This window comes from Microbulbifer sp. S227A (assembly GCF_049800935.1).
Genome location: NZ_JBNAFZ010000003.1, coordinates 119,458 through 345,596, shown reverse-complemented (window position 1 = coordinate 345,596; position 226,139 = coordinate 119,458). Strand labels below are relative to the sequence as shown.

General features: G+C 63.6%; 227 protein-coding genes, 1 tRNA gene, 1 other RNA gene and 1 riboswitch (2 of these 230 only partly in view). Of the genes, 111 read left to right on the top strand and 118 right to left on the bottom strand.

What is annotated here, in order from left to right; genetic code table 11:
- The 4 genes from ACP15R_RS09440 to ACP15R_RS09425 form a co-directional block, all read right to left on the bottom strand.
- Nucleotides 1-314, bottom strand: partial view of a TRAP transporter substrate-binding protein gene (locus ACP15R_RS09440; protein ID WP_424986149.1) — the beginning only. Its footprint begins 688 nt before the window's first position; the window shows 314 of its 1,002 coding nt (coding positions 1-314); its start codon is at nt 312-314; its stop codon lies beyond the left edge, outside the window.
- Nucleotides 315-571: 257 nt separating this feature from the next.
- Complete coding sequence (locus ACP15R_RS09435; RefSeq protein ID WP_424986148.1) at nt 572-1,795, bottom strand: sigma-54-dependent transcriptional regulator; 1,224 nt, start codon at nt 1,793-1,795, stop codon at nt 572-574.
- Entirely contained in the window at nt 1,792-3,543 is a 1,752-nt protein-coding gene (locus ACP15R_RS09430; RefSeq protein WP_424986147.1) for a sensor histidine kinase, read from the bottom strand. The genes ACP15R_RS09435 and ACP15R_RS09430 overlap by 4 nt, the downstream gene beginning before the upstream one ends.
- Before the next feature lie 43 nt (nt 3,544-3,586).
- Nucleotides 3,587-4,048 carry an Lrp/AsnC family transcriptional regulator gene (locus ACP15R_RS09425; RefSeq protein ID WP_424986146.1) on the bottom strand — a complete coding sequence of 154 codons (462 nt, stop codon included), beginning with the start codon at nt 4,046-4,048 and terminating at the stop codon, nt 3,587-3,589.
- A 148-nt stretch (nt 4,049-4,196) separates the two neighbouring features.
- On the opposite strand from ACP15R_RS09425, the gene ACP15R_RS09420 reads away from it, so the two are divergent.
- The 5 genes from ACP15R_RS09420 to ACP15R_RS09400 all read left to right on the top strand — a co-directional run bounded on the left by ACP15R_RS09420 (nt 4,197) and on the right by ACP15R_RS09400 (nt 8,301).
- Nucleotides 4,197-4,511 (top strand): DUF2849 domain-containing protein, encoded by a 315-nt coding sequence (locus tag ACP15R_RS09420; protein WP_424986145.1) that lies wholly within the window; start codon nt 4,197-4,199, stop codon nt 4,509-4,511.
- 48 nt (nt 4,512-4,559) lie between these two features.
- Nucleotides 4,560-6,224, top strand: a complete 1,665-nt coding sequence (locus tag ACP15R_RS09415) for a nitrite/sulfite reductase (protein WP_424986144.1) — start codon at nt 4,560-4,562, stop codon at nt 6,222-6,224.
- A gap of 5 nt (nt 6,225-6,229) precedes the next feature.
- Nucleotides 6,230-6,988, top strand: coding sequence for a phosphoadenylyl-sulfate reductase (locus tag ACP15R_RS09410; protein ID WP_424986143.1), 759 nt, complete (start codon nt 6,230-6,232; stop codon nt 6,986-6,988).
- A complete protein-coding gene (locus tag ACP15R_RS09405; RefSeq protein WP_424986142.1) occupies nt 6,985-7,389 on the top strand; it encodes a DUF934 domain-containing protein in 405 nt (134 codons plus the stop codon). Before ACP15R_RS09410 ends, ACP15R_RS09405 begins: the two co-directional genes overlap by 4 nt.
- Nucleotides 7,390-7,467: 78 nt before the next feature.
- Nucleotides 7,468-8,301, top strand: a complete 834-nt coding sequence (locus tag ACP15R_RS09400) for a ferredoxin--NADP reductase (protein ID WP_424986378.1) — start codon at nt 7,468-7,470, stop codon at nt 8,299-8,301.
- A gap of 149 nt (nt 8,302-8,450) precedes the next feature.
- Here ACP15R_RS09400 and ACP15R_RS09395 read toward each other — a convergent pair whose 3' ends face one another.
- Complete coding sequence (locus ACP15R_RS09395; RefSeq protein WP_424986141.1) at nt 8,451-9,308, bottom strand: hypothetical protein; 858 nt, start codon at nt 9,306-9,308, stop codon at nt 8,451-8,453.
- 202 nt (nt 9,309-9,510) lie between these two features.
- Here ACP15R_RS09395 and infC point away from each other — a divergent pair, with 202 nt between their 5' ends.
- Nucleotides 9,511-10,059 (top strand): translation initiation factor IF-3, encoded by a 549-nt coding sequence (gene infC, locus ACP15R_RS09390; RefSeq protein WP_424986377.1) that lies wholly within the window; start codon nt 9,511-9,513, stop codon nt 10,057-10,059.
- A gap of 130 nt (nt 10,060-10,189) precedes the next feature.
- Here infC and ACP15R_RS09385 read toward each other — a convergent pair whose 3' ends face one another.
- The 8 genes from ACP15R_RS09385 to ACP15R_RS09350 form a co-directional block, all read right to left on the bottom strand.
- Nucleotides 10,190-10,372 (bottom strand): hypothetical protein, encoded by a 183-nt coding sequence (locus tag ACP15R_RS09385; RefSeq protein WP_424986140.1) that lies wholly within the window; start codon nt 10,370-10,372, stop codon nt 10,190-10,192.
- A gap of 243 nt (nt 10,373-10,615) precedes the next feature.
- Nucleotides 10,616-11,404, bottom strand: a complete 789-nt coding sequence (locus ACP15R_RS09380) for an FAD binding domain-containing protein (RefSeq protein ID WP_424986139.1) — start codon at nt 11,402-11,404, stop codon at nt 10,616-10,618.
- A 92-nt stretch (nt 11,405-11,496) separates the two neighbouring features.
- Complete coding sequence (locus ACP15R_RS09375) at nt 11,497-13,860, bottom strand: xanthine dehydrogenase family protein molybdopterin-binding subunit (protein ID WP_424986138.1); 2,364 nt, start codon at nt 13,858-13,860, stop codon at nt 11,497-11,499.
- A 122-nt stretch (nt 13,861-13,982) separates the two neighbouring features.
- Nucleotides 13,983-14,468, bottom strand: coding sequence for a (2Fe-2S)-binding protein (locus ACP15R_RS09370; protein ID WP_424986137.1), 486 nt, complete (start codon nt 14,466-14,468; stop codon nt 13,983-13,985).
- 102 nt (nt 14,469-14,570) lie between these two features.
- On the bottom strand, nt 14,571-15,578 hold the full coding sequence (locus tag ACP15R_RS09365; protein ID WP_424986136.1) for a molybdopterin-binding protein: 1,008 nt from the start codon (nt 15,576-15,578) through the stop codon (nt 14,571-14,573).
- On the bottom strand, nt 15,575-16,540 hold the full coding sequence (locus ACP15R_RS09360; protein ID WP_424986135.1) for an XdhC family protein: 966 nt from the start codon (nt 16,538-16,540) through the stop codon (nt 15,575-15,577). Before ACP15R_RS09360 ends, ACP15R_RS09365 begins: the two co-directional genes overlap by 4 nt.
- Before the next feature lie 73 nt (nt 16,541-16,613).
- A complete protein-coding gene (locus tag ACP15R_RS09355) occupies nt 16,614-17,882 on the bottom strand; it encodes a vWA domain-containing protein (RefSeq protein WP_424986134.1) in 1,269 nt (422 codons plus the stop codon).
- Nucleotides 17,883-17,953: 71 nt separating this feature from the next.
- The gene (locus ACP15R_RS09350) at nt 17,954-18,862 is read right to left on the bottom strand and encodes an AAA family ATPase (protein ID WP_424986133.1); all 909 of its coding nucleotides are present in this window, start codon (nt 18,860-18,862) and stop codon (nt 17,954-17,956) included.
- Nucleotides 18,863-19,088: 226 nt separating this feature from the next.
- Here ACP15R_RS09350 and ACP15R_RS09345 point away from each other — a divergent pair, with 226 nt between their 5' ends.
- Genes ACP15R_RS09345 through ACP15R_RS09330 form a run of 4 tightly spaced genes read left to right on the top strand, consistent with a single transcriptional unit; the run spans nt 19,089 to nt 24,084 of the window.
- The gene (locus ACP15R_RS09345) at nt 19,089-20,147 is read left to right on the top strand and encodes a glycosyltransferase family 2 protein (RefSeq protein WP_424986132.1); all 1,059 of its coding nucleotides are present in this window, start codon (nt 19,089-19,091) and stop codon (nt 20,145-20,147) included.
- Nucleotides 20,144-20,779 carry a hypothetical protein gene (locus ACP15R_RS09340; RefSeq protein ID WP_424986131.1) on the top strand — a complete coding sequence of 212 codons (636 nt, stop codon included), beginning with the start codon at nt 20,144-20,146 and terminating at the stop codon, nt 20,777-20,779. Before ACP15R_RS09345 ends, ACP15R_RS09340 begins: the two co-directional genes overlap by 4 nt.
- Nucleotides 20,779-23,025, top strand: coding sequence for a glycosyltransferase family 2 protein (locus tag ACP15R_RS09335; RefSeq protein WP_424986130.1), 2,247 nt, complete (start codon nt 20,779-20,781; stop codon nt 23,023-23,025). Before ACP15R_RS09340 ends, ACP15R_RS09335 begins: the two co-directional genes overlap by 1 nt.
- 21 nt (nt 23,026-23,046) lie before the next feature.
- Nucleotides 23,047-24,084 carry a glycosyltransferase family 2 protein gene (locus ACP15R_RS09330; protein ID WP_424986129.1) on the top strand — a complete coding sequence of 346 codons (1,038 nt, stop codon included), beginning with the start codon at nt 23,047-23,049 and terminating at the stop codon, nt 24,082-24,084.
- A 3-nt stretch (nt 24,085-24,087) separates the two neighbouring features.
- On the opposite strand, the gene ACP15R_RS09325 is transcribed toward ACP15R_RS09330, so the two are convergent.
- Nucleotides 24,088-24,525 carry an SRPBCC family protein gene (locus tag ACP15R_RS09325; RefSeq protein ID WP_424986128.1) on the bottom strand — a complete coding sequence of 146 codons (438 nt, stop codon included), beginning with the start codon at nt 24,523-24,525 and terminating at the stop codon, nt 24,088-24,090.
- A gap of 118 nt (nt 24,526-24,643) precedes the next feature.
- Here ACP15R_RS09325 and pyrC point away from each other — a divergent pair, with 118 nt between their 5' ends.
- From pyrC to ACP15R_RS09295, 6 genes are all read left to right on the top strand, one after another.
- Nucleotides 24,644-25,684, top strand: a complete 1,041-nt coding sequence (pyrC, locus tag ACP15R_RS09320; protein ID WP_424986127.1) for a dihydroorotase — start codon at nt 24,644-24,646, stop codon at nt 25,682-25,684.
- A 73-nt stretch (nt 25,685-25,757) separates the two neighbouring features.
- Complete coding sequence (locus ACP15R_RS09315) at nt 25,758-26,417, top strand: orotate phosphoribosyltransferase (protein ID WP_424986126.1); 660 nt, start codon at nt 25,758-25,760, stop codon at nt 26,415-26,417.
- Nucleotides 26,418-26,697: 280 nt separating this feature from the next.
- Nucleotides 26,698-28,188 carry a replicative DNA helicase gene (locus ACP15R_RS09310; RefSeq protein WP_424986125.1) on the top strand — a complete coding sequence of 497 codons (1,491 nt, stop codon included), beginning with the start codon at nt 26,698-26,700 and terminating at the stop codon, nt 28,186-28,188.
- Between the two features lie 178 nt (nt 28,189-28,366).
- Nucleotides 28,367-29,404, top strand: coding sequence for an alanine racemase (gene alr, locus ACP15R_RS09305; protein ID WP_424986124.1), 1,038 nt, complete (start codon nt 28,367-28,369; stop codon nt 29,402-29,404).
- Nucleotides 29,401-30,183 carry an MlaE family ABC transporter permease gene (locus tag ACP15R_RS09300; protein ID WP_424986123.1) on the top strand — a complete coding sequence of 261 codons (783 nt, stop codon included), beginning with the start codon at nt 29,401-29,403 and terminating at the stop codon, nt 30,181-30,183. The genes alr and ACP15R_RS09300 overlap by 4 nt, the downstream gene beginning before the upstream one ends.
- 5 nt (nt 30,184-30,188) lie before the next feature.
- The gene (locus tag ACP15R_RS09295) at nt 30,189-30,926 is read left to right on the top strand and encodes an ABC transporter ATP-binding protein (protein ID WP_424986122.1); all 738 of its coding nucleotides are present in this window, start codon (nt 30,189-30,191) and stop codon (nt 30,924-30,926) included.
- Between the two features lie 3 nt (nt 30,927-30,929).
- Here ACP15R_RS09295 and ACP15R_RS09290 read toward each other — a convergent pair whose 3' ends face one another.
- A complete protein-coding gene (locus ACP15R_RS09290) occupies nt 30,930-31,634 on the bottom strand; it encodes an SDR family oxidoreductase (RefSeq protein ID WP_424986121.1) in 705 nt (234 codons plus the stop codon).
- 101 nt (nt 31,635-31,735) lie between these two features.
- On the opposite strand from ACP15R_RS09290, the gene ACP15R_RS09285 reads away from it, so the two are divergent.
- On the top strand, nt 31,736-32,614 hold the full coding sequence (locus tag ACP15R_RS09285) for a LysR substrate-binding domain-containing protein (protein ID WP_424986120.1): 879 nt from the start codon (nt 31,736-31,738) through the stop codon (nt 32,612-32,614).
- A gap of 79 nt (nt 32,615-32,693) precedes the next feature.
- Here ACP15R_RS09285 and rpmG read toward each other — a convergent pair whose 3' ends face one another.
- Nucleotides 32,694-32,861, bottom strand: coding sequence for a 50S ribosomal protein L33 (gene rpmG / locus ACP15R_RS09280; protein WP_039682682.1), 168 nt, complete (start codon nt 32,859-32,861; stop codon nt 32,694-32,696).
- Nucleotides 32,862-33,069: 208 nt separating this feature from the next.
- On the opposite strand from rpmG, the gene ACP15R_RS09275 reads away from it, so the two are divergent.
- Entirely contained in the window at nt 33,070-33,213 is a 144-nt protein-coding gene (locus ACP15R_RS09275) for a hypothetical protein (protein WP_424986119.1), read from the top strand.
- Between the two features lie 16 nt (nt 33,214-33,229).
- Here the strand turns inward: ACP15R_RS09275 and rnpB are convergent.
- The 6 genes from rnpB to ACP15R_RS09245 all read right to left on the bottom strand — a co-directional run bounded on the left by rnpB (nt 33,230) and on the right by ACP15R_RS09245 (nt 37,064).
- Nucleotides 33,230-33,632: RNase P RNA component class A (rnpB, locus tag ACP15R_RS09270), an RNA gene on the bottom strand.
- Between the two features lie 11 nt (nt 33,633-33,643).
- Complete coding sequence (locus tag ACP15R_RS09265) at nt 33,644-34,330, bottom strand: N-acetylmuramoyl-L-alanine amidase (RefSeq protein WP_424986118.1); 687 nt, start codon at nt 34,328-34,330, stop codon at nt 33,644-33,646.
- Complete coding sequence (locus tag ACP15R_RS09260; protein WP_424986117.1) at nt 34,327-35,043, bottom strand: hypothetical protein; 717 nt, start codon at nt 35,041-35,043, stop codon at nt 34,327-34,329. Before ACP15R_RS09260 ends, ACP15R_RS09265 begins: the two co-directional genes overlap by 4 nt.
- A 40-nt stretch (nt 35,044-35,083) precedes the next feature.
- Complete coding sequence (gatA, locus tag ACP15R_RS09255) at nt 35,084-36,562, bottom strand: Asp-tRNA(Asn)/Glu-tRNA(Gln) amidotransferase subunit GatA (protein ID WP_424986376.1); 1,479 nt, start codon at nt 36,560-36,562, stop codon at nt 35,084-35,086.
- An 8-nt stretch (nt 36,563-36,570) separates the two neighbouring features.
- Nucleotides 36,571-36,858 (bottom strand): Asp-tRNA(Asn)/Glu-tRNA(Gln) amidotransferase subunit GatC, encoded by a 288-nt coding sequence (gene gatC / locus ACP15R_RS09250; RefSeq protein ID WP_369953104.1) that lies wholly within the window; start codon nt 36,856-36,858, stop codon nt 36,571-36,573.
- Nucleotides 36,859-36,980: 122 nt separating this feature from the next.
- Nucleotides 36,981-37,064: transfer RNA gene (locus ACP15R_RS09245), tRNA-Tyr, on the bottom strand.
- 122 nt (nt 37,065-37,186) lie between these two features.
- Here ACP15R_RS09245 and rlmB point away from each other — a divergent pair.
- The 8 genes from rlmB (at nt 37,187) to ACP15R_RS09205 (ending at nt 49,089) form a co-directional block, all read left to right on the top strand.
- Entirely contained in the window at nt 37,187-37,957 is a 771-nt protein-coding gene (gene rlmB, locus ACP15R_RS09240; protein WP_424986116.1) for a 23S rRNA (guanosine(2251)-2'-O)-methyltransferase RlmB, read from the top strand.
- A 64-nt stretch (nt 37,958-38,021) separates the two neighbouring features.
- Nucleotides 38,022-38,306, top strand: a complete 285-nt coding sequence (locus tag ACP15R_RS09235; RefSeq protein ID WP_424986115.1) for a hypothetical protein — start codon at nt 38,022-38,024, stop codon at nt 38,304-38,306.
- Between the two features lie 93 nt (nt 38,307-38,399).
- Nucleotides 38,400-38,876: a YHS domain-containing (seleno)protein gene (locus ACP15R_RS09230; RefSeq protein ID WP_424986114.1), complete on the top strand. Its 477-nt coding sequence runs from the start codon at nt 38,400-38,402 to the stop codon at nt 38,874-38,876.
- A 174-nt stretch (nt 38,877-39,050) separates the two neighbouring features.
- The gene (locus tag ACP15R_RS09225; protein ID WP_424986113.1) at nt 39,051-39,521 is read left to right on the top strand and encodes a CoA-binding protein; all 471 of its coding nucleotides are present in this window, start codon (nt 39,051-39,053) and stop codon (nt 39,519-39,521) included.
- Between the two features lie 297 nt (nt 39,522-39,818).
- Nucleotides 39,819-46,826: a choice-of-anchor I family protein gene (locus tag ACP15R_RS09220; protein WP_424986112.1), complete on the top strand. Its 7,008-nt coding sequence runs from the start codon at nt 39,819-39,821 to the stop codon at nt 46,824-46,826.
- A 366-nt stretch (nt 46,827-47,192) separates the two neighbouring features.
- A complete protein-coding gene (locus ACP15R_RS09215; RefSeq protein ID WP_424986111.1) occupies nt 47,193-47,756 on the top strand; it encodes a carboxymuconolactone decarboxylase family protein in 564 nt (187 codons plus the stop codon).
- Nucleotides 47,757-47,846: 90 nt separating this feature from the next.
- Nucleotides 47,847-48,494: a DsbA family oxidoreductase gene (locus ACP15R_RS09210; protein ID WP_424986110.1), complete on the top strand. Its 648-nt coding sequence runs from the start codon at nt 47,847-47,849 to the stop codon at nt 48,492-48,494.
- Between the two features lie 4 nt (nt 48,495-48,498).
- Nucleotides 48,499-49,089, top strand: coding sequence for a TetR/AcrR family transcriptional regulator (locus tag ACP15R_RS09205; RefSeq protein ID WP_424986109.1), 591 nt, complete (start codon nt 48,499-48,501; stop codon nt 49,087-49,089).
- A 1-nt stretch (nt 49,090) separates the two neighbouring features.
- On the opposite strand, the gene ACP15R_RS09200 is transcribed toward ACP15R_RS09205, so the two are convergent.
- Nucleotides 49,091-49,360 (bottom strand): DksA/TraR family C4-type zinc finger protein, encoded by a 270-nt coding sequence (locus tag ACP15R_RS09200; RefSeq protein WP_424986108.1) that lies wholly within the window; start codon nt 49,358-49,360, stop codon nt 49,091-49,093.
- 25 nt (nt 49,361-49,385) lie between these two features.
- The gene (locus tag ACP15R_RS09195; protein WP_424986107.1) at nt 49,386-50,357 is read right to left on the bottom strand and encodes a Gfo/Idh/MocA family protein; all 972 of its coding nucleotides are present in this window, start codon (nt 50,355-50,357) and stop codon (nt 49,386-49,388) included.
- Nucleotides 50,358-50,490: 133 nt separating this feature from the next.
- On the opposite strand from ACP15R_RS09195, the gene ACP15R_RS09190 reads away from it, so the two are divergent.
- On the top strand, nt 50,491-51,663 hold the full coding sequence (locus ACP15R_RS09190) for a dipeptidase (RefSeq protein WP_424986106.1): 1,173 nt from the start codon (nt 50,491-50,493) through the stop codon (nt 51,661-51,663).
- A 32-nt stretch (nt 51,664-51,695) separates the two neighbouring features.
- Here the strand turns inward: ACP15R_RS09190 and ACP15R_RS09185 are convergent, their stop codons facing one another.
- From ACP15R_RS09185 to ACP15R_RS09175, 3 genes are read right to left on the bottom strand one after another with little or no spacing between them, the layout of a single operon-like run.
- A complete protein-coding gene (locus ACP15R_RS09185; RefSeq protein WP_424986105.1) occupies nt 51,696-52,277 on the bottom strand; it encodes a hypothetical protein in 582 nt (193 codons plus the stop codon).
- Complete coding sequence (locus tag ACP15R_RS09180; RefSeq protein ID WP_424986104.1) at nt 52,274-52,525, bottom strand: hypothetical protein; 252 nt, start codon at nt 52,523-52,525, stop codon at nt 52,274-52,276. Before ACP15R_RS09180 ends, ACP15R_RS09185 begins: the two co-directional genes overlap by 4 nt.
- A gap of 17 nt (nt 52,526-52,542) precedes the next feature.
- Nucleotides 52,543-53,706, bottom strand: coding sequence for a Na/Pi symporter (locus ACP15R_RS09175; protein ID WP_424986103.1), 1,164 nt, complete (start codon nt 53,704-53,706; stop codon nt 52,543-52,545).
- 199 nt (nt 53,707-53,905) lie between these two features.
- Between ACP15R_RS09175 and ACP15R_RS09170 the strand changes: the two genes are divergently transcribed.
- The 11 genes from ACP15R_RS09170 (at nt 53,906) to ACP15R_RS09120 (ending at nt 64,313) form a co-directional block, all read left to right on the top strand.
- Nucleotides 53,906-54,784 carry a LysR family transcriptional regulator gene (locus tag ACP15R_RS09170; protein ID WP_424986102.1) on the top strand — a complete coding sequence of 293 codons (879 nt, stop codon included), beginning with the start codon at nt 53,906-53,908 and terminating at the stop codon, nt 54,782-54,784.
- A 188-nt stretch (nt 54,785-54,972) separates the two neighbouring features.
- Nucleotides 54,973-55,641, top strand: a complete 669-nt coding sequence (locus ACP15R_RS09165) for a hypothetical protein (protein ID WP_424986101.1) — start codon at nt 54,973-54,975, stop codon at nt 55,639-55,641.
- Between the two features lie 71 nt (nt 55,642-55,712).
- Complete coding sequence (locus tag ACP15R_RS09160) at nt 55,713-56,675, top strand: TRAP transporter substrate-binding protein (RefSeq protein ID WP_424986100.1); 963 nt, start codon at nt 55,713-55,715, stop codon at nt 56,673-56,675.
- A 102-nt stretch (nt 56,676-56,777) separates the two neighbouring features.
- Entirely contained in the window at nt 56,778-57,287 is a 510-nt protein-coding gene (locus ACP15R_RS09155) for a TRAP transporter small permease (protein WP_424986099.1), read from the top strand.
- Nucleotides 57,288-57,289: 2 nt separating this feature from the next.
- Complete coding sequence (locus tag ACP15R_RS09150; RefSeq protein ID WP_424986098.1) at nt 57,290-58,588, top strand: TRAP transporter large permease; 1,299 nt, start codon at nt 57,290-57,292, stop codon at nt 58,586-58,588.
- An 11-nt stretch (nt 58,589-58,599) separates the two neighbouring features.
- Entirely contained in the window at nt 58,600-59,805 is a 1,206-nt protein-coding gene (locus ACP15R_RS09145) for an amidase family protein (RefSeq protein ID WP_424986097.1), read from the top strand.
- Nucleotides 59,802-60,650: a 6-bladed beta-propeller gene (locus ACP15R_RS09140; protein ID WP_424986096.1), complete on the top strand. Its 849-nt coding sequence runs from the start codon at nt 59,802-59,804 to the stop codon at nt 60,648-60,650. Before ACP15R_RS09145 ends, ACP15R_RS09140 begins: the two co-directional genes overlap by 4 nt.
- Nucleotides 60,651-60,700: 50 nt before the next feature.
- Nucleotides 60,701-60,895, top strand: a riboswitch (cobalamin riboswitch).
- Nucleotides 60,896-61,067: 172 nt separating this feature from the next.
- Nucleotides 61,068-62,078 carry an ABC transporter substrate-binding protein gene (locus ACP15R_RS09135; protein WP_424986095.1) on the top strand — a complete coding sequence of 337 codons (1,011 nt, stop codon included), beginning with the start codon at nt 61,068-61,070 and terminating at the stop codon, nt 62,076-62,078.
- Nucleotides 62,075-63,115 (top strand): FecCD family ABC transporter permease, encoded by a 1,041-nt coding sequence (locus tag ACP15R_RS09130; RefSeq protein WP_424986094.1) that lies wholly within the window; start codon nt 62,075-62,077, stop codon nt 63,113-63,115. The genes ACP15R_RS09135 and ACP15R_RS09130 overlap by 4 nt, the downstream gene beginning before the upstream one ends.
- Nucleotides 63,112-63,885 (top strand): ABC transporter ATP-binding protein, encoded by a 774-nt coding sequence (locus tag ACP15R_RS09125; protein WP_424986093.1) that lies wholly within the window; start codon nt 63,112-63,114, stop codon nt 63,883-63,885. Before ACP15R_RS09130 ends, ACP15R_RS09125 begins: the two co-directional genes overlap by 4 nt.
- Nucleotides 63,882-64,313, top strand: coding sequence for a pseudoazurin (locus ACP15R_RS09120; protein ID WP_424986092.1), 432 nt, complete (start codon nt 63,882-63,884; stop codon nt 64,311-64,313). Before ACP15R_RS09125 ends, ACP15R_RS09120 begins: the two co-directional genes overlap by 4 nt.
- Before the next feature lie 82 nt (nt 64,314-64,395).
- Here the strand turns inward: ACP15R_RS09120 and rpoH are convergent, their stop codons facing one another.
- On the bottom strand, nt 64,396-65,292 hold the full coding sequence (gene rpoH, locus ACP15R_RS09115) for an RNA polymerase sigma factor RpoH (protein WP_424986091.1): 897 nt from the start codon (nt 65,290-65,292) through the stop codon (nt 64,396-64,398).
- Between the two features lie 245 nt (nt 65,293-65,537).
- Nucleotides 65,538-66,572, bottom strand: coding sequence for an RluA family pseudouridine synthase (locus tag ACP15R_RS09110; RefSeq protein WP_424986090.1), 1,035 nt, complete (start codon nt 66,570-66,572; stop codon nt 65,538-65,540).
- On the opposite strand from ACP15R_RS09110, the gene ACP15R_RS09105 reads away from it, so the two are divergent.
- From ACP15R_RS09105 to ACP15R_RS09050, 12 genes are all read left to right on the top strand, one after another.
- Nucleotides 66,571-66,888, top strand: coding sequence for a DUF6476 family protein (locus ACP15R_RS09105; RefSeq protein ID WP_424986089.1), 318 nt, complete (start codon nt 66,571-66,573; stop codon nt 66,886-66,888). The two genes, ACP15R_RS09110 and ACP15R_RS09105, sit on opposite strands and share 2 nt — an antisense overlap.
- Before the next feature lie 73 nt (nt 66,889-66,961).
- Nucleotides 66,962-68,386: a caspase family protein gene (locus ACP15R_RS09100; protein WP_424986088.1), complete on the top strand. Its 1,425-nt coding sequence runs from the start codon at nt 66,962-66,964 to the stop codon at nt 68,384-68,386.
- An 82-nt stretch (nt 68,387-68,468) separates the two neighbouring features.
- A complete protein-coding gene (locus ACP15R_RS09095) occupies nt 68,469-68,903 on the top strand; it encodes a paraquat-inducible protein A (protein ID WP_424986087.1) in 435 nt (144 codons plus the stop codon).
- Between the two features lie 17 nt (nt 68,904-68,920).
- On the top strand, nt 68,921-70,285 hold the full coding sequence (radA, locus tag ACP15R_RS09090; protein ID WP_424986086.1) for a DNA repair protein RadA: 1,365 nt from the start codon (nt 68,921-68,923) through the stop codon (nt 70,283-70,285).
- A gap of 44 nt (nt 70,286-70,329) precedes the next feature.
- A complete protein-coding gene (locus ACP15R_RS09085) occupies nt 70,330-70,884 on the top strand; it encodes a CvpA family protein (RefSeq protein ID WP_424986085.1) in 555 nt (184 codons plus the stop codon).
- 273 nt (nt 70,885-71,157) lie between these two features.
- Nucleotides 71,158-72,624, top strand: a complete 1,467-nt coding sequence (purF, locus tag ACP15R_RS09080; protein WP_424986375.1) for an amidophosphoribosyltransferase — start codon at nt 71,158-71,160, stop codon at nt 72,622-72,624.
- Between the two features lie 132 nt (nt 72,625-72,756).
- Nucleotides 72,757-73,029 carry a hypothetical protein gene (locus ACP15R_RS09075; protein WP_424986084.1) on the top strand — a complete coding sequence of 91 codons (273 nt, stop codon included), beginning with the start codon at nt 72,757-72,759 and terminating at the stop codon, nt 73,027-73,029.
- 42 nt (nt 73,030-73,071) lie between these two features.
- A complete protein-coding gene (locus ACP15R_RS09070; protein WP_424986083.1) occupies nt 73,072-73,707 on the top strand; it encodes an SDR family NAD(P)-dependent oxidoreductase in 636 nt (211 codons plus the stop codon).
- Between the two features lie 106 nt (nt 73,708-73,813).
- A complete protein-coding gene (gene surE, locus ACP15R_RS09065) occupies nt 73,814-74,596 on the top strand; it encodes a 5'/3'-nucleotidase SurE (RefSeq protein ID WP_424986082.1) in 783 nt (260 codons plus the stop codon).
- Complete coding sequence (locus ACP15R_RS09060) at nt 74,593-75,240, top strand: protein-L-isoaspartate(D-aspartate) O-methyltransferase (RefSeq protein ID WP_424986081.1); 648 nt, start codon at nt 74,593-74,595, stop codon at nt 75,238-75,240. The genes surE and ACP15R_RS09060 overlap by 4 nt, the downstream gene beginning before the upstream one ends.
- A 72-nt stretch (nt 75,241-75,312) precedes the next feature.
- A complete protein-coding gene (locus ACP15R_RS09055; protein WP_424986080.1) occupies nt 75,313-76,470 on the top strand; it encodes a peptidoglycan DD-metalloendopeptidase family protein in 1,158 nt (385 codons plus the stop codon).
- A gap of 84 nt (nt 76,471-76,554) precedes the next feature.
- Nucleotides 76,555-76,890 (top strand): hypothetical protein, encoded by a 336-nt coding sequence (locus ACP15R_RS09050; RefSeq protein ID WP_424986079.1) that lies wholly within the window; start codon nt 76,555-76,557, stop codon nt 76,888-76,890.
- 8 nt (nt 76,891-76,898) lie between these two features.
- Here ACP15R_RS09050 and ACP15R_RS09045 read toward each other — a convergent pair whose 3' ends face one another.
- From ACP15R_RS09045 to ACP15R_RS09030, 4 genes are read right to left on the bottom strand one after another with little or no spacing between them, the layout of a single operon-like run.
- Nucleotides 76,899-77,741, bottom strand: a complete 843-nt coding sequence (locus ACP15R_RS09045; protein ID WP_424986078.1) for an ATP-binding protein — start codon at nt 77,739-77,741, stop codon at nt 76,899-76,901.
- Nucleotides 77,738-78,613 (bottom strand): twin-arginine translocase subunit TatC, encoded by an 876-nt coding sequence (tatC, locus tag ACP15R_RS09040; RefSeq protein ID WP_424986077.1) that lies wholly within the window; start codon nt 78,611-78,613, stop codon nt 77,738-77,740. The genes ACP15R_RS09045 and tatC overlap by 4 nt, the downstream gene beginning before the upstream one ends.
- On the bottom strand, nt 78,610-79,089 hold the full coding sequence (tatB, locus tag ACP15R_RS09035) for a Sec-independent protein translocase protein TatB (RefSeq protein WP_424986076.1): 480 nt from the start codon (nt 79,087-79,089) through the stop codon (nt 78,610-78,612). The genes tatC and tatB overlap by 4 nt, the downstream gene beginning before the upstream one ends.
- Before the next feature lie 6 nt (nt 79,090-79,095).
- Nucleotides 79,096-79,311, bottom strand: coding sequence for a twin-arginine translocase TatA/TatE family subunit (locus ACP15R_RS09030; protein ID WP_424986075.1), 216 nt, complete (start codon nt 79,309-79,311; stop codon nt 79,096-79,098).
- A gap of 215 nt (nt 79,312-79,526) precedes the next feature.
- On the opposite strand from ACP15R_RS09030, the gene ACP15R_RS09025 reads away from it, so the two are divergent.
- Nucleotides 79,527-80,189: a helix-turn-helix transcriptional regulator gene (locus ACP15R_RS09025; RefSeq protein ID WP_424986074.1), complete on the top strand. Its 663-nt coding sequence runs from the start codon at nt 79,527-79,529 to the stop codon at nt 80,187-80,189.
- Here the strand turns inward: ACP15R_RS09025 and ACP15R_RS09020 are convergent, their stop codons facing one another.
- The 4 genes from ACP15R_RS09020 to ACP15R_RS09005 are packed head-to-tail and all read right to left on the bottom strand — an operon-like array spanning nt 80,190 to nt 84,234.
- Nucleotides 80,190-81,326, bottom strand: a complete 1,137-nt coding sequence (locus tag ACP15R_RS09020) for an ABC transporter ATP-binding protein (RefSeq protein ID WP_424986073.1) — start codon at nt 81,324-81,326, stop codon at nt 80,190-80,192. It abuts the gene before it with no gap.
- A 48-nt stretch (nt 81,327-81,374) separates the two neighbouring features.
- Nucleotides 81,375-82,328: a glutaminase gene (locus tag ACP15R_RS09015; protein ID WP_424986072.1), complete on the bottom strand. Its 954-nt coding sequence runs from the start codon at nt 82,326-82,328 to the stop codon at nt 81,375-81,377.
- 3 nt (nt 82,329-82,331) lie between these two features.
- Entirely contained in the window at nt 82,332-83,453 is a 1,122-nt protein-coding gene (locus ACP15R_RS09010) for a hypothetical protein (protein WP_424986071.1), read from the bottom strand.
- A gap of 1 nt (nt 83,454) precedes the next feature.
- A complete protein-coding gene (locus tag ACP15R_RS09005) occupies nt 83,455-84,234 on the bottom strand; it encodes an SDR family oxidoreductase (RefSeq protein ID WP_424986070.1) in 780 nt (259 codons plus the stop codon).
- Between the two features lie 132 nt (nt 84,235-84,366).
- Between ACP15R_RS09005 and ACP15R_RS09000 the strand changes: the two genes are divergently transcribed.
- From ACP15R_RS09000 to ACP15R_RS08985, 4 genes are all read left to right on the top strand, one after another.
- On the top strand, nt 84,367-85,974 hold the full coding sequence (locus ACP15R_RS09000) for a peptide chain release factor 3 (RefSeq protein ID WP_424986069.1): 1,608 nt from the start codon (nt 84,367-84,369) through the stop codon (nt 85,972-85,974).
- A 45-nt stretch (nt 85,975-86,019) separates the two neighbouring features.
- Nucleotides 86,020-86,757, top strand: coding sequence for a hypothetical protein (locus ACP15R_RS08995; RefSeq protein WP_424986068.1), 738 nt, complete (start codon nt 86,020-86,022; stop codon nt 86,755-86,757).
- Nucleotides 86,757-87,677 carry a glycosyltransferase family 2 protein gene (locus ACP15R_RS08990; protein WP_424986067.1) on the top strand — a complete coding sequence of 307 codons (921 nt, stop codon included), beginning with the start codon at nt 86,757-86,759 and terminating at the stop codon, nt 87,675-87,677. Before ACP15R_RS08995 ends, ACP15R_RS08990 begins: the two co-directional genes overlap by 1 nt.
- Nucleotides 87,678-87,861: 184 nt before the next feature.
- Nucleotides 87,862-89,265, top strand: a complete 1,404-nt coding sequence (locus tag ACP15R_RS08985) for a DEAD/DEAH box helicase (protein ID WP_424986066.1) — start codon at nt 87,862-87,864, stop codon at nt 89,263-89,265.
- 63 nt (nt 89,266-89,328) lie between these two features.
- Here the strand turns inward: ACP15R_RS08985 and ACP15R_RS08980 are convergent, their stop codons facing one another.
- The 28 genes from ACP15R_RS08980 to ACP15R_RS08845 form a co-directional block, all read right to left on the bottom strand.
- Nucleotides 89,329-90,996 carry a ribonuclease J gene (locus tag ACP15R_RS08980; RefSeq protein WP_424986065.1) on the bottom strand — a complete coding sequence of 556 codons (1,668 nt, stop codon included), beginning with the start codon at nt 90,994-90,996 and terminating at the stop codon, nt 89,329-89,331.
- A 4-nt stretch (nt 90,997-91,000) separates the two neighbouring features.
- Nucleotides 91,001-91,774: a type III pantothenate kinase gene (locus ACP15R_RS08975; RefSeq protein ID WP_424986064.1), complete on the bottom strand. Its 774-nt coding sequence runs from the start codon at nt 91,772-91,774 to the stop codon at nt 91,001-91,003.
- A 12-nt stretch (nt 91,775-91,786) separates the two neighbouring features.
- Nucleotides 91,787-92,542: a biotin--[acetyl-CoA-carboxylase] ligase gene (locus ACP15R_RS08970; protein WP_424986063.1), complete on the bottom strand. Its 756-nt coding sequence runs from the start codon at nt 92,540-92,542 to the stop codon at nt 91,787-91,789.
- Between the two features lie 46 nt (nt 92,543-92,588).
- On the bottom strand, nt 92,589-94,028 hold the full coding sequence (gene nuoN, locus ACP15R_RS08965) for an NADH-quinone oxidoreductase subunit NuoN (protein WP_424986062.1): 1,440 nt from the start codon (nt 94,026-94,028) through the stop codon (nt 92,589-92,591).
- A gap of 13 nt (nt 94,029-94,041) precedes the next feature.
- On the bottom strand, nt 94,042-95,583 hold the full coding sequence (locus tag ACP15R_RS08960; RefSeq protein ID WP_424986061.1) for an NADH-quinone oxidoreductase subunit M: 1,542 nt from the start codon (nt 95,581-95,583) through the stop codon (nt 94,042-94,044).
- On the bottom strand, nt 95,583-97,727 hold the full coding sequence (gene nuoL, locus ACP15R_RS08955; RefSeq protein ID WP_424986060.1) for an NADH-quinone oxidoreductase subunit L: 2,145 nt from the start codon (nt 97,725-97,727) through the stop codon (nt 95,583-95,585). Before nuoL ends, ACP15R_RS08960 begins: the two co-directional genes overlap by 1 nt.
- A gap of 7 nt (nt 97,728-97,734) precedes the next feature.
- Nucleotides 97,735-98,040, bottom strand: a complete 306-nt coding sequence (nuoK, locus tag ACP15R_RS08950; RefSeq protein ID WP_005984024.1) for an NADH-quinone oxidoreductase subunit NuoK — start codon at nt 98,038-98,040, stop codon at nt 97,735-97,737.
- A gap of 3 nt (nt 98,041-98,043) precedes the next feature.
- A complete protein-coding gene (locus ACP15R_RS08945; RefSeq protein ID WP_424986058.1) occupies nt 98,044-98,433 on the bottom strand; it encodes a hypothetical protein in 390 nt (129 codons plus the stop codon).
- Between the two features lie 3 nt (nt 98,434-98,436).
- Nucleotides 98,437-99,039, bottom strand: a complete 603-nt coding sequence (locus ACP15R_RS08940) for an NADH-quinone oxidoreductase subunit J (RefSeq protein ID WP_424986057.1) — start codon at nt 99,037-99,039, stop codon at nt 98,437-98,439.
- Entirely contained in the window at nt 99,036-99,443 is a 408-nt protein-coding gene (locus ACP15R_RS08935) for a carboxymuconolactone decarboxylase family protein (protein ID WP_424986056.1), read from the bottom strand. Before ACP15R_RS08935 ends, ACP15R_RS08940 begins: the two co-directional genes overlap by 4 nt.
- Nucleotides 99,436-99,840 carry a carboxymuconolactone decarboxylase family protein gene (locus ACP15R_RS08930; RefSeq protein WP_424986055.1) on the bottom strand — a complete coding sequence of 135 codons (405 nt, stop codon included), beginning with the start codon at nt 99,838-99,840 and terminating at the stop codon, nt 99,436-99,438. The genes ACP15R_RS08935 and ACP15R_RS08930 overlap by 8 nt, the downstream gene beginning before the upstream one ends.
- Nucleotides 99,837-100,331, bottom strand: coding sequence for an NADH-quinone oxidoreductase subunit NuoI (gene nuoI / locus ACP15R_RS08925; RefSeq protein ID WP_424986054.1), 495 nt, complete (start codon nt 100,329-100,331; stop codon nt 99,837-99,839). The genes ACP15R_RS08930 and nuoI overlap by 4 nt, the downstream gene beginning before the upstream one ends.
- A gap of 2 nt (nt 100,332-100,333) precedes the next feature.
- Complete coding sequence (nuoH, locus tag ACP15R_RS08920) at nt 100,334-101,371, bottom strand: NADH-quinone oxidoreductase subunit NuoH (RefSeq protein WP_424986053.1); 1,038 nt, start codon at nt 101,369-101,371, stop codon at nt 100,334-100,336.
- Between the two features lie 210 nt (nt 101,372-101,581).
- Nucleotides 101,582-103,603 carry an NADH-quinone oxidoreductase subunit NuoG gene (gene nuoG / locus ACP15R_RS08915; protein ID WP_424986052.1) on the bottom strand — a complete coding sequence of 674 codons (2,022 nt, stop codon included), beginning with the start codon at nt 103,601-103,603 and terminating at the stop codon, nt 101,582-101,584.
- 3 nt (nt 103,604-103,606) lie between these two features.
- A complete protein-coding gene (locus ACP15R_RS08910) occupies nt 103,607-104,023 on the bottom strand; it encodes a DUF5333 domain-containing protein (RefSeq protein ID WP_424986051.1) in 417 nt (138 codons plus the stop codon).
- 97 nt (nt 104,024-104,120) lie between these two features.
- Entirely contained in the window at nt 104,121-104,465 is a 345-nt protein-coding gene (locus ACP15R_RS08905) for a hypothetical protein (RefSeq protein WP_424986050.1), read from the bottom strand.
- A 7-nt stretch (nt 104,466-104,472) separates the two neighbouring features.
- Nucleotides 104,473-105,180, bottom strand: a complete 708-nt coding sequence (locus tag ACP15R_RS08900; RefSeq protein WP_424986049.1) for a class I SAM-dependent methyltransferase — start codon at nt 105,178-105,180, stop codon at nt 104,473-104,475.
- A gap of 59 nt (nt 105,181-105,239) precedes the next feature.
- Nucleotides 105,240-105,719: a DUF3291 domain-containing protein gene (locus tag ACP15R_RS08895; RefSeq protein WP_424986048.1), complete on the bottom strand. Its 480-nt coding sequence runs from the start codon at nt 105,717-105,719 to the stop codon at nt 105,240-105,242.
- A gap of 20 nt (nt 105,720-105,739) precedes the next feature.
- Nucleotides 105,740-106,156: an MAPEG family protein gene (locus ACP15R_RS08890; RefSeq protein WP_424986047.1), complete on the bottom strand. Its 417-nt coding sequence runs from the start codon at nt 106,154-106,156 to the stop codon at nt 105,740-105,742.
- Nucleotides 106,157-106,158: 2 nt separating this feature from the next.
- Nucleotides 106,159-107,457: an NADH-quinone oxidoreductase subunit NuoF gene (gene nuoF / locus ACP15R_RS08885; protein ID WP_424986046.1), complete on the bottom strand. Its 1,299-nt coding sequence runs from the start codon at nt 107,455-107,457 to the stop codon at nt 106,159-106,161.
- Nucleotides 107,458-107,463: 6 nt separating this feature from the next.
- Nucleotides 107,464-107,691 (bottom strand): DUF5337 domain-containing protein, encoded by a 228-nt coding sequence (locus ACP15R_RS08880; protein WP_424986045.1) that lies wholly within the window; start codon nt 107,689-107,691, stop codon nt 107,464-107,466.
- A gap of 26 nt (nt 107,692-107,717) precedes the next feature.
- Entirely contained in the window at nt 107,718-108,152 is a 435-nt protein-coding gene (locus ACP15R_RS08875; RefSeq protein WP_424986044.1) for a hypothetical protein, read from the bottom strand.
- A 28-nt stretch (nt 108,153-108,180) separates the two neighbouring features.
- Nucleotides 108,181-109,374, bottom strand: coding sequence for an NADH-quinone oxidoreductase subunit E (locus ACP15R_RS08870; RefSeq protein ID WP_424986043.1), 1,194 nt, complete (start codon nt 109,372-109,374; stop codon nt 108,181-108,183).
- 82 nt (nt 109,375-109,456) lie between these two features.
- Nucleotides 109,457-110,686, bottom strand: a complete 1,230-nt coding sequence (locus ACP15R_RS08865) for an NADH-quinone oxidoreductase subunit D (protein ID WP_424986042.1) — start codon at nt 110,684-110,686, stop codon at nt 109,457-109,459.
- Nucleotides 110,687-110,860, bottom strand: a complete 174-nt coding sequence (locus ACP15R_RS08860) for a hypothetical protein (protein ID WP_424986041.1) — start codon at nt 110,858-110,860, stop codon at nt 110,687-110,689.
- The gene (locus ACP15R_RS08855) at nt 110,860-111,465 is read right to left on the bottom strand and encodes an NADH-quinone oxidoreductase subunit C (protein ID WP_424986040.1); all 606 of its coding nucleotides are present in this window, start codon (nt 111,463-111,465) and stop codon (nt 110,860-110,862) included. Before ACP15R_RS08855 ends, ACP15R_RS08860 begins: the two co-directional genes overlap by 1 nt.
- Nucleotides 111,462-112,010 (bottom strand): NuoB/complex I 20 kDa subunit family protein, encoded by a 549-nt coding sequence (locus ACP15R_RS08850; RefSeq protein WP_424986039.1) that lies wholly within the window; start codon nt 112,008-112,010, stop codon nt 111,462-111,464. The genes ACP15R_RS08855 and ACP15R_RS08850 overlap by 4 nt, the downstream gene beginning before the upstream one ends.
- Nucleotides 112,001-112,357 carry an NADH-quinone oxidoreductase subunit A gene (locus ACP15R_RS08845; RefSeq protein WP_424986374.1) on the bottom strand — a complete coding sequence of 119 codons (357 nt, stop codon included), beginning with the start codon at nt 112,355-112,357 and terminating at the stop codon, nt 112,001-112,003. The genes ACP15R_RS08850 and ACP15R_RS08845 overlap by 10 nt, the downstream gene beginning before the upstream one ends.
- Before the next feature lie 232 nt (nt 112,358-112,589).
- Here ACP15R_RS08845 and ACP15R_RS08840 point away from each other — a divergent pair, with 232 nt between their 5' ends.
- Complete coding sequence (locus ACP15R_RS08840; RefSeq protein WP_424986038.1) at nt 112,590-113,648, top strand: NAD(P)H-dependent flavin oxidoreductase; 1,059 nt, start codon at nt 112,590-112,592, stop codon at nt 113,646-113,648.
- Nucleotides 113,649-113,654: 6 nt separating this feature from the next.
- Here the strand turns inward: ACP15R_RS08840 and ACP15R_RS08835 are convergent, their stop codons facing one another.
- The 6 genes from ACP15R_RS08835 to ACP15R_RS08810 form a co-directional block, all read right to left on the bottom strand.
- A complete protein-coding gene (locus tag ACP15R_RS08835) occupies nt 113,655-114,437 on the bottom strand; it encodes a crotonase/enoyl-CoA hydratase family protein (protein ID WP_424986037.1) in 783 nt (260 codons plus the stop codon).
- Nucleotides 114,437-115,294: a hydroxymethylglutaryl-CoA lyase gene (locus ACP15R_RS08830; RefSeq protein WP_424986036.1), complete on the bottom strand. Its 858-nt coding sequence runs from the start codon at nt 115,292-115,294 to the stop codon at nt 114,437-114,439. Before ACP15R_RS08830 ends, ACP15R_RS08835 begins: the two co-directional genes overlap by 1 nt.
- Before the next feature lie 32 nt (nt 115,295-115,326).
- Nucleotides 115,327-117,264: an acetyl/propionyl/methylcrotonyl-CoA carboxylase subunit alpha gene (locus tag ACP15R_RS08825; protein WP_424986035.1), complete on the bottom strand. Its 1,938-nt coding sequence runs from the start codon at nt 117,262-117,264 to the stop codon at nt 115,327-115,329.
- A gap of 176 nt (nt 117,265-117,440) precedes the next feature.
- The gene (locus ACP15R_RS08820; protein ID WP_424986034.1) at nt 117,441-119,045 is read right to left on the bottom strand and encodes a carboxyl transferase domain-containing protein; all 1,605 of its coding nucleotides are present in this window, start codon (nt 119,043-119,045) and stop codon (nt 117,441-117,443) included.
- Between the two features lie 203 nt (nt 119,046-119,248).
- Nucleotides 119,249-120,412, bottom strand: coding sequence for an isovaleryl-CoA dehydrogenase (locus tag ACP15R_RS08815; RefSeq protein ID WP_424986033.1), 1,164 nt, complete (start codon nt 120,410-120,412; stop codon nt 119,249-119,251).
- Nucleotides 120,413-120,893: 481 nt separating this feature from the next.
- Nucleotides 120,894-121,556, bottom strand: coding sequence for an HAD-IA family hydrolase (locus tag ACP15R_RS08810; protein WP_424986032.1), 663 nt, complete (start codon nt 121,554-121,556; stop codon nt 120,894-120,896).
- A gap of 136 nt (nt 121,557-121,692) precedes the next feature.
- Here ACP15R_RS08810 and glmU point away from each other — a divergent pair, with 136 nt between their 5' ends.
- The 3 genes from glmU to ACP15R_RS08795 are packed head-to-tail and all read left to right on the top strand — an operon-like array spanning nt 121,693 to nt 125,588.
- Complete coding sequence (glmU, locus tag ACP15R_RS08805) at nt 121,693-123,045, top strand: bifunctional UDP-N-acetylglucosamine diphosphorylase/glucosamine-1-phosphate N-acetyltransferase GlmU (protein WP_424986031.1); 1,353 nt, start codon at nt 121,693-121,695, stop codon at nt 123,043-123,045.
- Between the two features lie 2 nt (nt 123,046-123,047).
- Nucleotides 123,048-124,871, top strand: coding sequence for a glutamine--fructose-6-phosphate transaminase (isomerizing) (gene glmS, locus ACP15R_RS08800; RefSeq protein ID WP_424986030.1), 1,824 nt, complete (start codon nt 123,048-123,050; stop codon nt 124,869-124,871).
- A gap of 12 nt (nt 124,872-124,883) precedes the next feature.
- The gene (locus ACP15R_RS08795; protein WP_424986029.1) at nt 124,884-125,588 is read left to right on the top strand and encodes a DNA alkylation repair protein; all 705 of its coding nucleotides are present in this window, start codon (nt 124,884-124,886) and stop codon (nt 125,586-125,588) included.
- A 29-nt stretch (nt 125,589-125,617) separates the two neighbouring features.
- Here the strand turns inward: ACP15R_RS08795 and ACP15R_RS08790 are convergent, their stop codons facing one another.
- The gene (locus tag ACP15R_RS08790) at nt 125,618-126,262 is read right to left on the bottom strand and encodes a DUF924 family protein (RefSeq protein WP_424986028.1); all 645 of its coding nucleotides are present in this window, start codon (nt 126,260-126,262) and stop codon (nt 125,618-125,620) included.
- Between the two features lie 59 nt (nt 126,263-126,321).
- Between ACP15R_RS08790 and moaA the strand changes: the two genes are divergently transcribed.
- The 3 genes from moaA to ACP15R_RS08775 are packed head-to-tail and all read left to right on the top strand — an operon-like array spanning nt 126,322 to nt 129,714.
- Entirely contained in the window at nt 126,322-127,371 is a 1,050-nt protein-coding gene (moaA, locus tag ACP15R_RS08785) for a GTP 3',8-cyclase MoaA (RefSeq protein WP_424986027.1), read from the top strand.
- Nucleotides 127,371-128,678 carry a 3-deoxy-D-manno-octulosonic acid transferase gene (locus ACP15R_RS08780; protein ID WP_424986026.1) on the top strand — a complete coding sequence of 436 codons (1,308 nt, stop codon included), beginning with the start codon at nt 127,371-127,373 and terminating at the stop codon, nt 128,676-128,678. Before moaA ends, ACP15R_RS08780 begins: the two co-directional genes overlap by 1 nt.
- Entirely contained in the window at nt 128,671-129,714 is a 1,044-nt protein-coding gene (locus tag ACP15R_RS08775; RefSeq protein ID WP_424986025.1) for a glycosyltransferase family 4 protein, read from the top strand. The genes ACP15R_RS08780 and ACP15R_RS08775 overlap by 8 nt, the downstream gene beginning before the upstream one ends.
- A gap of 41 nt (nt 129,715-129,755) precedes the next feature.
- Here the strand turns inward: ACP15R_RS08775 and ACP15R_RS08770 are convergent, their stop codons facing one another.
- The 4 genes from ACP15R_RS08770 to ACP15R_RS08755 all read right to left on the bottom strand — a co-directional run bounded on the left by ACP15R_RS08770 (nt 129,756) and on the right by ACP15R_RS08755 (nt 134,403).
- Complete coding sequence (locus ACP15R_RS08770; RefSeq protein WP_424986024.1) at nt 129,756-130,919, bottom strand: M20 aminoacylase family protein; 1,164 nt, start codon at nt 130,917-130,919, stop codon at nt 129,756-129,758.
- 98 nt (nt 130,920-131,017) lie between these two features.
- Nucleotides 131,018-132,187, bottom strand: a complete 1,170-nt coding sequence (argE, locus tag ACP15R_RS08765; RefSeq protein ID WP_424986023.1) for an acetylornithine deacetylase — start codon at nt 132,185-132,187, stop codon at nt 131,018-131,020.
- Nucleotides 132,188-132,202: 15 nt separating this feature from the next.
- Entirely contained in the window at nt 132,203-132,583 is a 381-nt protein-coding gene (locus tag ACP15R_RS08760) for a bleomycin resistance protein (protein WP_424986022.1), read from the bottom strand.
- Nucleotides 132,583-134,403, bottom strand: coding sequence for an ABC transporter ATP-binding protein (locus tag ACP15R_RS08755; RefSeq protein ID WP_424986021.1), 1,821 nt, complete (start codon nt 134,401-134,403; stop codon nt 132,583-132,585). Before ACP15R_RS08755 ends, ACP15R_RS08760 begins: the two co-directional genes overlap by 1 nt.
- A gap of 268 nt (nt 134,404-134,671) precedes the next feature.
- On the opposite strand from ACP15R_RS08755, the gene ACP15R_RS08750 reads away from it, so the two are divergent.
- The 3 genes from ACP15R_RS08750 (at nt 134,672) to ACP15R_RS08740 (ending at nt 138,443) form a co-directional block, all read left to right on the top strand.
- Nucleotides 134,672-136,375: a peptide ABC transporter substrate-binding protein gene (locus ACP15R_RS08750; protein WP_424986020.1), complete on the top strand. Its 1,704-nt coding sequence runs from the start codon at nt 134,672-134,674 to the stop codon at nt 136,373-136,375.
- An 81-nt stretch (nt 136,376-136,456) separates the two neighbouring features.
- Nucleotides 136,457-137,464, top strand: a complete 1,008-nt coding sequence (locus ACP15R_RS08745) for an ABC transporter permease (RefSeq protein WP_424986019.1) — start codon at nt 136,457-136,459, stop codon at nt 137,462-137,464.
- Nucleotides 137,457-138,443 carry an ABC transporter permease gene (locus ACP15R_RS08740; protein WP_424986018.1) on the top strand — a complete coding sequence of 329 codons (987 nt, stop codon included), beginning with the start codon at nt 137,457-137,459 and terminating at the stop codon, nt 138,441-138,443. The genes ACP15R_RS08745 and ACP15R_RS08740 overlap by 8 nt, the downstream gene beginning before the upstream one ends.
- Before the next feature lie 36 nt (nt 138,444-138,479).
- Here ACP15R_RS08740 and ACP15R_RS08735 read toward each other — a convergent pair whose 3' ends face one another.
- Complete coding sequence (locus tag ACP15R_RS08735) at nt 138,480-139,760, bottom strand: DUF3422 family protein (RefSeq protein WP_424986017.1); 1,281 nt, start codon at nt 139,758-139,760, stop codon at nt 138,480-138,482.
- A 311-nt stretch (nt 139,761-140,071) separates the two neighbouring features.
- Between ACP15R_RS08735 and ACP15R_RS08730 the strand changes: the two genes are divergently transcribed.
- Entirely contained in the window at nt 140,072-141,679 is a 1,608-nt protein-coding gene (locus tag ACP15R_RS08730) for a calcium-binding protein (RefSeq protein ID WP_424986016.1), read from the top strand.
- Between the two features lie 69 nt (nt 141,680-141,748).
- Here ACP15R_RS08730 and ACP15R_RS08725 read toward each other — a convergent pair whose 3' ends face one another.
- From ACP15R_RS08725 to ACP15R_RS08715, 3 genes are all read right to left on the bottom strand, one after another.
- A complete protein-coding gene (locus tag ACP15R_RS08725; protein ID WP_424986015.1) occupies nt 141,749-143,182 on the bottom strand; it encodes an NAD(P)(+) transhydrogenase (Re/Si-specific) subunit beta in 1,434 nt (477 codons plus the stop codon).
- 12 nt (nt 143,183-143,194) lie between these two features.
- Nucleotides 143,195-144,769: a Re/Si-specific NAD(P)(+) transhydrogenase subunit alpha gene (locus ACP15R_RS08720; RefSeq protein ID WP_424986014.1), complete on the bottom strand. Its 1,575-nt coding sequence runs from the start codon at nt 144,767-144,769 to the stop codon at nt 143,195-143,197.
- A gap of 123 nt (nt 144,770-144,892) precedes the next feature.
- A complete protein-coding gene (locus ACP15R_RS08715) occupies nt 144,893-145,342 on the bottom strand; it encodes a methyltransferase family protein (RefSeq protein ID WP_424986013.1) in 450 nt (149 codons plus the stop codon).
- A gap of 162 nt (nt 145,343-145,504) precedes the next feature.
- Here ACP15R_RS08715 and ACP15R_RS08710 point away from each other — a divergent pair, with 162 nt between their 5' ends.
- From ACP15R_RS08710 to kynA, 4 genes are read left to right on the top strand one after another with little or no spacing between them, the layout of a single operon-like run.
- Entirely contained in the window at nt 145,505-146,257 is a 753-nt protein-coding gene (locus tag ACP15R_RS08710; protein WP_424986012.1) for an SDR family NAD(P)-dependent oxidoreductase, read from the top strand.
- Between the two features lie 31 nt (nt 146,258-146,288).
- Nucleotides 146,289-147,482 carry a kynureninase gene (gene kynU / locus ACP15R_RS08705; protein ID WP_424986011.1) on the top strand — a complete coding sequence of 398 codons (1,194 nt, stop codon included), beginning with the start codon at nt 146,289-146,291 and terminating at the stop codon, nt 147,480-147,482.
- Nucleotides 147,479-147,961, top strand: a complete 483-nt coding sequence (locus tag ACP15R_RS08700) for an N-acetyltransferase family protein (protein WP_424986010.1) — start codon at nt 147,479-147,481, stop codon at nt 147,959-147,961. Before kynU ends, ACP15R_RS08700 begins: the two co-directional genes overlap by 4 nt.
- Nucleotides 147,958-148,791, top strand: a complete 834-nt coding sequence (gene kynA, locus ACP15R_RS08695; protein WP_424986009.1) for a tryptophan 2,3-dioxygenase — start codon at nt 147,958-147,960, stop codon at nt 148,789-148,791. Before ACP15R_RS08700 ends, kynA begins: the two co-directional genes overlap by 4 nt.
- A gap of 51 nt (nt 148,792-148,842) precedes the next feature.
- On the opposite strand, the gene ACP15R_RS08690 is transcribed toward kynA, so the two are convergent.
- Nucleotides 148,843-149,424, bottom strand: a complete 582-nt coding sequence (locus tag ACP15R_RS08690; RefSeq protein ID WP_424986008.1) for a TetR/AcrR family transcriptional regulator — start codon at nt 149,422-149,424, stop codon at nt 148,843-148,845.
- 104 nt (nt 149,425-149,528) lie between these two features.
- Here ACP15R_RS08690 and ACP15R_RS08685 point away from each other — a divergent pair, with 104 nt between their 5' ends.
- Both ACP15R_RS08685 and ACP15R_RS08680 read left to right on the top strand, forming a co-directional pair.
- Nucleotides 149,529-149,993 (top strand): (2Fe-2S)-binding protein, encoded by a 465-nt coding sequence (locus ACP15R_RS08685; protein WP_424986007.1) that lies wholly within the window; start codon nt 149,529-149,531, stop codon nt 149,991-149,993.
- 3 nt (nt 149,994-149,996) lie between these two features.
- Entirely contained in the window at nt 149,997-152,234 is a 2,238-nt protein-coding gene (locus ACP15R_RS08680) for a molybdopterin cofactor-binding domain-containing protein (RefSeq protein WP_424986006.1), read from the top strand.
- Between the two features lie 36 nt (nt 152,235-152,270).
- Here ACP15R_RS08680 and ACP15R_RS08675 read toward each other — a convergent pair whose 3' ends face one another.
- Nucleotides 152,271-153,041, bottom strand: a complete 771-nt coding sequence (locus ACP15R_RS08675) for a gamma-glutamyl-gamma-aminobutyrate hydrolase family protein (protein WP_424986005.1) — start codon at nt 153,039-153,041, stop codon at nt 152,271-152,273.
- A gap of 348 nt (nt 153,042-153,389) precedes the next feature.
- Nucleotides 153,390-155,537 (bottom strand): malate synthase G, encoded by a 2,148-nt coding sequence (locus ACP15R_RS08670; RefSeq protein WP_424986004.1) that lies wholly within the window; start codon nt 155,535-155,537, stop codon nt 153,390-153,392.
- Nucleotides 155,538-155,795: 258 nt separating this feature from the next.
- Here ACP15R_RS08670 and pepN point away from each other — a divergent pair, with 258 nt between their 5' ends.
- The 6 genes from pepN (at nt 155,796) to ACP15R_RS08640 (ending at nt 162,172) form a co-directional block, all read left to right on the top strand.
- Nucleotides 155,796-158,351 (top strand): aminopeptidase N, encoded by a 2,556-nt coding sequence (gene pepN / locus ACP15R_RS08665; RefSeq protein WP_424986003.1) that lies wholly within the window; start codon nt 155,796-155,798, stop codon nt 158,349-158,351.
- On the top strand, nt 158,352-159,092 hold the full coding sequence (locus ACP15R_RS08660; RefSeq protein WP_424986002.1) for an SDR family oxidoreductase: 741 nt from the start codon (nt 158,352-158,354) through the stop codon (nt 159,090-159,092). It abuts the gene before it with no gap.
- Nucleotides 159,092-159,523 carry a hypothetical protein gene (locus ACP15R_RS08655; RefSeq protein ID WP_424986001.1) on the top strand — a complete coding sequence of 144 codons (432 nt, stop codon included), beginning with the start codon at nt 159,092-159,094 and terminating at the stop codon, nt 159,521-159,523. Before ACP15R_RS08660 ends, ACP15R_RS08655 begins: the two co-directional genes overlap by 1 nt.
- A 76-nt stretch (nt 159,524-159,599) precedes the next feature.
- Nucleotides 159,600-161,111, top strand: a complete 1,512-nt coding sequence (gene gatB / locus ACP15R_RS08650) for an Asp-tRNA(Asn)/Glu-tRNA(Gln) amidotransferase subunit GatB (RefSeq protein ID WP_424986000.1) — start codon at nt 159,600-159,602, stop codon at nt 161,109-161,111.
- Nucleotides 161,112-161,235: 124 nt separating this feature from the next.
- Nucleotides 161,236-161,712, top strand: a complete 477-nt coding sequence (locus ACP15R_RS08645; RefSeq protein WP_424985999.1) for a thioesterase family protein — start codon at nt 161,236-161,238, stop codon at nt 161,710-161,712.
- 64 nt (nt 161,713-161,776) lie between these two features.
- Nucleotides 161,777-162,172, top strand: coding sequence for a DUF4177 domain-containing protein (locus ACP15R_RS08640; RefSeq protein ID WP_424985998.1), 396 nt, complete (start codon nt 161,777-161,779; stop codon nt 162,170-162,172).
- A gap of 50 nt (nt 162,173-162,222) precedes the next feature.
- On the opposite strand, the gene ACP15R_RS08635 is transcribed toward ACP15R_RS08640, so the two are convergent.
- Complete coding sequence (locus ACP15R_RS08635) at nt 162,223-162,480, bottom strand: BolA family protein (protein WP_424985997.1); 258 nt, start codon at nt 162,478-162,480, stop codon at nt 162,223-162,225.
- Nucleotides 162,481-162,587: 107 nt separating this feature from the next.
- On the opposite strand from ACP15R_RS08635, the gene ACP15R_RS08630 reads away from it, so the two are divergent.
- Nucleotides 162,588-163,214 carry a J domain-containing protein gene (locus ACP15R_RS08630; RefSeq protein ID WP_424985996.1) on the top strand — a complete coding sequence of 209 codons (627 nt, stop codon included), beginning with the start codon at nt 162,588-162,590 and terminating at the stop codon, nt 163,212-163,214.
- A 340-nt stretch (nt 163,215-163,554) separates the two neighbouring features.
- Here ACP15R_RS08630 and ACP15R_RS08625 read toward each other — a convergent pair whose 3' ends face one another.
- Entirely contained in the window at nt 163,555-164,262 is a 708-nt protein-coding gene (locus ACP15R_RS08625; protein WP_424985995.1) for a hypothetical protein, read from the bottom strand.
- Between the two features lie 455 nt (nt 164,263-164,717).
- Between ACP15R_RS08625 and cobS the strand changes: the two genes are divergently transcribed.
- Entirely contained in the window at nt 164,718-165,704 is a 987-nt protein-coding gene (cobS, locus tag ACP15R_RS08620; protein ID WP_424985994.1) for a cobaltochelatase subunit CobS, read from the top strand.
- A 24-nt stretch (nt 165,705-165,728) separates the two neighbouring features.
- Here the strand turns inward: cobS and ACP15R_RS08615 are convergent, their stop codons facing one another.
- Nucleotides 165,729-166,457 (bottom strand): hypothetical protein, encoded by a 729-nt coding sequence (locus ACP15R_RS08615; RefSeq protein WP_424985993.1) that lies wholly within the window; start codon nt 166,455-166,457, stop codon nt 165,729-165,731.
- A 151-nt stretch (nt 166,458-166,608) separates the two neighbouring features.
- Between ACP15R_RS08615 and cobT the strand changes: the two genes are divergently transcribed.
- On the top strand, nt 166,609-168,483 hold the full coding sequence (cobT, locus tag ACP15R_RS08610) for a cobaltochelatase subunit CobT (RefSeq protein WP_424985992.1): 1,875 nt from the start codon (nt 166,609-166,611) through the stop codon (nt 168,481-168,483).
- A gap of 99 nt (nt 168,484-168,582) precedes the next feature.
- Here the strand turns inward: cobT and ptsP are convergent, their stop codons facing one another.
- From ptsP to ACP15R_RS08590, 4 genes are all read right to left on the bottom strand, one after another.
- On the bottom strand, nt 168,583-170,826 hold the full coding sequence (gene ptsP, locus ACP15R_RS08605; RefSeq protein WP_424985991.1) for a phosphoenolpyruvate--protein phosphotransferase: 2,244 nt from the start codon (nt 170,824-170,826) through the stop codon (nt 168,583-168,585).
- Nucleotides 170,827-170,873: 47 nt separating this feature from the next.
- Nucleotides 170,874-172,112: an aspartate kinase gene (locus ACP15R_RS08600; RefSeq protein ID WP_424985990.1), complete on the bottom strand. Its 1,239-nt coding sequence runs from the start codon at nt 172,110-172,112 to the stop codon at nt 170,874-170,876.
- A gap of 105 nt (nt 172,113-172,217) precedes the next feature.
- Nucleotides 172,218-172,643, bottom strand: a complete 426-nt coding sequence (locus ACP15R_RS08595; protein ID WP_424985989.1) for a DUF1178 family protein — start codon at nt 172,641-172,643, stop codon at nt 172,218-172,220.
- Between the two features lie 69 nt (nt 172,644-172,712).
- Nucleotides 172,713-173,177, bottom strand: coding sequence for an NUDIX hydrolase (locus ACP15R_RS08590; protein ID WP_424986373.1), 465 nt, complete (start codon nt 173,175-173,177; stop codon nt 172,713-172,715).
- 355 nt (nt 173,178-173,532) lie between these two features.
- Here ACP15R_RS08590 and paaA point away from each other — a divergent pair, with 355 nt between their 5' ends.
- The 6 genes from paaA to ACP15R_RS08560 are packed head-to-tail and all read left to right on the top strand — an operon-like array spanning nt 173,533 to nt 177,929.
- Nucleotides 173,533-174,531 (top strand): 1,2-phenylacetyl-CoA epoxidase subunit PaaA, encoded by a 999-nt coding sequence (gene paaA, locus ACP15R_RS08585; protein WP_424985988.1) that lies wholly within the window; start codon nt 173,533-173,535, stop codon nt 174,529-174,531.
- On the top strand, nt 174,528-174,866 hold the full coding sequence (gene paaB / locus ACP15R_RS08580) for a 1,2-phenylacetyl-CoA epoxidase subunit PaaB (RefSeq protein WP_424985987.1): 339 nt from the start codon (nt 174,528-174,530) through the stop codon (nt 174,864-174,866). The genes paaA and paaB overlap by 4 nt, the downstream gene beginning before the upstream one ends.
- Nucleotides 174,866-175,624 carry a 1,2-phenylacetyl-CoA epoxidase subunit PaaC gene (gene paaC / locus ACP15R_RS08575; protein WP_424985986.1) on the top strand — a complete coding sequence of 253 codons (759 nt, stop codon included), beginning with the start codon at nt 174,866-174,868 and terminating at the stop codon, nt 175,622-175,624. Before paaB ends, paaC begins: the two co-directional genes overlap by 1 nt.
- Nucleotide 175,625: 1 nt before the next feature.
- A complete protein-coding gene (paaD, locus tag ACP15R_RS08570; protein WP_424985985.1) occupies nt 175,626-176,084 on the top strand; it encodes a 1,2-phenylacetyl-CoA epoxidase subunit PaaD in 459 nt (152 codons plus the stop codon).
- Between the two features lie 11 nt (nt 176,085-176,095).
- Nucleotides 176,096-177,163, top strand: coding sequence for a 1,2-phenylacetyl-CoA epoxidase subunit PaaE (gene paaE / locus ACP15R_RS08565; protein ID WP_424985984.1), 1,068 nt, complete (start codon nt 176,096-176,098; stop codon nt 177,161-177,163).
- A 10-nt stretch (nt 177,164-177,173) separates the two neighbouring features.
- Nucleotides 177,174-177,929, top strand: a complete 756-nt coding sequence (locus ACP15R_RS08560) for a Phenylacetic acid catabolic protein (protein ID WP_424985983.1) — start codon at nt 177,174-177,176, stop codon at nt 177,927-177,929.
- A gap of 133 nt (nt 177,930-178,062) precedes the next feature.
- Here ACP15R_RS08560 and ACP15R_RS08555 read toward each other — a convergent pair whose 3' ends face one another.
- Genes ACP15R_RS08555 through ACP15R_RS08545 form a run of 3 tightly spaced genes read right to left on the bottom strand, consistent with a single transcriptional unit; the run spans nt 178,063 to nt 180,077 of the window.
- Nucleotides 178,063-178,965 (bottom strand): EamA family transporter, encoded by a 903-nt coding sequence (locus ACP15R_RS08555; RefSeq protein ID WP_424985982.1) that lies wholly within the window; start codon nt 178,963-178,965, stop codon nt 178,063-178,065.
- Between the two features lie 19 nt (nt 178,966-178,984).
- A complete protein-coding gene (locus tag ACP15R_RS08550; RefSeq protein ID WP_424985981.1) occupies nt 178,985-179,881 on the bottom strand; it encodes a fatty acid desaturase in 897 nt (298 codons plus the stop codon).
- On the bottom strand, nt 179,874-180,077 hold the full coding sequence (locus ACP15R_RS08545; RefSeq protein ID WP_424985980.1) for a DUF2061 domain-containing protein: 204 nt from the start codon (nt 180,075-180,077) through the stop codon (nt 179,874-179,876). The genes ACP15R_RS08550 and ACP15R_RS08545 overlap by 8 nt, the downstream gene beginning before the upstream one ends.
- A gap of 118 nt (nt 180,078-180,195) precedes the next feature.
- Between ACP15R_RS08545 and ACP15R_RS08540 the strand changes: the two genes are divergently transcribed.
- From ACP15R_RS08540 to ACP15R_RS08505, 8 genes are all read left to right on the top strand, one after another.
- Nucleotides 180,196-181,044 (top strand): helix-turn-helix domain-containing protein, encoded by an 849-nt coding sequence (locus ACP15R_RS08540; protein ID WP_424985979.1) that lies wholly within the window; start codon nt 180,196-180,198, stop codon nt 181,042-181,044.
- Between the two features lie 344 nt (nt 181,045-181,388).
- The gene (ttcA, locus tag ACP15R_RS08535) at nt 181,389-182,261 is read left to right on the top strand and encodes a tRNA 2-thiocytidine(32) synthetase TtcA (RefSeq protein ID WP_424985978.1); all 873 of its coding nucleotides are present in this window, start codon (nt 181,389-181,391) and stop codon (nt 182,259-182,261) included.
- Nucleotides 182,262-182,329: 68 nt separating this feature from the next.
- A complete protein-coding gene (locus ACP15R_RS08530) occupies nt 182,330-183,877 on the top strand; it encodes a putative bifunctional diguanylate cyclase/phosphodiesterase (protein ID WP_424985977.1) in 1,548 nt (515 codons plus the stop codon).
- 114 nt (nt 183,878-183,991) lie between these two features.
- Nucleotides 183,992-185,788, top strand: coding sequence for a membrane protein insertase YidC (yidC, locus tag ACP15R_RS08525; protein WP_424985976.1), 1,797 nt, complete (start codon nt 183,992-183,994; stop codon nt 185,786-185,788).
- A 94-nt stretch (nt 185,789-185,882) separates the two neighbouring features.
- A complete protein-coding gene (yihA, locus tag ACP15R_RS08520; protein ID WP_424985975.1) occupies nt 185,883-186,560 on the top strand; it encodes a ribosome biogenesis GTP-binding protein YihA/YsxC in 678 nt (225 codons plus the stop codon).
- Nucleotides 186,561-186,615: 55 nt separating this feature from the next.
- Nucleotides 186,616-187,479 (top strand): acetylglutamate kinase, encoded by an 864-nt coding sequence (gene argB / locus ACP15R_RS08515; RefSeq protein WP_424985974.1) that lies wholly within the window; start codon nt 186,616-186,618, stop codon nt 187,477-187,479.
- Between the two features lie 4 nt (nt 187,480-187,483).
- On the top strand, nt 187,484-188,176 hold the full coding sequence (locus tag ACP15R_RS08510; RefSeq protein WP_424985973.1) for a hypothetical protein: 693 nt from the start codon (nt 187,484-187,486) through the stop codon (nt 188,174-188,176).
- Entirely contained in the window at nt 188,173-188,667 is a 495-nt protein-coding gene (locus ACP15R_RS08505; protein ID WP_424985972.1) for a SixA phosphatase family protein, read from the top strand. The genes ACP15R_RS08510 and ACP15R_RS08505 overlap by 4 nt, the downstream gene beginning before the upstream one ends.
- A gap of 77 nt (nt 188,668-188,744) precedes the next feature.
- Here ACP15R_RS08505 and ACP15R_RS08500 read toward each other — a convergent pair whose 3' ends face one another.
- The 8 genes from ACP15R_RS08500 to crcB form a co-directional block, all read right to left on the bottom strand.
- Complete coding sequence (locus ACP15R_RS08500; RefSeq protein ID WP_424985971.1) at nt 188,745-189,512, bottom strand: amino acid ABC transporter ATP-binding protein; 768 nt, start codon at nt 189,510-189,512, stop codon at nt 188,745-188,747.
- A 14-nt stretch (nt 189,513-189,526) separates the two neighbouring features.
- The gene (locus ACP15R_RS08495) at nt 189,527-190,828 is read right to left on the bottom strand and encodes an amino acid ABC transporter permease (RefSeq protein WP_424985970.1); all 1,302 of its coding nucleotides are present in this window, start codon (nt 190,826-190,828) and stop codon (nt 189,527-189,529) included.
- Between the two features lie 3 nt (nt 190,829-190,831).
- Complete coding sequence (locus ACP15R_RS08490; protein ID WP_424985969.1) at nt 190,832-192,046, bottom strand: amino acid ABC transporter permease; 1,215 nt, start codon at nt 192,044-192,046, stop codon at nt 190,832-190,834.
- Between the two features lie 124 nt (nt 192,047-192,170).
- Nucleotides 192,171-193,187, bottom strand: a complete 1,017-nt coding sequence (locus ACP15R_RS08485) for an amino acid ABC transporter substrate-binding protein (protein ID WP_424985968.1) — start codon at nt 193,185-193,187, stop codon at nt 192,171-192,173.
- Between the two features lie 197 nt (nt 193,188-193,384).
- The gene (locus ACP15R_RS08480) at nt 193,385-194,104 is read right to left on the bottom strand and encodes an ATP12 family chaperone protein (protein WP_424985967.1); all 720 of its coding nucleotides are present in this window, start codon (nt 194,102-194,104) and stop codon (nt 193,385-193,387) included.
- The gene (locus tag ACP15R_RS08475) at nt 194,101-194,784 is read right to left on the bottom strand and encodes an HAD-IA family hydrolase (protein WP_424985966.1); all 684 of its coding nucleotides are present in this window, start codon (nt 194,782-194,784) and stop codon (nt 194,101-194,103) included. The genes ACP15R_RS08480 and ACP15R_RS08475 overlap by 4 nt, the downstream gene beginning before the upstream one ends.
- The gene (locus ACP15R_RS08470) at nt 194,781-195,824 is read right to left on the bottom strand and encodes an RluA family pseudouridine synthase (RefSeq protein WP_424985965.1); all 1,044 of its coding nucleotides are present in this window, start codon (nt 195,822-195,824) and stop codon (nt 194,781-194,783) included. Before ACP15R_RS08470 ends, ACP15R_RS08475 begins: the two co-directional genes overlap by 4 nt.
- On the bottom strand, nt 195,821-196,246 hold the full coding sequence (crcB, locus tag ACP15R_RS08465) for a fluoride efflux transporter CrcB (RefSeq protein ID WP_424985964.1): 426 nt from the start codon (nt 196,244-196,246) through the stop codon (nt 195,821-195,823). The genes ACP15R_RS08470 and crcB overlap by 4 nt, the downstream gene beginning before the upstream one ends.
- A gap of 100 nt (nt 196,247-196,346) precedes the next feature.
- Here crcB and ACP15R_RS08460 point away from each other — a divergent pair, with 100 nt between their 5' ends.
- Nucleotides 196,347-197,393 (top strand): serine hydrolase domain-containing protein, encoded by a 1,047-nt coding sequence (locus tag ACP15R_RS08460; RefSeq protein ID WP_424985963.1) that lies wholly within the window; start codon nt 196,347-196,349, stop codon nt 197,391-197,393.
- Here ACP15R_RS08460 and ACP15R_RS08455 read toward each other — a convergent pair.
- The 10 genes from ACP15R_RS08455 to ACP15R_RS08410 all read right to left on the bottom strand — a co-directional run bounded on the left by ACP15R_RS08455 (nt 197,390) and on the right by ACP15R_RS08410 (nt 205,903).
- Complete coding sequence (locus ACP15R_RS08455; RefSeq protein ID WP_424985962.1) at nt 197,390-198,700, bottom strand: replication-associated recombination protein A; 1,311 nt, start codon at nt 198,698-198,700, stop codon at nt 197,390-197,392. The two genes, ACP15R_RS08460 and ACP15R_RS08455, sit on opposite strands and share 4 nt — an antisense overlap.
- A gap of 2 nt (nt 198,701-198,702) precedes the next feature.
- Entirely contained in the window at nt 198,703-200,085 is a 1,383-nt protein-coding gene (locus ACP15R_RS08450) for a trypsin-like peptidase domain-containing protein (protein ID WP_424985961.1), read from the bottom strand.
- A 165-nt stretch (nt 200,086-200,250) separates the two neighbouring features.
- A complete protein-coding gene (gene rplQ / locus ACP15R_RS08445) occupies nt 200,251-200,670 on the bottom strand; it encodes a 50S ribosomal protein L17 (RefSeq protein WP_424985960.1) in 420 nt (139 codons plus the stop codon).
- Between the two features lie 115 nt (nt 200,671-200,785).
- Nucleotides 200,786-201,802, bottom strand: coding sequence for a DNA-directed RNA polymerase subunit alpha (locus ACP15R_RS08440; protein ID WP_424985959.1), 1,017 nt, complete (start codon nt 201,800-201,802; stop codon nt 200,786-200,788).
- Nucleotides 201,803-201,917: 115 nt separating this feature from the next.
- Nucleotides 201,918-202,307: a 30S ribosomal protein S11 gene (gene rpsK / locus ACP15R_RS08435; RefSeq protein ID WP_369955787.1), complete on the bottom strand. Its 390-nt coding sequence runs from the start codon at nt 202,305-202,307 to the stop codon at nt 201,918-201,920.
- Between the two features lie 12 nt (nt 202,308-202,319).
- A complete protein-coding gene (gene rpsM / locus ACP15R_RS08430; RefSeq protein WP_424985958.1) occupies nt 202,320-202,688 on the bottom strand; it encodes a 30S ribosomal protein S13 in 369 nt (122 codons plus the stop codon).
- Between the two features lie 242 nt (nt 202,689-202,930).
- Entirely contained in the window at nt 202,931-203,509 is a 579-nt protein-coding gene (locus tag ACP15R_RS08425) for an adenylate kinase (protein ID WP_424985957.1), read from the bottom strand.
- Nucleotides 203,506-204,855 (bottom strand): preprotein translocase subunit SecY, encoded by a 1,350-nt coding sequence (gene secY, locus ACP15R_RS08420; protein ID WP_424986372.1) that lies wholly within the window; start codon nt 204,853-204,855, stop codon nt 203,506-203,508. The genes ACP15R_RS08425 and secY overlap by 4 nt, the downstream gene beginning before the upstream one ends.
- Nucleotides 204,856-204,984: 129 nt before the next feature.
- Nucleotides 204,985-205,458, bottom strand: a complete 474-nt coding sequence (gene rplO / locus ACP15R_RS08415; protein WP_424985956.1) for a 50S ribosomal protein L15 — start codon at nt 205,456-205,458, stop codon at nt 204,985-204,987.
- A 220-nt stretch (nt 205,459-205,678) separates the two neighbouring features.
- Nucleotides 205,679-205,903, bottom strand: coding sequence for a DUF1127 domain-containing protein (locus ACP15R_RS08410; RefSeq protein ID WP_424985955.1), 225 nt, complete (start codon nt 205,901-205,903; stop codon nt 205,679-205,681).
- Nucleotides 205,904-206,138: 235 nt separating this feature from the next.
- On the opposite strand from ACP15R_RS08410, the gene ACP15R_RS08405 reads away from it, so the two are divergent.
- The 11 genes from ACP15R_RS08405 (at nt 206,139) to ACP15R_RS08355 (ending at nt 215,828) form a co-directional block, all read left to right on the top strand.
- Nucleotides 206,139-207,005 (top strand): branched-chain amino acid aminotransferase, encoded by an 867-nt coding sequence (locus tag ACP15R_RS08405; RefSeq protein ID WP_424985954.1) that lies wholly within the window; start codon nt 206,139-206,141, stop codon nt 207,003-207,005.
- 129 nt (nt 207,006-207,134) lie between these two features.
- Nucleotides 207,135-207,590, top strand: coding sequence for a universal stress protein (locus ACP15R_RS08400; RefSeq protein ID WP_424985953.1), 456 nt, complete (start codon nt 207,135-207,137; stop codon nt 207,588-207,590).
- Between the two features lie 103 nt (nt 207,591-207,693).
- The gene (locus ACP15R_RS08395; protein WP_424985952.1) at nt 207,694-208,257 is read left to right on the top strand and encodes a NifU family protein; all 564 of its coding nucleotides are present in this window, start codon (nt 207,694-207,696) and stop codon (nt 208,255-208,257) included.
- Complete coding sequence (tsaB, locus tag ACP15R_RS08390) at nt 208,247-208,846, top strand: tRNA (adenosine(37)-N6)-threonylcarbamoyltransferase complex dimerization subunit type 1 TsaB (protein ID WP_424985951.1); 600 nt, start codon at nt 208,247-208,249, stop codon at nt 208,844-208,846. Before ACP15R_RS08395 ends, tsaB begins: the two co-directional genes overlap by 11 nt.
- Entirely contained in the window at nt 208,843-209,265 is a 423-nt protein-coding gene (locus ACP15R_RS08385) for a GNAT family N-acetyltransferase (protein WP_424985950.1), read from the top strand. Before tsaB ends, ACP15R_RS08385 begins: the two co-directional genes overlap by 4 nt.
- A gap of 151 nt (nt 209,266-209,416) precedes the next feature.
- Entirely contained in the window at nt 209,417-210,415 is a 999-nt protein-coding gene (locus tag ACP15R_RS08380; protein WP_424985949.1) for a BMP family lipoprotein, read from the top strand.
- Between the two features lie 2 nt (nt 210,416-210,417).
- Nucleotides 210,418-211,986: an ABC transporter ATP-binding protein gene (locus ACP15R_RS08375; RefSeq protein ID WP_424985948.1), complete on the top strand. Its 1,569-nt coding sequence runs from the start codon at nt 210,418-210,420 to the stop codon at nt 211,984-211,986.
- Between the two features lies 1 nt (nt 211,987).
- Nucleotides 211,988-213,082, top strand: a complete 1,095-nt coding sequence (locus ACP15R_RS08370) for an ABC transporter permease (protein ID WP_424985947.1) — start codon at nt 211,988-211,990, stop codon at nt 213,080-213,082.
- Entirely contained in the window at nt 213,082-214,047 is a 966-nt protein-coding gene (locus ACP15R_RS08365) for an ABC transporter permease (protein ID WP_424985946.1), read from the top strand. Before ACP15R_RS08370 ends, ACP15R_RS08365 begins: the two co-directional genes overlap by 1 nt.
- Before the next feature lie 96 nt (nt 214,048-214,143).
- On the top strand, nt 214,144-215,067 hold the full coding sequence (locus ACP15R_RS08360; protein WP_424985945.1) for a sulfite exporter TauE/SafE family protein: 924 nt from the start codon (nt 214,144-214,146) through the stop codon (nt 215,065-215,067).
- Nucleotides 215,068-215,069: 2 nt separating this feature from the next.
- Nucleotides 215,070-215,828 carry a TIGR02186 family protein gene (locus ACP15R_RS08355; protein WP_424985944.1) on the top strand — a complete coding sequence of 253 codons (759 nt, stop codon included), beginning with the start codon at nt 215,070-215,072 and terminating at the stop codon, nt 215,826-215,828.
- 7 nt (nt 215,829-215,835) lie between these two features.
- On the opposite strand, the gene ACP15R_RS08350 is transcribed toward ACP15R_RS08355, so the two are convergent.
- From ACP15R_RS08350 to ACP15R_RS08320, 7 genes are all read right to left on the bottom strand, one after another.
- Complete coding sequence (locus ACP15R_RS08350) at nt 215,836-216,570, bottom strand: SDR family oxidoreductase (protein ID WP_424985943.1); 735 nt, start codon at nt 216,568-216,570, stop codon at nt 215,836-215,838.
- Complete coding sequence (locus ACP15R_RS08345; protein WP_424985942.1) at nt 216,567-218,096, bottom strand: ATP-dependent DNA helicase; 1,530 nt, start codon at nt 218,094-218,096, stop codon at nt 216,567-216,569. The genes ACP15R_RS08350 and ACP15R_RS08345 overlap by 4 nt, the downstream gene beginning before the upstream one ends.
- 56 nt (nt 218,097-218,152) lie before the next feature.
- Nucleotides 218,153-218,791 (bottom strand): acyl-homoserine-lactone synthase, encoded by a 639-nt coding sequence (locus ACP15R_RS08340; RefSeq protein WP_424985941.1) that lies wholly within the window; start codon nt 218,789-218,791, stop codon nt 218,153-218,155.
- Between the two features lie 81 nt (nt 218,792-218,872).
- A complete protein-coding gene (locus ACP15R_RS08335; RefSeq protein ID WP_424985940.1) occupies nt 218,873-219,589 on the bottom strand; it encodes a helix-turn-helix transcriptional regulator in 717 nt (238 codons plus the stop codon).
- Entirely contained in the window at nt 219,531-219,749 is a 219-nt protein-coding gene (locus tag ACP15R_RS08330) for a hypothetical protein (protein WP_424985939.1), read from the bottom strand. The genes ACP15R_RS08335 and ACP15R_RS08330 overlap by 59 nt, the downstream gene beginning before the upstream one ends.
- A 212-nt stretch (nt 219,750-219,961) precedes the next feature.
- A complete protein-coding gene (ccrA, locus tag ACP15R_RS08325; protein WP_424985938.1) occupies nt 219,962-221,248 on the bottom strand; it encodes a crotonyl-CoA carboxylase/reductase in 1,287 nt (428 codons plus the stop codon).
- Between the two features lie 107 nt (nt 221,249-221,355).
- Complete coding sequence (locus tag ACP15R_RS08320; RefSeq protein ID WP_424985937.1) at nt 221,356-222,765, bottom strand: 1-acyl-sn-glycerol-3-phosphate acyltransferase; 1,410 nt, start codon at nt 222,763-222,765, stop codon at nt 221,356-221,358.
- A 110-nt stretch (nt 222,766-222,875) separates the two neighbouring features.
- Between ACP15R_RS08320 and ACP15R_RS08315 the strand changes: the two genes are divergently transcribed.
- The 4 genes from ACP15R_RS08315 to deoD all read left to right on the top strand — a co-directional run.
- Complete coding sequence (locus tag ACP15R_RS08315) at nt 222,876-223,427, top strand: GNAT family N-acetyltransferase (protein ID WP_424985936.1); 552 nt, start codon at nt 222,876-222,878, stop codon at nt 223,425-223,427.
- Nucleotides 223,428-223,520: 93 nt separating this feature from the next.
- On the top strand, nt 223,521-225,482 hold the full coding sequence (locus ACP15R_RS08310; protein ID WP_424985935.1) for a methylmalonyl-CoA mutase family protein: 1,962 nt from the start codon (nt 223,521-223,523) through the stop codon (nt 225,480-225,482).
- Nucleotides 225,483-225,591: 109 nt separating this feature from the next.
- Nucleotides 225,592-225,915, top strand: a complete 324-nt coding sequence (locus ACP15R_RS08305; RefSeq protein ID WP_424985934.1) for an H-NS family nucleoid-associated regulatory protein — start codon at nt 225,592-225,594, stop codon at nt 225,913-225,915.
- 17 nt (nt 225,916-225,932) lie between these two features.
- Nucleotides 225,933-226,139 carry the beginning of a purine-nucleoside phosphorylase gene (gene deoD, locus ACP15R_RS08300; RefSeq protein ID WP_424985933.1) on the top strand. 498 nt of this gene lie beyond the right edge of the window, so the window shows 207 of its 705 coding nt (coding positions 1-207); its start codon is at nt 225,933-225,935; its stop codon lies beyond the right edge, outside the window.

The window sequence follows — 226,139 nt, the reverse complement described above, 5'->3', positions numbered from 1 at the left end:
AACACCTTGGTGAACTGCTCGAATTTGGACAGCGACGGCGCGGCCATCTGCACGTCGCCCTGCAACATCGCCTCGAGCACCTGGTCGTCATTGTAGAGGGTCGAGTTCGGGAATACCTCCATGCAGGCCTTGCCGTTCATCTCTTCGTTCACCCGCTCCTGAAGCAGCGACGCGGCGATGCCCTTGGGGTGTTTGTCGGTGTTGGTGACGTGGCTGAACTTGATGACGATTTCGCCGTCTTCACAGGCGGCGAACCCTGCGGTCGCGGTCAGCGAAAGCGCCATTGCCGTTGCGGCGGCGTTGATCAGTTTCATCGGTATTTCCTCCCAAAGGTTAACTGTCTGTTGCGGGTCTGCACCCCGAACCGGCGCCGGAATCGACGCGCTGAGCGCAGTGAAGCCGAAGCCATCACATCGCTCAACAGTTTGTGATGTGTCGCCCGAAATTTCGACAAATCACGTGATTTTAACGGGTTACAGGTAGATCTTGAATATATACATCAGCCATACATCAACAGGTGTGCGATATCCCGCACAGCCAAATCGCGATATGTGCGGAAAACCACACAGTTCTATCTGCGGAAATCCTCGGGGCGAATCCCGTATTTCGCCAGCTTGTCATAGAATGTCTTGCGCGGCAGCTTGAGTGCCCGCGCCGCATCCGAGGCATGGCCATTCTGCCGGCCAAGTGCCGCGATCAGCAACGAGCGTTCAACCCGCGCCATCTGTTCCGCCAGGCCCAGCTCCGCCGCCTGGCTGACCTCTTCGGGCATGCCCAGCACGAAACGCATGGCCGCGCTCATCAGGGAGCGGGCATTGCCGGGCCAATCCTGCGCCATCAGCGCCGCGAGATGCTCGGGCGAGATCTCGGGCACCGCAAGCCCTGCCTGCTCGCTCGCCTGCTCGACATATCTGCGAAACAGGACCGGGATATCCTCGGGACGTTCGGCAAGCGACGGTATTCGCACCGAAGCCGCCTGCAGGCGGTAAAACAGATCGCCATTCAACATGGTGTCGTCAAGCTCGACCGTGCTGCCCGCCATCAGCCGCGCCTGCCCGGTCTCTTCCAGCGCCTCGATCAACGCGATCTGGGTATCCGCCGGCAGATTGCGGATTTCATCCAGAAACAGGCTGCCGCCTTCTGCCGCGCCCAGTGCCTCGGCCAGCCCGCGCCGGTCAAGCCCTGCTGCCGCGCGTTTTTCAAACGGCCCCCGCGCCTGCTCCGAGCATAGATGGATCACCTCGGCGACCTTGGACACGCCGCTCCCCGGAGGGCCGCTTACAACCACCGCCGCCGCCGTTTTCGCCAGCCGCCGCACCCGCTCGCGCATCCCTTCGACCAGCGCCGAACTGCCAAAGATCATCCGGGCGGCCGGGTCTCCCGTGCGTTCCCGCTCCTGCTCGGCCCGCATGTCGAGGGTTTCGCGCCGTGCCGCCAGGGCCCGCCCCAGCACCGCGACAAGATCGGCCGGCGCGCAGGGTTTTTCCAGAAAATCGAACGCGCCCTGCTCCATCGCCGAAACCGCCATCGGAATATCCCCCTCACCGGTCAGCAGGACCACGGGCAGATCGGCATCCATCTCGCGCGCATAGGATAGCAGGTGAAACCCGTCGCGCCCCGGCATGCGGATATCCGACAGGATGACGCCGGGGAAATCGCGCAGGATATGATCCTTGGCCGCGACAAAGGAGCCTGCCGTCGTCACGTCGAGATCGGCCAGGTCCAATGTCTGGGCCAACGCTTCGCGCACCGCCGCGTCGTCATCCACCAGCAGAACCCTCCGCACGCCGCTCATGCCGCCTGCTCCGCCTGCCAGGGTTCGAGTTGCACCGTGAACACCGCGCCACCCTGCGGGCCGTTTTCGCCGCGAATGTCACCGCCGAAACTCTGCACGATGCCATAGGAAATCGACAGACCCAGTCCCATGCCTTCGGAGGCCCCGACCTCCTTGGTGGAATAGAACGGTTCAAACACCTTGTCGGGCACGTCGATTCCCGGCCCGTTGTCGCGGATGATGACGCGCAACGGACCGTCCCCGTTCAGTGCGATCTCGATGCGCTTGTCATCGCGCCCCTGCATCGCGTCCGCGGCGTTGGTCAGCAGGTTGACAAAAACCTGCCCCAGCCGCACGTCCCCGCCCCGCACCCAAATCGGCCGGTCCGGGCGCGCGAACGCGACCGTGACCGCATCCTGGCGCATGCGCGCACCGGTCAGCTCGATGGCGCTGTCGAGAATGGCGACGATGTCCACCTGCCGCACCTCTTCGCTTTCCTGCCGGGCAAAGGCGCGCAGGTTGCGGATGATCCGCCCCATGCGATGCGCCAGATCGGCAATACGGGTCAGGTTGTCGCCCACCTTGTCACTGCGCCCGCGCGCCAGATATTGCGTGCCGTTCTCGGCAAATGACCGGATCGCCATCAGCGGCTGGTTTAATTCGTGGCTGATCCCCGCGCTCATCTGGCCCAGAGCGCCGAGCTTGCCGGCCTGCACGAGATCCGCCTGCGCGCGTTTGAGCGCGGCTTCGGCCTCCTTGCGTTCGCTGATCTCCTGGCGCAGCTGTGCGTTCGCCTCGGACAATGCCCGTGTGCGCTTGGCAACCCGGCTTTCCAGAACCGCGTTGGCCTGTGCCAGGGTCCTGCGCCGCTCGGTGGCCAGGAACAGCATCGCCCCGAAGGCCAGGCAGATCGCGGCAACCGCCGAGGCCTGCAACCCCGCCAGACGCCGCGCCGGGGCCGCGTTCACCAGGATCTCGCCGGTCAGGCCGACAATCGGCAGGTGACGTTGCAAATGCAGCGCCCGCGTCGGCACATATGGCCCCCAACGGATGTTCCAGATCTCATGCCCCCCGGTCTGTGCCGCCCGGAATTCCGGGGCCGGTCCGTCTGGCGGCACCAATCCGACCCCGCTGGCCGGGCGCGTCCAGAACAGCAACTCGAACCGGTTGGTGATGAACACCTCGCCATTGGCATCGGTAAAGAACACCGCCGGGGCATTGCCGGGCCAGGCAAGCTCGATACTGGCCACATCCGCGACCACCACCACCGCCCCGCGCACCTGCCCCGCCGCGTCAAAGGAAGGCGCGGCATAATAATAGGCTCGGCGATCAAGCGGCGCACGCAACCCGTGATCCGACCCCAAGGCCCCCTGCAAGGCCCGGCGGAAATAGGCCGCGTCGGACACATCGCCGGCGGTCAGTCCATTGGCGCTGACCAGGATGCGGCCCGTCAGATCCGCATAGGCCACATCCAGCGCCGCCGTCTTGTCCGCCACCGCAAGCAGATGCGCCTGCGCCTCGTCCCGGCGCGCCGGATCGTCCAGCCCGTCGAGCATCGGATGATCGGTCAGTAGCACCGCAAGCTCCTGATAGACCTGCAACTCGGTGCTCAGCCGATCGCTCGCAAGGGCAAGATCGCCCTCGGCCCGCCGCGCAAGCTGCTCAAGCGCCTGCAAATACCCATAGCGCCAGACCGCCCCGGCCAGCGCCGCGACGGCGACCAGAAAGATCAGCACAACCAGGGGCCGTTGATGTCGCAAACCTGTCATTCCCAGAGCCTAGCAGCAGCATCCGCCGCCTGGCCAGAGCCAGCTAGAGGGGCAGCATGGTGGTGGATTTGATCTCTTCCATCGACAACAGCGCGGTGACATTGTGCACGCGTACCTCGGAAATCAGCGCCTGATAGAACTCGTCATAGGCGCGGGCATTCTTGACCCGCACCTTGAGAATATAGTCGATATCCCCCGCCAGCCGGTGCGCTTCCTGCACTTCAGGCCGGTCGCGCAACGCCTTGAGGAACATCGCCTGCCATTCGGCCTCGTGTTCCGACGTGCGGATCAGAACAAAGAAACAGGCCTCGAACCCAAGCGCCTCCGCATCGAGCACCACGGTCTGCTGTCCGATCACCCCGGCCTCGCGCAGCTTGCGAATACGATTCCATACCGGCGTCTTGGAACTGCCCACCGCGCGCGCGATTTCATCGAGCGACTGGGCGGCATCACGCTGCAATTCCGCCAGAATTTTCCGATCTGTCTCGTCGATCCGTACCGACATTCCGATTTCGCCCCCTTGCCCAGGCCAGTTGTTCCAATCGCCGCCCGTTTTGGAACAATATTCCTTATTTGGCAATGCATCTGGCGCAAATGTGGGAAAATTTCCTATATAGAGCGCAGAAACACAGCAGTCTTGAGGAATTGAGCGGATGCCCCGTGAGTTTACGCCCAAAGTTGTCACCGCATCGGACCTTCTGGAAGGCGATGTGATCTATCAAACCGCCCAGGATGGCTGGAGCCGCGATCTGGCGGAGGCCGAGATCATCACCGACGAGGCCCACGCGCAGCTGCGCCTGCTTGATGCAGAGCGTCAGGCCAACCGCATTGTCGGGGCTTATCTGGCAGATATGGCGCCCGCCGAGAACGGCCCCCAGCCCATCCATTTCCGCGAAGAGTTCCGCCGCACCGGGCCGTCGAACTATCCGCATGGCAAACAGGAAGCGCAGGTCGGATTGCGCGGCTGATAGCCCAGCCCAGCCAGTCGCGTCACCTCTCCAGACAGGACAGATCAGATGTACAGCTATACCGAATTTGACACCGCGTTCCTTGCCGAGCGCAACGCCCAGTTCCGTGCCCAGGTCGAGCGCCGGATCGATGGCTCGCTGACCGAAGATGAATTCAAGCCGCTGCGCCTGATGAACGGGGTGTACCTGCAATTGCACGCCTACATGCTGCGCGTCGCGATCCCCTATGGCACGCTGAACAGCGCGCAGATGCGCAAGCTGGCCTATCTGGCCGAGCGGTGGGACAAGGGCTATGGCCACTTCACCACCCGCCAGAACATCCAGTATAACTGGCCGAAGCTGCGTGACATTCCCGATATGCTGGATGCGCTGGCCGAAGTTGGCCTGCACGCGATCCAGACCAGCGGCAACACCATCCGCAACGTGACCGCCGACCATTTCTCGGGGGCTGCGGCGGACGAGATCGCCGACCCGCGCCCGGTGGCCGAGCTGATCCGGCAATGGTCGACCGACCACCCGGAATTCCAGTTCCTGGGCCGCAAGTTCAAGATCGCCGTGACCGGCAGCGAAACCGACCGCGCCGTCATCAAGGCGCATGACATCGGCTTGCAGATTGTTCAGCAGGATGGCGAGATCGGCTACAAGGTCATCGTTGGCGGCGGCCTTGGCCGTACCCCGATGATCGGCAAGGTCATCCGCGAATTCCTGCCCCAGGCCGATCTGCTGCCCTATCTGGAATCGGTGCTCAGTGTCTACAACTTGCTGGGCCGTCGCGACAACAAGTACAAGGCGCGCATCAAGATCACCGTGCATGAACACGGCATCGACGAGATCCGCGAGCGTGTCGAGCGGGTGTTTGACCGGCTGCGCCCCGAATGGTCGGGCATTGATCAGACCCTGCTGCCGCAAATCCAGGCACAGTTCACCCTGCCGCCGCTGCGCGCGGGCTCGGTCGCGGCCTATGAGACCGCCTATCAGGCCGACCCGGTGTTCCGCAGCTGGGCCGATACCAACCTGACGGCGCATCGCGACCCGGATCATGCCATCGTTTCGATCAGCCTCAAGGCGCATGGCGCAACGCCGGGCGACGCCAGTGCCGAGCAGATGCGCGTGATGGCCGACCTGGCCGAACAATACGCCCATGACGAATTGCGCATCAGCCACGAGCAGAACGTGGTGTTGCCGCATGTTCACAAATCGGACCTGCCGGCGATCCATGCGGCGCTCAAGGCAAACGGCCTCGCGACCGCGAATATCGGGCTGATCAGCGACATCATCGCCTGCCCCGGCATGGATTACTGCGCGCTGGCCACCGCCCGCTCGATCCCCATCGCCCAGCAGATCGCCACGCGGTTTGACGAGTTGAAGATCGAGAACGACATCGGCCCGCTCAAGATCAAGATCTCCGGTTGCATCAACGCCTGCGGCCACCACCACGTGGGACATATCGGCATCCTGGGTCTGGATCGCGCGGGGGTCGAGAATTACCAGATCACCCTGGGCGGCGATGCCACCGAGCACGCGGCACTGGGCGAACGGGTTGGTCCGGGCTTTTCCGCCGATGACGTGATCCCCGCCATCGAACGGCTGGTCTATGCCTATCTCGACCTGCGCAACGAAGCGTCCGAGAGCTTCCTGCAAACCTATCGCCGTGTCGGGATGGCACCGTTCAAGGCCGCGCTCTATCCCCAGGCCGCCGTCGCTGCCGAGTGATCGCCATGCTTGATCTCGCAGAGAACACCCCCCTTGGCGGCCCGGATGCCGCCGAGCTGGAGGCCAGGGTTGCCGCGCTCAATGCGCGCTATCGGCATCACGGTGCCACCGCGGTGATGCAGGGCGCCTTGCAGGACGCCGGCAAGATCGCGCTGGTGTCGAGCTTTGGCGCGGAATCCGTGGTGCTGCTGCATATGGCGGCAGTGGCCGACCGGTCCACGCCGGTGCTGTTCATCGATACCGAGATGCTGTTTACCGAAACGCTCGTCTACCAGACCGAGGTTTCCGAACGCCTGGGCCTGAACAATGTTCAGATCATCCGCGCCGATGACATCGCCGCGCGCGATCCGGACGGCACCCTGCATCGGCGCGACACCGATGCCTGCTGCGCCCTGCGCAAGACCGAGCCGCTGAACGAGGCGTTGGCGCCGTTCGATGGCTGGATCACCGGGCGCAAGCGGTTCCAGTCGGGCACCCGCGCCGCGCTCGATTTCTTTGAGGTCGAGAACGGCACCGGGCGGATCAAGGTCAACCCGCTGGCCCATTGGGCCCCCGAGGACGTGCGCGCCTATATGGACGAAAACCGGCTGCCCCGGCACCCGCTGGTGGCCAAGGGCTATCCCTCGATCGGCTGCGCCCCCTGCACATCGCCCGTGGCCGAGGGCGAAGATCCCCGCGCCGGTCGCTGGCGCAACCAGGAAAAAGACGAATGCGGCATCCATTTCGTGAATGGCAAGATGGTCCGCACAGGAGCAAAATCATGAATGTACTCGTGACCGATACCGGCTTTGGGCCGGATGACTGGACCGCCGGCTATTGCGATGCCGGACAGGCCGCCAATGACGCAGTGGCGCTGGATGTTGCCTCGGACACCGATCCGGCGGACGTACCGCTGCATTCCGGGCTTCAGATGATCCGCGTGGATTTCCCGAGCTCGGCCGACGGGCGTGGCTTTACCATTGCCCGGCAATTGCGATTGCGCGGATTTTCCGGACGGCTGCGCGCGCGCGGCCATGTGCTGGCCGATCAATACGCGATGGCGCGGCGCTCGGGGTTTGACGAGGTCGAAATCGACGAGGCCCTGGCCACCCGTCAGCCAGAAGAACAGTGGCTGGCACGCGCAAACTGGCAGCAGCACGACTATCAGTCCCGCCTGCGCGGCTAAGACCCCTTTCCCTGACATACATCAAAGATTAATCAGAGGTGTCGGTTTAGCAGACCGGCAGTGTAAACGATGACAGAGATGACCCCCGTGACCAACGCCGCGACCGACGCCACCCCCGTCAAGACGCCGACCCTGCCCGATGCCCAGACGGTCACCTCCGTCAAGCACTGGACCGACCGGCTGTTCTCGTTCCGCGTGAGCCGTCCGCAGAGCCTGCGGTTCCGCTCCGGCGAATTCGTGATGATTGGCCTTTTGGGGGATAACGGCAAACCGCTGTTGCGCGCCTATTCCATCGCCAGCCCCGCCTGGGACGAAGAACTCGAATTCTATTCGATCAAGGTTCAGGACGGCCCGCTGACCAGCAAGCTGCAACATATCCAGCCCGGCGACCAGATCATCCTGCGCCCCAAGCCGGTGGGCACGCTGGTGCATGACGCGCTGCTTCCGGGCAAGCGCATCTGGTTCTTTGCCACCGGCACCGGCTTTGCGCCCTTTGCCTCGCTTCTGCGCGAACCCGAGACCTATGAGAATTATGACGAAGTGGTCATCACCCATACCTGCCGCGATGTCGCGGAACTGGACTATGGCCGGCAGCTGATCGAGGATCTCAAGGCCGACGAGCTGATGCAGGAGCTGATCGGCCCCGAAAACCTGGCCAAGATCCGCTACTATCCCACCACCACCCGCGAAGAGAGCCCCAGGATGGGCCGCATCACCGACCTGCTCAAGGACGGCACGGTGTTTGCCGATCTGGGCATTGCCCCGATCACCCCGGAAACCGACCGGGCGATGGTCTGTGGTTCGCTGGCGTTCAACCAGGACATCAAGGAAATCCTTGAAGAATTCGGCCTGGTGGAAGGCGCGAATTCCGATCCACAGCATTACGTGGTTGAAAAAGCCTTCGTGGGCTGACACCGCAGCCCGAAAACGCAAGAACGCCTGCCAAGCAATTGGACAGGCGTTCTTTTTTGTCTCGCCCACGGCCTCGCCCGAATGGCGGAGCGGCAAATGAGATGACCGGGGCTACGCATAGCACCGGCCCCTGACATGTCGCGTGGCGATCAGAGCCCCATGGCCGAACGGATCTGGTCAAGCGCCGCCTTGAGCAATTCCGGATTGTTCCGGGCCTGCTCCAGGCCGGCCAGCAAAGTCGCCTTCTGCGCCGCCCCAAGGCTCGACTCCTGCAATGCGGCGGTGGCCTTGTCATAATCGAACCCGTCAACGGTAAAGAGCTCGGTCAGGTTGGTGCCCGCCCCCGCAGCGGCATCGGCGCCACCGGTTGCGGCATCAACCGCGTCCGCCGCCGTGTCGGCAACCGCATCCGCCGCCTCCGTGGCCTCCGTCACGGTTTCAGTCGCGGCATCGGCAACGCCCTCCTGTGCCGCCTCGGCTGCGCTCTCTGCGGCCTGGGCCGCTTCGCCGGCCACGTCAGTCGCGGTTTCGGTTGCGGCATCCACCGCGTCCGATACAGCGTCCTGCACGCTTTCCGCCGCCCCAGTCGCCGCATCCACGGCTTGGTCCGCGGCTTCGGTGGCGCTCTCTGCGGCGTCACTTGCCGCCTGGGTTGCGCTATCCACCGCGTCGGTCGCGGCGGTCGTGGCATTGTCCACCGCGTCTGTCGCCGCATCCGTCACCGCCTCGGCGGCGTCCGTCGCGGCGTCGACCGCATTGTCCACGGCTTCGGCCGTAGCCTCAGCCGCACTGTCCGCCGCTTCGGCAGCCTCTTCAACCGCATTGCTGGCCGCACCGGTTGCGCCGCTTGCGGCCTCGGTCGCCTCGCTCACCACGTCTTCGGCTACGGATTCGGTCTTCTCCACCGCCTCTGTCACCGTCTGGCTCACTTCCTCCTGATTGTTCAGATAGTAATACCCCGCACCTGCAACCGCAGCGGCCGCAACAATCCAGATCACTGGTTTCATGACGTTCTCCAAATTTCTGACACAGGCACCCGACCGGCACCGGTTGGCCGATAGATCTGCTGCATGGCCGGTACAATCAAGGGGGAAATCCGGCGACAAAGCTGCAATACATGCATTTCGGCAAAGAATTGCGACTTGAACCGCAACGCCGCCAAAGCTAGATTTGCGTTTCAGTTATTCCAACGATCAAAGGAACGAATCCATAGCCCGCAGACCTCATAACGCGCCGCCGACCCGAGACACCGGCCCGCGCGTAAACGAAAATATTCGAGCCCCGGAAATCCGCCTGATTGGTGCCGAGGGCGAAAACGTAGGTGTCGTGACCCCGGCCCGCGCGCTCGACATGGCGCATGAGGCGGGGTTGGATCTGGTTGAGATTTCGCCGAACGCAAAACCTCCGGTTTGCAAGATCATGGATTTCGGCAAGTTCAAGTACGAAACCCAGAAACGCGAGGCCGAGGCGCGGAAAAAGCAAAAGACCATCGAGATCAAAGAGGTCAAGTTCCGCCCGAACACCGACACCAATGACTATAACGTCAAGATGCGGAACGTGTTCAAGTTTCTCGACAATGGCGACAAGGTCAAGGTGACTCTGCGGTTCCGTGGCCGCGAGATGGCGCACCAGAACCTGGGTCGCGAATTGCTGGAACGCGTCGCGGAAGACACCAAGGATATCGGTCGGGTCGAGAACTTCCCCAAGATGGAAGGCCGGCAGATGGTCATGCTGATCGGCCCGCTGCCCAGCAAATAGACCAGCCGCCCTGCCAAGCTGGGCTACCCCCGCAAAATGACAAACGCCCGACAGATTCTCTGTCGGGCGTTTGTCATTTTGGACCCGACCCACAGCAGACCGTCAGGCCGCTGTGGGAAAACAGGCCCGATCAGCTGGCCGGCGCACAGACCGTCGCGCCTGTCTCGGTCGTCGCCAGCGCGTATCCCGCGATACAGCTTGCATTGCCCGCCTTGTCGAATGTCGGCTGCACATAGACCGGGGCCGGTTCGGGCTGCGCACATGCTGCCAGACCCAGGGCGACTGCACCCAATGCAAAGAGCTTGAATTTCATGATCTTCCACCTTCTCGTTGTCAAAAGAAATTCACCAACTGGTTGAATCTCCCCTCACGATACGTCTTCGCTCCCAAGCTGGCAACTCCACAGGGCGCGCCGCAAAGCCATGAGGCCGGATCTTGCCACCCTCGTCTCGAAGGTGCGTAAACACCGCCCCGATCGAGGCGGCGTTTTGCATGTTCCAAACCGGCATCCGAACCGGTCCCGGCACTTTGACCCGCAAAGGATGGCCGGGTCGAACTAGCCCGCGGCCTTCACTGCCCGCTGGGTCATCACCTTGGTGATATGCGCCCGGTAATCCCCGCTGCCATGCAGGTCGGAAATCATGCCATCTCCGCTCAGGCTCACACCGTCAATCGCCCCCGGGGAAAAATCGCCGGTCAAGGCCGCCTCCGCCTCGCTCCATCGGAACACTCCATCCTCCGATGCGCCGGTCACCGCAACCCGCACACCATCGGCAAACCGCGCGACAAACACCCCCACCATCGCAAAACGCGAAGCCGGCTGTTCAAACTTCTGGTAGCTCGCCGCGTCCGGCACCGGGAAACGCACCGAGGTGATCACTTCCCCTTCCTCCAGCGCCGTAGTGAACATGCCCTGGAAATAGTCATCCGCCGCGATCTCGCGGGCATTGGTCACGATCGTTGCGCCGCTCGCCAAGGCCGCCGACGGGTAACAGGCCGCCGGATCGTTGTTCGCCAGGCTGCCGCCAATCGTGCCGCGATTGCGCACCGCCGGATCACCGATATTGCCGGCCAGCGCCGCCAATGCCGGATAGGCCGATGCCGCCTCCGCCGCCACGACACCATGGGTCGTTCCGCCACCGATGGTCACCACGCCATCGGCGCTGCTGACGCCCTTGATCTCGGCAATACCTGCCAGGCTCACCAATCGCGACGGGCTGGCCAAACGCTGCTTCAGTGTCGGGATCAAGGTCTGCCCGCCCCCCAAAGCCTGCGCCTCCTCCACCTTCAACGCCGCAACCGCCGCCTCGACACTGTCCGGCTTGTCCACTTCAAAACTGTACATCTCAGTCCTCCCGGAAGAGGCCACGCCCCTTCATCTTTGTGCAAATACTCCGGGGGGTCCGGGGGGCTGGCCCCCCGCCCCGCGCTCTCACCTCAGCCCTGCATCGCGGCCCAGACCCGCGACGGGCTCAGCGGCATATCAATATGCGCGACGCTCTTGCCACCGGACTGCAGCGCATCGATCACCGCGTTCACCACCGATGGCGGCGACCCGATCGCACCGGCCTCGCCACAGCCCTTCACACCCAGCGGATTATGTGTACAAGGCGTACAGCTTGAGTGATCCACCTCGTAGAACGGCAGATCATCGGCCCGCGGCATGGCATAATCCATATAGCTCGCGCTCAGCAACTGGCCCTCATCATCATAGATGCAATGCTCCAGCAACGCCTGCCCGATGCCCTGCGCCAGCCCGCCATGGACCTGCCCCGACACGATCATCGGATTGACGATATTGCCGAAATCATCCGCCGCCATCATCCGCTCGATGCTCACCTTGCCGGTCTCGGGATCAACCTCGACCTCGCAGGCATAGGCGCCGGATGGATAGGTAAAGTTCGACGGATCATAAAACGCCGTCTCCTCCAGCCCCGGCTCGATATCCTCAAGCGGATAATTATGCGGCACATAAGCGGCCAGGCACACATCACCCCAGGCCACCGACTTGTCGGTGCCCGCCACGCTGAACGCCCCGTCCTTCAATTCGATATCGGCCTCGGCGGCCTCCATCAGGTGCGCCGCGATCTTGCGCGCCTTGTTGATGATCTTCTCGGTTGCCCGCACCATTGCCGAGCCCCCCACCGCAAGGCTGCGCGACCCGTAGGTCCCCATGCCCATCGGCGCGTTGGCGGTATCGCCATGCACGATCTCGACCATGCTTTCGTCGATCCCGATCATCTCGGCGATCACTTGCGGAAACGCCGTTTCATGACCCTGGCCATGGGAATGGCTGCCGGTCATCACAACCAGCCCCCCGGTGGCATTGACACGTACCGTGGCGCTCTCATACAGCCCGGCCCGCGCCCCCAGCTGACCGACGAGATTGCTTGGCGCAATTCCACAGGCCTCGATGTAACAATTCACGCCCAGCCCGCGCAGCTTGCCGTTCTTCTCGCTTTCCGCGCGCCGCGCCGCAAACCCCGCAATGTCGGCAATCTCCTCCAGCTTGTCCATCGTCGCGTTGTAATCACCGGTGTCATATTCAACCGCAACCGGGGTGGCATAAGGAAACTCGGTAATGAAATTCTGCCGCCGCAAGGCAATCGGATCAACACCCAGCTCGCGCGCCGCCTTGTCGATCACCCGTTCCAGCTGATAGGTCGCCTCGGGCCGGCCGGCTCCGCGATAGGCATCCACCGGAACCGTGTTGGTGAACACCGCCTTGACGTTCACATAGATCAGCGGCGTCTTGTAGTTCCCCGCCATCAGGGTGCCATGCAACCAGGTCGGAACACTCGGCGCAAAGGTCGACAGATACGCCCCCATATTGGCCAGCGTATCGGTGCGCAGCGCAACAAAGTTGTTTTCCGCATCCAGCGCCAGCTCGATCTTGGTCACGTGGTCACGCCCATGCGCATCCGACATGAAGGCTTCCGAACGTGACGACGTCCATTTCACCGGCCGGTTCACCGCCTTGGCCGCAAAGGTACAGAACGCTTCCTCCGCATAGTGGAAGATCTTGGTGCCAAAACCGCCACCCACATCCGGCGCGACAACGCGCAGCTTGTGTTCGGGAATGCCCAGAACAAAGGCCCCCATCAAGAGCCGGATCACATGCGGGTTCTGGCTGGTGGTATATAGCGTGTGATCGCCGGTTGCGCGGTTGAAATCCCCCACCGCCACGCGCGGCTCCATCGGGTTCGCCACCATCCGCTGATTGACCAGCTCCAGCGTCGTCACATGCGCCGCCCCGCTGATCGCCGCATCCACCGCCTCGCGGTTCTCTTCGACAAAGCCCCAGTCGTAACACAGGTTGCTCGTCAGATCGTCATGAACATTGGCCGAGCCCGGTTCCAACGCCGCCTTCATATCCACGACCGCGGGCAGGTCCTCCATGTCCACGTCGATTGCCTCGGCGGCATCGCGCGCCTGCTCATAGGTATCGGCAACAATTGCGGCAATCGGATCGCCCACGTGACGCACCTTGCCCTGCGCCAGCACCGGATGGCCCGGCTCCTGCATCGGCTCGCCATGGCGGTCGGTCACCTGCCAGCCACAGGGCAGCCCGCCGATCCCCTCGAAATCCGCACCGGTGAAAATCCGCACCACACCCGGCATCGCCGCCGCCGCGGCGGTATCAATCCCGTTGATCTTGCCATGCGCCACGTCCGAGCGCAGAAAATGCACATAGGCCTGGCCATGCACGTTGATGTCATCCGTGTAGTTACCGGTCCCGCTCAGAAACCGCACGTCTTCGCGCCGCTTGGTGCTGGCGCCGATGCCACTGTCTTTGGGCATGTTCACTGTCCTCCCTGGATGTCCGGCGGGCTCCCCGCCACTGTTGGAAACGCCGCGCCGCGCGCCCCTCCCCCTTCATCTTTGTGGAAATACTCCGGGGGTCCGGGGGCTGGCCCCCGGCCTTATTCTGCGGCGATCGCGCCCAGGTCCTGACCCGAGGCCGCCATGATCGCCTTGACGATGTTGTGATACCCGGTGCACCGGCACAGGTTCCCCTCCAGGTAATCCCGGATCTCCGCTTCGCTGGGCTTGGGATTGTCCCTGAGCAGGGCCGCCGCCGACATCACCATGCCCGGCGTACAAAACCCGCATTGCAGACCATGGTGATCCTGAAACGCCTGCTGGATGGTATTGAGCGTGCCGTCCGCCGCGGCCTGCCCCTCGATCGTGTCAACCGTCGCGCCATCCGCTTCGACCGCGAACATGGTACAGGATTTGACAGCCTGCCCGTTCACATGCACCACGCAGGCCCCGCATTGCGACGTATCACACCCCACATGCGTCCCCGTGAGTCCCAACCCGTCCCGCAAGAATCCGGACAGCAGCGTCCGCCCCTCGACCGACCCGGACTTCGAGACACCGTTCACCGTCATGGTCACATCAACCATCACATTCCTCCCTCTGCATTCCGTTGGCTTTTGCCGAATTTAAACATGCCGACCCGGCATTTAGAACAAGAATCTTATAGGACTTTAGCATCACACCCCGGGTCATTCCCGTGGCCGGCGCGGCTGTGGGCGCGTGGGAATCTCCTTGAGCAGCCCCCCGACGCCCATGCCCATGATGTCCTCAGGGCCGACATCCAGACCGCAGACCACCCGCTCGAGCACCCAGTCCACGCCGCTGACCGCCGGTGAACGCGCGCTGCCAGGCAGCCCGATCACCTTGCGCGTGCCGATCCGACCCAGAAACAACAGATTGCCCGGGTCCACCGGCATCCCGAAATGGATGATCTCGCCACCTGCCTGACGCACCGCTTCGGGCGCGACATCCATCGGGTCGGACGTGGCCGAGCCGGTCAGGATCAGGATCAGTTCCGTGTCGCATGCCGCAATCGCCTCCGCCAGCGGCGCAACCCGGTGCGCCACCGTTACAGGATCCGCCAGATCGACCTGCAACCGGTCCAGCCGCCCCTGCAACATGCGATACCCCTTGTCGCTTGGGGCCGCCGGGCCGGGGCCGGAAATCCGCGTCTCGACAAAACCCGCGCGTGCAATTGCCGGGCGCTGCAGCCCAAGCGCCCCCCCCGCCAGCGTGCAGGCCCGCGCGAGCGCCGCGCCGGGAACCGCATAGGAAATGATCTTGACGGTCGCGACCATGCCATCCGCATCCATGCGCTGCCAGCGGGGCACGGTCGAGACCGTCACCATCGGATGCACATGGTTCACCTGATCGATGGCGGCGGCGTCGATCCGCGCCAGGCCGGGCCCCGCCGCCAGAAGATTGACCCGACCGGTGAAGGGCGCCCCCGGATGCAGACCGGCCCGGACCGGATCGGGAACCAGTGCCCGCGCCAGCGCCGCCGCCGCGTCATTCTCGCCGACATCGCCGGGATCGAGCCGGGCCACCGTGACCTGTTCGAACCCGGCCGCCGCCAATGCCGAAATATCAGCCTGCGCCAACAGCTTGCCCTTGCGCAACCGCCCCTGCGGCAAGCGCACCGAATGGGCGAGCACATGCCCCACCGACTCGTGCACCGGAACCGGGCCGAACCTCATCCCTGTCTCAGAACCCGTGTCATCTGCGCCAGAATCGAAACCGCGATTTCCGCCGGTCCCGCCGCGCCGATATCCAGCCCGACCGGCCCGTGAATACGCGCGATCTGCTCGGCGGAAAACCCGGCTTCGGTCATCCGCTCCACCCGCCTGGCATGGGTGCGGGTCGAGCCGAGGGCGCCGATATAGAGCACATCCGCCGCCAGCGCGGCCTTGAGCGCGGGATCGTCGAGCTTGGGGTCATGGGTCAGCAAGACCAGCGCAGTGCGCCGGTCCAGACCAAGTCTGGCCACCGCCTCGTCCGGCCAGTCCTGCAGGATGGTTTCGCCCGGAAACCGCGCCTCGGACCCAAAGGCGTCCCGCGGATCGATCAGCACCGGGTCATAACCCGCGATCCGCGCCATCGGCACCAGCGCCTGCGCGATATGAACGGCCCCCACGACGATCAGCCGCAAGGGCGGGTTGTGCACCGCCACGAATGTCTGGCCATCCTCTTCGAAACCCGAACGATCCATGCGCATCCGCTGCGCATACCCGTCGCGCACCAGCTGCCGGGCACCGGTTTGCAGATCGACCTCATAGGCCACGGCCCTGCGCGCCGCGCGGGCCGCGACCAGCTCTGCAAGCAGCGCTTCGCTCAGCACCGGGCCGACCGGCTCTACCAGTATCCGAATGGTGCCGCCACAGGCCAGGCCAACCGCAAAAGCATCGTCATCGCTGACCCCGAATTCCAGAACCCGGTGCGCGCCCTCCTCGAGCGCCTCAAGCGCCTCGACGATCACTGCGCCTTCGACACAGCCACCCGAGACCGATCCCTCGATGCGCCCATCCCCGCCAATGGCAAGCTGCGAGCCGACCCGGCGGGGGGCGCTGCCCCAGGTCTGAACCACCGTGGCCAGCACCGCGCCGACGCCTTCGCGATGCCAGGCAAACGCGGTTTCGGGGCTATTGTCAAATCGCTCCATCTCGGTCCTCCACGGGGCATTGGCGACCCCGGCAATATAGGTTCGCGGCCCCGCGAACACAAACCACGCACCCCTAGCGCGGCGCGTCCAGCAGCCCCATCAAGCGCGCCTTTTCCCCGACATCCTCGGGGCGCGAAATCACCGTGGCGAGCGCCTCGAGCGAGGCAACGGAATGGCCAGCGCGAAAGCTGTCGACATGGGGCAGCATCGCGGCAATGCCCCGTGCCCTGGGCGCGAACCCGTCCCATCGCAGCAGCGGGTTCAGCCAGATCAGGCGACGTGCCGACAGGTGCAGCCGTTGCATTTCGCGCCCGAGCGCATCGGGATCGTCGCGGTCCAGCCCGTCGGTGATCAGCAGCACCACGGCGCCTTGTCCCATCACTCGGCGCGACCAGTCGCGATTGAAGCCATGCAGGCATTCGCCGATCCGGGTGCCCCCCTCCCAGTCCTGCGCCTCGGCCCCCGCCGCCGCCAGCGCCGCATCGACATCCCGTTGCCCGAGATGGCGGGTGATATTGGTGAGCCGGGTGCCAAAGGTAAAGGCATGCACCCGCGCCCAGCCCTGGCCCCTGGCGTTTGAGACCGCGTGCAGGAAATGCAGGATGACACGGCTGTATTGGCTCATGGAACCGGAAATATCGCAGAGCACAACGAGGTTCGGCCAGCGCAGGCGCGGTTTGAGATGCGCCAGCCGGCGCAGCTCGCCACCCTGTCGCATGCTGGCGCGCAGGGTGCCGCGCCAGTCGATCCGCCGCCCGCGCGGGCTGGCCGCGCCGCGCCGCGACGGGATCGGCTCAACCGGCAGGCTCAGCCGTGCGAGCATACGCTTGGCCTGGGCGATCTCGTCGGTGCTCATCTGTTCGAAATCAAGGGTTCGCAGTTTTTCCTGGGCGGACATGGTCATCGAGGCATCAACCTCGATCAGGGTTTCCTCGTCGGGGCGGTCGCCGCTGTCATCCGGCAAATCCGGAGCCGCGCCATCCAGCAATGCCTCGGCGGCGCGTTTCTCGGCGGCCTGGGCGCTCCTGTCCTCCTGCACGCCACGAATGGCGGGCAGCATCATCGACATCATGTGTTCCATGAAGCGGGGATCACGCCAGTAGAGGCGGAAGATCTGGGCAAAGACCACCCGCTGCTCGGGCTTGTTCACAAAGCAGGCATGCAGGGTCCAGTAGAAGTCGCGCCGGTCGGTGAACCCGGCGGCCTGCACCGCGCGGATCGCATCGACAACGCGGCCGCTTCCGATCGGCAGGCCCGCCTTGCGCAGGGCGCGGGCGAAATGGGTGATATTGTGCACCAGCTTGGGATCGTCGGGAATGTCGAGCGGAGCGTATTCGGGCATTCACGCATCATGGGGGCTCTGCCCCCATACCCCCGGAGTATTGGGACAAAGATGAAGGGCCGACCGGCGGTTCATGCCGGTTCCAGTGTGGCCCGGGCTTCGTCGAGGATGCGCTTTACCTCGGAGCCCTGCAGCTTCTGAATGTCGTCCTGGTATTTCAGGATCGCACCCAGCGTGTCGGCGATGACCTCGGGGCTCAGGTTGATCACGTCGAGCGCCAACAGGCATTTCGCCCAGTCAATGGTTTCGGCAATGCCGGGTTTCTTGAACAGGTCCTCGGTGCGCAGGCCCTGGACAAAGGCGACAACTTCGCGGCTCAGGGTTTCGGAGGCTTCCGGGGCGCGGGCCTGCAGGATCTCGATCTCGCGGTCGAAATCCGGGTAGTCGACCCAGTGATAGAGGCAGCGGCGTTTCAGGGCATCGTGGACTTCGCGGGTGCGGTTGCTGGTGAGGATCACCACCGGCGGTTCGGGTGCGCGGATGGTTCCGAGTTCGGGGATCGTCACCTGGAAATCGCTCAGCGCTTCGAGCAGGAAGGCCTCGAAGGGTTCATCGGTGCGGTCCAGTTCATCGATGAGCAGCACCGGCGCGCCGTTTTCATCCGGGCGCATGGCTTCGAGCAGGGGGCGCTCAACGAGAAAATCGCTGCTGAAGAGTTCACGGTTCAGCGCCTCGCGATCGGCCGCGCCGGTGGCTTCGGCGGTGCGGATGGCGATCATCTGGGCGGGAAAGTTCCATTCGTAGACGGCGCTCGCCGCATCCAGCCCCTCGTAGCATTGCAGCCGGATCAGCCGACGATTGAGCGCGGCGGCCAGGGCCTTGGCGATCTCGGTCTTGCCGACCCCGGCCTCGCCTTCGAGGAACAGGGGGCGGCCAAGCCTGAGCGACAGGAACACGACCGTGGCAAGCGCGCGTCCACATACGTAACCCTGCTGTGACAACAGGTCTTGCACCGCATCGATGGAGGTCGGTATCTGCATGAAATCTCCCCTTGCGCCCTAAAGGTCACGAATTGCGCCCCGCCGTCAAGCATCGCGCCCTGCGACCTTGGTCCTAGGGAACGGCCCGAGAAGATTGGATCGATTTGCCTCAAATCCGGGGGGGATTGGCCGGGATCATTGACCCCAAATCGAGCCGATGGCATGACTTGAGCCACAAGAACGCGGTATTGGCATGGAACCATCGCCCACGGAGCAGGCAGACGCAATGGCACCTGGTGCAGAGCAATCGGAAACGCGGATCACCGCCGTCACCTGCGTCAAGAACGAGGGGCCGTTCCTGCTCGAGTGGATCGCCTATCACCGGCTGATCGGGGTGAACGATTTCCTGATCTATTCCAATGATTGCAGCGACGGCACCGATGCCTTGCTGGATGCGCTGGATCGGCGGGGGGTCCTGCGCCACCTGCCCAACCCGGCGCAGGGGCGCAATTACCAGATGGAGGCGCTCAGGGATGCGCGCCGCCACGAGATCGTGGCCGGGGCCGACTGGGTCTGGATCGCCGATGTGGACGAGTTCCTGAACATCCATGTGGGCGATCACACGATCCCCGCGCTGATCGCCGCCTGTGGCGATCCGGCGGCGATTTCGGTGACGTTCCAGTTCTTTGCCAATGGCGGGGTTGAGCGGTTTGCAGACCAGCCGGTGATTTCCCAGTTCGCGCGGTCACATAACCCCGATCTCTGGTGTGGCGAGTTTGCAATCGAGGTCAAGACCTTGGTTCGAAATGATTTTCCCTTGCAATATTACGGTGCGCACCGGCCATTTTTTCGCGGCAACCTGGCGGCGGACAAGCGGCCACGCTGGACCGATGGCTCCGGGAGGGAGGTGCCGCACCGGTTTCTCGTGGCCGCCAACCCGCGCCGCATTCGCCGGTTTCCCGCCCGGGGCGCGCGGGATTTCGCGACGCTGAACCACTATGCGCTGCGCTCTCTGGACAGCTATCTAGTCAAGAATGACCGTGGCGATGTGAACCGCGAGAACCGTGCCTTTGACGACACCTATTGGCGCGAACGCAATGATGCCGCGCATGAGGATCGCAGCATCCTGCGCCACCTGCCGGCGCTGAAGGCGGCGATGGCGCAGTTGCGCGGCGACCCCGAGATCGACGCCCTGCATCGGGATTGTGTGGCGCGGCACAGGGCGCGCCGGGATGCCCTTTTGCGCGATCCCGCCTATCGCGACATGCGGACGCAGCTGCGCAAGGCCGGCCCGCTGCCGCCGCAGGAAGAGGCATTGATTGCCACCCTGGGACTGGCGACATGACGCTGGAAGTCGTCAATCTCGGCTTGCCGAAATCCGGCACCACGACGCTGGCCAAGGCCTTGCGGCTGGCGGGTTACGCGGTGGCCGATCACCGCCTGCGCGGACGCAACACGAATGATCCGGCACAAAAGGGCACGCCGGTGGCCGACCTGCTGTATCGCGGCCTGTTTGAAACCGGCGATCCGGCGGCCTATCTGCCCGGCATCACGGCCCTGTCCGAGATGAGCATCCTGCGCGGCGCGAAATCGCTGTGGCCGCAGATGGATTTTGCGTTGCTGCTGGCGATCCGGGCACAGCATCCCGGGGTGCGGTTCCTGGCCTCGCGGCGCGATGCGTTCGAATTGTCGCAATCCATGCTGGCCTGGTCCGATCTTGGCCTGGCCCGCCTGCCCGACAGCGCGATCCCCGGCCTGCCGCAGGGATATGGCGAGACCACCAAGCAGCGCATGCAATGGGTCGAGGGCCACTATGCCGCGCTCGACCGGTTCTTTGCCGATGATCCCTGCTATCTCGCGTTCGATATTGCCGACCCGACCGCCCGTGCGCGGATTTCGGATTTCATCGGTCGCGACCTGCCCTGGTGGGGGCGGTTGAATGCCAATCCGATCCGGCAACATTCGGGGGCGCTGTGATGCGGATCCGGCTGCATATCGGGCTGGACCCGTCAGTGACCGGGCGGGTGCAACAGGTGATGCGCGCGCGGCGCGAAGTGATGATCGCCCAGGGAGTACTGTATTCCCCCGAAATCAGCGGCGCGCTGTTGCGGTCGGTCCGGGATGGGCCAGGCCCTGATGAGGGTCAGGACGGGATACACGGACACATCGCGCAGCACCTGGCGCAGCACCGGCCCGATACGCTGATCCTGTCGGATGCCCGACTCGGTCAGCACATCACCCGGCGGGAAGAGCTTGACCGGATCGGGGCCGCGCTGGCCTCGTTTTCGGACGACATCCGCATCGTCGCGCAGATCGAGGAACAGGCCCGGGCGCTGGTCCGTCATTATGGCGCGCAAATTCTCGCCGGGCGGCGGGCAGCGCTTGGGCAAGACCTGGCGGTCCTGACGTCTGGTCATGCCGAGACAGAGCCGCAATCCGCAACGCAATCCGCCTGGCTCGACTATGCGGCGCTTGCCGATCTCTGGGGGAGCGCGTTTGGCGCGGCGAATGTCACGCTGCATCCGCACCATCGCGGGGCGCTGGAAACCGAGGCTGCGCCGGATGTCATCCGCAGCCTGTTTGACCTCGCGCCCGATCTGGGCCGGGTTCCGGCGGCCAACTTTGCACCCCTTCCCTCGGCCCGTTGGCTGGCGCGGGCGCGCCGGATGAACATGCTGTTTCACCGCCTCACCGAAAGCGGCCAAAAGGTGATCCCGCCCGAACTTTGGCACGCGCTGCTTGCGGAACTTGAGATCGCCGGAGAACCGATTGACCCGGGTGCGCTGCATGCGGTGTCAGACCGTTTCGCCGCGGACAATGCCGCGCTGGTCGCGGCGCATCCCGCGCTGGCGGAGGGCGATCTGCGCCCCGACCCCGCGCGGGACAGCTGGCACGAGCCCGATCCCGGCAACGGGTTCCGCGCCACGCAATACCTGCTGGCGTTCATGTACCGGATCAACAAGGCCACCGCCGCGGCCCGCAAACCCGCCGGAAAGCCAACCCGCAAGCCGGCCACGCCCTCCGCCGCCCCGCCCCCGCTCAGCCCGCAGGCGCGCGCGGTGATGCCGCCTTTGGCCGTACAGAATTTCGACAAGCTGCACAAATCGCCCTATGCGCCGCATAACCGGCTGGGCGCGGTCAACGAAGAGGACCTGGCCGCCGCCTATAGCCCCGCGCCACCGCGTCTGTTGCCATCGGGATCGTCCGGTCGCGTCATTGTGGGCTGCATGAAGAACGAGGCTCCGTATATCGTTGAATGGATCGCCTATCACCGGGCCATCGGCGTCGATAACTTCCTGATCTACACCAATGACTGCAGCGACGGCACCGACCGGATCCTGGACCGGTTGCAGCAGATGGGTATCGTCCAGCATCGCAACAACGACAATTGGCGCGGCAAGTCTCCGCAGCAACACGCGCTGAACATGTCCCGCAAGGAGCCGCTGATCCGCGATGCCGAATGGCTGATCCATATCGACGTGGACGAGTTCATCAATGTCCGCACCGGCAACGGGACGCTGGACGATTTTCTGGCCGCGGTGCCGGATGCAACCAACGTGGCAATGACCTGGCGGCTGTTCGGGCATGGCGGCGTGACCCGGCTGGCGGATGCATTTGTCATCGACCAGTTCGAGCGGTGCGCCCCGACCTATTGCCCGAAACCGCATACGGCTTGGGGTTTCAAGACGATGTTCAAGAATATCGGCGCCTATGGCAAGATCAGTTGCCACCGCCCGAACAAGCTTGACGACGCGCTGCGCCACAAGGTCCGCTGGGTGAACGGATCGGGGCAGGACATGACCGCCGAGGTCGCCAATAACGGCTGGCGCAATTCGCGCCGCTCGATCGGCTATGACCTGTTGCAGCTGAACCATTACGCCCTGCGCAGCGCCGAGAGCTTCCTGATCAAGCGACAACGCGGCCGCGCCCTGCATGTGGATCGCTCGATCGGGATCAACTACTGGATCCGCATGGATTGGTCCGACTTTCGCGACATCACGATCAAGCGCAACATGCCCCGGCTGCGCGCCGAATACGACCGGCTGATGCAGGATTCCGGGTTGCGCAAATGGCACGACAAGGGGCGCGCATGGCACCTTGCCAAGGCCCGAGAGCTGCGCGACACGCCAGAGTTCCGCGACCTTTATGAACAGGCGCTCGCCATCCGGCTGACCGAAACCGAACGCGTGGCCTATGCGCTGGCGCTGGACATGGAGAGCTGAGATGCAGGGACGCCCCGACCGGTGAAGGTTCTTGCCGTTCTCACCGTCCGCAACGAAGGGGCCTTCCTGCTGGAATGGCTCGCCCATCACCGTGCCATCGGGTTCACCGATTTCCTGGTCTTTTCCAATGACTGCCGCGATGGCACCGACGTGATGCTTGACCGGCTGGCGCAGATGGGCTGGCTCAGCCATCACCGCAATGACGGCCCCTTTGACAAGCGCGGCATCCAGTTCACCGCCCTCAAGCAGGCCGAGCGGCTCGACATCGTGCACAACGCCGACTGGATCCTGCCGCTGGACATCGACGAATTCGTCAATATCCACGCGGGCGATCACACGCTGGCGGCGTTGCTGGCGGCGCTGCCCGCGGCGACGGCGATCACGCTGACATGGCGGCTGTTCGGCAATGCGGGCATCCGCGACTATGCCGACACGCCGATCACCCAAACCTTTACCCGCTGCGCCCCGGTCGCAATGCACTGGCCCTGGCGGTCGGCGATGTTCAAGACCCTTTATCGCAACGACGGCACCTATCGCAAACTCGGGGTGCACCGCCCGCGCGACCCAGACCCCACGCGACTGGCCGAGGCCCGCTGGTTCGACGGAGAAGGCCGCGCGCTTGACCAGCAGTTCAAGACCCGGCGGCTGTTCTCCAATTACGGCCGCTCCAACTATCGGCTGGTCCAGCTCAACCACTACCCCTTGGGCGCGATGCAAAGCTATGTGCTCAAGGCCGATCGCGGTCGTGCAGTTCACAGCGACCACCTGCTTGGCATGGATTACTGGGTCGACCGGAATTTCAACACCGACACCGATGACAGCATCGCACAGACCCGCCCGCTCAGCGCCCCGCTGCGCGCCGAGTTGCTGGCCGATCCCCGGCTTGGCCCGCTGCATGACGCCGCCGTCGCCTGGCGTCACGCAAGGTTTCGCAAGCTGATGGAACAGGAACCCTACCGCGCGCTGTTTGCCCGCCTGCTGATGACCCCGCCATCGCAACCGGTCGACATCGCCGCTGCCAGCGCCTTGCGGCAATTTGCGGTCAAGGGCCAGGGTTGAACGTCAGGCCGGTACGAGCAACTGCCGCATCGCCCGGTGCCGGCGGCGATACAGTGTTCTGACCCAGAGCGCGACAAGACCCGAGCGCCACCCAGCGTCGATCTCGACCCGGTCAACCTGCAACGCGCCGGTGCCCGCCGGTTCCACCTGCAACTCATGCACAAGCCGGGTGATGCCCATGCCGTGCTCTTCACTGCGCAACAGCCGCGCAGCGCGATCACAGGTCACCACATGCATCGTATAGGGCTGCGCCGGCAACACCCCCAGGGGCGACAGCGCCACATCGATATGCTGGCCCACCTGCGCCGGCCCCGACGGCAAATGATCGAACCGCAGCCACGGACGGCTCACCGCCTCGAGCACGTCAAGATCGATCGCCATCGCGAACAACCGGTCCGCGTCGACCGGATAGCTGTGTTTGAAAGTGAGTCGACGTACCATGCCAAACCTCGTGCCCAACCTGCCTGCCCGCACTCTGACCCGAGGCGCGGCCCATTGAAACGGCGCATTTCGTCTCGCCCCTCTGGTCCACGCCCACCGGCTGTGCTAGCGGAACCCCATGAGCAAGACATTGACGATCCCGCGCCCCGATGACTGGCACCTGCACCTGCGCGACGGCGCGATGCTGGAGGCGGTGCTGCCCGAATCCGCCCGCGACTTTGCCCGCGCCATCATCATGCCCAACCTGGTCCCCCCGGTTGTGACCGGTGCCCAGGCCCGCGCCTATCGCGACCGCATCATGGCCGCGCTGCCACCAGGGCTTGATTTCGACCCGCTGATGACACTCTACCTCACCGAGGACACCGAACCCGAAGACGTCGCCGCCGCAGCGGCAAGCGGGCTGGTCCACGCGGTCAAACTCTACCCGGCAGGTGCCACCACCAACTCGGCCAGCGGCGTGTCCGATTTCGACCGCGTCCGCGCCGTTCTGGAACGCATGGCCGAGATCGGGCTGCCCTTATGTGTCCACGGCGAAGTCACCGACCCCGACATCGACATCTTCGACCGCGAGGCCGTGTTCATCGACCGCGTCCTCGATCCGATCCGCCGCGCCACCCCGGGCCTTCGCGTGGTCATGGAGCATATCACCACCGCCAATGGCGTGGACTACGTTAAGTCCAATGCCCGGGACCTGGGCGCAACCATCACCACCCATCACCTGATCATCAACCGCAACCACATCCTGGTGGGCGGGATCAAGCCGCATTACTACTGCCTGCCCGTCGCCAAGCGCGAGGAACACCGCCTCGCCCTGCGCGCCGCCGCCACGTCCGGCGACGCCCGGTTCTTTCTCGGCACCGACAGCGCCCCCCATACCGATCCCAACAAGGAAAGCGCCTGCGGCTGCGCCGGATGCTTCACCGCCACCAACACCATGCCGCTCCTCGCCCATGTCTTCGAGCAGGAAAACGCGCTCGATCACCTCGCCGCCTTTGCCTCGCGGAACGGCCCCGCCTTCTACCGCCTGCCGGTCAATGACGACACGCTCACCCTCGCCCGCTCCGAGACCGCCACCGATTTCCCGACCAGGATCAACAGCGCCGACGGCCCGGTGACGGTTTTCGACCCGGGCTTTCCCGTCTTCTGGCGCGTCACCTGACCGCCCATTCATCTTTGTCCCCAATACTCCCGCCGGAGGCTCCCGGCCTCACCACTTGCGCAAAGGCCCGATCATGATCCCCACGAGCTATCCAGACGCCAAGGAAATCTCCCGCCTCTCCGCCCGCATGCTGCTCGAAATCGGCGCGGTGCACCTCAATTCCGGCGACCCCTTCACTCTCGCCTCCGGCCTGCCCAGCCCGACCTATATCGACTGCCGCAAGCTGATCTCCTACCCGCGCATCCGCAGCACGTTGATGGATTTCATGGCCCTGACGGTCATGCGCAACGTCGGGCTCGAGGCGTTCGACAACATCGCCGGCGGTGAAACCGCGGGCATCCCCTTCGCCGCCCTGGTCGCCGAACGGCTCGGGCTGCCGATGACCTACGTGCGCAAGAAACCCAAGGGCTACGGCCGCAACGCCCGCATCGAAGGCGTGATGAACGAAGGCGATCGGGTGCTGCTGGTCGAGGATCTCACCACCGATGGCGGCTCCAAGCTCTCCTTTGTGGACGCGATTCGCGACACTGGTGCCAGCTGTGCCCATACGGCGGTGATCTTCTACTACGGCATTTTCCCCGATACCGAGAAAAATCTGGCGGCGCACGGGATCACCCTGCATCACCTCTGCACCTGGTGGGACGTTCTCGCCGAGGCCAAGGCCTCCGGGGCGTTTGACGCCAGCACCCTGGCCGAGGTCGAAGCCTTCCTGACCAACCCCCGTGCCTGGTAGGACGCGCGCACCCCCGGATGAGCGAAGACCAGCCACCCGCCGCTTCCGTCACGTGACGCCCAGGGCAGCGGATTGTGACACATACCAGATATTGACCCGATCCCCCCTCTTCATCCAAGATGCAGGGTGTCACGGATATGCACAGGCTATCCACAGAAACATACAATTTGCGGGGACCGCCGGAGCTGGGCTATCACCCGGCACCGGCGGCAAGACACGCAACATCCAATGACAACAAGCCCGCGGCAAACGCGGTCAGGCGAGGCGAAATGGGGGCGACATGAACGAAATAACCAGCTTTGACGGGGCCAGCCCCGAGACCGACAACCCGGATACCATGCCGCATTCGGTCGAGGCCGAACAGCAGCTTCTGGGCGCGATCCTCACCAATAACGATGTCTATGACCGCGTGGCCAGCATCATCGGATCACAGCATTTCTACGATCCGGTCCATGCCCGCATCTACGAAATCGCCGCCGCCCGTATCGCCAAGAACGCGCTGGCCTCGCCGGTGACGCTCAAGGCGTTCATGGAAGATGACGAAGGGCTCAAGGAGCTCGGCGGACCGGCCTATCTCGTGCGCCTCGCCGGCGCCGCGATCAGCGCCTTTGCGGTGCGCGACTATGCCCAGATGATCTATGACCTGGCTATCCGGCGGCAGCTCATCGGCCTCGGACGCGACATCAGCGACAAGGCCAGCCGCGTCGATGTCGCCAGCGAACCGCGCGAACAGATCGTCGAGGCCGAACAGCAGCTCTACAAGCTCAGCGAACAGGGCCAGACCGAAAGCGGCTTCCAGAGCTTCCTGCGCGCGGTGACCGACGCGGTCAATGTCGCCAACGCCGCCTACATGCGCGAGGGCGGCCTCGCCGGCATCTCGACCGATCTTGTCGACATGGACAAGATGCTCGGCGGCCTGCACAAATCCGACCTCCTGATCCTTGCCGGCCGCCCCTCGATGGGCAAGACCTCGCTCGCCACCAACATCGCCTTCAACGTCGCCAAGGCGTATAAACGCGGCAAGCTGCCCGACGGCACCGAAGGCGCGGTCGATGGCGGCGTGGTCGGCTTCTTCTCGCTGGAAATGAGCGCCGAACAGCTCGCGGGGCGGATCCTCGCCGAAGCCTCCGAGATCTCCAGCCACAAGATCCGCCAGGGCGACATGGATGAAACCGAGTTCCGCCGCTTCGTGGATGCCGCCAAGGCGCTCGAAGCCTGCCCGCTCTTCATCGATGACACCGCCGCGATCCCGATCGCCCAACTGGCCGCCCGGGCGCGCCGCCTGAAACGTACCCACGGGCTTGACCTGCTCATCGTCGACTATCTGCAACTGGTGCGCGGCACCTCCGACAACCGCGTTCAGGAAATCGGCGAAATCTCGATGGGCCTCAAGGCGATCGCCAAGGAACTCAACATCCCGGTGATTGCCCTGTCCCAGCTGTCGCGCCAGGTCGAAAGCCGCGAAGACAAACGCCCGCAACTCTCCGACCTGCGGGAATCCGGCTCGATCGAACAGGATGCCGACGTGGTGATGTTCGTGTATCGCGGCGAGTATTACAAGGAACGCGAAAAGCCCGGAGAAGACGACCTCGCGGCGACGGAACAATGGATCGCCGACATGGAGCGCCTGCATGGCAAGGCCGAAGTCATCATCGGCAAACAGCGCCACGGCCCCATCGGCACCGTCGAGCTCAGTTTCGAATCCCAGTTCACCCGCTTTGGCAACCTCGCCAAATCCTGGCAGCAGGGCGGCGGTGAACAGGGCTTCTGATCCCCGCCCCCCCTTCATCTTTGCGAAATACTCCGGGGAGCGCGAGGGGCAGCGCCCCTCGCCCACGCAGGCGGCGCACCAGCCCGCGGGGCCCTCTGCGCGCCAATTCGCCGATCCCGGCAATCCGGTCAGGCGCATTCCCTCTTGACGCGCCGCCCCCCCGTGGCATTACCCCCTCATGAGCACCGCAAAGCTGACAATCGATCTCACCGCCCTCGCCGAGAACTGGCGCGCCCTTGATGCGCGCACCGGTTGCGAAACCGCCGCCGTGGTCAAGGCCAATGGCTATGGGCTTGACGCGGCCCGGGTTTCCCGCGCGCTGGCCCAGGCCGGGGCGCGGCAGTTCTTTGTCGCCGTCGCCGAAGAAGGCGCCGTGGTGCGCAAGGCGCTCGGCCCCGGACCGGGCATCTCGGTGCTGTCTGGCCATATGGAAGGCGACACCGACCTGATCCGCGACCACGACCTGATCCCGATGCTGAACTCGGTCGACCAGATGCTGCGCCACATGGAGAACCTGCCCAGCCGGCGTTTCGGCGTTCAGCTCGACACGGGCATGAACCGGCTTGGCATGGAGCCCGGGGAATGGGCGGCGCTGCGCGACATCGCGCTCGCACAGAAACCGGTCCTGCTGATGTCGCATCTTGCCTGCGCGGACGACCCCGATCACCCGATGAACCGCCAGCAATTGCGCAGCTTTATCGAAGTCACCGCCAATAACAACGTGCCCCGCTCGCTGTCGGCGACCGGCGGCCTGCTGCTGGGCAAGGACTATCATTTCGACCTGACCCGCCCGGGCATCGGCCTCTATGGTGGCCTGCCCTTTGCCGAGGCGCAACCGGTTGTCTCGCTTTCCCTGCCGGTGATCCAGATCCGCGACGTCGCCCAAGGTGAAACCGTTGGTTACGGCAACACCTGGACCGCCCCGCGCCCTTCGCGCATCGCCACCGTGGCGGCGGGCTATGCCGACGGGCTGCACCGCGCCCTCGCATCCGGCCCGCTCGATCTTTATGCGGGCGATACCGCCTGCCCCGTCGTCGGGCGGGTCTCGATGGACCTGATCACCGCCGACGTCACCGACCTGCCCGAAGACCCTGGTCGGCTGGACATTCTCTGCCGCCACCAGCCCATCGACACTTTGGGCGATGCGGCGGGCACCATTGGATATGAAATCCTGACCGCTCTGGGCGGGCGCTATGCACGGGAGTATCTCGCGTGAACCCGCTCACCCTCCTGGAACGGCTGGGCCGCGCCGTGCTCAACGCGCTTGCCCTCGTGGGGCGCATGTCGATCTTTGCGGCACGCGCCTTTTCCCACATCTTCCGCCCGCCTTTCTATCCGCGCGAACTCCTGAATGCGCTGCTGGCGATCGGCTGGATGTCGCTGCCGGTGGTCGGGCTCACGGCGATTTTCACCGGTGGCGCGCTGGCCCTGCAAATCTATTCCGGCGGTGCCCGCTTCAACGCCGAGGCGGTGGTGCCCCAGATCGTTGCCATCGGCATGGTACGTGAACTGGGGCCGGTGCTGGTCGGGCTGATGATCGCGGCGCGCGTCACCTCGTCCATTGCCGCCGAGATCGCCACCATGAAAGTGACCGAGCAGATCGACGCGCTTGTCACCCTGTCGACCAACCCGATGAAATACCTCGTGGCCCCGCGGGTCCTCGCGGCATTGATCACCGTGCCGCTGCTTGTTGCGGTAGGCGATATCATCGGCATCGGCGGCGGCTATGTGGTTGCGGTCAAGAATCTCGGCTTCAACTCCGCCGCCTATCTGCAAAACACGGTCGATTTTCTCGAGGCGCGCGACGTGATCTCGTCGCTGGTCAAGGGGGCGGCCTTTGGCGTGATCGCGTCCCTGATGGGCTGCTATTTCGGCATGCAATCGGGACGCGGTGCCCAGGGTGTCGGCAGCGCCACCAAGGACAGTGTCGAAGCCGCCGCCATCCTGATCCTCGCCGCCAACTTTGTCCTCACAGGAGTGTTCTTTTCGATATGATCCGAATGGACGAAGTCAAAAAGGCCTTTGGCGAGAACGAAGTGCTGCGCGGCATGACCCTGCACATCCCCAAGGGCACATCGATGGTCATCATCGGTGGCTCGGGCACCGGCAAGTCGGTGGCGCTGAAGTGCATTCTTGGCCTGATCCAGCAGGATTCCGGGCAGATCCTCGTTGACGGCAAGGATGCCGCCGCCGGGGATCGCGATGCCTTTCTCGCCCGGTTCGGCATGTTGTTCCAGGGTGGTGCGCTGTTTGACTCGCTGCCGGTCTGGCAGAATGTCGCCTTCCGCCTGCTGCGCGGCTCGCTCAAGCGGCCACAGGACGAGGCCCGCGAAATCGCCATCGACAAGCTGCGCCGCGTGGGGCTGAAATCCAAGGTTGCCGATCTTTACCCGGCCGAGCTTTCGGGCGGCATGCAGAAACGTGTCGGGCTCGCCCGCGCGATTGCGGCCGAACCCGAGATCATCTTTTTCGACGAACCCACCACCGGGCTCGACCCGATCATGTCCGGCGTCATCAACGACCTGATCCGCGAGATCGTCGTGGAAATGGGTGCCACCGCCATGACCATCACCCATGACATGAGCAGCGTGCGCGCCATCGCCGACAACGTGGCCATGCTGCATGACGGCGTGATCCAGTGGACCGGCCCGGTGAACCAGATGGACAGCAGTGGCGACCCTTATCTCGAACAATTCATCCACGGCCGTGCCGAAGGTCCGATCGAAGCGGTGCGCTGACACCTAGACCGAGCGCGTCAGCCCGCCGTCGATCCGGATATTCTGGCCGGTGATATAGCCGCCGCCCTCGGATGCCAGCAGCGAAATCATCGACGATACCTCGTCTGTGCTGCCATACCGCCCCATCGGAATGCGCGCCTTGCGATCCTCGGTTTCCAGCAGGCTGTCGATGAAACCCGGCAGGATATTGTTCATGCGCAGGTTGTCCGCCGCGTATTTGTCGGCAAAGAGCTTGGCAAAGGCGGCAAGGCCCGCGCGGAACACGCCCGAGGTGGGAAACAGCGGGTCCGGTTCAAACGCCGCAAAGGTCGAAATGTTGAGAATCACCCCGCCGCCCTGCGCCTGCATCAGCGGCGTCACAAGCCGCGTGGGGCGGATCACGTTCATCAGGTAGACTTCCATCCCCATGTGCCAATCCTCGTCCGACATGTCCAGCACCGGCCCCTTGGGGCCGTGGCCCGCGGAATTGACCAGCACATCCACCCGGCCCCACCGCGACTTTGCGCCCTCGACAAGCGCCGCCAGGGCCTCGTGATCAAGGTTCGACCCGGTAACACCAAAACCACCAAGCTCGGCACCCAATGCCTCGCCCTTGCCCGAGGATGACAGGATGCCAACCCGAAAGCCGTCCGCCGCAAGACGCCGTGCCGCATCGGCCCCCATGCCGCTGCCACCGGCGGTGATCAGTGCTACTTTTTCTACTGACATTGGCGTGTTCTCCATGCATTGTTCCAATGCACCATGCCACCAAACCCCCGGAGTTTCGCATGAGAAGCAATGCTGTCTGACTATAGAATTTCTATCGGCAAATGACCCGCCTGCCCCCGCTCAACGGCTTGCGTGCCTTCGAAGTGGCCGGTCGTCGGCTGACCTTTCGCGCGGCGGCGGAAGAGCTTGGAGTCACCCAGGGCGCGGTGGCGCAACAGGTACGCCAGCTGGAAGCCCATCTTGGCCTGCCATTGTTCGAGCGGCTGCCCAAGGGGCTGGCCCTCACCCCGTCCGGACGCAGCTATCACACACAGATATCAACGGCCTTTGACGACATGCGCCGCGCCACCGGGAATCTCGCGCCCGAGCCGGGCGACGTGCGGGTCAGCGTCACCCCGACCTTCGCGGCCAAGTGGCTGATCCCCAACCTGCCCGGCTTTTCCGCCAGCCACCCGAATATCGACCTGCAAATCCTCGCAACCGAAAAGCTGTCCAGCTTTCACAGCGACGGTATTGACCTTGCCATTCGCCAGGGCCGGCCACCCTTTGGCGCGGCGCTGGACGCGATCCGGCTGTTTGCACATGAGAACATCGCGGTGGCTGCGCCCTCTTTCCTGCGGGATCACCAGCTGCCGCTCGCACCCGAGCAGATCGCGGAACTGCCGAAGCTGCACGATGCCCATGACCTGTGGCCGGCGTTCCTGCGCCTGCTGGGCACCACCGAACGGAACGGCCATGGCCTGCGGCTGAGCCAGACGACTCTCGCGGTGGACGCCGCGCTTGCGGGCCAGGGCATCGCGCTGGTCAGCGATTTCCTTGTGGCACGTGACATCAAGGCGGGAAACCTCGTGCAGGTCACGCCGCAGGTCATGCCCGGAAACAGTGATTTCTACCTGCTCGTGGAACGCAGCGCCCGGCGCAACCCGGCCATGGAAACAGTGATCACCTGGCTCACTTCGCAAGCCGCAGCCCCACCCTGAGTAGCCAGCGCGCATCAGCCCACACGAAAAAGGGCCACGCCCAGGCGCAGCCCATCTCGGTTTCGCGGTTGCGAAAGGCTTACTTGATCTTGCCTTCCTTGTACTCGACATGCTTGCGGGCAACCGGATCGTATTTGCGAACGACCATTTTCTCGGTCATGGTGCGGGCGTTCTTCTTGGTGACATAGAAGTGGCCCGTGCCTGCGGTCGAGTTCAGGCGGATTTTGATTGTGGTCGGCTTCGCCATGGTATCTCTCCTGCAACAAAAGGCCGACCTGTGGCGGGCCCTTTGAAAAATCTATCTGAGCGTGCGCTTTTACCCGCGATGCGGCCCGAGTCAACAGGTGTTTTGCCAAAACCCGGCCGGGGGCCGCGGAATCTTTACAAGGCGCGTGCGAAACGCTAATCCACAGGTGTTTTTGCAGACCATGTTTCTTGTACCAGTGGAGCTTTCTATGCGCATCCCCCCCTTTGCCCTCGTGGTTATCCTCTGCGGCACGGCCATCGCCGCCACCCAATTGGCCGCCGAACGCCCGGCCGGCGCGGGGCCTGCCGCCCCGGCCATCGCCGACGATCACACCAAGCGCCCGGTGCATTGATCCCGACAGGGCGGTATTGCGCGGAGAGCCTGTAAGCCGGATTCTGTCCCCGGCAGGTTGCCCCGCCAGTGGATGACCATTCCTCTAGGGTCCGCATTGCTGGGGACCTCAAGCTGCCAACCCGACCCCTCTCGGCCAACGCGCGCCTAGCGGCGGTATCCCGTTTCCGGGACCAGCCCGCGCGGGGGTCCTATTTGGCATTGCTCCCGGTGGGGCTTGCCTTGCCGCCCCTGTTGCCAGCGGCGCGGTGGGCTCTTACCCCACCGTTTCATCCTTACCCCGGACTGCACCGGGGCGGTTTGTTTCTGTGGCGCTATCCGTCGGGTTGCCCCGCCCGGGCGTTACCCGGCACCGTTGCCTTGTGGAGTCCGGACTTTCCTCTCGCGCCCATGGGCGCCAGCGGCCACCCGGCTCTCCGCGCCCCTGCGCTCTATGCGCTGCTGTGCGCCCGGTCAACGCCAAAGCGCCACGCCAGGTCGGCGATGGCGATGCGGTCAGCGTCGCCAAGCGGACCGTGGCCCCATGGCCGGAACCGCGCGCGAAAGGCGGCCAGAACATCGGCCTGATTTGCCTGCGGATAGCCGAACCTGGCGGCATCGGCATCAAAATCGCCAGGCAGGCCCGCACCATCGGGCCAGATTGCAAGCCCCTGGCGGGCCAGACGCCGCCAATCGAATCGCGGGCCCGGATCGTGTTTGCGGGTCGGCGCCATGTCGGAATGCCCGATCACCCCGGACGCGGGTATCGACCAGCGCGTCAAAATCCCGCGCAGCAAGGTGTCCAGCGCCGCCATCTGTGGTTCGGAAAACGGGTGCCGCCCGGTATTGTCCAGCTCGATGCCGATGGAACGGGAATTCACATCCCCCTTCCCCTGCCAGCATCCCGCGCCCGCGTGCCAGGCCCGCTGGTCTTCTTCGACCAGCTGCCAGCACGTGCCATCGCCCGCGATCAGGTAATGCGCCGACACCTCGGCCACGGGATCACATAGCCGCGTCAGCGCCGCGCCGGCGCTGGTCATCGCGGTATAGTGGATCACGACAAGCTCCGGAGTTTGCCCGCCCCGGCGCGGCCCGAAATTGGGAGACGGAAGCCACGTCGCTGACGCGGCCCGGCTCACCCTTGCTGGGCCTTGCGAAACGGTGCCGGATCCCAGCTACAGGCATAACCATCGCCATCAGGGTCCACCCCGATACGATCCCGTTCCGGGCCGCCCCGGGCAAGGAAATCGATCTGCGCGAGGTCCGGAGAGGCATAGCCCGCGCATTTGCGCTCGGAGCGGGCTTGCAGGTTGAGACCGACCCGGTTGTAAATCCGCGTGCCTTTGGGGTGGCTGCTGCTCAGGGCATAAGCCACGATATTGGGCTGCGACCCGCCGTTGCGCGACGGCAGCGCCGTCGGTTCGATCACCTCGTAGCGCGCCCGGTTTTCCGCGATCAGCGCCGCGTCGCTCTGGATCGAACGATTTTCAGAGACGGCCGAGAAATCGTTCTCGACCGACAACCCGCTGCTGGTCACAACCGGGGCCGGCGCAGAGGGCAAGCCATCCGCCGCCCCCGTCGCCAGTACCGCGGCGGTCTCTGCGGCGATTGCCTCCGGCGTATCCGCCGGTGCCGTAGCGGCGGGCAAGGGTGCAGCCGTCCCCGCGGCGGTCAGCGGAGCGCTGGCCACCGGCGCGGGCGCGGCGAGCCGTTCGGCGCTGGCCACGCCACCCGATAGTTCTGCTTCGCGCGCTGCATAAGACGCGCCGCTATCGGGAATCTGCGGCGCACAGGCCGAGATCAAACCAAGCGAAAACCCCAGAAACAGGGGCACACGGGCCACCGACTGCATTTCTGCCATCCTGCCGTTGTTACCTAACTGACGACGGTGCCTACCACCATTTCGCGGGCTTGGCCACAAATCCGGCGGCCGATTCCAGCGCATAGGCGGTATTGAGCAGATCGCCCTCTTCCCACGGCCGCCCGATCAGTTGCAGCCCCAGTGGCAGACCCTTTTTGTCAAGCCCCGCCGGCACCGAAATGCCCGGCAATCCGGCGAGGTTGACGGTCACGGTAAAGACATCGTTCAGGTACATCTGCACCGGATCCGCCTCGGCCATCTCGCCCAGCCCAAAGGCCGAGGACGGGGTCGCGGGGGTCAGGATCGCGTCGATGCCAGCTGCAAACACATCTTCGAAATCCTTCTTGATGAGGGTCCGCACCCTGCGGGCACGGTTGTAATAGGCATCATAGAACCCGGCGCTCAGAACATAGGTTCCGACCATGACCCGGCGCTGCACCTCGGGACCAAACCCTTCGGCGCGGGTCTTTTCGTACATCTCGGTGATACCATCGCCCTGCGCCAGCTTGGCGCGGTGGCCATAGCGCACACCGTCATAGCGCGCCAGGTTGCTGGACGCTTCGGCCGGGGCAATCACGTAATAGGCCGGCAGGGCGTATTTGGTGTGCGGCAGGCTGATATCGACGATCTCGGCCCCCGCATCGCGCAGCATGTCCGCCCCGTCACTCCAGAGTGTTTCGATCTCGGCCGGCATTCCGTCCATGCGGTACTCGCGGGGGATCCCGATTTTCTTGCCCTTGATGTCACCGGTCAGCATTGCCTCGAAATCCGGCACCGCCAGATCGGCGCTGGTGCTGTCCTTGGGGTCATGCCCGGCCATCGCCCCGAGCATGATCGCCGCGTCCCGCACCGATTTCGTCATCGGCCCGGCCTGGTCCAGAGAGCTTGCAAAGGCCACGATGCCCCAGCGAGAACACCGCCCATAGGTCGGCTTGATGCCCACGGTTCCGGTGAACGCGGCGGGCTGGCGGATCGAACCGCCGGTATCGGTGCCCGTCGCGGCAAGGCACAGATCGGCGGCAACCGCGGCGGCAGAGCCCCCCGAAGACCCACCCGGCGTCAGCGCCGTATCGTCATTGCCGCGCCGCCATGGGCTGACCGCGTTGCCATAGGTGCTGGTTTCGTTGGAACTGCCCATGGCGAATTCGTCCATGTTCAGCTTGCCCAGCATTACCGCGCCCGCATCCGCGAGCTTCTGGCTGACCGTGGATTCGTATTCCGGCAGGAAGCCTTGCAATATGCGGCTGCCCGCCTGGGACGGAACGCCCCGGGTGCAGAACAGGTCCTTGATACCAACCGGCAGGCCGCACATCGCGGGTGCATCGCCCGCCTTGATCCGCGCATCGGCCGCCGCCGCGCGCTCCCGCGCAAGCTCCGGTGTCTTGTGCACAAAGGCATTGAGAGCACCCGCCGCGTCGATTGCCCCCAGACACGCCTCGGTCAGCTCCATCGACGTCGTTTCGCCCGCACGCAGCGCATCGCGCGCCTCGGCCAGGCCCAGCTTGTTCAGATCGCTCATTATTCAACCACCTTCGGCACTGCAAAAAAGCCCTCGCGCGCATCGGGCGCATTTGCCAGCACCTTGTCCTGCTGATCCCCGTCGGTCACCACATCCGCCCGCCGCTTGAGCCGCTGTGGCGTCACCGAGGTCATGGGTTCGACACCCTCGACATCAACCTCGTTCAACTGCTCGATAAAGCCCAGGATGGTGTTGAATTCGGCGGCCAACGCAGGCAGCGCCTCGTCCTCGACCTTGATCCGGGCCAGCTTGGCCACCCGGGCGGCGGTGTTCTGATCAATCGACATGGGACCTCTCGTACTCTGTCACGTGGCGTTTACCCCCGTGGCGCAGCGCTCGCAAGAGGCGCGGCAGCAGGCGATCCCGACGATCGGGCCGCTCTCGTCATTGTCACCATTTCATGGGAAAATGGTGGGCGACCCTGGAATCGAACCAGGCGTGCGTCTCCGCGAGGGAGTTACAGTCCCCTGCCACACCTTGCGGCCTGTCGCCCACTGTCAGACGTGCATTGCGCCTGACGTGGAGGCGTGATTACTAGCGGTCCAAAGGGGCGTCAACAGGAAAATCCACCGATTTTCGTCCTGTGTCACGGTTCATGTCAAAAAGGTCGGAACGATGAAAAAGCCCAAATGGGTGATTGAAAAGGAACAGGCCCAGAAAGCACGCGGGGACGAGACCGTCTGGCTCTTTGGTTTGCACGCGGTACGGGACGCCCTGATGAACCCGCGCCGTACGCGGCTGCGCCTGATCGTGACCCAGAACGCCCAGGCCAAGCTGGCCGAGGCCATCGCCGAATCCGGCATGGAGCCGGAGATTGCCGATCCCCGGCGGTTTCCCGCGCCGCTTGATGCCGGTTCGGTTCACCAGGGGGCGGCGCTCGAGGTGAAACCCCTGTCATGGGGCAGCCTGAGCGAAGTCTGCATCGGTGCCGAGGCCCCGCGTGTTGTATTGCTCGACCGGGTAACCGACCCGCATAACGTCGGGGCGATCCTGCGCAGCGCCGAAGTGCTGGGCGCGTCGGCGGTCATCGGCACGCGTCACCATTCCGCCCCCGAGACCGGGGCGCTGGCAAAAACCGCCAGCGGCGCGCTTGAACGTCAACCCTATCTGCGGGTGCGCAACCTGGCCGACACGATCGTCGAGTTGCAGCGCATGGGGTATCTCGTGCTTGGCCTTGATGGCGAGGCGGACCAGACCATCGAAGAGGCGCTTGCGGGGCGCACCGATCACGCGGTCGCGCTGGTATTGGGGGCCGAGGGTCCGGGTCTGCGGGCCAAGACCAAGGACACGGTGGATGCGCTGGTGCGGATTCGCTCGGCTGGCGGCTTCGGTTCGCTGAATGTTTCCAACGCCGCGGCCCTTGCACTCTATGCCTCGCGCGGCTGAATCGCGTTGAAACCGGACCGATGGGTGAATATGTCGATCCGGATCAGAGAGAGATACCAGCCGGATGCCCCACCCGACCAAGATCGCAACCTGTTGTTACTGCGGGACACGTGCGGCGCTGGTTCTGGCGGGTGATGTGCGGCACGAACTGGCCTGCTCAGCCTGTGGCGCGCCGCTTCATGACCTCAAGATGCTGCGCAGGGATCGCGGCAAAGACCGGGACCTGACGCCGCGCAAACCCGCCAAGCCGACAAAGCCCCGCAAGCCGAAATCGCGCAAAAAGCGCAAGGGCGTTCTGTCGAAACTGTTTGACGAAGCCTTTGACGCGATCGAGGACATCTTCGACTGACCGGGTGAAATAATCATCACAGCTTGGACAGGCTGTTTTCACAACTGCGTATCCCGTCTTTTCTCGGGCGCGATCCGTCGCCATTGTACGGGCATGACACAGACGACTCTCTTTTCGCGCCCGCATCCGGGTTGGCTTGCCGTTCTCTGCTTCTGCCTGAGCGCGGTGATGTCCGTTGCCCATGCGGATGCGCCGGTTTTCAGCGCCGATCACGGCAAGGCGGTTGCCGGCTATGACGTGGTGACCTATTTCACCTCGGACACTCCCCTGCCCGGCGATCCGAGCCATGCGGTGATCTGGAAGGGGGCCGTCTGGCAATTCATATCCAGCAAGAACCGCGAACAGTTCGAGGCCAACCCGCGCGCCTATGCGCCGCAATATGGCGGCTATTGCGCCTTTGGCGTGTCGCAGGGCCTGGTTCTGGATACCGATCCGATGCTGTACCAGATCCGCGACGGCAAGCTCTACCTGATCCACAGCGAGGCCATCTGGAGCAAGTGGGTCGAGGACATGTCCGGCTTTATTACCGAGGCCGATTCCCATTGGCCGGCGGTGCTGCGCGACGAATAGCGCCCGCTTCACAGATATGCGAGGGTGGTTCAAAACGCCGCCCGCACCCCTATATCAATAGGGATCGCGAATGGAACAATCGCGCATCATTGACTGTCCCTCGTTCCACACTTTGCGCCCAGGGCCCTGCCTTGGGCGCTTTTTTGTTGCGCGCAAAGCGGCTATAGACACCGCATGAGTCCCTATTCCGATAGCCTGTTGAAAGACGTTCTGAAACGCACCCGCGTGATTGCCGTGGTCGGCGTGTCGATGAACCCGGTGCGCCCGAGTTATTACGTCGCGCGCTATCTCTCACTCAAGGGATATACGGTGATCCCGGTCAATCCGGGACATGCGGGCAAGACCCTGTTCGGGGCGACCATCATGGGCAGCCTGCGCGACATCGACCGGCCGGTGGACATGGTCGACATCTTTCGCCGCTCCGAGGCAGTGCCGCCGATCGTCGACGAGGCACTGCAGGCGTTTCCCGATCTGGGTACGATCTGGATGCAGATCGGCGTCGAACATGAGGAAGCCGCCGCCAGGGCCGAGGCGCACGGCGTCACGGTGATCCAGAACCTCTGCCCCAAGATGGAATACCAACGCCTGTTCGGCGAGCTGCGGATGGGCGGGTTCGCAACCGGGGTGATATCCTCCAAGCTCTGAGCACGTGCCCCGGCGGCGGGCACAGACAAGGTTACCCGCCAACCGGCGCGGGCCCACCCTCGCGACTTGCGGGACTATCCACAGGCACAACACAACCTATTGATGTAGAACCGCAAACTGGATTTCGGCATGATCCGGCATCTGGCTGTGCCCGGAGGCCAGTTTTACCAATCTGATTAAAAACTGACATAAAAGCTTCAAACCCGGTCCCGAATAAGGGGGCAACGTCCGCGATCCGCGGGCCACTGCCCCACGCCATTTTCAGCCTTTCATTGCTGCCGCACGGAGAACCGTCTCATGAACATGATCAGTGAATTTCAGCCCAATCCGATTGGCTCGGACCCCGCCAATGTCACTTTTGAACTGAGCGGCATCGCCGGTGCCAGCCTTTCCGGCACCCTGCTGAGCATCGAGAGCGACGCGGGCGATATCGGCGTGATCGACAGCGTCGCGACGATCTCGGGCACCTATGACGCCAATGGTCTGCTGACCGTCACGCTGCCCGACCTCGAGAATCCCAGCTTTACCGTCGCGCTGGTCGATACCTTTACCGGCACGGTTGGCGACGATCTCGACAGCGACGATGACGGCACCATTGACGTAAGCCTCGCGTCGCTGGGCATCACCACGGTTCATGACGCCATCGGCGTGCCGGACTCGGCGACGGACCAGGGTTTCCTGTTTGGCGCGCAACTGGGTGGCGTCGATTTCGCCTATACTGGCGATGAGCCCCGGCTGATCTTTCGTTCCGGTTCAACCGGCGATCTCTTTGCGGTGAATGACCCGAATAATGGCCAGGTTTTTGATGTCAACGGAACCGATGTGACGCCCGCCGCCTTTGACACCGACCCGACCACCGGCACCGATACGTTCGGCGCGGTCAATCCCGAGATCATCCCGGCGGGGTCGTTCGACCTTCAGATCACCGAAATGTGGGCCGGAAACGACGCTGGCAGCGACCTGACCGAAGACTGGTTCGAGCTGACCAACACCGGCACCATTGCCTGGGATGCCGCGACCCATGGCGATCTGTATTTCGATGATGTCTCCGCTGATGTGGCCGCCGCCGACAGGTTGACGGGCATTACCCGGATTGAACCGGGCGAGACGGTGATTTTTGTCGACGCCGCCGACAGCACCAATTTCCGCGCGGTCTGGGGCTCGGTTACCGATCTGACAAATGTGCAGATCGGCACCTATGACGGTGCGGGCCTTGGCGGCGGCGGCGATGCGGTCACGGTATTCAAGGAAGGCAGCGAAACACTTGGCGATGGCATCCTTGGCGACGCGGTGACGCTGGATACCGAAGCCTACCCCGAGACCGAAAACAATCCGGGCCAGTCCTTTGACGTGCCGGCGCAGCAATTCTCGGGCGATCTGGCCGATCAGAGCGGCGTTGCCACAACCGCCCCCAATGACGCAGGCGAAAGCGCCGTGGGCAGCCCCGGCAACGTCGGAGCGACCACCCCGCCCCCGGCCAGCGCCTTCACCCTCGAACTGTTGCACATCGCCGATCAGGAGGGCGCAACGGCGGCCATCGTCGACGCCCCCAACCTCTCGGCCGTGGTCAATGCGCTCAAGGCGCAGGATCTGGGCGATGACGGGGTGGCGGACAACACGCTGTTCCTGTCCTCCGGCGATGCGTTCATTCCGGGCGTGTTCTTCTCGGCCTCGGAAACCGTGTTCGGCGCCGAAGGCATTGCCGACATCCAGATCCAGAACGAGCTGGGCATCCAGGCCATCGCCCTGGGCAATCACGAATTCGACCGTGGGCCGGATGTTCTGGCCGGTTTGATCGACGGCACGGCGGGCGACGGCAACCTGATCCTCGGGGCGGATTTCACCGGCACCGACATGCCCTATCTGTCGACCAACCTGGACTTTGACGCCGAGGCCAACCTTGGCGCGCTGCAAGTCGCGGGTGGATCGGCCCCGGTGGGCAACAGCATCACCTCGTCGGTGGTGATCGACGTGAATGGCGAGAATATCGGCGTTGTCGGCGCGACCACCCCGATGCTTGCCTCGATTTCCAGCGCGGGCGGCGTGCTCGCCTCGCCGCAGCCCTTTGTCGGCACCCCCACCGGTGCACAGCTCGATGCGCTGGCGGCCGAAATCCAAGTCGAGGTCGACGCGCTCCTCGCCGCCGACGCGACCCTGAACAAGATCGTCCTGCTCGCCCATATGCAGCGGCTCGACATCGAACTAGGCCTTGCCGAGCGGCTGGAGAATGTCGACATCATCGTTGCGGGCGGCTCGAATACCCGCCTGTTCGATGACAATGACCGTATCCGCGCTGGCGACAGCGATCAGGGCCAATACCCGCAATTCGTCGAAAACGCGGGCGGCACCACCACGGCGGTGGTCAATACCGATGGCTCTTACAAATATGTCGGGCGGCTGGTCATCGATTTTGACGATGCGGGCAATGTCATCCGGGAAAGCTATGACGCCGATGTCTCGGGGGCCTATGCAACCGATGCGCAGGGTGTCGCGGACCTGGGCGCCGAGTCGCTGGTCGACCCGGAAATCCAGGCCATCGTCGACGCGATCGAAACCCAGATCATCCAGGCCGAAAGCAACGTGTTCGGCCTGTCAGACGTGTTCCTGAACGGCAATCGCTCGGGCACCGAAGCGGCGACCGATCCCGATGGGGTGCGCACGCAGGAAACCAACCTTGGCAACCTGACCGCCGACGCCAACCTCGCCGCCGCCCAGGCGGTCGATACGGATGTGGTGGTTTCGATCAAGAATGGCGGCGGCATCCGCGCGTCGATCGGTGAAACCGTGGTCTTGCCCGGCGGCACCACCGCCACCCGCCTGCCCAATGGCGAACTGGTTGACGGTGATGGCAACGTCATCAAACCCGCCGGCGGCATCAGCCAGAACGACATCCAGACGGCGCTGGCCTTCAACAACTCGCTGTCGCTCCTGACCCTGACCAGGGCCGAGTTGATCGCGGTGCTGGAGCATGGCGTCAGCGCGCTTCCCGGTGTCGCGGGGCAATTCCCGCAGGTGGCCGGGGTGCAGTTCTCATATGACCCCGACCTGCCCGCCGGCGCGCGTATTCTGAACGCCGTGATCGAGGATGAGAACGGCACCGAGATCGCCGTACTGATGCGCGATGGCACCATGGTCGGTGCGGCGGATCAGGAATTCCGTATCGTGACGCTTGGCTTCCTCGCCGATGGCGGCGACGGTTATCCCTTCCCCGCCGATACGGGTGCCAATCGCGTCGACCTGAACGATCTGGACGCGGACGGGATCGACGATGGCGCAACCGGGATCGCGACCTTTGCCAATGACGGCACGGAACAGGATGCCCTGGCGGAGTACCTGGCGGCGAACCATGCGGATACGGCCACGGCCTATGACGATGCCGACGCGGGCCGCGACGGTGACACACGCATCCAGAACGTGAACTTTCGCGCGGACACGGTGTTTGACAGCACCCTGCCCACCACGCCGGTTGTCACCGGCGAGCTGAGCTTTGCGGTGGCCGCCGAGTTCGAGGGCCCGGGCGGCGAAGGCGCATCCGAGGTCGTCGCGCATGAGGATGGAATGCTCTATGTCACCAACGGCGCATTGGGACGGATCGACATCTTTGCCCTGCCCGGTTCGGACAACGCCGCAACGCCGGGATCGATCGACCTTAGCGGGCTGGACGGGTTTGCCAGCCTGCAATCGGTTGCGGTCAAGAACGGCGTCATCGCCGTTGCAATCAGCCGTCCGCCGCTGGCGCAATCGGTCTTTGGTCAGGACGCCACCCTGTCGCAGCCCGGTTTCGTCGCGCTGTATGACGCGCAAACCCGCGAACTGATCTCGACCGTCGATGTCGGCAACCTGCCCGACCAGCTGACGTTCAATGCCGATGGCTCCACCCTGCTGGTTGCCGGTGAAGGCGAAAAGAACGAGGACAGCGATCATGACGACAACCCGCTGGGCACCGTTGCGATCATCGACGTGAGCGACCCCGCACAGCCAGGCGCAAATATCGTCGATTTCAGCCAGTTCAACGGGCTGGAAGACGCGGCGCGCAACGCGGGCATCCGGATACAGCCGGGCGTCAGCCTCGCCGAGGACCTGGAACCGGAATACATCTCGGTCAGCCCGGATGGTACAACCGCCTTTGTCTCGCTCCAGGAAAACAACGCGATTGCCCGGATCGATCTGGCCACCGGTGACGTGGTCGACCTGTTCGGCCTTGGCACCGTGGATTTCAGCGAAACCGCCTTTGATCCGCTGGATGACGGCAATATCGATATTCGCACCTTTGACAACGTGGTCGGGTTCCGGATGCCGGATGCAATCGCTTCGGCCGAGATCGGCGGCAAGACCTATATCCTGACCGCCAACGAGGGCGATAGCCGCGGCAGCGACGAGGCGCGGGTCGAGGACCTGGTCGATGACGGCCTGCTGGATCAGGCGTTGCTGGACGACCTGCTGGCCAAGGGGTTGATCGACAATGACCCGGACACCGATGTGGGGATCGAACGGCTGGAAGTGTCGACGCTGGATGGCGATACCGACGGGGACGGCGATATCGACGTGATCCACAGCTTTTCGTCGCGTTCCTTCTCGATCTTTGACGAGGATGGCAATCTGGTCTTTGACAGCGGTTCGCAATTCGAACAGATCATCGCCGGGATCGCCCCGGAGCGGTTCAACGACGATGACGGGCAGGATGACGAAGACCGTTCAGACGCCAAGGGCCCCGAGCCCGAGGCCATCGAGGTCGGCGAAGTCGGTGGGCGCATGTATGCCTTTATCGGCCTTGAGCGTGACAGCGGCATCATGATCTACAACATCGACGACCCCGCCAATGCGCAATTCGTCGACTACATCCCGCCCAGCCACGTGGACAACACGGCTCCGGGCGCGATCGCCAAACATGGCCCCGAGGTCATCGAATTCATCGCCGCCGAGGACAGCGCCAGCGGCACCGCCCAGATCGCCGTGTCCTACGAGGTTTCCGGCACGACCGTGGTCTATGACCTGACATCGCTCAGCCCGCTGGTGGCGATCCCGGACATCCAGGGGGCCGGTCATGTCTCGGCCTATGACGGTCAGACCGTCACCACGACGGGCATCGTCACCGCGGTGGATTTCAACGGCTATTACCTGCAAGACCCCGATGGCGACGGCAATGACGCCACATCGGATGCAATCTTTGTGTTCACCGGCAACGGCGTGGCGCAGGGGCTTGTCTCGGTCGGCGACGAAGTCCGGGTAAGCGGTGAGGTCAGCGAGTTCATCCCCGGCGGTGCCAGCACCGGCAACCTGTCGGTGACGCAGCTCAACTCCTCCGAGGCCGAATTGCTCTCGAGCGGCAACACCGTCGCCGCCACCGTGATCGGCGCCGCCGGTCGCGCCGCGCCGACCGAGCTTGTGATCTCGCCCGACGAGGTTCCGGTGAACCTGCAAGAGGATCCTGGCACATTCAATCCGGAGCAGGATGGCATCGATTTCTATGAATCGCTGGAAGGCATGCTGGTAACCGTCGACAACCCGGTGGCGATCTCGGCAACCAACCGGTTTGACGAAACATGGGTGGTCTCCGACGATGGCACGGGCGTCAGCGGCGGATCGGCCGGTGGCGGGTTGAACGATCGCGGCGCGCTGATCATCAACGCTGATGCGGACGGGTTGGGAGATCTCAATCCCGAACGCATCCAGATCCAGTATGATGCCTTTGCCGACCTGCTGCCCGAGGGCTTCACCCCGCCGCAAATCACCCTTGGCGATGACCTGAGTGACATCACCGGCGTGGTGGGTTATTCCTTTGGCAATTACGAGATCAACGTCACCCAATCCTTCACGGTCGAAACCCCCTCGGCCAACACCGCCGAGATCACCGGGATTGCCGCGGACGGCGACACCCTGACGGTTGCCACCTACAACGTGCTGAACGTCACCGCCAATCCGGGCGACGGGGATGCGGATCAGATCGCCAGCCTGGGCGTGCAGATCGCGACCAACCTGGGCAGCCCGGACATCCTCGCCCTGCAGGAAATCCAGGACGACTCGGGTGTCACCGATGACGGCACATTGACGGCGGATGCGTCCCTGCAGGCGATCGTGGACGCCATCGAAGCCGCCGGCGGGCCGCGCTACAGCTATGTCAGCGCGGTGGTCGATGTCGATGGCGAGAATGGCGGGGTTCCGGGTGGCAACATCCGCAACGCGTTCCTCTACAACGCGGACCGGGTCGATGCCATCGGGTTCCAGACGCTGGAAAGCAACGTTCTGGCGGGCTATGGCGCGACAAACCCCGATGCCTTTGAGGGCACGCGCGATCCGCTGCTCGGTACTTTCCGGTTCAATGGCAACGACATCACCCTGATCAACAACCACTTCTCGTCCCGCTTTGGCTCCGAGCCGATCTTTGGCGGACCCCAGCCCTTCACCCAGGGCGGCGAAGATGCGCGCGAACAACAGGCGCTCGCGATCAACCAGGTGGTCGATGCGCTGCTGGCCCAGAACCCCGATGCGCGCATCTCGGTGATGGGTGATCTCAATACCTTTGAATTCACCGACGAACTGGCGGAAGACCTGCCCGGCGTCGGGGCAGACAAGGTGCTGAGCAACTTGATCGACAAGGTGGCACAGGACGATGCCTACAGCTTTGTCTTTGACGGCAACGGCCAGATGCTCGACCATATCTTTGCCACCGACAACCTGCTGGACGGTGCCCATGTGGACGTGGTTCATGTGAACACCGACTTTGCCGATGCCACATCGGATCACGATCCTATCATCGCCAGCTTTGACTTTGCCGCGCCTGCCGCGGACATGGTCCTCGTCGGGGCCGGCGGCGGTGACACGCTGACCGGAAATTCCGGCAATGACCTGATTGTCGGGCGCAGCGGCGGTGACGTGCTGTCGGGTCTCGGCGGCAACGACCTGATCCTTGGCGGCAAGGGCAGTGACGTGATCGATGGCGGCGCGGGCAATGATGTGATCCTCGCCGGCGCGCGCCGCGATGACATCAAGGGCGGTGACGGCAATGACCTGATCAAGGGCGGCACCGGCAACGACACCATCGAGGGTGGCGCGGGCAACGACCTGCTGATCGGCGGGAACGGGGACGATACCTTTGTCTTTGACGGCGCGTTCGGGGCGGATGTCATGCGCGGGTTCAATCCCGACCAGGATGATCTCGTGTTCCACAATCTCGACGCGGGCGACCTCACGGTGGAAAGCTCGGGCCAGCATACGGTCATCACGGCAAGCGGCGCGGAGACCTTTGGCTCGGTCAAGTTGCTGCATGTGGACATGCTCGGGGATGACGTGTTCAGCTTCGTCTGATCCAACCACACAAGATCCCGAGAGAGGCCGGCCCGGCGGGGTCGGCCTCTTGCTTTTTGGCCCGGCATTGGTTTGCCCATGCGGGGACTGTGATCTGCCGTGCTCACATTTGAGTGATCGCTCAAATTACGTATTGAGCGATCACTCAATTCACCTATATCTCCCTCATACCGGCACGCATGAGGCAAGGCCGACAGGACAAGGGACACACGTTATGGCTGCTCACCTACCGACATCGCCCCCTGCCACCGGTATCACCGACACCGGCCGATCCTTGTGACCGGCTGATCTCACTTGCTCCGGCGGTGCATTTTCCGCCGCCAGACCTGACCCACCACTCACGCCACATCCTGACAGGAGAAACAAATGACCCAGTTCACCATCCACACCGAAGACTCCGCCCCCGAAGCCTCCAAGCCGCTGGTCGCGAAATCCATCGCCGCCAATGGCCGCCTGCCGGGCCTGCATGGGGTGATGGCCGAGGCTCCCGGCCTGCTCGAGGGCTATCAGAAGCTGCACGAACTCTTCATGAACTCGAGCTTTGACAAGGACGAACTCACCGTTGTCTGGCAGGCGATCAACGTCGAGAACGAATGTCACTATTGTGTGCCCGCCCATACCGGCATCGCCAAGATGATGAAGGTCGACGACGCCATCACCGAGGCGCTGCGCAATGAAACGCCCCTCCCGACCCCGCGTCTCGAAGCATTGCGCAGCTTCACGCTCAAGCTGGTACGCGAGCGCGGCTTTGTCTCGGATGCCGATGTGCAGGCGTTCCTTGATGCCGGCTTTACCCAACGCAACATCCTGGAAGTGATCCTCGGCTACAGCCAGAAGATCATGTCGAACTATACCAACCACCTCGCCAAAACGCCGGTGGACAAGGTATTCGAAAAATATGCATGGTCGCGTACCGAGGCCGCGGCCTGATCCGCGACACCGCACGTGATCCTGTCGACAGACAGGATGGATCGCAACCCGCCGCGTTCTGCGGCGGGTCTTGCCGGGAAAGGAAACCGCATGAGCACCGCCCCCCTTCGTATCGACATCATCTCGGATGTGATGTGCCCGTGGTGCATCATCGGCTATCGCCAGCTCGCCAAGGCGCTGGCGGCGACCGGAACCGCACATGAAATCCACTGGCACCCGTTCGAGCTCAACCCCGACATGCCGCAAGAGGGGCAGGATGCGTTCGAGCATATCGCCGAGAAATACGGCTCGACCCGCGCACAATCGGAAGAGAACCGCGCCCGGATGACCGCGCTTGGCGCCGATCTGGGGTTTGATTTCCGCTGGGACGACGGCTTCCGGATGCACAATACCTTCAACGCCCATCAGCTGCTGCACTGGGCCGATCAGCAGGGGCGCAAGAGCGATCTCAAGCTGGCCCTGTTCTCGGCGCATTTCACTGACCAGCGGAACCTCTCGGATGAGGCGGTTCTGGCGGATGTGGCCGCTGACATCGGGCTTGACCGTGACGAGGCGCTGGCGGTTCTGACCGACCAGCGGTTTGCACAGGCCGTGCGCGATGCCGAACGGTTCTGGGTGCAGCAGGGCATTCAGGGCGTCCCCGCCGTTGTGCTGGACCGCAAGTACCTTGTGACCGGCGCGCAGGGCGTGGATAACTACACCAATATCCTGCAAGAGATGGAACGGGAAAAGGTCTGAACCGATGCCACGCGCCGCGCCCTATGATCGCGACAGCACGCTGGATGCCGCCATGTCCCTGTTCTGGGACAAGGGGTATCACGCGACTTCGCTCAAGGATCTGGAAGCGGCGCTCGGAATGAAACCGGGCAGCATCTATGCCGCGTTCAAGAGCAAGGAAAACCTCTACCTGCTGGCGCTGGACAGGTATTTCGACAATTCGCGCAGCCTGTTCCGGACCCTGATCGCGCAGGCTGACTCGCCGCTGGCCGGGCTGGCCGCGCATTTGCGCGGTTTCAGCCGGCTTTCCGAAGCCGATGCCGCGCGGCAGGCCTGCATGCTGACCAAGTCGCTGGTTGACACCCGCTCGACCGACCCGGCGATCGCCGAGCGCTCGCGCCAGCATCTGAAGGCCATGCGCCGGGAAATCTGCCAAGCGTTCAGGGCCGCGATCCGCCAGGGCCAATTGCCTGCCGATGCCGATCCCGAACGTCTCGCCCACCGGTATCAGGCCAATGTCACGGCATTGCGGCTGGAACTGCACCAGGGCACCGACCAGGCCGAGCTTCGCGCGCTGGCCGAGGATATGGCACGCGAGGTCGAAGCCCTCGCCTAGCCTATTTTAGCTGGCTGTCCTTGCTGCCCCGCCGGTTGATCCCGCCCCGCGCCTTGAAGGCGCTGTCGCGTTCGGCCATGCAATCGATACACAGCTTGACGCCGGGGATCGCGCGGCGCCGTGCCTCGGGGATGGGTTCATCACATTCCGCGCAATGGGTCAGGCTCTCGCCCTCGGGCGACCGGCGCGCCTTCAGACGTGCCAGTTCGTCGGAAATCGACGCCTCGATCTGTTCGCTTACCGCGCCATCGCGCGCCCATCCACCGGCCATCGCGTCTCTCCTTGCTGTTGCGCGGCTATAGCCTGCGCGCCACTTCGAATACCCGGTCCATCATGGCCTGCGTACCGCGGGAAAACTCCAGCGGGCACGGATAGGCCACACCGTCGTGCAGCGACCGGCCAAACGCCTCGACCTGCAATACATAATGGTTATCGGCGGGAAAGCGTTCAACCCGCAGCCCGAGATCCGGTTGGTGCAGTTCGATCCGTGCCTCGCCAAAAACGCGGGCGTTGAACGGGGCCGACAGGCGGATCACCCCGGTTTCGCCATGAAACGTCATCTCCTGATATGGGTGCATCCGTGTACTCACATAGGCGGAACAGGTGGTTTCGGGAAACTCGGCCTGCACATCGGCAAACACGTCGACGCCATTTTCCCAGCGGATGCGCGCAGCGATGGTGTCCGGCTCGGCACCGGTGACAAAGCGCGCCGCGCCAAGGACATACACCCCGATATCGCGCAACGCGCCACCGCCGGCCTCGGCCCGGTTGCGGATATTGTCGGGGTCGCGATTGGTAAAGCTGAACCGCCCGTCCACATGCAGCAGCCGGCCTATGGCCCCGTCCTGCACCATCTGGCGTGTGCGCTGCCATTGCGGGTGATGCACGATCATATAGGCCTCGGCCGCCAGCAACCCGGTCTCGTCCCGTTTCGCGATCAGCCGGTCGAACTCCGCGGCCCGCAGGGCCATCGGCTTTTCGCACAGCACGTGCTTGCCTGCCTCAAGCGCCTTCAGGCTCCACGCCACATGCAAGTGATTGGGCAGCGGGATATAAACCGCGTCGATGTCGGGATCCGCCAGCAACGCCTCGTAACTGTCCAGCAACCGCAACCCGGGACAGAACGCCCGGAACGCCTCTGCCTTGTCGGGATGCGCGGTGGCCAGCGCGGACAATTGCGCGCCCTTTGCCGCGTGAATGGCCGGGCCCATGTGGCGGCTGGCAAAATTCGACGCCCCCAGAATGCCCCAGCGGATTGGTTCGGACATGTATCTCTCCTTGGTTGCGCCCGACCATAGCGCAGCGAAGCCATTCCGCCCAACCCCTTTGCCGCCAAGTCACGATTGCCATTCCCCGCCCGCCCGCTAGGGTCATCCGGGAAACAACCATCGGGAGAGTGCCATGCGAAGCTTGGGAAAATGGCTGGGACGGCTGCTGCTTTGCCTGCTGCTGATCGGCGCGTTCTTTGTCTTTGCCCCCGGCTATATCGAACGCGGCAGAAACGCCGTGGTGCCGCATGACCCCTACCCGGTCTCGCCGGCCGCGCAAGCCTTGCATGACGACATGATCGTCGGCGACTGGCACGCCGATCCGCTGCTATGGAACCGCGACCTGACCAAACGCGGGCGCTATGGACAGGTCGATCTGCCCCGCCTGATCGAAGGCGGCGTGGCGTTGCAGGTGTTCACCGCCGTGACCAAGAGCCCGGCGGGGCAGAATTATGAACACAATTCGGCCGAGGCGTTCGACAACATCACCCTGTTGGCCGTGGGGCAGCTTTGGCCGCCCCGCACCTGGCAGAGCCTGTTGCAACGGGCGCTTTACCAGGCCGAAAAATTGCAGGGCTTTGCCGCCGAGGCCCCCAACAGCCTGAGACTCATCAAGAGCCGCGCCGATCTCGACCGGCTGCTGGCCGATCGGGCGGCGGGGGCAAAGGCCGTGGGCGGTATCCTGGGAATCGAAGGCGCGCACCCGCTGGAAGGCAGGCTCGACAATCTCGACCAGTTGGAAGCCGCCGGCTATCGGCTCGTGGGGTTGCAGCATTTCTTTGACAACGCGCTCGGCGGCTCCTTGCATGGCGAGGGCAATCACGGGCTGACCGAGTTTGGCCGCGCTGTTGTGGACGAAGTCGTGCGGCGCAACATGGTGCTCGACCTGGCCCATTCCAGCCCGCAGGTGGCGCGGGACGTGCTGGCCATGACCGACATCCCGCTGGTGGTCAGCCATTCGGGCATTCACGGCCACTGTGCCACCAAGCGCAATTTCCCCGACGCGTTGATGCGCGACATCGCGGCCACCGGCGGTGTCATCGGCATCGGCTACTGGGCTGAGGTGGCCTGCGGCGACATTACCCCCGCCGGGGTGGCCCGGATGATCCGCGCCGCAATCGACACCGTCGGCGAAGACCATGTATCGCTGGGCTCGGATTTCGACGGTTCGGTCGAGACCGCCTTTGACACGTCAGAACTGCCCGCGCTCACCCAGGCGCTGCTCGATGAAGGTTTGACCGAGCCGCAGATCCGCAAGGTCATGGGCGAAAACATGGTGCGGGTTTTGCGCGCGCGGCTGAGCTGAACCGGCGGGCGGTCCGATCCGCTGCGGCCGCGCTATTGGTCGGATACGGCGATGTGCCGGCCATCGGCCGAAACCTCGATGTCCAGCTGCGCCTCGCCCAGCGTGCCGACGAATTCATAGCCAATCACCTGCAGGCTGGGCGAATGGCTGGCCTCGATAAAGCGCGGCACGAAATCCGGCAATTTGCGCGCAACCGCCATGAGCACCGCCCCGGGCACGTCTTCGCGCGTGAATTCGATCTCGATCTCCTGGACCTGCCCGTCGGGCGCGATGTCGATCTCGACCTTGCGCCCATCGTCCGTGGTGCCCTGGATTTCGTAGACAAAGCTGCCATCGGCTTCGGTTTCCGTATTGGCCCCCGCCAGCGACACCGCGCCCAGCGCCTGATAGGAAAGCACCAGGTTGTCATCGATCTCGCTGCCGTCGTCGATGGTTTCGGGGGCCTTGGCCACCGCGAGCCGCAACCCCGCGAGATTGTCCCGCGCGATCTCGATGATGCCGGCGGGCAGGCCCGCCAGATCGATCGCCTCTTCCACACCCGCGGTTGCCGTGGCCCCCGCAACCGCGAACACCGCCGCCCCCACCAGGCCACACGATTTTGCCGGCACCGTCATTGGTCGCCCCCGCGCGCCGCCTGGGCGCTGAACAGGTTTTTGATGTCGCTTCGCAGCATCTTCCAGAAATCCTGCAAATTGGCGTGCTTGTTGTCGAGATCGCCAAGATACTCTTCCAGCCGGTCGATGGCGGCATGTTGCTCGCTCTCGGTTTCGGCCTCAAGCTGACGCTTCAATTCGGACAGGGTCGCCTCGAGATCGGCAATCTTGTCTTCAAGCTCTTTCTTGCGAATGGGTGCTGTGTTCATGATCCCGATCCAGTGATTTACCAGCCCATCATCTGGCTGATACCAATCAGCAGGATGGGCAGGAGGAAGAATACAATCCCGATATAGGCGGCAACGTAGATCTTGTTCCTGACCGCAAGATCGGCAAGCCATTCGGCGGCGGCAATCGGGATGTTCCGGGTAAATGGCAGGCCAAAGATGACCAGCACGCCGATCACGTTGTAACTCAGATGCACCAGCGCGATCTGCAAGGCAAAGATCGCATTGCTCCCGTCCACCGCGGTCGCCGCCAGCAAGGCGGTGATACAGGTGCCGATATTGGCCCCCAGCGTAAAGGGGTAAATCTGCCGGAGGGTGAACACACCGCTGCCTGCAAGCGGCACCACGAGGCTGGTGGTGGTCGACGACGACTGGACCAGCACGGTGATCGCGGTGCCCGAGAAGATACCCGAAATCGGCCCGCGCCCCACGGCGGCGTGCAGGATGGCCTTGGCACGGCCCACCATCAGCACCTTGAGAAGCTTGCCGATAAAGGTGATCACCACAAAGATCAGCGCGATGCCCAGCACGATGAACGCGACCCCCATCACCACGTCATTTGCGCCGATGCCGTGGAACATGTCCTTGAGCAGGTTGATCGGCGGTTTCACCAGCGGCTTGATGAAATTGAACCCCTTGACCGACATCGACTCGCCGCCGACCATCAGGCCGGCCAGGAACGCCCCGATCCGCTGCAGGAAACCGAACATGATCTCCAGCGGCAGAAAGATCAGGATGCTGAACAGGTTGAAGAAATCATGCACCGTCGCGGCGGAAAAGGCGCGGCGAAATTCCTTGCCCTCGCGCACGTGGCCCAGGCTCACGATGGTGTTGGTGATCGTGGTGCCCATATTGGCCCCCATGATCATCGGAATGGCGATGCCAACCGGCAGCCCCCCGGCAACAAGCCCGACGATAATGGAACTAACGGTGCTCGACGACTGGATCAGCGCGGTCGCCACCGTGCCCACGACCACACCGGTGATCGGGTTGCTGGCAAAGGCAAAGAGCTCCTTGGCCTGATCCCCGGCGGCGGCCTTGAACCCGGTGCCGATCATCGCAACCGCGACAAGCAGCAGATAGACCAACCCCATCACCACCAACCATTGCGGCCAGTTGGACGAGGAAGAGTGACTCTCGGGGAGCGTTTCAGTTGATGTCATTGCGCGGCCCTCATCAACACATGCGGTTCAGGTCTTCGCCCGACGATCGCACGAAGCTGCGTCATCGCTAGGCGCGCAATGTAACACCACGATGATGCCCCCCCAGCTTTGACCAGAAGCCCATGTCCTCGGGTGACTTTGCCCCGAGACTGATTTACCCCTGTCTGATGCCTGCAATGCTGCAACAGGAAGGATCGCGGTGAACACGCGCTTTTTGGAAACCTTCGTCACGGTCGCCAACCTTGGGAGCTTTCGCGCCGCCGCCGAACAGCTCAACATCAGCCAGGCCACCGTCTCAAGCCGCATTTCGGCGCTTGAGACCGAGCTGCGCGTCGATCTCTTTGACCGCGAATTCCACACCACGCGCATCACTGTGGCCGGGGCATTGATCCTCGACAAGGCACAGGACATTCTCGCCACCGAACGCAAGCTGCGCACCACCCTGTCCGACCCTTCCACCGCCGCCGGGCGGGTGCGGCTCGGGCTGGTGTCCTCGGTGGTGCATACTTGGCTCTGCGACCTGGTGGAAGAAGTCGCGCGCTGTTATCCGCGGCTCGAACTCGAACTGACGGTGGAACCCACGCCCAACATTGCCGCCGCGTTTGAACGCGGGGCGCTGGACATGCTGCTGACCACCGAAGAGCGCCACGACGAAAGCTGTGCCTGCATGGAGCTGCCGCCGCTGGAGATGCGCTGGTACGGCCCCGAGGGGATGCGCGGCGAGCCGTTGACGCTTGCCGATGTGGTGACCGGTCCGCTGATCACCTTTACCCGCAATTCCCGGCCCCATGCCAATGTGCTGGCGCTGTTCGCCGAGCGCGGCCTGCGGCCTTCGATCGTGCATTGCGTCACCTCGATGGCGGCAATCGCGCGGCTGACAAAGCGCGGCCTGGGCATCGCCACCCTGCCCAGGGCGAGCGACCTTGCCGGGCCCGGCCTGTGCGAACTTGACGTGGACGCGCAATTGCCGCCCCTGCCGCTATTCTGCCTCTGGCGGCGCAGTTCGGATGCGACGGCCTACAAGGCCATCGCCGACCTGGCACGCAGCTGTGCGGCACGCCATCGCGACGCCCCCTGATCCGGTCGATCTTGGGGGGGGTGATCGGGTTTTCCGATCACCCCCTCCCGGATAATCCCGTTTGCGGTTGAGACCCGTCTCGGCGAATTTGGCGCGACACCAATCAACACGGTTTGACCGGGCGTTCACGGGGTACGGCATGGGCTGTTCCCCGCCGGGAGAGCCTTGCCCAAGGATCAGCAAGCACCATGACCAAGACCCGCATGACCAACCAGGCCCAGCTTTTCGTCTGGAGCGACATCGACCCCGATCACGAGGCGGATTTCAACCAGTGGTACGACCGCGAACACATGGAAGAGCGCGTGCGCATTCCCGGTTTTACCGGCGCGCGCCGCTACCGGGCGGTGTCCGGCACCGCGCGCCGCTATCTCGCGCTGTACCGCGCCAGCGCGCTGACCGATTTCACCTCTGACGCCTACCAGCGTGCCTTTACCCGGCAGACCCAGTGGTCGGTCACCAATTTCGGCCGCATGTGCAACACCCGCCGCCGGGTGATGCACATCGCCCAGGAGGGCGGCTTTGGCTGGGGGGGCGCGCTGGTGCTGATCGAGCTGGTCCCCGGTGCGGTTTCCGCCGAAGCGCTGCGCGCGCAGATGGAGGCCCTGCTGGCCGAGGACGGGGTACTGCGCGTGCATCACATGATCCCCGACGAGACCCTGTCGACCCCGCTGCCGTCTGAAAACACCGAGGGCCGGGTGCTGGCCCCCTGTCTCGCGGTGGACGTGTCCTCCGAACCCATCGCCGAGGCAACGCTGCGCCAGCTGACCGAGGCATTTGGCGGCGCGGTACGCGAGGCCGAGACCTTCCGCCTGATGTGGTCGCTTGATGAAAACGATCTGCCGGCCCTCGACGCCTGAGTCACTGCCCGCTCCGCCGGTGCTGCTGGCGGAGCGGCAATCCGACACCCCCCAACAAGGAGAATATCACAATGAAAACCATGTTCCTTGGTGCCGCCATCGCCGCGCTGATCGCAGGCATGGCCCAAGCGGAAACCTGGCAGATGTCGGCGGATGCGCCCGACGGCAACTACCTGACACAGAACATCCGCGCCTTTGCCGACGACGTTGCCCGCCTGTCCGACGGTGCGCTTGAAATCGACGTGGTGTCCAACTCGGTCCTGCTCAAGCGGCCCGAGCTGAAACGCGGCGTTCAGCGTGGCATCGTGCCGATCGGCGAGGTGCTGATCTCGGCGCTTGGCAACGAAGACGCGGCCTATTCGGCGGATGCGGTGCCGCTGCTTGCAACCACCTTTGACGAGGCCCGCGCCCTGTGGGAGGCCTCGCGTCCGATCTACGAGGACAAGCTCGCCCAGGACGGGCTGATGCTGCTGTTCGCCGCGCCGTGGCCGCCACAGGGTATCTATATGAACCAGGAGGTCACCGGTGCCGCGTCGTTTGACGGTGTGAAGTTCCGTGCCTACAACCCGTCGACCGCCCGGCTGGCCGAGCTGTTGGGGGCGGTGCCCGCCACCATCGCCACCGCCGAGATCAGCCAGGCCTTTTCGACCGGTGTGATCAACGGCATGATCACCTCGCCTTCGACCGGCGTGGACAGCCAGGCATGGGATTTCGTGTCGCATTACTATGATGTTCAGGCATTCCTGCCCAAGAACATGGTGATCGTGAACAAATCCGCCTATGACCGCCTGCCCGCCGAGACCCAGGCCGCGCTGCAAGAGGCCGCCGCGCTGGCAGAGGCCCGTGGTTTCGAGATGGCCGAGATCGCCACGGGCGAAGCAACGGGCACCATGGCCGCGAACGGCATGCAGGTTCTGCCGACGCCCGAGGGGCTGGCCGCCGATTTCCAGGGCATCGCCGCGACCATGCGGGCCGAATGGCTCGAACAGGCCGGCGAGGACGGTCAGAAGATCGTCGACTCCCTCGCCAACTGATCCCTGGCTGGCCCGGACCCGTCGCGGTCCGGGCCCTTGCACGAACCCGGCCGGTGCCTGATTCCCGGCCGCCTTTTTCCCGACCACAAGGAGCCTGCCGCCATGGCGCTGACACGCCACCTGTTTTCGTTCTGCGGTGCATTGGCCGCGCTGTCGCTGCTGGGGATTGCCGTTCTGATCCTCGCACAGATCGGGCTGCGCCTGATGGGCAGCCAGATCCCCTCCGCCGATGATTTCGCCGCCTGGGGGCTGAGCGCCTCGATCTTTCTCGCCCTGCCCGCCGCGCTGATGCATGGCGATCATATCCGGGTAACGTCGCTGCGCCAGCTGTTGCCGGGCACCGCCGGGCATGTCGCCGATATCGCCGCCGCCGGTTTTGCCACCGCGATGATGGGCTGGGTGGCCTGGGCGATCTTTGGCTATGTCAGGGAAAGCTGGACCTATCACGATGTCAGCCAGGGCGTGGTGGCGGTGCCGCTGTGGATCCCGCAATCGGCAATGGTTCTGGGGTCATCGCTGTTTGCGCTGGCCTTTGCCGAACGCACGCTGCGGCTGCTGCTCGGGCGCGCCGTCGAGCGCGACGACACCGACGAACAAGCGCACGGAGAATGACCATGGATATCCTGTTGCAATCCGCCGTACTCGTGGTGACGTTGCTCGTCCTGCTGGGGCTGGGCATCTGGGTCGGCGTGGCGCTGCTCGCCTCGGCGGTGGTGATCTTCCTGATGTTCACCTCGACCCCGGTTGACGCCATTCTCGGCACCACCATGTGGGCGCATTCGGCAAGCTGGACGCTGACCGCGCTGCCGCTGTTCATCTGGATGGGCGAGATCCTCTATCGCACGCGATTGGCCGAAGACCTGTTTTCCGGCCTCGCCCCCTGGGTCGGACGGCTGCCGGGCGGGCTGGCCCATGTCAATGTCGTGGGCTGCGGCATCTTTGCCGCTGTCTCCGGCTCTTCCGCCGCAACCACCGCCACTGTGGGGCGGATCTCGCTGCCGGAACTGAAATCGCGCGGCTATGCCGACCGGCTGGCCATCGGCTCGCTGGCCGGATCGGGGACGCTGGGCCTGCTGATCCCGCCGTCGATCGTGATGATCGTCTACGGCGTCGCGGCGCAGGTCTCGATCAACCGCCTGTTCATCGCCGGCGTGGTGCCGGGGTTGATGCTGATGGCGCTGTTCTCGGGCTATATCGCGATCTGGTCACGCATGAATCCCGACGGCGTTCCCGCCCCCGAAGCGCGGGTTTCCCTGGGCGAGCGGCTGGGCCGGCTGCGCCTGCTGCTGCCGGTGGTGGGGCTGATCATCGGGGTCATCGGGTCGATCTATGCCGGTATCGCCACCGCCACCGAGGCCGCCGCCATCGGCGTTGCCGGGGCGCTGATCATCGCGGCACTTGGCGGTTCGCTGAACAGGCGCACCTTTGCCGACTCGCTCTTTGGGGCCACCCGCACCTCGGCAATGATCGGGCTGATCCTGCTTGGCGCGGCCTTTCTGACCTCGGCGATGAGCTTTTCCGGCCTGCCCGCGCAACTGGCCGAAATCATCTCGGCCAGCGGTCTCGGGGCCGCCGGGCTGATCGCGGTGCTGACGGTGTTCTTTGTGCTGCTCGGCTGCTTTCTCGACGGCATCTCGATCGTTGTGCTGACGACCTCCGTGGTGATGCCCGCCGTCGCCGCCGTGGGGATCGATCCGGTCTGGTTCGGCATCTACCTGATCATCGTGGTCGAGATGGCCCAGATCACGCCGCCGCTCGGTTTCAACCTCTTCGTCATCCAGAACCTCACCGGCAAATCGATCTTCGAGATCACCCGCATGATCATTCCCTACTTCCTGATCCTGGTTCTGGGTGTCATCCTGCTGACGGCATTTCCCGGTATCGCCACCTGGCTGGTACAACAGACCCTCTGAAGGCAGACCCCATGACACAGACACCCCAATCCCTGCTGAAGGCGGCGCGCGACGCCGCCACCGCACCGGACTTCACCCGGGTCTTCGACGACCCGATCACCTGCGACGGCCCGCTGTCGGGGCTGAACGCGGCGGTCAAGGACCTGTTCGACGTGGCCGGATATGTCACCCGCGCCGGAACCGTGGCGCGGCGCGACCTTGCCCCCGCCAAACGTGACGCGGTCAGCGTCGCCCGGTTGCGGGCGGCGGGTGCCGGGCTGATCGGCCATGCCAACATGACCGAATACGCCTATTCCGGCCTCGGGCTTAACCCGCATTACGGCACGCCGCTGACGCCGCTGCGTGACGGTTGCATCGCCGGCGGATCGACCTCGGGCGGAGCCTCCGCCGTGGCGCGGGGCATCGCGGATATCGCCTTGGGCACCGATACCGGCGGTTCGGCCCGGATTCCGGCGGCGTTCTGCGGCCTCTTCGGGTTCAAACCGACCGCTGCCACGATTTCGCGGGACGGTGCGGTGCCGCTGTCACATTCGCTGGACAGTGTCGGGGTCATGACCCGCGAGGCCGCGCTTCTGCGCCCGGTGCTCGACACGTTGCGGGACGCCCCGCTGCCCATGGCCGCCGCACCGCGCGCGGTGATCGTGCCCGGGAATTTCGGCATGGACGGGTTGGACGCGGACATCGCCGAAGCCTTCGAAACCGCGCTGGCATCGCTGCAAAAGGCCGGCGTCGCGGTGCGCCGCCTGTCGCTCGACATCTTCGAACGCTATCGCGCCTTGCCGGTCTGGCAATTCTCGGCGGTGGAATCGCGGGCCCATCACGGGGCGGAATACGACGGAATGCGGGATGTGCTCGATCCCCGCGTCGCCGCGCGCATGGCACGGGCGGACGGCGTCAGCGCCATTGACTTTGCACGCACGCTCGCGGCCCGCGCAACGCTGGCTCGCGAGGCCGCGCGCCTGTTCGGCGATACGCCCGTCGCCCTGCCTAGCGTCGCCATCATGCCGCCCCGGCTGGCCGATCTGCAGGATGACGCGGCCTATGACCGGATCAACCTGCTGGCTCTGCGCAACACCAGCCTTGGCAATGTCATCGACGGCTGTTCGGTCAGCCTGCCATTGCCGGACCATCCTGGCGCGGGGCTGATGCTGACCGCCGCCCACGGGCAGGATGCGCGCCTGCTGGCGATGACCGAGATGTTGCAGGGCGCGCTGTGAACGCCACGGGACCGGCGCAGCGCCCCGCCACCTATGTGGCATTGGGCAAGCGGCGCTACCGCGTGGCACATGTCGCGGATCCTGCCCTGGACGGCCTCAGCGACCTGGCGCTGTGCGGCGAAACCATCGTGGTGCTGCGGCGACAGGTGCCGGAGCTGGTGCTGCTGCACCCCGACGGGGGCCTGACGGGAGAAACCGCCGAACTGGCGCAATTCGCCTGTGGCCACGGGCTGCGCAGCCTTGGCGACGGGCGGCTGGCGGCGACCGACATGGACGGGCACAAGATCGCGTTGCTGGATGACACGCTGCGCGAAACCGCCCGGCTGCATTGCGACGAACGGCCGGGGCTTGGCCGCCCGTTCAACCATCCCTGCGATTGCACCGTGGGGCCGGATGGGCGGCTCTATGTCGCCGATGGCTATGGCAACAGCGCGGTACACATATTCGGCCCCGACCTCGCGCATATCCGCAGCTTTGGCCAACCCGGACGCGGACCGGGCGAATTCTCGACACCACACAGCATCCTCATCGATGGCCGGAACCGGCTCTGCGTCGCGGACCGGGAAAACAACCGGGTCCAGCGGTTCGATACCAACGGCACCTGGCTGGACGAAATCACCGGGCTGCACAAACCCATGGCGCTGGCGCTCACCCCGGACGGGCTGCTGCTGGTCAGCGACCAGACCCCGCGCCTGTCGGCATATGACGCAGCGGGGCGGCTGGTCGGGCGCTGCCGAACCTTTTCCACCTATGGTCACGGGCTGGCGGTCACCGGGAACGGCACCATCGCGATTGCCGAGATGTCACCGGACCGGGTGACGCTGCTGATCCCGGACGGGGCATAGGCCACCGCCGCGTCGCACCGCAAAAAACCCTTGCCGCAACCGGCGCGGCTGTTTATCGAACGCGGGTCGGTTTCCGAAAGGAATCAAAATGGGAATCCGCCGCCGGCCTCCGGCGAAACGGAACTGCCCCCGCAACTGTAAGCGGTGAGTGAACAGCGAGACATCCACTGTGGCGCAAGCCATGGGAAGGTCGCTGCCAGCCATGACCCGCCAGTCAGGAGACCTGCCGACGCATAACTGCAACGCGGCCCGGACGGGGTGTCCGGAGAGGTGTCGAATGAAGTCTTTCCCCCGGTGGTCCCGTCGGACCACCACAGCCAGCACGATCCATGCCGCCCCGAGGGCGGTCGATCTCGCCAGCCCTGGGCGCGACATGTCTTACCTGTTTTCGGGCGCATCACTGACCGGAGACATGACATGTTCACCAAGACCCTGACCGCCGGGAGCCTCGCGGCGGCCTGTTTCGTGCTGCCCGCACAGGCGGAAACCACCTATCCCCTGACGCTCGAGAATTGCGGCGTCCAGGTCACCTTTGACGCGGCCCCCGACAGCGTCGTGTCGGTTGGGCAGGCGGCCACCGAAATCCTCTATGCGCTCGGACTTGGCGACAAGGTTACCGGCACATCAGTCTGGTTCACCGACGTGTTGCCGGAATATAAGGAGCTGAATGCCGGGATCGAACGGCTGGCGGACAACGACCCCAGCTTTGAAAGCGTCGTGGGCAAACGCCCCGGCCTGGTCGCGGTGCAATATGAATGGCATGTCGGCCCCCAGGGCATCGTCGCCACGCGCGAACAATTCTCGGACCTGGGCATTCCCACCTACACGCTGCCCGCCGATTGCGTGGGCAAGGACAATTCCACCGGCTCGGACGGCACGCGGCTCGAACTGTTCTCGATGGACAGCGTCTATCAGGGCATCACCGAACTGGCCCAGATTTTCGATGTCGGCGACCGGGGCGAGGCGCTGGTTGCCGAGCTGCGCGCCCGCGAAGCGGCGGCGATCGAAAAGGCCCGTGGCCTCGGGCTTGATGACGCCTCGGCGGTGTTCTGGTTCTCGTCGGCGGAAATGGATATCGACCCCTATGTCGCCGGTCAGGGCGGCGCACCCGCCTATATGATGCAGGCGCTCGGGCTGGCCAATGTCATCCAGAGCAACGAGGAATGGCCCACGGTCAGTTGGGAAACCATCGCCCGCGCCGATCCCACCGTCATCGTGGCCGCCCGTATGGAGCGCCGCCGCTTTGACGCCGATGACATCGAGAAAAAGCTGGAATTTCTCGGCACCGACCCGGTCGCCAGCCAGATGGCAGCCGTCAGGGATGACCGCATCGTGACTCTCGACGCCCATGGCATGGACCCGTCGATCCGCAATATCGGCGCGCTTGAAACCCTGGCCGAGGCGCTGGCTCGGTACAACCTGCAATGACCTATGTGACCATCCCCATGACGCATGTCAAACCGGTCGCGGTCTGGAGCGTGACGGGGGTGGTCGTGCTTGTTACCGCGATCCTTGCGGGCGTGATGATCGGCGAAACGCCGCTGTCGCCGGGTATGGTTCTGGCGGTGTTTGCCAACCATCTCTGGGAGGCCGGCCACGTGGTCGATCCGATCGATGCGGGCATCATCTGGAGCTATCGCCTGCCGCGCACATTGGTGGCGGCAGCCTGTGGCGCGGGGCTGGCATTGTCGGGCGTAGTGCTGCAATCGCTGGTGCGCAACGCGCTGGCCGATCCCTACCTGCTCGGCGTGTCGGCGGGGGCCGGCACCGGGGCTGTCGCGGTCTCGATCCTCGGGCTCGGCGGCGGGCTCATCGGCATGTCGGCGGGGGCCTTTGGCGGTGCTACGCTGGCGTTCCTGCTGGTTTCGGCGCTGGCACGGGCGGCGGGTGGCGGCTCGGCCCACCTGATCCTCGCGGGCATTGCCGGTTCCCAGCTCTTCAATGCGCTGACATCGTTTTTCATCGCCAAATCCGCCAATGCCGAACAGGCGCGCGGCATCATGTTCTGGCTGCTGGGCAACCTCTCGGGCGTGCGTTGGCCCGACGTATCCCTTGCCCTGCCGGCGGCGGCCATCGGGCTGCTGGCCTGTTTCTGGTTTGCCCGCGCCATGGACGCGTTCTCTTTTGGCACCGCCTCCGCCGCGTCGCTGGGCATCGCGGTGCGCCGGGTGCAGGCCGTGCTGATCGGCGCGACCACCCTGATGACCGCCACCATGGTCAGCATCGTGGGGTCGATCGGCTTTGTCGGCCTCGTCGTTCCCCATGCCATGCGCTTTATCGTCGGCCCGCGCCATGGCCGGCTGGTCCCGGCCTCGGCGCTGGCGGGCGCGGTGTTCCTGATCGCCGCGGATGTCACCTCGCGCATCCTGATCCCTGGCCAGGTTGTTCCCATCGGCGTCGTCACCGCGCTGGTGGGCGCGCCGGGCTTTGCCCTGATCCTGCTGCACAACCGGAGACGGCCATGAAACTGACCGCGCGGGACCTCGGCTGGATCGCCGGGGGCAAACGCATCGTCGACGGGGTATCGCTTGCGATCGAACCGGGCGAAACCCTTGGCCTCGTGGGACCGAACGGGTCCGGCAAGTCAACGCTGATGCGGCTGCTGGCCGGGCTCGCACCGCGCCCCAGCGGAACCGTACAGCTTGACGACGCGCCCATCGGATCGCTGACCCGGCGGCAGGTGGCGCAGCGCATCGCCTTTGTCGAACAGATCGCCGACACGACCGAGGCGCTGCGCGTGCGCGATGCCGTCGAACTGGGCCGCACCCCGTGGCTCTCGGCCCTGGCACCCTTCAGCGCGCAGGATACCCAGATCGTCGATGACGCGCTCGTGGCGGTGGACATGCTCGAAAAGGCCGGCAACCGGTGGTCGACCCTTTCGGGTGGCGAACGGCAGCGGGTGCATATCGCCCGGGCGCTGGCGCAACGCCCGCGCCTGCTGATGCTGGATGAGCCGACCAACCATCTGGACATCCACCACCAGCTTACCCTGTTGCGGCTGGTCTGTCGCCTGCCCGTCACCGTCGTCATGGCGCTGCATGACCTCAACCAGGCCATGTGCTGTGACCGGCTCGGGGTGATGGATGGCGGGCGTCTTGTCGCCTGCGGTCCGCCCGCCGAGGTTCTGACCCCCGACCGTCTCGCCACGATTTTCCGGGTGCGGGCGACACCGCTCTTTGATCCCATGGACCAAACCACCCAGTTTCGGTTCCGCTGCCTTGAGGACCATCCATGAAGCCGCTTTTTGCCACCCTCGCCCTCTGTTCCCTTGCTCTCTGCTCACTTGCCGGCTCCGGTCTCGCGGAAACCCACGAGGTGCGGATGTTCACCCGTAATGACCGGGGGCCGATGATCTATGAACCGGATTTCCTGACCGTCGCACCGGGAGACAGCGTGCGCTTTGTGCCGACCCAGCCGGGCCACAACGCCGCAACCATCGACGGGATGATCCCCGCCGCCGCCGCGCCGTTCAAGAGCCAGATCAACGAGGATTTCACCATCACGCTGAGCGAGCCGGGGCTATACGGCATCAAGTGCAGCCCGCATTTCGCCATGGGGATGGTGATGCTGATCGAGGTTGGCGGCAAAACTGACCGGGCACTGCCCGACGACCTGCCCAACCGGGCGCGGCAACGGTTTGCCAGCATTCTGGACGCGCAATAGGCGCACGGTTCCCCTGTACAAGCAAAAGGCAGCGCCCCTTGCGGAACGCTGCCTTGTTTCAGATGCGCGGCCTGCGCGGCAATCAGGCGCTGGCCAGCATGCCCTTGTCGCGGGCCAGATCGCGCATCCGCTTTTGCAGCTTTTCAAAGGCGCGCACCTCGATCTGGCGGATGCGTTCGCGGCTGACATCATATTGGCCGCTGAGATCCTCGAGCGTCACCGCCTGATCCGACAGGCGGCGTTGCGTCAGGATATCGCGTTCGCGTTCATTCAACACGTCCATCGCCTGCGCCAGCAATTCGCGCCGCGCCTCAAGCTCGTCACGCGCTTCGTAATCGCCGGCCTGGTCGGCGTCTTTGTCCTCGAGCCAATCCTGCCATTGCATCGTCCCCTCGCCCTCGCTGCCAACGGTGGCATTCAACGAGGCATCGCCCCCCGACATCCGGCGGTTCATGCTGATGACTTCGTCCTCGGTCACCCCCAGATCCGTCGCGATCTGCTTGACGTTGTCGGGATGCAGGTCGCCCTCTTCCAGCGCGCCGATCTTGGCTTTGGCCTTGCGCAGGTTGAAGAACAGTTTCTTCTGTGCCGAGGTGGTCCCCAGCTTGACCAGAGACCAAGAGCGCAGGATGTATTCCTGGATGCTCGCGCGGATCCACCACATCGCATAGGTCGCAAGGCGAAAACCCTTTTCCGGGTCGAACCGCTTGACCGCCTGCATCAGGCCGACATTGGCCTCTGATATCACTTCGGCCTGCGGCAGACCATAGCCGCGATAGCCCATGGCGATCTTGGCCGCCAGTCGCAGGTGGCTGGTCACCATCTTGTGGGCGGATTCGGTATCCTGTTCCTCGACCCATCGTTTCGCCAGCATGTACTCTTCTTCTGGCTCAAGCAGCGGGAACTTGCGGATTTCCTGCATGTACCGGTTCAGACCACCCTCGGGTGTCGGTGCCGGCAGATTTGCATAGTTGGCCATTCTCATGTCCCTTAATGTTTATTGTCTTAACATGAATATGGTGCGCCCGGCGCAGCATTCAAGTGAGACCGCTAACATATTGCACCGACTCGTCGCGGATTTTGAGTGGAACATGGGCGCATTCACGCGCATGTGCTGTTCATGACAGCCCATTTGAAACATTCCGCGCCCCGCCCGCCGCAATTGATGACAAAGCCGTGAAACCGGTGTCACAATTGGCCCGGCGCGGGGTCGCACCGGCCGCCTTATCCCGGTGGCAGGCGCAGGGTTTCGATCAATGTTTCCATGTCATCCGGCATCCCGGCCTCAAAGCGAACCGACTCGCCCGTGACCGGGTGGACAAAGCCCAGAACCGCCGCATGCAGCGCCTGGCGCGGAAAGGTGCGGACCGCATCGGCACCCGCCCCGGAGATCGCCCGCGCCGGCAGCTTGCGCCGCCCCCCATAGACCGGATCGCCGATCAAACCGTGCCCCGCATGCGCCATATGCACCCGGATCTGATGGGTGCGCCCGGTTTCCAGCCAACACTCGACCAGCGCGGCAACCGATGGCGTGCCAAAGGCTTCGACGATCCGCACGCGGGTGACCGCGTGCCGCCCGCCCTGAAACAACACCGCCTGTTTCTGCCGGTCGGTCCTGTGGCGGGCAAGCTGCGTGGTCAGGCGCAGGATATTGCCCGGCTCGAACGCCGCCCCCCGGATGCCGCGCAGCCGCGGATCATTGGCGTCGGGCACGCCATGGCACAGCGCCCGGTAATAGCGTTCGACGCTATGCGCCTCGAACTGTGCCGCCAGCCCGTGATGCGCGACATCGGATTTTGCAACCACCAGCAAACCGCTGGTGTCCTTGTCGATGCGGTGGACGATCCCCGGCCGTTTGACGCCGCCAACCCCCGACAGGTCATCGCCGCAATGGTGCAGCAGCGCATTGACCAATGTACCCGAAGGAGTACCCGGCGCGGGATGCACCACCATGCCCGCCGGTTTGTTGATCACCACCAGGTCGTCATCTTCATGCACGATGTCCAGCGCGATCGCCTCGGGGCCGATATGGCTCTCTTCGGCGGCTTGCACCGTCAACACCACCTCGGCCCCCTCCTGGATGCGCGCCTTGGCATCGGTCAGGGCGACACCATCGACCGACACCGCGCCCTCTGCGATCAACCGTGCCAGCCGCGTGCGCGACAATGCGGCCGCGGCTGGTACATCGCGCGAAAGCGCCTTATCAAGGCGCGGCGGCGGGTCGGCCGCGATTGAGAACCTGATTTGGCGCGTGCCCATGACTGATCCTTCCGAACCGGTCGAAGAACCGGCCAACCTGCGTTTCCTGCGTCGGCTCGTAACGGTGCTGACTGCGGTGATGATTGGCGGGCTTTTAGTGATCGTTTCACTGATTGTCATCCGTTTCTCGTCAGATCGCGCCCCGGCGCCGATCCCCCTGCCCGATCACATCACCCTTCCCGATGGCAGCAGGGCCGAGGCCTTTACCGTCACCGCCGACTGGTATGCCGTGATCACCGGCGACGATCGGGTGCTGATCTATGACCGGACAAGCGGTGCATTGCGCCAAACCATCGACCTGGTCACACCCGAATAACCCACGGTCTCGCCCCGTCTCGTTGAAATTGAACGCCGCGCATGGCAGTTTCATGGGGAAACGAGGTGATCCGATGCCAACCACGATCCTTGCCGTGATGATGCTCTGCCTTGCGCTGCCCCTTTGGGCGGGCAACGTGGCGCTGGTCATTGGCAATTCGGCCTATCGCTCGGTCGAAACGCTGGCCAACCCGGTGAATGACGCCACCGCCGTCGCCGCCGCGCTGCGCGCGCATGGGTTCGACGTCACGCTTGCCACCGATCTGGGCCGGGCCGACACGCTCGACACCCTGCGGGCGTTTCGCAATGCCGCGGACCGCGCCGATATCGCCATGGTCTATTACGCCGGGCACGGGATGGAGATCGCCGGGCGCAACTATCTGGTGCCGGTGGACGCCCGGATCACCGACGAGCGCGACGCGCGGCTGGAAATGATCGAATTACAGGATGTGCTGTCGCAGTTGTCGGGGGCGAAACGTATGAAAACCGTGGTTCTGGACGCCTGCCGCGACAATCCATTTGTCACCGGCATGAAGCGCGCCAATACCGGGCGCAATGTCGGGCGGGGTCTTGCGCTGGTGGAAAATGCCGGGGCGGATACGCTGATTGCCTATGCCGCCGCTGCCGGTGAAATCACCCCCGATGGGATCGAGGGCGGCAATTCGCCGTTTACCCGCGCCTTTCTCAACGCTCTGGGCGGGCCGGCTCAGGACATCCGGCTGCTGCTCGGATCGGTGCGGGACGAGCTGCGCCGCTCGGTGCCCGGGGCCGCGCCCTTTGTCTATTCCTCGCTGGGTGGCGGCACCTATGTGATCAATCCCAGGCAGGCCCCCTCTCCTGCCGCACGGCCCGCCCCGAACGCGATGCTCAGCGATTATGCCACCGCCGAACTTGCCGACACGATCGCGGTCTGGGATGCGTTTCTGACGGCCTATGCCGGTCAGCCGGATCATACGCTCTATATCCTGGCGCGGCGCAAACGCGACCTCAAGCAGGCGGCGCTTGACCCGGGCAAACCCGAGGCCCCGGCCCGCGCCCCCGCCAACAATGTGGCTGCACCGCCAGAGCCCGTACTTGATCGCAAGGATGCGATCGTCGAGATCCAGCGCCTGTTGACGGACCGGAACTGTTACGCCGGGCGGCTGGACGGAATCTATGGCCGGCAGACGGCGGGCGGGCTGGCCACCCTGTCCCGCGAATCCGGGCAAAGTCTGAACATGGGGCGGAACACGCCCCCCGAACAGCTGATGGCGCTGATCGACGCGCTGGCTGTGATCGACGACGCAACCTGTCCAAAGGCCGTCGCCGTGCGCAAATCCGCCCCCGCGAAACAGCGCAGCCGCCCCACCCCCACCAGAACCGCGCCCGCGGCCCCGCCCCCGCAACCCAAGGCAGCGGAACCTGCAGACGATCACTCGGTCTTCAGGAACCCGCCGAATTACTGTCCGCAATTCGGCGCCGCGCCAGGCTGTCGCGACGGCGACCGGATCGACAACTGAAGGCGGCCCCTTGCCTGTGACGGCTTTCATCGCCACATGATCCCGCACCGGGCGCATCCAGTGCCTGACTGACCGAGGATCGATGCCCGTGCCGCTGCGCTTTGCCAATCTTGCCCTGCTGATCCTCTATCCCGTCGCATGGTTCGCGCCGCTGCTGCGCGCCGGGCTGCTGCCGCTGTTTGGCCTGAGCGAAATCTCGGTTGTGACCGGTCTGCAAAGCCTGTGGAGCAGCGATGTCGCGCTGGCGCTCCTGGTGACGTTCCTTGCGATCTTTGCGCCCTATCTCAAGACCATCGGGCTGGCGATGATCCACTTCGGCCTGATGCGGCGCAAGGTGCTGCCGGTCTTTGACATCCTCGGCAAGCTGGCCATGGCCGACATCTTCCTGATCGCGCTATACGTGGTGGTCGTCAAAGGCATCGGCGTGGCCACCATCGAAACCGCCTGGGGCCTCTATCTCTTTACCGGCTGTGTGCTGGCCTCGGTGGCGATTAGCCATTTGACCGCCAGACGCTGAGAGGCCATGAAAGCGCCATGGCAAAACCCAAATCCTTTACCTGTTCCTTTTGCGGCGCGTCCTTTTCCAAATGGTCCGGGCGCTGCGAATCCTGCGGCGACTGGAACACCATCGTCGAAGAAGCCCCGCTGAGCGCCGGTCCGGCGTCGAAATCCCTTGGCGCAAGACGCGGCAGCACGGTCCCCCTGACCGACCTGTCGACCGAGGAAACGCCGCCGCCGCGCACGCTCTCGGGGGTGGCGGAACTCGACCGGGTCCTGGGCGGCGGGCTGGTGCCGGCCTCGGCAATCCTGGTGGGCGGCGATCCGGGCATCGGCAAATCGACGCTGCTGCTGCAGGCGGCGGCAAGATTCGCCCGCAACGGGTTGAAAACCATCTATGTCAGCGGCGAAGAGGCCAGCGCACAGGTGCGGATGCGCGCCCAGCGGCTGGGGCTGGCCGAATCTCCGGTCAAGCTCGCCGCGGAAACCAATCTGCGCGACATCCTGACCACGCTGGAGGCGGAAAAGCCGGAACTGGTGATCATCGACTCGATTCAGACCATGTGGGCCGACAATGTCGACAGCGCCCCCGGTTCGGTCAGCCAGGTGCGCGCGGCGGCGCATGAGCTGACCACCTTTGCCAAGCGGCGCAACGTGTCGGTGATCCTGGTTGGCCACGTCACCAAGGAGGGCCAGATCGCCGGTCCCCGCGTGGTCGAGCACATGGTCGACACCGTGCTCTATTTCGAAGGCGAGCGCGGCCACCAGTTCCGCATCCTGCGCGCGGTCAAGAACCGGTTCGGCCCCGCCGACGAGATCGGCGTGTTCGAAATGACCGGTCGCGGCCTTGCCGAAGTCACCAACCCCTCGGCCCTGTTTCTCAGCGAACGGGGCCAGCCGACCCCCGGTTCCGCCGTCTTTGCCGGGATCGAGGGCACCCGCCCGGTTCTGGTCGAGCTTCAGGCGCTGGTCGCCCCGACGCCACATTCCCAGCCGCGCCGCACCGTGGTCGGCTGGGATGGCGGGCGGCTGGCGATGATTCTCGCGGTGCTCGAAGCGCGCTGTGGCATCCCGTTTGCCGGGCTCGATGTCTATCTGAACGTCGCCGGCGGCATGAAAATCTCGGAACCCGCTGCGGATCTCGCGGTGGCGGCCGCCTTGCTCTCGGCACGCGAGGATGCCGCGCTGCCCGCTGACACGGTGGTTTTCGGGGAAATCAGCCTGTCCGGGGCGCTGCGTCCGGCACCACAGACAGAAAACAGGTTGAAAGAGGCGCAAAAACTTGGTTTTACCGCCGCGATCGCCCCCGCAGGTGGCAAATCCGGCACAGTTGCCGGTCTTGCGGTGACGCGGGCGACCGATTTGACGGGATTTGTTGGCGAAGTGTTCGGGGCCGGGTAAGGTCTCGCTGCCGCAGCAGACAGCAACAGGACGGGCACAGACGAATGGACGGTTTTACCATTATCGACGGGCTCGTTGCCCTAATCATCGTTGTCTCGGCGCTATTGGCCTATTCGCGCGGCCTGGTGCGCGAAGCCATGGCGATCGCCGGCTGGATCGCCGCCGCGATCCTCGGCTTCCTGTTTGCCCCCAAGGTCGAACCGCTGATCAGGGAAATCCCGGTTCTCGGTGAATTCGTCGCCGACAGCTGTGAACTCAGCATGATTGCCGCCTTTGCCGCCGTCTTTGCCGTCGCCCTGATCATCGTATCCTTTTTCACGCCGCTGTTTTCTTCGCTGGTGCAACGCTCGGCATTGGGCGGGGTCGACCAGGGGCTCGGGTTCTTCTTTGGCGTGGCACGCGGCATCCTGCTGGTGGCCATCGCCTTTTTTGTCTACGACACCGTGATCACCGGCCAGACATTCACCATGGTGGATGAAAGCCGCTCGGCACAGGTCTTTGCCAAGCTGACCGGCAGCATCGAGGAACAGAACCCCGAGCAGGCGCTTGGCTGGGTCACCCAGCAATACGAAAACCTCGTCGGATCGTGCAGCCAGTAACCCGCCCCGCCGATTCGGCCAGCAACTGCCGCTCGACCGGATAAAAAAACTGAACATCCTGACCCTGAGATGCCAGGACCGGTGATGCGCGTGCAAGCCATGCGTGCGCGCCCGGAAAATCGCCCGCCCCCCGCTTGCGCCACGGCCCCGGACCGCACAATGCCGCAGTGCAGAGTTGCAACGGTTTCATGACAGCATGGGTGACATGGGCAGCCCGAGGCACTATGTCAGGACCAGATACCGCAAACGGATTCGGAGCTGCCTGCTTTGTCGATGAATTCCATGCCGCCGTCGCATCCTTTCGATGACGACAAACTCCGTGAAGAATGCGGGATTTTCGGGGTCGTGGGCGTCCAGGACGCCTCGACCTTCGTTGCTCTCGGATTGCACGCGCTCCAGCATCGCGGCCAGGAGGCTGGCGGCATCGTCAGCCATGATCCGCAGCTGGGCTTTAACCAGGCCCGCCGCTTTGGCTATGTGCGTGACAATTTCACCAGCCAGAAAATCATGGAGACCCTGCCCGGCCCGCTGTCGATCGGCCATGTGCGCTACTCGACGTCGGGCAGCAAGGGGCAGACCGCGATCCGCGATGTCCAGCCGTTTTTCGGCGAATTCTCGATGGGCGGCGCGGCGATTGCCCATAACGGCAACATCACCAATGCCAATGCCCTGCGCCGCGAATTGATCGAACGCGGTTCGATTTTCCAGAGCTCGTCGGACAGCGAATGCATCATCCACCTGATGGCGCGGTCGCTGCAACGCACCATCCCGGAACGCATGGAAGACGCGCTGCGCCGTGTCGAAGGGGCGTTTTCGGTGGTGGCGATGACGCGCACCAAGCTGATCGGCGTGCGTGACCCGCTGGGCGTGCGCCCGCTTGTGCTGGGCAAGATCGGCGATGGCTGGGCGCTCAGCTCGGAAACCTGTGCGCTCGACATCATCGGTGCCGAATATGTGCGCGAGATCGAACCCGGCGAGATGGTCGTGATCAACGAGGAAGGTGTCGAAAGCCGCTTTCCCTTCCGGTCGCGCAAATCCCGGTTCTGCATCTTTGAACACGTGTATTTCAGCCGCCCCGACAGCATCCTTGGCGGGCGCAGCGTCTATGAAACCCGCGAGAATATCGGCCGAGAGCTGGCCAAGGAAAGCCCGGTCGAAGCCGACCTGGTCTGTCCGGTTCCCGACAGCGGAACGCCCGCCGCCATCGGGTTCTCGCTCGAAAGCGGCATTCCCTATGCGATGGGGATCATCCGCAACCAGTATATGGGGCGCACCTTTATCGAGCCGACCGAACAGATCCGCAACATGGGTGTGCGGCTCAAGCTCAACGTCAACCGAGCCCTGATCAAGGACAAGCGCGTGATCCTCGTGGATGATAGCGTCGTGCGCGGCACCACCAGCCGCAAGATCAAGGAAATGATCCTGGATGCCGGTGCCAAGGAGGTGCATTTCCGCATCGCTTCACCGCCGACCGCATGGCCCTGTTTCTATGGGGTCGACACGCCACAGCGCGAAAAGCTGCTGGCGGCGACCATGAGCGAAGAGGAGATGCGCGCGCATCTCGCCGTGGACAGTCTCAAGTTCATCTCGCTTGACGGGCTCTATCGCGCGGTTGGCGAGGCAAACGGCCGCAATGCCGGAAATCCGCAATATTGCGATGCCTGTTTCTCGGGCGAATACCCGGTCGAACCCGCCGACATGCTGGAACAGGGGTTCCGCCTGAAGACCGCCGCCGAATAGCATCTAACCGCTTGGGCAGTTCCTTGCCGACCCGGCGGGGCTGCCCTTTCGCCTGCCCGTGGCCCGTGATAGCCGCTGCGACCTGAAATGCTGCGACGCAGCATAGCTGGCCATCTGGTCCATGAGGCATTTATGACAAGCAGAACCGAGGCGGGGAAGACGCCGGAACGTGTGGCCAAGATGGCCACCACAGATCACGCTCTTGCGCGAGGCAAGACCGACCTGATCGGCCTGTTCGGGCCGCAAAACAACATGTCCGCGCTGATCCGGACACCGCGAGGGGCGATCCGGCGCGTCGAGATCGGAGAGACCTTGAGCATCGGGCGTATCGTCGCCATCGATGACAAGGGGCTCATACTGTCAAAGAATGGCCACAACCGGCGCCTGACCCTGCCCGCGGGCTGATCCGGGCTTGACCGCCGCGTGTTCCCGGTTCAAAGCGCGCGCATGACACAGATAGCATTGATCACCGGTGCCTCGCGCGGGCTGGGTGCCGCGCTGGCACAGGCACTGGCCCCGACACATCATATCGTGGCCGTCGCCCGAACCACCGGCGCGCTCGAAGAACTTGACGATCAAATCCAGGCCGCCGGCGGCAGCGCCACGCTGGCTCCGATGGACATCACCGACACGGCGGCAATGCAGACCCTGTGCCGTGGCATTTACGACCGCTGGGGTGCGCTCGATATGTGGCTGCATACCGCCATCCATGCCGCCCCGCTCAGCCCCGCGAATTTCGTCGATGCCAAGGATTGGGAGAAATCCGTCACGGTGAATGCCACGGCAACCGCGACGCTGATCGGCTATGTCGCGCCGCTGCTGGGGTCCGGGGGGCGCGCGGTGTTCTTTGACGATCCCCGCGCGGGCGAGAAATTCTTTGGCGCCTATGGCGCGACCAAGGCGGCGCAGATGGCGCTTGCGCGCAGCTGGGCGGCGGAAACCGCCAGGACCGGCCCCAGGGTTCACATCCTCTCGCCGGCTCCGATGCCCACAGCCGTCCGGGCGCGGTTCTTTCCCGGCGAAGCCCGCGACGCCTTGACCTCGCCCATAACCGAGGCGGCACGGCTGCTGGCCGGGCTGTGAGCGCAGCGATATTGCCGCAACCGCGCAATATCGTGACGCCACGGTCGGCGCTTGCTTGCCGCGTGGCAACCCCGCGTCTATCAAGAGCCCAAAGGGGCAGGCAAACATGCGTATTCTGATTACCAATGATGACGGCATCAACGCGCCGGGGCTCAAGGTCCTGGCCTCCATCGCGGCGGATATCGCCGGGCCGGACGGAGAGGTCTGGACCGTGGCACCGGCCTTTGAGCAATCCGGCGTCGCCCATTGCATCAGCTACACGCACCCGATGATGATCGCCCGCATGGGCGAGCGCAGCTTTGCCGCCGAGGGCAGCCCGGCCGATTGCGTGATGGCGGGGCTGCACGAGGTCATGAAGGACGCCCGCCCCGACCTGGTGCTGTCGGGGGTGAACCGGGGCAACAACTCGGCAGAGAACGCGCTCTATTCCGGCACCCTCGGGGGCGCGATGGAGGCCGCGTTGCAAGGGATCCCGGCCATCGCCCTGTCGCAGTATTACGGTCCGCGCAATCGCGATCTGGACAATCCGTTTGACGCCGCCGCCGTGCACGGCGCGCAGGTGGTGCGCAGGATCCTCGCCGCCAACCCGGATCAAGGCGACGATTACCGCCTGTTCTTCAACGTGAACTTTCCGCCGGTGCCCGCCAGCGAGGTTCTGGGCACGCGGGTCACCACACAGGGCTATCGCCGGGGCGTGCATTTCGGGGTCGAGCCGCATAACGCGCCCTCGGGCCGCCGCTTCCTGTGGATCAAGGGCGGCGATCAGCACGTGCCCACCGAGCCCGGCTCGGATGCCCATGCGAACCTTGGCGGCTATGTCTCGGTCACGCCGATGCGGGCCGACCTGACCGCCCATGACGCCCTGGAGGCGATGAAGGCCATCGAATGACCGGCCCGGAACCCGAAACCAAGATGCAGTTCCTGTTTGCCCTGCGCTCGCGCGGGGTGACGGACAAGCGCGTGCTGCAAGCCATGGAAGAGATCGACCGTGGCATGTTCGTACGCGGCATCTTTGCCAACCGGTCCTATGACGACATGCCGCTGCCCATCGCCTGTGGACAGACGATCAGCCAGCCCTCGGTGGTCGGGCTGATGACCCAGGCCCTGCACCTCAGCCCGCGCGACAAGGTGCTCGAAGTCGGGACCGGCTCGGGATACCAGGCGGCGATTCTGTCGCGGCTGGTGCGCCGGGTCTATACGGTGGACCGGCACGCCCGGCTGGTGCGCGAAGCCAGCCAAGCGTTTTCGGCGCTCGGCCTGAGCAACATCACCGCGATGACGGCGGATGGATCCTTTGGCCTGCCCGAGCAGGCACCGTTTGACCGCATCATCGTGACCGCCGCTGCCGAAGACCCCCCCGGCCCGCTCTTGGCCCAGCTCAAGATCAACGGTATCATGGTGGTGCCGGTGGGCCAGTCGGACGCGGTACAGACCCTGATCCGGGTTCTGCGCACCGAAACCGGCTATGACTACGAAGAAATCAGACCCGTCCGCTTTGTGCCGCTGCTCGAAGGCCTGGGCAAGGACGGGTAAACAGCAAGAGCAACGCGAACAACACGCCCGAACCCCCGCATCCAGACAGGGGGAGACTTTGAGGACAACGAGATGGCAAACCCCCTAGGACTGACTTCGGCCCGGCTTTTGGGTGCGGTGGCGACCGCCGCGCTGCTGGCCGGTTGCAGCGAGCCGCTGGACTATGACCTGCGCGGCCAGATCGGTGCCTTCAGCACCACCAACGCCGCCCGCAACGTGGCCGCGAGCCGGCCCGAACCCGATGCGCGCGGGATCATTTCCTATCCCAATTACCAGGTGGCCGTGGCCCGGCGCGGCGACACGATCAACGATGTTGCAACCCGCGTGGGGCTGCCCGCTGCCGAGCTTGCCAAGTATAACGGCATCGACCAGACGGCGACCTTGCGCGATGGCGAGATCATCGCCCTGCCCCGGCGTGTCGCCGAACCTGCCGGAACCGTGGATATCGCCACCCTGGCGGGCGACGCGATCGACAACGCCCCGGACACCTCGCAGGTTCAGACCAGCACCCTGCCCCCCGCCAGCGCCCCCGCGACGCCGAAACCGGTGGCCAAGGCCGAACCGCTGCGGCACAAGGTGGTGCGCGGGGAAACCGCCTATACCATTTCGCGGCTGTACAACGTGTCGGTCAAGTCGCTGGGTGAATGGAACGGGCTGGGTCCGGATTTCGCCATTCGCGAGGGGCAATACCTGCTGATCCCGGTTGCCGGCGAAACCGCCCCGAACCGCGGCGCCGCAGCGGCCGCCGTAACCGAACCGGGCAGCGGATCGCCAACCCCGACGCCGCCAAGCGCCACCGCTCCCCTGCCCGACGAAAAGGTCGCCGCCACGGCCCCCGAGCCGCCGAAAACCAATGTCGGCGCGCCCACCCGGACCAGCAACGCGGCCATGGCGCTTCCCTTGCAGGGCAAGATCATCCGCACCTATTCCAAAGGGCGCAATGACGGGATCGACATCTCGGGCAGCCCGGGAACTTCCGTCACCGCCGCCGCCAGCGGCTCGGTCGCGGCAATCACCCAGGATGCGGACCAGGTGCCGATCGTAGTGGTTCGCCACCCGGACAACCTGCTGACCGTCTATGCCAACGTGGACAAGATCGCCGTCAAGAAAGGCGACAGCGTCAAGCGCGGCCAAAAGCTCGCTCAGCTGCGCAGCGGCGACAATTCCTATGTGCATTTCGAAGTGCGCGACGGGTTCGAAAGCGTCGACCCGATGCCTTACCTCGAATAGCCACCGGCGGGCCGGCGCCCATGCCGCTTGACTATTTCCCGGATAGGCGCATCGTGGCAGCGATCAACCACAAGGATTTCTGTCATGAAGTATATGCTCGCCATGGCTGTTCTGGCCGCTCCGATTGCCGCCTCGGCCCAGGATTGTCACTGGTCCGGGGGCAGCTTTGGCGGAGAAGAAGGAAATTTCCAGGCGCGGTTCTCGGTCAATGAAGCCTGCACCGAAATGACGTTCGAATCCTCGGGCAATACCGGGATCCAGGCCCAGGACGTGCCCCAGGCCTTTGCCCTCACCGCCGGGGATCACGGTTGGGTGGCGGATATCAACGGGGTGACGGCCACGCTGGGCAAGCGCGGCAATTTCGTCAATTTCCTGGGCGAAGGCGTGAATACCCGCCTTCAGGTGCATCAGCAAGAATAGCCCGGCGGTCAGGCCAGGCTGATCCCATGCCGCCCGGCAAGATCGGTAAAGAACTGCCACGCCACCCGGCCCGAGCGCGCGCCACGGGTGGCCTGCCATTCAATCGCCTCGGCGCGCAGCGTGTCGGGATCGGTCTTGACCCCGTATTCGGCGCAATAGCGATCGATCATCGCGAGGTATTCATCCTGGGTGCAGGGATGAAAGCCCAGCCACAGCCCGAACCGGTCGCTGAGCGAGACCTTTTCCTCGACCGCCTCGGACGGGTTGATGGCGTTGGAGCGTTCGTTCTCGATCATGTCGCGCGGCATCAGGTGACGGCGATTGCTGGTGGCGTAAAAGGCGACATTCTCGGGCCGCCCTTCGATCCCCCCGTCCAGCACCGCCTTGAGGCTCTTGTAATGCTGGTCGTCATGGGAAAACGACAGGTCGTCACAAAACAGCAGGAACCGGTAGGGGGCCGTGCGCAGATGATTGAGCAGGCGGCTGACGCTGGGCAAATCCTCGCGCTGTAGCTCTACCAGCTTGAGCCCCGGATGGTCTTGCAGAACCTCGGCATGGATCGCCTTGACAAGGCTCGACTTGCCCATTCCGCGCGCGCCCCAGAGCAGGGCGTTGTTGGCGGCAAATCCACCGGCAAAGCGCCGGGTGTTGTCCAGCAGCGTATCGCGCGAACGATCGATTCCCACCAGCAGGCCCAGCCCCACGCGGCTGACCTGGGGCACGGCTTCGAGCCTGTCGGGTTCGACATGCCAGACAAAGGCGCTGGCGCTTTCGAAATCCGGGGCCGGCATCGGTGCCGGCGACATGCGTTCAAGCGCCGCGGCAATCCGGTCCATCGGGTCATTGATCACTTGGGGTCTTCCTCATCCATCTCGGCCATGGCGGCATCCGCCAGATCCTCGTCGTCATAATAGCCTTCGGCCCGCAACTGTGCCTCGCGCTTGGCTTCGACGCGCCGCACGAGAAAGATCGAGATTTCGTACAGCCCGTAAACCACGGTGAACAGGATGACCTGGGTGATGACATCGGGCGGCGTGACAAGCGCGGCCAGCACGAGAATACCGACCACCGCGTATTTGCGCACATTGCCCAGCCCCTCGGCGCTGACCAGCCCCGCCTTGCCCATCAGGGTCAGCAGCACGGGCAATTGAAAGCAGAGGCCAAAGGCAACGATGAACTTGATGGTCAGGTTCAGATATTCCTGCGCGCTGCCCTGGAACACCACGCTCAGCGGTGCGGCGGCGTCGGCCACCGCCTCGCCCTCGGCTCCGAATTGCTGGAAGCCAAGGAAAAAGTCATAGGCCAGCGGTGTCACCACGTAAAAGGCAAAGCCCGCGCCCAGAAGGAACATGAAGGGCGAGGCCACGAGGAAGGGCAGGAACGCGCCCTTTTCGGATTTATAGAGCCCCGGTGCCACAAAGCGCCACATCTGCAAGCCGATATAGGGGAACGCCAACAGGAAACCGCCCAGCAGCGACACCTTGATCGCCACAAAGAACCCTTCCTGCGGGCTGATGAAGATCAGGTCGCAATCCTGTCCGCGCTCGGCCAGAACCTGGCACAGCGGCGCGGTCAGAAAGTTGAAAATCGGGGTCGCCACGGTGAAACAGATCACCATGCCGATGATAAAGGCGACAACCGAATGGATCAGCCGGCTGCGCAGCTCGGCCAGATGCTCGATCAGCGGTGCGCTGCTATCGTCGATGTCGTCGGTCTGGCTCATGTCTTGCTTTCCGGCGTATCCGGCAGCGCGGCCTCGGCGGCATCGGCGCGGGCCTGCGCCTCGGTCGCCTCGCGCCTGAGCCGGTCGGCGGCGGCACGGGCGGTGGCGGCCTGGATTTTCCGGGCCTGTTCCGCGCGCTCTTCGGCCAGCTTGCCGGTCTCGCTGTCGGGATCGTATGTCTTGGGATCGAGCTTGGCGGGGTTGATGCTGTCGGTCAGATCGCGCGTTGCGTCCTTGACCCCGTCCATCACGCCCGACATCGGGTTGGTCGCCGTTTTCACGCCCTTGGCCACGTCCCGAATGCCCGATTCCTCGGCGGCATCATGCATGGCGCTGGAAAATTCGCGCGCCATGCCCTTGGCCTTGCCCACGAACCGCCCCACGTTGCGGAACAACACGGGCAGGTCCTTTGGGCCGACCACGATCAGCGCCACGATGCCAATGACCAGCAGCTCGGTCCAACCCAGATCGAACATGCGGTGTTACGCCTTGTCCTTGTCGGTTTCCGGCGTCACGTCCTTGGCAAGCTCGGACGGGTCTTCGTCGATCTCTTTCTGGCCTTCGTTGATGCCTTTCTTGAACGAGGTGATGCCCTTGCCCACCTCGCCCATCAGCGAGCTGATCTTGCCGCGGCCAAACAGCACCAGCACAACAATTGCAATCAGCAAGATGCCGGGAAGGCCAATATTGTTCAACATGTCCGTCTCCTCAGATTCGCGCAGGCCCCGAGTCGGGGCGCGCTGCAAAATTCTCCCGTGTTCTAAGCACCCTCGCCGATCCGCAAAAGCGCGATCGCCCCGGATCTGCCGGGGGTGCGGACATTCTTGCGGGTGAAATCCGGGGGATCCCGCACTCCTGACATGTTTTTGTCAGCATATCTGGACAATCCGCCCCCCCCGTGCCACCTATCCGCATGGCCCGTACCGACCGACTTGTGACGCTGATCACCCTCCTGCGCGACGGGGCGTTGCACCGGGCGCAGGATCTTGCGCCCCTTTTGGATGTGTCGGTGCGCACCGTCTATCGTGACATGGATCGCCTGATTTCTGCCGGGGTGCCGGTTGAGGGCACGCCCGGTACCGGCTATCGGATGGTGGACAGGATTGCCCTGCCCCCGCTGCATCTTTCACCGGCGGAACTCGACGTGCTGCACCTGGGAATCGCCATCGTGTCCGAAGCCGCCGATCCCGATCTCAGCGCTGCGGCGCAGACCCTGGCCCGCAAGATCGATATGGCGCTGCCGGCCGAGTCCGTGGCCGAAGCGGAGGCGTGGAAAACCGCGCTGACCCCGCTGGCCAATGCCGCGCGCGGGCTGTCGCATATGGCCAACCTGCGCGATGCCATTGCCGGGCGGCAAAAGCTGCACCTGACCTGTCGTGACGTGGCGGGGGCGCTGGAACATTGCACCATCCGCCCGCTGAGGCTCGCAAGCTGGGGCCGGGTCTGGCTGTTGACCGCATGGTGCGAGAGTCGCGGAGAATTCCGCGATTTCCGCCTCGACCTGATCGAAGCCGCAACACCCTTGCCCGAGCTCTTTGCCGATGAGCCGGGCAAGCGTCTCTCGGATCGCGCCTGATCAGGCGGGAAACACGAAACAGCGGTCGCGCCGGATCGTCAGCCACATGACCTTGCCCGCCGCGGGCAGGAACACGTTGGGCACGGTTGCCTTGATCATCGAACCGTCATGGGACATGCGGAACTCGACAAGGCTTTCATGCCCCATGAAGCGGGCCCGCTCGACCACGCCGCGCGCCGCGACACCATCGGTCGGGGTGGGCAACGGGCCCGAACCGCCCCGGTCGAAATCGATGCGTACATGCTGGGGCCGGAACACGATATCCACATCGGTGCCATCGGGAATGCCGGGCGCGAGGAACTGGCCAAAGGGGGTGTCCGCGAGCGCCCCGTTGACCTGTGCGCGCAACACGTTGGCATCGCTGAAGAACGACACCGCCGCGCGGTCGACCGGGCGGGTGTAGACATTGTAGGGCGCGCCCTGCTGCACGATCCGGCCATCGCGCATCAGGGCGATTTCATCGGCCATGCGCATCGCCTCTTCGGGTTCATGCGTGACCAGCAGAACGGCGGTATCCTCTTCCTTGAGCAGGGTCAGGGTCTCGTCGCGAATGCCGTCGCGCAACCGGTTGTCGAGCCCTGAAAAAGGTTCGTCCATCAACATGATGCGCGGACGCGGTGCCAATGCGCGGGCCAGCGCGACCCGCTGTTGTTCGCCGCCTGACAATTGGTGCGGATAGCCGTCGATGAACCGCAACAGGTCCACCCGGCCCAACAATTCCTCGACCCGAGCGCGTTTCTCTTCCCGGTTGCCGCGCAGGCCATAAGCGACATTGCCCGCGACACTCAGATGCGGAAACAGTGCGAAATCCTGAAACATCAGCCCGATTTCCCGCCGCTCGGGGGGCACCCGGAACACCGTGTCGCAGATCAGCCTGCCATCGACCCAGATTTCGCCGCTGTCTTGCATTTCGACCCCGGCAACCATCCGCAGGGTGGTGGATTTGCCACAGCCGGATGGGCCAAGCAGGCAGGTCACCTGCCCCGGTTCAATGCTGAGCGAGACATCGTCCACCACGGTGCGCCCGTGGAATTTCCGCGTCAGATTGCGGATTTCCAGCCGGGGCGCAGAGCGCGCGGGTGCAGGTTGCGCTGTTCTGACGTGCTCCACCGGGGTCCTCTTGGCCGTCGCGATCATGGTCGTCGGGTCCTAGCGCAGATAGCAATCCCCACGCCCCGGCGCAACCTAGCGCGGCGCAAAGACCGACCAGCCGGTGCGCAGGGCCAGCTGTTCCAGCGCCCGCGAGGCCAGATGCGAGTTGCCCACCGCGTTCAGTCCCGGCGACCAGCAGCCGATTGACACCTGCCCCGGCACCACGGCCATGATGCCGCCGCCCACCCCGCTCTTGCCGGGCAACCCGACGCGAAAGGCGAATTCGCCCGAGCCGTCGTAATGGCCGCAGGTCAGCATCAGCGTGTTGATCTGGCGCGCCATGCGCGCGGAGATCGCCCGCGCCCCGCCGGGCGACAGGCATCCGTCAAAGGCAAGGAACCGCGCCGAGGCGGCCAGTTGCTCGGTTGTCATCGCGATGGCGCAATGGTGGAAATATACGCCCAGCGTCTGTTCCGGCGGGCTGGTGATGGTGCCAAAGCCGCGCATGAAATTCGCCAGCGCCGCGTTGCGGAACCCGGTGGCCAATTCCGACCGCGCCACGTCGGGATCGATGGCAATGTCGTCATCGCTGGCCAGGAACCGCACGAATCGCAGGATTTCGCCCAGGGCCTCCTTGGGGGCAAAGCTGCCCAGGATGCTGTCGGTAACGGCGATGGCGCCGGCATTGATGAAGGGGTTGCGCGGCAGCCCCTTTTCATATTCGAGCTGCACGATCGAATTGAACGGATCACCCGACGGCTCGCGCCCGACGCGGGTCCAGAGACGATCGCCCAGCCGTCCGAGTCCAAGCGCCAGCGTGAATACCTTGGACACGCTCTGGATCGAGAACCGGGTCTGCGCATCGCCCCCCGAGATTACCTCGCCATCGCGCGTGATGATGGACAGCGCGAACTGGTTCGGGTCGATCCGGGCCAGCGGCGGGATGTAATCCGCCACGTTGCCCCGTTCGGTTTCCGCCGCCATTTCCTGCGCGATCTCGGTGACGATGCCGCGCAAACGCGCACTATTGGGTTCCTGTTGTGCCATGCCCTATTCCGCGATCAGGTCGAATGCCGCCTCGGCCCGCACCCGCCCGTTGATCTGAAGTTCGACGCGATGCGGCCCCGGATACAATCGGAACGTGGTCGCGTCGCCCTTGAGCTTGTGCGATTTGCGCAGGTCGACGGGTTTGCCCGGCGACAGTTCCAGCTGTTTGAGCTTGAACACCTTGGGGGCCATATCGCCATTGGCCCGCCGCCGCCAGAACACGTAATCGACCAGCGCCCGCGCCCCGCTGCCCGAACAGAGCGTCGCGGTCAGCGTCAGCGCATCGCCAATCGCCACGCTCCCGGGCGCATCGAACCGCAGCACCTCGACATCCGCGTCCGCATCATACCCCAGCAACGAGAGCGCCCGCGCATCCCCCGCCTTGACCAACCCGCGCAGCGCATGTTGCGTCATCCAGTCAAGCTCGCCCGGCTGCTGCGTCGCCTCGGCGGCCCATTGCTCCAGCCGGTCCACGACCAGCGCGGGGTGTTTCTTGCTGATGTCATTCAGGTGATTGGCAACCGAGCGGGTGACATAACGCGTCTGGTCCCGATGCAGCAGATCCAGCAGGGGCAGTGGCGCGGTGATGTCGATATCCACCGCCTGCCCCCAGGGCAGCCGCGGGCGGCTGCCTTCGCTCACCAGACGGCGCACGTGGTAATTGGGGTGCGTCGCCCAGCGGCGCATCCGGTCGAGAACCCGATCCGGCCAGCGGTTCAGGTACGGGCGGATCGCCCATTCCATCGAGAACCTCTGGGTGATCTCTTCGATCAGGTCCAGCGACAGATCGGGGCTGTCCAGTCCGCGCAACACGACCAGTTCGCCAAGCGGCGCAAAGATGAAATCGCCGAAATCGTCATCCGTCAGGGTTGGATCAAGCGGGGGCGGAAGCGCATCGCGCAAGACCGGCGCAATATCGTCCAGCCCCCCCGGCAACCGCGCCCCAAGACATTCGGCAATCCACGAGATACGCTGTTTCAATTCCAGCCCGGGCAGCCGCTCCATGACCTGTTGTTCAAACAGGTCGCCGTCGAATGCCGGGCTTGCCGCCGCGAAAAGCCCCGCCAGATAGCGCACCTTGTCCGCGTTGAACAGCTGATCCTTCAGCGAAAACCCCTGTGCCATGCTACATGGTCATGTTGGTCGCGCCACCGTCGAGCAGGATGTTCTGCCCCACGATGAACCCCGCATGCTGGCTGCACAGAAAGGCACAGGCCGCGCCGAATTCCTGTCGGGTGCCATAGCGCCCTGCGGGGATCGTCGCCGCCCGCTGGGCCTGGGCCTCTTCCAGCGACACGCCCTGCGCCTTGGCCACGCCGCCATCCAGCGATGCCGCGCGGTCGGTCGCGTGAATGCCCGGCAGCAGGTTGTTGATATTGACGCCGCTGCCGGCCACCTGCCGGGCGGTGCCCGCGACATATCCGGTCAGCCCGGTGCGCGCGGAGTTCGACAGCCCCAGCACCGCGATCGGCGCGCGCACCGATTGGCTGGTGATGTTGACGACCCGGCCCCAGCCCCGATCGATCATCCCCGGCATCAGCGCCTTCATCAGCGCGATGGGCGCAAGCATGTTGGCGTCCAGCGCCTTGATGAAATCGTCACGATCCCAGTCGGACCACATGCCCGGAGGCGGCCCGCCGGCGTTGTTGACCAGGATATCGACCCCGGCGGCGGCCTCGATCACGCGGGCCTGCCCCTCGGCGGTGGCCACGTCGGCGGCGACGGTGACGACCTCGACCCCGTATGAGTCGCGAATGGCCCGGGCCGACGCCTCAAGCGCCTCGGCGCCGCGCGCGTTCATCACAAGGTTGACCCCTGCCTCGGCCAGCGCCTCGGCACAACCCAGCCCGAGCCCCTTGCTGCTGGCGCAGACCAGCGCCCGTTTGCCGGCGATTCCCAAATCCATCTCTGATCTCCCAACTGGTTTCTGCCCCTCGCATAGCACCGGTTCCGCCGCCAATGCCAGCGATTGCCGCCACCGGCACATGCGCGTGTCGATTTTCTTGCGCTTGGCGCGTTCCTTACCTATACGCGCCTCATGTTGGACACCGCTTCAAATCGCCCCGAATTGCCGCCCGAAATCGCGCGCCGCCGTACCTTTGCGATCATCTCGCACCCGGATGCGGGCAAGACCACGCTGACCGAGAAATTCCTGCTTTATGGCGGTGCCATCCAGATGGCCGGACAGGTCCGCGCCAAGGGCGAGGCCCGGCGCACGCGGTCGGATTTCATGCAGATGGAAAAGGATCGCGGCATTTCCGTCTCGGCCTCGGCGATGTCGTTTGACTACAACAATTTCCGGTTCAACCTGGTGGATACGCCGGGCCATTCGGACTTTTCCGAAGACACCTATCGCACGCTGACGGCGGTGGATGCGGCGGTGATGGTGATCGACGGCGCCAAGGGTGTCGAAAGCCAGACCCAGAAGCTGTTCGAGGTCTGCCGCCTGCGTGACCTGCCGATCCTGACCTTCTGCAACAAGATGGACCGCGAAAGCCGGGACGTTTTCGAGATCATCGACGAGATCCAGGAAAACCTGGCCATTGACGTGACCCCGGCCAGTTGGCCGATCGGACAGGGGCGCGATTTCGTCGGCTGTTACGACATCCTGCGCGACCGGCTCGAACTGATGGACCGGGCCGACCGCAACAAGGTGGCCGAAAGCATCAAGATCGACGGGCTTGATGATCCGGCGCTGGCCGAACACGTGCCCGCGCAGCTTCTTGAACAACTGCGCGAAGAGCTTGAGATGGCGCGCGAATTGCTGCCCAAGCTTGATCCGCAGGCGGTGCTCGAAGGTCACATGACCCCGATCTGGTTCGGCTCGGCGATCAATTCCTTCGGCGTCAGGGAATTGATGGACGGTATCGGCGTCTATGGCCCCCAGCCACAGATCCAGTCGGCCCAGCCCCGCCAGATCTCTCCGGAAGAGAGCAAGGTCGCGGGCTTTGTGTTCAAGGTGCAGGCCAACATGGACCCCAAGCACCGCGACCGCGTGGCCTTTGTCCGCATGGCCTCGGGCCATTTCAAACGGGGCATGAAGCTGACCCATGTGCGGTCGAAAAAGCCGATGGCGATCACCAACCCGGTGCTGTTCCTGGCCTCGGACCGCGAACTCGCGGACGAGGCCTGGGCCGGGGATATCATCGGCATCCCGAACCACGGGCAATTGCGCATCGGTGACACCCTGACCGAGGGCGAGGCGCTGCGGGTTTCCGGCATACCGTCCTTTGCGCCCGAATTGCTGCAAGGCGTGCGCGCGGGTGACCCGATGAAGGCCAAGCACCTGGAAAAGGCGTTGATGCAATTCGCCGAGGAAGGCGCCGCCAAGGTGTTCAAACCCTCGATCGGCTCGGGCTTTATCGTGGGCGTGGTCGGGGCGCTTCAATTCGAGGTGCTGGCCAGCCGGATCGAGCTTGAATACGGCCTGCCGGTGCGGTTCGAAGCCAGCCAATTCACCAGCGCCCGCTGGGTTTCCGGCGACAAGGCGGCGGTCGACAAGCTGGTCAATGCCAACAAGCAGCACATCGCCCATGACCATGATGGCGACATCGTGTACCTGACGCGGCTGCAATGGGATATCGACCGGATCGAACGCGACTATCCGGAGGTGCGCCTGACCGCGACCAAGGAAATGATGGTCTGAGCGGTTGGGGATTTCCCGCGCCCGCGCAGCGGTGTAAGCACGGGTATGGACCAACGCGACGCGACCTATGAAGGCGGCCTTGCGGCCCTGCGCGCGCGCTATGACGCGCGCCGCAAGCCCTATCATCCCGATGCTGTGGCCCTGCCCCCCCTTGACGCGGATCTCGCCGCGCTGGCCGCGCAGCCCGTCGGTCAGGACGACCTGGCACCAGCCAACCCGACACGATGGGCGCGCAAAAGGGCGCGGATCGCCAGCGAGTTCCCCGGCAAGTCGCAACTGGCGTTGCTCAATGCGTTGCTGATCTCGAACCTGCGCAAATCCAGCGCCCCGGAGCACGCCCCGGCGCTGTTTCAGCGCATCTGGCGGGAGCAGCACGCACATCTGATCGGGCAGCTGGACCTGCGCTGGAAAGTGTCCTCGGTCATGACCTTTGCCGATCATGGCGCGACCGATGTGCAGCGGCAGGTGGGACAGGCGCTGCGGATGCTGTTTTCGATGATGAAGCTCTACGAGTTCGAGCGGCTGTTCGGGGGCACGGCCCCCGCCGAGCCACACCCCGTCAGGGGCCGCCTGCACAGCCCGCTGCCCCTGCAGATGGAAGATTATTCGATCCGCAAGGGCGGGCTTGATATCAACATCCTCGCCCCGGTCTGGGACCTCGCGCTGAGCGATCCGGGCATCGCGCCGCTGGCCGACCACCTGATGCAGGAGCTGAACCGCGATCCGGCCAATATCTTTCGCCGGCTGCGGCTGATGCGGCAACAGTTTCAGGACAAGACCTGATGCGTTGGGGGCTGGTGGCGACGGTCAGGGCATCCACCGGGGCGGTGCTGGATTTCGTGGCCCATCACGTCGAACTGGGCGCGCACCGGATCTATGTCTATCTGGACGAGCCCGACCCGGCGACTTTTGCCTTGCTCAAGGCGCATCCCAAGGTGCGTGTGACCACCTGTGACGACGCCTATTGGGCGAAGCATCCCAGGCGTCCGAAAAAGCACCAGGTCCGCCAATCGGCCAATGCCACCCATGCCTATCGCCGCGCCGAGGTCGATTGGCTGGCGCATATCGACGTGGACGAATTCCTGTGCCCGCAAACCCCGCTGACGGATCAATTGGCGGCACTGCCCGATACCGCCGGTTGTGCCCGCCTCTATCCGGCCGAGGCGCTTGCCGGGGATGGTACGGCCTTCAAGCTGACCAAGAGGTTTCCGCGCGAACGCGCCGCCAGTGCCGAGCGTCTGTATCCCGTCCATGGCAAGTATCTGAATGGCGGGTTTCTCAGCCATGTAGAGGGCAAGCTGTTTGCCCGCACCGGGCTGTGCGACGTGATGTTTCGCATTCACAACCTGTTTGAGGGCGACATCAAGAACCCCGGCGAAGCGGCCCTGGACGATACCGTCCTCTGCCATTGCCATGCCCAGAACTGGGAAGCCTTCATGGCCTCCTATCGCTTTCGGCTGGAACGCGGTTCCTACCGTGCCGACCTTGCCCCGATGCGCAAGGATCGCGTGGACGGGCTGACCCTCCATCAACTGCTGATGTCGATCGAACAGCGCGACGGTGCGCAGGGCCTGCGGGCCTTTTACGACGAGCTTTGCGCCGATACGCCCGACCATCGCCAGCGCCTCGACGAGCAGGGATTGCTGTTCCTGTGCGACCTGCAACTGGAACGATCCCGCCGGAAACAGTTTTCCACATATTGAACGCATGGCACCCCTGCGGAAACAATGTGCGATTTACACGCAAATTTGACGGCGCTGTTTGACCGCTGCCTCCCTTTTTGCTAATGCAGCGGGACGAGCCAGCATGCGCACAAGCGCAGGACCGCTGGGGTCCGGCTCAGACAGGACGGCGGGCCAAGACAGTGTCCGCAACACACGGACACAAATGACAAAATTTTCTGAACTGAACCTGAATCCCAAGGTGCTCAAGGCAATTGACGAGGCCGGGTACGAATCCCCGACCCCGATTCAGGAAGGGGCAATCCCCCCGGCACTCGAAGGCAAGGACGTGCTGGGCATCGCCCAGACCGGCACCGGCAAGACCGCGAGCTTTACCCTGCCGATGATCACACTGCTGGCCCGTGGCCGCGCCCGCGCCCGGATGCCGCGCAGCCTCGTGCTCTGCCCGACCCGGGAACTGGCCGCGCAGGTGGCCGAGAATTTCGACACCTACGCCAAGCATGTCAAACTGACCAAGGCGCTGCTCATCGGCGGCGTCAGCTTTGGCGAACAGGACAAGCTGATCGACAAGGGGGTCGATGTTCTGATCGCCACGCCGGGCCGCCTGCTGGATCATTTCGAGCGCGGCAAGCTGTTGTTGACCGGGGTTCAGATCATGGTGGTGGACGAAGCCGACCGGATGCTGGACATGGGGTTCATCCCCGATATCGAACGCATCTTTTCGCTGACACCGTTCACCCGCCAGACGCTGTTCTTCTCGGCCACCATGGCCCCCGAGATCGAACGCATCACCAACACGTTCCTGTCCGCGCCAACGCGGATCGAGGTCGCACGACAGGCCACCACCAGCGAGAATATCGAACAATCGGTGGTCATGTTCAAAGGCAGCCGCAAGGACCGCGAGGCGAGCGAGAAGCGCAAGCTCTTGCGGGCCATGATCGATGCCGAGGGCGACAAATGCACCAACGCGATCATCTTCTGCAACCGCAAGATGGACGTGGATATCGTTGCCAAATCGCTCAAGAAATACGGCTATGACGCGGCCCCGATCCACGGCGATCTCGATCAGAGCCAGCGCACCCGCACGCTTGACGGGTTCCGCGACGGCACCCTGCGGATCCTCGTGGCCTCGGATGTTGCCGCGCGCGGGCTCGACGTGCCCAGCGTCAGCCACGTGTTCAATTTCGACGTGCCCGGCCATGCCGAGGATTACGTTCACCGGATCGGGCGCACCGGGCGGGCCGGTCGCGACGGCACTGCGATGATGATCTGCGTGCCACGCGATGAAAAGAACCTCGATGACATCGAAAAGCTGGTTCAGCGGGAAATTCCCCGGGGCGACAACCCGCTGAAATCCGAAGCCAAGGCCGCGAAACCGGCCAAGGAGGAAACGGCATCAAAGCCCGAGTCGCGCAGCAGTTCCAGGAAATCCGACAGCGCCGCCAAACCGTCATCGTCGGCCAAGGCCAAGGACGAGCAACGCCCGACCTCTTCCTCTACGCGCAGCCGGTCGTCCGGGCGCGATTCCGGCGGCAACAAGGTTGTCGGAATGGGCGATCACCTGCCCAGCTTCATCGCCCTCAGCTTTGAAGAGCGCCGGGCCGGATAAACCGGCCCCGCCACGGAAATCTGCGTATCGCGTTTTTCCTGAAACGCGATACGCCGCAGATGCCTACCGCATCCGGCTGATCACCACGGTCACTTCTGGTTTCTTGCCGATCTCGGCCTGCGCGGTCTGGCGCGCCGCACGGCGCAGCGCCTCTTCCAGCTTGTCGTCATCGCGCAATGTCTTGTCACCAGTGCGGCCCAGCAACTGGCTCAGGTCTTCTTCCAGCACTTCGACCAGCAGCGCATTGGATCGCCCGGTCTCGGCCAGCCCGACCGTGTCGCACCACGGCTCGCCCAGCGGTTCGTCCTGTTCGTCCAGGATCACCGTCACGGTCACATGCCCGTTCAGCGCCATGCGGATACGGTCGCGTACGATACCGTCCAGCGCGCCAACCTTGATCGACCCGTCCAGATAGGTGCGCCCGGTCTCGATATATTCCGCGACGCTGGGGGCGTTGCCGGACAGATCCATCATCATGCCATTGACCACGACGGCCGATTGATAACCCCGCCCCGACGCAAGCCGAGCATGTTCGCGCAGGTGACGGTGTTCGCCATGCATCGGGATCACCATCTGCGGGCGCACGATGTCATGCAGCCGTTCGATATCGGGGCGGTTGGCATGGCCGGATACATGGTATTTGCCATTGCTGTCATCCACCACGTCGACGCCCATTTCGCTGAACTGGTTCATCACCCGGATGACTCCGCGCTCATTGCCCGGAATCGTCTTGGAGGAGAACAGGAACATGTCCCCTTCCTTCATCTGGATGCCACGATACTTGCCACGCGCGAGCTGAGCGCTTGCGGCGCGGCGCTCGCCCTGACTGCCTGTGACCAGCAGCATCAGGTTCTCGCGTGGCACCTCGCGGGCGGCTTCGTCGCTGATCGTGGCGGGAAACCCGGACAACACCCCGGTTTCCCTGGCAGCCTCGACCATCCGCTCCATGGCGCGCCCCAGAAGCACGATCGAACGCCCCGCCCGATGCCCGGCTTCTGCCAGCGTCTTGACCCGCGCCACGTTGCTGGCAAAGGTCGTCGCGACCACCATGCCCGAGGCCCCGGAGATCAGCTCTTGCAATGCCGGGCCAAGCGATTGTTCCGAGCGCCCCGGATCGGGCGAGAACACGTTGGTCGAATCGCAAACCAGCGCGCGCACGCCATCCTTGCAGACCTCGGCCCAGAGCTCGGGATCAAAGGGTTCACCCACAACCGGCGTCGGATCGAGCTTGAAATCGCCGCTGTGGATCACCCGCCCGTCCGGCGTATCGATGACCAGGGCGCCGCTTTCGGGAATCGAATGCGATATCGGCAGGAACCCCACCTTGAACGGACCGGCTGTGATCTGTTCGGGCCAGGCCGAGGCGGTCCGAACCGCGTCTTCGGGATGGCCAAGATCGCGCATCTTGCGGCGGGTGATATTGGCGGTAAAGGCGCGGGCATAGACCGGTGCGCCCAGATCTTCATAAAAATGTGCAATCGCCCCCACATGATCTTCATGCGCATGGGTGACAAAGATCGCGTCCAGCCGGTCGGCCCGCTGTTTGAGCCAGGTGATATCGGGCAGGATCAGGTCGACCCCGGGCGAGCCGTCCATATCCGGAAAGGTGACGCCAAGATCGACAAGGATGAACCGTTCCTTGTCAGGCGCGCCATAACCATAAAGATAGGCATTCATGCCAATTTCGCCCGCCCCGCCAAGTGGCAGGTAAACCAGTCTCTTGCTTGTCATTGGGTTAACCGTTGTCCTTGTTAAATTGGTGGATCACGGTCAGGCCGTGCATCGTCAGGTCGTCTTCCATCGCGTCAAACAGATCCGCGCTCTGCTGGAACAACGGGGCCAGACCACCGGTGGCGATCACCCGCATGTCCCGATCCCGCTCTGCCTTGACCCGGGTGCAAATCTCGCGGACCAGCCCCACATAGCCCCAGAAGATGCCCGACTGGATACATCCGACGGTATTGGTACCGATCACCTTCTGCGGCACGCTGATATCCACGTGCGGCAGGGCGGCGGCGGCCATGTGCAGCGCCTCGAGGCTCAGGTTGACACCCGGAGCGATCACCCCACCAATATAGGCTCCGTCGCTGGCCACAACATCAAATGTGGTCGCGGTGCCGAAATCCACGACAATCAGATCGCCACCATGCCGCTCGAACGCCCCCGCCGCATTGACCAACCGGTCAGGCCCGACCTGGGTGCCCAGATCGACGCGCGGTTCATTGGGCAGCAGGCAGTCGGGTTTGCCAACCACGATGGGCCGGCAGCCAAAGAACCGGTCGGCAAAGACCCGCAGGTTATAGACCACGCGGGGCACGGTGGACGAGATGATCACATCGTCGATCTCCACCTCGATCCCGTAATGTTTCACCAGGGTCGAATACCAGGTGAAATAGGCATCCGCGGTGCGCGCATGATGGGTCGACGTGCGCAGCGTACACAGAAATGTCTCGCCATCCCAGATCGAGAAGACGGTGTTGGTGTTGCCGCAGTCAATGGCGAGAAGCATCCGCGCCCCCCTTCAGAAAAAGACATCGGCCGCCGGGATCGATGTGCGGCCTCTGCTGGTGTTTAGAACAAGGTTCCCCTGGGCGTCCACCGTCTCGAACGTGCCGGTGGTTTCGCTGTTTCCGGTGCGCGCGGTGATCACCTCGCCCAGCCGCGCCGCCCGGTTCAGCCACGCGGTGCGGATCGGTTCGAACCCGTAGGTGGTGAACGCGGATTCGTGACGCGCATAGGCGTCGGCCAGAAAGGTCAGAAAGGTCTCAGGATCAACCCGGGCCCCGGTCGATGACAGCAGCGAAACCGGCGGAACCGCCCCCGGTTCCACCTTGTCAGGGGTCGGCGCGTCGGCGAGGTTGACACCGATCCCGATGGCCAAATGCCCCATATGCGGCCCCTGCCCGCTGCTCTCGAGCAGGATCCCCGCCAGCTTGCCCCCGTTCAGCAGAACGTCATTGGGCCATTTCAGGGCAAAGCCATCGCTGCGGCCACATACCGCGACACAGGCATCATACAATGCCAGCGACGCCACGAATGAGCGCAGCGCCGCAACCCCCGGCGGCTCTTGCGGGAACAGCACCAGCGTCGCCGCCAGATTGCCCTCGGGATTGGCCCAGGCCCGGCCCCTGCGCCCCCGCGCGGCGGTCTGGCGATGCGCCATGATCCATTCCGGACCGGCAAGGCCCGGCGCGATCCGCGCCGCCTCGTTCAGGGTCGAATCCACCTCGTCCAACACGCGCCGGCCATAGGCGTCGGGCCATTGGATCATGCCCATGCCATGTCCCGGAAAACGGCACAGGTGCGGGATTGTGTCGTGCCGGTCAATGCAGCAACGTTGCCGCCGCCGCCGCTGCGGCCCCCTCGACCCCGAACATGTTGACGATGCCCAGCAGCATCACCGCGGCAGAGGCCATCAGGAAGCCCCAGAGCACCGGAGAAGAATTGGTCTCAAGCTCGGACCCCTCTTCGCCGAAATACATGAAATAGACGATCCGCAGGTAATAGAACGCACCGATCACCGAGGCGACGACACCGGCAACCGCCAGCCAGGCCAACCCGCCATCATAGGCCGCGCGCAGCACGTAGAACTTGCCGAAAAAGCCCAGCATCGGCGGCACACCGGCCAGCGAAAAGAGCAGCACCAGCATCGCCAGCGCCCGCCCGGGTTCGCGCCGGGCATAGAGATGCAGCGCGCCGATGTCGGTGATCGGGCGCCCGTCCTTTTCCATCATCAAGATAAAGGCAAAGGTTCCGACATTCATGGTGACATAGATCGCCATGTAGATCAGCATCGCCTGCACACCGAACTCCGTGCCCGAGGCAAGCCCCATCAGCGCAAACCCCATATGCGCGATCGAGGAATAGGCCATCAGCCGCTTGATGTCGCGTTGCCCGATCGCCGCCACCGCCCCGAGGAACATCGACAGCACCGCAAGCAGGGCGATGACCTGCTGCCAATCGGCAACCGCATGACCGAACGCGTCATGCAACACCCGTGCAAACAGGCCCATCGCCGCCATCTTGGGCGCGGTGGCAAAAAACGCCGTCACCGGGGTGGGCGAGCCTTCGTAGACATCCGGGGTCCACATGTGGAAGGGCACGGCGCTGATCTTGAAGGCGAGGCCCGAGATCACGAAGATCAGGCCAAAGAGCAGGCCCAGCGACACGTCGCCATGCTGCGCCGTCTGGATGATGCCCGAAAACAGGGTGGTGCCGGCATAACCATAGACCAGCGATGCGCCATAGAGCAGCAACCCCGAGCTCAGCGCGCCGAGCACGAAATATTTCAGCCCGGCCTCGGTGGATTTCACGCTGTCCCGGCGCAGGGCCGCGACGACGTAGAGCGCCAGCGATTGCAGTTCCAACCCCATGTAGAGCGACATCAGGTCACCGGCGCTGACCATCACCATCATGCCGACCGAGGCCAGCGCAACCAGCAGCGGGTATTCGAACCGCAGCAGCCCCCGGCGCGCCATGTAATCCTGGCTCATCAGCAGCACGGCGGCGGCGGAGATCAGGATCGTCACCTTGGCAAAGCGGGCAAAGCCGTCATCCACGAACATGCCGCCAAAGGCGACGCTGGTGCCGGTCCCGCGGGTGGCGATGAACAGGCCCAGGATCACCATCAGCGCCGAGGTCGCCCAGACCAGCGCCGGCGCGAGCCGGTCCTTGCCGGTATAAGCCGCGCCAAGCAGGGCCAGCATGGCAAACACCGCCAACGCGATTTCCGGAATGATTACGGTCAGATCAGCCTGGATCATACGCCCGGCCCCCTCAATTCGATGCAAGCTGGTTGGCGGTTTCCGCCGCCGTCAGCGCTGTGTCATAGCTTGAAACCAGGGCCGTGGTGGATGGCCCGATGATGTCGCTCACCAGCGACGGGTACACCCCAAGCAACAGGGTCATCACGACCAGCGGTGCAAAGATCGCCCGCTCGCGGCCCGACATGTCCTGAATGGTGCGCAGGCTCTCCTTGATCAGGTCGCCGAACACCACCCGGCGATACAGCCACAGGGCATAGCCGGCGCTGAAGATCACACCGGTGGCGGCAACGGCAGTGACCCAGGTATTGACCTGAAAGGCCCCCATCATCGTCAGAAATTCGCCCACGAAGCCCGAGGTGCCCGGCAGGCCGACATTGCCCATGGTAAAGAACATGAAGACCAGCGCATAGGCCGGCATCCGCACCACAAGCCCGCCATAGGCGTCGATATCGCGGGTATGCATCCGGTCATAGATCACGCCAACACAGAGGAACAGCGCCGCCGAGATGAAACCGTGGCTGAGCATCTGGAAAATCGCGCCGTCCACGCCCTGCTGGTTGGCGGCAAAGATACCCATGGTGACAAAGCCCATATGCGCGACCGAGGAATAGGCGATCAGCTTTTTCATGTCTTCCTGCACCAGCGCCACCAGCGATGTATAGACAATGGCGATCGCGCTCATCCAGAGCACCACGGGGGCCATGACATCCGCCCCGATCGGGAACATCGGCAGGCTGAACCGAAGGAAGCCATAGCCGCCCATCTTGAGCAGGATCGCCGCCAGCACCACCGACCCGGCGGTCGGGGCCTGAACGTGGGCATCGGGCAGCCATGTATGCACCGGCCACATCGGCATCTTGACCGCAAAGCTTGCAAAGAAGGCGAGGAACAACAGTGTCTGCATCCCGCCCACAACCTGCATTCCCAGCAACGAGAAGGCCTCGCTACCGAACTGGTGGGTCAGCAGGATCTCGATATCCGTGGTGCCCGCATCCGCAAACATGGCAACCATCGCCACCAGCATCAGCACCGAGCCGAGGAAGGTGTAGAGGAAGAACTTGAAGCTGGCATAGATGCGATCCTTGCCGCCCCAGATCCCGATGATCAGGAACATCGGGATCAGCCCGGCCTCGAAGAACAGGTAGAACAACACCAGATCCAGCGCCGTGAACACGCCCAGCATCAGGGTTTCCAGCAACAGGAAGGCAACCATGTATTCCTTGACGCGGTCGGTCACGTTCCAGCTCGCCAGGATGGTCAGCGGCATGATGAAGGTGGTCAGCATCACGAACAGCACGCTGATCCCGTCAACGCCCATCTTGTATTGCAGCCCGAGCAGCCATTCAGATTGCTCGACGAACTGGAACCCGGTGTCCTTGGGGTCGAACTCGAAATAGATGCCCAGCGACACGAGGAACGTCACGCTGGTGGCGAACAGGGCGACATATTTGGCATTGCGTTGCGCCGCCTCGTCATCGCCGCGCAGGAAAACCACCAGGATCAGCGCCGCCAGCGCCGGAACGAAGGTGACAATGGAGAGGATATTATCCATCAGTGCGCTCCTCCGCCGATCGACATCCAGGTGACAAGGGCGGCGATACCGAGCACCATCCAGAAGGCATAGGTAAAGATGAAGCCGGACTGTGCCCGCCCCGCCAACCGGGTAAAGAACGGCACAATGCCCATCGCCACCCCATTGAGGAAACCGTCAATGACACTGCCATCGCCGCGTTTCCAGAACAGCCGGCCGATGCCAAGCGCGGGTTTCACCAGGACCGCGTTATAAAGCTCGTCGAAATACCACTTGTTCTTGAGGAACAGGTAGAGCGGCCGCTGGCTCTCGGCGAGACGCGCCGGAAGCGCCGGGTTCACGAGATAGAACCAGATCGCGATCCCCAGGCCCAGCAACATGGCGACAAAGGGCGACACCTTGACCCAGACCGGCGCCGCGTGGGCATCGTCGAGCACGTGGTTGTCGGGCGCAAAGTACAGCGCGCCTTCGCCGGGTGCGCCGGCAAAGGCATAGTGATGCTCGCCATGGGTATCATGGCCCTCATCGGCATGACCCTCATCGGCATGGCCGTGGTCGGATGCCGCGGCATGATCCGCCGCTTTGGCGTGATCGTCGCTGTGATCTGTGCCCTCTTGGTCATGAGCCGTCGCTTCGGCGACCGGGATGCCATAGAACTTGCCCACCTGGTCGGCATGGCCAAAGAAGCTGCCATACCAGATCATCCCGGCAAAGACCGCGCCAAAGCTGAGCACACCCAGCGGGATCAGCATGACCATCGGGCTTTCATGCGCGTGTTCATGGGTATGCTTGTCGCCGCGCTCCTCGCCAAAGAAGGTCAGGAAGATCAGCCGCCAGCTGTAAAAGCTGGTCATGGCCGCCGCGATCACCAGCATCCAGAACCCATAGGCCGAACCGCCGGCATAGGCGCTTTCGATGATGGCATCCTTGGACAGGAAGCCTGCGAACCCGATCGTGGTGAGCGGAATGCCGACACCGGTGATGGCCAGCGTTCCGATCATCATCGCCCAGTAGGTATAGGGGATTTTCTTGCGCAGGCTGCCATAGTTGGTCATGTCCTGCTCGTGATGCATCGCGTGGATCACCGAACCGGCACCAAGAAACAGCAGCGCCTTGAAAAAGGCGTGGGTAAACAGGTGGAACATCGCCGCCGAATACATGCCGACGCCGGCGGCGACGAACATATAACCAAGCTGGGAACAGGTCGAATAGGCGATGACCCGTTTGATATCGGTCTGCACCAGCCCCACGGTCGCGGCAAAGAACGCGGTCGTGGCCCCCAGCACGGTGATGAACGCGGTGGCCCCCGGCGCGAACTCGAACAGCGGCGACATGCGGCACACCAGGAACACGCCCGCCGTCACCATGGTCGCCGCATGGATCAGCGCCGAAACCGGTGTCGGACCTTCCATAGCGTCCGGCAGCCATGTGTGCAGGATCAGCTGCGCCGATTTGCCCATCGCGCCGATGAACAGCAACATGCCGATCAGGTTCGCGGCGTTCCATTCGGACCAGAGAAAGCTGAGCTGAGTCTCGGCAAGGGTCGGTGCGGCGGCAAAGATGTCGCTCATGTTGATGCTGTCCACCAGGAAGAACAGCGCGAATATGCCCAGGGCAAAGCCGAAATCGCCAACCCGGTTGACCACGAACGCCTTGATCGCCGCGGCATTGGCCGAGGGCTTGCGGTAATAGAACCCGATCAGCAGGTATGACGCGACGCCCACGCCTTCCCAGCCAAAGAACATCTGGACCAGGTTGTCGGACGTCACCAGCATCAGCATGGCAAAGGTAAAGAACGACAGATAGGCGAAAAAGCGTGGCTTGTAGCTTTCGCCCTCTTTCCACTGGGGGTCCTTGTCCATGTAGCCAAAGCTGTACAGATGCACGAGCGCCGAAACCGTGGTCACCACGATCAGCATGATGGCGGTCAGCCGGTCCAGTCGGATGGCCCATTCGGTCGCCAGCGTGCCGCTTTCGATAAAGCGCAGCACCGGGATTTGCGCGGTCACCCCGTCAAAGGAAAAGAACACGACCCAGGACAGCAGGCAGGCCAGGAACAGCAGGCCCGTCGCCACCCACATCGCGGCGGTCTCGCCGATGAATTTCCAGCCGAACCCGCAGATCAGCGCGCCGACCAGGGGGGCAAAGAGGATGATGGTTTCCATAAGTCTCTCAGCCCTTCATCATGTTGACGTCTTCAACCGCGATGGTGCCCCGGTTGCGGAAGAAACAGACCAGGATGGCCAGCCCGATCGCGGCCTCGGCGGCGGCCACCGTCAGCACGAACAGCGTGAACACCTGGCCGACCAGATCGCCAAGAAAGCTCGAAAACGCCACGAGGTTGATGTTCACCGCCAGCAGCATCAACTCGATGCTCATCAGCAGGATGATCACGTTCTTGCGGTTCAGGAACAGGCCGAAAATACCGATGACGAACAATGTCGCCGCAACCGTGAGGTAATGTTCAAGTCCGATCATGTTTCACCATTCCAGCAACGGATAACCGTGCTTCCTGCATGCGTGTTGGGCCAGCGGCGCGACCTCGGAGGTTTCCTCGATCGGGTTCAGGTTGAAATCGAGCCCTTCCAGCGGAAAGGCTTCGGGCGGCACGTCGCCCGCATAGAGGGCGGCATAGGTCTTGTTCGCGCAATCGAAACCGTGGACCGCATGGGCGTTGCCGCCCTCGCCTTGCCGGCGCGAATGCATCTGTACAAAACCGTCGCCGAAATCCTTGCTTGCGATCTCGTAATCCGTGTCGACCTGGTGCGGCGTGGTGATCGCGCTTTCGGCCAATGCGGTCCCGGCCCAGAGCAGCGGGCACAGGGCGGCAATGGCAGCGGCGCGGCGGTTGCGGATAATGGCAGGTGTCATCGGTTACAGCCCCTGCCCCGGTTTCACGTCTTTCAGCTCCATCGCGGCCGCCGGATCGCGCATCATCTGGGCAACGATGTTCTGCCGCTTGATGTCGGTACGGTGGCGCAGGGTCAGCACGATGGCCCCGACCATTGCCACCAGCAGGATCAGCCCCGCCAGCTGGAACAGCAGGAAATACTGATCATACAGGATCATGCCCAGGGCTTCGGTATTGTGCCGGTCGGTGGGAACCACCTGCGCGCGCAGTTCGCTGGCGGCGTGGCTGCTCTCCCATGCGCCAAAGGCCATGACGAACTGCATCAGGATCACCAGCCCGATCAGCAGGGCAAGCGGCATGTACCGCGCCATCTCGGCCTTGAGCTCGGCGAAATCCACGTCCAGCATCATGACCACGAACAGGAACAGCACCGCAACCGCGCCCACATAGACGATGACCAGCAACATCGCGACGAATTCCGCACCCAGCAACACGAACAGCCCCGCCGCCGAGATGAAGGACAGGATCAGCCACAGCACCGAATGCACCGGCTGGCGGCTGATCACGGTGAACAGGCCGCCGGTGATCACGCTGATGGAAAAGAGGTAAAAGGCAAACACGCTCATGACTTGTCATCCTCCGGATCGCCCATCACGTCCTGCGCCAGCTCCAGCGCCCGTGTCATGGCGGGAATACCGGCAAAAACCGACATCTGGCCGATGGTTTCCACGATTTCCTGCTTACGCGCGCCTGCGGCGATGGCGTGGCGCACGGTCTGGCGCACGGCGGTGTCCGCCTGCGCGCCCTGCATGGTCAACCCGCACAGGGTGATCAAAAGGCGGGTCTTGGCATCAAGCCCGTCCTTGTTCACCGTGTTGCCGAACATCAGCTCCATCGCCTCTTTCGGCAGGGTCGGCCAAAGGGCCTCGAACCCCTTGGGCGAGAAACTCTCAAGCGCCGGGTTCAGCGCCTTGGCCATCTCGTGCGCCTGGTTCATCATGGCTTCGAACGGGTTCTGCGGGTCACTCATCGTTCACGGCCTCTTCTTCAAATACTTCAAGTGCGGCGTTCATCGCGTTGATCATCGCCGGAAATCCGCCATAGAGTGCCATCTGGAAAATCACTTCTCCGATCTCGCGCTGCGTGGCACCAACCTTGCGGGCGCTGGCGATGTTCACCTTGAGCTGCGGTCGGGTCTGCCCCCCGAGCGCAGTCAGCGCCGCAACCGTCGCCAACAGGCGGGTTTTCTCGTCCAGCCCCTCGCGCGCGTAGAATTGCCCATAGGCGACATCGACGACGGTGCGCGACAGGCCCGGCACCAGCGCGTCATACCGCCCGGCCAACACGGCCTCCATGCCGGGATTGACCGTTTCGGCCAATTCGCTGCCCCGTTCATAGGTGCCTTTATCGGTGCCTGCGGTGCTCATCGGTACGGCGCGTCCAACTCCAGGTTGCGGGCGATCTCGGCTTCCCACATCTCGCCATTCGCCAGGAGTTTTTCCTTGTCATAGAACAGCTCTTCGCGGGTTTCAGTGGCGAATTCGAAATTCGGCCCCTCGACAATTGCATCCACCGGGCAGGCCTCCTGGCAGAAGCCGCAATAGATACATTTGGTCATGTCGATGTCATAACGCGTGGTGCGGCGGCTGCCATCCTCGCGCGGCTCGGCATCGATGGTGATCGCCTGCGCCGGGCAGATCGCCTCGCAGAGCTTGCAGGCAATGCAGCGTTCTTCGCCGTTGGGATAGCGGCGCAGCGCGTGTTCGCCACGAAAACGCGGGCTGAGCGGCCCCTTTTCATGCGGGTAGTTCAGCGTCGCCTTGGGCGCAAAAAAGTACTTGAGACCCAGCTTCATGCCCACCACGAAATCCCAGAGCAGGAAATACTTGGCGGCGCGGGTATAGTCGATATTCGCCATGATCAGACCCCCGTGCTCCAGCGGGCGAAGATGCCCCAGAACCAATCGAATTTTGCCGCGAAGGAGACGAACACCACCCAGACAAGGCTGAAGGGCAGGAAGACTTTCCAGCCCAGCCGCATCAGCTGGTCATAGCGGTAACGCGGCGTGATCGCCTTGACCATCGCAAAGAGGAAGAAGAAGAACGCCATCTTGCCGACCATCCACAGCACCCCATCGGGCAGCCCCGGTATCGGCGACAGCCAGCCGCCAAAGAACAGCAGCGAGGTGAGCGCGCACATCAGGAAGATGGCGATATATTCACCGGCCATGAACAACAGGAAGGGCGTGGCGGAATATTCCACCTGGTACCCCGCAACCAGTTCCGATTCCGCCTCGGGCAAATCAAAGGGCGGGCGGTTGGTTTCGGCCAGCGCCGAAATGAAGAACAGGAACACCATCGGGAAATGCGGCAGCCAGTACCAGCCAAAGAACCCGAAGCCGGTATCCTGGGCGTTCACGATGGCGCTGAAGTTCATCGATCCGGTCGAGATGATGATGCCGATGATGATCAGCCCGATCGACACCTCGTAGGAAATCATCTGCGCCGCCGAGCGCAGGCTGCCGAGGAACGGGTATTTCGAGTTCGACGCCCAGCCCCCCATGATCACGCCATAGACCTCAAGGCTGGATACAGCAAAGACATAGAGGATCGCCACGTTGATATCCGACAGCACCCAGCCGTCGTTGAACGGGATCACCGCCCAGGCGATCATCGCCAGAACAAAGCTGGTCAGCGGGGCGAGCAGGAACACGGTGCGGTCCGACCCGGCGGGGATCACCACCTCTTTGACCACGTATTTCAGCGCGTCGGCCACCGATTGCAGCAACCCGTAGACGCCCACCACGTTGGGGCCCCGGCGCATCTGGACCGCCGCCCAGATCTTGCGGTCGCCATAGACGAGGAACAAGAGCGAGATCATCACAAACGCAACCACGGCAAGCACTTGTGCAACAATCAGCACCGCGATGCCGCCCGGAGTGGAAAAGAAATCAGCCATAGGTCCTCACACCGTCGGTAGTCCGTTGTTCTGCGCGGCTGTCGCGCGCCGGGCAAATGCCTGGCCGGTCCAGCTTGCATGGCAATGATGACGAGTTGCTGTAAACAGCATCTGTCCGTGATATGCCAGACTCTTCCTGCCATTTTGCGCGCAATTGACGCGCGCCTGTCGCCGTCCGGTCGCGGCCCGCGGATATGTTGCCCTTACCGATCATTCCGCGGCAATCCGCTCCTGCCCGCGCGCCTTGGCGGCGGCTGACAGCTCGGCCATCAGGGCGCTGGCCCGTGCAATCGGGTTGGTCAGATAGAAATCGCGGATCGCGGAGCGGAAGGGTGCCGTGCCAAGGGCTGCGCCCGGCAGCGGCTGTACCGCGTTTTCGGCAAGCGCGTCGACCTTGGCCAGATGCGGCACCTCGGCAACCAGCGCCCGGCGCAGCTGGGCCAGCGAGTCATAGGGCAAGGCCGCTCCCAGCTCGGCGCTCAGCGCGCGCAGGATCGCCCAGTTTTCCTTGGCCTGCCCCGGCGGAAAACCGGCGCGCAACGCCAATTGCGGGCGACCCTCGGTGTTGACGAACAGCCCGGCCTCTTCGGTATAGGCCGCACCGGGCAGGATCACGTCGGCGCGATGCGCGCCGCGATCCCCGTGGCTGCCCTGGTAGATCACAAAGGCCCCCTCGGCGATCTCGATCTCGTCGGCACCAAGGTTATAGATCACGTCCGCATCGCCAACCGCATCCATGCCCCGCGCGTTGGTACAGCCCGCATCCATCGCCCCAACCCGCGCCGCGGCGGTGTGCAGGATCAGCAGGCCGCTCGCCGTGGCCTCGGCAACCTGTTGCGCGGCGGCCAGAACGGCGGCGCCATCGGCCTCTTGCAGCGCCCCCTGCCCGACAATCACCAGCGAGGGCCGGTTGCGAATCTCGTCATCGCCGCCCATGTCCACCACCTGCTGCAACGCCGCGCGATCATCGCCGACATGGGCATAGTCATAGGTCAGGTCAGCTGCCTGACCGACAAGGGCGATATCCGCCCCGTGTGCCCAGGCGCGCCGGAGTCGCGAATTCAGGACCGGTGCCTCGATGCGGGGATTGGTGCCGATCAGCAGGATGCGCTCGGCGGTGTCGATGTTTTCGATCCGCGCCGTGCCCACATAGGCCCCGCGATTGCCGGCGGGCAGCTTGGCCCCATCGGTCCGGCATTCGACCACGCCGCCCCGCGTTTCGATCAGTTGCCTGAGCGCAAAGGCGGCTTCGACCGGGGCAAGATCGCCGACGATCCCCACCGGCGCCTTGGCCGAACTCAGCGCGGCAGAGGCGGCAGCAAGCGCTTCGGGCCAGCTCGCCGGGCGCAGCTTGCCGTTTTCGCGCAGATAGGGCCGGTCCAGCCGCTGCCGGCGCAGCCCGTCCCACACGAACCGGGTCTTGTCGGATATCCATTCCTCGTTCACGCCGTCATGATTGCGCGGCAAGAGCCGCATGACTTCGCGCCCCTTGGTGTCGATGCGGATATTCGAGCCAAGCGCATCCATCACGTCGATGCTCTCGGTCTTGGTCAGCTCCCACGGGCGCGCGGTGAACGCATAGGGTTTGGACACCAGCGCCCCGACCGGGCACAGGTCGATGATATTGCCCTGCATGTTGGAATCGAGCGTCTCGCCCAGATAGCTGGTGATCTCTGCATCCTCGCCGCGCCCGGTCTGGCCCATCTGGGTGATCCCGGCAACCTCGGTGGTAAAGCGCACACAGCGGGTGCAGGAAATGCAGCGCGTCATGTGGGTTTCCACCAGCGGCCCCAGGTCCAGGTCGTCGGATGCCCGCTTGGCCTCGCGATAGCGCGAGAAATCCACGCCATAGGCCATGGCCTGATCCTGCAGATCGCATTCCCCGCCCTGGTCGCAGATCGGGCAATCCAGCGGGTGATTGATCAACAGGAATTCCATCACCCCTTCGCGGGCCTTCTTGACCATCGGCGAGTTGGTCTTGACCTGCGGGGCCTGCCCTTCGGGGCCGGGGCGCAAATCCTTGACCTGCATGGCGCAGGACGCCGCCGGTTTCGGCGGGCCGCCCACCACCTCGACCAGGCACATGCGGCAATTGCCCGCGATCGACAGGCGTTCGTGATAGCAGAAGCGCGGGATTTCCACGCCAGCCACTTCACAGGCCTGGATCAGGGTCATCGCCCCGTCCACCTCGATCTCGGTTCCGTCGATGTTGATCTTGCGCAGGTCAGACATGGTCTATCTCGCCCTCAGCAGCGCGCCGATCGCGCTGGATTTTGCTATCTCCGCACGACCGAACGCGCAGAAGGTTTCAGGGGTGTCGAGCTTGACACCCCTGGATTTCAAGTAGCTTTCGCCCTTTGCACGCATCCGGGCCTTTTCGGCATCGGATTCCACATAGGCGCGGATTTCGGCATCCGTATAGCCCAGATCGTTGGCGCGCCCGCGCAGCTGGAACAGCATGTTATAGCCCTTGAGCCGCCGGCCGCTGATGGTCTCGCATTTGCGCCCCACCTCGTTGGCCAGCGCCACCACGAACAGCGTATCCTCGATCTCGGCAACCTCGCTCAGTGGCGGTCTCGATTGCGCCGCCAGCACCGCCGGGGCCGCCACGCAGACAAGCAGGGCCAGCGCACAGGTTTTCAATCGGGTCATGTCGGTATCCTCCTGAATGGAAGACCGACAGCACCGATGACCGCGATGATATGCAATATCATCCGCGTGCTATCCCCTGTGATCGCGGCACTGCGGCTCATGGATCGCATTTCCCCCGAAAGGTGATGTTGTTGTCAACAACCGCAAGACGGCCGGGCTCGGTATCGGGGCCGATGGTCCAGGCGATCCTTGAGGTGCCATAGTTGGTCACGCAATAGATCGTCCCCTGGTAACGCGCGGCCTCGCGGGCCCCGTCGAGCGATTGCGACACCTTGTAGATGGTCGAGGTGAAATCGGCGCGCGAGACCTTCTTGTCCACGGCCTTGGTCTTGGACTTGAAGATCACCCCGTCAAACGCCACCCGGTTCGGGTTGTCCCGTCCACAGGCAACCGGCCCCGCAAGTGCGGCGGCCAACAACAGAAACAGTGTTTTCCTGGACATACTCATACTAGCCCACCCGCGAATGCACCGGGCGATAGACCGGCTCTTTTTCGATAACGGCAATCGAATCGTGAATGTGCAGACCCGACACGATATTGCCAAGCTCGGGGTGGCGCATACCTTTCTTGTGATACCAGCGGTGCATGTCATCGACCAGTTCGCGGGCAAACCGGAAAAAGTTCTGCCCGCTGCGATAACCGCCGCCGTATTTTTCGATATAGGCGGTGTGCAGATCTTCGATCATGTACACACCGTGCTCGGCCAGTCGCGGAAACAGCGCCTCGAACGAGGCACGCACATGCGGCATCCGGTGGCTGCCGTCATCCAGCACCACGTCGACACCGCCCATTTCGTCAACCAGCGCGTTCAGGAATTCCGGATCCGCCTGGCTGCCGATCCGCACCTGTCCGGCCTGACCATCAAACCGGGCACAGTCCTGGTTGATGTCGATGCCATAGATCACCGCATCCTCGCCAAGATAGTTGCGCCACATTTGCAGGCTGCCGCCCTTGTTGATGCCGATTTCCAGAAACCGCACCCCGGTGCCGCGAAACCGCGAGAAATAGCGATCATAGATCGGGATGTAATGGTGCCACTTATGGACCACGGCACCGGTATTGCCCGCAAAGACCGGCAACAGATCGCCGTCATATCCGTATTTCTCGCGGATATCGGCGGCCACGTCGCCATTCTCGTCGAACCGGAAACGCCTCATCCCGCCATGCCCCCGAAAACCGGCAGAGAACCTGTCTGCATTGCCTTCATACCCAACCCTTACTCCGCCGCCACCGGGGCACAGCGCTTGTCGCGCCACATCGTTGCCTGTTCCAGCTGCGCCCAGCCAAACGCGGTGTCATCCGGGCCGTTCCGGCGCAGATGCTCCAGACGTGCCATCGCCTCGTCCAGCGTCGGCCGATGCCCGGCCGGCACCCACCACATGACGAAATGCTGCTCTCCGAGTATGTCGAACCAGTCGCGGCGTCTATCGTAGAATTGCTTGTGAACCGTGCCCCAGACGAATTTCTCGAGCGCCGCCGCGTCCTGCCAGACGGTCAGGTTGGCAACAAATTGCGGGTCATCGCCGATGCTGTTCTCGGTATTGCCGGTCCCCGGCTCGCCCGAGCCCTCCATCATCCAGACAAAGCCCGGCATCCGTTTGCCCAAGCCGTTGATCCGGTCGAGATTGTCCATGAACTCGGCCACGCGCGGATCATCCGTCGGCGCGACCAGCCGTCCGACATTGAGCTCGGCCAAATGATATTCCCGTGGGTCCGTCACAGCAGCGCCACCAATCCCAGAACGCCCATCGCGAACATGCATAGCCAGCCCCCGACATAGGCAAAGCTGCGCGGTCCGTTATGGGGGCTGCCCGTGCCCGAGACATGAAGCGCAATCATCACGAGCCGGGTGATCAGGACCAGGCCCGACAACAGGTTGATCCAGAACGGGCTGGCCCCGGCGAGGATCGCAACCCCGGCGGTCGCCACGAAAAAGCCGAGCGTGTCGGTGCCGTTCTGAAACACCCGGTGCAGCCGGTAAGCGGGATTACCGTAATCCGCCGCCGGCTCGGCCCCGGGCGCGAGGCCCTGCTTGCCCTTCTGAATCGCCGACAGGGGCGAAAACAGCATCACCACCAGCGCAAACAGCACCACCGACGCCAGGGCGGGTGCATATGGTTGGAACGCCTCCATCCCTATTCCGCGGCCACGGCGCTCACGCGCCCGGTTCTCTTGTGCTTGATCCGGTCCTCGATCTCGTCACGGAAATGCCGGATCAGACCCTGGATCGGCCAGGCGGCGGCGTCACCAAGGGCGCAGATCGTGTGGCCCTCGACCTGTTTGGTCACGTCCAGCAGCATGTCGATTTCCTCGACCTCCGCCTCGCCCGTCACCAGCCGGTCCATCACCCGCATCATCCAGCCGGTGCCCTCGCGGCAAGGCGTGCATTGGCCACAGCTTTCGTGCTTGTAGAACTTGCTCAGCCGCCAGATCGCCTTGATGATGTCGGTGGAATTGTCCATCACGATAACCGCCGCCGTGCCCAGCCCCGACCGCTGCTCGCGCAGCCAGTCGAAATCCATGATGCAATCTTCCTTCATGATCTTGCCCGGCAGGCACGGCACCGACGAGCCGCCCGGAATCACCGCCTTGAGATTGTCCCAGCCGCCGCGAATGCCGCCACAATGCCGGTCGATCAGCTCCTCGAAACTGATGCTCATGGCCTCTTCGACGACACAGGGGGCGTTCACATGCCCGCTGATGGCAAAGAGCTTGGTGCCCGCGTTATTGGGCCGGCCGAATGACGAGAACCATTCGGGCCCGCGCCGCAGCACAGTTGGCACCACCGCGATGGATTCAACGTTGTTCACCGTGGTCGGGCAGCCATACAGCCCCGCGCCCGCCGGGAATGGCGGCTTCATGCGCGGCATGCCCTTTTTGCCCTCAAGACTTTCGAGCAGGGCGGTTTCCTCGCCACAGATATAGGCCCCCGCCCCATGATGCAGGTAGAGATCGAAATCCCAGCCCGACCCGGCGGCATTCGGCCCCAGCAGCCCGGCGTCATAGGCCTCGTCGATGGCCGCCTGCAACGCCTCGCGCTCGCGGATATATTCGCCGCGGATATAGATATAGCAGGTGTTGGCATTCATCGCGAAGGACGCGATCAGACAGCCCTCGATCAGCGTATGCGGATCATGGCGCATGATCTCGCGATCCTTGCAGGTGCCCGGCTCGGATTCGTCGGCATTCACCACGAGATAGGCCGGCCGCCCGTCGCTTTCCTTGGGCATGAACGACCATTTGAGCCCCGTCGGAAAGCCCGCGCCGCCGCGCCCGCGCAGGCCGGAATCCTTCATCTGCTGGATGATCCAGTCGCGCCCCTTCTGGATCAACCCGGCGGTCCCGTCCCAATGCCCGCGCGCCCTGGCACCGGCCAGCGTACGGTCATGCATGCCGTACAGGTTGGTGAAAATCCGGTCCTCGTCTTTCAGCATGGCTGCCTACCTTTGACTGTCCTGACGCATGCGCCAAAGTTGATACGTGTTGATCCCCGCATAGACGAATCCGGCCAACGCGATGAAATCGAATAGCAGGGCATACCGCCCCGGCAGCCCGAGAGCCGGGCCGACAAAAATCGACAGCACAAGCCAGGCCACCGCCGTCCCGGCGATCACCAGGGCGATGTGGCGGCCCTTGCGGGCGATGGCGATGTTGCGGTCCTCGTCCATTCAGTTCGGCTCGTCTGCCTGTCGCCTCATGCCGAGGCGGAGTTGTTTTCAAAGCGCCACGTGCCCTTGCGCGCGGCGAGTTCCATTTGTCCGGGAAGCACTTTGGACGCCTTGACCAGAGTGCTGGCCGACAGGGCCGGCGGCTCCGCATGGTCCGCCGCCGGTTCCGGGTCGGGCGCGGCGGGTTCCGGTTCCGGCGCGATCGGGGCGGCAACAGGCGCGGCCGGTGCTGGGGCGCTGCGCGGCTCGGATTGTGCCGGGGGGGCGACCTCCCGTGTCACTTCGGTTTCCGAGGCCCAACCCCTTGGCAACAGCACGAGACCAAGACCAAAGATCACCAGCGCCCCGACCAGGGCAATGCCCAGACCGCTTCCCGCGACCAGCAGGACGAGTCCCACGACGGCCCCGGCGATGGCTGCGGGCTTCCAACTGCGAGTGGTCCTGTTCGGTGATGTGGTCATGGCTCTTGTCCCTTGTACTGTCCGTCCTTCAGGTGTCGTAAATCCCGTCCTGTTTGGCCCGTGCGGCGAATTCGGTCTCTTCTCCGGCGGCCAGTTTCCTTGCTTGCGCGACCCAGTCGTCACGGCTGACCCGGCCCTTGAACCCGATCAGGTTGTCATCGACCCAGGCAACCTCGGCGGCGCTCCAGGCGGCGATCTGGTCGAAATGGTAAACCCCGATCTCGTTCAATACACCTTCGAGCTTGGGCCCGATCCCCTTGATCAGCTTGAGATCATCGCCCCCGCCGCTCCGCGCCGCTTCGAGGAATGCGGGTTTTTCGCCCGCTGTCTCGCCGGCCGTTTCGGCCGTGTCGGCTTCGGGCTGATATGTCCACGTCCCCTTGCGCGCGGCAAGTTCCGCCTGCCCCGGCAATGCGGCAGAGGGTTTGACCAAATCGCTTTCGGCGTCGTCCCGCGGCGCGGCAGCGGGCGCGGGTTTGGTTTCCGCACCTGGCGCGCCGCTCTGCTGTGCCGCATCCTTGCGCCACGGTGTCAGCAACGGCACCTCGGTGCCGTCGATACGCTTGACCGTATCGCCGATATCCACCGCCAGTTGCGCGCTGGCGTTATACTTGGTGTGGCCGCTGTCAAAGTCCTTGAGGCTGGTCAGACCGCTGAGCGGTTCCGAGGCAAACCGGCCATTCTGCGGCCCCGGAACCGGCACCTTGCCCGCCGCCAGTTCATCGATGAGTTCGCCGAAACGGAGCGCGGTCAGGTCTTCGTAGTAATCCTTGCCGATCTGCACCATCGGCGCATTGGCGCAGGACCCGAGGCATTCGACCTCTTCCCAGCTGAACTTGCCATCCGCGGACAGGGTGTGCGGTTTGGCCGCGATCTTTTCCTGGCAGACGGTCATCAGGTCCTCGGCACCGCAGATCATGCAGGAGGTGGTGCCACAAATCTGAAAATGCGCAACGCTGCCAACCGGTTGCAGCTGGAACATGAAGTAAAAGCTGGCGACTTCAAGCGCCCGGATATAGGCCATGCCCAACATGTCGGCCACGGCTTCGATCGCCGGGCGGGTCAGCCAGCCCTCCTGTTCCTGTGCCCGCCACAAGAGCGGGATGATCGCGCTGGCCTGCCGGCCCGCGGGATACTTGCTGATCTGTGCCTCGGCCCAGGCCATGTTGGCATCGGTGAAAGCGAAGGATTCGGGTTGTTCAGGGTGCAGACGGCGGAGCATCAAATCGTCTTTCTGTTCACGCCGAGACGTCGGACGCCTCCGGCGGGAGTATTTTCACAAAGCTGAAAACAGGGGCGCAGCATCAGCGGTCGATCTCCCCGAACACCACGTCCATGGTGCCGATGATCGCGGCAACGTCGGCCAATTGGTGGCCGCCAGCGACATGGTCCATCGCCTGCAGGTGCAAAAAGCCGGGCGCGCGGATCTTGGCGCGGTAGGGTTTGTTGCTGCCATCCGCGACGAGGTAGACACCGAATTCGCCCTTGGGTGCCTCGACGGCGGCATAAACTTCGCCGGCAGGCACGTGGAAGCCCTCGGTGTAGAGTTTGAAATGATGGATCAGGCTTTCCATCGAGGTCTTCATGTCGCTGCGTGCCGGCGGCGTGATCTTGCCGCGCGCGAGCACGTCGCCCTTGCCCTCGGGCGCGCGCAGTTTGGCGATGGCCTGCTCGATGATGCGCAGGGACTGGCGCATTTCCTCCATGCGCACCAGGTAGCGATCGTAGCAATCGCCATTCTTGCCCACGGGGATCTGGAACTCGAACTCGTCATAGCATTCATAGGGCTGCGCGCGGCGCAGATCCCATGCCAGCCCCGAGCCGCGCACCATGACGCCGGAGAAGCCGTATTCGAGAATGTCCTGTTCGGAGACTACCCCGATATCGGCGTTGCGCTGTTTGAAGATTCGGTTTTCGGTCAGCAGCCCGTCGATATCCGCCAGCACGCGGGGGAAATCGGCGGCCCATGTTTCGATGTCGTCGATCAGGTCGTCGGGCAAGTCCTGATGCACGCCGCCGGGGCGGAAATAGGCCGCGTGCAGGCGCGCGCCACAGGCCCGTTCGTAGAACACCATCAGCTTTTCGCGCTCTTCAAAACCCCAGAGCGGCGGGGTCAGCGCGCCTACATCCATCGCCTGCGTGGTCACGTTCAGCAGGTGGTTCAGGATGCGGCCGATTTCGGAATAGAGCACCCGGATCAGGCTGGCGCGGCGTGGGACCTGAACCCCGGTCAGCTTTTCGATGGCCAGGCACCAGGCATGTTCCTGGTTCATCGGGGCGACGTAATCCAGTCGGTCGAAATAGGGCAGGTTCTGCAGGTAGGTGCGGCTTTCCATCAGCTTTTCGGTGCCACGGTGCAGCAGGCCGATATGCGGGTCGCAACGCTCGACGATCTCGCCATCCAGTTCGAGCACCAGTCGCAACACCCCGTGTGCGGCTGGGTGTTGCGGGCCGAAGTTGATGTTGAAATTGCGGATCTTCTGTTCGCCGGTCAGGGCATCGGTCGATCCGTCGTCAAATTTCGAGCCGTCCATCTAGAGTTTCTCCAGCTCTTGTAGCTTGATACCCATCCACCACAGCAGGGCGATGGTTCCGAAGGGTACGAGGCAGGCCACCGCCCAGTACTTGTTGATGCCAAAGAACGGCAACAGCTTGAGCATCGGGATCGCCGTCAGCGCCGACAGGATCAACCACCAGAATCCACCCATCACTTGGCCTCCGGCTTCTCATCCCCGGGCAGGATGTATTCGGCGCCCTCCCACGGGCTCATGAAATCGAATTGCCGGTATTCCTGGACCAGTGACACCGGTTCATAGACGACGCGTTTTTCGGCCTCGTCATAGCGCACCTCGGTATAGCCGGTGGTCGGGAAATCCTTGCGCAGGGGATAGCCGCGAAAGCCGTAATCCGTCAGGATGCGGCGCAAGTCGGGATGGCCGGTGAACAGGATGCCGAACATGTCGAAGACTTCGCGTTCAAACCAGTTGGCCGAAGGGTGAGTCTCGATGATCGACGGCACCATGTCATCCTCGCGCAGGCCCACCCGCAGGCGGATGCGGTGATTCTGGTACATCGACAGGAAATGATAGACCACGTCGAAACGCTTGGCGCGGTCGGGATAGTCCACCGCCGTGATATCCACCAGCGTCGAGAACCGGCAGGTCGCGTCCGATTTCAGGAAGTCGACAAACGGCACCAGCGAGCCGGGCGTCACATCCACGTTCAGCTCGCCATGGGACACGTCCCATGACAACACGCAGTCCGGGCGCTTGAGTTCGATATGGGTGCCTAGTTCTTTCAGTGCGTCGCTCATCGTACGATCGTCCCCGTGCGGCGAATCTTGCGTTGCAGCTGCATCAGTCCGTAAAGCAGCGCCTCGGCGGTCGGCGGGCAGCCCGGTACATAGATATCGACCGGGACGACGCGGTCACAGCCGCGCACCACCGAATAGCTGTAGTGGTAATAGCCGCCGCCATTGGCGCAGGAGCCCATCGAGATCACATAACGCGGCTCGGGCATCTGGTCATAGACCTTGCGCAGCGCCGGGGCCATCTTGTTGGTCAGCGTGCCGGCTACGATCATCACATCCGATTGCCGCGGGCTGGCGCGTGGCGCGATGCCGAACCGTTCGGCATCATAGCGCGGCATCGAGGTATGCATCATCTCGACCGCACAACAGGCCAGGCCAAAGGTCATCCAGTGCAGGCTGCCGGTGCGCGCCCAGTTGATGATGTCTTCGGTCGATGTCAGCAGAAAGCCCTTGTCCTGCAACTCGGCATTCAGCGCGCGGGTGGCGACGTCCTTGTCGATGCCGGCGGTGTTTGCGCCGGTCTGCCGTACGGTCTCACCTACTCCCATTCCATCGCCCCTTTCTTCCATTCATAGGCGAAGCCAAGTGTCAGCACGGCGAGAAAGGCCATCATCGACCAGAAGGCCGCGTCGCTCAGGTCCTTGAAGCCGACGGCCCAGGGAAACAGGAACGCGATTTCGAGGTCGAAGATGATGAACAGGATCGAAACCAGGTAAAAGCGGACATCGAATTTCATCCGCGCGTCGTCAAAGGCATTAAAGCCGCATTCATAGGCGCTGACCTTTTCCGGGTCCGGGTTGCGCACAGCCACGATCACCGCCGCCAGGATCAGAACGATTCCCAGCCCGACCGCAATGACCAGAAACACCAGGATCGGGAGGTATTCCCGCAACATCTCTTCCACGAGCGTCTCCATTTTTGCTGCGCGCGATCTCACGCGACGCTGACTAGGGATTTGTTTACTCTTGACAATCCTGAGGGTCAACCAAGGGAACGCCCTGTGGACCGGATGTTATCGACACAGGGGTGCGCCGATCGGGCGGTGGCGCGGCACTCCGGGGCCGCTTGACGTCAGCCGGGCGGCATGTGTTCATGACGGCAGAACGCCGGAAACCAAGGAGATTGCGATGCACAAGACCCTGACCCGCGCCAGCGAATTCGCCCGAGACCTTGGTATCGAACGCCCCATCCTGCTGGCACCGATGGCGGGGGCCTGCCCGGTATCGCTGTCGGCGGCGGTGGCGGCGGGCGGCGGGCTTGGGGCCTGCGGGGCGTTGCTGATGTCACCCGAGCAGATCACCGGCTGGGCGCGCGACCTGCGGGAGAGTTCGAATGGCGCTTTCCAGATGAACATCTGGATACCCGATCCCGCGCCGCTGCGGGATGCGGCGCACGAGGCCCGGCTGCGCGATCACCTGGCGGATTGGGGACCCGAGGTGCCGGTAGATGCCGCCGATACACCGCTGATTGATTTTGACACCCAATGCGCGGCGATGATTGCGGCCTCTCCGGCGGCGATGTCGTCGATCATGGGACTGTTCCCGCCCGATGTGGTGGCCGAGATGAAGGCACGCGGCATCAGGTGGTTTGCCACCGTGACCACGGTGGCCGAGGCCCGCGCCGCCGCCGCCGCCGGGGCCGATGTCATCGTGGCGCAGGGGATGGAGGCCGGCGGGCATCGTGGCGCCTTTGACGCGGACCAGGCGGCAAGCGCCCTGGTCGGGCTGTTCGCGCTGCTCCCGGCGGTGGTGGACGCGGTAGACCTGCCGGTGGTGGCAACCGGCGGCATCGCCGATGCGCGCGGCATCGCGGCGGCGCTGATGCTGGGGGCTTCGGCGGTGCAGATCGGCACCGGGTTCCTGCGCGCGCCCGAGTCAGGGACCAATCCGGCCTGGGCCGACGCCCTGGCAAAGACCGCGCCCGAGGACACCATCGCGACACGGGCGTTCTCCGGGCGCCTCGGGCGGTCGGTGCGCACGGCTTATACGGTGGCGGATGGCCCCACCCCGGCCCCCTACCCGGTGCAACGGGCCCTGACCGGAGCGATGCGCGCCCAAGCCGCCAGGGACGGCAATATCGACGCGATGCAGGCCTGGGCCGGACAGGCCGCCGCCCGCGCGCCCGATGAACCCGCCGCCCGGATCGTCACGCGGCTATGGGATGAAACCCTGGCCCTGATCGGCTGAGGCCGTTCAGGACATCCAGGCCGCCTTGCGCTTGTCGAAAAACGCCCCGATGCCTTCGGCGGCCTCGGCGGTTTCCCAACGATCCACCAGCGCCCGGATCGTCATGTCGATCGCCGCTTCGTCCACCTGCGGCGCAAGATCGCGCACCAGCTGCTTGGCCGACGCCACCGCCCCCGACGCACAGGACAGGTAGGGCACGACCTCGCGCTCGACCGCCTCGGCCAGATCCTCGGCGGCTACCCGGCGTGCCAACAACCCGAGATCGACCGCCTCGGACGCGTCAAACAGCCGCGCCGACATGAACACGCGCCGCGCGCGTGCCTCGCCCATCCGCGCCACCACATAGGGGCCGATGGTTGCCGGGATGAGCCCCAGCCGGGTTTCGGTCAGCCCCATCTTGACGTGATCCGCCCCGATGGCCACGTCGCAGACGCTGATCAACCCGACACCGCCGCCAAAGGCATTGCCCTGAATCGCACCGATCAGCGGCTTGGGCAGCGTGTTCAACGCGCCCAGCATCTCGGCGAGCTTGCGCGCCTCGCGAAAGCGGGTCTCGCCATCCGCCGCCATCTGGGCCCGCATCCAGCCCAGATCGCCCCCCGCGCAGAAGGATTTCCCCTGCGCCGTCAGAATGACGACCCGCACATCTGCATCCTCGGCCAGTTCCCCGGCGGCCCGGGTCAACTCGGCGATCATCTGCGCCGACATGGCATTGTGCTTGTCCACCCGCACCAGCGTCAGCGTGGCGACGCCGCGCGCGTCCCTGGTGATTTCGATTGTTTCGTACATCACGCCCCTCCGCGCATCGCCTGCGCCATTTCCGCCGCTTTGCGCAGCACATCAAGGTCCAGACCGGTGGAATAACCCAGACGCTCCAGATGTTCGGCCACCGCTTCGGTGGCGACATTGCCGCTGGCCCCCGGCGCATAGGGGCAACCGCCAAGCCCCCCGACCGCCGCATCGAAGACCCGCACGCCAAGCGACAGCGACGCGTCGATATTGGCCAGTGCCCGCCCGGCCGTGTCATGGTAGTGCCCCGCCAGGCGCGAAACCGGCACGTGCTCGCGCACCGCCATCAACATGCGCGCGATGCTGTCGGGCGTGGCCTGTCCGATGGTATCGCCCAGAGAGATCTCGTAACAGCCAAAGCCGAACAGCGCATCGGCCAGTTCGGCCACCTTGGCCGGGTCGGTCTTGCCGTCATAGGGGCAATCGGTCACGCAGGAGATATAGCCGCGCACCGGCATGTCCACATGCCGCGCCGCTTCGAGGATCGGTTTGAACCGCTCGATGGTTTCGGCAATCGTCGCGTTCACGTTGGCCTTGGAAAACCCCTCGCTGGCCGAGGCAAAGACCGCGATCTCGTCGGCCTGCGCCGCCCGCGCATCGTCATAGCCCCGCATATTCGGTGTCAGCGCCGCATAGCGCACCCCCGGAACACGGGTGATACCGGCCAGCACCTCGCCGCTGCCCGCCATCTGCGGCACCCATTTCGGCGAAACGAAGCTGGCCACTTCGATCCGCGAGAACCCGGCCCCGCCCAGGCAATCCACCAGCGCGATCTTTTCCTCGACCGGGATCTCGCGTTTTTCGTTTTGCAGGCCGTCACGCGGACCGACCTCGAAAATCTCTACTGACTCGCTCATCGTCTCTCCCAACGCTATGTGACCCGTGCCGTTCAGTCTTCTTCCGGTTCCAGCCGCACCAGCGCCGCGCCGGCCTCGACCTGAGACCCGGCCGCTGCCAGCACCTCGGCGACAACGCCATCGCGCGCGGCAAGCAGCGCGTGTTCCATCTTCATCGCCTCGAGCACCGCCAGCCGGTCCCCGGCGGCAACCGCCTGCCCGACCTCGGCATAGACCGCCTTGACCAGGCCCGGCATCGGCGCCTCGACCAGGTTGCCGTCGCCCGCGGCCCCCGCAGCCCGTTCCAGCGGGTCGATGATGTCAAAGGCCAGGCCATAGCCGTCAAACACCGTGACAACGCCGCCGGCAGAGGCGGTTTCCGGCATCGGATCGCCATCGATCATCCACCGTCCCCCGACCCGCAGCGCGCTCACCTGCGCCTCGCCCACGGTCCAGTTCTGCCGGTCCGGCCCGTCGGCCCGCATCTGCAATTCGACCGGTTCATCCTGCCATGCCAGCGTCACCGCCCGAACCAACGGCTCCCACAGGGTAAACCCCGTCGCCCAATCGCCCGCGGTCACCCCAAGCGCAACCATGCCCGCAGCCACCCAATGGCGCGGTTCCGGGTCGGCGGCGGCGATCAGCGCGTCGATATCGCGACCGATCAGCCCGGTATCCACATCGCCCGAAGCAAACCCCTTGTGCCGGGTCAACGCGCCGAGAAAGGCAAGGTTGGTCACCGTGCCGGCCACCTCGGTGCGCGCCAGGGCGCGATCCAGCCGCGCCAGCGCCACCGCACGGGTCGGCCCGTGTACCGTGACCTTGGAGATCATCGGATCATACCACGGCGAGATCACATCCCCCGAACGCACGCCGCTGTCAGCGCGGCAATCGTCGGGAAAGGACAGGTGCGTCAACGTCCCGGTGGCGGGCAGAAACCCCTTGGGCACGTCCTCGGCATAGAGCCGCGCCTCGAAGGCGTGACCATTGATCGTCAGGTCCTCCTGCGCGGCGGGCAGCGCCTCGCCCGAGGCGACGCGCAATTGCCATTCCACCAGGTCAACGCCGGTGATCGCTTCGGTCACCGGATGCTCGACCTGAAGGCGGGTGTTCATTTCCATGAACCAGAACCGGTCCGGGCGCAGCCCTTCGCTGGCGTCAACGATGAATTCAACCGTACCGGCCCCCGAGTAACCGATGGCCTCAGCGGCGCGCACACCGGCCTGCCCCATCGCATCGCGCATGTCCTGGGTCATGCCCGGTGCCGGGGCTTCCTCGATCACCTTCTGGTGACGCCGCTGCAACGAGCAGTCCCGCTCGAACAGATGCACCGCCCGCGTGCCGTCGCCAAAGACCTGCACCTCGATATGGCGCGGCTTGGCGACGAATTTCTCGACCAGCACCGCGTCATTGCCAAAGGCGGTTTTGGCCTCGCCGCGCGCGCTGTCCAGCGCGGCGGCGAAATCCGCCGCCTTTTCCACCAGCCGCATGCCCTTGCCGCCGCCGCCCGCGACCGCCTTGATCAGCACCGGATAGCCGATGTCATCCGCCGCCGCCGCCAGATGGGCGGGATCCTGGTTGTCGCCGTGATAACCCGGCACCACCGGCACGCCGGCCTCTTCCATCAGCGCCTTGGCCGCGTCCTTGAGGCCCATCTTGCGGATCGCGTCGCCGGATGGTCCGATGAAGGTCAGCCCGGCGGCCTCGACCTGATCGACGAAATCCGGGTTCTCGGACAGGAAACCATAGCCCGGATGGATCGCCTGCGCGCCCGTATCCCTGGCCGCCTGGATGATGCGGTCCCCCAGCAGGTAGCTCTCGGCTGGGGCGGACCCGCCAATATGCACCGCCATGTCGGCCATCTGCACGTGCTTGGCACCGGCATCCGCATCCGAATAGACCGCGACACAGCGCACGCCCATTTTCTGGGTGGTTTCCATGATGCGGCAGGCAATTTCGCCGCGATTGGCAATCAGTATCGTGTCAAACATCACTCTGATCCTTTGGCTGTTCGGGTCGCCGGGGGCCAGCCCCCGGACCCCCGGGATATTTCAAGCAGGAAAAAGCGCATCCCTGCCGCGCATCGTGAACCCCATGCAAGGGTCGTTTCCGCCGGTGGCATGGGCAGGGCAGCATGACCTTGCCGTGCCGTGGCCACCGATGGGGCTCACATCCGGAACACGCCGAACCGCGTGTCCTCGATGGGGGCATTCAGGGCGGCAGACAGGCTGAGCGCCAGGACGTCGCGGGATTTGCGCGGATCGATGACCCCGTCATCCCACAGGCGGGCGCTGGCGTAGAGCGGATGTGACTGATGTTCGAACATGTCTATGGTCGGGCGTTTGAACTCGGCCTCTTCCTCGGACGACCAGGCACCGCCGCCACGTTCGATGGCGTCGCGTTTGACCGTGGCCAGGACCCCGGCGGCCTGTTCGCCGCCCATCACCGAAATCCGGCTGTTGGGCCAGGTCCACAGGAAACGCGGCTGGTAGGCGCGCCCGGCCATGCCGTAATTCCCGGCCCCGAACGACCCGCCGACCAGCATGGTGATCTTGGGCACGTTGGTGGTGGCCACCGCCGTCACCAGCTTGGCACCATGCCGCGCGATGCCTTCGTTCTCGTATTTGCGTCCGACCATGAAGCCGGTGATGTTTTGCAGGAACACCAGGGGGATTTTGCGCTGTGAACACAGTTCGACAAAATGCGCGCCTTTCTGGGCGGCCTCGGAGAACAGCACGCCGTTATTGGCGATGATCCCGATCGGGCAGCCCTTGAGATGCGCGAACCCGGTCACCAGCGTTTCGCCAAAGCGGGGTTTGAACTCGTCAAACCGGCTGCCATCCACCAGCCGCAGGATGACTTCGCGGATGTCATAGGGGGTGCGCAGGTCGGCGGGCACCACGCCCAGGATTTCATCCGGATCATAGGCCGGGTCCTCGGGGGATTCCCATTGCACCGTCGTCGGCTTGCCCCGGTTCAGTGAGGCAACCGCCCGGCGGGCCAGCGCCAGCGCATGTGCGTCATCCTCGGCGAGGTAGTCCGCCACGCCGGACAGGCGGGTATGCACATCGCCGCCGCCCAGATCCTCGGCGCTGACCACTTCGCCCGTTGCCGCCTTGACCAGCGGCGGGCCGGCCAGAAAGATGGTGCCCTGCTCGCGCACGATGATGGTGACGTCCGACATCGCCGGCACATAGGCCCCGCCCGCCGTACAAGAGCCCATCACCACGGCGATCTGCGGGATGCCCTTGCCGCTCATCCGGGCCTGGTTGTAGAAGATCCGCCCGAAATGGTCGCGATCCGGGAACACTTCGTCCTGGTTGGGCAGGTTGGCGCCGCCGCTATCCACGAGATAGATGCAAGGCAGGTGGTTTTCCTCGGCGATTTCCTGGGCGCGCAGGTGTTTTTTCACCGTCATCGGGTAATAGGTGCCGCCCTTGACCGTCGCGTCGTTGCAGACAACCATGACTTCCTGGCCATGCACCCGGCCGATCCCGGCGATCACGCCGGCGCAGGGGGCCGCGCCGTCATACATGTCATGCGCCGCCGTTGCGCCGATCTCGAGAAAGGGCGAGCCCGCATCCAGCAGGTTGGCAACCCGCCGGCGCGGCAGCATCTTGCCCCGGCTTTCGTGACGGGCGCGCGATTTCTCGCCCCCGCCGATCCGCGCGGCCTCGGCGGCGGTGCGAATGGTTTCCAGCGCCTCGAGGTGGGCCGCACGGTTCTGCTTGAATCCGTCCGAAGACGGCAGAGCGCTTGATGTCAGTCTCACGGTTCAGCCTCCTGTTCCGCCGCGGCGCGACGATTGAGTTCACGGCGCACCCCGTAGCGAGGGATCGCCGGACAGCCTGTCGGAAATACGATTTCCGTTTCAGATGAGCGCCTTGTCGGGCAACGCTCAACACATACTCTAAGCAACAACATGACCGGGTGCCGGCGCGCGGATCCCCCCCGCGCCGCCTCGGTCGGGGATGGTCAGCCCATGGTCCCCAGCATCTCGCGACCCACCAGCATCCGGCGGATTTCGCTGGTGCCCGCGCCGATTTCCATCAGCTTGGCATCGCGGAAAATGCGCCCGACCGGGTTGTCGGAAAGATATCCGGCACCGCCCATGGCCTGCACCGCCTGGTGTGCCTGTACCATCGCCTGTTCGCTGGCATAGAGACAGCAGGCCGCCGCGTCCTGACGGGTCACGTCACCACGATCACAGGCCTTGGCAACCTCGTAGACATAGGCGCGCGCGCTGTTCATCGCGGTGTACATGTCGGCCATCTTGCCCTGCATCAACTGGAAGCTGCCGATGGGTTTGCCGAATTGCTTGCGTTCGGCCATGTAGGGCATGATCTCGTCAAGACAGGCCGCCATGATACCGGTGCCGATCCCGGCCAGAACCACGCGTTCGTAATCAAGCCCCGACATCAGCACGGCAACGCCGCGCCCCTCTTCGCCCAGCACGTTTTCAAACGGCACTTCGCAATCTTCAAAGATCAGTTCGGCGGTGTTCGACCCGCGCATCCCCAGCTTGTCGAAATGCGGGCTGGTCGAGAAGCCCTTGAAGCTCTTCTCGATCAGGAAGGCGGTGATGCCCCTGCTGCCCGCTTCGGGGTCGGTTTTGGCATAGACCACCAGCGTGTCGGCATCGGGACCATTGGTGATCCAGTACTTGTTGCCGTTCAGGACAAAGCGATCATTGCGCTTTTCCGCGCGCAGCTTCATCGACACCACATCGGAACCGGCCCCGGCTTCGGACATGGCCAGCGCGCCAACATGCTCGCCCGAGACCAGCCCCGGCAGGTATTTGCGCTTTTGCTCGTCATTGCCGTTCAGCTTGATCTGGTTGACGCAAAGGTTGGAATGCGCGCCATAGGACAGCGATACCGAAGCGCTTGCCCGGGCGATCTCTTCGACCGCGATCACATGAGCGAGATACGACATGCCCGAGCCGCCGAACTCTTCGGGGACGGTGATGCCCAGCAGGCCCAGCTCGCCCATCTCTTTCCAGAGATCCGCCGGAAAATTGTTCGTGCTGTCAATCTCGGCGGCCAGCGGCTTGACCCGCTCCTGCGCCCAGCGATGCACCATGTCCCTCAGCGCATTCACGTCCTCGCCCAGGTCAAAATGCATAGAAGCGTTGAACATCGCGATCTCCCTCCTCCGATTTAATGAACGACCGTTCAATAAACTCATAACAGCCGGAACCGCGCCGGTCAACTGTCAAGCTGTGCCCCGTTCAAAATCCACCTTCCGACCGTCCGAACCGATGCCCGGAATTCGGCTCAACCGGCTGTAAGTGATGGTAAATTCTTGCCTCATCCGATGTGGCCGACGCATCGATGCTCTCTCGCCGGCAGCAGGGTCGCGTGCTGATCCAAGGCTGGAGGCGCCCCAGCCATGCATCGCGAATCCCACCCGCGAGCGGGCCGGCAAGCGATCGACACATGGGGGTTCTGCGCCCGGCATCAGGTAGTCAGCCACCGCTGACACGATGCGCGCAAGCAAGTGTTGCATGAGAACCGCGGGGCGGACCCGGCGGCGCATTGCTCTGTCATGCAGCAGTCTTGCGCCGCAAGTTCCGCTGGGTCAAGCAAGACTTCCCACCCGTCACCGGGCGGCGACGCCGCTAGCCGATCAGGTCGGCAACGAGTCCCGGCAGGTCGGCAAAGCGATCCAGCAGCGCCTCGGGCTGCAACGCGGCCATATCGGCACCTGACGGCCCGAACGTCACCAGAACCGAAGGGACCCCGGCAGCCCGCGCGGTGTTGCGGTCGGTATCGGAATCGCCAATCAGCACACACTGCGCCGGATCGCCCCCCGCCCGCCGCGCCGCTGCGCGCAGGGGTTCCGGATCGGGCTTGCGCACGGGCAGCGTATCCGCGCCGACCATTGACGCAAAGGCATCACGCACCCCCAGACGACGCAGCAGCAATTCGGCCAGCGCCTCGGGCTTGTTGGTGCAAATCCCGACACCATAGCCGGCGGTTTTCAGCGTCTCGACCGCTTCCATCGCCCCGTCATAGAGCACCGTATGAGTATCGATCGCCGCGCGATAGGCGTCGAGCAACACCGGATACTGCGCCTCGACGGTCGCGGCGTCATAGAGGCCCAACCGCTCAAGCCCGTGTCGCAGCATCATTTTGCCGCCGCGCAGCGCGATCCCTGCATCCTGCCCCGGCACCAGCACATCCCCGTGACCCAGCCCGCGAAAACAGGCATTTGCCGCCGCAAGCAAATCGCCCGACGTATCCGCCAATGTTCCATCAAGATCGAAAATTACCGTGCGCATCCTGTACCCCGTCCGCCGACTGGCGGCATTTCGCCCGCCTCTGTTGCATACCGCAACCTTGTTTGATTGCCGCAAGCCTTGCTATGCCGCGCCCAGCGGATAAAACGGACGCAACAAAAACACAAAGAGAATTCATATGAGTATTGCATTGGTCATTCTGGCGGCGGGCAAAGGCACACGGATGGAATCCGATCTGCCCAAGGTGCTGCACCCGATCGCGCAGGTGCCGATGCTGGTCCATGCCATGCGCGCGGGCGCGGCGCTTGAGCCGCAAGAGGTGGTGATCGTTGCGGGCCACGGGGCCGATCAGGTCACCAGGGCCGCACAGCACGAGAGCGAAACCGCGCGGATCGTGATGCAGACCGAACAGCTTGGCACCGCCCACGCGGTCGATCAGGCGCGCGAAGCCCTGTCCGGGTTCTCGGGCGATATCGTCGTTCTCTATGGCGATACACCTTTCGTGCAGCCGGAAACGCTGGAACGGATGGTGGCGGCGCGAGCAGATCATGACCTGGTGATCCTCGGATTTCACGCCGCCGATCCCGGACGCTATGGCCGGCTGGTCACCGAGGGTGACGCCCTGCAACGCATCGTCGAGTTCAAGGACGCCAGCGAGCAAGAGCGCGCCATCACCCTCTGCAACAGCGGCCTGGTGGCCTGTGATGCAAATACCCTGTTCAACCTGATTGCCGAGATCGGCAATGACAACGCGGCGGGAGAATATTACCTGACCGATATCGTGGCGCTGGCCCGCGAGCGCGGCCTGTCTGCAACCGCCGTCACCTGTGACGAGAGCGAAACGCTGGGGGTCAATTCGCGCGCGGAACTGGCGGCGGCGGACGGTGTCTTTCAGGCGCGCGCCCGCGCCGACCTGCTGGCGCTTGGTGTCACGTTGATGGCCCCCGACACTGTCTATCTGGCGCAGGATACGGTGATCGGGCGCGATACGGTGATTGAACCCAACGTGGTGTTCGGCCCCGGCGTGACGGTGGAATCCGGTGCCACCATCCGGGCGTTTTCGCATCTGGAAGGCTGCCATGTCAGCCGGGGCGCGGTGATCGGCCCCTATGCCCGCCTGCGCCCCGGCGCGGAACTGGCCGAAGGCGCGCGGATCGGAAATTTTGTCGAGATCAAGAACGCCGTCATCGACGAAGGGGCCAAGGTCAACCACCTGTCCTATATCGGCGATGCAGCGGTCGGGGCGCGGGCCAATATCGGCGCGGGTACCATCACCTGCAACTATGACGGCGTGATGAAGCACCAGACCCGCATCGGCGCGGATGCCTTTATCGGGTCGAACACCATGCTGGTGGCGCCGGTTTCGGTAGGCAACCACGCGATGACGGCAACCGGTTCGGTGATCACCCGCAATGTCGAGGACGAGGCGATGGCGATTTCCCGCACCAAGCAGGAAAACAAGCCCGGCCGCGCCCGCAAGCTGTTTGAGATATTAAGGGCCAAAAAGGCCAGACGCGACAAGGAACGGTAATCATGTGTGGTATTGTAGGTGTTCTGGGCAGCCACGAGGTGGCGCCGATACTGGTCGAGGCGCTCAAGCGGCTGGAATACCGGGGCTATGACAGCGCCGGCATCGCCACGCTGAACGATGGCGTCCTGGAGCGTCGCCGCGCGGTTGGCAAGCTGGTCAACCTGAGCGATCTGCTGGTCCACGAACCGCTGCCGGGCAAGTCCGGGATCGGGCATACCCGCTGGGCAACCCACGGCGCACCTTCGGTCAAGAACGCCCACCCGCATCGCGCGGGCGGCGTCGCCGTGGTGCATAACGGCATCATCGAGAATTACCGCGAGCTGCGCGCCGAACTGGCCGAGGAAGGCATCCGGTTCACCACCGATACCGATACGGAAACCGTCGCGCTGCTGACCGAGCATTACATGGCGCAGGGCGACGATCCGATTGCCGCCGCCTACAAGACGCTCGCCCGGCTGGAAGGGGCCTTTGCGCTGGCCTTCCTGTTTGACGGCAATGACGACCTGATCATCGCCGCGCGCAAGGGATCGCCGCTGGCCATCGGGCACGGCGATGGCGAGATGTTCGTGGGCAGCGACGCCATTGCGCTGGCCCCCCTGACCGACCGGATCACCTATCTGGAAGAGGGCGACCGCGCCGTCGTGACCCGCCAGGGCGTAACCATCCATGACGCCAAGGGCAAGCTCGCCAACCGCGCCATCAAGAAAATCAAGCTGGCCAATGCAAGCGTCGACAAGGCCGGGCACAAGCATTTCATGGCCAAGGAAATCGCCGAACAGCCCGAGGTCATCGGCGACGCCATCCGCCATTACCTTCCCAGCGGCGAAGACCGGGTCAGCCTGCCGGGCGACGGCATCGATTTCACCAGGGTCCAGCGGCTTACCATGGTTGCCTGCGGCACTGCCTACTATGCCTGCCTGACCGCGAAATACTGGTTCGAACAGATCGCCCGCCTGCCCGTCGAGGTCGATGTGGCGTCCGAATTCCGCTATCGCGAGCCGCCGATCACCGAAGGCACGCTGGCCCTCTTCGTGAGCCAGTCGGGCGAAACAGCCGACACGCTGGCGGCGCTGCGCTATTGCCGTGACAAGGCGGACCAGATCGTTTCGGTGATCAATGTCCCCGAGAGCTCGATTGCACGTGAAAGCGATCTGGCCCTGCCGATCCTTGCGGGCGTCGAGATCGGCGTTGCCTCGACCAAGGCCTTTACCTGCCAGCTTGCGGTACTGCTGATCCTGGCGATCAAGGCCGCGGCGGATCGGGGCGAGCTGGGCGCCGATGAAATCGCCGATCACATTTCCGCGCTGCGCGGGCTGCCAGCGATCCTGAATGTCGCGCTCGATCAGAACGACACGATCAAGACCGCCGCGCAACGGCTGAGCGAAGCGCGCGACGTGCTGTTCCTGGGGCGTGGGCAGATGTACCCTCTGGCCCTTGAAGGCGCGCTGAAACTCAAGGAAATCAGCTATATCCATGCCGAAGCTTATGCTTCAGGCGAACTCAAGCATGGCCCCATCGCGCTCATTGACAAACATATGCCGGTGGTGGTCATGGCACCGCGCGACACGCTTTTTGACAAGACAGTATCCAACATGCAGGAGGTCATGGCGCGGCGCGGCAAGGTGATCCTGGTGTCGGATGATCGCGGCATCACCGAGGCCAGCGATGGCGTCTGGGATACCATCCGCATGCCGCATATTCACCCGTCGCTCGCCCCGATCCTTTATGCGATCCCGGCGCAGCTGCTGGCCTATCACACGGCGGTGGCCAAGGGCACGGATGTGGACCAGCCGCGCAACCTGGCAAAATCGGTAACCGTTGAATAGGGCCGCACGCATATGAACGCCGCCGAACTTGTCGACCGGCTGGCCCGTCAGGGCGCGCCGGGCAAGGCCGCGGAGATGGCCCGCTATCACAAGGTCGAGCGGCGCTATCTGGGCGTGGCGAACCCGGTGCTGAACGATCTGTCGCGCGACTTGCGGCGTGAACTGGCGCTTGCGACCCGCATCGACCTGGCGCGCGATCTCTGGAACACCGATATCCACGAGGCGCGGATACTCGCGGCCAAGCTGTTCACCCAGGCTCGCATCCGCCCCGACGCCGAGATCTGGGAGGTGATCCAGAGCTGGCTCCCCGAATGCGACGCCTGGGCCATCGCCGATCATGTTTGCATGGCCGGGCAGAAACGGCTGATCGCGGACCCGGCGCGGCTCGATACGGTGGCCGGCTGGACAGATTCCGATCACCTGTGGACCCGCCGCGCCGCGCTTGTGATCACCCTGCCCTGGACCAAGCAGAACCACCCGAAACCCGCGGATCTGGCCCATCGCGACCGGGTGCTTGGCTGGGCGGCTGGGTATGTCAGCGACCGCGACTGGTTCATCCAGAAAGCCGTGGCCTGGTGGCTGCGCGAACTTTCGAAACACGATGCGCCCCGCGTGCGGGCCTTTCTGGCCGAACATGGTGACAGGATGAAACCCTTTGCCCGCAAAGAGGCCGCGAAATACCTCGCAACCGGCGACTGCACCGCGCAGGGCGGCTGAGACCGCAGGCAATCGGCCCGCGTACCGCGTCAGGACGCCTGCGACGGACGGCGCAGATGCGGGAAATCACCGTCGGCGACATAGGCGTCTTCCTCGGGCGTGGAACAGCGCCCCAGGACGGCATTGCGATGAGGGTGGCGGCCAAACCGCTCGATGATCGCACTGACCCGGCGATGCTGCGCCCAGAGCTGTTCTCCGGCCGGGCGGATTGCCTCTGGCAGGCGCGACACGATGGTGTCGATCACCGGCTCCAGTTGCCGCATCCGCTCCAGATGCTCCGGCCCCTCGCAATGTGAAATGGCGATCACGAAGAACGTCTGCTCCCACGGGGCGAGCCCGTCGAAATCGCCATTGTCGATCCCGTGCCGCGCCAGCCGTGCCGCCTTGATGTCTTGCCCAAAGGCGGCGGGGGTGTCGCGCCAGAGCGAGCGGGGAAACTGGTCCAGCGCAATCAGCAACGCCAGCCTGCCGCGCGGGGTGTCGGCCCAATGGTCCAGCGCCCCGGTGGCCGCCGCACGGGTCAGCCCGGCAAATCGTGAAATGATCGCCGCATCCATGCCGCCATGCATTCTCTCGTCCCAGAATGCCATGTGGCGCTCGGGATCGTGTTGGTGGCCGGTGTCGGGAAACCAGAAATCCAGCACAAGATCCGGTTGATATTCCTGTTGCCCCATAGGGTCCTCCCAATTTTCGGCCCGGGGCCGCGCCCCTGCAATCACCGGACTCATACCATATGCCCCTTGCCGCGTCGCCACCCGCGCTTTACCTATGTGGCATGACTGCTCCGCTGATTGATCCCTTTGCCCGCGCCATCACCTATCTGCGCGTATCCGTCACCGACCGGTGCGATTTCCGCTGTGTCTATTGCATGTCGGAAAACATGACCTTTCTGCCCAAGAAAGAACTTTTGACCCTGGAAGAGCTGGACCGCATGTGCTCGACCTTCATCGGTCTTGGCGTGGAAAAACTGCGCATCACCGGGGGCGAGCCGCTGGTGCGCAAGGGGATCATGACCTTTTTTGACTCGATGACCCGCCACCTGGACAGCGGCGCGCTCAGGGAATTGACCCTGACCACCAATGGCAGCCAGCTTGAGCGCTTTGCCGATGATCTCTACGCCGCCGGTGTGCGCCGGGTGAACATTTCACTCGACACGCTGGATGACGCAAAATTCGCCGAAGTCACCCGCTGGGGCCGCCTGCCACAGGTCATTCGCGGCATCGACGCCGCCCAGCGTGCGGGTTTGCGGGTCAAGCTCAACGCGGTTGCGCTCAAGGGGTTCAACGAAGACGAATTGCCCACCATCACCGAATGGTGCGCCGAGCGCGACATGGACCTGACCTGGATCGAGGTCATGCCGATGGGCGATATCGGCAACGAGAATCGTATCGGGCAATACTGGTCGGTCAAGGATGTGCGCCGCACCTATGCCGCGCATTACACCGTCACCGACCTGGCAGAGCGCACCGGAGGCCCGGCGCGCTATGTGCGGCTTGAAGAAACCGGGCAGAAGATCGGCTTTATCACGCCGCTGACCCATAATTTCTGCGAAAGCTGCAACCGCGTGCGGCTGACCTGCACCGGCGAATTGTTCATGTGCCTCGGACAGGAAGACAATGCCGATCTGCGCGCCGCCCTGCGCGATCACCCGGATACCGAAGCCCCCCTGCGTGACGCGATCCGGGCGGCCATCGCACACAAGCCCAAGGGGCATGATTTCGACTATTCCCGCCAGCGGCCGGACGGGCAGATGTCGCGCCACATGAGCCACACGGGCGGCTGATGACCCGCCCCGTCGCCAAGCCGACGGCCCTGTTTCACCTGTATCGCGGCACCGCGAGGGTGGTGTCGCCGCTGGCCTACCTGATGGTGTCACGCAAGCTGCGCCGCCACGGCGTCAGCCCGCGCCGCATGCATGAACGGCTGGGCAATGCCAGCGAACGCCGCCCGGCGGGGCGATTGATCTGGTTCCATGCGGCCAGTGTCGGAGAGAGCCTGTCGGTGCTGACCCTGATCACGCATATGGGCGAATACCTGTCCGACGCCGAGTTTCTGATCACCAGCGGCACCGCGACATCGGCGGCGTTGATCGCGCGCCGCCTGCCGCCGCGCACCCGGCATCAATTCGTGCCGCTGGATGCGCCCGGCCCGATCCGGCGCTTTTATGATCACTGGCGCCCCGATGCCGGCATCTTTGTCGAAAGCGAGCTTTGGCCCGGCATTCTCGACGCGGGACACAGGCGGGGCGTGCCGCTGGCCCTGCTCAACGCGCGACTCTCCGGGAAATCCGCCGCCACCTGGCAAAAGGCGCCGGCAACCGCGCGTTTCGTGCTTGACCGGTTTGCCCTGATGCTCACCCAGAACGCCGAAATCGCCGACCGGCTGTTGTCGATCGGGGCCGACCCCGCGCGGGTCAAGGTGGGCAGCAATCTCAAGGCGACCTCGGCCCCCCTGCCGGTGGATCACGATACGCTGGAGCATATGCGTCGCGATCTTGCGGCCCGCCCGGTCTGGGTTGCCAGTTCGACCCATCCGGGCGAGGAACAGGTGGTTCTGGAGGCGCACAAGACCCTGCTGCGCGACCACCCGGATCTGTGCCTGTTGCTGGTGCCGCGCCATCCCGAACGCGGGGACGAGGTGGCGGCGCTGGTGCGCGAGGCCGGGCTGACCATGGCGCGCCGCACCGCGCAAGAGCCGATCGCCGCCGGCACACAGGTCTACATGGCCGACACGCTGGGCGAGACCGGCACATGGTACGCGCTCAGCCCGCTGGTGTTTCTGGGCGGCTCGCTGCGTCCCATCGGGGGCCACAATCCCTACGAGGTTGCGCAGGCCGGGGCCGCAGTGATGACCGGGCCCCATGTCGCCAATTTCGCCGAAACCTATGCCCCCTTGCTCGCCATGGGCGGTGCGGTTGAAGTGTCCGATGCGGCGGGCCTGGCCGAGGGTATGCGCAACTGGCTTGAGCATCCGGACAGGCTGGAGCGCGCGCGCGCTGCCGCGGGTGCATTTGTCGCCAGCCAGCAGGACAAGCTGGCCGGGCTGGTGAGCACGCTCTGTTCCGCCCTGGGGCTTGCGCCCCGTGGCTGAGCTGTTCGTGACCAACCTGAACCCGCGCTTTACCGGGGTGTCGGCAACCGCCGCCAACGTGCTGCGACAGCAGGCGCGGTTTCATGACCTGCGCCTGGTGGGCCATCCCCTGCCCGGTTGCCCTGCACCCATCCCCGTTGCCAAGGCGCGCGCCCTGTCCCGTACCCCTCCGCCGGATCGCCCCTTTGCGATCTGGCATGTGCGACGCAACCCGGAAATGCGGGCGGCGATCTGGGCGCGGGACGTGCTGCGCCTGCCCATCCGGATCGTGTTCACCTCGGCGGCGCAGCGGCGGCATTCGGCCTATCCCCGCTGGCTGATCAGCCGCATGGATGCGGTGGTCGCCACCACCGATGCGGCGGCGGACCATGTGCCCCATGTCCGCGCCGTGGTTCCGCACGGGGTCGATACCGATCTGTTTGCCCCGGCCCGCGACCGCGCGGCGGCTTGGGCGGCGCTTGGCTATGGTGGCACGATGGGCATCGCCACCGTGGGCCGCATTCGCCCGGAAAAGGGCACCGACCGGTTCGTTGCCGCGATGCTGAACCTGCTGCCAGACCTGCCCGGCGCGGTTGCGCTGGTGATCGGTCGGGCGGCACGGGAACATGCGGGGTTTCTGCGCCAGTTGCAGGAACAGATCGCGGCGGCGCAGCTGTCTGACCGCATCCTGTTCCCCGGTGAAATCCCGGCGGATCAGCTCCCCTCGCTGATGCGTGCCCTGTCGCTGGTGATGCAGCTGCCGCGCTATGAGGGCTATGGCATGGTGCCGCTCGAAGGCATGGCCAGCGGCGTGCCCTTTGTCGGCAGCGATGCCGGCTATTACAGCGCCTTTGCCGCGCAGGGGCGCGCCGGGTTGATCGTCGATCAGGATGGCCCGGAACAGGCCGCCAGGGCCGCGCTTGGGCTGTTGACCGATGACACGCGCCACGCCGCCATGTCCGCCGCCGCGCGCGATGTGGCCTGCTCGGACTTTAGCGCCGCGACCGAGGCCGCCGGGATCGAAGCCGTCTATCAGGACCTCTGGCAAGCCGGCTGAGGCCTGCGCGCAGGGCCCGGCGACCGGGCCCTTTCAACCGGTCAGGCCGCCGGCATCCGCCGTTCAACGATCTCGGCCCACCAGCTGCACCCAGCGGGGATGGTATCGTCGTTGAAATTGTATTCCGGATGATGCACCGGCGCGGATTCGCCATTGCCCACCAGAATATAGGCCCCCGGGCGCTCTTCGAGCATGAAGGCGAAATCCTCGCCCCCCATCACCAGCGGCGCGTCCTCGCATGTGCCTGAGACCTGCCGCGCCACGTCGGCGGCAAAGGCGGTCTGTTCGTCATGGTTCACCATCACCGGATAGCCCCGGTAATAGGTCACGTCGGCGCTGCCCCCGAAGGTGGCCGCAACGCCGGTGCAGATCTCGTTGATCCGCTGTTCCGCGAGGTCGCGCATGGCGGCGCTCATGGTGCGGACCGTGCCCTTGAGCTGAACCTCTTGCGGTATGACGTTGAACGCCTTGGACGAGGTTTCAAACGACGTCACCGAAACCACGACCTGATCCACCGGGTCGGCATTGCGGCTGGCGATGGTTTGCAGCGCCATGACCACCTGCGACGCCATCACCGTCGTGTCGATTGTTTCATGCGGTTTGGCCGCGTGCCCGCCCCGCCCGGTCAAGGTGATGTCGAACTGGTCGGTCGCGGCAAAAAAGGCACCGGGGCGGATCGCAAAGCTGCCCACCGGCTGGCCCGGCCAATTGTGCATGCCGTAAACCTCCTGGATGCCCCACCGCTCCATCATGCCGTCTTGGCACATTTCGCGCCCACCGCCGCCGCCTTCTTCTGCGGGCTGGAAAATCACCACGACGGTGCCATCGAAATTGCGGGTCTCCGACAGGTACCTGGCCGCGCCCAGCAGCATCGCGGTATGTCCGTCATGGCCACAGGCATGCATCGCCCCGTCGGTCTTGCTGGCATAGTCAAGCCCGGTCGCCTCGTGGATCGGCAGGGCATCCATGTCCGCGCGCAGGCCGATCACCTTGCCCTGTGTGTCGGATTTGCCCTTGATGACACCGACAACCCCGGTGCGGCCGATGCCGGTCACCACCTCGTCACAGCCAAACGCCCCGAGCTTGTCAGCGACCAGCGCGCTGGTGCGGTGGGTCTCGAACAGGATTTCCGGGTTCTGGTGAATATCACGGCGCCAGGCGGTGATCTCATCCTGCATTTCTGCAAAGCGGTTCTTGACTGGCATGGGGTTATCTCCTGATTCTCGCAAGGCGTGGGACGTGATTGCCAAAGTTCTACGCCTCTGGCCTGCGACGCTCAACCGGTTCGGCGGATGCGCGCCACCTAGCCCCGTTGCAATCTCGCGAGCAGGTTTTCCATGAAATCGACGCCGGCGCGGAACTGTGCGACCTCGATATATTCGTTGGGTTGATGCGCCTGCGCAATGTCGCCCGGCCCACAGACCACCGCGGAATATCCCGCCTCCTGAAATTGCCCGGCCTCGGTGCCATAGCTGACCACATGCGCGCCATTGTCACCGGTGATCGCGCGCACCAGCGCCTCGGCCTCGCCATCGGTTTCAGGGCGCAACCCCGGCAGGTCATAGACCGGCGAAATGTCGATACCGCTCTCCGGATGGGCACGCTGCATCCCGGCCTCGATCCGGCGCAGCTCGTCGGTGAATCGCTGTTTCCACGCCGCCGGTTCCTCGTCCGGAACCGGTCGGATTTCAAATTCCAGCCGGCAGTCCTTGGCGGTGATGTTGCGGGCGGTCCCGCCCTCGACTTCGCCCACATGCAGCGTTGTGAAGGGCGGCGTGAACATCGCCGCAACCGGCGTCGGGTCTGCGGCCTGCACCTGCGCATTGGTGGCATTGACCCAGTTGAGGATCCGCCCCGCTTCGAGAATCGCGCTGACCCCCATGGGCAAAAGCGAACTATGCACCTCGTAGCCACGGACATGGATGGAATAACCATGCCCGCCCTTGTGCCCGGTCACCGCCTTCATCATCGACGGTTCGCCCACGATCACCGCGCTCCCCTTGGGCAGGACCGGCTGCATCGCCTCGATCATCGGCGGCGCGCCGGTACAGCCGATCTCTTCGTCAAAGCTCAGCGCCAGTTGCAGCGGGCGTTTCACACCGCGCGCCCGCGCCTCGACCAGCGTCCAGATGGCGATGGCGTCAAATCCCTTCATGTCACAGGTGCCGCGCCCGAAATACCGCCCGTCCCGTTCGACCACGGCAAAGGGATCGCTGTCCCAGGTCTGTCCCGCGACCGGCACCACATCCGTATGCCCCGACAGCACCACCGCGCCCGGCTCCATCGGGCCGACATGGGCAAACAGCGCCGCCTTGTGCGGTTGTTCCGGATCGACCCAGCGGTGGGCATCGATGCCGTGACTGCCAAGATAGTTGTCGACCCAATCGATCAGCGGCAGGTTGGTTTCGCTGCTGACCGTGGGAAAGCGGACCAGTTGCGTCATCAGGTCAAGTGGCGACAGGCGTTCAGCCATTGCGGTTCCCCTCGCTCATGCCCGGATCGCCTCACCGAAAAAGACCAGCGTGCAGTCTTCATCCGCCACGTGGAATTCCCGCTGGCCATAGTCCTGGTCGAACGGCGCGCGCACCCGTTCCGGTGGCAAGGTGTCAAGGCCCGGGCGCAGCCCCTGATAGAGCGCATCGATCCCGGTGACATCGATATAGAACGATCCCTCGCGCTCGGGATGCGCGAGATCGACCGTCGCATCCACCTCGACCAGGCGAATGGCCACCGCATCGCGGCGCAGAAAGGCATAGTTCTCGGCCCGGTAACCAAGCGCAAATCCCAGGACGCCACGGTAGAACGCAATCTGCGCCGCAAGCGAGGTGCAGGGAACAAAGGGCGTGATCTGGGTCAGCCGGGGTTGCATCAATAGCCGCTGTCGGTGGCCAGAACGTAGTGCCCGGGCTCGACCTCGTCATAGAGCGACGGTTCCGGGGCATAGTCGATGCCGTGGATCGGCGAGGGGATGGGTTTGAAATTCAGGTCCTTTTCCGACTTGCGCCGGCGTGGATCGGCAATCGGAACCGCCTTCATCAATGCCTGCGTATAGGGGTGTTGCGGGTTTTCGAACACCCTTGCGCGCGGCCCGAGCTCGACGATCCGGCCCAGGTACATCACGCCGACCTGATGGCTGACCCGCTCGACCACGGCCATGTCGTGGCTGATGAACAGAAAGGACAGGCCCAGTTCCGCCTGCAATTCCATCATCAGGTTCAGAACCTGCGCCTGAACCGACACATCCAGCGCGCTGACCGCCTCATCCGCGATGATCAGCTTGGGATTGAGCGCCAGCGCCCGGGCAATGGCCACGCGCTGGCGCTGCCCGCCCGAGAGCTCGTGCGGATAGCGGCGCATGAAACCGCGCGGCAACTCTACACGGTCAAACAGCATCGCCACCCTCTCGCGGATCGCCTCGGCGGAATTGGAGCCATAATTGCGAAGCGGTTCCGCCACCTGGTCCAGCAACTGCATCTGCGGGTTGAGCGAGGCGAACGGGTCCTGAAAGATCATCTGCATGTCCAGCCGCGCATCGCGCAGCCCGCGCGCGTCAAGACCGAGAACATCGACGCCATCCAGATCGATCTCGCCCGCCATCGGCTCGACAAGGCGCAGGATCGAGCGGCCGGCGGTGGATTTGCCACAGCCGGATTCCCCAACGAGGCTCAGGGTCTGGCCGCGATTGATGGTAAAGGACACATCCTCGACCGCGTGGACATTGGCCACAGTGCGCCGAAAGAACCCGCCCTTGACGGGAAACCGCGTGGTCAGGTTGCGCACCGTCAGCAGGACTTCGTCGGTACCGGTGATCGGCGCGATCTTCTGCCCTTCGACCCCCAACAGCTTCATCGGCTCGGGCGCGCTCTTGCCGCGCATCTCGCCCAGCTTGGGAACCGCCGCCAGCAATGCCTTGGTGTAATCGTGCCGGGGGGTCTCAAATATCTCTTCGACGCTGCCCTCTTCAACCTTGTGGCCCCGGAACATGACAACCACCCGGTCGGCCATCTGCGCCACCACCGCCATGTCATGGGTGATGAACATCACCGCGGTCCCGGTTTCGCGCTTGAGCCGGTCCATCAGCGCGAGGATCTCGGCCTGGATCGTGACATCCAGCGCGGTGGTCGGTTCATCCGCGATCAGCAGCCGGGGCTCGCAGGCCATCGCCATGGCGATCACCACCCGTTGCCGCATGCCGCCCGACAGCTCGTGCGGGTATTGTTTCAGACGCCGTTCCGGCTCGGGGATGCGCACCTCGCGCAACAGCACCAGCGCGCGTTCCTCTGCCTCGGCGCGCGACAGCCCCTTGTGCACCCGCAACCCCTCGGTCAGCTGCCGCCCGACCGTGAACACCGGGTTCAGCGCGGTCATCGGCTCCTGGAAAATCATCCCGATCTCGTTGCCGCGAATGTGCCGCATGAGATCCTGGTCGGCCTGCACCACGTCGAGATCCGCGCCGTCGCGGCGATCGAAAATCAGGCGTCCGGCACCGATATGGCCGCCGCCGAACTCGACCAGCCGCATCAGCGAAAGCGATGTGACCGATTTGCCCGACCCGGACTCGCCAACGATACAGACGGTTTCGCCCGGATTGACCTCGAACGACACATCCTCGACCCCGACCACCGGGCCATCCTTGGTCTGGAATTCGACCTTGAGACCCTTGATCTGTGCAATCGGCTGATCCAGCACGGGCATTCTCCAAGACTGACAAAACAGAACGCTACGGCGCGAAAGCCATCACTGTCAAACCCCGTGGTTGCATTTACCCAAGGCAACTCTTGCATTTTTGGCAAACTCTGTTTCGATAAGTGCACAAGTGGTGCGAGGGGCACCGCGGCAGGTCGACAAACGGCGCAACCCGCGCCGCGGCCGCTGCATGTTCCTGTTGCGGCACAGGAAACGCCCGCTGCTACATGCGGGGACACAAGGCGCGCAAGCGTCCAGCAAGGAGTAAGACATGACTATCAGAGCCCTGTTGCTCGGAGCGATCGCCGGAACGGCCCTGGCGCCCGCCGCGTTTGCCGAGCGTGGATCGGACGGCGAAGTCAAGGTGATCTACTGGCAGGCGCCATCGATCATGACACCCTATCTGTCCGGCGGCACCAAGGATCTCGAGGCCGCCTCGCTGGTGATCGAACCGCTCGCACGCTATGATCAGGACGGCAACATGGTGCCCTGGCTTGCCGAGGATGTGCCCACCGTCGCCAATGGCGGAGTGAGCGAGGACCTGAAGTCGATCACCTGGAAACTCAAGCAAGGCCTGTTGTGGTCCGACGGCTCTCCGGTGACCTCGGAAGACGTGAAATTCACCTGGGAATATTGCACCGCCGAGGGTGGCGGCTGTGCCCAATCCGAGAAATTCGGCGACGTGGTCGACGTGGAAACGCCGGACGACACCACCGTGGTAATCAGGTTCGGCGTGGCCAAGCCGTTCCCCTATGGCCCCTTTGTCGGAGCCCAGGCCCCGATCATCCAGAAAGCACAGTTCAAGGATTGCCTCGGCCCCAAGGCACCGGAATGCACCGAGGCCAATTTCAACCCGATCGGCACCGGCCCGTTCACCGTGACCGAGTTCCGCCCCAATGACGTGGTGACCCTCGCGGCCAATGAAAACTATCGCGACCCGGACAAGCCGGCCTTTGCGACGATGACCCTGAAGGGCGGTGGCGATGCCGCGGCGGCGGGCCGCGCGGTAATGGAGACCGGCGAATTCGACTACGCCTGGAACCTGCAACTGGCACCCGACGTGCTCAAGCGCATGGAAGAGGCCGGCAAGGGCAAGAACATCGTCGATTTCGGCACCCAGGTCGAGCGCCTGCATGTCAACCTGACCGACGTTAACCCGGCCCTGGGCGAAGAGCGCGGAACCGCCAAGCATCCGCATCCTTTCATGGTGGACAAGGCGGTACGCCAGGCCCTGTCCATGGCAATTGACCGCGCGCTGCTGACGGAAATCGGCTATGGTGACTTCGGCAAGCTGACCTGCAACGTGCTGCCGGCGCCGGCAATTTATGCCTCCACCGCCAATGACAGCTGCCTCGTGCAGGACATCGACGGTGCCAACAAGCTGCTGGACGAGGCCGGCTGGGCACCCGGTGCCGACGGTATCCGCGCCAAGGACGGCGTGCGGCTGTCGATCCTGTTCCAGACCTCGGTCAACGCGGTACGGCAGGACTACCAGGCGCTGATCAAGGACTGGTGGTCGCAGATCGGCGTGGAAACCGAATTGCGCAGCATCGACGCTTCGGTGTTCTTTGGCTCGGATCCGGGTTCCCCGGACACGTTCCAGAAGTTCTTTGCCGATATCGAGATGTTCACCAACAATTTCGACGGCACCGACCCCGAAGCCTATATGGCCAACTGGATCTGTGACGAGTTCCCGCGCCCGGAAACCCAGTGGCAGGGCAACAACATGATGCGCTTCTGCTCGGAGGATTACGACGCGCTGGTGGCGGAAATGGCCGTGACCGGTGACCTGAACGAGCGGGCACGCCTTGCCAAGGCGCTGAACGACATCCTGATGCAGGAATATGTCATGATCCCGCTGACCCACCGCGGCCGCAACTCGGCCCATGCCAATTCGCTGGGTGGCGTCATCATGAACGTGTGGGATTCCGAATTGTGGAATGTCGCCGACTGGCACCGCCAGCAAGGCTCCTGACCTGCCAATCCGACCCGTCGCGCCCCGGACCATCCGGGGCGCGGCATCGTCGCAACAAGAACAAGCCGCAAGGGCAATTGAATGCTGACCTTTACGATCCGACGATTGGTCCTGGCGGTTCCGACGCTTCTCTTCATCAGCCTGATCATCTTTCTGCTGCTGGAACTGGCACCCGGCGACCCGATGTCACAGGTGCCGCTGACCGTGCCGGTCGAAGTGCGCGAAGAGATGCGCAAGGCGCTCGGGCTGGGCGAACCGATCCCGGTGCGGTTCTGGAAATGGATGGTACAGTTCTTCTGGATCGAACCGCAGGTCCTGATCGACAACATCTTTGGCACCCAGCTGGCGGATGGCAAGCTGCGCGTGCTGAGCTGGCAGACCCGCTCGCCGGTCATGGACATCGTGGTACAGCGCATTCCGCAAACCCTCTGGGTGGTCGGCACCGCCTATGTGGTCGGCATCCTGATCGCGCTGCCCATCGGCATCTATTCGGCCTATCGGCAATATTCGTGGTTCGATCAGACCGGCACATTCGTGTCGATGATCGGCTTTTCGGTGCCGCCGTTCTTTTCCGGGGTGCTGGTGATCGTGATCTTTTCGGTCAATCTCGGCTGGTTCCCGTCGATCTATGACACCACCCACAAGGTCACCGACTGGGACAGCTTTGTCGCACAGCTGCGACAGATGGTCATGCCGGTCATGGTGCTCGCGCTGCAGATCACCGCACAGATCAGCCGTTTCATGCGCGCTTCGATGCTGGACAACCTGAACCAGGATTACGTGCGTACCGCCCGCGCCAAGGGCATCAGCGAATATTACGTGGTCATGGTGCATGTGCTGCGCAATTCGATGATCCCGGTGGTGACGGTGATCGCCCTTGGGGTTCCCGCGATCTTTGGCGGCGCGATCATCACCGAACAGGTGTTCAAGGTGAACGGTATCGGTCAACTGCTGATCAGTTCGATCCAGGCCAACGACCTGCCGATGGTGCAGACCCTGGCCTTTATCTTTGCGGTGCTGATCGTCCTCTTCAACCTGATCGCCGACGTCCTGTACGGCATTCTTGACCCGAGGATCCGCTATGACTGAATCGCGCCACGACACGTCATCCGATCCGCTGGACGAGGTTGCCGCGCTCACGGCACACGACCCGGCCACCGCCCTTGCCAGCGGCCCCCTGCCCGAGCGGCCGCCGCGCAGCCAGTGGCTGGATGTCTGGGACCAGTTCAAGACCCACAAGGGTGCCCTGTGGGGCGGTATCCTGTTCCTGCTGATCATCCTTGCGGTCTATCTCGGCCCCTATGTCTGGACCATCGAGCCGACCCAGATCGACATACGCGAGCGCAACCAGGGGCCCAGCCTGGCCCATCCTTTTGGCACGGACCAACTTGGGCGGGATATCCTGTCGCGGATGATGTCGGGCGGGCAGACCTCGGTTTCCGTCGGCATGACGGCGATGCTGCTGGCGTTGTTTCTCGGGTCTTTCGTCGGGGTGATCGCCGGATATTTCCGCAAGCTTGACGGCCCGTTGATGCGGTTGACCGACCTGTTTCTGGCGCTGCCGCTGCTGCCGCTGCTGCTGGTGATGATGCTGCTCTTTCGCGAACCGCTCAGCGCCGCCTTTGGTCCGGAACAGGGCATTTTCATCCTGATCGTCTGTGCCATCGGCATCACCAGCTGGATGCCCACCGCGCGTATCGTGCGCGGCGATGTGCTGGCGCTCAAGGAGCGGGAATTCGTGCTCGCCGCCCGCAGCATCGGCACCACCAACTCCAAGATGATCACCCGCCACATCCTGCCCAACGTGCTCAGCCCGATCATGGTCTCGGCGACCCTGGGTATCGCCACGGCGATCATCACCGAAAGCAGCCTGTCCTTTCTTGGCCTCGGCTTTCCGCCGGATTTCCCGACCTGGGGGCGGCTGCTTTATGACGGCACGGATTACCTGCAAGACTATCCCGAACGGGTGATCTGGCCGGGTGTGGCGATTTCGCTGACCGTGCTCAGCGTAAATTACCTGGGTGACGGGCTGCGCGACGCTCTCGACCCGCGTATTCGCGGCAGATAGCGAAACCGGGGCGCCCGGTCCCGGTCCCGGTCCGGCCTATTCCATTTTCTGGCGAATCCGGCGCACCATCCACCAGACCATCGCGATCACCGGCACCGTCACCATCGCCGTCAGCATCCCCTTGCTGAGGCCGGTCGCCTCGGTCAGCGGATAAAGCAGGTATCCCGCCAGCGACACCGCGTAATAGCTGATCGCGACCACTGACAGCCCCTCGACCGTGTGCTGCAATCGCAATTGCAGATCGGCCCGGCGGTCCATGCTCTCAAGCAGCGCCTGGTTCTGTGCGCTGCGTTCCACATCGACCCGCGTTCGCAGCAGATCTCCCGCCCGGATTGCCCGGTCGGCAAGCGCCTGCAGCCGCGTTTCGGTGGATTTGACCGTGCGCATGGCGGGCGCATAGCGTCGCATCATGAATTCGCCGAATGTCTGCCGCCCGTGAAACCGCGATTCGCGCAGCACGCGAATACGCTGGTTGACCAGCGCCTCATAGGCCCCGGTCGCGCCGAACCGGAACGAGGAATTGGCCGCCAATGTCTCAAGCTGCGAGGAGATCGACAGCAGGTCGGGCAGGATCACATCCGGCGGCGTGGTGCCTCGGGTCATTTCCATCATCAGCGCCGCAAGGTTATTGTCGAGTTCCGCAATCTGCGCCGACATCTCGCGCGAACGCGAAAAGCCCAGCATCGACATGGATTTATAGGTCTCGATCTCGCACATCCGCTGAACCAGCCGGCCGATCCGCGCCGCGCCTGTCTGCTCTGCGACAAACACCGCGAACCGCGAATGCCCGGCCGGGTCGATGCGGAAATCGCCCGACATGATGGCGCTTTCATCCAGCACGTTGGCAATGGCGGTGCTCTCGGGCACGAACCAGTCCGAGAGCTTGCGCGCGATCTCTTCGTCCGACGGCCGTGGCTCGACCCGGATCATCGCCGAGGTGATGCGCTGTCCTGGCGCGGTCTCAAGCCAGTCTTCGGGGAACACCTCGAAATCCGCCGGATCGAACGGGCGCGGCGACACGCCGTCGCGAAAGGCGGTATAGCTCACGAATTCGGTGTGCTGCTCCCATTTCAGAACATGCTGCCCGATCCGGTTGGTGTAATGGGTGGCACCGGGTTGCGGATGCGGCGCGCCATGGCGATCAAGCAACGCGATCAGGTGGGCCAGGTCCGCATCGCGATCGCGGCTGACTGCCTCGCGCGGTTGCTTGATCGCGACAAACACGACGCTGCTCTCGGCACCGATCTCGGGAAACGGGCGGGCATGCAATTCGTTTGCAAGCCGGTAGCGCAGAGGGTGATCTTCGATTGGTGGCATCGGGCCGTCCTGTCAACACGCCCTAGGCATCCGGGCGCGCTTCGCGTTAACCACATAAATTCAAATGGTTAAAGGAATACATATGTATACTTGCCGTGTGGTGCGCCATTGCCTGAATTTTGGGCAGCACCGGCATCCGCGGCCATATTAGGGAGAATCCGACATATCTGCTAGGGTATCGCCGGGAGCGCGCGTCGCGCATACGACCAGCACCAGCCGCCATCGCATAACGCGTTGAAATTCTTGCGTTCAACCGATGCCAGGCGAACCTGGCAGAGCGCGCGACGCAGGTAGCGACAGGAGAGATGGGCATGGCGACAATCGAAGGCTCTGGCCAGGGCGACATATTGACCGGCACCGATGCGGATGACGTGCTCTTGGGGCGCGGCGGCAATGACCGGCTGATCGGCGGCGGCGGCGCAGACCGTTTGGTGGGCGGCGCGGGGCGCGATTTCGCGGTCTATCTCGGCCTTGATGCACAAACCGTGATCGTGGCCGATCTGCTCGTCGGTTCCGGTTTGTCCGGCGAGGCCCAGGGCGACAGCTATGAGCAGATCGAAGGGCTGGTCGGATCGGTTTTCGCAGATCGGCTGATCGGTGACGATCACGACAATTGGCTGATCGGGCGCGAAGGCGACGATACGCTCAATGGCAATGCGGGCAATGACCGGATCAGCGGCGGGTTCGGGGCTGACACACTGTCGGGCGGCGCGGGGCTTGACTGGCTGATGTACCGGCACTCCAAATCCGCCGTCACCGTGGATCTGGGTGCCGATCTCGCGCAGGGCGGCGATGCCCAGGGTGATGTCTTTTCCGGGTTCGAGAACCTCCTGGGCTCGCATCACGACGACCTTCTGATCGGCACGTCCGGGGCCAATACCATCCGGGGCGGGTTTGGCGATGACACGCTGCGCGGAGCCGGAGGCAATGACCGCCTGAACGGCGGATGGGGCGACGATATTCTCGAAGGCGGGGCCGGAGATGACCATCTGACCGGCGGACGCGGCGACGATCTACTGAACGGGGGCGACGGGTTTGACACCGTGTCCTACGCGGACTCGGATGACAATATCTCGGTCAATACCCGCAACGGACAGATGCTCGGCGATGCGCGTGGCGACAGGCTGATCTCGATCGAGATGGTCATCGGAACCGAGTTTGGCGACAGCATCATACTCGGTGACGGGCCAAGCCGGCTTGTCGGCCGGGGCGGCGACGATTTCCTGGATGGCGGAAATGGCAATGACCGGCTGATCGGCGGCGCGGGCCGGGATTTCCTGCATGGCGGGTCGGGCATCGACACGGCGATCTATCGCGGCTCGCCCGAGGCGGTACGGATCTCGATGGAAAACCACACCCGCGAGGGAGGACATGCAGAAGGCGACACGCTGAGCTGGATCCACAATCTCACAGGGTCGCTCTTTGACGACATGCTCGAAGGCGATTTGCTGAACAACCGTTTGCGCGGGCTGGATGGCCAGGACCTGTTGATCGGCCGGGACGGAGCGGACAAGCTTGTCGGCGGTGCCGGGGCCGATACGCTGATCGGCGGTGAGGGCGCCGACAGATTTGCCTTTGTCGAGCTTGGCGACCACAGCCACATCAGGCAGGATGTGAACCAGACCCTGGCCCGCCACGCGGGCAGCGATGCGGATACGATCACCGATTTTGACCCGGGAACCGATGTGCTGTTGTTCAAGACGTCCGAGTTTTCCGGCCCTGTCGTCAACACCGACAGCATTGCCGACCTGAACCTGACCACCGCGACCGCCACGGGTTTTGCCTTTACCGGCAATGACCTGTTCTATGTTCGATTTGCAGAGACCGGGGATTTCGATGCGGGGATGGCCACCGTGCATCACGTCGCGACGCTGACCGCCATTGGTGGCCTGACGGACAGCGATTTCGCCTTTGTCTGAGAACGCCCGGAACGAAAAAGCCCCCGCCGGATGTCCGGCAGGGGCCCAATCATGTCATGTTGCGCCAGCTCAGTCGATCATTGGCAGCAGTTTGTCGAGCGACTGTTTCGCATCGCCATAGAACATCCGGGTGTTCTCCTTGAAGAACAGCGGGTTCTCGATCCCGGAATAGCCAGTGCCCTGGCCGCGTTTGGAGACAAAGACCTGCTTGGCCTTCCAGCATTCCAGAACCGGCATGCCGGCGATCGGGCTGTTGGGGTCTTCCTGGGCGGCGGGGTTCACGATGTCGTTGGAACCGATCACGATGGCAACATCCGTATCCGGGAAGTCGTCATTGATCTCGTCCATCTCGAGCACGATGTCATAGGGTACCTTGGCCTCGGCCAGCAGCACGTTCATGTGCCCCGGCAGACGTCCGGCAACCGGGTGGATCGCGAAACGTACTTCCTTGCCCGCGGCGCGCAGCTTGCGGACCAGTTCGCTGACCGATTGCTGGGCCTGCGCCACCGCCATGCCGTAACCCGGGATGATGATGATGCTGTCGGCATCGTTCAGCGCCTGCGCCACGCCATCGGCCTCGATGGCCACCTGCTCGCCCTCGACTTCCATCGCGGGGCCGGAAGCACCGCCAAAGCCGCCCAGGATCACGCTGACAAAGTGACGGTTCATCGCCTTGCACATGATGTAGGACAGGATCGCACCCGAAGAGCCGACCAGCGCGCCGACCACGATCAACAGGTCGTTGCCCAGCGAGAAGCCGATCGCCGCCGCGGCCCAGCCCGAGTAGCTGTTGAGCATCGACACCACCACCGGCATGTCGGCACCGCCGATGCCCATGATCAGGTGATAGCCGATGAACAGCGCCGCCAGCGTCATCAACAACAGCGGCAGGAAGGCACCTGTATTGAAATACCAGACCAGGCAGACCAGAGACAACGCCGCGGCACCCGCGTTCAGCGCATGGCCGCCGGGCAGTTTGGTCGCCGCCGACGTCACCTTGCCCGCCAGCTTGCCATAGGCAATGACCGAGCCGGTAAAGGTGATCGCACCGATAAAGATGCCAAGGTACAGCTCGACCCGCAGGATGTTGATCTCGACCGTTTCCTTTTTGGCCAGCAACGCGGCAAAGCCCTCAAGGGATTTCTTGGCCGCATCGTCCAGCGCCAGAACGTTGCCCAGTTCGAAATGGGCGTTGAACCCCACGAAGACCGCGGCAAGACCAACCAGGCTGTGCATCGCCGCAACAAGCTGGGGCATCTCGGTCATCTGCACCCGCTGCGCCACCACATAGCCGATCGAGCCACCGGCCGCGATCAGCAGAAGCGACAGCAGCCACAGGCCCGAACCGGGGCCGATCAGCGTGGCAAACACCGCCAGCGCCATGCCCACGATGCCGTACCAGACAGCGCGCTTGGCGCTTTCCTGGCCCGAAAGACCACCCAGCGACAGGATGAAGAGAACAGCCGCGACCACATAGGCCGCCGTCGTGAATCCGAATTCCATGGTACGGCCTCCTTAGGATTTCTGGAACATGGCGAGCATGCGCCGGGTGACGAGAAAGCCGCCGAAGATGTTGATCCCGGCCATGAAAATGGACAGCGCGGCAAGTATGATCACGAGCAGGCTGCCTGAACCGACCTGCATCAGCGCCCCCAGGATGATGATCGAGCTGATCGCGTTGGTCACGGCCATCAGCGGCGTGTGCAGCGAGTGCGACACGTTCCAGATCACCTGGAAGCCGACAAAGACCGAAAGCACGAACACGATGAAATGCTGCATGAAGCTCGCCGGAGCGACGAGACCGACACCCAGCAGCAGCACCGCGCCAACCGCGATCAGCGTGACCTGTTGCTTGGTCTGGGCCTTGAACTCGGCCACTTCCTGCGCGCGTTTCTCTTCCGGGGTCAGCTCCTTGGGCTTTTCCTTGGGCTTGGCCGCGATGGCCTGAATCTTGGGCGGCGGCGGCGGGAAGGTGACTTCTTTTTCATGGGTGATGGTCGCGCCACGGATGACGTCATCTTCCATGTTGTGATTGATCGCGCCGTCCTTTTCAGGCGTCAGGTCGGCCATCATGTGACGGATGTTGTTGGCATAGAGCGTCGAACTCTGCGCCGCCATGCGGGACGGGAAATCGGTGTAACCGATGATCGTAACTCCGTTGTCGGTCACGACTTTTTCGTCCATCACGGTCAGTTCACAATTGCCGCCACGCTCGGCGGCCAGGTCGACGATCACGCTGCCCGGTTTCATCGCTTCGACCATGTCCTTGGTCCACAGAAGCGGCGCGGGCCGGTTCGGGATCAGGGCCGTGGTGATGACGATATCCATGTCCGGCGCGATTTCGCGGAACTTCTCGAGCTGCTTGGCCTGGAACTCGGGGCTGGACGGCGGCGCATAGCCACCGGTTGCCGCGCCATCCGGCAGTTCGGATTCGTCGAACTCCAGGAACACGAATTCCGCGCCCATGGATTCAATCTGTTCCGCCACTTCGGGGCGCACGTCAAACGCGTAGGTGATCGCGCCCAGCGACGTTGCCGTCCCGATCGAGGCCAGACCGGCCACGCCGGCGCCAACAACCAGGACCTTGGCCGGGGGCACCTTGCCCGCCGCCGTCACCTGGCCGGTAAAGAAACGGCCGAAATTGTTGCCCGCCTCGATCACCGCGCGATAGCCGGCGATATTGGCCATCGACGACAGCGCGTCCATTTTCTGGGCCCGGCTGATCCGCGGCACCATGTCCATGGCGATCAGGGTTGCGCCCCGCTCGGCGGCCTTGCCCATCAGCTCTTCGTTCGAACCCGGATAGAAGAACGAAATCAGGGTCTGGTCGTCGCGCAGGCGCTTGACTTCGGTTTCGGTGGGCGGGCGCACCTTGGCGATCACGTCCGCAGCCTTGTAGAGGGCCGCCGCGGTCTTGACCACCTCGACACCCGCTGCTTCATATGCCGCATCCGAGAAGCCGGCCTCAAGCCCGGCCCCGGACTCGATCAGGCATTCATGCCCCAGCTTCTGAAGCTGCGCCACGCTCTCGGGCGTCATCGCAACACGACGTTCCCCGTCGTGAATTTCCTTCGGCGTTCCTATCTTCAATCCAAGTCCCCCTAATTTGCCCGGTGCGGGCGCAATACGGCCTAAATTCTGGTCGCTTCCCTACCTTGCGTTCCAAGACTGTGCAAGCGCGGCACAGAGACGCGGCGCAGATATGTTACCTGATCACAACCATCTGCGCACTTTTCTTTCGTATCTGGCGTAATCCGCCCTGAACAATTTTCGCAGGCGGTTCTCTTCTGGTAATATAAATCGTTGTTCGATCACCCAGATGAAAATCGGCACCAGCGGCAGCGCCAGAACTGCATCGAATCGCAGCACGAATCCCGCCAGGAGCAGAGCGTCACCGACATAGATCGGATTGCGCGACCGCGAGAATATTCCCGACTGGATCAAACGCTCGGGAGTGCCGTGGGGGTGAACCGTGGTGGCGTGCCGGCGGAATGCGCTCAGGGCCAGTACCATCAACAGCAGGCCCCCGCCGATCATCATCCCCCCGAGCAGGTCAGCCCAGTGGCCGCCAAACCCAAGCCCGAACGCCAGGTGCCGCGACTGGACCCAGGCCAGGGCGACAAACCCGGCGAGCCAGACCGGCGGTACGTCAATCCATTTCATCGCCTCATCCCCCCATGTTGGTTTCCCGCGTGCAAGTCTGCACCTGAATCGCAGCCGGTTTCCAGCCGGCATGTCGCCACCGGTCGACCCCGCAGTTGCCCGCAGCCGCTTGTTTCTGGTGGACGAGCCGATAGGGTGCTGCTGAGCCAAGGGAGAAACAGCATGACAGTTCAAGGAAAGCACGCGCTCGTCACCGGTGGCGGCACCGGAATCGGGCTGGCGATTGCCCGCGCACTGGCGGCGGATGGCGCGCAGGTCACGATCACCGGACGACGCCAGCAGGTGCTCGACGAGGTGGCCGGCGACGGTATCTTTGGCATGGCCATGGACGTGCGCGACGAAGAGGATGTGACCACCAAGGTCGCCTCGGCTGTAGACGCCCGCGGCCCGGTGCAGATCTGCGTCGCCAATGCCGGCGTCGCCGAGGGACGCGCGGTGCACAAGACCACGCTGGAATTCTGGCGCAACATGATGGCCACCAACCTGGACGGCGCGTTCCTGACCATCCGCGAATGCCTGCACGGCATGCGGGAGACCGATTGGGGCCGGGTCATCACCATGGCGTCGATTGCCGGGGTCAAGGGGCTGCCGGGCGCGGCCTGTTACTCTGCCTCGAAACACGGGCTGATCGGGCTGACCCGCGCGCTGAGCGAGGATTACATCGGCAAACCGATGACCTTCAACGCCATATGCCCGGCCTATGTCGATACCCCGATCGTCGAACGCAACACCGGCAATATCGCCAAACGCGCCGGGATCAGCCAGGACGACGCCCGCGCCGTCATGGTCAATTCCAACCGCCACAAGCGGCTGATCGCGCCCGAAGAGATCGCCGCCACCGCCATGTGGCTGGTGCGCCCCGGCTCCGAGAGCATCAACGGACAGGTGATCGAGATCGCCGGCGGCCAGATGTGAGCCACCGCGCCCCAACAAGCCAGGACAGCCAATGACCGATTTTGCAGCAACCAAGGCGATGTTCGACATCCCCCAAGATGTGATCTATCTGGACGGCAATTCGCTCGGCCCGTTGCCCCGCGCGGCACCGGGGCGGCTGGCCGGAATGCTCGCCGACGAGTGGGGCAAGATGCTGATCACCGGGTGGAACAAGGCCGGGTGGATGGCGATGCCGATGGCCCTGGGCGACCGGGTTGGCCGGCTGATCGGGGCGGAACCCGGGCATGTGGTTCTGGGCGACACCCTGTCGATCAAGGTCTACCAGGCGCTTGCCGCCGCGCTCGAACTGAACCCGGATCGCCGCGTGGTGCTGAGCGACTCCGGCAATTTCCCCTCCGATCTCTACATGGCACAGGGGCTGTTGCGGAGCCTTGGCAAGGGCCATGAATTGCGCGTGGTCGCTCCCGATGACGTTGAGGCCGCCATAACCGACGAGGTCGCGGTACTGATGCTGACCGAGGTTGATTACGGCACGGGGCGGCTGCATGACATGGCGACCCTGACCCGGCGCGCGCATGACGCGGGGGTCGTCACGGTCTGGGATCTGGCGCATACGGCGGGCGCGGTTCCGGTGGACCTGTCGGGCGCGGGGGCCGATTTCGCGGTTGGCTGTACCTATAAGTACCTCAATGGCGGACCGGGCGCGCCGGCCTTTATCTACGTGGCGCCGCGCCATGCCGACCGTGCGGTTCCGGCGCTCTCCGGCTGGCTGGGCCATGAGGCACCGTTTGATTTCGAACAGAGCTATCGCCCCGGTCGGGGCATCGAACGGATGCGGGTCGGCACCCCGCCGATCATCCAGCTGACGGCGCTGGAAACCGCGCTGGATATCTGGGACATGGCGGATATGCAGGATGTTCGCGCCATGTCGGTTGCCCTGTGCGAGCTGTTCATATCCGAGATCGAAGCCTCCTGCCCGATGCTGACCCTCGCCAGCCCGCGCGATGCCGCCCAGCGCGGCAGCCAGGTCTCGTTCCGCTTTGAGCAGGGCTATGCCGCGATGCAGGCGCTGATCGCCCGCGGGGTGATCGGCGATTTCCGTGCGCCCGACATCATGCGGTTTGGTTTCACCCCGCTCTATATCGACGCCAGCGACGTGCGTGCCGCCGTGGCGGTCATCCGCGATGTCATGCAGAACCAGCTTTGGAACCGCCCCGACTACATGGCCCGCGCGGCGGTCACATGACCTGGATCGTCCGCCCCTATGTCGCGCATGACTGTGCCGCATGCTGGCAGGTCTATCACGGCGCGATCCAGATTGGTGCGCGCGGCCATTATGACCGGGCGCAACGCGATGCCTGGAGCGCCAGCGCCCCCCGGCCAAGCCACGAAAACTGTGCCCGCCTGGCCGGGGCGACGACGCTGGTCGCACAATCCGGGGATGACGTGATCGGCTTCATGTCGCTGACATCCGACGGGCATCTGGACCTGGCCTTTGTCGATCCCGCATTCATGGGGCGCGGGGTGGCATCCGATCTGCACGACGGCCTGCTGCGACACGCGCACGCGACCGGGTTGCGGCGGCTGACCACCGCGGCCAGCCATCTCGCCCACCGGTTCCTTGCACGCAGGGGCTGGCGGATGATCGAACGCGAAACCGTGACCCGCTCGGGCGTGTCGATCGACCGGTTTCGCATGGACCTGCAACTGGAGCCGACACCATGAGCGATCCCTATGACCCCGCGCACGAAGGGGCGCAGATGTCCTTTGACGGGCGTATGTCCTATGGCGACTACCTGCACCTGCCGGGCCTTCTGGACGCGCAGCATCCCCTCTCCGAGGCGCATGACGAGATGCTGTTCATCATCCAGCACCAGACCTCGGAACTGTGGATGCGCCTGGCCATTCACGAGCTCACCGCCGCGCGCGATACCCTGCGCGGCAGCGACCGGCGTCCGGCCCTCAAGATGCTGGCCCGCGTGTCGCGGATCTTTGAACAGCTCAACAACGCGTGGGACGTGCTGCGCACCATGACGCCAAGCGATTACACCACGTTCCGCGAGGCGCTCGGGCAGTCCTCGGGGTTCCAGTCGCACCAGTATCGCCAGATCGAGTTCATGTTGGGCAACCGCAATACCGCGCTGCTCAAGCCCCATGCCCACCGCCCCGACATCACCGCGCTGCTGCGCGCCGAACTGGCGCAGCCATCGCTCTATGACGTGGCGCTTGCCGCGCTGAACCAATGCTTTCCCCTGCCCGGCTCGGTTCTGAACCGGCCACCTGACCAACCGCATGTCGAGAATGCCCGCGTCACCGAGGCCTGGAGCACCGTCTACCGCGATCCTTCGACCCACTGGGAACTCTATGAACTGGCCGAGAAACTGGTCGACCTGGAGGATTATTTCCGGCGCTGGCGGTTCAACCATGTCACCACCGTGGAACGCGTCATCGGGTTCAAACGCGGCACCGGCGGCACCGGCGGCATTAGCTATCTCAAGCGGATGCTCGAGGTCGAACTGTTTCCCGAACTCTGGCATCTGCGTACAGGTCTCTGAAACTTGGCCTCTGGGCGCTGACCTCTGAGTCGCGCGCCGCTCCCCCCCTGATCAGTCCCTTGTCAGCCCGCTCCCCAGCAACCTGGCAAAAATCGCCAGCCGCGCGCGCAACTGGGGCACCGAAGTGACCGTGGTTTTCAGCCCCTTCAACCCGACCAGGATAACATCCGCGACCATATCGGGCGTATCGGGCAGCGTGACGCGCCCCTGCCCCTCAGCCCGCCCGAGCCAGTCCGCATAGAGCGCGCGCAACCGATCCTCGCCCGCCTGTTTGATGTCCGCGGCGGTCTTTTCCCCGGTATCCAGCAGCTCCATCCCGTGCGGCGAATTCAGCAATGTTTCGACCATGTCGCCGATCTGCGCATCAAACGCGGCCTGCAACTGCTCGGATACCGGTTTGTCGCCGCGCAGGGCATCGGCCAGCCCGTCAACAGCCTTGTCGTAATAGGCCTGCGTCAGGCTGCGGAATATGTCGTCCTTGTTCTTGTAATGCTGGTAAAGCGCCGGGCGCGACATGCCCGCGCCGTCGGCAATGTCGTTCATCGATGTCTTGCGATACCCATAGGTCGAAAACACCTGCATCGCCGCATTCAGAATGGTGTCCTGCCTGGAATCGCTGGTCTCTCGCATCATGGCCACAGGTCTTGCACGTCCTTGTCTTCCGGTCGGTTGACATTCTGACACTATTTACTATTTTTGTCAGATCGTCTTTGCAATTGACAGGATCGAGGCCCGCCATGTCAACCCAACTCACCATTAACGGCAAATCCCATCAGGTGGAACTCCCCGACGATGTTCCGCTGCTCTGGGTGTTGCGCGATGAAATCGGTCTGACCGGCACCAAGTTCGGCTGTGGTGTCGCGGCGTGCGGTGCCTGCACGGTGCATATCGACGGAGAAGCGGTGCGCAGCTGCCAGGTGCCGCTCTCGGATGTCTGGGGCGATGTGACCACGATCGAGGGTCTTGGCATCCCCGATGCCATGGCGATCATCCAGCAGGCCTGGGTGACGCATCAGGTTGCCCAATGCGGATACTGCCAGTCGGGCCAGATCATGCAGGCGGCCGCGCTGCTGGCCGAGACCCCGAACCCCACCGATGCCGAGATCGACGACGCGATGCAAGGCAACCTGTGCCGTTGTGGCACCTATCCCCGTATACGCGCGGCGATTCACACCGCCGCCGGCAAGATGCAGGAGGCCTGATCGATGGCAAGCCTTGGAAAAATCGCCCGCCGGACCTTTCTGATCGGGTCCGCCGCCATTGTCGGTGGCGTCGCCTTTGGCGCCTATTATCTGTCCCGCCCTGCCCCCAACCCGCTGCGGCCCGCCGAGGGCGAGGCGGCGCTCAACCCCTTCGTGCTGATCGACCAGCAGGGCGTGACCCTGTTCGCCCCCCGCGCCGAAATGGGCCAGGGCGTCAGAACGACATGGGCCGCGCTGATTGCCGAAGAGCTCGACGTTGATCTTGACGCGGTCCGCATCCTGCATGGCCCCGCCGCCACCGCCTATTACAACAGTGCGCTGATCGGCGAGGTGCTGCCCGGTAAGGGCTATGACAAGTCGGACTTCATGCATGGTGTCGCCGAAACCCTCGGCGTGATCGGCAAGGTCATGGGCATGCAGGTGACCGGCGGATCGACCTCGATGATCGACGGGTTCGAGCGTATGCGCACCGCCGGAGCCTCGGCGCGCGAAACCCTGAAGGAAGCCGCCGCGCAACGGCTCGGCCTTGATCGCCAGGCGCTCAAGACAGCCAATGGCAGGGTCATCGCACCGGACGGCACCGAGATCGCGTATGGCGACCTTGCAGAGGCCGCCGCCGCGCTGGACCCGATCAGGGCCGAATTGCGCCCCGCCACCGAATGGCGCCTGCTTGGCACGTCGCAACCGCGCGTGGACATGGTCGGCAAGACCACCGGCACCGCGCAGTTCGGCATCGACGTACGGCTGGACGGCATGAAATTCGCCTCGGTCCGCATGTCCCCCCGACATGGCGGGATGAAACGGTTTGACGCCACGGAGGCCCGTGCCATGCCGGGCGTCGAACAGGTCATCGACCTGGGTACCGGCGTCGCGGTGATCGCCAACAACAGCTGGATCGCCATGCAGGCACTTGAAGCCATCGACGTGGATTGGGACGAGGCCCCCTACCCGCCCGAAACCGACCAGATCCTTGCCGGGATCGCCGCCGCCTTTGACACGGAGCCGAATTCGACCATGCGCGACGATGGCGACGCGGCCACGATCCCCACGGGGGCCACCGAGATCAGCGCCGAATACCGCGTGCCCTACCTGGCCCACGCGACGATGGAACCGATGAACGCCACCGCGCTCTACTCGGGAACCCGGCTCGATATCTGGTGCGGCAACCAGGCACCGATTTTCGTCGCCCGCCACTGCGCCGACGCGGTGGGGCTCGAGGCCGGGGCGGTCGAGGTGCATACCACCTATCTCGGCGGCGGTTTCGGGCGCCGAGGCGAGGTCGATTTTGCGGTCCTTGCCGCTCGTATCGCCCGGGAAATGCCCGATACGCCGATCCAGGTCACGTGGTCGCGCGAAGAGGACATGCAGCACGATTTCTACCGCCCCGCTGCAATTGGCCGGTTCCGGGGCGCGGTTAAGGACGGCAAGGCGGTGCTGCTTGATGGCGGCATCGCGGCGCAATCCTGCACCCAACAGGCGATGGGCCGCTGGCTGGGCGCGCCCGCGGCAGGCCCCGACAAGACCACGGTCGACGGTGCCTTCAATGCGCCCTATGCCATCCCGAATTTCCGCATCCGGGGCTATCTGGCCGAACTGGCGGTCCCGGTCGGGTTCTGGCGGTCGGTCGGGGCCTCGGTCAACGGCTTCCTGCTGGACAGTTTCGTTGACGAAATGGCCCATGCCGCCGGGCGCGACCCGCTCGACTTCCGCCTGCAGATGGCGCGGGCCGAATGGGAACCCGCCGCCGCCTGCCTTGAAACCGTGCGCGACATGTCTGGCTGGACCGGCAAGACCCCGGACGGTGTCGGGCGCGGCGTCGGATTTACCTACAGCTTCGGAACCCCGGTCGCGCAGGTGATCGAGGTTGTCGACGAAGACGGCACGATCCGCATCAACAAGGCCTGGATCGCCTGCGATCTCGGGATCGTGCTCGATCGCGGCATCGTCGAGGCCCAGATGATCGGCGGCATGAATTACGGCCTGTCCGCCGCCTGTTACGGCGAAATCACCTTCTCCGACGGCGCGGTCGAACAGCTCAACTTCCCCGACTACGATGCCATCCGGATGCACACCGCCCCGGCCACCGAGGTCGCCATTCTCGAAAACAAGCCGCATATCAGCGGTGCCGGCGAACCGGGTACCCCCCCGTCAATGCCGGCGCTCGGCAATGCCCTGTTTGACCTGACCGGCACCCGGGTTCGCGACCTGCCCTTCAGCAAGCATTTCGATCTGCTGGTGTGACGGCCAAGCCGATCCCACCGGGCCGGCCACCGATGTTCAGGCGCTCTTTTGCAAGGCCGGGCGCGCCGCCCAGGCGCGCACCGCATCCCCAAAGGCGGTAAACAGCGGGCGCGAAACCGGGTCATTCGCCGCATCCCACTCGGGATGCCACTGCACCGACAGGGTAAAGCCCGGCGCACCCTCTACATAGATCGCCTCGGGCGTTCCGTCCGGTGCATGGCCATCGATCACGATCCGCGGACCCGGGCGCTTGATCCCCTGCCCGTGCAATGTATTGGTCATCACCTCGGTGGCCCCGAACAACTGGTGAAACACGCCGCCCTCGGCAAAACGCACCGTGTGGCGCAGCGCGAATTTCTCTTCCAGGGTGCCATCCGGCGGCATCCGGTGGTTCATCCGCCCCGGCAGATCGCGGATCTCCGGATACAGCGTGCCACCCATCGCCACGTTCACCTCCTGAAAACCACGGCAGATGCCGAAAAACGGCTGCCCCCGCTCGACGCAGGCCCGCACCAGCGGCAGGGTGATCGCATCCCGCGCCCGGTCGAACGCCCCATGCGCTTCGGTGGCATCCTCGCCATATTCCTCCGGGTGCACGTTGGGTCGCCCCCCGGTCAACAGGAAGCCGTCGCAGGTCGCGAGCAATTCCTCCACCGACAGGAACCGCGGATCGGCCGGAACCAGCAAGGGCATGCAACCCGAAACCTCGGCCACCGCCTCGGAATTATGCGACCCGCCCGCATGGGCCGGGTATTCGTCGTTGATGAGATAGCTGTTGCCGATGATGCCGACGATGGGGCGCGTCATGTGAATGCCTGTCTGTCTTGTTTGCCCAAGAATAGGATGCCCCGCGCCGAACGGCAACTGCCCGACCCTGCATGGCGGCGCAGGTGGGTGTGTCGTGACGCACCAATGCGCAGGGATCGGGCAGGTTCAGCTCTCGCCTGCCTGCCCTGCCGCCCCGATCCCACGGGTCTGGCCATGCGCATTCGCGAAACGCCGCGGCGGCGTCCTCCCGCGCGACTGCCCGCACACAACCAGAACCACCACCGGCAAGGGCTTGGATTCCAAGTCCCGGGCCCCTCGCCTTTCCCTGCTGCGCATATCGGGGGGAATACGAGAGGGCGGGCAGCCCCCTCGTTCCCGAACCTCGCCCTAGGCGCGCGCGGCGGCTTTCAGCTCCAGCCGCCGGGCATGAAGCACCGGTTCGGTATAGCCGCTGGGCTGCTCGCGGCCCTTGAACACCAGGTCGCAGGCCGCCTGGAACGCGACCCCGTCAAACCCCGGTGCCATCGCCCGATAAAGCGGATCACCGGCGTTCTGCCCGTCAACCACCACCGCCATGCGGCGCATGGCATCGGCCACCTCTTCTTCGCTCACCACCCCGTGATGCAGCCAGTTGGCGATATGCTGGGCCGAGATCCGGCAGGTGGCGCGGTCTTCCATCAGCCCGACATTATTGATGTCCGGAACCTTGGAGCACCCCACCCCTTGGTCGATCCAGCGCACGACATAGCCCAGGATGCCCTGCGCGTTGTTCTCGACTTCGCGGATTTTCTGTTCGTCGCTCCAGCGCCGATAGGTCGCCAGCGGGATGGTCAGAACCGCATCCACATGCGCCCGGCGCCCGCCCGCCCGAAGCTTGTCCTGCACCGCGAACACATCGACCTTGTGATAGTGCAGCGCATGCAGGGTCGCGGCGGTCGGACTCGGCACCCAGGCGGTATTGGCCCCGGCGCGGGGATGGGCGATCTTCTGGTCCAGCATCGCCTCCATCATGTCGGGCATCGCCCACATGCCCTTGCCGATCTGCGCCTTGCCCTGCAACCCGCATTCCAGACCGATATCCACGTTGCGATCCTCGTAGGCCCCGATCCAGTCCTTGCGCTTGATGAAATCCTTGCGCGAAAACGGCCCCGCCTCCATCGAGCTGTGGATTTCATCGCCGGTGCGGTCAAGGAAGCCCGTATTGATGAAACAGACCCGGCTTTTCGCGGCCTCGATGCATTGTTTCAGGTTGACGCTGGTGCGGCGTTCCTCGTCCATGATGCCGATCTTGACCGTGTTGCGCGGCAGGCCGAGGATGTCTTCGACCATGTCAAAGGTCTTGACCGCAAAGGCCACCTCTTCGGGCCCGTGCATCTTGGGCTTCACCACATAGACCGATCCGCGAACCGAATTGCCGCCCGCGCGCCTGAGGTCATGCATGGCAATCAGCACCGTCACCAGCGCATCCATCAGACCTTCGAATGTCTCGTTGCCCGCACCGTCCAGAATCGCGGGATTGGTCATGAGATGGCCGACATTGCGCACCAGCATCAGCGCCCGCCCCTTGAGCGACAGGTCGCTGCCATCGGGCGCGGTACAGGTCCGGTCGGCGCTGAGCGCGCGGGTCACTGTCTTGCCGGCCTTTTCAAGCGTCGTCGACAGGTCCCCCCGCATCAGCCCCAGCCAGTTGCCATAGGCCTGAACCTTGTCCTCGGCATCGACACAGGCCACCGAATCCTCGCAATCCATGATCGCGGTGATGGCGCTTTCCATCAACACGTCGGCAAGCCCCGCCTGGTCATGGCAGCCGATGGGATGGGCGCGGTCAAAGACCAGTTCCACATGCAGCCCGTTATTCACCAGCACCACCGCATCCGGGGCCTTTGGGTTGCCGCGATAGCCGACGAACTGCGCCGGGTTCACCAGCGGCCGACCATCCACCAGCAACGCCCCCTCGCGCACGTGATAGCGGCGCACATCCGCGTGGCTGGTGCCGGCGATCGGAAACGCCTCGTCCAGGAACACCCGTGCCCGCGCCACGACCCGCGCACCGCGCCCGCGCTCGTATCCGCCCGCCGGCGCGGTGCTGCCCATGGCGTCGGTGCCGTAAAACCCGTCATACAGGCTGCCCCAGCGGGCATTTGCGGCGTTCAGCGCATAGCGCGCATTGGTGATCGGCACCACCAGCTGCGGCCCCGGTACCGTCGCGATCTCGGGGTCGACATTATCGGTGTCGATCTCAAAGTCACCGCCCTCGGGCAGCAGATAACCGATCTCTTCCAGGAACGCCTTGTAGTCCGCGTGATCATGCGTCTTGTCCCGGTTCGCCAGGTGCCAGGCGTCGATCCTGGCCTGCAACTCGGCGCGACGCTCCAGCAGCGCGCGGTTCTGCGGCCCGAGTTCGCCCATGATCCGCGCCATCCCGGCCCAGAACGTACCCGCTTCAACGCCCGTCCCCGGCAGCGCCCGTTTCTCGATGAACTCCACCAGTTCGGGCGCGACCTGCAGCCCCTCGATCATGGTCCTGTCGCTCATTGGGTCCCTCTTCCTGAGATGTGCACGAATGTATACCGCGCTTGTTAATTTGAAAGTTTCCGATAGGCAACAAGCGTCCACGATACGGATCATGCCAGAAAATCATCGCGTTGCGGCCGTCCGGGGTCCGGGCTTGCCGGCTCTGGATGGTTTTGCCGCCAGCCGAACCCGGTCTGCGCCACATCGACCGGTTGCAACCAAGGGCCAGCGAACCTAACGTCCCCGGCAATCACCTGATCCACCCGGAGACCACACCCCATGAAGGACACCGCCCCGCAGACGATCTATCTGAAGGATTACACGCCCTTTGGTTTTGTCGTCGAGTCCGTTCACCTGACCTTCGATCTCGCGCCGAATGCCACACGCGTCCACAGCCGCATAGCCTTTGCGCCGAACCCCGAAGCAAGCGATCGGCGCTTTTTCCTGCATGGCGAAGACCTGAAACTGATCGGCGCGTCGATCGACGGCACGCCCGTCACCCCGGATGTCACCGACAAGGGCCTGACCTGCACGGTGCCCGATGGTCCGTTCCTGTGGGAATGCGAAGTCGAGATCGATCCGCAGGGCAACACCGCGCTGGAAGGGCTCTACATGTCCAACGGCATGTATTGCACCCAATGCGAGGCCGAGGGGTTCCGCAAGATCACTTATTACCCCGACCGGCCCGACGTGATGAGCGTGTTCACCGTCGAGATCAGGGGGCCACAGCCGGTGCTGCTGTCCAACGGCAACCCGCGCGAGCTGGGCGACGGGCACGCGGTCTGGCATGATCCCTGGCCCAAGCCCGCCTACCTGTTTGCCCTGGTCGCGGGTGAGCTGCTCGTTCAGTCCGACCGCTTCACCACCTGTTCGGGCAAGGAGGTCGAGCTGAACCTCTATGTGCGTCCCGGCGACGAGGGCAAATGCGACTTTGGCATGGAAGCCCTCAAGAAATCGATGAAATGGGACGAAGAGGTCTATGGCCGTGAATATGACCTGGACGTTTTCAACATTGTCGCGGTGGATGATTTCAACGCCGGGGCGATGGAAAACAAGGGGCTGAACATCTTCAACTCCGCCGCGGTTCTGGCCAGTCCCGAAACCGCGACCGATGCCAATTTCGAACGTATCGAAGCGATCATCGCGCATGAGTATTTCCACAACTGGACCGGCAACCGCATCACCTGCCGCGACTGGTTCCAGCTGTGCCTGAAAGAAGGGCTGACGGTCTATCGCGACAGCCAGTTCACCAGCGACCTGCGCAGCGCTCCGGTTAAGCGCATCAGCGACGTGATCGATTTTCGCGCCCGCCAGTTCCCCGAGGACCAGGGGCCGCTGGCGCATCCGGTCCGGCCCGAGAGTTTCCAGGAAATCAACAACTTCTACACTGCCACGGTCTATGAAAAGGGTGCCGAGGTGATCGGCATGCTCAAGCGGCTGGTGGGCGATCGGGCCTATGCCGAGGCGCTGGATCTCTATTTCGCGCGCCATGATGGGCAAGCCTGCACCATCGAGGACTGGCTCCGGGTGTTCGAAGACGTCACGGGCCGTGACCTCGCACAGTTCAAGCGCTGGTATTCGCAGGCCGGCACCCCGCGGCTCGCGGTGCGGGACGACTGGAATGACGGCACCTATACGCTGCATTTCACCCAAACCCTCGCCCCGAGCGCCGCCACCGCCGACCCGCAGCCCCAGGTCATCCCGATCAGCGTCGGCCTGCTTGGCCCCGATGGCGACGAGGTGCTCGCGACCCGGACGCTCGAAATGACCGAGGCCACGCAGAGCTTTGCCTTTGAGGGGCTGGACGCAAGACCGACCCCGTCGATCCTGCGCGCCTTCTCGGCCCCCGTTGTGCTTGAGCGCGACAGCGATACCGCCGAACGGGCATTCCTGCTGGCGCATGACACCGATCCGTTCAACCGGTGGGAGGCCGGGCGTGCGCTTGCCCGCGACACCATGATGAGCATGGCGACAACCGGCGCGCCGGCGGGCTCCGCCTATCTGGACGGGATGCTCGCGGTGTTGCGGGACGATGATCTGGACCCGGCCTATCGCGCGTTGATGCTGGCGCAGCCAAGCCAGTCCGAACTGGCCACCGCGCTGGCCGAAGCGGGCAGCACCCCCGACCCGGATGCCATCTGGCAGGCGGGCGAAACGCTGGCGCTGGCGCTGGCGCAACATGCGCAGGACGTGTTGCCGCGTATCCTGGCCGAATGCCGGGTGGACGGCCCCTATCGCCCCGACCCCGACCAGACCAGCAAACGCGCCCTTGGGGCGCGGGCGCTGGCGCTGGTGACGCGACTGGATGGCGGGGCGCAGGCGGCGGCGCAATATGCCGCCGCGGACAACATGACGCTGCAACTCTCGTCGCTGGGCTGCCTGCTGACTGCGGGCAAGGGCGATGAACAGGTCGCGGCCTTTTACGAGCAATGGCAGGACGACCGGCTGGTGATCGACAAATGGTTCGGCATGCAGATCGCCGGGGCCGCGCCGGCCAGGGCGGCAGCCATCGCGGCAGACCTGACCGGGCATCCCGATTTCAACTGGAAAAACCCCAACCGGTTCCGCGCCACGCTGGGGGCTCTGGCGATGAACCATGCGGGTTTCCACGCGGCGGATGGTTCGGGATATCGCCTGCTGGCCGACTGGCTGATCCGTCTGGATCCGGTCAACCCGATGACCACCGCCCGCATGTGCAGCGCGTTCCAGACCTGGCGGCGCTATGACAGCGCGCGTCAGTCGCTGATCGGGGCCGAACTCGACCGTATCGCGGCAACGCCGGGGCTGTCGCCGGACACCACCGAAATGATGAGCCGCATCCGGGGGGCCAAGTAGATGCGCAAGGTTCTGCTTGTTACCGGGGCGAGTGCCGGAATCGGGACCGCCACCGCGCGGCTGGCGGCGACCCGTGGCTATGATCTCGCGCTCAATTACAACAGCGACCGCGCCGGGGCCGAGACCGTTGCCCGGGCCGCCCGCGACGCCGGGGCACGCACCCTGATCTGTCAGGCCGATGTTGGCGACCCGGAACAGATCGCGCGCATGTATCGTGAGGTTGACGGTGCCTTCGGCCGGCTCGATGCGCTGGTCAACAATGCCGGTGTGGTCGACCGCTCGGCTCCGGTCACGGACATCACCCATGAGCGGTTGCGGCGCATGTTCGACATCAACGTGATCGGCGCGATCCTGGTCGCCAAAGAGGCGGTTCTGCGCATGCAGGCCCAGGGCGACGGGGGCGCGATCGTCAATATTTCCTCGGCCGCGGCGCGGCTGGGATCGGGCGGGCAATACGTGGATTATGCCGCCTCCAAGGCCGCGATCGACACCTTTACCAAGGGGCTGTCGGACGAGGTGTCGCGCGAGAATATCCGCGTCAACTCGGTGCGCCCGGGCCTGATCGAAACCGACATTCACGCCAAGGGCGGCGAACCTGGCCGCGCCGAGCGGCTCGCCCATATGGTGCCGATGCAGCGCCCCGGTTCCGCCGAAGAAGTGGCCGACGCGATCCTTTACCTGCTTTCGGACGCCGCCAGCTATGTCACCGGCAGCATTCTCGAGGTCACCGGCGGGCGCTGATGGCCGGGGACCTGGTCTTTGAACGGCGGGGGCGGTCGCGGAGCATGATGATCGCGCTCGCCCTGATCTACGCGGTGTTGATCGGGCTCCGGGTGCTGGTCGATGCGGCGTGGTGGCTGGTCTTGCTGCTCGTCCTGCCGACCCTTCCGGCGCTGGCCGATCTGCTGCGCGACACCCGAGCCGGGCTGCGGTTATCGCAAGACCGGCTGGAATGGCAGACCGGCAAGCGACGCGGCAGCCTCTGGCTGAGCGAAATCGACCACATGCGCTTTGACACGAGATGGGATTTCTCGGTGCGCGTCACCGCCAGCCTGCACGACAACAAGCAGGTGCGCCTGCCTTATGAAACCCTGCCGCCGCATCGCGACCTGGAAGCGGCGCTGCAGGCGCGGGGCATCCCGGTGAAACGCCGGCATTTCACCGTCTTCTGACGCTGGAATGCGCCCCCCTCTTGCCCCGCTCTGATCGGTGTCCTAGAAGGCATCGACGTTGGACAAGAGGCACGCCATGCTGGATCTGAGCTATACCACCCCCAAGCCCAAAACCATTGCCGGGGCCAAGCACGACTGGGAACTGGTCATCGGCATGGAGGTGCATGCGCAGATCAGCTCGAACGCCAAACTGTTTTCCGGTGCCTCGACCAAATTCGGGGCCGAGCCGAATTCGAATGTCGCCTTTGTCGACGCGGCGATGCCCGGGATGCTGCCGGTCATCAACGAGTTCTGCGTCGAACAGGCGGTGCGCACCGGGCTGGGTCTGAAGGCCGAGATCAACCTGACGAGCGCCTTTGACCGCAAGAATTATTTCTATCCCGACCTGCCGCAGGGCTACCAGATTTCCCAGCTCTACCACCCGATTGTCGGCGAGGGCGAAGTGCTGGTCGAGATGGGCGATGGCGTGGCGCGCCAGGTGCGCATCGAACGCATCCACATCGAACAGGACGCGGGCAAATCGATCCACGACATGGATCCCAACATGTCCTTTGTCGACCTGAACCGCACCGGTGTGGCGCTGATGGAGATTGTCAGCCGTCCGGATATTCGCGGCCCCGAAGAGGCCGCCGCCTATGTCACCAAGCTGCGCCAGATCCTGCGCTATCTTGGCACCTGCGACGGCAACATGCAGAACGGCAACCTGCGCGCCGATGTGAACGTGTCGATCTGCCGCCCCGGTGCCTATGAGAAATACCAGGAGACCCAGGATTTCTCGCATCTGGGCACCCGCTGCGAGATCAAGAACATGAACTCGATGCGCTTTATCCAACAGGCCATCGAGGTCGAGGCGCGTCGCCAGATCGCCATTGTCGAAGGCGGTGGCGAGGTCGAACAGGAAACCCGGCTCTATGATCCGGACAAGGGCGAAACCCGCTCGATGCGCAGCAAGGAAGAGGCGCATGACTATCGGTATTTCCCCGACCCCGACCTGTTGCCGCTGGAGATCGAACAGGCCTGGGTTGATGACATCGCGGCCAATCTCCCGGAACTGCCGGACGAGAAAAAGGCGCGGTTCATCAAGGATTTCGGCCTGTCCGACTATGATGCCTCGGTGCTGACCGCCGATCTGGAATCCGCCGGCTATTTCGAATCCGTCGCCCAGGGGCGCGACGGCAAGCTGGCGGCCAACTGGGTCATCAACGAACTCTTCGGGCGGCTCAAGAAAGAGGATCACGCAATCACCGACAGCCCGGTATCCCCCGCACAGCTGGGCGGGATCATCGAGCTGATCACCAAGGGCGACATCTCGGGCAAGATCGCCAAGGACCTGTTCGAGATCGTCTATACCGAGGGCGGCACCCCCGCCGAGATCGTCGAAACGCGCGGCATGAAACAGGTCACCGACACCGGTGCCATCGAAACCGCCGTGGACGAGATCATCGCCGCCAACCCCGCACAGGTCGAAAAGGCCAAGGTCAACCCGAAGCTCGCCGGATGGTTCGTCGGTCAGGTGATGAAGGCAACCGGCGGCAAGGCCAACCCCAAGGCGGTGAACCAGATCGTCGCCGCCAAGCTGGGGCTCTGAGGGGCAGAGCCGCGCCGGCCCGATTAACCGGCGGCGCGCGGTGCCTATGCCTCACGTCCGGCGGGTTCCGTTGCGATGCCACAGCGTTTAGGCTGGCGCGGACCGGAACAGAGGGAGAGAGCAGATGAGCCAGGCAGCGCCGTTCATGTCGAGCGTGATGACCGTGAAACCCGAGTGGATCGATTACAACGGCCACATGAACATGGCCTATTACAACGTGCTCTTCGACAGCTGCGCGGACGAGGCCTATGCCTTGCTGGGGCTTGGTCCGGACTATGCGAAATCGCGCGGCTTCACCACCTACACGGCCGAGTTTCACATCTGCTACCTGCGCGAATTGCACGAGGGCGACCGCGTGCGCGCCAGCCTGCAACTTGTCGATCATGGCGACAAGAGCTTCCACACCTACCAGGAACTCTACCACGAAGACGGCTGGCGCGCCGCGACCGGCGAGGCATTGGGGCTGCATATCGACATGAGCGGACCAAAGGTCGCGCCATTCCCGCCGGAAGTGGCCGACAAGTTTGCCGCGATGGCCAAGGCCCATGCAGAGCTGCCCCGCCCGGAACGGGCCGGGCGCAGCATCGGCATCAGGCGATAGGGCTGGTATTGGCCATCACCGCGCTGCTATAGGATGCGCGCAGAACGAACTCGGGATCCCTGACATGCCACGCTATGAGTACAAGGTCGTCCCTGCCCCGCAGAAAGGGCAGAAATCCAAGGGCGTCAAGACGCCGGAAGGGCGGTTTGCCTTGTCCATCGAGGCGGTTCTGAACGAGATGGCCGCGTCGGGCTGGGAATACCTGCGGGCCGAGCTGCTGCCCAGCGAGGAGCGCAGCGGGCTGACCGGGTCGGCAACCAACTGGCGCAATGTGCTGATCTTTCGCCGCGCGCTGGAAGAAGACTTGGCCGTCGTCGCCCCGGTGATGGACACACCCGCCACCGAAGGCCCCGCCATCGTACCCGCGCCGCCGGTCACCGCAGAGGAACCGGCGCGCATGCCGCCGATTGTCTCGGACATCAAACCGGAACGGCGCGACGACGATCACGAAACGACCTGAACGGCGCTCCCGCCACAAAGCCATGACCGGGCGGCCTTGAAATGGCCCGGTCAGACACCGATATCCAGCGACAGCGCATGAATGCGCCCCACCAGATCGGCCCCAAGCGCCGAATGCACCGCCCGGTGCCGCGCAATCCGGGACTGATCGCGAAAGGCGTCCGACCGGATCCGCACGTTGAAATGGCTCTCGCCCCCTTCCTGGTATCCGGCATGGCCACGGTGCCGCTCGCTGTCATCGACAATGTCCAGCGCGGTGGGGGAAAACGCGGCCTGCAACCGCGCGCGGATTTCGTTGGTAACGCTCATATTCTGACTTTGCGGCATTTTTTTTGCCGCACCCTCTTCTATCTCACGCTACATACTTTAAACTCTGGCCTCCGAGTCTAAAAGATGCCCGTACAAAGGTTCCCGTGATGACAAAATCAGACCCGTTTGGCTTTGACATGTCAGTCAAGTCCGCCAAGAAAAAGAACCCCCGCGGGCGGCGCGGCATGTCCGGCGCATCCGAAACCTCGGTGCGCCAATGCGAGCATCCCGGCTGCACCGAGGCCGGGAAATTCCGTGCCCCCAAGGCGCCGGACGTGCTGGACGACTTTTACTGGTTTTGCCAGCAGCATGTGCGCGAGTACAATCTCAAGTGGAACTTCTTCGACGGCACGACCGAAGCCGAGATCAACGCGCAGCAGACCAAGGACAAGGTGTGGGAGCGCACGACCAAGCCGATGACCGACCCCGAAGCGCGGGCCTGGGCGCGGCTGGGCATCGAAGACCCGCACCAGGTGCTGGGCGCGAACGCCACACAGAACCCCGGCCGCAACGCCGGCGCGGGCCGCCGCCTGCCCCCGACCGAACGCCGCGCCATCGAGATTCTCGAAGCCAAGGACACCTGGAGCAAACCGGAAGTGCGCAAGGCCTACAAGAAGCTGATCAAGGTGCTGCACCCGGACATGAATGGCGGCGACCGCTCGCAGGAAGAGCAGCTGCAACTGGTCGTCTGGGCCTGGGACCAGATCAAGGTCAGCCGGAATTTCAAGGATTGAGGCGCGCATATACGTGGCGATGCCGGCCTCTGGCTTGAGCCAAGCGTTACGAACGCTGCGGCGCGAGCGAATGTCAGCGATGCGCAGAGAGCGGGCTTTGCATAGTCGGGGCCATTTTCTTACTGCGGACCTTTGCATTGGACGCGGCGAATGGCGGGATCGAGTCCAGCCTGACCAATTCCGCGCGCTGGATGAAAATCCGCCTTCATGAGAGCGACCAAGAAACTTCAATAACTATTTAGGTTTTGAGAGAGATTTTGGCAATGCCAATCAAGGCGGCTTGGGAATGCTGAAAATGGAGGATTTGTGACACGAGCTATTTTAGAATACAAATTGCAAACTACTTCTGAAGCTTTTCTAACAGTTTTCGAATTTTCTCTAGCTCACGAAATATCTTAGTATCCGCTGGCTCGTTGGCGTTGGCATTTTCAAATTCTAAGATGTTAATTTCGTGAGTAGATGAATAGCTAGATCCTTCAATGTCTTCATAGGTGAGTAGTATTGAAAATGGGGCAATCGGAGTATCGTCACCAAAGAGATCAGGACCAGTTCCCATCCAATGAGGTACTGTTTGGTTTTGGAGGACAACTGCCAATGATCGCTGATTATTGAAGAAGTCAGACCTAAGTATCCGATCCAAAAAATCAGAGCGCCCAGGAGAAATATCTCCCTTCAATTGCGCCTTAACATTAATAGCAGCGCCAGCGCCAACATTAGTGATATTCAGCGACAACACCAAAGGATACATCTCGTCCTTGGCGATATGCGCAACTAGAACAGGATCTACACCGGCTTGCCTCATGCGCCTTTGTTCTGTCAACGCCCGAAAGGATATCTGCAAGGACACCAAAGACACCAGAAAAGCCGTCACCGGCGGCAGGATATCTATTATTTCGTCTCGAGACAGCAATGATGAAAAGACTTGAACACCCAAATATAGTGCTAAGCCGATCAAAATGCCCGTCAATACGCCGAGTGCGTACACTCCACTACCTAAGAGGTCATTGCTGGGTTTCTCGCTTTTTCGAAAAGATTGTTCTTCGTACACGTTATCCCCCCTGTTAAGTCGCTTTATACCAGTGCCTGAAGGGCCACTCAAAAACCACCGTTTTTTGAATGGCTCGGCCAAACCGGACATTGACGAGCGCGCGTTGGTAGGCAGTTTTGTCCCGCACCCTTCCAGTTCGCGGACCACCAACGAAAGTCAGCTATTGCTGAATCGTCTCGGGTGCGATGCGTCCGCTTCGGGCTGGCAGGGATCGTTCGTTGATCTTCGACGAACTCAGCTTTTTCACGCATTGCCGACCCAAAGGCATTGCATGACAAACCGACTGTGCGGGCGGGCGCAGCGGCATGTCAGGCCGCACCGGGTCGAGAAACGTCCGGCACAGCGCCTTGTCGGGGCGAAATTCAACGCCCTTCCCCTTGCCCTTGCCCGCCGAATGTTGCACCACACGCGGGTTCGGCCCCCAGCCGGGGGGACAGAGGATAAGGACAACGGGCATGGCTGACGGCATGATTGAGATGAATGCGAAACCGACCGAGGAGATCTCGGTGCGCGAGGTGTTCGGGATTGATACCCCGATGACGGTCAAGGCCTTTGCCGATCGTACCGATCGTGTGCCCGAGCTTGACGCCACCTACAAGTTCGATCCCGACACCACGCTGGCGATCCTGGCCGGGTTTTCGCACAATCGGCGGGTCATGGTGCAGGGCTATCACGGCACCGGCAAATCGACGCATATCGAACAGGTGGCGGCGCGGCTGAACTGGCCGACCGTGCGGGTCAACCTCGATAGCCATATCAGCCGGATCGACCTGATCGGCAAGGATGCGATCAAGCTGCGCGATGGCAAGCAGGTCACCGAATTCCACGAAGGCATCCTGCCCTGGGCGCTGCGCAACCCGACCGCGATCGTGTTCGACGAATACGATGCCGGGCGCGCCGACGTGATGTTCGTGATCCAGCGGGTTCTGGAGCATGACGGCAAGCTGACCTTGCTGGACCAGAACGAGATCATCACGCCGAACCCGTTCTTCCGCCTGTTCGCGACCTCCAACACCGTTGGTCTGGGCGACACCACCGGCCTGTATCACGGCACCCAGCAGATCAACCAGGCCCAGATGGACCGCTGGTCGCTGGTGGCGACGCTGAACTATCTCAGCCATGACGCCGAAAGCGCCATCGTCCTGACCAAGGCGCCGCATTACAACACCGAGAAGGGCCGCAAGACGATCAGCCAGATGGTGACCGTTGCCGAGCTGACCCGGACCGCCTTCATGAGCGGCGACCTGTCCACCGTGATGAGCCCGCGGACGGTGATCACCTGGGCGCAGAATGCCGAGATCTTCCGCAATGTCGGCTATGCCTTCCGCCTGTCCTTCCTCAACAAGTGCGACGAGTTGGAGCGGCAGACCGTTGCCGAATTCTATCAGCGCTGCTTTGACGAGGAACTGCCCGAGAGCGCCGCGAGCACGGCACTGGGCTAAGCCCGGACGAACAGGCGCGCCCTGCTAATTGGCGGGACGGGATTGCTGTCTGCTCGCAAGGGCATAGCTCCATGTCCCCTTGCGTCGCCGCAGCTGGCGCGGGCCGAGATCGGCATTCAATGCCGCGGCCACGCCCGCAAGGTCGGGATGTTCCCCGTGCAGCACCCGGATCTTGCCATAGACCGACGGGCACAGGGGCAGCCGGCAATTATAGGTGACCGGCAGCACATGCGCCCGCCCCGTCCCCTGCCACAAGGCGATCCGCAGCAGCCATTGGTCGCTGTTCCCCTCATAGCCACGAGACAACAGCCCATGCCAGTTCGCGATCAGGTCGGACGCGGCCTGTCGGCCTGACAGGAACAGCACGCCGCTGTTCCACTCGGGAAAGGCCGTTGGCAACCTGAGCAGGTCCGGGGGGCTCGGATAGCCCAGAAACTCACGCTGGTCATGAATCGGAGCATGAACACCCATGTAGTCAAACCGGTCCAGCATTTCCCAGGCCGGTTGCAGCGACCCACAGATATGGGTGTCGTTGTCCAGATAGAGGAAATCCGACCCGCAGGCAGCGCGGATCGCCGCCGCTTTCATCAGCGGATCATGCCAGGCGCTCTCGCGCGGGGCTGCGCCCTCGATCAAGTGGATTTCCGCGCCCAGATGGACCAGCCGCGGCGCGCAATCCGGTGTGGTATGCACCTCGATCCGGGCCTCCGGGTGATGCTGCCGCAACGAACGGATCGAGCCCTCGAGTTGCAAGACGTACTTTCGCTTTCCGTAAACACAATATACAACGCGCAAGACCGGTATCCTTCGCCAAATACGTGCGACCGACATCTGCCGGGCCCGATCATCTTGCGTGGGAATACTCCGGCGCGCAACGCTAACCCTGAGACTGTCGAGCATCGCAATGGCCATCAAATCCGACAACCCCGCCGATCCGTTCAAGAAGGCGCTGGCCGAAGCGACCAAGGTGATGGCCGACGACCCGGAATTGTCGATCAGCTATACGGTCGATCCCTCGGGGCTGTCGGGCGATGCCATGCGCCTGCCGCAGGTCAGCCGACGCATGACCCGCGACGAAGTGTTGCTGGCGCGCGGCACCGCCGATGCGCTGGCGCTGAACCGCAAGTATCACAATGCCGCCACCCATGCGCGATATGCGCCGCCGGGCGACATGGCGCGTGAACTGTACGAAGCCATGGAAACCGCCCGCTGCGAAGCAATGGGCGCGCGTGACATGCCCGGCACCGCCGGAAATATCGATGCCAAGATCGGCAACGAGGCGCTGCGTCGCGGCTATGACCAGATCACCCAGGCGTCGGAAGCACCGCTATCGGTTGCCGCCGGTTACCTGATCCGCCATCTGGCGACCGGGCGCGACATGCCGCGCGGGGCGCAGAACGTCATGGACCTGTGGCGCGGATTCATCGAAGAACAAGCCGGTGGAACGCTGGAAGACCTTCAGGAGCGGCTTGCCGACCAATCGGAATTCGCCAGGTTCGCGCGGCAGATCATCGCCGACCTTGGCTATGGCGACCAGCTGGGCGAAGACCCCGACAGCGAGGACGAGGACCAGGAAGACCAGGCCGAGGACAATCCCGAAGAGGATCAGGATCCCGACAGCACCGGGCAGGACGACAATGACGACAGCGCCGATGCCGATCCCGAGCAGACCCAGGAGGACCAGCAGGACCAGAGCCAGGCTCAGGTGAGTTCGGAGGATCTCGCCGATCAGGAACTGGCCGAGGATGCCGAAATGCCCGAGGGCGAGGCACCGCTGGAGCCGCCTGCCCCGCAGCCGATCTCGGATGCGGATCCGGATTACAAGGTCTACAAGACCGACCATGACGAGGAAATCGCCGCCGAGGATCTCGCCGAACCGGTCGAGCTTGAACGCCTGCGCGCCTATCTCGATCAGCAATTGGAACCGCTCAAGGGCGCGGTATCGCGGCTGGCCAACAAATTGCAGCGCCGTCTTCAGGCACAGCAGAACCGCTCGTGGGAGTTCGACCGCGAAGAGGGCATTCTGGATGCCGGACGGCTGGCGCGGGTTGTCGCCAATCCGACCACCCCGCTCAGCTTCAAGGTGGAAAAGGACACCGAGTTCCGCGACACCATCGTGACGCTGCTGCTGGACAATTCCGGCTCGATGCGGGGCCGTCCGATTTCCATTGCCGCGATCTGTGCCGACGTGCTGGCGCGCACGCTGGAACGCTGCAACGTCAAGGTCGAGATCCTCGGCTTTACCACGCGGGCGTGGAAAGGTGGCCTCGCACGCGAGGCGTGGCTCAATGATGGCCGCCCACAGCAGCCCGGCCGCCTGAACGATCTGCGCCACATCATCTACAAGCGCGCCGATGCCCCGTGGCGGCGGTCGCGCGACAATCTCGGCCTGATGATGAAAGAAGGGCTGCTCAAGGAAAACATCGACGGCGAGGCGCTCGAATGGGCACATCGGCGCATGGTGAACCGGCGCGAGGCGCGCAAGATCCTGATGGTGATCTCTGACGGCGCGCCGGTGGATGATTCCACCCTGTCGGTGAACCCCGCGAGCTATCTGGAAAAGCACCTGCGCGACGTGATCGAAATGGTCGAACGGCGCAAGGCGGTGGAATTGTTGGCCATCGGCATCGGGCATGACGTCACCCGCTATTATGAACGGGCGGTCACGATCACCGATGTCGAACAATTGGCCGGTGCCATGACCGAACAGCTCGCCGCGCTGTTCGACGCCGACCCCCGCGCCCGCGCGCGGGTGATGGGCATCAGAAAGGCAAGCTGAGCCAGCGCGGCCCGGCACTCTGGTGCCGCGTGCTATGGCACCTGGCGGGCCGGCAATGCGGAAAACGCGATGCCGGGTTCCGGTCGCCGTCCCGGAGCATCAGGCCCGGTTGCGCAAGAGCTCCATCACGGCGGGGCGCACGCTCTGTTCCCCGTTCTCACGAGCCACGGTGATGACGTCGCGCACCTCGTCAAGGTTCGAGCGACGCAACAGGCTCTTGACCGGACCGATCGAGGCCGGGCGCATCGAAAGCGACCGGATGCCGATGGCGGCGAGGCACAGCGCCTCGATGGGCCGGCCGGCATCTTCGCCACAGAAACTCAGCCGGGTTCCGGTACGGGCGCAGCGCTGAACGATCCGTTCGATCAGGCTCAGGAAGCTGACATTCAGCGTGTCATAGCGACGGCGCACCCGCTCGTTCTCGCGATCCGCGGCAAAGAAGAACTGTTTCAGGTCATTGCCGCCGATCGACAGGAATTCGACCTCTTCGAAAAACGCCTCGGGGGCAAAGACCATCGAGGGGGTTTCGAGCATCGCACCCACTTCGAGCGTCTCGGGCAACACATGGCCGAGCCTTTCTTCCCGCGCGATGGTCTTGTCGACCTCGGCCCGCGCCGCGCGGTATTCCTCGAACTGCGCGATAAAGGGGAACATGATCGACAATGGCCGCCCGTTGGCCCCCCGGATCAGCGCCTGCAACTGCATCCGCATGACGCCCGGCTTGTCCAGCCCGACGCGGATCGCCCGCCAGCCAAGCGCCGGGTTGGGTTCGTCATTGGGCTTCATATAGGGAAGCACCTTGTCCGAGCCGATATCCAGCGTGCGAAACACCACCCGCTTGCCATGCGCCGAATCCAGCACCCGCGCATACAGCTCGGCCAGTTCGGTGCGCCTGGGCATCTGGTTGCGGATCAGGAACTGCAATTCGGTGCGGAACAGCCCGACCCCCTCGGCACCCGAGCCCTGCAACGACGGCAGATCGGCCATCAGGCCCGCGTTCATATGCAGTTCGATGGTCTTGCCGCATTCGGTCGTCGCCGGCTTGTTGCGGATCGAGGCATAGCGTTCCTGGGCGTCGGCCTGCATCGCGATCTTGTCACGGAATGCCGTCACCACGTTGTCATCCGGGCGCAGATGGGCGACACCCTGATCGCTGTCGACCATGATGTGATCGCCGTTCAGCGCCTCTGTGGTGATCCTCCCGGCATGCACCAGCAGCGGGATCGCCAGGGCACGCGCAACGATGGCGGCATGGCTGCCCACCGCCCCTTCCTCGAGCACGATACCCTTGAGGCTGCGCCCGTATTCCAGCAACTCCGCCGGGCCGACATTGCGCGCCACAAGGATTGGATCGGGCGGCAATTCCGCCCCCGTCTCGCGCCCCTGCCCCGTGAGGATGCGCAGCAGGCGGTTGGACAGGTCATCCAGATCGCTCAGCCGCTCGCGCAGATAGGCGTCGGTCACCTGCGACATGCGCACACGGGCCTGCGATTGTTCCTTTTCCACCGCGGCCTCGGCCGACAACCCCCGGCTGATATCCTCTTCCATGCGCCGCATCCAGCCCTTGGAATTGGCGAACATGCGATAGGTTTCGAGAACCTGCAACTGTTCTGTATCGCCGGTGCGGGACATTTCCAGCATCTCGTCGACGCCGACGCGCAGCTGTTCGATCGCCTCGTGCAGGCGTTCCAGCTCGCGATGCGGATCGTCGGCAATCGGGTTGGCCACGACCACGCGGGGTTCGTGCAGCCAGACATGGCCCTCGGCAGCACCTTCCTGACCCGAGGTTCCGCGGAACAGGACCGGCTGCTGATGCCGCGCCGACAGCGCCGCGCCCTCGCCGACAAAGGCACCCAGTTCGGTCATCTCGGCGATCACCATCGCCACGACTTCCAGACCGTAAACCTCGTCAGCGGTGTATTCGCGGGCATCACGAGATTGCACCACCAGCACGCCCAGCTTTTCGCCAAGCCTCTGGATCGGCACGCCAAGGAACGAGGAATACCGTTCCTCGCCGGTTTCCGCCATATAGCGGAACCCCTTTTCAGCGGGCGCGTTGGGCGTGTTGACGATGCTGCCGGTGCGGGCGACCCGCCCGACCAGCCCTTCGCCCAGCCGCATACGGGTCTGGTGAACCGCCTCGGCCTCGAGCCCCTCGGTGGCGCAGAGTTCCAGTGTCTCTTCGTCACGGAACAGGTAGACCGAGCACACCTCGGTGCCCATGCTGTCGGCGATCAGATGGGTGATCTTGTCCAGCCGCGCCTGGCCCGCCACGTTGTTGGCCATCGCGTTGCGCAGCCGCCCGAGCAGTTTGCGACTTTCAGTTTCGGTCCGGTCCGCCATATGCCTGGTTCAGTTCCTCTCAAACAGACAGCCCAAGCGGAGCGTGCTCAGGCCGCCTTGTCCAGTTCAAAGGCATCATGCAGGGCTTGGACCGCAAGTTCCATGTATTTCCGGTCGATCAGGACGGAAATCTTTATCTCGGAAGTTGTAATGACCTTGATGTTGATCCCTTCGGTCGACAACACCCGGAACATCTTGGCGGCGACACCCGTATGGCTGCGCATACCGATCCCGACCACCGACACCTTGGCGACATCCTTGTCGGCCACCAGCTCGGCAAAATTCAGCGCACCGGCCTTGCGGGCGTCATCCATCGCCTGCTCGGCGCGGGCCACCTGGTTGATCGGACAAGAGAATGTCATGTCCGTGCGGCCCTCTTCCGAGATGTTCTGCACGATCATGTCAACGTTCACGCCGGCCTCGGAAAGCGCGGTAAAGATCGTCGATGCGATGCCCGGACGGTCGGCGACGGACAACAGCGTCATCTTGGCTTCGTCACGGGAATAGGCCACGCCGGCCACAACTTTGGATTCCATGATTTCCTCCTCATCGCAGACCAGCGTTCCCGCCGTGTCGGATTGTTCTTCGAAACTGCTGAGCACCCGCAGCCGGACATTATAGCGCATCGCCAGTTCGACCGAGCGGGTCTGCAACACCTTGGCGCCCAGGCTGGCCAGTTCCAGCATTTCCTCAAAGGCGATCTTGTCCAGCTTGCGCGCCTTGTCGGTGATCCGCGGATCGGTGGTATAGACCCCGTCCACGTCGGTATAGATATCACAGCGCTCGGCATCGAAGGCGGCGGCAAAGGCCACGGCGGTGGTGTCCGACCCGCCCCGGCCCAGCGTGGTGATCCGGCCGTCCGGCCCGATCCCCTGGAACCCCGCGACCACCGCCACGCGCATGCCTTCGGCAAACTTGGCATTGATGTTCTCGGGCGGGATCTCTTCGATCCGGGCGCTGGCATGGGCGTCCGTGGTCCGCAACGGCACCTGCCAGCCCTGCCAGCTGCGCGCCGGCACGTCCATTTCCTGCAGCGTCAGCGCCATCAAACCGGCGGTCACGTTTTCGCCCGAGGATACCACGGCGTCATACTCGCGGGCATCGAACAGGGGCGAGGTTTCCTCGACCCAGCCGACCAGCTCATTGGTCTTGCCGGACATGGCCGAAACGATGACGATCACGTCATAACCCTTGGCCACTTCGACCCCGACACGTTTCGCCGCGCGCCGGATACGGTCGAGATTGGCAACCGAAGTGCCGCCGAATTTCATCACAAGTACAGGCATGATGGGGCCTTTCCATGCGCCTTAGCCGTCAGTTCGCCCGCCTATATGATAGGGGCTCGCCAAGGGCAAGTGCGCAAACGGCCCGCAGGGTGCGGCGAAACCGGTCTAGTTGGTCTTGCGGTTCGGGGTGAATGGCAGGGGGGCTACCGGCACGCCGTCTTCCAGCAGCTTGCGCGCCTCGTCGGCCCGCGCCTCGCCATAGATCGAACGCTCGGGCGCGCTGCCCTCATGCATCGCGCGGGCCTCGGCGGCGAAATTCATCCCGACATAGTCGGAATTTTCCTCGACCTTCTTGCGCAGCTCCGCAAGCGCCTGTTCCGCCGGGCTGGCCGGAGTAGAAAGGGCACGCCGCTCATCGGATTTGCGTGAGCCCCGCACATTCGGGGCCATGATCGCCTTTTCGACCTTGGTACCGCCACAGACCGCACAGGATATCATTCCGGCCCGCATGAGCTTGTCAAAGGCGCTGGCCGACTGGAACCAGCTGTCAAAACTATGGCCTTCTGCGCATTTCAGGGCGTACTGAATCATCTCGGTGCCTCGTCACGGTCTGACAGAGTAGATATCCGCAAAAGCACCAAATTCAAGTCGCCCCCGTCGTCACTTCAGGTACCTGGGATCGAAATCCCGCAGGATCCGCGCCAGTTCAGGCTCCATCACCATGGCGGCCGCCTTCTTGCGCGAAACCCATTTGCGGCGGCGCTCGCCGACCTCTGGATAGTCGTTTACCAGATACTTGACCTTGAGAGGGTAAACCATTGCGACACAGGGCAAAACCTCGTCATCATCCATCATCTTGTTATACGAGAACAGCCCCAGGCAATGGTCATGGATCTGACCGCGCACCCCGGCCTCTTCCCATGCCTCCTGCGCGGCGCAGTCCGCCGGGGTCAATCCGTCAATCGGCCACCCTTTGGGAATGATCCAACGCCCGGTGCGCCGCGTCGTGATCAGCAGGATCTCGACCCGGTTCTTGACGATCCGGTAACATAGCGCCGCGAACTGGCTTCGCACATCGCTCTTGTGCGAGCACTCACATCGCAAGGGCAACTGCTTGATAAACATGTTTTTCACTCGGCCTCGTTCCCCAAACCAAGTCTATAACGAGAATGAAGCGATTTCATTAAAAATCCCTTATACCCGGTGTTTGTGAAGCCTTTGTGACCACGGCCGCCCCCGCACAAGGCAGATGCCCGCTTCTTGAGCGGGGGCGAGGCGTATTGTTACAAAAATTCCTATCCATAAAATTTCCGTAACTTTTTCTTGCATGGAATCGCCACATCCCCTAGACCGACCGTGCGGTCGGCAATGTTTACCATTGCCCGCCCACCGAGGAGACGCGCGACCGGGCGATACCGGCAACCCGACAATTATGCTAAGCTCGACTCAGGCGGCCACGGCACCGCGCCCGAAATGAGGTATGACGATGTATGCACAGATGGTGAAATCGACCGGTAGCGGGGTCAAGTCACTGGACGAGATGGACCCGCAAGAGCGCGCCTTTCAGGAGCGCATCAACGCCGGCGACAAGATCGAACCCAAGGATTGGATGCCCGCCGGCTATCGCAAGAACCTGATCCGCCAGATCGGCCAGCACGCCCATTCCGAGATCGTCGGACAATTGCCCGAAGGCAACTGGATCACCCGCGCGCCGACCCTGGAACGCAAGGCGATCCTGCTGGCCAAGGTGCAGGACGAGGCCGGGCATGGGCTGTATCTCTATTGCGCCGCCGAGACGCTGGGCGTCACCCGTGACGAGCTGACCGAGATGCTGCTCGACGGGCGCATGAAATACAGCTCGATCTTCAACTACCCGACCCTGACCTGGGCCGATATGGGCGCCGTGGGCTGGCTGGTTGACGGCGCGGCGATCATGAACCAGGTGCCGCTGCAGCGCACGTCATACGGCCCATATTCGCGCGCGATGATCCGCATCTGCAAGGAAGAGTCGTTTCACCAGCGCCAGGGCTATGACATCATGATGAAGATGGCCCGGGGCACCCCGGCGCAGAAAAGGATGGCGCAGGATGCGCTCAACCGGTTCTGGTATCCGTCGCTGATGATGTTCGGCCCCAGCGACAAGGACAGTGTTCACTCTGCGCAATCCATGGCGTGGAAAATCAAGATGAACACCAATGACGAGCTGCGCCAGAAATTCGTCGACCAGACCGTGCCACAGGCCGAATTCCTTGGCCTGACCGTGCCCGATGACACGCTGGCATGGAACGCGGAAAAGGGCGGCTATGATTTCGCTGAACCCGACTGGTCCGAGTTCTTTGACGTGCTCAAGGGCAACGGCCCCTGCAACACCGAACGGCTGGCCGCCCGCAACAAGGCCTGGGACGACGGCAAATGGGTCCGCGACGGGCTTCTGGCCCATGCCGAGAAACGCGCAAGCAGAAAGGTCGCCGCAGAATGAGCTCTCCGAATTCCGCATATCCCGACACGCCGGACGCCGAAACGCCGCCGCGCCGCCACGAATGGCCGCTCTGGGAAATCTTCATCCGCGGCCAGCACGGGATGAGCCACCGCCACGTCGGCAGCCTGCACGCACCGGACGCCGAAATGGCGATCAAGAACGCCCGCGACGTCTATACCCGCCGCAACGAAGGCGTCAGCATCTGGGCCGTCGAGGCCCGGCATATCGCGGCCTCGTCGCCCTCGGACAAGGGCCCTCTCTACGAGCCGTCGGAATCCAAGGTCTACCGGCACCCGACCTTCTATGACATTCCCGAAGACGTGGGGGCGATGTAATGTCAAACCCTGCCTATTTCGAATTTCTCTGCCGCATGGGCGACAACACCCTCGTGCTCGGACACCGGGTCAGCGAATGGTGCGGTCACGCGCCGGCGCTGGAGGAAGACATCGCGCTGGCCAATACCGCGCTCGACCTGATCGGCCAGACCCAGATGTGGCTGGGCCTTGCCGCCGAGGTCGAGGCCGCGGGGCGCAGTGCCGACGATCTCGCCATGCTGCGCGACGCGTGGGATTTCCGCAATGCCCTGCTGGTGGAACAGCCCAATGGCGATTTCGGCCAGACGATGATGCGCCAGTTCCTGTTCGATGCCTGGCACCTGCCGATGCTCGAGGCGCTGCAACACTCGGGCGAAACCCGCGTGGCCGAGATTGCCGCCAAATCCGTCAAGGAAGCCGCCTATCACGCCGAGCGTTCCGGCGACACGGTGATCCGGCTGGGCGACGGCACATCGGAAAGCCACCGCCGAATGCAGGCCGCGCTTGACCTGCTCTGGCCCTATGTGGGCGAGTTCTTTGTGGCGGATGAGGTTGACACGGCGATGGCCGAGGCCGGGATCGCACCCGATCCGGCATCGTTGCGCGCGGCGTTCGATCGGCGCGTTACCGATGTGATGGCCCAGGCAACGCTGGTCATTCCCGACAGCGATTTTGCCCACAAGGGCGGCAAGAGCGGCTTTCGCCATTCCGAGCATCTCGGCCACATGCTGACCCAGATGCAGTGGCTGCAACGCGCCTATCCCGGCGCAAGCTGGTGACATGAAACCCGCCGTTGACCAAGTCTGGGACTGGCTCGACCAGGTGCCCGATCCCGAGATCCCGGTGATCTCGGTGGTTGATCTGGGCATCGTGCGCGATGTCCGCTGGCAGGATGACGCGCTGGAAATCGCCGTGACGCCCACTTACTCCGGCTGTCCGGCGACCGGCGTGATCGCGATGGATATCGAAACCGCGATGCGGGATCGGGGTCTGAAGGACATTCGCATCAAGACCCGGATCAGCCCGCCCTGGACCACCGACTGGCTGTCGGACAAGGGGCGCGCAAAGCTGGTCGAATACGGCATCGCCCCGCCCCGTGCCGCCGGTGGCCCCGACGCTTGCCCGCACTGCAACAGCGGCAATGTCGAACGGATCAGCCAGTTCGGCTCGACCCCCTGCAAGGCCCAGTGGCGTTGCCGGGACTGCATGGAACCCTTTGACTATTTCAAGTGCATCTGAGGAGATCACCCATGGCGCGCTTTCATCCGCTGACCGTCACCGATGTGCGCAAGACGATCCGTGACGCGGTCGTGGTCTCGCTGCAACCGTTGAATGGCGGCGATTTCGACTTTACCCAGGGTCAGTACCTGACCTTCCGGCGCGAATTTGACGGCACCGAACTGCGCCGCTCCTACTCGATCTGCGCCGCCAGGTCGGACGGGATCCTCCAGGTCGGCATCAAAAAGGTCGATGGCGGGGCCTTTTCGACCTGGGCCAACGAAGATCTGAAGCCCGGCGACACGCTCGAGGCGATGGAACCGATGGGCAGCTTCTTTGCCCCGCTCGACCCCGCGCAGGCGCGCAATTACCTGGGATTTGCCGGTGGTTCGGGGATCACGCCGGTATTGTCGATCCTCAAGACGACATTGCGGGCCGAGCCGCGCAGCACCTTCACGCTGGTCTATGCCAACCGCGGCGTGAACACGATCATGTTCCGCGAAGAGCTTGAAGACCTCAAGAACGAATACATGGGGCGGCTGACCGTGATCCATGTGCTGGAATCCGATGCCCAGGACATCGACCTGTTCACCGGGCGCGTCGATGCCGAGAAATGCGCCGCCCTGTTCCGGCACTGGATCGACATCACCAATATCGACACGGCCTTTATCTGCGGCCCCGAACCGATGATGCTGGGGATCGCGGCGGCCCTGCGCGCGCATGGGCTTGACGATGCGCAGATCAAGTTCGAACTTTTCGCCAGCGCCCAGCCCGGACGGCTGCAACGCAAGGCCAGCGCCACGGGTGAAACAGGCAGCGCCAAGACCACCGAGGCCAGCGTGACGCTGGACGGATCTGCGCGCAGCTTTACCATGGACAAGGACCAGACCGTTCTGGACGCGGCGCTGGAAAACGCCATTGACGCGCCCTATGCCTGCAAGGCCGGGGTCTGCTCGACCTGCCGCTGCAAGGTGCTAGAGGGCGAGGTCGAGATGGTCGCCAACCACGCGCTGGAAGATTACGAAGTTCAGCGCGGCTATGTGCTGTCCTGCCAATCCTTCCCGGTCACCGACCGGGTTGTCGTCGATTTCGATCAGTGAGGAGACCGTCATGGCCGAAGACATGAGCATCGAAAGCTACCTGTCCCAGGGCGGCAAGCTGACCAACCCGACCAACGTGCCGCCACGCTATCGCGCCGAACTGATGAAGATGATGGCCACCTTCGTGGACAGCGAGCTGGCCGGTGCCGCCGGGTTTTCCGATGTCATCAACGCCGGTCCCGGCATCAAGGAACGCATCGCCGCCGCCAAGATCGTCCTGGAAAAGACCGACAATGCCGACACGGTTCTGCGGCTGCTGGGCGAGTTCGGCGCGGATACCGCGCGCTATGCCACCAGCCATCCATGGACCGCGCGCCTGCCCCGCGACAGCGATATCGGCAGCCGGCGCAGCGAACATGACATGCGCCTGTCGGTGCTGAACTATCCGCTGGATGGGTGGGTCGACGCGGTGGCCATGAACCTCTGCATGGGGCTTGCCGTGGGCCAGCAACTCGCCGAGATGCAGCAGGTGTCCTACCAGCCCCTGGCCGATGCCATCCGCAAGGTCGCCCCCATTGAAACCCGCCACGTCCAACTGGCCGAAGAAGGGCTGGCCCGGCTTGTCGACCAAGGTCACGCCGACGCCATCAAGAGCTCGGTCGCCTATTGGCGGCCCCGCGTCGAGCCGATGTTCGGGGATGTCCCACAAGAGCGTTTCGACCAGTTGCGCCGATGGGGCCTGCGCCAGCGCGGCAATGGCGAACTTGGCGCGCAATGGAGCGCGGAGCTTGACCAGAGCCTTAACCGGCTTGGCCTGACGGGCTGACAGGGGCAACGCGGACCTGACTCTGGCGACAATTTCCGCCCGCCTTGGCGTGGTGCCCCGCCCGCGCCGCGTTCAGGCAACCGTGCCGACGCCCCCCCAAAGGCATCTGGCCAAAACACGAGGGGGTCGTGGATCAGATCGCGAGGACCAGCAGCAGGATCGACACTCCCAGCAAGGCCATGCCGGCAATCTCGCGCCCGTTGATCTTTTCCTTGAAAAACAGCACCGAAGCCAGCAGGCTGAGAATGAGTTCCACCTGTCCGAGCGCCTTGACATAGGCGGCATTCTGCAAGGTAAACGCAAGGAACCAGCAGAACGATCCCGCCATGCTGAAAATACCGACCCAGACCGCAACGCGCCGGGTCGACCAGACCGCGCGCAATTCCGCCCGGTCGCGCAGGCCAAGCCACACCGCCATGACGACGGACTGGATCGTCACCACTCCGGCCAGCGTGATGGCGGCCCGCAAGACGGGTTCGGTATCGGCCAATTGCAGCGATGCCCCGCGATAAGTCACCGCCGACACCGCGAACAACACCCCCGAGCCCAACCCGAGCAGCGAGGCGCGGTTTGTCAGATGTCCAAGCCATGACCCCGTCACGCCCGGCGTGCGCGACAGCAGAACAACCGCCAGCAGACCGATGAGGATCGCGGCAAATCCGCCGGCACTGATCCCTTCTCCCAACACCAGCAGCCCGACCAGCGCGGTCTGGATCACCTCGGTTTTCTTGAAGGTGATGCCCACCGCGAAATTGCGTTGCTTGAACAGTGCCACGACACAGATCGTCGCGAGAATCTGCGCCAATCCGCCCAGCACGGCAAAGGTCCAGAACAGCGGCGACAAGACAGGCAGGCTGCGCCCGCTGATCATCAGGTACAGCGCCAGCAACCCGAGGATCAGCGGCGCGGAATAGGCAAACCTGGCAAAGGTTGCTCCGGCGGCGGATAACTGCGTTGTGCTCAGGCTCTTTTGCAGCATGAAGCGCAGGGTTTGAAACGCCGCGGCGGCGAGGGTGACGGGTATCCAGAGGCTCATGCCCCCTAGTGGCCTGTTTTCAATCCCCAGGCCAGAGCGGATGTGCAACCGGGTCCTTGCCGCGCCAGAAATAGCGGCTGAAAACCTCGCCATATGACCTATAGACGTACCCGCCATTGATCGCGAGATACCGCGCACGCCCTGCGCGATAGAGCGCCGGGAGCCGATACCACGGCGCCTTGGGGTTCATGTGATGCACCACGTGCAGGTTGTTGTTCAGAAACAGGAACGCCAGGATGCCGCGATCTTCGACGATGACCGTGCGGCTGCGCACCTGCTCATGCGCCCGATGTTCGAGAAAGGTTCTGATCCGCAGCACGCCCAGCCCGAGATAGGCCGACACCAGATACCCCCAGACCGGCATCGGCGACGCCGCGACGATCAGCAGCACAACCGCCGCCCCCGCAAGGTGCAGCGCCCAGGCCAGCCAGATCGCTCCATCGCCCCGCAGCGCGCCCCGCAGCTCGTCGCGCAGGAAACAAATCTGCCCGATCAACGGCCCCATCAGCATCCGCCCCAGCAGCGTGTTGTTCAACCGATAGGCCAGCCGCTGCCAACCCGCCAAGCGCCGCCACACCGCCGGGTCCAGGTAATTGCTCTCGGGATCGTCATAGGGATCGGTCAGGTTGGCATCCCGATGATGCGCCAGGTGCAGGTCACGAAACCGATTATACGGAATGCTCAGGTTGAGCGGCAACGCCATCAGGATCTCGTTGGCCCACCGCCAGCGAAACGGATGCCCATGCAGCGCCTCATGTGTCAATGACCCATGCAGGGCAATCAGAATGCCGGTTGCCGGCACCGCAAGCGCAAGGGGAGCCCAGAACAGCACCATACCCCAGGCGGCATAACATCCGACGATCAACAACAGCGTGATCCACTCGACCCGCATCGATGATCCGCGCGCCTCAGACATGGCGCCCCCAACCGATCCCGGCCCAGAACCGCTCGTAGGCGACATACATCACCAGTCCGATCGAGGTGTTCACCACCGCCATGCCACCCCCGGTGACAAAAGATCCCGTCGCGACAAACCCCACCAGGGCCATTACCGTCAGGCCGATCAGGTTCCAGATCACCGCCTTCACGACCGAGCGCCGCCTTGTTTCCATGCCTTTTCACCTATCCTTGCTCCTGTTTGGTGCTACGGCAGGACACGGCGCGTGAGAATTCTGTATTTGATTAACATTAGTCAGCATCGGTGATATATATCACACCATGATGCCAAATATGGACAAACGCCTGCGCGCCGATCACTTCCGCACCCGCCTGGCCCGCGCCATGCGCGAGACAAACACCAGCCAGAGCGCGCTCGCCCGCGATATCGGGGTGGATCGCTCGACGATTTCGCAACTGTTGACCGATGAAGGGGCCCGCCTGCCCAATGGCCATGTGGTGGGTGCCTGCGCCGCAGCACTCGGGGTCTCGGCGGACTGGTTGCTTTCCCTTTCCGACCGTCCAGAAAGCGCCGCCGACCTGCTGGCCCACAGCCTCAGCCTCAGCGAAGCCCCGCGGGCACTGGTCGATGAACGCATTTTCGATTGGCATCGCGAAGCCGCCGGCTACAAGATCCGTCACGTCCCCGCCGCCCTGCCCGACATGTTGAAAACCCGTGCCCTGCTTGAATGGGAATATGCGCCACATCTCGGTCGAACCGCGGATCAGGCGATAGGAGCCTCGGAGGATCGTCTCAAATGGATGCGCAGCACGCAATCTGACTATGAAATTGCCATGCCACGATACGAGCTCGAGAGCTTTGTACAGGGCAGCGGTTACTACGAAGCGCTCCCGCTCACCATTCGGCGAGATCAACTGGACCGGTTCATCGAATTGACCGATCAACTCTACCCGCGCATGCGCCTCTACCTTTTTGACGCCCAACGGCTCTACAGCGCGCCCCTGACCATCTTCGGACCATTGCTCTGCGTCTTCTATGCCGGCGGGCATTACATCGCCTTCCGCGATCGCGACCGGATCGAGACCTTCACCCGGCATTTCGACAGGCTGGTGCGCGAGGCAACGCTGCCTGCCCGAGACCTCCCGGCCTATCTGCAAGACCTGCGCCAGACGCTCCGCTAGGGTCTGTTGGAGCCCGAATCCCCGTCGCGATGCTGCCGCACGAGCGCCGATTGGCCTGTCCGGGACCGGTGGATTTACCGCGCCCACGCGCCGGATGCTCTTCCGCTGGGCATGGGTTGGAACACGACAGATCAAGGTTGCCCTTGTCGGTCTGCAACCGTGGTTTGGACCCGGCCCAAGGTGGATACCCTGAACATCGTCATCCCCTGACCCGCGCGTCATAGCGGGTGAAGATGCCCCGGCCAGTCGGTGGTGCGGCAATTCCCGGTGACAGTCCACGCTGACGGCCGCGATTGGCGATAGGGGGTTTTCGCCAGACAGGACTCTGCCATATACCGCAGGCCATGACCGATGATCTCGATGACATACACCACATCTTCCAGGGTGCCCCGCAGACCACGCAGTTCCGCAAGCTGCGCAAGCGGATCGTTCGCAACGTGCGCGAAGCCGTGGAGCAATACGGCATGGTCGAAGGCAGCAATGCGCGCTGGCTGGTTTGCCTGTCCGGCGGCAAGGACAGCTACACGCTCCTGGCGATCCTGCTGGAGCTGAAATGGCGCGGTTTGTTGCCGGTCGACATTTTGGCCTGCAATCTGGATCAGGGGCAGCCGGGCTTTCCCGCCACGGTGTTGCCGGAGTTTCTGGAGCGGATGGGCGTGCCGCATCGGATCGAATACCAGGACACCTATTCCATCGTGGTCGACAAGGTGCCCGCGGGCCGTACATTCTGTGCGTTGTGTTCGCGCCTGCGGCGAGGCAACCTCTATCGCATTGCCCGCGAGGAAGGCTGCTCGGCCGTGGTTTTGGGCCATCACCGCGACGACATTCTCGAAACCTTCTTCATGAACCTGTTTCACGGCGGGCGGCTGGCCACGATGCCGCCCAAGCTGGTCAACGAAGAGGGGGACCTGTTCGTGCTCCGCCCGTTGGCGCATGTGGCCGAGGCCGATTGCGAAAAATTCGCCGCCGCCATGCAATATCCGATCATTCCCTGCGACCTCTGCGGCAGCCAGGACGGGTTGCAGCGCCAGCAGGTAAAACAGATTCTCGACGGCTGGGAGGCCAACAGTCCGGGCCGCCGCCAGGTCATGTTCCGCAGCCTAATGAATGCCCGCCCGTCGCATCTCCTTGACCCGAAACTATTTGATTTCGCGGGACTTTTACGGAATCCAGGAAAAATAGCAGAAAATCCGCAGGAAATTCCTGCACTGCGTTAACCGCAGGGTCAGAGACCGACATCTAGTTTGCACTGAGCCCGCGCTGCCAGTTTGCGAAAGATGAAGTCATGTCCAACCCATCGCTCGGCCTGCTGACCCGATTGCAGGAACGGATCGCCCCGGTGCTGACCGGTCCGCCGATCCTGGCGTTCCTGCCGGCCGTCACGCTGGCGGCATTCTGGTTTGGCGGCGAACTGGCGCTGCTCCTCGTCTCGCTTGGCTTTCCGCTTTTGCTGGCCTCGACCGGGGGCTTTGGTCTCGGTTCCGGGCGGGCGCAGGTGCCGCGGGATAGCGTGACCGGCCTGATATTGCGCGACGGGTTTGATGCGACGCTCGAGCATGTCCATAAATCCGCGGCGGCGCCGGGGTTGCGCTCGGCCTGTTTCGTTCTGGAACTCGACGATCACGGCAAAACGATCGAACGCCATGGCCGGGCGGCGACCGATCTGCTCATTCAACGAAGTGGCGCTCGGCTGGTCTCGGTGCTGCGCGACGGCGATACGGTGGCGCGAATGGGGGATTCGCGCTTTGCGATCTGTCTGATGCCGGTGCGCCAGCTTGACCTCGAAATCTGCATTCAGATATCCGGTCGGCTGCAATCCGCCCTGGAAGAACCGGTTTCGGTGGACGGATTGTCCGTCTATCTCTCCTGTTCGATCGGATTTTGCCTGCACAGCCGTGCACCGGGCGACACGGCGCAGGACTGGCTGACCGCCGCCTCGGATGCGCTTGCCGAGGCGAAACAGATTTCGCCCTCTGCCATTCGCGCCTATTCCGCCGAGACCCGCAAGAAATCTGACCTGCGCTCCGAACTGCGCGACGATGCCGCGAGCGCGCTTGAAAATGGCCGTATCCAGCCCTGGTTCCAACCGCAGATTTCCGCCGATACGGGCCGGGTCACCGGGTTCGAGGCGTTGGCGCGCTGGACACACCAGACCCATGGCCTGATCGCGCCCGATACGTTCCTGCCGATACTGGAAGAGGCCGGGCTCATGGAACGGCTGGGACAAGTCATACTCTACCAATCGCTGACCGCGCTCAAGACCTGGGACAAGGCCGGGCTGCAGGTTCCCCGTGTCTCGGTCAACTTTGCAACGGACGAGCTGCGTAACCCCGGTCTTGTCGACAGGGTCCGCTGGGAACTCGACCGGTTCGATCTGGCTCCCGAACGTCTCACGGTGGAAATCCTCGAAACCGTGGTTTCCGACTGTCCGGACGATACCGTCACCAGCAACATCGCCGGCCTTGCCCAGCTGGGATGCCGGATCGACCTTGATGACTTTGGCACCGGCCAGGCCTCGATCTCGGCCATCCGGCGCTTTGCGGTTTCGCGCATCAAGATCGACCGGTCCTTTGTCAGCAAGGCCGACCGTGATCCCGACCAGCAGCGCCTGGTCGGCGCGATCCTGTCAATGGCCGAAAGGCTGGACATGGAGACCCTGGCGGAAGGTGTGGAAACCGTCGGCGAACACGCCTTGCTGGCGCAGCTTGGTTGCGACCATGTGCAGGGCTTTGGCATCGCCCGCCCCATGCCCTTTGAGCAGACGCAGGAATGGGTCGCGAGCCACCTGGCAAAACTGCGCGATGCGCCCAGAATTGGACGTGACGCGGGCTAGTTTGCCGCGCGGCGGGGTCTGCAAGCGCGGAAAACAGGGCGAATCCGCTTGACCTTCCCGGCGCTACTCTGTTGAACCCACCCTGTCATAGACTGTACAAGGTGGCTGTCCCAGATGGACGATCAGAACAAGAATCTCATTCTCGCAACCGCGCTCAGTTTCGTGGTGATCCTCGTCTGGTTCGTTCTGTTTCCCCCCCCCGAGCCCGAACCCGCCCCGGAACCCGACGCGATGACGCAGGAGATCGAGGGCGAAGCCCTGGCCGCCGCCCCCACCGCCGCCGATGTCCCCGCCTCTCCCGCGGCACAGGCGCAGGTCCGTGAAGAGACCCTGGCAGAAGCCCCCCGGATCGAGATCGACACCCCGCGCCTCACCGGCAGCGTGTCGCTCCTCGGTGGGCGGATCGACGACCTTTCGCTCAAGGATTACCGCGAAACACGCGATCCCGACTCGCCGATCGTAAAGCTGCTGTCGCCCGTCGGGACCCCCTCGGCCTATTATGCGCTGTACGGATGGGCCCCCGGAGCCGGGCTGTCGCTGGATCAGGTTCCCGGCGCCAACACCGAATGGACGGTGGAATCCGGCGACACGCTTGCGGTCGGTTCCCCGGTGACCCTCGCCTGGGACAACGGCAATGGCCTGACCTTCCGACGTGAGCTGTCGGTTGATGACGAATACATGTTCACCGTCAGCCAGTCGGTTGAAAACAGTTCGGGCGGCACGGTGAGCCTAGCCCCCTATGGTATCCTGGCGCGCCACGGCGAGCCCGCGGATCTCAAGAACTTCTTCATCCTGCACGAGGGTGTTGTGTCGATGGCGGACGGCACGCTGGACGAAATCGACTATGACGACATGCCGCCCGCCGCCGAGGCTGCCGAAACCGCCATCACCGAGAACGGCTGGATCGGGTTCACCGACCACTTCTGGATGTCGACGCTCATTCCCGAGCCCGGCACCCCGTTCAAGGTCAGCGCCCTGCACGACACAGCGCGCGACATTTTCCAGACCACTGCCAAGCTGTCGACGGAAACCGTCGCCGATGGACAATCCACGACTGTCACAACCCAGCTTTTCGCCGGGGCCAAGGAATGGAATGTGCTGCGCGAATATGAAAAGGGCGGCATCCAGAACTTTATCGACAGCATCGACTGGGGCTGGTTCTTTTTCCTGACCAAGCCGATCTTCTGGCTGTTGCACAATATCCACGTGCTGATCGGCAACATGGGCTGGTCGATCATCGGCCTGACCCTGATCATCAAGGCGGTGCTGTTCCCGCTGGCCTACAAATCCTACGTTTCGATGGCCAAGATGAAGGAATTGCAGCCGCAGATGGAAAAGCTGAAGGAAGCTGCGGGGGATGACCGCCAGAAGCTTCAGCAAGGCATGATGGAACTCTACAAGAAGGAAAAGGTGAACCCGGCCGCCGGCTGCTTGCCCATTCTCTTGCAGATCCCGATCTTCTTTTCGCTCTACAAGGTGATCTTTGTCACCATCGAACTGCGCCAGGCCCCGTGGTTCGGCCCCTTCCAGGACCTTTCGGCCCCGGACCCGACCTCGATCATGAACCTGTTCGGCCTGCTGCCGATTGCCGGCCCCGAACCGGGAACGCTGATGGCAACGATCTTTATCGGCATCCTGCCCTTGCTGCTCGGCATCTCCATGTGGCTGCAACAAAAGCTGAACCCGGCCCCCACCGATCCCACCCAGCAGATGATCTTTGCCTGGATGCCATGGGTGTTCATGTTCATGCTCGGAAGCTTTGCCAGCGGCCTGGTGGTCTACTGGATCGCGAACAACACCATCACGTTCACCCAGCAATACCTGATCATGCGCAGCCAGGGTTACAAACCGGACGTATTCGGCAATATCAAGGCCGGCTTCCGACGGAAGGCAAAGTCGGAAAAGGACTGATCGGCGCAGGTGGCAGCCTGCCCACGCTACCGGCCATGACATCGGCCACGCGCGTCCCGGGCCGCCCTGACAGGGGCAAGCCGGGGCGCCAGCCATGCGACAACACGAGGCGAGCCCGCTGATGCAGATGACATTTCCCCTGGCCGAGGCCCCCGATGCGGCACATGCCGAGACCGGGCGGTTGCTCTTTGCGCGCGAATCCGAGTTCATCAAGGGTGTCGTCGCGATGTCGGGCCTGCCCCCGGCTGACCGGGTCGAGGTCTGTTTCGCCGGTCGTTCGAATGTCGGGAAATCCACCCTGATCAACGCACTGACCGGCACCAAGGCGCTGGCCCGGGCGTCGAACACGCCGGGGCGCACCCAAGAGATCAACTTTTTCTCGCAGGGGCCGGAGCTCTATCTGGTCGACCTGCCCGGCTATGGCTATGCCAACGCGCCGCTGCCGGTGGTGGAAAAATGGCAACGCCTGCTCAAGCAATACCTGTCGGGCCGCCAGACCCTGCGCCGGGCCTTTGTGCTGATCGACTCGCGGCATGGGGTGAAACCGGTGGATGCCGAGATCATGAAACTGCTCGATGGCGCGGCGGTGACCTTTCAATGCGTTCTGACCAAGGCCGACAAGGTCAAGACCAAGGATCGTGACCGGGTGCTGGCGCAGGTGCGCGAAGCCCTGGCGAAACATCCCGCGGCCTTTCCCGAAATCGTTCTGACCTCATCCGAAAAGGGCGACGGGATCGACACGCTACGCGCCATTATCGCCGGGCTGATCTGAGCCCTTGCAGCCGGGCGGCAAACCATGACATCCCTGTAACGAACGGATGAGCAACATGAAGACACGGCAAATGAACCGCGACTGGATTTCCACGGCCTCGACATTGTCAAGCGCCCTGCCCTATCTGCAACGCTATACCGACGCCATTGTTGTCATCAAGCTGGGCGGCCACGCCATGGGCAGCGATGAGGCGATGGACAGCTTTGCCCGCGACATCGTGCTGATGCAGCAGGTCGGGGTGAACCCGGTAATCGTGCATGGCGGCGGGCCGATGATCAACGCGTTGCTCGACAAGCTGGAAATCAAGTCGGAATTCGTCAACGGCAAGCGTGTCACCGACACCGCCACCGTCGAAGTGGTCGAGATGGTGCTGTCCGGGCTGGTGAACAAGCGGATCGTGCAGGCGATCAACCGACAGGGCGGCCGCGCGGTGGGCATTTCCGGCAAGGATGCAAACCTGATGATCTGCGATCAGACCGATCCGTCGCTGGGTTTTGTCGGCACGCCGGCGACCATGGATGTCAAGCTGCTGCACACGTTGTTTGAACGCGACATGATCCCGGTGATCGCACCGCTGGGGGCCGGGCGCGATGGCGAGACGTTCAACGTCAATGGTGACACCGCCGCAGGGGCCATTGCCGGGGCGCTCAAGGCGGACCGGCTGCTGCTGCTCACCGATGTTTCCGGGGTCAAGAATGCCGAGGGCGAAGTTGTGACCGAGCTCAGGGCCGAGCAGATACGCGAGATGACCCGCGAAGGCGTGATCGCCGGCGGGATGATTCCCAAAACGGAAACCGCGCTTGACGCCATCGAACGGGGCGTGCGGGCGGCGGTCATCCTGGATGGGCGCGCGCCGAATGCCTGCCTGCTCGAGCTGTTTACCGAGCACGGCGCCGGTTCCATCATTCGACCGGACTAAGGCGATGGATGCCCCGGGCGCATCCGCAACCGAAAGCGCCGCATTGCCGGGCCAGTTGGCTCAACAGCTTGTCAAACATGGCCTGTTGATGATGGGGGCGGTTTATCCGGCGCGGGTGCCGGTGCGCGACCTGTCGCATGGCACGCTGATCCTGCTCGGCTGCGGGCCGGGGTTCTGGCCGAAATTCACCGCTTCGGACGAAGCAAGGGACGGCCGCGCGGACCCGGTCGACCGCTGGTCTACGCGCGTTGTGACGCAATTGGCCGACCGCCATGGGGCCGCGCCGTATTTTCCGTTTGGCGGCCCGCCTTACGCCCCCTTCATCAACTGGGCGACGCAATCGGGACGTGCCCATTCCAGCCCGACCGGAATGTTGGTTCATGACACGGTCGGCTTGATGATTTCCTATCGCGGGGCGCTGCATTTTCAGGCGGAGCTGCCCCTGCCCGCGCGCACGGATGACTCGCCCTGCGCCACCTGCCCGACGCGCCCTTGCACCACCGCCTGCCCGGTTGGCGCGCTCAGCGAGACACAGCCCTATGATCTTGCCGCCTGTCATGCTTATCTCGACACGGCGGCGGGTCAGGACTGCATGCAGAATGGCTGTGCCGCCAGACGAGCCTGCCCGATCAGCGCCGGGGCAAACCGCCTTCCGGCCCAATCCGCCCTACACATGAAAGCGTTCCATCCGAAATGACCCGCACCCTGATCCTGATGCGCCATGCCAAGTCCAGCTGGGATGATTACACGCTGGCCGATCATGACCGCCCCCTGAACAAGCGTGGCCGGCGCTCGGCCACGGCGCTCGCTGAATGGCTGGCGACCAAACCCTGGCAGCCCGACCAGGCGCTGGTCTCGACCGCGACCAGAACGCAAGAGACCTTTGCCGGGCTGGGCCTGTCGCTGACGGCCGATTTCACCCGCACGCTGTACCACGCGGATGCCGCCGAAATGCAGCTGGTGCTGGAAACCGCCAGTGGCAACACGGTGCTGATGATCGGGCACAATCCGGGCATCAGCCTGTTTGCACAGGCGCTGGCGGCCACCGCCCCGGATCATCCGCGCTTTGCCGATTTTCCCACCGGGGCAACGGTGGTCATGTCATTTGACATCGCGGACTGGGACCGGATCGAACCGCGCACCGGCGAGGTTCTGGAATTCGTCATTCCCCGCGAATTGATGGCCTGACCGCCGCGTTTGCCATGCAAAAGGGCGGAACAGTCACCTGCCCCGCCCCGTAAAGCCGCCCACCCGGGCGAAGGCCGTCAGTGTCCGAGAATCTGGCTCAGGAACAGCTGGGTCCGCTCGCTCTGCGGATTGTTAAAGAACTCTTCCGGCTCGTTCTGTTCGACGATCTGCCCCGCATCCATAAAGATCACGCGGTTCGCCACCTGGCGGGCAAACCCCATCTCGTGGGTCACGCAAAGCATCGTCATGCCCTCTTCGGCCAGCTCGATCATGGTGTCGAGCACCTCCTTGATCATCTCGGGATCAAGCGCCGATGTCGGTTCGTCAAACAACATCACGCGCGGCTTCATGCACAACGACCGTGCAATTGCCACCCGCTGTTGCTGGCCACCGGACAACTGTCCGGGATACTTGTCGGCCTGGTCCGGGATCTTTACCTTTTCAAGGAAATGCATCGCGGTTTCCTGCGCTTCCTTCTGGGGGATCTTGCGCACCCAGATCGGCGCCAGCGTGCAGTTTTCAAGGATCGTCAGATGCGGGAACAGGTTGAAGTGCTGAAAGCACATGCCAACCTCGGAGCGGATCTTGTCGATGTTCTTGAGGTCGGAGGACAATTCGATCCCGTCAACGACGATCTTGCCTTTCTGATGTTCCTCCAGCGCATTGATACAGCGGATCAGCGTGGACTTGCCCGAGCCCGACGGGCCACAGATGACGATACGCTCGCCCCGGTAAACCGTCAGGTCGATGTCGCGCAGCACGTGGAACGTGCCGTACCATTTGTTCATATTGCTGATGGTGATCGCAACTTCGTCGGAGACTTGCAAACGTGCGGATTCGGCCATTTTCAGCCCTCTCTTTAACGGTGATCTGTCGCGAGGCGGCGTTCAAGCCACTGCGAATATTGTGAAATGCTATAGCAGACGACGAAAAACAGGACTGCCGCGAACAGGAACAATTCCCAGTACACGCCATTCCATTCCGTCGATGCCAGCAGCGGGCCCCGGATCATGCCGACAACGTCGAACATCGAGATCACCGAAACCAGCGTGGTGTCCTTGAAAAGGCCAACCGCCACGTTGACGATGCCAGGGATCGAGATCTTGAGCGCCTGCGGCAGGATGATCAGCCGCATGGCCTGGGGATAGTCCAGCCCCAGGCTGTCGGCGGCCTCTTTCTGCCCCTTGGGCAAGGCCGCGAGACCGCCCCGGATCACCTCGGCGATATAGGCCGCCGAGAACATGGTGATCATGATCACCACGCGCAGGAACAGGTCGACCGTGGCATCGGGCGGGAACAGGTAGGCCAGCATCACGCTCGCCACGAACAGCAGGGTGATAAGCGGCACGCCGCGGATGAACTCGATGAAGATCACGCAGATGCCCTTGACGATCGGCAGGTCGGACTGCCGCCCGAGCGCCAGAGCGATCCCCAGCGGCACCGACAGCGAAACGCAGGTCACGCCAAGCATCATGTTGAGCATGAAGCCCCCCAGGTCGCGGCTGGCCACCGCCGGCAACATCGCGTTTTCCGATGCGCCCTCGGGGATCAGCCACCCGCCGATCCACCAGAAGACAAAGGCCACGGCGATGCCCCCGAAAAAGCCGGCCGCAAAGCTCTTGCCGACCCATTTCGAATAGGCGGCATAGCCCAGCACACAGCCCGCCAGCGCCAGCAGCGGCGACAGGATCGTCCCGCCCCAGATCAGCCAGAAGGCGATGAACGGGTAAAGCCCTGTAAAGATCAGCATCTTGCGCGGCAGATCAAAGAACAGCACCGGAGCCGCCGCAACCAGCATCAGGAAAAATGCCAGTGTCGGACGCCAGTAGAATTCAGGCGGGTATTTGAAACCGAACATCAACTGGTTCCAGCGTTCGCTGAGCACCGAGAAACAGGCGGCAGAGCGACCCTGGAGAACTTCGCGGCATTCCGAGAGCGACGTGGTGTTCCACACCCCGCCCAGCATCCAGGGCAGCGTCGAACTCAGCACCACGTAGATCACGTAGAGCGACACAACCGTCAGCAGCGCGTTGCCCCAGGTCGGGAACAGGTTTTCCTGAACCCAGCGAACCGGGCCGGAAGCGTTGGACGGCGGTTCCGAGGCCGGGATCGGTTTGTCGCGCACAAAGGCGACGGCGGGTTTGTTGTCAAGATCAGCCATCCCTCACCGCTCCTTCAGCTTGGTTGCGTTGTTGTAGATATTCATCACCAGCGAAATGCACAGCGAAATCACCAGGTAGAACAGCATCAGCAGCAGCACGCATTCGATGGCGCGCCCGGTCTGGTTCATCGTGATCCCGCCCAGCGTCGCGGTGATGTCCGCATAGCCCACAAGAATCGCCAGCGACGAGTTCTTGGTGATATTGAGATATTGCGAGATCAGCGGCGGGATGATCACCCGCAGCGCCTGGGGCAACACGACCAGGTTCATGATGCGACCTGGGCGCAGGCCAAGCGCGGCGGCGGCTTCGGTCTGCCCCTTGCTCACCGCCTGGATGCCGGCGCGCACGTTCTCGGCGATAAAGGCACCGGTATAGACCGACAGAGCGAACCACAGGGCGATCAGCGGCGCGCCGATCTTGATACCACCCTGAAAGTTGAACCCCTTGAGCGCCGGATAGTCCAGCCCGATGGGCGCCCCCATGACAAGGAAGGCCAGCAAGGTGGGGACAAAGAAGATCGCGATCGACGGCCACATCATCGGCAGCAGGCGACCGGTGTCATAAAGCAGCTTGGTTGCGTAGCGGCGATAGGCAAAGACCCCGAAGACCGACAGCACAAACACCGCGACCACGACCATCGAACCCGGCCCCCAGACCGGCGCGGGGATATAGATACCCCGGTTGGTGATGGCGACCGAGTCAAGGAACATCGACGCGGTGGCATTGTCACCGCGAAAGGCGCGCGGCCCCGGCATTGACACCGTCATGACGCCATAGATGATCAGGATCCAGATCAGAACCGGGATGTTCCGGAAGATCTCGACATAAAACGACATCAGCTTGCGCACCAGCCAGTTCTGCGACAGGCGCAGCACCCCCGCGAAAACGCCCAGGATGGTCGCCGTGACACAGGCCAGGAACGCGACCAGCAGCGTATTCAGGATACCCACAAGCGCGGCGCGCAGGTTGGTGTCCTGGTTGCTATAGGAAATCAGCGTCTGGTTGATGTCATAACCCGCTGGTGTTCCCAGGAAGCTGAACGAGATGTTCAGCCCGGCCTCGCGCAGGTTCTTGGCAAGGTTCGATCCGAGATAGGCGATCGAGGCAACGAGCAAGATCACCGCGATGGCCTGGAAGGTGGCTGAGCGATAACGGGTGTCGTTGAGCAGCATCGACAGGCGAAACTGCTCGGTCGGTGGATCCGTGATTGTCGTCATGAAATGTATCCCTGTTTCCTTTGATTTCTTCTTACGGCGCGGTTGGCCCGCGCTCGTCCGGGATCAAAGTGTGTTGCGGAAAAAAATGGGGCGCAGGATGTCCTGCGCCCCGTTTCCGTGTATCTTAGCGGAACGGCGGTGCGTACAGCAGGCCACCGTCGGTCCATTGCGCGTTCAGACCGCGCGCCAGGCCGATCGGGGTGGTTTCACCGATGTTCTTGGCAAAGATCTCGCCATAGTTGCCGCCGGCCGTGATCGCTTTCTGCGCCCAGTCGGCATCCAGTCCGAGCATCTCGCCTAGGGTGCCCTCGGTGCCCAGCAGACGGTTGATCTCGGGGTTCTCGGTGCCCGCGGCAAGCTCGCCCAGGTTGGCAGAGGTCACGTTCAGCTCTTCCGCCGCGATCAGCGCGTTGAGAGTCCAGCGCACCACGTCCGCCCATTCGTTGTCGCCATGACGCACCAGCGGCGCGAGCGGCTCTTTCGAGATGATTTCCGGCAGAATCACGTGTGCGGTCGGGTCTTCAAAGGTCGCACGGGTCGAGGCCAGCCCCGACGCGTCGGTGGTATAGGCATCGCAGGCCCCGGCCAGGTATTGCTGCTGACCTTCGGCATTGGTCTCGATCGGAACCGGCTCATAGCTGATGTTGTTGGAGCGGAAGAAATCCGCGAGGTTCAGCTCGGTCGTGGTGCCGGTCTGGATACAGACGGTCGCGCCATCCAGTTCCTTGGCAGAGCTGACGCCCAGTTCCTTGGGAACCAGGAAGCCCTGGCCGTCGTAATAGTTCACGCCGACGAATTCGAACTTGAGGTCCACATCCCGCGAGAAGGTCCAGGTGGTGTTGCGGGCCAGCAGGTCGATTTCGCCCGAGGCCAGCGCGGTAAAGCGCGTCTTGCCGGTCGTGGGCACGAATTCGACGGCCGTACCGTCACCCAGAACCGCCGCAGCGACGGCACGGCAGACATCGACGTCAAAGCCTTTCCACTCGCCATTCGCATCCGGCGCCGCAAAACCCACCAGACCGGTGGTCACACCGCAGTTCAGCTTGCCACGTGCCTTGACGTCATCCAACGTGCCGGCCGAAGCGGCCCCCGCTGCGACGCCGGCGACCGTTAGTGCGCCAAAAAGTACGGATTTTTTCATGATTACCTCTTCCTGATTTTCCACCCGAATCCTGGATGGTTTGCCCGGTACCTGTCATACCGATGGATACACCGAAGAAAGGGCTGCCCCCTTCAGTGGGGCCAAGTTTGGGCGCATTCCTTTGCAAACGTCAAGCCTTGGAACCAACAATTCAATCTGCGCGGCCCGAGTTGCCCCCGGGGCAGCCATGATGGCGTTCACCGCATCGTTGTCTGGCAAAGTTCCATGAACCGCTTTGCGTGCAAAAACGCACGGCGCTTGATCTCCGCCTGCTGGCGGGCCTCGTCATCGACGCCCCACTGCTCTTCCTGCCATGTCTCGTCCAGCCTCGAGAGCTGCCAGATGTCGTCGGCCTCGCGCAGGCCCGCGGCGGCGGCAAATCCGAGGATCAGGGAACCGGACAGGCTGACGAGGTCATGAAAGGCGGCAAGTTCGAAATCCGACATCCGGTGGACCCGTTCGCGCAGGCGGGCAAGCGCATCTTCGGGTTGTGGCTGATGGATGACCCCGCTGCACGGGATCAGGCGCGCGCCAAGGCTGTCATGTGCCCAGTCCAGCAGCGGGTCCCAATGTTCCGATTGGCGCGCGACCAGCTCTGCGGGCGCATCCGCCCGATAACACAAGAGATCCGTATCCCCATAGGCCGCGAGCATATCAGCAACTTCGGAATGCTGGTGACGGACCTTGTCGATGGCGGCATTGGCCGACCGTGTGACCGGCATGCTCAGCGGATCGATCACCTCCTGCTGCGACTCCCATTCCGCCGCCACTGCCTCGGCCATCACCCGCGTCGGCAACAGCAACGCCGCCTTGGCCGGGGTCTTGATGCGGCGCTGATCAAGTGCCACGCCGAACCCGTCGGCCTCGGTGACAATTGTCGTGGTTGTCCAGAACCGTTTTTGCTTGTTCGCGCTCATGTGGTTGTATTCCAGATTTGGTCCATTGCGCCCGGAATCTCGTCGAACCCGTGAACAATCCGATCGGCGAGCTGCAACTGTTGCACCCCGTGATAGCCCCAGCTGACCCCGATGGCGGGGATTCGTGCCGCGCGGGCCATTTCCATGTCAAAGCTGGTATCGCCGATCATGATCACATCGCCGCGGTCCGCGCCTACCTCGGCCATCGCCGCGAGGATCATCGACGGGTGCGGTTTGGACGGGTGGAAATCGGCATTCTGGCGGGTGACGAAAACCCGCTCCAGGTCATGCGCCTCGAGCAGCGCCGCCAAACCCCGCTGGGATTTTCCGGTGGCGATCCCGAGAACCAGATCGGTTCGCGCCGCCAGTTGCCCAAGCATCTCGGCGGCACCGGGATAGAGCGGCGATTCCGCTGCCGCCCCATGGGCGATGCGATGGGCGCGATAGGCCTGTTTATAGCCATCCACCAAACGCGCCTGGCTAGCGGGCGGTTGTGCCGGGGCCAGCCGCGCGATGGTCCGATCCAGCGACAGGCCCACCGTCGACAGGATGTCGCCGCGCGCCGGCACCGGCAGCCCAAGATCGTCAAACGCCACCGTCATGGCGGCGACAATCGCACCCTGGCTGTCAACCAGCGTGCCATCTACATCAAAGATCGCCAGCCGCAGTGGATCGCTCAAAACAATTCCTCGAACGGGTCGTCCGCTGCCAGATCCTCGGTCCAGCCGAGCGTATCCCAGCTTTCTTTCATGTGGTCGGGCAGCGGCGCGGTGATGGTCACGGTCTTGCGGCTGACCGGATGTTCGAATGACAGGCGGCGGGCATGCAGATGCAGTTTCTTGCTGATGACGCCGCCCAGCTGCGCGCCCCAGCCATCGCCCATGTTTTCCTGCCCCGAGCCGCCGTATTTGCCATCGCCGATGATCGGGTGCCCGATTTCGGACATATGCGCGCGCAGCTGGTGGGTGCGCCCCGTGACCGGTTCCATCGCAACCCACGAGGCCCGCCCGGCCACCCGGTAGAGCGTGGCATAGACCGTATGCGCGCGTTTGGCACCGGGTGTGTCGTTGATCTCGTCCGGGTGAACCGCGATCATCTTTTCGCCCTCGCCACCGCGACCGTGGCCCGGTGCCTTGACCAGCCCGGTCTTGATCTCGCCGAGATAGGGCGTTGGCACGCCCGCGACCAACGCCCAGTAAATCTTGCGCGTATTGCGGTGCCGGAACGCCGCCGTCAGCCCTTTGGCCGCCTGCCGCGTGCGCGCCAGGAGCAGCACGCCCGAGGTATCCTTGTCGAGCCGATGCACAAGGCGCGGGTTTTCTTCCGCGTCAAATCTCAGGGCGGCGGCCATGCCGTCCACATGCCGGGTCTGACCGCTGCCGCCCTGTACCGGCAGACCGGCGGGCTTGTTCAGGGCCAGAACATCGTCATCGCGGTAGATCACGCAGGACTGGATCATGCGTGCATCCGCATCCGAAATCCGCGTCGGTTTCGGCGCCGGGCGATGCTCGCTGTCGGGCAATGGGGGAATGCGCACCACCTGCCCGGCGATCACGCGGCTGGACGCCTTGACCCGCCCGCCATCGACGCGCAGCTCGCCCTTGCGGCACATCTTTTCGATGCGCCCCTGGCTGACATGCGGAAACAGCCGGCGCAGCCAGCGATCGATGCGCTGATCCGAATCCGCCTCTTCGACGGTGATGGTCTGAACCCCGCTCATGCAAATACCCCACGTGCCATCATCAGGCCAAGCGCCAGGGCCCCGACCGAGAGCCCGACCGACAAGAGAATGTAAAGCGCCGCCTGCCCGGTCGCGCCGCGCTCGATCAAAGTCATGGTTTCCAGCGAAAAGGCCGAGAACGTGGTGAACCCGCCAAGCAGGCCGGTCATGACCAGCGGGCTCAGATGGGTCAGCCCCTTTTGCGCCGCGGCCACCACGAACACCCCCATCAGGAACGAGCCGATGACATTCACCGTGATGATGGCAACGGGAAAGTCGCCATGCCCGAACAGCCGCAGGACGCCAAGCCCCGACAGATAGCGCAGCGCCGCGCCGATCGCCCCGCCCAGGGCCACAAGAGAAACCGTAGATATCATGGCGCGGATGTCGCGCGGCAGGCCTCCAGAGTCAAGCAATGCCACGCATGCGCCCCCCGTTTCACTGCCCGCGCAAAGCGGTTGCTTGCCAAGCCGGCACAAGACGGCGATGGTCGGCCCGCGCCCTGATCCACGAAAGCACGTCATGTCCAAACACCTTTTCTTCCTGCCCGCGATATTGTCAGCCAGCATGGCGCTGGCCGATGACACAACGCTGAACGACCGGCTCCAAGCGGCCCATGAGGCGGGCAAGCTCGACGGGTTGCACGCGGTCCTGGTGCGGCGCGACGGGGAAACCCTGGCCGAACTCTATTTCGACGGAGCCGACGAACGCTGGGGACAGCCGCTTGGCCTGCGTCAGCACGGCCCGGATACGTTGCACGATCTGCGGTCGGTGTCCAAATCCGTGACCGGGCTGCTCTATGGGATTGCGCTGGACAAGGGGCTCGTGGCCGGGCCCGACGCGCCTCTGCTGGCGCAATTCCCGGATTATCCCGACCTTGCAGGCAGCGCGCGCAACCGGATCACCATCGGCGATGCGCTTGCGATGCAGATGGGGACGGAATGGGACGAAACCCTGCCCTATTCCGATCCGCGCAACAGTGAAATCGCGATGGAGCTTGCACCGGACAGATATCGCTATGTGTTGGAACAACCGATCATCGCCGACCCCGGCAGCAATTGGTCCTATTCCGGTGGGGCAACGGCGCTGATCGGTGCGCTCATTGCCAGGGGGGCCGGGATGCCGCTGGACCGGTTTGCCAAGCTCAACCTCTTTGATCCTCTGGGCATCGACGGGTTTGAATGGGTCGCCGGGGCCGATGGCGTGCCCTCTGCCGCATCTGGGCTGCGGCTGACCGCCCGCGATCTGGCCCGCATTGGCGAGATGATCGCCGCCGGTGGCACCCATGCGGGCAAACGCATCGTGTCGCGCGACTGGCTCGCGCGGATGGCCACCCCCCGCGCCGCGCCCGCACCGTTGCGCTATGGGTATCACTGGTGGCTGTCGCCGGTGGGCGATCCGCCCAACTGGCTGGCGGGATTCGGCAATGGCGGTCAACGCATGTCGATCAGCCCACGGCTTGGCCTCGTGGTGGTGGTCTATGCCGGGCGCTACAACGACCCGCAGGCGTGGCAGTTGCCGGTTGCGGTGATCAACGACCATATCGCACCGGCGCTCGGCCTGCGTTAGCCGCCGCGCTGAGTGCGCAGCCTGGAGAAATAGTCCCGCCGCTTTTTCAACTCGCGTTCGAACCCGCGCTCGACCGGTTGATACAGCACCGGGCGCTTGACCCCGTCGGGGAAATAGTTCTGCCCGGAAAACCCGTCTTCGGCATCGTGATCATAGGCATAGCCCGCACCATATCCCTGATCCTTCATCAGCGAGGTGGGCGCGTTCAGGATATGCATGGGCGGTGGTTCGCTGCCGGTTTTCCGAGCCAGCACCATTGCCGCCTTGTAGCCGACATAGGCCCCGTTCGATTTCGGGGCGAGCGCCAGATAGACCACGGCCTGCGCCAGCGCCAACTCGCCTTCCGGGCTGCCCAAACGCTCGTAAACCTCCCAGGCATGCAGGCAGATCGATTGCGCCTGCGGGTCGGCAAGACCGATATCCTCGACCGCCATGCGGGTGATCCGCCGGGCCAGGAAACGCGGGTCTTCGCCCCCGGTCAACATCCGCGCCAGCCAGTACAGCGCCGCGTCCGGGTCGGACCCGCGTACCGATTTGTGCAGCGCCGAGATCAGGTTGTAGTGCTCGTCTCCCGACTTGTCATATTTGCTCGCCCGCCGCATCAGACGGCTGGCCAACGCCTCGGTATCCAGCGCTGTGTCGGATTTCCAGGCCATCACCTGTTCGATCAGGTTGAGCAGGGCGCGACCATCGCCATCAGCCATTTCATGCAGCGACTCGCGCGCGGCCGGGGTCAATGGCAAGGCCCGGTCCAACTCGGTTTCGGCCCGCCGTGTCAGTCGCTCAAGATCGGCGCGCGACAACCGCTCCAGCACCAGGACCTGTGCCCGGCTGAGCAAGGCGGCGTTCAACTCGAATGACGGGTTCTCGGTCGTGGCCCCGACCAGCAGGATCGTGCCATCCTCCATATGCGGCAGGAACCCGTCCTGCTGCGCCTTGTTAAAGCGGTGGATCTCGTCGACGAACAACAGCGTGCCCTGCCCGTTCTGGCGGCGGATCTTTGCGGCATCAAACACCTTGCGCAGCTCGGGAACGCCGGTGAAAATCGCGCTGATCTGAACGAAATGCAGCTCGCTCTCATCCGCCAGCAACCGCGCGATGGTTGTCTTGCCCACACCCGGCGGCCCCCAGAGGATCAGGCTCCCGAGGCTGCCCGCCGCCAGCATCGCCCCCAGCGGCGCGTCGGGGCCAAGCACCTGTTCCTGGCCAATCACGTCGGCCAGTGACGCAGGGCGCAGCCGGTCCGCCAGCGGGCGATTGCGCGCCACCGTCGGTGCGGTGTCCCCGGTATCAAACAGATCGGCCATGGCTAGAGCCGGAACCGCAGGCTCAGCCGTTGCCCGCGCCGCATCAGGTCGAGCCGCACACTGCGCCCCGGACGGGTCAACGCGGTTTCCACGTCACCGCTGGCCGCGATCTCGTCGCCATTGATCTCGCGGATCACGTCGCCGGTCTGAAGCCCGACACGCGCGCCAAGCGGGCCGGGATCGGTCACCAGCACGCCTTCGGTATTCAGCGGCAGGCCGAAACGCGCGATCACCGCCGGGTTGGCCCGTGCCACCGACAGGTCCGGCAGCACCGTGCGCTCGTCCAGCGTCATCTCTTGCGCGGGCGGATCATCGGGGGCGGGCTGCATCGCAACCCTGCTCTGGCGTTCTTCGCTGTCACGCATCCACGTAACCTGCGCGCTTTCGCCCATCCCGGCAACGGTCATGCGAAACAGCATCTCTTGCGGCGAATTTACCGGCTGACCACCCACATGGGTAATGACATCGCCCACCGCCAGGCCGGCCTGTGCAAAGGGGCTGGACGGGTGCAGGTCCGATATCACGATACCGTCGGGCACCGCGAGACCCAGCGACTCCGCCAGATCGGAATTGACGATCTGCCCCGACATGCCCGCCCAGGGGCGTTCAAACCGGTCATTGCCCAACCGGGCCTGATGAACAAATTCCGCCACCAGATTGGCCGGGATCGCAAACCCAATGCCGTTCGAACCGCCAGAGCGGCTGAGGATCGAGGTATTGATGCCGATGAGATTGCCGTTCACATCGATCAGCGCCCCGCCGGAATTGCCCGGATTGACCGCCGCATCCGTCTGGATGAAGTAGCCGCGCGCCTGCCCCGTCGCCGCGCCCGACCGCGCCAGCCCCGAGACGATGCCGCTGGTTACGGTCTGACCAATGCCAAACGGGTTGCCGATGGCCATGGCCAGTTCGCCCACCTCGACCTGATCGGAATCGCGCACCGGCAGAAAGGGCAGGTCTTCGGCATCGTCCAGCTTGAGGATCGCGACATCCGCCTCTTCATCGCCCAGCAGCACCCGCGCCTCGTATTCGCGCCGATCCGACAGCACGACCCGGATATCGGTGGCCATGCCGACCACGTGATAATTCGACACCACGATCCCGTCCGCCGACAGGATGACACCCGAGCCCAGCGAATTCTGCACCCGCGGCTGAGGGGTGGCGAATCCGCGAAAGAAATCCTTGAAGAACGGATCGTTCATGAACGGCGTTGGCCGCGCGGCCACCACGCGGCGCGCATAGATATTGACCACCGCTGGGGCCGCACGCTTGACCAGCGGCGCAAAGCCAAGCGAGATTTCTGCCTGGCTCTGGGGAATGCGGGTGTCCGCCATCGCGACGGGCGCGGTGAGTATGGCGAGGGCAAGAACGGCAAGGCGGATCATGGGCGGCTCCGGTCTGATCTATGCTCCGGATATGCGGCCCGACCGGCGATTTTGCAAGCATCGGAACCGACCGGCGGGCGCATTGCCCCCCAGGCCCGCCCCCAAACGAACAGAACCCCGCCTGTTGCAAGGCGGGGTTCCCGAAATCTGCCGGATGGGTCCGATTTATTCTTCTGCGGCCTCGGCGGCTGCTTCGCGGGCCTTGTCGGCGGCACCCTTGGCATCGCGGTCGCGGTCAACGAATTCGATGATCGCCATCGGTGCCATGTCGCCATAGCGGAAGCCGGCCTTGAGAACGCGCACATAACCGCCCTGGCGGTCCTTGTAGCGGGGGCCGAGCACGTCGAACAGCTTCGCGACGTCCTTGTCTTCCTTCAGCTTGCTTGCGGCCTGACGGCGGGCGTGAATGTCGCCGCGCTTGGCCAGCGTGATCATCTTTTCGATGATCGGGCGCAGTTCTTTTGCCTTGGGCAGGGTCGTCTTGATCTGTTCGTGCTCGATGAGCGAGCCGGCCATGTTCGAGAACAACGCCTTGCGGTGTTCATGGGTCCGGTTCAGGCGGCGGTAACCACGTGCGTGACGCATTTCAGTAGTCCTTCTAAAGGTTTATGCTTTGTACGGCCCCTGATGCGTGTCAGGGGCTCTGTTGGGGCAGTATCGCCCGGATTTCCCCGCAATCGCGGGCATTGAAAAGACGCGCCTAGAACGCGTCTTCGAATTTCTTGGCGAGATCCTCGATGTTGTCTGGCGGCCAGTCCTCGACATCCATCCCCAGGTGCAGGCCCATGCCCGAGAGCACTTCCTTGATCTCGTTCAGCGACTTGCGGCCAAAGTTCGGGGTGCGCAGCATCTCGGCTTCGGTTTTCTGGATCAGGTCGCCAATATAGACGATGTTGTCGTTCTTCAGGCAGTTCGCCGAACGCACCGACAGTTCCAGCTCGTCCACTTTCTTGAGCAGCAGCGGGTTGAACTCGAGACCGTCATCATCGTCCTGGCGGCCAGCGGATTCGGGCTCGTCAAAGTTGACGAAGATCGACAGCTGATCCTGCAGGATACGCGCGGCAAAGGCCACCGCGTCATCCGGGGTCAGCGACCCATCGGTTTCCACCTTCATGGTCAGCTTGTCATAGTCCAGAACCTGACCTTCGCGGGTCGGCTGCACGTCATAGCTGACCTTCTTGACGGGCGAATAGATCGCGTCGATCGGGATCAGGCCGATGGGGGCATCTTCGGGCTTGTTCTTTTCCGCCGAGACATAGCCCTTGCCGGTGTTCACGGTCAGTTCCATGAACAGATCGGCGCCATCGTCCAGGTGGCAGATCACGTGGTCGCGGTTCAGAACTTCGATACCGGCGGATTCCGAGATGTCGCCAGCGGTCACAACCGCCGGGCCCTTGGCCTGGATCGACAGGCGCTTGGGGCCTTCGACTTCCATGCGCAGGCTGACGCCCTTGAGGTTCAGGATGATGTCGGTCACGTCCTCGCGGACGCCGGCAACGCTGGAGAATTCGTGCAGAACGTTGTCGATCTGAACGCTGGTGATGGCCGCGCCTTGCAGGCTGCTCATCAGGATGCGGCGCAGGGCATTGCCCAGGGTCAGGCCGAACCCGCGCTCCAGCGGCTCGGCGACAACGGTCGCCTGACGTGCGGGATCGTTGCCCGGCTTCACGTCCAGCTGGGTCGGTTTGATCAGCTCTGCCCAATTCTTGTGGATCATGTGTCCCTCCATTCCTGCCTGTATCCCATGTCCAAATAGATACGGGCGCCCGAGGTTTCAAAATGACGAACTGGGGCCGTGCAATGACGCACAGCCCCAGCCAGATCGTGGGTAATCAGACGCGGCGGCGCTTAGGCGGACGGCAGCCGTTATGCGCCATCGGGGTCACGTCGCGGATCGAGGTGATGTTGAACCCGACAGCGGCCAGGGCGCGCAGCGCGCTCTCGCGGCCGGAACCGGGGCCCTGCACTTCGACTTCCAGCGTCTTGACGCCATGGTCCTGCGCCTTGCGGCCTGCGTCTTCGGCGGCCATCTGCGCGGCGTAGGGGGTCGATTTGCGCGAACCCTTGAAGCCCATGGTACCAGCCGACGACCAGCTGATCGCGTTGCCCTGAACGTCAGAGATCAGGATCTTGGTGTTGTTGAAGCTGCTGTTCACATGCGCCACACCTGCGGCGATGTTCTTGCGCTCTTTGCGCTTCATGCGTGTCTTGTCACGTGCCATTGATCCGCCCCCTTACTTCTTCTTGCCTGCGATGGCCTTTGCCGGGCCTTTGCGCGTGCGAGCGTTGGTGTGGGTCCGCTGGCCGCGAACCGGAAGGTTGCGACGATGGCGCAGACCGCGATAGCAGCCCAGGTCCATCAGGCGCTTGATGTTCATCTGCGTCTCACGGCGCAGGTCGCCTTCGACGGTCAGGTTGGCATCGATGAATTCGCGGATCTGCAGGATCTCGCTATCGGTCAATTCGTTGACGCGGCGGGTCTGGTCGATACCGACGCCTTCGCAGATCGACTTGGCGGTGGTGGTGCCAATACCGGTGATATAGGTGAGGGCGATCGGAACCCGTTTGGCAGTCGGGATATTTACGCCGGCAATACGTGCCACGTGTCACTTTCCTTTTCGTTGCGGGTCCGTAGCGCCAGACCCTTTTTTCACAACGTCTGACCGTGGCAGTGTCGCCAGTGGGTCCGACATTTTCGAGGTGGTCATGCGGCAGGAGCGAATCCTGCACGCGCGATTGATATCCCTTGCGGGATGGGGGTGGTTAGGGCGTTTCCGAACGAGCGTCAAGCCCCGCATCGGAAATTCACCGAACCACCGGTACACGCCGCATAAAACGCGGCCTGTCAGCTGTCGAGGACGGCCGAAATCGAGGCTTGCACCTCGGCGATCTGACCCAGCCCGTTGACCTTCGCCAACTGACCCTTAGCGTGGTAATAGCCGATCAGCGGCGCGGTTTTCTTGTAATATTCCATGAGCCGCGTGCGCATGCTGTCTTCGTTGTCGTCCGCGCGCACCGGCCGGCCCGCGGCGGCAGCTTCCTTGGCACGGTTGACGACGCGCTGAACCAGCGTTTCGTCATCGACTTCCATTTCGACCACGGCATCCAGGCTCTCACCCTTCTCCGCGAGCAGCTCGCCCAGGGCGTCGGCCTGCGCCAGCGTGCGCGGAAAACCGTCAAAGATGAAACCGCCGGCGGCTCCCGCTTCGAGTTTCTCGCGGATCAGGCCAATCACGATCTCGTCCGTGACCAGCTCGCCGCGCGCCATCACCTCGGCAACCCGGTTGCCCATTTCGGTGCCGCTGCTCTTGGCCTCGCGAAGCATGTCGCCGGTGCTGAGCTGCACCATGCCGCGGGCTTCTACCAGGTGATGGGCCTGTGTGCCCTTGCCCGCGCCCGGCGGTCCCAACAATATGATATTCATCGACGCGCAGGTCCTCGCTTGCCCCGTTTCTTGCCTCCGCTGCGTCCCCGCAGCTGCGATTTCTCGATCAGGCCCTCATACTGATGCGCCAGAAGATGGCTCTGGGCCTGCTGGATCGTGTCCATGGTTACGCTGACGACGATCAGCAAAGAAGTCCCACCAAAGTAGAAGGGAATCGCAAACTGCGCCCGCAGGATTTCCGGCAACAGGCAGACCGCGGCGAGGTAGGCCGAACCGATCACCAGGATACGGTTGACCACGTATTCCAGGTATTCCGCCGTCTTCTTGCCGGGGCGAATGCCGGGCACGAACCCGTTCTGGTTCTTGAGATTGTCCGCCACGTCATCCGGTTTGAAGCTGACGTTGAACGTGTAGAAATAGGCGAAGAACACGATCATCGAAACGAAGAACAGCAGGTAAAGCGGCTGGCCCGGTCCGAAATTCGCGAGCAGCCAGGACATCACCGGGCCGCTGGCGGACCCTTGCGAGAAGGTCGAGATCGTCACCGGCAGCAGCAGCAGCGAGCTGGCAAAGATCGCCGGGATCACGCCGGCGGGGTTGACCTTGACCGGCAGGTGCGACGAGCCACCGTCATAGACCTTCATGCCGACCTGGCGGCGCGGATACTGGATATGGATCTTGCGCAGGGCGCGCTCCATGAACACCACAAAGGTGATCACCGCCATCACCATCACGATCACGCCGACGATCACCGCGGGGCTGACCGCGCCGGAGCGACCGCTGGCCAGAAACTGCGCGATGGCGGCGGGAATCTCGGCGACGATGCCGACAAAGATGATCAGCGAAATGCCGTTGCCGATACCGCGCGCGGTGATCTGTTCGCCCAGCCACATCAGGAACATGGTGCCCCCGACCAGCGTGATCATGGTCGAGAGACGGAAGAACATCCCCGGATCATGGGCCAGCTCCCCGCTCTCGAGCGACACCGCCAGGCCATAGGCCTGCACCGTCGCCAGAAGCACCGTGCCATAGCGGGTATACTGGTTGATCTTCTTGCGCCCCTGCTCGCCCTCTTTCTTGAGCTGTTCGAGCTGCGGCACCATCGCGGTCATCAGCTGGACGATGATCGAGGCGCTGATATAGGGCATGATACCCAGAGCAAAGATACCCATCCGCCCCAGGGCGCCGCCGGTGAACATCGAAACCATGCCGCCGATGCCCTGGCCTGCCTGCTCCATGAACTCGCGCAGTGCGATACCGTCGATCCCCGGCACCGGGATGAAGGTGCCAAGCCGATAGACGATCAATAGACCAAGGGTGAACAGGATGCGGTTGCGAAGATCCGTTGCCTTGCCGAGCGCGGACCAACTCGTGTTTGCCGCCATTTGCTCTGCTGCTGATACCATGAATGGGGTCTCTTTTATGACAACGCCGCCCTGGGCCGTTCTCCGGCTCGGGCGGCGTCATGGAAAACTGAGGGATATGTAAGCGGCATAAGCGCCGCTCACAACCCGTTATTCTGCTGCGGTCGCTTTCGTGACCGTCAGAGAGCCGCCCGCTTTCTCGACCGCTTCGACGGCCGACTTGCTGGCGCCGGTGACTTCCAGCGTCACCTTGGCGGTCAGATCACCCTTGGCCAGCACGCGAATGCCGTCCAGCTTGCGGCGCACCAGGCCGCTGGCAACCAGCGCATCCTCGGTGATTGCGCTGCCCGCGTCCAGCTTCTTGGCGTCGATGAATTTCTGGATCAGCCCCAGGTTCACGACGGCAAAGGACTTCCGGTTGGGCTTGTTAAAGCCGCGCTTGGGAAGGCGTTGGTAGAGCGGCATCTGGCCGCCTTCGTAACCGTTGATCGCAACACCCGAACGCGATTTCTGACCCTTGATACCACGGCCACCGGTCTTGCCGGTGCCCGAGCCGGGACCACGGCCGATACGTTTGCGTTTCTTGGTTGCGCCTTCGTTGTCGCGCAGTTCATGCAATTTCATGTCGCTTCTCCTTTTGCCGGAAATGACCCCCAGCGACGGGAGCGGTCAGACGCGGCGTTTCATGTGTGAGTCGTGCGGACCGGAAGGGTCCACCGGGGGCGTATAGGCGAGGAGCGCGGATCGATCAAGCCGTGAAGTTGGCAATCACGCAACGCCGCGAAGCGCCCGCAAGTGCAAAGCTTGCTACCCGAAAATGCCGCACACCCCGGCAGCACCGTGCTCAGAGCGGAACGATCCTGTTCGCTTCCGCCTCGGCCAGATGAACGAAATCCGAGCGGCTGAGCCCGAGATCCCTCAGTTCACGGTCGTCCAGCTGGCGCAGTTCCGTATAGGCGCGGTCAAAGGCGGCGCGCCGGGCGCGGGCGGTCTTGATCGCGGCGATCAGTCCGAGAATGCGCCCCTTCAGGCCAAAGCCTGCATTGGTCGAAGCCTGTACATATGCCATTTTCATGGTCCTTCATGTTTTCAGCGGTCAGGCCCCTTGCCCGCCGCCGTTTCGTCAGATCGACCGTATCTATGGGGTTGCGTTAGCGATAACCACGGCCAAACCGGTCTTGCCGCTATGCAGCCAGCGCATGACCAGCCCCCTTGCAATCGCCGCCGCCCCCTGCCCCGAGAATGGGTCTGGACGCCCGAACGGCGCGCGCCTAGGGTCGCCGCCAGGCAAAGGACATTCAGACATGGCAACCGGCAGCAACATCCGCACCTATTACAACGGCACCTGGCATGACGGCGACCTGCCGATCATGCGGGCCGCCGATCACGGCGCGTGGCTGGGCAGCAGCGTGTTCGACGGGGCGCGGCTGGTGGATGGGCTGACACCGGACCTGCATGCCCATTGCGAGCGGGTGAACCGTTCGGCGCGGGCGCTGATGCTGACCCCGACGGTCGGCACCGACGAGATGGTCGACATCACCCGCGAGGGGCTTGCCGGCTATTCCCGCGACGCCGCGGTTTACATCCGCCCGATGTATTGGGGGATTGACGGCGATGTGACCGCGATCGTGCCGCAGGCGGAAAAGACCGGCTTTGCCATCTGTCTCGAGGAAATCCCCCTCGCCCCGCCGAGCGCCTCTGTCACCCTGACCCGCACCCGCTTTCGCCGCCCGGTGCTCGAGGACGCGGTGGTCAATGCCAAGGCGGCCTGTCTCTATCCCAACAATGCGCGGATGCTGGTCGAGGCGCGCAGCAAGGGGTTCGCAAATGCGCTGGTTGCCGACGCGATGGGTAACGTGGCCGAGACCGCGACCGCCAATATCTTCATGGTGCGCGATGGCGAGGTCTTTACCCCGGTGCCCAATGGCACATTCCTTGCCGGCATCACCCGTGGACGCCACATTGCCCATCTCAGGGCCGACGGGGTGCCGATCCATGAGACCGTTCTGAGCTTTGACGATTTTGCCAGGGCGGACGAGGTTTTCATGACTGGCAACATGTCCAAGATCACGCCCGTCACCGCCTTTGACGACGTGCAATACCAAACCGGACCCGTCACCAAGCGCCTGCGCGAGATGTATTGGGATTGGGCCGCGTCCGAACGCGGATGATGGGCGACGGCGGATGCGCCACGGACCGCCCGCCGGTTCGACACGGCGCAGTCACCGCCTTAGATGTCACTGTAAGGTTGCCAGCCTGCCGCCCGCGCGGCATGATCGCGGCCAAGGGAGAATGAAGCGATGCGCAAGTTTCTTGTGGTTCTGGATGACAGCCGTGAATGCCTGAATGCCATGCGGTTCGCCGCGATGCGCGCGGCGCATACGGGCGGCGGCGTGGAAATCCTGTCGGTGATCCCGCCGGACGAGTTCAATCATTGGATCGGCGTCGGCGAAGTGATGCGCGAAGAGGCCCGCGAGCGCATACACGCCCATTTCGAGGTCTTCGCCAAATGGATGCGCGACCGGCAGGGCATCGACCCCGAGCTGGTGATCCGCGAGGGCGAAGCGGTGGCCGAGATCATGGCCCAGGTCAAGGATGACCCCGAGATCGGCGTGCTGGTGCTCGGGGCCGGCACCGACAAGAAGGGCCCCGGCCCGCTGGTGTCACAGATGACCCGCTCTGCGGGATCGCTGCCGATCCCGATCACCATCGTGCCCGGCGACCTGACCAAGGAAAAGCTCGAGGCGATTACCTGAGACGCGCGCGCCACAGGCACGCGCAAGCAATTTAGAATCGTTCCAAACCTTGACTTGCCCCCGCACCGGGCGCATATCCACAACACGCAACCGGAGCCACGCCATGTTCATCCAGACCGAATCCACCCCGAATCCCGCCACGTTGAAATTCCTGCCGGGTCAGACTGTTCTGGAGGCCGGAACGGCGGATTTTCCCTCGGCCGATACCGCCGGGAAATCGCCGCTGGCACAGCGCATCTTTGCGGTACAGGGCGTTGCGGGGGTGTTCTTTGGCAATGACTTCGTGACCGTCACCAAGGAAGACGGCGTCGAGTGGGACCACGTGAAACCGGCGATCCTGGGTGCAGTGATGGAACATTTCCAATCCGGCCAGCCGGTGATCGACGATGGCGGCCAGGCGGCCTCGGGCCATGCCGAGCACAGCGGTGAAGACGCCGAGATCGTCGACCAGATCAAGGACCTGCTGGACAGCCGCGTGCGCCCCGCCGTGGCACAGGATGGCGGCGACATCACGTTCCACGGATTTGACCGCGGTGTTGTCTATCTGCACATGCAGGGGGCCTGTGCCGGGTGCCCGTCATCGACGCTCACGCTGAAGATGGGAATCGAGAACCTGCTGCGCCATTATATTCCCGAAGTGACCGAGGTGCGCCCGGTTGCCGTCTGAACCCAGCTTTCTGGCATTTGATACATCGGCCGCGCATTGCGCGGCCGCATTGCTGTCGGGCGGGCGCATCACCGTGGCCCGGCTGGAGGTGATGCAGCGCGGACAGGCCGAGCGCCTGATGCCCCTGCTGCACGAGGTGCTGGACGAGGGGGGCCTGACCTGGCGGGACCTGACCGCCATCGGTGTCGGGGTTGGACCCGGCAATTTCACCGGGATTCGCATCGCGGTATCCGCCGCGCGCGGCCTGGCGCTTGGGCTGGGCATTCCGGCTGTCGGGGTGAACGGCTGCCAGGCGCGCGGATGGCTGACACCGAACAGCGTCGTGGCGATCCCCGCGCCGCGCGATCAGGTCTATCTCTGCGATTCCACCGATTCCTGTTCGATGCCGCGCCTGATGCCACGGGCCGAGGCAGAAAACATCGCCGGGCGCGCCCTGACCCCCGAAAGCAGCCCCAAGCGGCTGGCCGAGGCCATCGCCTGGATCACCGCCGCCAATTGGCAAACCACGATCACGCCCCCGGCCCCGCTTTACGCCCGTGCCGCGGATGCCGCCCCGTCCAGCGACGCGCCGCCGGTATTGCTCGATTGATCTCGCCCGCCGACATGGCGGCAACCCATGCCGCCGCGTTCACTCAGGCCCGCCCGTGGAGCGCCGGGGAATTCGCCGAACTGCTGGCACAGCGGTTCTGCCACGCCGAGGGCGACCGCAGCTGTTTTGCCCTGTTTCGAGTCATCGCGGACGAGGCGGAACTGCTGACCATTGCCACCCATCCCGATCTGCGACGTCAGGGCCGGGCCAAGAACTGCATGTTGCGCTGGCATGATCGCGCGCGAAATCTTGGCGCAACCCAGGCATTTCTTGATGTTGCCGCAGACAACCACGCCGCGCTCGCGCTCTATTCCGCCATCGGCTACACGGAAAACGGGCGGAGGCCGCAATACTATCCGCGCGCCGGTGCCGCGCCCTGCGACGCCGTGCTGATGACCTGCGACCTGTCCCAAGGTTAACGTCCCAAATCCCTCTGCGGTATCAGGAAAACGGTTGACCCCGTGTCGCTGCTGCGGCCTTATTCGTGTCACATACTCAACGATGCACGAACCCGGGCCGGCAGGGTGTGACCCGATGGCCCCAACAGATAGAACAACCGGGAGATCCCACATGACCCTTATGAAAACCCTGATGGGGGCCGCCGCCACTCTTGCGCTGACCGCGGGCACAGCCCTGGCCGATCCGGCGTTGATCTTTGACCTGGGCGGCAAGTTCGACAAATCCTTCAACGAGGCGGCGTTCAACGGGGCCTCCCGCTGGGCCGAGGAAACCGGTGGCTCTTTCCTTGAGATCGAACTGCAATCCGAAGCGCAGCGTGAACAGGCGCTGCGCCGTTTTGCCGAGGCCGGTGCCAACCCGGTGATCACCATGGGCTTTGCCATGGCGGACCCGCTCAGCACCGTTGCACCGGATTACCCGGAGACCACCTTTGTCGTGGTCGATGTGAGCTGGCTCGAGGTCGAGAACCTGCGCCAGGTCAGCTTTGCGGAGCATGAAGGCTCATACCTCGTGGGGATGATGGCCGCGATGGCCAGCAAGACCGGCACAGTCGGCTATATCGGCGGGATGGATGTGCCGCTGATCCGGCATTTCGGCTGTGGCTATGCGCAGGGCGCCAAGGCGGTGAACCCCGACATCAAGATCGTCGCCAACATGACCGGCACCACCCCCGCCGCGTGGAACGACCCGGTCAAGGGCAGCGAGCTGACCAAGGCGCAGATCAGCCAGGGCGCCGACGTGATCTATGCCGCGGCGGGCGGCACCGGTGTTGGCGTGTTGCAGACGGCGGCGGATGAAGGCGTGTTGTCGATCGGCGTGGACAGCAACCAGAACCACCTGCATCCGGGCAAGGTTCTGACCTCGATGCTCAAGCGGGTCGACGTGGCCGTCTATGACGCGATGATGGCCGGCGAAGCCGTGGAAACCGGCGTGTTCACCATGGGGCTGGCCGAAAACGGCGTGGGCTATGCGCTGGACGACAACAACGCGGAACTGGTCTCTGATGAAATGAAAGCGGCGGTTGACGAAGCCCGCCAGAAAATCATCGACGGCGAGATCAATGTGGTCAGCTATTACGAAAACGACAGCTGCCCCGCCCTGAGCTTCTGAGCATGGCGGCGCATACAGAAACGGGACGGCAGGAGACTGCCGCCCCAGCCCCGGCAATTGAACTGCGCGGGATTTCCAAGGCATTCGGGCCGGTTCAGGCCAACAAGGACATTTCCATCCGCGTCATGCCGGGCACGATCCACGGGATCATCGGCGAGAACGGCGCGGGAAAATCCACGCTGATGAGCATTCTCTACGGCTTTTACAAGGCCGACAAAGGCGAGATCTACATATCCGGCACCAAGACCCAGATCCCCGACAGCCAGGCCGCCATCGCGGCGGGGATCGGCATGGTGTTCCAGCATTTCAAGCTGGTGCAGAATTTCACCGTTCTGGAAAACATCGTACTGGGGGCCGAGGATGGCCGCATGCTGACCCCGTCGCTGGCCAAGGCGCGCAAGGTGCTGGTCGAGCTTGAACGGGAATACGGGCTGAACGTGGACCCGGACGCGCGCATCGAGGATATTGGCGTCGGCAAGCAGCAACGGGTCGAAATTCTCAAGGCGCTGTACCGGCAGGCCGAAATCCTGATCCTGGACGAACCGACCGGCGTGCTGACCCCGGCCGAGGCGGATCAGCTGTTTCGTATCCTGCATCGCCTGCGTGACGAGGGCAAGACGATCATCCTGATCACCCACAAGCTGCGCGAGATCATGGAAACCACCGACACCGTCAGCGTGATGCGGCGCGGCCAGATGACGGCGACGGTCAAGACATCGGAAACCAGCCCAGAACACCTTGCCGAATTGATGGTGGGCCGCAAGGTGCTGCTGCGCGTCGACAAGGTGCCCGCGGCTCCGGGTGCCCCGATCCTGGAAATCGAGAACCTGAGCGTGGTCGATGAAAAGGGCGTCGAGCGGGTCAAGGGCATCGACCTGACCGTGCGCGCCGGCGAGATCCTGGGCATTGCGGGGGTTGCGGGCAACGGCCAGTCGGAACTGCTCGAAGTTCTGGGCGGGATGCGGCGCGGGCATGGCACCGTCCGCGTCAACGGCGCGCCGCTGGCCCTGTCGGGGCAAGAGTCTGACGGGCGCGCCCGCCGCGACCGGCAAATCGCCCACGTGCCCGAGGACCGGCAGCGCGAAGGGCTGATCATGGAATTTCACGCCTGGGAAAACGTCGCCTTTGGCTATCACCGCGACGACATCTATCGCCGCGGCATGTTGATGGACAACGCCGCCCTGCGCGCCGATACCGAGGCCAAGATGGAGCGGTTTGACGTGCGCCCGCCGGACCCCTGGCTGGCCGCCAAGAATTTCAGCGGCGGCAACCAGCAAAAGATCGTGGTGGCCCGGGAAATCGAGCGCAATCCCGATCTGCTGCTGATTGGCCAGCCGACCCGCGGCGTCGATATCGGCGCCATCGAGTTCATTCACAAACAGATCGTGGCGCTGCGCGATGAGGGCAAGGCGATCCTGCTGGTGTCGGTCGAACTGGAAGAGATCTTTTCGCTGTCCGACCGCATCGCGGTGATGTTTGACGGGCACATCATGGGCGAGCGCCTGCCCGAGGACACCGATGAAAAAGAGCTGGGCCTGTTGATGGCCGGCGTATCCGGGGAGGCCGCGTGACATGGACGTGATGCCGAAATGGGCCGATCTGGTCCTGATCCCGCTGATCTCTCTGGTGCTGGCGGCTATCCTGTCGGCGCTGGTGATCATCGGCATCGGAGAAGACCCGGTTGCCGCGGTCAGCCTGATGGTCAAGGGCGCGTTGGGGTCAACCTATGGCTGGGGCTATACGCTCTACTACGCCACCAACTTCATGTTTACCGGGCTGGCCGTATCGGTCGCCTTTCACGCCAAGCTGTTCAATATCGGTGGCGAAGGCCAGGCGATGCTGGGCGGGTTGGGCGTGGCGATGGCCTGTCTTTATATCCCGTGGCCGCATTGGACGATCGCGTTGATCTTTGCGTCGGTGGCCGCCGCGCTGTTCGGCGCGGCCTGGGCGGCGATCCCGGCCTATCTGCAGGCGCGGCGGGGCAGTCATATCGTGATCACCACGATCATGTTCAACTTTATCGCCGCCGCGGTACTGAACTATATGCTGGTGACGGTGATGCGCCCCAAGGGTGCAATGGACCCGGCCACCGCCCGCTTTCCCGAAACGGTGCACCTGCCGTCGTTCCAGGACATGTTCTCGACGGCGGAAACCGCGCTGTTCCGGGGCGCACCGGCAAACATCACCTTTTTCGTGGCGCTGGCCGCCTGTGTGTTGGTGTGGCTGCTGATCTGGCGCACCCGGCTGGGCTATGAAATCCGCGCCTATGGCCATTCCGAACCCGCCGCGCTGTATGCCGGTATTTCACCGTTTCGCATCACCATGATCGCCATGCTGATTTCCGGCGCCCTGGCAGGCATGATGGCGATCAACAACGTGATGGGCGAGGCCGAGCGGCTGGTTCTGAACGCGACCGAAGGTGCCGGGTTCATTGGCATCGCCGTGGCCCTGATGGGGCGCAGCCACCCGTTTGGCGTGTTCCTGGCGGCGATCCTCTTTGGGTTTCTCTATCAGGGCGGCGCAGAGCTGGCCCTCTGGACCAACATTCCACGCGAATTGATCGTGGTCATTCAGGCGCTGGTCATCCTGTTTACCGGGGCGCTGGACAATATGGTGCGCATGCCGCTTGAACGCCTGTTCCTTCGCTTGCGCCGGAGGAACGGCTGATGGATTTCCTGACGATCATTCAGGTGCTCGACAGCACGGTCCGCCTGGGCACGCCTCTGCTGCTGGCCTGTCTTGCCGGGCTGTTCTCGGAACGCGCCGGGGTCTTTGATATCGGTCTCGAAGGCAAGATGCTGGCGGCGGCGTTCTTTTCGGCGGCGGTAGCGGCGGTCTCGGGATCGGTATGGCTCGGCCTGATTGCCGGAATTGCGGCGTCGCTGGTGCTGGCGGCGCTGCACGGGCTGGCATCGATCACCTTTCGCGGCAACCAGCTGATCTCGGGCGTCGCGATCAACTTCCTTGCTGCCGGCATGACGGTTCTGATTGCCCAGGATTGGTTCGGCCAGGGCGGGCGGACGCCATCCCTGATGGGCGGCGGCCGGTTCGAACCGATCACCCTGCCCTTTGCCGAAAGCATCGCCGCAGTGCCGGTTATCGGCCCGATCTATGCCGAATTGCTGTCGGGTCACTCGGTTCTCGTCTACCTCGCCTTCCTCGCGGTCCCCGCGACCTGGTGGGTGCTCTATCGCACGCGTTTTGGTCTGCGCCTGCGAGCGGTGGGCGAAAACCCCGCCGCCGTCGACACGGCGGGGGTGTCGGTTGTCGCGCTGCGCTATGCCGCCGTGGCGATCTGTGGCGTGCTGTGCGGGATCGCCGGGGCCTATCTCGCCACGGCGCTGCAAGCCGGGTTCGTCAAGGAGATGACCGCCGGGCGCGGCTTTATCGCGCTCGCGGCGCTGATCTTTGCCAAGTGGCGGCCATGGCACGCCATGTGGGCCTGCCTCCTGTTCGGCTTCCTGCAAGCCATCGCGCTGCGCTATCAGAACATCGATCTGGGCGGCCTGGTGATTCCGGTGCAGGTGATGGACGCCCTGCCCTATATCCTCACCGTGGTGATTCTGGCCGGATTCGTCGGCAAGGCGATCCCCCCGAGAGCCGGTGGCGAACCCTACGTCAAGGAAAGATAGGACAAACCGCCCGGCATGCGCGCCGGGCGGCATTTTTTTATGCTGCACAGCAGCATCACGGTTGCATTTTGAGACCGGACAGCGATAACACAGATCATGCAAGTCTATCTCCCCATCGCCGAAGTCTCCGTGAACATTTTTCTGGTTCTGGGTCTTGGCGGTCTGGTGGGCATTCTCTCGGGCATGTTCGGTGTGGGCGGCGGTTTCATCATGACTCCGCTGCTGTTTTTTATCGGCATCCCTCCCGCCGTGGCCGTCGCAACCGGAGCCAACCAGATCGTCGCCTCGTCAATTTCCGGCGTATTGGCGCATTTCCGAAGGCGTACCGTTGACCTCAAGATGGGAACGGTCCTGCTCGTCGGGGGCCTGTTCGGCGCGGGCCTGGGTATCGGCGTGTTCAACTATCTCAAGAGCATCGGCCAGGTCGATCTGCTGGTGAACCTCTGCTACGTGGTATTCCTCGGCATCATCGGCACGCTGATGTTCATCGAGAGCCTGAACGCCATCCGCAAGAGCCGCAAGGCCGGGGGCAAGCCCGCCTTTGTCCGCCGCCAGAGAACCTGGGTTCACGCCCTGCCGTTCAAGATGCGCTTCCGTACATCGGGGCTTTATATCTCGGTCATCCCGCCCCTTGGCGTCGGGCTTGCCGTGGGTGTGCTTGCCGCGATCATGGGGGTTGGCGGTGGCTTTATCATGGTGCCGGCGATGATCTATATCCTGGGGATGCCGACCAAGGTTGTGGTGGGAACCTCGCTGTTCCAGATCATATTTGTCACCGCCTTTACAACCATGCTGCACGCCACCACCAACTATACGGTGGATGTGATGCTGGCGCTGTTGCTCTTGATCGGAGGGGTCATCGGGGCGCAGCTCGGCACCCAGATCGGGTTGAAGATGAAGGCCGAACAACTGCGCATTCTCTTGGCGCTGATGGTGATCGCGGTCTGCGGCAAGCTCGCGCTGGAACTGTTGCTGCAACCGAGAGAGCTTTATTCCCTCGCACCGGTTGGCGGGGCCTGAACATGCGGTTGCTCTGGACACTCCTCTTCATCTTCGCGCCACTGGCCAGCCTTGCCGAAGAGGTCGTGCTGGGCCTCAGCCACGACAAGGTGGCCATCACCACCAGCTTTGACGGCTCTGAAATCCTGATCTTTGGCGCCGTCAAACGCGAAACCCCCATCCCGACGGAGTCGCCTCTCGAGGTTGTCATCACCATCACCGGCCCCTCCGAACCGGTCACTGTACGGCGCAAATCCCGGCTATTTGGCATCTGGGTCAACACCGATGCGGTCGAGGTGGACCGCGCGCCAAGCTTTTACGCGGTTGCCACCACCGCGCCGCTTGCCGACGTGATGAGCGAGACCGAGGATCTGCGCCACAAGGTATCGATCGAGCGGGCCATCCGTTCGGTTGGTGCCCCCGACAATATCGAGAACGCGGCGCTGTTCACCGATGCGGTGATCCGCATCCGGCGCGATGCCGACCTGTACCAGACGCTTGAAAACGGCGTCGCGCTGGACCAGCAGACGCTGTTCAGGGCCGCGATCGACATGCCGTCCAACCTGACCGAGGGCGACTATGCCACCCGCATTTTCCTGACCCGCGACGGACAGGTGGTTTCAAGCTACGAGACCTCGATTGCCGTGCAGAAGGTCGGGCTGGAACGCTGGCTCTTCGTGCTCTCTCGCCAACAGCCATTCCTGTACGGTCTGCTGTCCTTGGCGATTGCCATCGCCGCCGGCTGGGGCGCATCGACGGCCTTCCGCCTGCTGCGTGGCTAAGACGCCCTTAGCCGCGCCCGATATAGGGCATCTTGGTCGCCATCACGGTCATGAACTGGACATTTGCCGCCAGGGGCAGGCCCGCCATATGCAGAACCGATGCCGCGGCATCGCCCACATCCATCGTGTGATCGGGCTCGGCATCCGGATCCGCGGCGCGCTTCTTGCGGTTCAATTCCTCGACCATCGGCGTCAGCGCATTGCCGATGTCGATCTGTCCGCAAGCAATGTCAAAGGGACGACCATCCAGCGACAGGCTGCGGGTCAGGCCGGTTATCGCATGTTTGGTTGCCGAATAGGCCACCGAATTGGGTCGCGGCACATGCGCTGCAATCGATCCGTTGTTGATGATCCGCCCGCCTTGCGGATCTTGCCGGCGCATCGCGGCAAAAGCTGCCCGCGCGCAGAGGAACATGCCATTCAAGTTGACATTGACCGAACGGTGCCAATCCTCGATCTCGATTTCGTCAATGGTGCCGCCGGGCGTAAAGATGCCCGCATTGTTGAACAGCACATCGATCCGCCCGGCCCGGTGCAGAAACCGCTCGAACGCCGCATCGACAGCGGCGGCATCGGTCACATCCGCAACCAGCGGAACCGCCCGGTCATGCCGCCCTGCCAGTTCGTCGAGCAATTCGCCGCGCCGGGCGAGGATGCCCACCTGCCATCCGTTTTCGAGAAACAGCTCGGCAGTCGCCCGTCCGATCCCGCTGCTGGCACCGGTGATGATGATCGTTTTCATGTCTCTTCCGCCTCAAGGGTCAGGGGCGCGACCGGGGCCCCCCGCAGGTCGTCCACCCGAAGTGGATGGGTCGGCTTGGACAGCCGATTGCGCACCACCCAGATCAACCGTTCCTGTGCCCGCGTGATCGCCACATAGGCCAGGCGCTTCCACAGGGGTTGCCCGGCCTCGATCCGCCCCATGCGCGCCGCCACGAACAGGTCGGGCGCAAACACCTGGACCGTGTCCCATTGCGAGCCCTGCGCCTTGTGTATGGTGACCGCAGCCCCGTGCAGGAACGCCGCGCCCATGCGGGCAGCATAGGGAATGAACGGCTCTTCCTCGTCGGGTTTCTCGATCTTGACGATTGACGCGGCGCTCACCTGCGGGTCTTCCGCGCCCATCACGTGCAGGCGCGAAAAGCCCGGCTTCTTGCCCGGCCCCAGATAGACAACCTGCGCCCCCTTGATCAGCCCGCGCGCCTCAAGGTCCAGCCGCCGCTTGCGATGTTTAGCCGGCAACTCGATCCCGTCGCAAATCAGCGGTTCCCCCTCCAGCAACGCGTCTTCGGGTGCGCCATGGACCGAGCGGAACGCATTGATCAGCCGGATGCGGGTTGCGTTGCGCCAGACCAGAACCGGGCTGCGGGCCATCAGGTCAACCTCGACCCGCTGTCCCCAGACCACACGTTCGTCACGGCGGGCGGTCTCTTCAACCATCGCCTCAAAATCCTGAAAGCCGAGTTGCGGATCGGCCAGCGCATGCGCGAGGTCCAGGATCGGATTGTCCGCCTCCTGCCGATGCACACGATGCAATGTCAGCTTGCGCGTGTCGGGCAGACCGTCGAACACCATGCTGCCCGATTGGTTGACCGGAGCCAACTGCGCCGGGTCGCCGAACAGGACCAGCGTTGGAAAGATGTCCTTGAGGTCTTCGAACTGCCGGTCATCCAGCATCGAGGATTCATCGACAAAACCCACATCAAGCGGATCCTCGCGCCGTTTCCATCCGGTGATGAAATCCGAACCCCGCAGCCCCGCCGCCGCCAATGCGCCCGGAATCGACTTGTTGCCCGCATAAAACGCCGCCGCCCGGTCCAGCGCCTGGTCGGTCAGCCCTTCGATTTCGGGGCGCTCTCCATCATTGGCCAGCCATTCCGCGATGCGCTCATATTCCGGGTCATAGACCGGTGAATACAGGATTCGGTGGATCGTCGTTGCCGGCACCCCGCGCAGGCGCAAAACGCTCGCCGCCTTGTTGGTGGGTGCGAGTATCGCCAGGGTGCGTCGGTTCTTGCCGCGCCGGCTTTCGTAATCGCCGGAAACCACATCGAGCCCCGCCCGTTCCAACTCCTTGTAGAGTTCCGCCAAGAGCAACGTCTTGCCCGAGCCCGCCTTGCCCACAAGCGCCATCACCCCGGCACCATCGTCGCGAGGCGGCATCACCGTCCCGTTGTCAATATCGATGCCCGCCCCGCGCAGCATGTCCGCCACGCGGTCATGGGCCATGGCCTGATCGTCGGAATAGGTGAGCTTTGGTGTTGTCATGGTCGCGACACTACAGCCGCGACAATAGCTTCACCAGAGAGCGATTGCGATTTGGCTTAGGCAGACAGCGCCATCTGCCGGTGTTCCGCCGGTCCAAACGCGCGGTTGAACCACAGGCGCGACAATTCTTCGGAGATCCCCGATCTGCGGGCAATCTGCGCCTTGGCCTTCTCCGAGAATTCCCAGAGCCCGACGCTGATCTTGTTGCGCCCTTCCCCGGTGCTGCCCAGTACCTCGGGCGACGACCCGATGAGCCGATAGATGCGCACCATGCGCGCGTCGAACACCCCAACAAAGTGGCGAATGCCAAACCCCGTCATGATCTCGCCCCCGGCGAGCATCAGCGCCGCCGCGACATTGCTGCCCGCGTTGCGCGACAGGCAAAACCTGGTGCACTCCCAGATCATCGGACTGGAGATCGTGGTATCGCCCGTAAGGTCGCCAAACACATCATTGACCATGACCGGTCCGGTTGTCGGCAGAAACCGCATCGATCCGCCATGGCTGCCATCGGGTTGCTCCCAAATGACATAGAGCGGGTTGAGCCGGTCATAGCCGTCCATTTCATAGCCGTTGTCATCAACGTCTACGTCCCAGCCAAGCCGCGTCTTGAACTGGTCCGCGCGATCGCGAAACATGGTCCGGCGCAACTTTGGATAGTTGTGAAGGTCGTTTGCATAAATGTAGCGCAGCATGATCGTGTCCCCTTGTCGTCCTGCGTATTCAGGCTTACGACAAGAGTGGTTAACGTCAGGTCATCGCGGCGTTCGTGCCGTTCAGACCACGATCAGACCGCGACTCATCGCGCGGGCGACAGCATGTGTCGTGTTGAGCGCACCCAGCTTGAAACGGGCACTTTCGATATAGACGCGCAGCGTATGTTCCGAGATCGAAAGCGTCTCTGCGGTCTGCGCCCGGCTATACCCCATCGCCAGCAACGTCATCGCATCCACTTCGCGCGGGGACAGCGCCCTGGAGCTTTCCGGTTGCCGGTCGGGTTCGAATTCCAATGCCTTCCTGTTGAAGAAATGCGCGATCAGGATCAGGTCGCGGCTGTTTTCCTCGGTGAATTGCGCCCATGTGGCGTCGTCACAGCTATGGCTGACCGAGAACAGCGCGAATTGTCCATTCGGGCCGCGGATCGGGATCGAGAACCCCTGGTTGCCGACCCCGTATTCCTGGGCTTCTATCATGAATTGCCGCGCGGCCTTGCTCGACCAATCCAACCGCTTCCAGTCGACCGGGTGAAACCGCTGGAAACATCCCAGGATGACCGGATCGACGCGCTGGTAATTCTGCGAAACCCAACGCTCCCTCCATTCATCCGAATAAGTTCCGCAGCCGTATTGATCCCCCGCGCTATCGACCCAGTGATAGACCATGTGATCGACGAGAAACGCGTCGCGCAAGGCCTCGATTATTCCCTGAAGTTCGTCAAGCTCGCTGGTGGCGTCCAATTCCTCCAGCACTTGATCCAGATTGACTCGGTTCACCATTTAGTACCGAACGCGCCTCTTCTTTGCGGGACGAAATTTCGGCAGCGGCGATGAGCGTCGTGTCATCCAGTTGCTCCGCAAGGGCCCCCAGACCATTTGCCGAAGCAAATGATTTGAGGTCTGCCAATACGTCCAGTATCCAGTCGTTGTGCGTCATGAGAGTCGCTCCGCAGTGGTTAACGAACAATTAACACAAGACTACCATTCGCCGGTTTGTTAGGAAATTCGCAGCTTTGGACCCCCCAAAAATAGCGAGGGCGGGTTTTGCAAGCCTCTGATTTCAAATGACGGGATTCTGAAAGCAAAACACCCGCGTCACCAAAGGGCGATTCGCGGGTGTCACTGTTTTCAATTTGGAGACACTAAGATTTACTTGCCAGCGTCCAGAACTTCTTCAAGCGTGCGCAGGCCGGTCACCGGAGACTGAACCAGCACCGACATGTTCCCCGGCTTGTGCTCGTTGCGCATCATCTTCATGTGCGCTTCGGGCAGGTCATTCCAGTTGAACACCTCGGACATGCACGGATCCAACCGGCGTTCGAGCATCAGGTTGTTCGCCGCACTTGCCTGCTTGAGGTGAGCAAAGTGGCTACCCTGGATGCGCTTCTGGTGCATCCAGACATAGCGCACGTCAAAGGTCAGGTTAAAGCCGGTCGTCCCGGCGCAGATCACGACCATGCCGCCCTTCTTGCAGACAAAGGTCGAGACCGGGAAAGTCGCCTCGCCGGGATGTTCGAACACGATATCGACATTGTTGCCCTTGCCGGTGATTTCCCAGATCGCCGCGCCGAACTTGCGGGCTTCCTTGAACCATTCGGCATATTCAGGCGTGTTGACGGTGGGCAGCTGCCCCCAGCATTTGAAGTCCTTGCGGTTGATGACGCCCTTTGCGCCCAGGCCCATCACGAAGTCGCGCTTGTCCTCGTCCGAGATCACGCCGATCGCGTTGGCGCCCGCGGTGTTGATCAACTGGATCGCGTATGACCCAAGGCCGCCGGATGCGCCCCAGACCAGCACATTCTGGCCCGGTTTCAGCTCATGCGGGTGATGGCCGAACAGCATGCGATAGGCGGTGGCGAGCGTCAGCGTGTAACATGCCGCCTCTTCCCAGGTCAGGTGCTTGGGCCGTGGCATCAGCTGTTGTGCCTGAACGCGCGTGAACTGGCTGAACGAGCCGTCCGGCGTTTCATAGCCCCAGATGCGCTGGCTGGGCGAGTACATCGGATCGCCGCCGTTGCACTCCTCGTCGTCACCGTCGTCCTGGTTACAGTGGATCACCACCTCGTCACCGACCTTCCAGCGGGTGACCTTGTCACCCACCGCCCAGACGATGCCAGACGCGTCGGACCCGGCGATATGATAAGGTTGCTTGTGACCGTCAAACGGGCTGATCGGTTTGCCAAGCGCCGCCCAGACCCCGTTATAGTTCACACCGGCGGCCATCACCAGGACGAGCACGTCGTGGCTGTCCAGCGCAGGTACATCCAGCACTTCCTGCAACATCGCAGTATCCGGTTCGCCGTGGCGCTCCTTGCGGATCGCCCATGCATACATCTTCTTGGGCACGTATCCCATGGGCGGGATTTCACCGACCTCGTAGAGATCTTTCTCGGGTGCCTCGTAGGGGGCAATGTCGCTGTTGGTGTCCAAAGCCATGGTGGCCTCCTGTCTTATTGTTTGCCGCAATGCAGAATCACGTCTGTCAGAACGAAATAGAAAGCGGTGCGCAATATTGCAACAACAATTAGATAGATTTTGTAATTTTATGACCCCGCAGTTGCAGCATCACCCTTTGCTGACGCAGAAACGCCCGGTCTCCCCTCCATCAGGTGCCGGATCGAGTTGGCATAATATGCCACCACCGCGACTTGGTCAGGCTCGATGTGATATCGCCCGTCCTCGACCCGCAGCACCCGCCGCTCCAGCAGGTTACGCAAACCGACCTCGGCCCCGTAATCACGGCTGTCGCGCGGCAGGTGCACATGGGCTTCGGGAAATTTCCTGAGAATCGCGCCATAGGCGAGCTCCATCTCGGCCCGTGTCATCGGTCCCCGTTCGACCAGCACCCAAGCCACGATCGGCACGGGCAACATCGGCACGATCTCCCCTATCCTGGCAATCAACTGCCGCGCCAGCGGTACGGTTAGGTCTCCCATGACCTGCCCGCGCAGGGTGCGCAGCGACAGCGGCTTGCCGAAACTGACCGCCGCATAGCCAAAGCGGTGATAGCGCCCCGTCATGCGCAGCCAGAGTTGCTTGACCGATTTCCCGGCCACCACGCCGATCCGGGCGTTGAACCGTCCCTTGGGGTCATTCGCCGCCCCAATCAGGATGCGATCCTCGAGCACACGGTCATAGTTGAGCGCGACCGGTACAAACACCACGTCCCGCCCGTCGGGGTCGAAATCATCGACGATGTATTTCAACAGTCCCAGCTTGGGCGGCATCAACGCACCCGACTGGCTCAGCCCGCCTTCGGGAAACATCGCCTGCGTGACCCCCGCATCGGTGGCAAGCCGCACATACCGCGCCAGAACCTTGCGATAGAGTTCGTTGCGCGACTTACGGCGGATGAAATAAGCCCCCATCGCCCTGATCAAACCGCTTAGCGGCCAGACCTGCGCCCATTCCCCCACCGCGTAGGACAGGGCCGAGCGTTCCGCCGCGAGATAGGTGACAAGCACATAATCCATGTTGCTGCGGTGGTTCATGACAAAAACCACCGTGGCATCCGGATCGATCTCCCTGAGCGCGGCTTCGTCGTGATGCCCCAGCCGCACGCGGTACAGCGCGTTCGACAGCCAGCGCGCGGCGCGAATCGCTACTCCGAAATAGGCCGATGCGGAAAACGACGGAACGATCTCACGCGCATAGCGGCCGGCCTCTTCAAAGGCGACGCTTTCGGGAATGCCCTGCGCCCGCGCATGGTCGGCAACCGCCTGGCTGACCTGCGGATCATAGATCAAGCGCTGGATCATGTCGTGACGCCGGGCCAGCTTAAATGGCTGGATCGGACGTTCCAGCCGCTCGTTCAGCCGCGCGACCACCCGTTCCAGGCGACGCCGGAAAAACCAGCGCACAGACGGAATCATCACCCTGTCCAATGCCGCGATCACCGCAAAACCAAGGATCAGCAGCAGCAGCCAGAGTGGGAGTTCGATGCTTGTCGTCATGTGCAATCCTTGCAAGCTGCCCCAGCAAGGTAAATATCTGTTTCATGACCACTGGCCAGACATCCCCGCATATATCGATATCCCGCGGCTTTCATCCGCATGAACGCGCTGTGGCGGCGCGGCTCTTCTGGCAGGCCTTCCGTGGCAAGCTTGGGCGAATCATGTGGCCCGAACAGCGCGCGCTCGGCTTTATCGGCGGCAACCTAGACCCGCAATTCGCGCTGGCCGCCCGTGACCATCACGGGACGCTATTGGGACTGGCCGGCTTCAAGGATCGCAATGGCGCGCTGCTTGGCGGAGATTTCCGCAGTCTGGCGGCAAGCTACGGTTGGTTCGGTGCGTTCTGGCGGGGCGCGCTTCTCGAATTGCTGGAACGGGATATCGAGCCGGACGTGCTGTTGATGGACGGGATATTCGTGTCCCAAGCGGCGCGCGGGCGCGGCATCGGCACCGCCCTGCTGCGCGCAATCTGCGATACGGCGCGCGCCCGGAACCTTTCGGCGGTGCGGCTTGATGTGATCGACACCAACCCCCGCGCCCGTGCCCTCTATGCGCGCGAGGGCTTCGTTGAGATAGACACACAAGACATCGGGCTCCTGCGGTTGCTGCTGAATTTTCGAACAAGCACCCGGATGCAACGCAACTTTGCCGATCCAATGTGATTGCCGCAACGCAGCGAATTGACAACGGTCGAAAATTTCTGTTTAGAAAGCGAATACGCAAGAAAATTACGCCATCCAGCATCGAGGCCCGACATGACGCAAAAAGATCGCCCTTGGCTTATTCGCACATATGCCGGCCATTCCACGGCACAGGCCAGCAACGCACTTTACCGCAGCAACCTTGCCAAAGGCCAGACCGGGCTGTCCGTCGCCTTCGACCTGCCGACACAGACCGGCTATGACAGCGACCACACGCTGGCGCGCGGCGAGGTGGGCAAGGTCGGGGTTCCGGTCTGCCATCTTGGCGACATGCGGGCGCTGTTCGATCAGATCCCGCTGGAACAGATGAACACCTCGATGACCATCAACGCCACTGCACCGTGGCTCCTGGCGCTGTATATCGCCGTTGCCGAGGAACAGGGCGCGGATGTCAGCAAGCTGCAAGGCACGGTCCAGAACGACCTGATCAAGGAATATCTCAGCCGAGGCACCTATGTTTGCCCGCCCAAGCCATCGCTCAAGATGATCGCCGACGTGGCCGAGTATTGCTATACGAACGTGCCGAAATGGAACCCGATGAACGTGTGTTCCTATCATCTGCAAGAGGCCGGAGCGACGCCCGAGCAGGAACTGGCCTTTGCCCTGGCCACGGCGATCGCGGTGCTTGACGAGCTGCGCCCGCGCGTTCCGGAGGCAGATTTTCCGGCACTGGTGGGGCGTATCTCGTTCTTTGTGAATGCGGGCATCCGCTTTGTCACCGAAATGTGCAAGATGCGGGCCTTTGTCGACCTTTGGGACGAGATTTGCGAACAACGTTACGGCGTCACCGATGCCAAGATGCGCCGGTTCCGCTATGGCGTTCAGGTCAATTCGCTCGGCCTGACCGAACAGCAGCCGGAAAACAACGTCTATCGCATCCTGATCGAGATGCTGGCCGTGACCCTGTCGAAAAAGGCGCGGGCGCGCGCCGTACAGCTGCCGGCCTGGAATGAAGCGCTTGGCCTGCCCCGCCCCTGGGATCAGCAATGGTCGATGCGGATGCAGCAAATCCTCGCCTTTGAAACCGACCTGCTGGAATATGGTGACCTTTTCGACCAGAATCCGGTGGTCGATGCCAAGGTCGAAGAACTCAAGACCGGTGCCCGCGCGGAACTCGCCAATCTCGACAGCATGGGCGGCGCGATTTCGTCGATCGAATACATGAAGTCCCGGCTGGTCGATTCCAACGCCGAGCGACTGAACCGGATCGAGGCGGGGGAAACCACCGTGGTCGGCGTGAACAAGTTCACCACCACCGAACCCTCGCCGCTGATGAGCGAGGATGGCGGCATCATGGTGGTCGATCCCGCGGTCGAACAGGACCAGGTCGACAGGCTCGCGGCGTGGCGGTCGGAACGGGACGACACGCAGGTCGCGGCCGCGCTCACGGCCCTGCGCGAGGCCGCCGCCAGCGGCGCAAACGTGATGGAACCCTCGATCGCCGCCGCCAAGGCCGGTGCCACAACCGGCGAATGGGCGGAACAGATGCGGCAGGTCTTTGGCACCTATCGCGGCCCCACCGGCGTCTCGGGTTCACCGTCAAACAAGACCGAGGGGCTTGACGAGATCCGCGAAGCCGTCAACGCGGTCAGCGACCGGCTGGGCCGGCGGCTGAAATTCCTGGTCGGCAAGCCGGGCCTTGACGGGCATTCCAACGGTGCGGAACAAATCGCCTTTCGCGCCCGCGATTGCGGAATGGACATCTCCTATGATGGCATTCGCCTGACCCCGGAGGAAATCGTCGCCTCGGTCAGGGAAAATGACGCCCATGTGGTTGGCCTGTCGATTCTCTCCGGGAGCCATATACCGCTGGTCGAAGAAGTCATGGCCAGAATGCAGGCTGCCGGTTTTTCGCACATTCCTGTGATCGTCGGCGGAATTATACCGGACGAAGATTCGCAACGGTTGCAAAAGATGGGCGTTTCGAAAGTATATACTCCCAAGGATTTTGAGCTAAATACAATCATGACGGACATTGTAGCGCTCGTGGATCCTGCGGCAATTGCCGCACAATAGGATATATTTGTCCTATTTGATATTTTGACGCTGAAGTGCGTCGCCATGGTCGCTATTGTGTCAGACTATGGCGCGCATGTGCGTCATGTTTGGTCAATGGGAGAAACATATGACAATAGACCTTACGTCGATGTCGCGAAAAGAGCTTAGGCAGCTTGCCAGGGATGTCGAGAAAGCCATTCGGAACGCCGAAAAGCGCGAACGCAAAGTGGCGTTGGAAGCCGCGGAAAGAGCTGCGGCGGAACACGGCTTTGCCCTGAGCGAATTGTCAGACGACGCAGCGGCGCGCAAATCGGCCAAAGGACCGAAATCGGCAGCCAAATACCGCAATCCCGATGACCCGACCCAGACCTGGTCCGGCAGGGGCCGCAAACCGCAATGGATTCACGATGCCCTGGCAAAGGGCACGGACATTGCCGATCTGGAAATCTAAGTCAGGCAAACCCCATCATGACAATTCATATCGGCGCCAAGCCGGGGCAAATCGCGGACACTGTTTTGCTTCCGGGAGATCCCTATCGCGCAAAATGGGCCGCGCAAACCTTTCTCAGCGATGTAGAACTCGTGAACGAAGTGCGTGGCATGCTGGGGTTTACCGGAACCTGGAATGGCAATCGCGTCACGATTCAGGGCAGCGGCATGGGAATGCCTTCGCTG

Coding starts and splice junctions, on each gene's coding strand:
- ACP15R_RS09435 (WP_424986148.1), bottom strand. CDS start 1,795: ATGAGCGGCGTGCGGAGGGTTCTGCTGGTGGATGACGACGCGGCGGTG.
- ACP15R_RS09430 (WP_424986147.1), bottom strand. CDS start 3,543: ATGACAGGTTTGCGACATCAACGGCCCCTGGTTGTGCTGATCTTTCTG.
- ACP15R_RS09425 (WP_424986146.1), bottom strand. CDS start 4,048: ATGTCGGTACGGATCGACGAGACAGATCGGAAAATTCTGGCGGAATTG.
- ACP15R_RS09420 (WP_424986145.1), top strand. CDS start 4,197: ATGCCCCGTGAGTTTACGCCCAAAGTTGTCACCGCATCGGACCTTCTG.
- ACP15R_RS09415 (WP_424986144.1), top strand. CDS start 4,560: ATGTACAGCTATACCGAATTTGACACCGCGTTCCTTGCCGAGCGCAAC.
- ACP15R_RS09410 (WP_424986143.1), top strand. CDS start 6,230: ATGCTTGATCTCGCAGAGAACACCCCCCTTGGCGGCCCGGATGCCGCC.
- ACP15R_RS09405 (WP_424986142.1), top strand. CDS start 6,985: ATGAATGTACTCGTGACCGATACCGGCTTTGGGCCGGATGACTGGACC.
- ACP15R_RS09400 (WP_424986378.1), top strand. CDS start 7,468: ATGACCCCCGTGACCAACGCCGCGACCGACGCCACCCCCGTCAAGACG.
- ACP15R_RS09395 (WP_424986141.1), bottom strand. CDS start 9,308: ATGAAACCAGTGATCTGGATTGTTGCGGCCGCTGCGGTTGCAGGTGCG.
- ACP15R_RS09385 (WP_424986140.1), bottom strand. CDS start 10,372: ATGAAATTCAAGCTCTTTGCATTGGGTGCAGTCGCCCTGGGTCTGGCA.
- ACP15R_RS09380 (WP_424986139.1), bottom strand. CDS start 11,404: ATGTACAGTTTTGAAGTGGACAAGCCGGACAGTGTCGAGGCGGCGGTT.
- ACP15R_RS09375 (WP_424986138.1), bottom strand. CDS start 13,860: ATGCCCAAAGACAGTGGCATCGGCGCCAGCACCAAGCGGCGCGAAGAC.
- ACP15R_RS09370 (WP_424986137.1), bottom strand. CDS start 14,468: ATGGTTGATGTGACCATGACGGTGAACGGTGTCTCGAAGTCCGGGTCG.
- ACP15R_RS09365 (WP_424986136.1), bottom strand. CDS start 15,578: ATGAGGTTCGGCCCGGTTCCGGTGCACGAGTCGGTGGGGCATGTGCTC.
- ACP15R_RS09360 (WP_424986135.1), bottom strand. CDS start 16,540: ATGGAGCGATTTGACAATAGCCCCGAAACCGCGTTTGCCTGGCATCGC.
- ACP15R_RS09355 (WP_424986134.1), bottom strand. CDS start 17,882: ATGCCCGAATACGCTCCGCTCGACATTCCCGACGATCCCAAGCTGGTG.
- ACP15R_RS09350 (WP_424986133.1), bottom strand. CDS start 18,862: ATGCAGATACCGACCTCCATCGATGCGGTGCAAGACCTGTTGTCACAG.
- ACP15R_RS09345 (WP_424986132.1), top strand. CDS start 19,089: ATGGCACCTGGTGCAGAGCAATCGGAAACGCGGATCACCGCCGTCACC.
- ACP15R_RS09340 (WP_424986131.1), top strand. CDS start 20,144: ATGACGCTGGAAGTCGTCAATCTCGGCTTGCCGAAATCCGGCACCACG.
- ACP15R_RS09335 (WP_424986130.1), top strand. CDS start 20,779: ATGCGGATCCGGCTGCATATCGGGCTGGACCCGTCAGTGACCGGGCGG.
- ACP15R_RS09325 (WP_424986128.1), bottom strand. CDS start 24,525: ATGGTACGTCGACTCACTTTCAAACACAGCTATCCGGTCGACGCGGAC.
- pyrC (WP_424986127.1), top strand. CDS start 24,644: ATGAGCAAGACATTGACGATCCCGCGCCCCGATGACTGGCACCTGCAC.
- ACP15R_RS09315 (WP_424986126.1), top strand. CDS start 25,758: ATGATCCCCACGAGCTATCCAGACGCCAAGGAAATCTCCCGCCTCTCC.
- ACP15R_RS09310 (WP_424986125.1), top strand. CDS start 26,698: ATGAACGAAATAACCAGCTTTGACGGGGCCAGCCCCGAGACCGACAAC.
- alr (WP_424986124.1), top strand. CDS start 28,367: ATGAGCACCGCAAAGCTGACAATCGATCTCACCGCCCTCGCCGAGAAC.
- ACP15R_RS09295 (WP_424986122.1), top strand. CDS start 30,189: ATGGACGAAGTCAAAAAGGCCTTTGGCGAGAACGAAGTGCTGCGCGGC.
- ACP15R_RS09290 (WP_424986121.1), bottom strand. CDS start 31,634: ATGTCAGTAGAAAAAGTAGCACTGATCACCGCCGGTGGCAGCGGCATG.
- ACP15R_RS09285 (WP_424986120.1), top strand. CDS start 31,736: ATGACCCGCCTGCCCCCGCTCAACGGCTTGCGTGCCTTCGAAGTGGCC.
- rpmG (WP_039682682.1), bottom strand. CDS start 32,861: ATGGCGAAGCCGACCACAATCAAAATCCGCCTGAACTCGACCGCAGGC.
- ACP15R_RS09275 (WP_424986119.1), top strand. CDS start 33,070: ATGCGCATCCCCCCCTTTGCCCTCGTGGTTATCCTCTGCGGCACGGCC.
- ACP15R_RS09260 (WP_424986117.1), bottom strand. CDS start 35,043: ATGCAGTCGGTGGCCCGTGTGCCCCTGTTTCTGGGGTTTTCGCTTGGT.
- gatC (WP_369953104.1), bottom strand. CDS start 36,858: ATGTCGATTGATCAGAACACCGCCGCCCGGGTGGCCAAGCTGGCCCGG.
- rlmB (WP_424986116.1), top strand. CDS start 37,187: ATGAAAAAGCCCAAATGGGTGATTGAAAAGGAACAGGCCCAGAAAGCA.
- ACP15R_RS09235 (WP_424986115.1), top strand. CDS start 38,022: ATGCCCCACCCGACCAAGATCGCAACCTGTTGTTACTGCGGGACACGT.
- ACP15R_RS09230 (WP_424986114.1), top strand. CDS start 38,400: ATGACACAGACGACTCTCTTTTCGCGCCCGCATCCGGGTTGGCTTGCC.
- ACP15R_RS09225 (WP_424986113.1), top strand. CDS start 39,051: ATGAGTCCCTATTCCGATAGCCTGTTGAAAGACGTTCTGAAACGCACC.
- ACP15R_RS09220 (WP_424986112.1), top strand. CDS start 39,819: ATGAACATGATCAGTGAATTTCAGCCCAATCCGATTGGCTCGGACCCC.
- ACP15R_RS09215 (WP_424986111.1), top strand. CDS start 47,193: ATGACCCAGTTCACCATCCACACCGAAGACTCCGCCCCCGAAGCCTCC.
- ACP15R_RS09210 (WP_424986110.1), top strand. CDS start 47,847: ATGAGCACCGCCCCCCTTCGTATCGACATCATCTCGGATGTGATGTGC.
- ACP15R_RS09205 (WP_424986109.1), top strand. CDS start 48,499: ATGCCACGCGCCGCGCCCTATGATCGCGACAGCACGCTGGATGCCGCC.
- ACP15R_RS09200 (WP_424986108.1), bottom strand. CDS start 49,360: ATGGCCGGTGGATGGGCGCGCGATGGCGCGGTAAGCGAACAGATCGAG.
- ACP15R_RS09195 (WP_424986107.1), bottom strand. CDS start 50,357: ATGTCCGAACCAATCCGCTGGGGCATTCTGGGGGCGTCGAATTTTGCC.
- ACP15R_RS09190 (WP_424986106.1), top strand. CDS start 50,491: ATGCGAAGCTTGGGAAAATGGCTGGGACGGCTGCTGCTTTGCCTGCTG.
- ACP15R_RS09185 (WP_424986105.1), bottom strand. CDS start 52,277: ATGACGGTGCCGGCAAAATCGTGTGGCCTGGTGGGGGCGGCGGTGTTC.
- ACP15R_RS09180 (WP_424986104.1), bottom strand. CDS start 52,525: ATGAACACAGCACCCATTCGCAAGAAAGAGCTTGAAGACAAGATTGCC.
- ACP15R_RS09175 (WP_424986103.1), bottom strand. CDS start 53,706: ATGACATCAACTGAAACGCTCCCCGAGAGTCACTCTTCCTCGTCCAAC.
- ACP15R_RS09165 (WP_424986101.1), top strand. CDS start 54,973: ATGACCAAGACCCGCATGACCAACCAGGCCCAGCTTTTCGTCTGGAGC.
- ACP15R_RS09160 (WP_424986100.1), top strand. CDS start 55,713: ATGAAAACCATGTTCCTTGGTGCCGCCATCGCCGCGCTGATCGCAGGC.
- ACP15R_RS09155 (WP_424986099.1), top strand. CDS start 56,778: ATGGCGCTGACACGCCACCTGTTTTCGTTCTGCGGTGCATTGGCCGCG.
- ACP15R_RS09150 (WP_424986098.1), top strand. CDS start 57,290: ATGGATATCCTGTTGCAATCCGCCGTACTCGTGGTGACGTTGCTCGTC.
- ACP15R_RS09145 (WP_424986097.1), top strand. CDS start 58,600: ATGACACAGACACCCCAATCCCTGCTGAAGGCGGCGCGCGACGCCGCC.
- ACP15R_RS09135 (WP_424986095.1), top strand. CDS start 61,068: ATGTTCACCAAGACCCTGACCGCCGGGAGCCTCGCGGCGGCCTGTTTC.
- ACP15R_RS09130 (WP_424986094.1), top strand. CDS start 62,075: ATGACCTATGTGACCATCCCCATGACGCATGTCAAACCGGTCGCGGTC.
- ACP15R_RS09125 (WP_424986093.1), top strand. CDS start 63,112: ATGAAACTGACCGCGCGGGACCTCGGCTGGATCGCCGGGGGCAAACGC.
- ACP15R_RS09120 (WP_424986092.1), top strand. CDS start 63,882: ATGAAGCCGCTTTTTGCCACCCTCGCCCTCTGTTCCCTTGCTCTCTGC.
- rpoH (WP_424986091.1), bottom strand. CDS start 65,292: ATGGCCAACTATGCAAATCTGCCGGCACCGACACCCGAGGGTGGTCTG.
- ACP15R_RS09105 (WP_424986089.1), top strand. CDS start 66,571: ATGACTGATCCTTCCGAACCGGTCGAAGAACCGGCCAACCTGCGTTTC.
- ACP15R_RS09110 (WP_424986090.1), bottom strand. CDS start 66,572: ATGGGCACGCGCCAAATCAGGTTCTCAATCGCGGCCGACCCGCCGCCG.
- ACP15R_RS09100 (WP_424986088.1), top strand. CDS start 66,962: ATGCCAACCACGATCCTTGCCGTGATGATGCTCTGCCTTGCGCTGCCC.
- ACP15R_RS09095 (WP_424986087.1), top strand. CDS start 68,469: ATGCCCGTGCCGCTGCGCTTTGCCAATCTTGCCCTGCTGATCCTCTAT.
- radA (WP_424986086.1), top strand. CDS start 68,921: ATGGCAAAACCCAAATCCTTTACCTGTTCCTTTTGCGGCGCGTCCTTT.
- ACP15R_RS09085 (WP_424986085.1), top strand. CDS start 70,330: ATGGACGGTTTTACCATTATCGACGGGCTCGTTGCCCTAATCATCGTT.
- purF (WP_424986375.1), top strand. CDS start 71,158: ATGAATTCCATGCCGCCGTCGCATCCTTTCGATGACGACAAACTCCGT.
- ACP15R_RS09075 (WP_424986084.1), top strand. CDS start 72,757: ATGACAAGCAGAACCGAGGCGGGGAAGACGCCGGAACGTGTGGCCAAG.
- ACP15R_RS09070 (WP_424986083.1), top strand. CDS start 73,072: ATGACACAGATAGCATTGATCACCGGTGCCTCGCGCGGGCTGGGTGCC.
- surE (WP_424986082.1), top strand. CDS start 73,814: ATGCGTATTCTGATTACCAATGATGACGGCATCAACGCGCCGGGGCTC.
- ACP15R_RS09060 (WP_424986081.1), top strand. CDS start 74,593: ATGACCGGCCCGGAACCCGAAACCAAGATGCAGTTCCTGTTTGCCCTG.
- ACP15R_RS09055 (WP_424986080.1), top strand. CDS start 75,313: ATGGCAAACCCCCTAGGACTGACTTCGGCCCGGCTTTTGGGTGCGGTG.
- ACP15R_RS09050 (WP_424986079.1), top strand. CDS start 76,555: ATGAAGTATATGCTCGCCATGGCTGTTCTGGCCGCTCCGATTGCCGCC.
- tatC (WP_424986077.1), bottom strand. CDS start 78,613: ATGAGCCAGACCGACGACATCGACGATAGCAGCGCACCGCTGATCGAG.
- tatB (WP_424986076.1), bottom strand. CDS start 79,089: ATGTTCGATCTGGGTTGGACCGAGCTGCTGGTCATTGGCATCGTGGCG.
- ACP15R_RS09030 (WP_424986075.1), bottom strand. CDS start 79,311: ATGTTGAACAATATTGGCCTTCCCGGCATCTTGCTGATTGCAATTGTT.
- ACP15R_RS09025 (WP_424986074.1), top strand. CDS start 79,527: ATGGCCCGTACCGACCGACTTGTGACGCTGATCACCCTCCTGCGCGAC.
- ACP15R_RS09020 (WP_424986073.1), bottom strand. CDS start 81,326: ATGATCGCGACGGCCAAGAGGACCCCGGTGGAGCACGTCAGAACAGCG.
- ACP15R_RS09015 (WP_424986072.1), bottom strand. CDS start 82,328: ATGGCACAACAGGAACCCAATAGTGCGCGTTTGCGCGGCATCGTCACC.
- ACP15R_RS09010 (WP_424986071.1), bottom strand. CDS start 83,453: ATGGCACAGGGGTTTTCGCTGAAGGATCAGCTGTTCAACGCGGACAAG.
- ACP15R_RS09005 (WP_424986070.1), bottom strand. CDS start 84,234: ATGGATTTGGGAATCGCCGGCAAACGGGCGCTGGTCTGCGCCAGCAGC.
- ACP15R_RS09000 (WP_424986069.1), top strand. CDS start 84,367: ATGTTGGACACCGCTTCAAATCGCCCCGAATTGCCGCCCGAAATCGCG.
- ACP15R_RS08995 (WP_424986068.1), top strand. CDS start 86,020: ATGGACCAACGCGACGCGACCTATGAAGGCGGCCTTGCGGCCCTGCGC.
- ACP15R_RS08990 (WP_424986067.1), top strand. CDS start 86,757: ATGCGTTGGGGGCTGGTGGCGACGGTCAGGGCATCCACCGGGGCGGTG.
- ACP15R_RS08985 (WP_424986066.1), top strand. CDS start 87,862: ATGACAAAATTTTCTGAACTGAACCTGAATCCCAAGGTGCTCAAGGCA.
- ACP15R_RS08980 (WP_424986065.1), bottom strand. CDS start 90,996: ATGACAAGCAAGAGACTGGTTTACCTGCCACTTGGCGGGGCGGGCGAA.
- ACP15R_RS08975 (WP_424986064.1), bottom strand. CDS start 91,774: ATGCTTCTCGCCATTGACTGCGGCAACACCAACACCGTCTTCTCGATC.
- ACP15R_RS08970 (WP_424986063.1), bottom strand. CDS start 92,542: ATGGGCATGATCCAATGGCCCGACGCCTATGGCCGGCGCGTGTTGGAC.
- nuoN (WP_424986062.1), bottom strand. CDS start 94,028: ATGATCCAGGCTGATCTGACCGTAATCATTCCGGAAATCGCGTTGGCG.
- ACP15R_RS08960 (WP_424986061.1), bottom strand. CDS start 95,583: ATGGATAATATCCTCTCCATTGTCACCTTCGTTCCGGCGCTGGCGGCG.
- nuoL (WP_424986060.1), bottom strand. CDS start 97,727: ATGGAAACCATCATCCTCTTTGCCCCCCTGGTCGGCGCGCTGATCTGC.
- nuoK (WP_005984024.1), bottom strand. CDS start 98,040: ATGATCGGACTTGAACATTACCTCACGGTTGCGGCGACATTGTTCGTC.
- ACP15R_RS08945 (WP_424986058.1), bottom strand. CDS start 98,433: ATGACACCTGCCATTATCCGCAACCGCCGCGCCGCTGCCATTGCCGCC.
- ACP15R_RS08940 (WP_424986057.1), bottom strand. CDS start 99,039: ATGAGCGTGTTTGCCTTTTACCTCTTTTCCATCAGCGTGATCACCGGC.
- ACP15R_RS08935 (WP_424986056.1), bottom strand. CDS start 99,443: ATGAGTGACCCGCAGAACCCGTTCGAAGCCATGATGAACCAGGCGCAC.
- ACP15R_RS08930 (WP_424986055.1), bottom strand. CDS start 99,840: ATGAGCACCGCAGGCACCGATAAAGGCACCTATGAACGGGGCAGCGAA.
- nuoI (WP_424986054.1), bottom strand. CDS start 100,331: ATGGCGAATATCGACTATACCCGCGCCGCCAAGTATTTCCTGCTCTGG.
- nuoH (WP_424986053.1), bottom strand. CDS start 101,371: ATGGCTGATTTCTTTTCCACTCCGGGCGGCATCGCGGTGCTGATTGTT.
- nuoG (WP_424986052.1), bottom strand. CDS start 103,603: ATGTCTGACCTGCGCAAGATCAACATCGACGGAACCGAGATCGAGGTG.
- ACP15R_RS08910 (WP_424986051.1), bottom strand. CDS start 104,023: ATGACCCGATTGAAAACCTGTGCGCTGGCCCTGCTTGTCTGCGTGGCG.
- ACP15R_RS08905 (WP_424986050.1), bottom strand. CDS start 104,465: ATGTCCAGGAAAACACTGTTTCTGTTGTTGGCCGCCGCACTTGCGGGG.
- ACP15R_RS08900 (WP_424986049.1), bottom strand. CDS start 105,180: ATGAGGCGTTTCCGGTTCGACGAGAATGGCGACGTGGCCGCCGATATC.
- ACP15R_RS08890 (WP_424986047.1), bottom strand. CDS start 106,156: ATGGAGGCGTTCCAACCATATGCACCCGCCCTGGCGTCGGTGGTGCTG.
- nuoF (WP_424986046.1), bottom strand. CDS start 107,457: ATGCTGAAAGACGAGGACCGGATTTTCACCAACCTGTACGGCATGCAT.
- ACP15R_RS08880 (WP_424986045.1), bottom strand. CDS start 107,691: ATGGACGAGGACCGCAACATCGCCATCGCCCGCAAGGGCCGCCACATC.
- ACP15R_RS08875 (WP_424986044.1), bottom strand. CDS start 108,152: ATGACCACATCACCGAACAGGACCACTCGCAGTTGGAAGCCCGCAGCC.
- ACP15R_RS08870 (WP_424986043.1), bottom strand. CDS start 109,374: ATGCTCCGCCGTCTGCACCCTGAACAACCCGAATCCTTCGCTTTCACC.
- ACP15R_RS08865 (WP_424986042.1), bottom strand. CDS start 110,686: ATGGACGGCTCGAAATTTGACGACGGATCGACCGATGCCCTGACCGGC.
- ACP15R_RS08860 (WP_424986041.1), bottom strand. CDS start 110,860: ATGGGTGGATTCTGGTGGTTGATCCTGTCGGCGCTGACGGCGATCCCG.
- ACP15R_RS08855 (WP_424986040.1), bottom strand. CDS start 111,465: ATGAGCGACGCACTGAAAGAACTAGGCACCCATATCGAACTCAAGCGC.
- ACP15R_RS08850 (WP_424986039.1), bottom strand. CDS start 112,010: ATGGGAGTAGGTGAGACCGTACGGCAGACCGGCGCAAACACCGCCGGC.
- ACP15R_RS08845 (WP_424986374.1), bottom strand. CDS start 112,357: ATGTTGCGGGAATACCTCCCGATCCTGGTGTTTCTGGTCATTGCGGTC.
- ACP15R_RS08840 (WP_424986038.1), top strand. CDS start 112,590: ATGCACAAGACCCTGACCCGCGCCAGCGAATTCGCCCGAGACCTTGGT.
- ACP15R_RS08835 (WP_424986037.1), bottom strand. CDS start 114,437: ATGTACGAAACAATCGAAATCACCAGGGACGCGCGCGGCGTCGCCACG.
- ACP15R_RS08830 (WP_424986036.1), bottom strand. CDS start 115,294: ATGAGCGAGTCAGTAGAGATTTTCGAGGTCGGTCCGCGTGACGGCCTG.
- ACP15R_RS08825 (WP_424986035.1), bottom strand. CDS start 117,264: ATGTTTGACACGATACTGATTGCCAATCGCGGCGAAATTGCCTGCCGC.
- ACP15R_RS08815 (WP_424986033.1), bottom strand. CDS start 120,412: ATGTTCAACGCTTCTATGCATTTTGACCTGGGCGAGGACGTGAATGCG.
- ACP15R_RS08810 (WP_424986032.1), bottom strand. CDS start 121,556: ATGCGCACGGTAATTTTCGATCTTGATGGAACATTGGCGGATACGTCG.
- glmU (WP_424986031.1), top strand. CDS start 121,693: ATGAGTATTGCATTGGTCATTCTGGCGGCGGGCAAAGGCACACGGATG.
- glmS (WP_424986030.1), top strand. CDS start 123,048: ATGTGTGGTATTGTAGGTGTTCTGGGCAGCCACGAGGTGGCGCCGATA.
- ACP15R_RS08795 (WP_424986029.1), top strand. CDS start 124,884: ATGAACGCCGCCGAACTTGTCGACCGGCTGGCCCGTCAGGGCGCGCCG.
- ACP15R_RS08790 (WP_424986028.1), bottom strand. CDS start 126,262: ATGGGGCAACAGGAATATCAACCGGATCTTGTGCTGGATTTCTGGTTT.
- moaA (WP_424986027.1), top strand. CDS start 126,322: ATGCCCCTTGCCGCGTCGCCACCCGCGCTTTACCTATGTGGCATGACT.
- ACP15R_RS08780 (WP_424986026.1), top strand. CDS start 127,371: ATGACCCGCCCCGTCGCCAAGCCGACGGCCCTGTTTCACCTGTATCGC.
- ACP15R_RS08770 (WP_424986024.1), bottom strand. CDS start 130,919: ATGCCAGTCAAGAACCGCTTTGCAGAAATGCAGGATGAGATCACCGCC.
- argE (WP_424986023.1), bottom strand. CDS start 132,187: ATGGCTGAACGCCTGTCGCCACTTGACCTGATGACGCAACTGGTCCGC.
- ACP15R_RS08760 (WP_424986022.1), bottom strand. CDS start 132,583: ATGCAACCCCGGCTGACCCAGATCACGCCCTTTGTTCCCTGCACCTCG.
- ACP15R_RS08750 (WP_424986020.1), top strand. CDS start 134,672: ATGACTATCAGAGCCCTGTTGCTCGGAGCGATCGCCGGAACGGCCCTG.
- ACP15R_RS08745 (WP_424986019.1), top strand. CDS start 136,457: ATGCTGACCTTTACGATCCGACGATTGGTCCTGGCGGTTCCGACGCTT.
- ACP15R_RS08740 (WP_424986018.1), top strand. CDS start 137,457: ATGACTGAATCGCGCCACGACACGTCATCCGATCCGCTGGACGAGGTT.
- ACP15R_RS08735 (WP_424986017.1), bottom strand. CDS start 139,760: ATGCCACCAATCGAAGATCACCCTCTGCGCTACCGGCTTGCAAACGAA.
- ACP15R_RS08730 (WP_424986016.1), top strand. CDS start 140,072: ATGGCGACAATCGAAGGCTCTGGCCAGGGCGACATATTGACCGGCACC.
- ACP15R_RS08725 (WP_424986015.1), bottom strand. CDS start 143,182: ATGGAATTCGGATTCACGACGGCGGCCTATGTGGTCGCGGCTGTTCTC.
- ACP15R_RS08715 (WP_424986013.1), bottom strand. CDS start 145,342: ATGAAATGGATTGACGTACCGCCGGTCTGGCTCGCCGGGTTTGTCGCC.
- ACP15R_RS08710 (WP_424986012.1), top strand. CDS start 145,505: ATGACAGTTCAAGGAAAGCACGCGCTCGTCACCGGTGGCGGCACCGGA.
- kynU (WP_424986011.1), top strand. CDS start 146,289: ATGACCGATTTTGCAGCAACCAAGGCGATGTTCGACATCCCCCAAGAT.
- ACP15R_RS08700 (WP_424986010.1), top strand. CDS start 147,479: ATGACCTGGATCGTCCGCCCCTATGTCGCGCATGACTGTGCCGCATGC.
- kynA (WP_424986009.1), top strand. CDS start 147,958: ATGAGCGATCCCTATGACCCCGCGCACGAAGGGGCGCAGATGTCCTTT.
- ACP15R_RS08690 (WP_424986008.1), bottom strand. CDS start 149,424: ATGATGCGAGAGACCAGCGATTCCAGGCAGGACACCATTCTGAATGCG.
- ACP15R_RS08685 (WP_424986007.1), top strand. CDS start 149,529: ATGTCAACCCAACTCACCATTAACGGCAAATCCCATCAGGTGGAACTC.
- ACP15R_RS08680 (WP_424986006.1), top strand. CDS start 149,997: ATGGCAAGCCTTGGAAAAATCGCCCGCCGGACCTTTCTGATCGGGTCC.
- ACP15R_RS08675 (WP_424986005.1), bottom strand. CDS start 153,041: ATGACGCGCCCCATCGTCGGCATCATCGGCAACAGCTATCTCATCAAC.
- ACP15R_RS08670 (WP_424986004.1), bottom strand. CDS start 155,537: ATGAGCGACAGGACCATGATCGAGGGGCTGCAGGTCGCGCCCGAACTG.
- pepN (WP_424986003.1), top strand. CDS start 155,796: ATGAAGGACACCGCCCCGCAGACGATCTATCTGAAGGATTACACGCCC.
- ACP15R_RS08660 (WP_424986002.1), top strand. CDS start 158,352: ATGCGCAAGGTTCTGCTTGTTACCGGGGCGAGTGCCGGAATCGGGACC.
- ACP15R_RS08655 (WP_424986001.1), top strand. CDS start 159,092: ATGGCCGGGGACCTGGTCTTTGAACGGCGGGGGCGGTCGCGGAGCATG.
- gatB (WP_424986000.1), top strand. CDS start 159,600: ATGCTGGATCTGAGCTATACCACCCCCAAGCCCAAAACCATTGCCGGG.
- ACP15R_RS08645 (WP_424985999.1), top strand. CDS start 161,236: ATGAGCCAGGCAGCGCCGTTCATGTCGAGCGTGATGACCGTGAAACCC.
- ACP15R_RS08640 (WP_424985998.1), top strand. CDS start 161,777: ATGCCACGCTATGAGTACAAGGTCGTCCCTGCCCCGCAGAAAGGGCAG.
- ACP15R_RS08635 (WP_424985997.1), bottom strand. CDS start 162,480: ATGAGCGTTACCAACGAAATCCGCGCGCGGTTGCAGGCCGCGTTTTCC.
- ACP15R_RS08630 (WP_424985996.1), top strand. CDS start 162,588: ATGACAAAATCAGACCCGTTTGGCTTTGACATGTCAGTCAAGTCCGCC.
- cobS (WP_424985994.1), top strand. CDS start 164,718: ATGGCTGACGGCATGATTGAGATGAATGCGAAACCGACCGAGGAGATC.
- cobT (WP_424985992.1), top strand. CDS start 166,609: ATGGCCATCAAATCCGACAACCCCGCCGATCCGTTCAAGAAGGCGCTG.
- ptsP (WP_424985991.1), bottom strand. CDS start 170,826: ATGGCGGACCGGACCGAAACTGAAAGTCGCAAACTGCTCGGGCGGCTG.
- ACP15R_RS08600 (WP_424985990.1), bottom strand. CDS start 172,112: ATGCCTGTACTTGTGATGAAATTCGGCGGCACTTCGGTTGCCAATCTC.
- ACP15R_RS08595 (WP_424985989.1), bottom strand. CDS start 172,643: ATGATTCAGTACGCCCTGAAATGCGCAGAAGGCCATAGTTTTGACAGC.
- ACP15R_RS08590 (WP_424986373.1), bottom strand. CDS start 173,177: ATGTTTATCAAGCAGTTGCCCTTGCGATGTGAGTGCTCGCACAAGAGC.
- paaA (WP_424985988.1), top strand. CDS start 173,533: ATGACGATGTATGCACAGATGGTGAAATCGACCGGTAGCGGGGTCAAG.
- paaB (WP_424985987.1), top strand. CDS start 174,528: ATGAGCTCTCCGAATTCCGCATATCCCGACACGCCGGACGCCGAAACG.
- paaC (WP_424985986.1), top strand. CDS start 174,866: ATGTCAAACCCTGCCTATTTCGAATTTCTCTGCCGCATGGGCGACAAC.
- paaD (WP_424985985.1), top strand. CDS start 175,626: ATGAAACCCGCCGTTGACCAAGTCTGGGACTGGCTCGACCAGGTGCCC.
- paaE (WP_424985984.1), top strand. CDS start 176,096: ATGGCGCGCTTTCATCCGCTGACCGTCACCGATGTGCGCAAGACGATC.
- ACP15R_RS08560 (WP_424985983.1), top strand. CDS start 177,174: ATGGCCGAAGACATGAGCATCGAAAGCTACCTGTCCCAGGGCGGCAAG.
- ACP15R_RS08555 (WP_424985982.1), bottom strand. CDS start 178,965: ATGAGCCTCTGGATACCCGTCACCCTCGCCGCCGCGGCGTTTCAAACC.
- ACP15R_RS08550 (WP_424985981.1), bottom strand. CDS start 179,881: ATGTCTGAGGCGCGCGGATCATCGATGCGGGTCGAGTGGATCACGCTG.
- ACP15R_RS08545 (WP_424985980.1), bottom strand. CDS start 180,077: ATGGAAACAAGGCGGCGCTCGGTCGTGAAGGCGGTGATCTGGAACCTG.
- ACP15R_RS08540 (WP_424985979.1), top strand. CDS start 180,196: ATGGACAAACGCCTGCGCGCCGATCACTTCCGCACCCGCCTGGCCCGC.
- ttcA (WP_424985978.1), top strand. CDS start 181,389: ATGACCGATGATCTCGATGACATACACCACATCTTCCAGGGTGCCCCG.
- ACP15R_RS08530 (WP_424985977.1), top strand. CDS start 182,330: ATGTCCAACCCATCGCTCGGCCTGCTGACCCGATTGCAGGAACGGATC.
- yidC (WP_424985976.1), top strand. CDS start 183,992: ATGGACGATCAGAACAAGAATCTCATTCTCGCAACCGCGCTCAGTTTC.
- yihA (WP_424985975.1), top strand. CDS start 185,883: ATGCGACAACACGAGGCGAGCCCGCTGATGCAGATGACATTTCCCCTG.
- argB (WP_424985974.1), top strand. CDS start 186,616: ATGAAGACACGGCAAATGAACCGCGACTGGATTTCCACGGCCTCGACA.
- ACP15R_RS08510 (WP_424985973.1), top strand. CDS start 187,484: ATGGATGCCCCGGGCGCATCCGCAACCGAAAGCGCCGCATTGCCGGGC.
- ACP15R_RS08505 (WP_424985972.1), top strand. CDS start 188,173: ATGACCCGCACCCTGATCCTGATGCGCCATGCCAAGTCCAGCTGGGAT.
- ACP15R_RS08500 (WP_424985971.1), bottom strand. CDS start 189,512: ATGGCCGAATCCGCACGTTTGCAAGTCTCCGACGAAGTTGCGATCACC.
- ACP15R_RS08495 (WP_424985970.1), bottom strand. CDS start 190,828: ATGGCTGATCTTGACAACAAACCCGCCGTCGCCTTTGTGCGCGACAAA.
- ACP15R_RS08490 (WP_424985969.1), bottom strand. CDS start 192,046: ATGACGACAATCACGGATCCACCGACCGAGCAGTTTCGCCTGTCGATG.
- ACP15R_RS08485 (WP_424985968.1), bottom strand. CDS start 193,187: ATGAAAAAATCCGTACTTTTTGGCGCACTAACGGTCGCCGGCGTCGCA.
- ACP15R_RS08480 (WP_424985967.1), bottom strand. CDS start 194,104: ATGAGCGCGAACAAGCAAAAACGGTTCTGGACAACCACGACAATTGTC.
- ACP15R_RS08470 (WP_424985965.1), bottom strand. CDS start 195,824: ATGAGCGGGGTTCAGACCATCACCGTCGAAGAGGCGGATTCGGATCAG.
- ACP15R_RS08460 (WP_424985963.1), top strand. CDS start 196,347: ATGTCCAAACACCTTTTCTTCCTGCCCGCGATATTGTCAGCCAGCATG.
- ACP15R_RS08455 (WP_424985962.1), bottom strand. CDS start 198,700: ATGGCCGATCTGTTTGATACCGGGGACACCGCACCGACGGTGGCGCGC.
- ACP15R_RS08450 (WP_424985961.1), bottom strand. CDS start 200,085: ATGATCCGCCTTGCCGTTCTTGCCCTCGCCATACTCACCGCGCCCGTC.
- rplQ (WP_424985960.1), bottom strand. CDS start 200,670: ATGCGTCACGCACGTGGTTACCGCCGCCTGAACCGGACCCATGAACAC.
- ACP15R_RS08440 (WP_424985959.1), bottom strand. CDS start 201,802: ATGATCCACAAGAATTGGGCAGAGCTGATCAAACCGACCCAGCTGGAC.
- rpsK (WP_369955787.1), bottom strand. CDS start 202,307: ATGGCACGTGACAAGACACGCATGAAGCGCAAAGAGCGCAAGAACATC.
- ACP15R_RS08425 (WP_424985957.1), bottom strand. CDS start 203,509: ATGAATATCATATTGTTGGGACCGCCGGGCGCGGGCAAGGGCACACAG.
- secY (WP_424986372.1), bottom strand. CDS start 204,855: ATGGCGGCAAACACGAGTTGGTCCGCGCTCGGCAAGGCAACGGATCTT.
- rplO (WP_424985956.1), bottom strand. CDS start 205,458: ATGAAATTGCATGAACTGCGCGACAACGAAGGCGCAACCAAGAAACGC.
- ACP15R_RS08410 (WP_424985955.1), bottom strand. CDS start 205,903: ATGGCATATGTACAGGCTTCGACCAATGCAGGCTTTGGCCTGAAGGGG.
- ACP15R_RS08405 (WP_424985954.1), top strand. CDS start 206,139: ATGGCAACCGGCAGCAACATCCGCACCTATTACAACGGCACCTGGCAT.
- ACP15R_RS08400 (WP_424985953.1), top strand. CDS start 207,135: ATGCGCAAGTTTCTTGTGGTTCTGGATGACAGCCGTGAATGCCTGAAT.
- ACP15R_RS08395 (WP_424985952.1), top strand. CDS start 207,694: ATGTTCATCCAGACCGAATCCACCCCGAATCCCGCCACGTTGAAATTC.
- ACP15R_RS08380 (WP_424985949.1), top strand. CDS start 209,417: ATGACCCTTATGAAAACCCTGATGGGGGCCGCCGCCACTCTTGCGCTG.
- ACP15R_RS08375 (WP_424985948.1), top strand. CDS start 210,418: ATGGCGGCGCATACAGAAACGGGACGGCAGGAGACTGCCGCCCCAGCC.
- ACP15R_RS08370 (WP_424985947.1), top strand. CDS start 211,988: ATGGACGTGATGCCGAAATGGGCCGATCTGGTCCTGATCCCGCTGATC.
- ACP15R_RS08365 (WP_424985946.1), top strand. CDS start 213,082: ATGGATTTCCTGACGATCATTCAGGTGCTCGACAGCACGGTCCGCCTG.
- ACP15R_RS08360 (WP_424985945.1), top strand. CDS start 214,144: ATGCAAGTCTATCTCCCCATCGCCGAAGTCTCCGTGAACATTTTTCTG.
- ACP15R_RS08355 (WP_424985944.1), top strand. CDS start 215,070: ATGCGGTTGCTCTGGACACTCCTCTTCATCTTCGCGCCACTGGCCAGC.
- ACP15R_RS08350 (WP_424985943.1), bottom strand. CDS start 216,570: ATGAAAACGATCATCATCACCGGTGCCAGCAGCGGGATCGGACGGGCG.
- ACP15R_RS08345 (WP_424985942.1), bottom strand. CDS start 218,096: ATGACAACACCAAAGCTCACCTATTCCGACGATCAGGCCATGGCCCAT.
- ACP15R_RS08340 (WP_424985941.1), bottom strand. CDS start 218,791: ATGCTGCGCTACATTTATGCAAACGACCTTCACAACTATCCAAAGTTG.
- ACP15R_RS08330 (WP_424985939.1), bottom strand. CDS start 219,749: ATGACGCACAACGACTGGATACTGGACGTATTGGCAGACCTCAAATCA.
- ccrA (WP_424985938.1), bottom strand. CDS start 221,248: ATGGCTTTGGACACCAACAGCGACATTGCCCCCTACGAGGCACCCGAG.
- ACP15R_RS08320 (WP_424985937.1), bottom strand. CDS start 222,765: ATGACGACAAGCATCGAACTCCCACTCTGGCTGCTGCTGCTGATCCTT.
- ACP15R_RS08310 (WP_424985935.1), top strand. CDS start 223,521: ATGACGCAAAAAGATCGCCCTTGGCTTATTCGCACATATGCCGGCCAT.
- ACP15R_RS08305 (WP_424985934.1), top strand. CDS start 225,592: ATGACAATAGACCTTACGTCGATGTCGCGAAAAGAGCTTAGGCAGCTT.